This is a genomic window from Bacillus cereus group sp. BfR-BA-01310 (assembly GCF_022664325.1).
Lineage (GTDB): Bacteria > Bacillota > Bacilli > Bacillales > Bacillaceae_G > Bacillus_A > Bacillus_A paramycoides.
Genome location: NZ_JAKUHD010000006.1, coordinates 1 through 230,686, shown reverse-complemented (window position 1 = coordinate 230,686; position 230,686 = coordinate 1). Strand labels below are relative to the sequence as shown.

Genomic DNA, 230,686 nt, shown 5'->3' with positions numbered 1-230,686 from the left:
TTCGGGAATGTGCTGTCATTGTCAGGATCTATACATTGGAAAAAGGAAGGATTCGAAAATAATATTCCTTGGATGGAGAATCAAATTGTATCTGTAAATTTAAATGCAAATCATGTTCAATTTTATATGACAGCAGGACAACTTGAAAACGAACCTCTTTTAAAGGCGAATAGACAGCTGTATGGAGCTTTAAAAGAAAAAGGATATCAAACCACTTATGAAGAGTTTTAAGGCGGTCATGATAGCGTTTGGTGGCGTGAAAAGTTATTTGATGGATTAAGAGCATTAAAATATACAAAAACAACACTATAAAATGAAAGGGAGAATGAATTTATGAATCAAGATGAATTAGATAAGAAACTAAAAAAACAAGAAATTTTAGTGAAAGATGAGAAAGTTTGGTCTTATACGTATGAGGATCATATTAGTTCTATCGTTAAACGGGCAGAAAAGACAGGAGCGTTTAATGATTTACCTGGTAAAGGGAAACCTCTTAATCTTGATAAAGACCTTTCGTACAATCCTGAAAAACAACTTTATAGAACTTTGAAGAATAATCATGTTTTACCTAGGTGGATTGAACTTTCGAAGGAAATTGATAATCTAAAAGAAAAGCAAAAAGAGGCAAAAGATGCAGAAGAAGCAGCTAAACTAATTCAAACTATCAATAAAAAGGTCTCAGAACATAATTTACTTTGTCCGCCAAGTGCGCAAAAAATGAGGGTGAAAACGGATTTTTAGCTTTTTTTAATGAAACCACTTTTCGCTATACAATAGAGGTAGGTATTTATAATTTACCTTTAAAGAGAGGCAAAAGAAATGAAGAATACGTATCGGCTTAAAATACCGAAAGAACTCGAGCAGTATCGAAGTGGTTTTGAAGACAGTGTGAAATCTTATATTAAAGTGTTTGGAACTCAAGCAGAAACAACGCTTTTTGAGAGCAATTTTGGTGGATACCCGTATTTACCTTTAAATCATGATCACCCTAAAGATTCAAATGGACAAGCTATGATGTTACTTACGCAGTTAAACTTTGAAGATATTCCTCATATTGAATTTATGCCAACTAAGGGATTGTTACAATTTTTCATTAGTGCAGAAGATAAACTTTTTGGAGCAGACTTTGAGCAACCAACTACACAAAAAGACTTTCGTATTATTTATCATCCTGAAATAATGCAAGATTCAACTAAGATTATCACTGATTTTAGTTATTTAAACCCTTTAAATTTAGAGGAGTTTATCATACCTGAAGCAGCAAAACTAACATTTGAATTAGACTATCAACCTGTATCCGCTAGAGACTATCGATTCGAAAAGATTTTTCAAGATAACATTGATTTAGAAAAAATTATTAATGATAAAAATGAAATACTAGAACTAAGCGACCTATACGATGAACATTATGATGGTGAAGGTCATAAAATTGGTGGATATCCATTCTTTACACAAACTGATCCGAGAGATTGGGGAGAAGAATTATTAGAACATAATGTGTTATTATTACAAATCGATACTGATGATGCTTTAAACATCATGTGGGGAGATGCTGGTGTAGCTAATTTCTTTATACGTGAAAAAGATTTAATAAACTTAGATTTTTCTAATGTAGTTTATAATTGAGAGTGCTATTAAAATAACAATTTAGAGCATTGCTTATTTTGAAGTAGGGAATAGGAGCCTATTTCTTAACGTATATATGTATAAGTGTTATAAAATAAAAATCTTCCTAACTGTTAGGAAGATTTTTATATAAGAATAATTAATTATGTTAACCAAATTAAAAATAGAAATTGTAATAAAAGTCAAGTGATGATTTTAAAAAAATAATATAACATGTAGCAAATCGTATATGTAGCTAAAAATGATAAATCAATCTCAGTGGAAAATTTATTAGTCATAAAAATATTTTAATCGAATTTAAATTTTTGTTATAAATGTATCGTTACATAAATTTTTTTGTGCTTATAAACAGAACGATTCATGAATTTTAAGTTCGAATTTGCTATGAACTGATTGAATACAAATTTAGTGATAAAAACGTAAAAAATCATTTACATTTGATTTAGTATAAATCTCATTACAAATATCTCTCTCATCTCATTAAGTATAGTTTACTTGGTTTTTGATACAGATAAATGTCTATTTTATATAACTTTGTATAATATATATTATGTAAACTAGAAAAAGTTAAAAAAACTTATTGTATATTAGTTCAGGTTGTTGCGCTTCCCTTTTCTTTGTTTATTCATGATTAGTTGTTTGTTTTACGGTTTGATAAAGTTTGATAGCCTGTTATAAGTTGCTCTAATTAATTTTCGGTGTTTACTGTCGAATTATTACCGCGAACAAATTGTTTTTAAGACAATAAAAAGCAATTTGTTTAATAATTAGCTTTAAACAAATTGCTTTGATATTAATTTAATTAATAATACGTTTTTAAATTAGTTTGCTACAGCAATTGCTTCAATTTCAATTAATAGTTCGTCGTGAATTAGTTTGTTAACTTCTAAAGCTGAACTAGCTGGTGGATTATTTGTGTTGATGTATTGATCTCGAATATCTCTAACAATGGCCATTTGCGAAATGTCCGTTAAGAAAAATGTTAATTTTACTACATCGTTAAAATTTAATTCTGAAGTTTTTAATGCAATTTTAATATTTTCAAATACTTGTCGCGTTTGTGTTGCTAAATCTCCAATTCCAACTATATGGCCATCGGTATTAATAGCCACTTGTCCAGATATGTAAATTGTGCGTTTAGCATTATTGACCTCGACTATATGCGAATATCCGAAAGTTGCTGGCATATTTTCTGGATTGATAAATTTCTTTTGCAAGGTGCCTCTCCCCTTTTTATATCGTATTTTCTTCATGTTCAATTTCAATTTTGGATGACTATCTATTTTACAAATGATCTTTCACATATCCTTCTGCTACATATGCGAAGTAATAATATGCTGCTTATATTTATAAAATTAGGTATTTAACGTATTTAATTGATTATATATGTTTGATTTTCTTGAATGCTGATTCTAATTATGTCTTGTTTTATTAATTCTTCAGTTACTTTTGTATAGAAAAAGTGATACCACCAAATAAAAAATTCTTCGTAAGTTATTTCTTTTGAGTATCTGCTGCTTGCAAAGTATTCTTTTAAAGGTTTCTCATTTTCTTTAAATAATAAGATCAAATCTTCACTGATCGTGTTCGCGATTTCGCTAAGTATAGATAAGTCAGCTTTTTTAAACACTGGGATAACAGGTTGTGAATTTTGATATAAGCCTAATTTTTCGTATAATGCAATTAAATTTAAGTCTACTGGTTTATCTACTGCTACAAAATTTTTAACTAATTGCTTTTTCGTATAATTAATATCAGTAATAACATCGTGAAAATGTTCTTTAAAAGCTTCTTTATTCGCATTTATTAAATTTAAAGTCGTATATCGAGTGTTTCCATAAAGTCCAATTTGATATTCTCCTAAATCCAAATACGTATTACCATATATTCCAAAGGCCTCTTTGTCTGTTTGTTCTTGTTCTAGAATCGCATAATAATATCTTTTATTGTTTCTCAAAGGCCGTTCTGTTTCTAAATAGTTTTCTTCAATGTTAATTATTTGTCCAAAATCTAATAACACACCGCTATAAAGCAAAAGACTATACGATTCTTTAGCTAAATGATTAAATGTCTCGATTCTTTTAGAAATAGCATCAATTTGATTATAATACTTCTCAATTATGTTAAGTGTAGGTTTAATTAGAGGCTCACATAGGTTATACAGATTTTCTCCTTCATTAGCTGTTATAACCATACACGTTGGATAGTAACTCCCTTCTGTCTTTTTCAATAAACCTTCTAGTTCTAGTGCACGCATTTGTTTTTCGAATTTCTCGTTAGTCCAATTTAGCTTTGTTTTTATAGCATTCGATTCTATGCCCAGATGGAGCATTACTAGTAAATATCGTAGATTTGTTCCACTTATTTCTATTGATGGATAATTATCTCCAGATGAAATCATTTTAGCCTCATAAGCTGTTTGCAGTATATTCTCTGGGATATTATTAACAACTAACATTAAATCCCTCCTTTTTTAATAAAAAAATTGTAAAATCTATGTATTTATTATGTTCTATAAATAAAAATAAGTATCCTCTAATAAACTGAAATTAAAATCCTCAGTATACTCCTTTTGGATAATTAGATGAATTCCTGCTTCTTAAACCTATAGAAAAACTTATATTCTGCGTTGTTTATGATAAGGAATTTACTTAATTAAAACAATTTACAATTACATAATATTAGTTTTAGCTGCTGCTAAATGAACTTCATTTTATATTTACAAATAATAAATTTGACGAATTTATGAAATGTACTGCATTTAAGATGAAAGGTAAAGTCTTCTTTAGTGGTGATAGTGGCTATGCTCCCCACTTTAAAGAAATTGGTGATAAATACGGCCCGTTCGACCTTACTTTAATGGAATGCGGGCAATATGATACGAGATGGTCTGCTATTCATATGTTACCTGAAGAAACTGTTAAAGCTCATATAGACGTTAAAGGATGATTACTTGGTCCTATACATTGGGGTGCTTTTACATTAGCATTACATGAATGGAGCGATCCAAACGAACGAGTTACGAAAGAAGCAAATCGTTTAGAGGTTAATATTGCAACGCCACAAATTGGTGAATCTATTACTTTAAAATCTACAGATTATCCTACGTCAGCTTGGTGGCGAGAAATTTAATCATTATAAAAAGCGAACTATATTAAGGCAGTTCGCTTTTTGTTAATTCACTTATTATGGACTTCTCTTATGTGTACTGGAACTGCATTTTTCATCTTTTCTTTTGTCCAATATCCTGAAGGGTCCTCTGTATTGTTTGAGTCTTGAATTGTAGATGGGATATTTGGAGCTTTTTTTAATTGAGTAAGAGCATCTTTTTTGATAGATGCTGCAAAAGCTAAATAAATAATTGAGGATAATATAGTAATCATACTAGTGATATTAATCCAAAATAAAAGCTTTTCTTTTTTCATGAACTCCTCCTTTCTTTACATGTTCCCTCCAATTAAGCTATTAAGCTCTAAAACATATATTTACTATAAAGTATCCTTTACAAACTTCTCAAACTTATCCATTTCCTCGACAAATGGATTGTGATTACTTTCTTCAAATGTTGTTAGCGTTGCGTTCGGGATTAGATTTGCTATTTCTTGTGAAAATATGTATGGGCATTGCGCATCATGCTTGCCACAATATATAAAACTTGGTATTTCTACATGTTTAAGTTTCTGACGGACATCATAGTCTTTATATTCAACTTGTCTAAAATAATTTAACCGATCTCCAACTACTTTCCCGCTATTTGGCAGTTTTAATGATTCTTCAAGCTTTTCTTCAGAATAAAAAGACATAAGTGCCCACTCTTTACCTAATGTTTTTCTTTCTTCTTGTCGTGTATTAGGGTCATTTAAAGAATTCATAATTGAAACGATTCTATTGAAATTTTTATTTTCACTGCAGTATATACTATCTTTATGAGATGCATATTCTTTACTTGCCGATGCGCCACCAGCAATAATTTTTGTTAAACTTTCTTGTGCTTCAGTTGCATAAACAAGAGCGAGCATACCTCCTGTAGAATGACCCGCAAAAGCCCACTTATTTATATGTAAAGCTTCTCTAATCGCTTCTAAATCTTTTACGGCTTCTGCCATACTATATTCCGTATCGTCATTTGCTGGATCTGAATTACCGCAGCTTTTTAAATTAATTAAATACACGCTGTAACAGTCAGTGAACGGGTTTGCGAAAGTATTTCCATTATCGTTATATTCACTATACAAATGTGTGACACATAAAGGAGGGCCTTCTCCCTTTTGAAAATATTCAAACTTTCCTCTTGGCGTTGTGATAATGTTTGTTTTCCACATATTGAACCTCCACCTAGAATTTCTTTTTCTCTCCATTTGTTTTTTTAAAAGTTAAACTATTTCACTATATTTGCTTTCCCGCTATCTAAAACTCTACTTGTCGGTACAGAGGTAATATTAATAACTGTATCCATGCTCTTATCAGTCAGTTCGATGAGTTCGTTTTCGTGATTTATTTTATTTAAATCCCATACCATTCCATTAAACTCGTTATGCTGTCCGCTTACTCTTACAATACTTTTTGTTTTATTTGAAGGCTGTATTTGAAGGTTTGTAAATTGATTCCCACTTATCTCATTTGGTGTAGTTACATGACTATCCATATAAATCATATTTACACAATCCTCTAGAGAAAAGTTCATAAAACGATTGGCATTTATCCAAGCATGTCCAGAATTCGGTTTTTTTGCTACTAATTTTATCCCAATTTCCATTCCTACAACTTTAATGTTTTCGAAGTTAATAAACGAAATTTCATTTTCTTTTCCACCGGAATATAAAGAAATTCCTGTACCTTTATTTGTTTCAGTCCAATTTATAATATTTATATCTTTTATTTGTGTTTTGTGCCAAGTGTTATAATACTTATTCTTTCCGTCTAAATATATAACTTCAGAATTAAATTTAGGATCATCGATAGCTATATAAGCTCCTTCAATAGAAGCATTTTTTTCTAGTTCTAGAACCCTAAAGTTTCCCTCAACAACAAATTGTGTTCCATAACCGAATAATAATTTCACCCCTTTTTTAACAATAATTGGTGACGTGATTTTATACTTTTTATCATCGAGCAATACTGTTTTAATTTTACTAGACTCTGCTTTATTAATAGCAGATTGTATTTTGTTTGAATCATTGTTTCCTTTAAAGTCTTCTACATACAACTTATCATTTTTAGCCAAACTTTCTTTATTGTAGTAATGATAAAAAGCAAAAATAATTAGAACTATACCTATGAGTAAAACAATTAATTTCTTCATCACATTCATCCTTATATAAAATTTCTCCTTAGTAACTCTTTAAATGCACTATGTTTTTTATATTTAGGTAGTAATTATTTTGCTATATATTACAGATTACAATTGATACTTTGTTTATGATTGAATTGTATTTAGAAGTTATTTATTCCTCCCTTTTTTCCTAATAAGCTCTAACTGGTGATATAAGATGTACAGCTGCAGATTGTTCTCCTGCTTCAATTAATATCGGTCTCATAGAACCACCAAAGCTTAAAGTAACTATATCTTCTTTCATTGCTTTTAAAGCATCAACCATAAAGCGTCCATCGAAAGATATATTTAATTGCTTTTGTCCGTGAATGGTATCAATTTGTTGTGTTTCTGATATTTTACCGACCTGAGAAGCGTTAGAAGAGATTTTTATTGTGGATTCATCGATGATTTCTAAATTTACGTTGTTATTCGCCCATTCACTTGCTAATAAACTAGATCGATCTACACCTTGTAAAATCTTTTTTCTGTCTATGTTAATTACTGTTTGAAATTCATGTGGTATTAGGCTAGATATATTAGGGTATTTTCCTTCAATTAGTCTTGAATACAACGTAATTGTACCGAATTTAAAAATAATGTGACTCTCTGAAAGATATATGTATACAAAATTTGAATTGTTGTTCATTAATTTTAGAAGTTCACTAATAGTTGAACTTGGTATAATGCAATTTGCTTTCGCATGAGATGAAATTAGTATTTCACGTAAAGCCAGTCTATGTGAATCAGTCGCAGCGCAAACTAATTTATTGTGATCAAATACGATATGTACGCCAGTAAGAACTGGTCTGGATTCATTTTTAGCAGCTGCAAAGGAAGTTTGTTTAAATACTTCGATTAATTTTTCTGTCTCTACTTGTATTTTTGCATGTTCGTCTATATATGGTACATTAGGAAACTCATTCGCTAAGAATCCATTTAAGTTTAATGTAATTTCATCAGATTGAATGGTAATTATTTGCTCATTCATGCTTTTTATTAAAATATCACTTGGCATTTTCTTTATAATTTCAATGAAATATTTAGCCGGTACAACAATACTTCCTGCTTTAAAGATAGTTGCAATTTGTTCGTCTTCAATTGAACTAGGTATAAATTTTTCAATGAAAATATTCGAATTGCTTGCGATTAAAGTTATTCCAGATTGATTTGCTGTTATTTTAATTCCTGATAATATAGGAATTAAAGTTTTTGTCGAGATAGCTTTACTCACTTCTGAAAGAGCTTGTGTAAATTGTTTGTGTTTAACAATAAACTCCATTTTTCCCCCGCCTTAAATGAAATAATATCTTTATGAAGATTGATGAATTATAGTTCCATTAAAAATATAAGGTACTGTTTCTTTCCCTTGCAAAATTCCTTTTAATTGTTCTGGTATACGTAAATAAGGTTCTGCTGTATGTAATTCCATCCATATAATCTCTTCAATTTCTTTTGGCCGCGATATACATATTTCTCCTCCGATTATTTCCCCTAAAAAATTAAAGAAGATTGCATGATGTCCTCTCTCCTCAAAAAGGGCTTCGCTAATGAAACAAATCCCTTTTATGGATATGTCTAATCCTGTTTCTTCTTTCACTTCACGAATAGCAGCCTCTTCTAACGTTTCCCAGGATTTAACTGCGCCACCTGGTAATGTGTAATAAGAACCATTTTTCCCTTTGTTTTTAACCATTAAAAGTTTTTCATGAGTTTCATCATATAAAAGTGCGTATGTTACATTTACTTTTTTCATATGTAGTCCCCTTCAACAATAAGAATTTTCTGTCTTTATTACATTCTACCATTAATTTGTTTTGATTCATAAAAAGTAATATGAGTAAATAATGAATATGAAACGATATCCCGTTCATAAACACAGAAAAAAAGAGCATATTTTGAAAAAGATTCATCAAAATACACTCTTAAATGATTCATTTATAACCTTTTTTCTAAATAGTAATGATTATGCCCTTTAGGGTGATCTTCACTCATTCCAATCACTGTATAACCATGCTTTTTATAAAAATTGGGGGCTTGGAAACTAAAAGTATCTAAGTTTATCAGCCGACATTCTTTTTCAATTGCAACTTCTTCAATAAGATTCATTAATTTGCTCCCGTAACCTTCGTGTCTATATTCTTCAGAAACCCATAGGAAGTCAACATGTACATGGTGCCAAAATATGATTGCCGTTATCCCTCCTACTATTTCTTCTTTTTCATTTTTCACTATAAAACTAATCTTTTCAGAGGGTGTTTTTTCTTCATTTGAAAGATGTTTTTGGTTATATTCAATTACTTTTTCTCTTATGTAATCACTATCTTCTTGTATCCATTGCTTTACTATTTTCATTTTAACTATCACGCTCCTTTATGTTATTTATTCAATTTAATAATCGGATTGTCCTGTCTTCTTTAATATTAGGTTATGTAGTAAGTAAAGAGACAAAATTAGATTTTTTGAATGACATCCATTGTTTATACATTATTTTGTAATGAAAAAAAGCCCTAGTATAAGGACTTTTTTTAGTATTAAGCTATTTTCCGATTTAACTGTTTTATTTCCTTCTTCTTTTCTGTATTTGGTGGACGGATTAAAATAGAAATAACGAAAGATATAATACTTAAAACACCGATTGTAATAAAGGTTGGCTGAAATCCTCCAAGTAATGCGCCGATAAATGATCCTGCAAGTGCACCAAATCCGAACCCTTGGTAAACAACCCCATAATTAGTACTATGGTTTTTTAATCCGAAGAAATCCCCGACAATGGCTGGGAATATAGTGATGTTACCACCAAAGCAAAAAGCAACACTTGCTACACATGCAAAATAAATACCGTAATTCAATGGAATAAAACTTAAAGTAAAGACGGACAATCCAATAATCACAAATGTCGCAGAAACGATTTTTAATCGGCCTATTTTATCCGATAACGTTCCGAGAATAATTCTCCCCACTGTATTAAAGATGGCAATCATTGCGACCGCATTAGCAGCGGTTGCTGCACTAAGACCAACGAGTTGTACTCCAATGTCTTTTACCATACCAATTAAATATAAACCACCCATACATGATGTGAACAACATAATAAATAAGAGATATACTTGCTTAGTTCGCATCATTTCACGTGTAGTATAATCGTTCTGTAATGATTCAGTTACAGTATTACTAATATTTGCCTCACGTAAGAAGAACGATCCAATTAACACTAAAAGTAAAACGATAATGCCCCAATATAAAAATGCTTGTGATACACCAAGGCTATCGATTAGCTTTCCGTTTACATATTTAAAGATTAAGCTCCCCATTCCGTATGCTGAAACAGATATACCAGATATAAGCCCTTTACGGTTTGGAAACCATTTAATTAAATTAGATAGTGATGTAATATATGCGGTTCCATCAGCATATCCAACGACAACACCGGCTAGTAAATAAAGTAAAGGTAATGAAGAAACTTGTGAACTAAGTATTAAACCGATTCCTAAAAAAATTCCTGCAGTAGCGATAAGTTTACGGAGTCCGAACTTCTTCTGTAGCTTACCTGCAAATAAAGTTGAAAAAGATAAAGAAAAACTCGTAATAGAAAAAGTTATTGCGACGGCATTAAGATTCCATCCAAACTTACTTACAAGGGGTTGATTAAATAAACTCCATGTATAAATCGTTCCGAGGCCAATTTGTACAATGATTGTACCTAGAACAATTAGCAACGGATTTATAGATGTTTGTTTCATACTAACTGTCCCCTTCTTTTTTTCATGACATGAATTTTCACAGTTAGTATATCCATGATAAATTGCAAGATACTGTACGGAAAATGGAAATTAAGTTAGTATACACAAAAAGACACTTCATATAAGAAGTGCCTTTTTGCAGGTTATATACAGAAATATTTAAAGAAAGCTTTGTTAAGATAAGACATTTTCAAATGCTTATGTACATATGTTATCAAATAATTGTCTAAATGTGATGAGACTTAAGACGTATTTTTCTTTCATAAAAAAGTCGGAGAGAAAATTAATATTCAATTTCCTCGAAGTCTTTCGGTTGCGGTACAGTTTGCATATTAGCTGCATCTTTCGGATCACTATAAATCGCGTTTTGTTCCGTATTTACATCTTTTATATTTTGCTTCTTATTTTTACGCACTTCTTTCTTCATTAAACCTCACTCCTTTACTTTATAGGAGTAGTTATGCCCTCATCGTATTATTTTTATTGCTGCTAAATGTATCAGCGACTAAATTACTAAATTCACGTAAATAATATAAATAATTATCCCCGCCGTAGTTATATCTTTTGTTGTACATTTTTGCGACGACAACATTATATTCTGGAATCACTAAAATTGTTGGTCCTGTAATTCCTAATATTTGATAAGTCCCTTTAGGAACTCGTTCACCAAGTTCGCTATGCAATGCAGGCTCATTTTGAACGAACCAAAATAGCCCGTTTTGTGGCAGTTCTTTATTTATATAGGCTGGACTCTGTAAACTCGTAGCAATTTTTATAACTTCTTCTGGCACAATTTGTTTACCAGTTATGACACCTTGATTTAAATGAAGATTTCCCCAATAAGCAAATTCTCTAGCAGAGACAAAAAGATTTTTTTCCGTACCATCATCTACTGTGCCAATAGTACATATCGCGTCATCGTTTGGATTTACAACAACATTAACTAAATTATCATCTTGCTGTCTTCTCCATCCTGTTTCTTTGAAGTTAGCTGGTTTAAATACACGCTCCTTTAACAGTTCAGGAAAACTTTTATTATAAAGCTGATAAATAAGACGTGTAATCATTCTTACATTAATATCTCTATACGCCCAAGCTTGTCCAGGTTCAAATTCACGATAAATTGTCCCATCATCAGTTTCATTTAATCCGTGCGAATGGGTTACTAAATGTCTTATTGTTGTTTTACCGAGTAACGAAGGATCATAGTCTTTAAAATAAATTACTGCTTCGTCATCTAGAGATTTTATTTTCCCCTCATAAAGCGCATATGCTACCATTAGTCCTAAATAACTTTTTCTAGCGGAAGCAACATTGAACTGTGAAGTTGCTGTTATCTTTTTACTATTTGGTGTGTTTGAATGATTTCCGCTATAATGCTCTAGTACAATTTTATTATTTTTTATAATACAAAGTGCTGCCGCAGAACTTTGGTTTGTCTCTTTAATGTTTTCTACCCATGAAATTAACTTCTCAAATGTGTACAAATGAACATCTCCCTACAACGTATAAAAATGACAGTATGAAAGAAAAGCGTCAATACTATATAATCGGGTATCTACACTTTTCTTTCATGAAATTTACTATTAATTTATGTTACTTAAATAATCCACCAGCTCCAGCAATTAGAGCAGCCGAAACAACCAACACAACCAACACAGCCTACACAACGTCCACCACAACCACCACAGCGTCCACCACAACCACCACAACGCCCGCCGCATCCGCCACAACGCCGTGCATCATCTTGAATGTAGTAGTAAGGATACTGACTTTGTTGTTGATCCCAGTACACTACATTACCAGGTTGATACTCATTTAGGTTTAATGATTGTAGTTCTTGTTGAAACTCATTCATTACGAAAACCTCCATTTATAAATATAAATTCCGTCCAAATTTTTAAGTATATTTACTTTTTAAAATAAAGTAGAAATAAGGCTATAGACTAAATGCGTACATCAACAAAATATGACTTTACATTAGGTGATGTACCTTGTTTTTGAGCCTATTTTCTTTATATCTTTTCGGTGGACGTATTTACTATAAATAGAGCGACTTAAAGGTTACTAATCCAACAATTTAGTAGTTCATCACTTAATCTTCTTTCAAGTAATTCTTTAACTAAAGGCGACGGCATTATTTTATAAGAATTAATACTCTCATTATTAAAATCAATCCAATGAAATGCTAGATGTGATTCTTTAGATATTGGTGCTAAATTACAATGTAACTCTTGTGAATCTATTTCAAAAACGTGGTTAATTTCATGATGAAGTGTTTCTCTGTCTTGCCATTGGTTTTCAATGACTCCTAAAAATTGTTTTATACTGCAACTTACTCCAAGTTCTTCTCGTAACTCTCTTATTAGTGCGTTCTCTGCTGATTCACCAACTTCAACATGACCGCCAGGTAAAAAATAGTGATGTCCTATGTATTCAGCAACTAGAAATTTTTCATCTTTAATCATAACAGCTCGTACAATGTGATGGAATTTACTGTTCAATTGATATTCCTCCTAGTTATTTACTTTATACCTGATTAAAATAGGCATTTAAAATTGGGATAATGTAAATCATAGGCGTCTCATAAGGATGAATTTCATTTATAACTTCGAGAGCATCTTTTACAAGTTCTCGTTTACACTTTATTTCAACTTTACATTCTTGACCTTCACATATTTGATCAATTTCGCCATTAAAAGGTGTTGCCTCTGCCAATGGTCTCCAGTATCCTTTAACTGAACTATAAGAAAGACAATTGTCATAATGTCCAGTTCTACAAGCACCAACTTTATTTAATTCATCTCGTAATAATACAACGTATTCTTCAGGAATAAACACTTCGATTTTAACCTCAGTAAATTGCATGTATCAGTTCACACCTTTACCTTATTAAAGTTATACAAATAAACGATATACTTGCTCACCATCATAAATCTTTCCTAATGGTTGAAAACCGTAACGTTCATATAGTTTTTTTGCAGAAATATTATCCTTATGTACAGTTAATCTAATTTCTTTACACTCTTTAAATCTATTTTTTATTAAATTAATAATTTCCTTTAACGCTGCTTTACCATATCCATTTCCTTGCTGCTTTTTATCAATGATAAATCCGTTTATCCAATACATGTCTGTTGTCTCCCGTACAAAAGCGTGCATAATAAAACCAACTATAAGATCACGATCATATATAGCGAAAGGAATATATTCAACGTTTTCACCATCTGGCTTTATGTATACTTTAGCAAGTGATACTGCAACTGCCGGTACAAATTTTGTTTGATTTTCTTTAACTTGTAAGTTTAATGCCTCTTCCCAATTTTCTCTCGTAACAACTTTTAATTGGACGTTCAATATTTTAAGCTCCTTTGTATAGAGAATGTATCTTTTATATTCAACGGAGTGAAATAAATCCCTTTTTCGACATCGCCTTATAACATGATTTTCATAAAATCCTGAATGAATTTTTCCTCATCTAATTGTAACGCTATACGAGCCCCTTCAGATTTAGAATGTGGGCGAAAATCAGCAAATGTTTGTCCCTTCGTTTCGCCGCATATATCCACAGTTACTTTTCGGGATGTATATTTTAAAAACGTAGGATTCACCAAACCGCTTATAGCAAGTACATCATGTAATAATGGCCCTTCAATAGATGGATTGAGCTTTTGGTATGCTGATAAATAATAATCGTACATGGGTTTCATGATCGATTTAAATGGATTTTTTGTATTAGCTAAAATATAAGTAAATACATTTGGAGTTAAAACTGTTTTATTTGTTACATTTAAAGGGAATAACGTTAAATTTTTCGCTTGCTGAAGTACAATTTTACTTGCTACAGGATCTCCGTACACATTTGCCTCTGCTAATGGAGTAACATTTCCTGCTTCTAAAAAGACACCACCCATAAAATAAATTCCGTTTACATTTAACATCATGTCGTGCCATAAATTAAAAGCAATCGCTAATGAGGTAGATCTTCCTACATCGACAATCGTTAAATCTTTGCCATACTTTACGAGAATTGCTGCAATACTACCAAAATTGTATATCGGAATAGATAACACGCTTGCCGGTACATGAATGGGACCTAATCCTTCTGGTCCATGAATTTCAGGATAATACGTTGTAATTCCATTTGTAAGTGGACTAGTTGCACCGCTAATGACAGGAATATCTTGTCTGTTTGCTAACTGTAAAATATACGCGGCATTATGAGCGGCATGTATATGTTCAACATTTCCATATCCAGTTACGATACCGACAATTTCAATTTCAGGATGTAGCAAACCATACATAATTGCAAAAGAATCATCAATACCTGGGTCTCCGAAAAATAAAACTTTCTTCAAGAAACGTTCTCCTTTCATAGGTAAGATAATTATGTATATGTAGAAATAATTTAAATCTATACAGTTCTAAGCAAATATTAATGGTAAGTAGTGTATTGATAAAAAAGAACTAGCATTATGCTAGTTCTTACTCTGGTAATAATCTAACAGTATAATTAAATTTCGTACAATTGCTAGACTAGCGCATTTTAATATAGATATTTTCCGCTATATCTATATTAAAAGCCCCATTTTAATTCAATATTGTTGGTTTCAAATTGCAAATACTCACTGAACTGTATTACTATAATTTTTCACTCTCAATTTGCATATAATTCTCTTTTTTAAATGTTAAATGAGCAATCACAACTCCAAGTATAGTAATTATCCCTCCGATTATCGAAACAAAGGTTGGCAACTCTCCTAACCATATCCAAGCAATAAAACATGCAGTTACTGGTGTTAAATATAGAGAACTTGTTGCCTCAGAAGCGCCCGCATGGGATGTAATATATGCTAATGCAATATACGGTAGCACTGTCGGGAACACACCTAAATATATAACACTCAAAGTAGTTTCTATAGGAGCTGCTACGATTTCTTGATAAATCCCTGGTAAAAAAATAAGCATACATACAGTACCAGACCAAATTGTATATATCGTAAATGGTAAGAAACCGTACTTTTTTAAATACGACTTTTGGAAAACGAAAAATAGACTTTCTGAAAATGCCGCTAATAATATAAGTAATACCCCGCTATTCAATTGAATGGAATCTCCTTGACTTAATGATAAAAAAGCAATTCCTACTAGACTAATTACACCACCAATCCAACCATTTAATTTCATTTTTTCATTCATAAAAACAGAAGCAAGAATTGCCGTTAATATAGGTGTTACTGATACAATTAAACTAGCAGGTCCAGCATTCACATTCTGTTCACCGTAGTTCAGTGCAATATGATAAATAGTGAATCCTAGAGCGCCAAATATAAAAATTACTGGAATATCTTTTAAGTCAGGTAAACGTAATTTGTATATAAACGAAAACAGTAGAAGAATCAAAGAAGCGATTAATAATCTTAGCAAAGTGAGGTGCTCAGGCGTGTAAGCTTCAAGCCCCATTCGAATCCCTGGAAAAGCAGTTCCCCATATAAGAATCGTAAAAGCGTGAGCACATACAATACGAAAATCCCATTTTTTATTATGCATATTTTCTCTCCCTCTCCAATAAACCAGCCATTTTCTAATTACCAATTATTTCTTTTCATCATATTTAATAGTTGATACAATGTCTTCAACCAGTTATTCCTCGAAAAAACCAACCACTTTGCATTTTTAAAATGAATGAGGGAGTTTTTTAATATGTCTACCGATAAAAAATTGCCAAAATATCGACAAATAATAGACTATATGACAGAAAAAATTGAAAACGGAGAATGGCCAATTGGAAGTAAGATTCCTAGTCAGCGGCAGTTAGCAAAATTATTTCATGTAAATCGTAGTACTATAATAACTGCACTAGAAGAACTTATGGCAGATGGTTTAATTCAAGGGAAAATTGGAGCGGGAACAATTGTAATGAATAATACATGGTCATTATTGGCGACTAATCCCCCGCCTGATTGGAGTGAATACGTGAAAGCCGGTATTCATAAACCAAGTAAGTTAATGGTTCGAGAAATTAATGAAGCAGAAGCAAATAAAAAATTCATTCATCTTAGTAAAGGAGAACTTGCACCTCATCTTTTCCCGTTAGAAACTATGCAATGCATTATGCGAAACGTATGTGAGGAGCTAGATTATTTCGGATACGAGGAACAAAAAGGATATTTCCCTTTACGTGAAGCGATAAGTAATTATGTAAAATCATTTGGAATAAATACATCTCCAAATTCTATATTAATAGTCTCTGGTGCATTACAGGCATTACAATTAATATCAATCGGTCTCTTGCATAGAGAATCAACTGTGTTACTTGAACAACCTTCTTACTTATATTCGCTTCATGTATTTCAATCGGCTAATATTCACCTTTCTGGAATACAGATGGATCATCGTGGAATTATCCCTAATGATTTGTTAAGAAGAATTAATTATAGTCAAAAGAAAAATATTTTATATTCGATTCCTTGTTTTCAAAATCCGACGGGTGTATTAATGTCCGAAGAGCGACGAAAAGAAATACTAAAAATTTGCGAAAAAGAACAATTGCCTATCATTGAAGATGATATTTATCGTGAGTTATGGATTGATGAACTACCTCCGCCTCCTTTGAAGTCAATGGATAAACATGGACATGTATTATATATCGGTAGTCTATCTAAAACACTTAGCCCGGGACTTAGAATTGGTTGGATTATTGGACCAGAGCCTGTTATTGATAGATTGTCAGATATAAAAATGCAAACTGACTATGGATCAAGTTCTTTATCTCAAAGAGTTGCTGCGGAATGGTTAAGTAAAGGTTTTTATTCGGAGCATGTAGCGAACGTAAGAATTCACCTAAAAGAGCGAAGACAAATAATGATACAAGCTTTAAATAAGTATTGTGCAGATATTGCCACGTGGGATATTCCTAATGGTGGATTATTTATATGGCTAAAGATTGTTCCTAACATTTCGATGAAAAAACTATTTTCAGAGGCTCAATCAAAGGGTGTTCTTTTTAACCCTGGACGTATTTATGAGGAAGAATCAGATCAGTTTATACGTTTGTCTTATGGATATGCTTCTCCTGAACAAATTACTCAAGGTATTATTATATTAAGTAATTTGATTCGTAAGTTAATGGCATAATAAAAAATCCTCTTTTATATAAAGAGGATTTTTTGTGTACCTTTTTTACCACAATCTCATTTCCTGTCCTAATAAAATAAGTTCTTTATAGGGATCACCATCAATTTTTAATACTTGCGCAAAAGCCGGTTCTGTTTTTACGCCTTGTTCTTTTAATTCAATTACTTCTTCTCTAATGTTTGGGTGCTGCATTAATAGCATGTGCTCCACTATCATATGTTTATATGCATTTTGGTTACGAACTGGCTGCGGTTGAGCAAATAATTCAAATTCAAAACCTTCAAATTGAAAATTCACCTTTATTGTTAAGATATTTTTAATATTTTTCTTTTTCATTTCAAATCCTTCGTATGAGCCATACAATGATCTGATTTCCTGTTCAAAAAAATCATAATTATGTACTTCCATTACAATGTCTAAGTCAGAATGAAGGGTATCAATTCTAATAGGGATTGTCCCGCAAAGTACAGGGCTATATAAAGCTAAATCCTCCATTATGTTTAGTTTATTAATAACTTCGTAAACTTTTTGTTGCTTATCATTCCCAGATTGTAAATATGTGATAGATGTAAACATAGAAGTCTCTCCTTCATTTAACGTAATACTCGTCTCACTAAATTTGAGAAAAAATTTAATCGTTTTATTTTGTTCTAGGAGTACCTATATTTCAATATATTAAGCCGAACTAACAATATTTTTCAACTTTTCTCCTATACTGCAATACTATAAAAATAAAAAAGGAGAAATTTTTATGAGCATTTTCAACATGATTTTGATCATACACATATTATTTGGAGCAATATGCTTAATCACTGGTATCGTAGCGATGCTTGCTCAAAAAAAGAAAGGAAAACATACAGAATGGGGCGAAATATATCATGCATCCTATGTTGTTATAACCATTACTGCAATTATATTGTCCATATTAAATTGGGATAAAATCGCATATTTATTTTATGTAGCAATTATCTCCTATGCATTTGCGATTTACGGATATCTTGCAAGAAAAAAGAGATGGAAAAATTGGCTAGGGCATCATATTAGAGGTATGCTAGGCTCTTATATCGGTGCAGTTACCGCACTTTTAGTAAACATAGGGATGTATATTCCTGTTATAAATTTACTTCCACCAATATGGTTTTGGTTCTTACCTACACTAATTGGCATTCCTCTTGTATCTAGTGTATCAAAAAGGTATAAAAAACAAAGGTAAAATTAATTACAGTTTAATTACTTTCTAATTTATTTTTATAGGGATGACCAGGAAGAGAAAATAAAAAGAATCCAATAATACTTGGATTCTTTTTATTTATGATTTTTTTTAGACGAAATTGAATGCAAACGATCCGGATAATTAGTAAATATCCCGTCTACACCCCATTTTAGTAACTTTTCCATATCTTTTTCATTATCTACTGTAAATGGATGAACTTCTAATCCATGTTTCTTTATTTTTTTTACATAAACTGCATCAATATATTTGTAGTTCATGCCTAGGCCAATGCAGTATGTTTTATAGTTTTTTATTTCTAAATCTGTTAATTGAACTGCTTTTTTAAATGATAATAATTGTACTAATGGTATATTGGCATTTAAACTATGAATCTTTCGTAGACTTTCTTCACTAAATGATTGAATAATAACTTTATCACTTATTTGATATTGATTTATAATTTCTAATAACTTTTCTTCCATTCCCGGATATTCATCTGGTGATTTTGTTTCGATATAATAATTAGCATTATGTCCAAACGTTTCAATAATTTCTTCTAGTGTTAGAACTTTAGCATTTTCAAATTCTTTCTTTGCTAACTTTGGATACTTTTTATTGAAAAAAGAACCTGCATTCAGTTGTTTTATTTCATCTAATGTATGATCTTTTACAAAACCAGTACCGTTTGTTGTGCGGTTTAATGTTTTATCATGCATAGCTACTAAATGTCCGTCTTTTGTCATTTGGAGATCTATTTCTATATAGTCACCTTTTAATTGCTGTCCTAATTGATACGCTTCTAATGTATGTTCCGGTGCATATGCAGAAGCCCCTCTATGCGCGATGTTTTTAATATGGTTTGATTGATTAATAGCTTTTGTATATTTATGTTCATTTTCTTGTTGAAAAACAAAAATGCTTATTACTATAAAGAAACAGATGATTGTAATTATAGATATTTTCTTCATAACGGTATGTTTACTCCTATATTTAAAGCGATTTGACTCGAGTGAATTAATCAATTAAATGCCGATTTTCAAAAACAGTCATTTGTCCTACAGCTTGAAATCCAGATTTTTTATAAATATTTATTCCATCAGGTGAAGCTTGTAATACGCAGTAAGTATCTTTTAGTTGTTTTGCTTCTTGAAGCAGGAAATTGAACATAGTAGAGCCAAATCCTTTTCCTCTCATATCTTCTTTAGTCGCTATATCATAAATACCGACGCTATCTTCCGTACATACTAAAGAGCCAACAGATACTACCTTGCCTTTATAAAGACCTAAGTATAGTTTCATGGCATCACTATTCCATAAATCTAAAGAGGCAATTTGATTATAGTATGCTTGAACGTGAGTACCTTCTGCTGATGTACCGAATAAAGCTGCTAACGTTTCACCAAATTGTTGTATTTGTTCTGGTGTAGACGCTTTTTGAATTATAAAATCTGCTGGTACGTCTATTATTGGATGTATTATTTTTAAATCTGCAACCATTGCAATATTATTTTCTGCTTCTTTTAAGCCGAGCTTTATTAATTCGCTTTTAACGTTTTGCTCTTGCTCTTCATTCCAGAACCAAACACTCATTGGAAAGCTCTTTTGATTAAAGTGTTCTAACGCAGTATATAATTGATTGACTTCTTCCGATAAGTTGTTGTTTAGTAAAGTGATAATATTGAATGTATCTGCAGGTAAACAGCAGTCAACGGCAATATAATTCTTTGTTTCTTTTACATTCATCCCTTGCACATGATGGGCAACATATGTAATTTTGTATATAAAATTTTCTATGAGTAAATTTTGATAATTCATCAATTATTCTCCTTTAGAAAATAGTAATTAAATAATATCTATATTAAATATAACATATAAAAAATTTCACTTAATCTATACTCCTCCCTTTCTAACCGCTTAATATCACACGATGTAGCATGAGAAGAATTAAAAATGATATAACATTGTCGGAATGAAAAAAGTGGTATATAATAAATATTAACATTACTAGTAATTATTTTAGGTATTCCTAGAATAAAGGAGCGATACATATGAAAATTACTATTTATTTCGGAAGTCATGAAGATCAAGATGTTCGTACTATGGACTGTCATTTAGATGTAGAAGATACAGAAGAGATTGTTTCTGTATCATAATATAAATAGTTGGGATAAACCCTCTTCCCTACAGCGTTTAAGACACCTTTTATAGGTGTCTTTTTTGTTGTTTTTTCCATCAAAAAACCTTTACTTTAGAGCGTTTTAATAGTAAAATATAAATATACGAACAAACGTTCTTTTTTATTTTAATTGTACATGAAGGGATGATTTTTACAATGGCTCAAGCAAAGCGCAGAGGAAGAAAAAAGCAAACACCTATTATTTCAAATACAGGCTTTATCGGCTCTGTCTTTATTGATACATTGGAGTTACAAAAGAAATCCTATTATTTCGCTCGTAAAAAACTTCAAATTGTTCATCACGTATTAGATGGTCTATCTGGAGCAATGAGTGCTTTATTTAAAGAACATAATATTTCAGCACATATGTCATGTGTATATTTACATAAACAAAAGAAAATCGGATTTGTTCTTTCAACAAAACCGTTTGAACAAAATGATGGCGTTGCTTACTTTATAAATTATTTGATTGAAAAGAATTTTTACGGTGACGAAGATATTGAATATCAAGAAGTATTTAATACAGGCTTTATCGGTGTAGTATTCGCCGATTTATCTAGTATAGATCGTTTTAATTTTGATTTTGAAATGAGCATGTTATCAAAATTAATGAAAGATATGATTATTCCTGTTAAGGAACTCTTTTTACGCCACAATGTACCAGCATACATCTCTACCTCTCATTTAGAAGAACAAAATAAATTAGGTTTCGTTCTATCTGTAAAACCATACGATGAACGCGCTGAAGCCGATTTATACTTTGAAACGTATTTAAAAGAACGCGGATTATTTATTGGTGATGAAGAGGATGATATTGATAAGATTGTTATTAGAAAAACAGCTGAATTACGATAGAAAAGCGCAGGATGATACGCCTGCGCTTTTGGTAATTTATGAACAACGGGTATATCCAAAAATCTTATCCACGAAATTACCCTCTCAAGTAATGATTATCCTCTAAAACGTACATTTTTGGGATATGAACTTAATTGTTTTTCTTATTTATCAAACATATAACCCCGTTCAAAAGAGAACTGGTTAGAAATTTTAAATATTCATGTATTCTTCTTTGAGGATACCGAATATTTCTAAATCGACAACTCCCTTACCAGACCATAATGTGGCTTGTCTTAACAATCCTTCCTTTATAAAACCGTTTTTTAAGAGAACCTTAGTTGAAGCTTCGTTTGCGGGCATGACTTCTGCTTGAATTCTATTTACATTCACTTCATCAAATAAAAAATTTAATAGCATACGAACGGATTCAGTTGCAATGCCCTTTCCCCAATTGTCCTCTGCTAAAAAGTAACCAATAGATACCATGTTCACTTTTTGATTAAAATCCATAGCTTCTATAATTCCCAACAATGTATTACTTTGCTTTTTCTGAAAGATTCCCCACTTAACTCTACTTTTTTTATGGTAATCCCTATCAAAATGACCAATCATCTTCTTTACCGTTTGTATATTATGTTTAGGAATGATCCCGCAATATTCAAATACATTTTCGTTGTCATAGATCATATATACTTCTTGTAAGTGTTCCTCTTCAATTTTTCTTAATACTAGATTAGCAGACTCCAATATTGGGAAATCTCCAAAAATCATTTCTAAATTCATGTTATTCTCTCCTTAAAATTATTCCTCAATGGGTATGTAAATCTTCATTTTCATTTGGAGATATTGAATTTAAGACATCGGTAATATCAGTAAGTTCTTTTCAATGAATTCAATTGATTTTTGTATACTTTCAAAGTAATCCATTCCTCAACACCTCTGTATAGTTCATATTTTATAATTTAAACAAAAGATTTTTTTGAAAATTTGTACATTTATATTGTAACCTACACATTATTCTTTTTTATGGGATTTTGAGTTCAATTTAAAAAACAGCTTTCCTTTAACGTAAGGAAGGCTGTTTTTTAAATTCTATAAAATGTATTAGTGTGGGTTTTATATCAAAATGTTGGTGGTACCCCTTTTTGTACTAATGAAATCTTCTCCATTTTTCAAAATGAATTTAAAGGTTAACTTTACACTTCTTTTATAGTTTTCTTGTGTAAACTCATTACCAAAAACTCACCTTCAAGAATTGCTGCATTCGTTTCTTCCCATACTAAAATATACTCCTCTAGTAAATAAACAATTTAAGAAGCTACTAAACACTATAATCTTTCGAATGAACTTCTAATATTAAACGATTTGAAGAAACCTTATTCAATATTAGATAAAAGATTCCTCCTATAATTGGAATAGTATAGGCTGGAATATAGTTTAATAATATACCTGATAGTGCCATTGCTATAGGGAGCATCATTTTACCTATACTTAATCCAATGCTGAGTACTCTCCCTCTATATTCATTTGGAATCTCTTTTTGCATGAAACAAGCTAATGGTATATCAATTAGAACTATAATTATCCCTAAAAAGAACATAACAACACAATACGTAATAACGTATGCAAAACCATTTACTTCAAAACTTTTGAATAAAACTGGAATTCCTGAAATAATCATAAAAACTGCCAACATAAAACTTAACTTTTTTAAAAGATAGGAGTAAGAAAAACGATTAGTTATCTTTTTTACTAGTATTGCACCAACTATCATCCCTACTGGAAAAGTCCCTTGAATCATCCCAAATTGTTTAGAACTTAGATTGAGAACCGTGTTAATAATGTATGGCAATGGTACAGTTACTGCAAAGCCTAAGAAGAAATTAAGTGATATTAAAATACTAAACGTATTCTTTAAGCTTTCATTTTCAATTAAGTAAGAAAATCCCTCTTTTATATCTTTGATAAAATTAATGCCTGTTTGTGAACATTCCTCATTTATGTTGCACTCGAACAATTTAAAGTGAATAAACAACATGGATATGCCCGAAAGAATAAATGAAATACCATTTATAATAATAAAAGTTTTTATATCTAAGAAAACAAAAACGATGCCACCTAGCATAGGACCGAGAATTAAAGATACAGAATCGATAATTTTACTTATAGAGTTAATACTCATAAGCCTCTCTTTAGAGACGATATTTGGTTTTGCGGCTTCTAATCCTATTCCAAAAAATGTTGTAAATACCGTCATAAGAAAGGTAGTAGTATAAATGATGAATAAGTTTAATCCATAATTGCTGCTGAATATATAAACTGCGATTAATACCCCTCCATTAAGTAGATCCATACAAACAACCAGCTTCTTTTTATCAACCTTATCTGCGATTACGCCGGCAAATGGATTTATAATAATCATTGGAATAGTTCCTAATATGAGCGTAAGTGCAAAATTGAATGCTGACCCAGTTATTTGTAAAACATATAACCCTAATGCGAAACTATAAATAGAGCTACCAAATATAGATACTGTTTTCGCAATTGAATAGAGACAAATATTTCTTAGTTCTTGATTGCTTTTTTTATTTTCTAAACGTAATCGTAAACTCCCCATAACTTTTCCCTCCCGCTGAACTTTGTATTACGTACAGTATAAGTTCTCGGGTCAACCCAATATCAATATGCTATTATTAAAAACTTCTAAAAGAAAAATTTAAAAAGATGGGTTAACCCCATGACCATCAGCTTAAGGTTTTGGTATACTCCCACAACGATAAAATCAACAAAGGTAGTTAATCCAAACCGCCCCAGACACATCAGATATACAGCAAAGCTTTAATAATTCCGTACTACAAATCGGAATTTCACTCGGGTCTGCAGTCGGAGGTATAGCTTTAAAGCAAGTAAATAAAGTCGCCAACATGACCTGGGTTGGCGGATTTCTAGTTCTTCTATCTTTAGGTTTGGCTATCTTTTCTATCACTAGACATACGCTGACAAGAGAATGCCATGTGAGTGCTAAACGTATAGATTAACACTCTCTTTTACTTTTATTTACAAAAAATATAGATATGGTATGCACACTTCTATTTAATTTAACTTTGGTGTTACTATATAATTCGTCTAATAAGTAAAAGAGGAAGTGAATCGCTTGTTTTAATAAAAAGTCCGGTTATAAAACCGGACTTTTTTTATTTAGCCATAGACTATTAATCTTTTGATTATCTATTCAACACTCTTATAAACACTTTCTAATTAAGATGCTGAATTCATTTTAATACATGAGTTCACCAAAACACCTTAAAATAATTAACACTTTCAACACTTTTGTTGAATATCCAACAAATCCAGCTAATTTAACCATTGTATGTAGTTTCCTATTAATTATAATTATAAACAGTTGTTGATTAACAAGATCTCATTTGCTTTAACTGATATTACAAACAAGTTTTATAATGAATATTTAGGAGGTACATGTATGAAAGTACTTATTATTGGTGCAACTGGATACCTAGGTTCAACGATTGTAGAAAATTTCAAAAAACAAAATGTTGAACTTTATGGATTGGCTAGATCTATAGAATCATATAAAAAAATAAAAAGAATGGGCATTTCCCCAATAAAGGGAGATATTTTTAAACCAGAAACATTAAAAGTAGCTACAGAACAAGTAGATGCAGTGATTCATGTAGCTGCACCAGGTAATGCATTTAATGATGGAGCTCCTGCGTTTAATGAGGATCACGAAGCTATCAAAACAGTTCTAGATACAATGAAAGGAACAAATAAAACCTTTATATATTCAAGTGGTGCAATGGTTATTGCGGACTTACAAAAAATCGGAGAAGCAGCTCCACATATGTCTGAAAAAATACCTGCGATTAATCCACCTTCTTTTGTTGCCAAGAGGGTAGAAACAGAAAATATGGTTTTACAGGCAGCAGACTTTGGAATTAGATCGATTGTTATTAGAATTCCTCACATTTATGGTAAGGGAAAAAACTTTATGTTCCCATTTTTAATTGATACGGCCATGAAAGAAAAAGCTAGCTTTTATATTAATGAGGGGGAAAATCTTATCTCCTTTGTTCATGTAGAAGATTTAGCAGAGCTCTATTGGTTAGCATTGAAGAATTCTCCTGCTGGTGAACTGTATCATCCAGCAAGTTTCGACATGAATATGAAAAGCATTGCCCTGTCAATCAGTGACAAACTAGGTTTTGTTGTACAAACAAACAGTATTTCGTTCGAAGAAGCTAAAGTACTTTGGGGAGAGGCTCCCTCCCTTGTGTTCGGAATAAATGCAAATTTAAACAGTACCAAAGCAACTAATGTATTACATTGGATTCCCAAATATTCCTCAATTGACGAGGAAATTGAGGAGATTTTCAAACTGAAGTATGGTAACTAATAACACTTAAGAGGATTTTTCAATTTACGATCCTATTAAAATTCGGATTTCTTTCCTCTAAATAGTTTTTTTGTTATTTTGAACCTACTATATTCTTAATTTTTCTCTTATCATCCAAGAAATACCCTATAGAATGGACTTTTTTCTATGTCTATTCTATAGGGTACATTTTTATCATTTACGTATACCTTTTATAGTTTTCAAAATGATAAGTAGGGTTAAAACTGTAATAGGAACACCTATATATTTCTTTCAATCAATATCTCAAGTTGTTGCTCCATTACATGTGGTGGATAAGGCATTTTGTTCATAAACCACCACTCCACTACTTGTACGCAAGCAGCCCCCAAAAATTGAAGAATAACTTCTTCTTTTACCCCTTTATTTTTCCCCTCATTTGTATTTATCCTCCTAGCATCCTTGATACTTTCAATGAAAAACTCCAGGAACCGTTTTCGGAAGAATGGGGCTCCTTTGCTGCATAACATCGCTGAAAAAAATATATAATTGCTTTCAAAATATTCGAATGAGCTAGTGATCCCATCTGTAGAAGCACTTTGAGATGGCATCTCACAGATTCCACGCAATTCGTTAATATGTTCCTCAATAAGTTTATCCAACAAATCATATTTATCAATATAATGAAGATAAATGGTTCCTCGGTTAACATCTGCGCTATTAGCAATATCCTGTATAGTAATGTCATCAAATGATTTTGTACACATCAGTTCAGTAATAGCTTTTTTAATAGCTTTTTGACTTTTTGTTATTCTCCTATCCACTTTAGACATAACTCGTTCACCAAACTTTCCTAAACGTAATTAGTAATTCCCATTAACGTGCTGAATATTAAGTAGATAACGCTCACTTAAAATATTATAATATTTTCAATAAAGATTATAGACAAATGTTGATTAATCACTCAATGTTTATTTTCCAAAAGCTTTAATTATCATAACTATTATAAGTCCAAAAGAAATAGCAATAATAAATTAAAACGTAATGAGTATATAAAACTGCTGTTTAATCTCTTACAGAAATACGGACGAAAATCCCATAGGTATGAGATGAAAACCTTATTTGATATCTTAGGTGTCATATACAACTTTTCTATGTCGCACAATCATGTAGAGATGGGATTACCCCCATCTTTTTCCGAAAAATGAATATGTATAAATTTCTTCTCCTTGAACAAAGAAATCCTCGTATTTTCCGCCTCGTTCCAAATAACTTGAAGTTCTTTCATCAATGGATTGAAACTGTAGATTTTGGATTTCTTTCGTTACTTTTGAAAGTGTAAAATTTTCTCGAAACCTAGTTGCAATTTGGCTGTTTATGCTAAAATTTTTAAATAAAATAAATAAACTTAATAAAAAACAATCAGGTTTTAAAAGAGAATTTAATTTGTGAAGTAAAAAATCTTCATGCTCAAAACTGTAATTACTAGTACCAGACTGATCAATTACAATATCAACAGATTGATTCTGAATAGGTATATTTAAAAAATCAGCACAGATAAAGAGGATGTTTCTTTTCGGATTGCTTCTCTCTAATACATCTTTTAAAAATAGCAGTTTATTCAAATCTCGATCAACTGCAATATATAAGCAATCTTCGGGTAGTTCTTCATAAATGTTTCGCAAAAAGAACCCAAGACCCGATCCTATATCAAGTAGTATTTTGTTATTTAAATCTAATTGTATTAGTTTCTTTTTCGCCCATTCTCCTTCTCTATGCATATTTTCCAAATATGCAGTATCAGTTTCATGAATATAATCCGAAATAGAATCTTCAAGTGAAGTTCGCTCATATGCTTTAAATAAATTACCAGCTGTTATAATCCCTGAAGTAATAATGTATTCTTCACCACAATTACAAATTAACTTCCCCTCTGTAATTTGATTGCTTTTAATAATTCCATTTTGAAGAATTAAGTTTTTGCTACACTTAGAACATATAAGTAAATGAAGTACGCTTAAATCTATCCCTAAAATAGAATTCGAAGTTTCATTTGTTAGAGATAAATCATTTAACACTTCTTTTAATTTATCTCTTCTCTCCTCTAAAATTTGTATTTCTTGTTCAATCTTTTCGTATTTCAATTTAAATAAAGATTGGTAAAAAGTATCTTTTTCGTAATTCATAGATTTCGCTAAATTTTTATAAAGAAAAAGTTCTTTAATTTCATTCAAGCTAAATCCTAGCCATTTGTACTCTAATATAAGCTCTACATCTTTTTGACAATACGCATCAAAAAAATAGTGGCCACCCTTCTTTTCAGGAATAATTAGTCCGAGATCCATATAATGTCTGATTGTATCTATACTTAGATTATTTATCTTTCCGAATTTACCGATTTTCATAATATCACTACCATTATAGTATTTTTTTATAAATACTTCTTTTTTTATAGTAGAAAATCCTTTTATCTATACATTATTATTTATGATACGGGGGATGATGTAATGAAGGTTTTATATAAAAAAAAAACCCGCGAATCATTCACGGGTTTTCTTTTTAATAACTAATTGCTATTGTACCTTCACCGGCATGAACAGCAAATGAAATTGGTAATGGATACAGTTTGAAATCCATTTCAGGGAATGCTTGTCTTATATCTGAAATCCATTCCTCAGCACCATCTTTATCATTAGCATGGAACATATGGAGTACTTTTGGTAGCTCTTTCTCAAGTTCATTTTTAATGTATTCTCTACACTTTTGGATTTTGCGCACTTTCTTTTCAAGTAAAAGTTCCCCACCTTTTACTTCCAATATTAAGTTGACACTTAATAAACTTCCAAGTAAAAATTGTACTCCTTTTACACGACCACTTGCATATAGACCTTTTAAACTCTTTGGAAATACATGAAAAGGCCTTCTTTTTTCATCTACTAATGTTTTGTGTATATCTTGTAAAGTCATACCATCATTGTATAACGATTTCGCTTTTCTAATTAGTTCATCCATTGGATAACTTGTTGTTTCACTATCTAAAACAGTTAAAGGGAAACCTGCCATTTCTGCAGCTAGCTTCATATTTTGATAGGTTCCACTTACTTTTCCGCTAATAGCGACTGCGAATCCTTCTTCGTATTCTTCTTTGCATTTCGTAAATAACTCTACCATTTCCCCAATGTTTGGCTGTGATGTAGTGACAGTTTTACCTTCGCTTAACGCATTATAGACGCGCTCACGCACACCTTCTTCACAATCTTTGTACGACACTCCATCAATAATAACTTCAATTGGGATAACAAAGTTATCTCCTTCTGTTGTAAAACTCGCAGTTGTACTATCAGTAATCCAAGCAACATGCTTCATGTTGTTCCTCCCTTAATTCAATTCCTCTTTTCTGACTTTTCTATATATTTATATTATAAAAAGAGAATATCCCTGTAATAGTAACAGGACTTTATTGTTTTGGCTATAGTAGATGAATATTAATTGTGAATATTTTTTGTCTATTTCACAAATAAAAAAGAAAATCAGGATATTTTCCCGATTTTTCTCTAATAATACATTATTTAAAGGTTTCATTATCTAAAATTACAACATAATCATTGGTCATTCGCCCAGCTTCTTTCGTATAACTGACAAGTCGTTGTATGTTATCACAGCAAATTTTCGCTCCCCATACGAGTAACGGTACACCGATAAAGTCGATGTGTAACCTTCTAGAAAACAGACCACCTAAAGTCATTGGTAAAGGAACTGTTGGTGATGTATTAGAAAAAATAATCTTTTCATGGCTTTGATAATGTTTTTGCAGAATCTCTCCTAAATGCTTCATCGCAGGTACAACGACTTTTGATGCCCCGCATCCAATTGTATATACAGGATTCCCATATTCATCTTGTCCATGAAAAATAATTTTCCCCATATCTTCTGTTTTCAATTTATTAAAGTAATCCACATTTAAAATTTCTTCTTTCGTTAACTTCCGATCAGTTGGTAATTTATTTAGATGATAAGCTGCAGCGAGTGAAGTTGTATGTGTTCCACCGAAGTCTGTATAGATAAAAATCATAATATCATCCCTTATTATAAAAAGTTCAATGTTAATTAGTATCACCATTCAAAAGATTGTTAAACAAGGGATGAATTTTTTATACTTTTTGTGTTAATTCATTATATTTCTTCCAAATATAATATCGTCTACTAATAACAGTACCTAATGTGATACATAAAAAGGCATTCGTTACAATCATTAATGTATAGGGCGTACTGCCAGAAAACATGCTTTGCTTAATTACGATTTTCGCACCTAAAATAACAAGGAGAATAACTGTACTTAACAAATTTCCTTTTCGTAATACATGACCCGTTTCACTATCTAATCGAAATGTTAAAGCTTTGCCTCTTATAATTCCAAGGACCAATCCAATTCCAAGCATTGCAACGAAAAGAAGTCCTTGCAATAAAGTTACTTGCTCCATGTGAACAATGGATTGAGTTGTTACATAACACAATAAAGCTGGAACGAGCCAAATACGATTAATTTTTATTTTACGTTCTTTCCCTTGCATTAAAACGATAATAAGAATAACAACGATAATATCCAATTAAATCCCCCCCCTATTTACTCACTTCCCTTTAAAAATTATATTTCCCTTTCTTTATTCCATACTTGAAATACAATAGCTACTTTGAATTGTAAAATATAGAATGTGATTTTTCATCAGTCCTAAGCATTATTTATAAAAGCAAAAAGACGCACTTTTTACTCGTACGTCTTTTAGTACCTTTATTCAAAACAAGTACATTTTTTATGAACTCGTTTAAACTTTTAGTTCTCCATAGATTCTACACCTTTAGAATTAGTTTTATCTAATACTTGAATGTTAAATTTAGCAGCTAGTTTTAAAGTGATTTTATAAATGAAATATCCAAGAATAGAACCTAGAACGTTACAGATTACATCATCAATATCGGTAATGCGTCCCCATCCACTAATTATCGACTCAATTAATTGTAACAATTCAATACAAACTGATATAACAAACCCTAATAATTAAGTGTATATATAACATAATTTTTATGTATCTATAATTGAAATCCATTAAAGAAAACCTTCATTTTGTATATAAAATGAAGGTTTTCGATTTATCGCTTATCGCATTAACTAAAATACTTTTCAAAGCAGACACAATCATGAACCCGTTTAAATTGTTTTCTTATTTCTTCTTTATTTTCACCTGTATAATGAGCAAATGTTTGAACCGGATATAACTGTTTTATATTACTATTTATCACATCTTTTATTTCATCTGTATGATCAGAATATACATGTAAATAGGAATCTACGTTTACAAAATCATTATTTCCATACCATTGTTGAACCCATAAATCATCTCTAGTCCATGCTTCCAGTCGATTTAGCTTAAGTTCTTTCGCTAACTTTTCTGCTTCATTTAATAGCTGATTACCAATTCTCATTCTGCGAAAATCGGGATGAACTGCAATATGCCAAATCATACCGCCAAGACCAGTTCCTCTTGAACAAACAGTACGTTCTTCTAATTCGTATTCAATATCTATTAAACCCACTATTTGATCTTCGTGTACAGCTACTAATTCAATAGCAGGATTTTCATATTTTTCTTTCTCTCTAAATACATTATCATAATATGCAGTATCTAAAAAAGATAACGCACGACAACGTACCCAGCCTATTTCATCGTCTTTTTTATATGCCCTAATCTTAATATCCATGTAATCAAAAAACTCCTTCTATTTCTGCCATTAATTTTTCAGGTCCTGCCCCTTTATTTGATGGAATAACTAATGTAATTCCTAAGTCTGGGTATACGGCCGAGCGAAAACTCACACCTGGATCATAACCCATTACATGATATTTAATAATGTTGTTTTGTTTTTTCTCAATCCATATTCCATAGCCGTAAGACTGACTATCGTTTACCAAAATGTGAGGAGTTAAAAGTAACTTCGTATATTCGCGGTTTAATATTTCATTGTTAAATAGAGCCTCCCAAAATTTCAACATGTCCGGCGCGGTAATGTAAGCCCCACCATCAGCACCGCCCTTTATAGGTATAGAGTATGTATTTGTTCTCCACTTTTCGTTATTTCCATCTTTTATATATCCAAGGGCTGTATGCGTTGGTAATCTATCTAAAGAAAAATAGCCGGAATCATTCATTCCAATTGGCATGAATATATTCTTTTTTATATATTCCGTAAATTCGAGTCCCGTCTGTTGTTCTATAATTAATCCAAGTATGATAAAACCGGCATTGTTGTAGTGAAACTTACTTCCTGGTGCAAACATCATAGTACTGTTTTGGAATAATGGTAAAAAGTCGCTTAAACCTTTTAAAAGATACATAGGCGTTTGTTTCCAAAGGTCCTCAAAGTTATCCATAATACTTTCATCAAAATAATCAGGAATACCAGAGCTATGTGTTAAAAGTTGATGTATTGTAATATCTTTATCGAAGTTTGGAAATTCAATATGTAAACAATCTTTTAATTTTGTATGAAAAGTAATTACACATTTTTCAACAAGTTGACAGATGCCAATTGCAGTGAATAATTTACAACCTGAAGCAATGCCAAATCGTGTTTGTAGTGTATTATTTATTCGTTCACTTCGGTTAGAATATCCAAACGAGCTTTCGTAGATAATGTCATTTTCTCTTTTAATTAAGACTACTCCAGAAAACTCTAATTCTTGGTACAGTTCTTTTACAATTCTCTCAACCGCATCCTTTGTATTGATCATAACAACCACCCTCATATGCCAATAATGTTCTTCCACCTAATTATTGTTCAATATATAGATGGAAGAACCCTCTAATTACGTACCACTAATTGTAAAAAGGAAGAAAAAATTATTTCGAATCTATTGATTCAGCTGAACATACCTTGGACCTTGAAGGTAATAAGGTAAACACACACAATATGATAGTAATAAGTAGCATTACCGATACTCCTACAATGACTACAAATTGTATAGAAGTGGATTGAGTTGCAATACCGAACAGTATCGTAATAAAAATTGTTAAAACGGCAATAACGAGCCCATATATACTTCCGATCCGTCCCATCATATGAACAGGGATGTTATTTTGATAAAATGTATAAAATCCTGTATTTGCATATGCCATAGAGAAAGATAAAATAAAGAATCCGATAGCAGCTATTAAAAACTCATTTGAAAAAGCATAGACTAAATAACCGATTGCGATAAATAACGAACCCACTCCTATAAGAAATGAAGGTGCTAATTTTCCTGACAAAATTGTATTAGTTATTGCGCCTAAAATAAAGCCTGCCCCAGCAATACTAACTAGGAAACCATACTCACTATCTGTTAACAGTAAAACTTCTTTCGCAAACGATAGTTCAAGTGAATCCATAGCGGTAGCTAATACCATCATCCCCTGGAATAAGAAGTAAACACATACTATATACACAGATTTTTTACTAAAATTTAAAACTACGTTCCAATCTTTCTTTAATAAAATTAGAGACAATTTATCACGGGATGTATTAGGATCGTCTTTTTTATCAAGATTAGGTAAAAGTAATGTAATGAACCCCGATAACAGAAATGCTATAGCATTCATATATATAGCAAACTCTGGTGTACTAGTTATTAATAATACTCCCGCCACTGCTGGACCAATTAGAAATGCACCAGATCCTATTAAACTACGTAATGAATTGAAACGCTGTCTTTGCTCTACTGGAATTAATTTCGTCATATACGTCATGGCAGTCGGTTCATAAATCGCACTGGCCATGCTTATAAAGAATACTAAGAGATAGACAATCCAAAGGGATGGAACCAAGGGTAAAATAGCGATAAATACTGCACGATATATATCGAGATAAACCATTAACTTCCGCTTATTTAAACGATCTATCATACTTCCTGACCAAGCGTTTGTAAATAAAGCGGCTAATGGTTTTATCACATATAAAGTAGCAACAGCTAAGGCTGAGCCTCCCATATTATAGACAAGTATATTCAGTGCTATTAAGTAAATCCATGCACCTAAATTCGCAATACCAACTCCAGACAGTAGTAATAAAGGGTATTTCCAATCTTTAAGCAATTTTTTCACTTTAGGTCCCCACTTTCTAAATTGTTTTAAAACAATAAAAAAATCCCACCCCCAAGACTTAAAGTCTTAGGGACGAGATTTATCATCGCGGTGCCACCCTAGTTTATTAATATGTCGCCATATCAACCTTATCAGGTACTGCATTGTTTTCATGCTTATACCTTAGCTCTATAACGGGAGCTCCCGTCACACCACCCCCTCATAAAAGGTTCCGATGTGCTGCTCAGAGGCTTGGTTCAATAAAGAATTTTTACTCCTTTTCAGCTAAATGGAGCTCTCTGTGAAAAATTCATTTTATTTACTCTTCTCTTCACTGCATTTAATTTTTTCCATATTATCAAAAGTTCATTTAACTGTAAATAAAAAATAATCAGATATTTAAAGTTGTGTCATTTTTGCTTTTCGTCCAATTCGGCATACGAAACGCATTAGTTTTTTATGAAAATAAGGAAATATAGTAAAAAATACGTCCATTGTTTTTTTTAATGGCATTGGACATATTACTAATTTATTTTTATGAATAGATTTCAGTGCAATTTCAGCAAACTTGTCAGCTGAAATTGGCTTATTTGTTTTTAGTTGTTTCATAATGTGATCCTTATTCATATTAATTGCAATTGATTTTTCAAAGATAGGTGTATCTACAAAAGTTGGACAAAGCACACTTACATTTACACCGTATTCTTCTGCCTCATAATGTAATGAAGTTGTTAACCCTACAATAGCATGCTTTGTTGTAGCGTAGGCAGCACAAAGTGGAGCTGGCCCTAGTCCTGTAGCAGATGCTGTATTAATGATATGTCCAAATCCTTGTGTTTTCATGTGCTTATAAACTGCTTGCGTACCATAAATTACTCCTAATAAATTTATTTCAATTATTCGTTTCCAATCATTTAATGACATATCTAGTACTTCTCCGTACATAGCAATTCCTGCGTTATTAAACATATAATCAATTCTTCCAAATTCATTATATATATTATTTATCAGTTTTTCGACAGATTCAGCATTTGTAACATTTAAATTTTCAAACCTAGCATGCTGATTGTTATTTCTAATATAATTCACAACTTCTTGGCCAGCAGTTTCATTAATATCTGCAATAATTACAAATAGCCCCTTATTGGCTAATTGAATAGATAAAGATTTCCCAATTCCAGAAGCTCCGCCAGTGATAATCGCGACTCTTTGCTCATCCATATAAACATCTCCTGTTATCAATATATAAAGCATACGGACGAAAGTAAGAAATTGAACAATTGTTCTAATTAACGTATCACAATACACTTATTTCTTTATTAAATGAATTGTTTTAGCATATTGATTAGCAACCAATGCGGCGCCTTTACTATTTAAATGCACTCCATCTAAAGTCAAATATAGATCTCTTTTTTGTGATACAAGATCTATTTTTTCTTGCTTTTTTAAGAATAAAGCTTCCCACATTATCTTTATGGGGTTAGTTGCTATATATTCAGAGGGATTATTATTTTCGAGTAATGATGCAAATTCTATATATAAATCAAGGTACAATACATTTTCATATTGTTTCGATAGTGTAAATATAGTGTTTCCTAATACCCTTATTTGTTTATTCCATTCACTATTTATATTTTCTCCAACAATCGTAGGCGATACTGCAACGACTATGTTGGAGTGACTCATAATTTTCTCGAGCAATAGCTTATAGTGTTCTTGGAATTCCACTTCATTTGATGTTATTGGATTTGCTTTTACCTTTAATAGTTTTGTATAAATATCATTTACACCAATCCATAAGAAAGAAATATCAAAATGATTTTTGGGTATTTGGGAGCTTACTCGATTTGTTAAACTTATAACCGTTTCGCCTGGTTTACCAAGATTGTATAACGTATCATTCGGAAATTCTTCATTTAATATGTTATAAAATGAAATACCTGGCCTTCCTTCTGTTAAGCTATCTCCATATAATCCTATTTTCATTTCACAGAACTCCCCTTCCATAAATAAATGGAATAAAAGATGTAAGAGTGTTAAACAGGTTTGTTTGAAATAGAAAGCAAAAAAATTGTAATCGCTTCTTCAAATAAGAGCTCTAATTCTTCAGTTTCAATTGAATAGATAAACTGGCATAATCCACCTAGCCATGCCCCTAATAAAAGACTTGAGTTTTCAATATTGTTTATGAAGAATTCGCCACTTTTTATACCTTCATCTAAAATTTGTTGATATGCAGTTAAGGGGACAACAGCTAAACCATAAAGTTGCTGAACTGTAGAAGAGTTTGTGCTTGGATCCGAAGCAAGTTCTTGACCTGCTTTCAATAAAGGGGTTGTATAATTATATAGTACATAGTTAGCCATTCCATATAATTTTTCAGTAGCGTTCTTGTAATCTTTTTCTGCTGTTATCCACTTTTCGTGCCAGTTTCGCATACTGTTTTTAGCTAAATAAACAAATAAGTTTTCTTTATTTTTATAATGATAATATATATGCCCTTTGCTGTAGCCAGATGCTTTTGCGATGTCTTCAATCGAGGTCCTTGTATATCCTTTTAAAGAAAATAACTCTGTGGCTTTTTCAGCTATAATTTGTTTGGCTAATTCGCCATCATATCGTCTTTTAGTCACAGGTGGCTCCTTTCACCGTGTAATCCTTAAAATTGAACGACTGTTCTAATTTATATATATGAAAGGGTTTTTGTTTTAGCAACTGATAAATGTTTTATTTAATATTTTTTATAAAAAATACGGTGCGTGAAATTGCTTGTCACCTTATCAAAAATAGCCTATAGATAATAGGCTATTTCAAAATCCTTATTAATTTGTATCCGCTTCTGCTAATGGTTGTAACGGGGGCTCTAAATCTAGCTTTAAAGTAGCCCCTTCTTGTAAATCTTGTCCTTTTTCAATACTTTGACTCGTCACATAGCCCGTACCTGTCGTTTTTAAATCTAATTTAAATAATTTTGATAAATACATAACATCACGCATTGACCAACCTTTTAAGTTAGGTATTTTCACATTATTTCCTACTAGAAATATACGATCTCCTTCACTTATCACCTCATCAGCCTGTGGATATTGTTTTATTATCTGTCCTTCTCCTAATAATACTGGCTGAAGTTTCTCTTTTTCTGCAATATTTTTTACTTTATCCATCGATTGGTTCACATAATTTTGTGCTTTTATTTGAGATTGCTTCGTTGCATCTGCCATTTGTTTTTCTGTATATGGTTTCACCTTTAAATATTCTAAACTGTTTTTCATAACTGGTTTAAAAATTTCAGCAAGAGGTTGAGCGCCGTACTCATCCCCCTTTAAATTCGGTTGCTTAATGGCTAAATATACGACTAATTGTGGATCATCAATCGGAGCCATTCCTAGAAATGAAAAAATGTAATTTTCCTTTCCTTCCATATATCGTCCATTTTCAGGATTTGGAATTTGTGCTGTTCCTGTTTTACCACCAATCGGATAACCATCAACTTTATACATCGTTCCCGTTCCTTTTGATGAAGTTATTACACGCTCCATTAAGTTCCTTACCTTATCTGCAGTTTCTTTTTTAATCGGATTCCCTATTTCTTTAGGTTGATTTTCCATAATAACTTGATTGTTTGTTGGATTTACAACTTTATCAACAATAAATGGCTTCATCATTTTCCCGTCATTCGCTATTGCTGTAGCAGCTTGTACTAATTGAATAGGAGTTACAGTTGAACCTTGACCGAAAGAAGTAGTAACTTGTTGAATCTGTGTGTTTAACAATAATGTATTTTTACTTTCTCCAGGTAGATCTATGCCTGTTTTTTGATTGAATCCAAATTTATTCATATACTTTTTAAAGTTGTTTGGCTTCAATAACTGATCTTCTAAAATAGAAAAGCCGACATTTGATGATCGTTCAAACCCTTCATCAAATGTAATAGAACCCCATCCATAACCACCATTATGGTCTTTAATTTCTGCTGAACCAACTGCGTATTTTCCTGATTGGAAATATTCTCTCCCGTTATATACACCTTCATTAATTGCTGCAGCTAATGTAAAAACTTTCATTGTAGACCCTGGCTCGTATGCGTTTGCAATTGGATCATTTAAAAAATATTCAATGTCTCCTTTGTTAGGATTATAACTAGGCTTACTAGACATGGCTAAAATCTTACCTGTTTTTGGATCCGCAATAATACCTACTAACATAGAAGGATCATAGTGTTGCTGTGCTTTATTCATCGCTTCTTCTAAAAAACTAGCAATTTGTTTATCTAATGTGAGATATACGTTATGCCCATTTTTAGCAGGTTCTATTTTTTCTATATCATTTGTAAGCGGAATTCCTTTTCGAGTGCCTAAATATGAAATATTTCCATTTGTAGAGCGCAAATATTTATCTAAACTTTTTTCAAGACCAAATTTCCCTTCTGCATTGCCTTTATCATCTGGTCTTGCAAAACCTAGTATATAAGAAGCGAAATCTTCATTTGGATATACTCTGGCTTTTTCAGTTTTAAAAGATACACCTGGTATTTTTAAATCTTTAATTGTTTCCTTCACATTTCTAGATAAATTCCGACCAATTTTACCAATTTCCACTTGTGTACGTCCTTCATGGAAATTTTTCATGATTTCCTCTTTATCAACTTCAAGCGCATCTGCTAAACGTTGAGCAGTGTCTTCTTTATCTTTTAATTTATCTTTTCCCTTTAAATTTACAACGATGCGATATGTTGTTGAATCTTGAACTAATACTTTCCCATTTTGGTCATAAATTGTACCACGATTTGCTTCCAGAACTCCATTTTTGTTATGTTGTTCATTTGCAAGATCCTTTACATTAACATTATGCACGACTCCTACAGCTTGAATATAAAATATACGTAAAAGCATAGTAAGAAACAAAACAATAAAAGCAATCATCATATATCGAGCGCCTTTATTCGTTTGAAGTTTATGCATACTTATCTCCTTTCCTTTACAATTTATTAATGCAAATATGCGCTTTTTTATTTTAGATACTATATTTTTCGAAGTTTTTTTAGTGAATTCCTCTAAAACGATAAGAAAACAATCTATGTTGCCAATTGTTTCTTATCATTTTATGTTTTTAAATATTAAATACGGTAAGTGAAATTTTAGAATCTTCAAATAAAAAGAACCTACTTTTTGTAGGTTCTTAAGTTTACGATGTGTGGTTATATTTCGCTAAAAAAGGAACTCGTTTTGCTACTAGTGCATACATTTTGAAAATAAAGTTTGCTAACGGTTCAAATATACGTGTACTTTGCATTACTAATCCGCTTGTAATAAATGTTAAGAACGCAGCACCAAGTATATCTAGAGGATAATGAACACCTACGTACATGCGTGATACACCGACTAATATTGCCCATATAAGCGCGATATATTTAAGTTTTTCTCCTCTAAGAATAAATGCGAAAGCAATCGAAAATACAAGTACGGAATGATCACTTACAAATGATGAATCTGCTGCATGCGGTACTAATTGATTTACATGATGTGTAATAAAAGGACGCGGATGATAATATACCGCATGTATAAGAACATTTACTAATAATGCAATACTAACTGAAAGTGTCGTATATAACACTGTATATTGTTTTCTAATTGCATTCTCTTTCTTTCCATTATTGAACCATAGGATAAGCATAAATAAAATAGCTACATATGGAACACTATTTGTAATAGCGATCATTAGCGTATCTAATAGCTTGGATGATCCAGCAAAATTATTAATCCATTGAAATACTGTGTAATTCATATTACTCTCTCCTTATTCTTTCTCATTGTACTTTAAATAAAGATACAAGTGTTCTTGACTTACACAGTATACAACATTAATATGAAAATGGGCTTAAACTTTTCTCATCTAATTCTCATTTTGCTACTATTAATTTGACAATCGTGTAACTATTTACACGTGCTAAATATGTATAAAAATTATAAAACATTTAAAATAGTATGGTAAACACTCTATGTATGAATATAATACTTAACATGTTCATTTAAATATACTAGCTACGAAATCATATTTTCATTTCATACGAAGGGCTATATTACCGAATTGTTCTCCTTGCTGCATTCGATTTAAAGCTTGAATTGCTTCTTCTAATGGATATACTTTATCAATGATTGGTTTAATATTATGTTCCTCTATAAAATGAATCATCTCATTAAATTCCTCACTACTTCCCATTGATGTTCCCATAATATCGATTTGATTATAAAATAATGCTCGTAAAGGTAATTCAATTTTATCTCCTGAACTTGCACCAAAATTAACGATTTTTCCATTTGGTTTTAATATATCAAAATATTTTAAGAAAGTTGCTGGCCCTATACTATCTATAATTAAATCTACTTTTTCGCCATGTAAGCACTCTTCCCAATTACCAGAACTATTAAAAGAAAAGTCTGCTCCATATTTTTCTGCAGCCTTTCTTTTGCTCTCTATCCTTGAAGTAACACTCACCTTTGCTCCGATTGCTTTAGCAAATAACATAGCATAAGTAGCTACACCACCGCCAATTCCCGGAATTAGAACATGTTCTTCGGATTTCAATCTACCTTTTGTGAAAAGCGCTCTATATGCAGTTAATGCCGATAAAGATAACACACTCGATTCTTCCCACGAAAGATAGGATGGCTTTTTCACTACATTTTCAGCTGGCAGAATAACATATTCGGCAAACGTTCCATCTGTTGGTCCACCTAATACTTCAGGTAACTCTGGTATTTCATGAGTATTATTCCATCCAATACTAGGATTTATAATAACCTCTGTATGTAGTGTGATATTTGAAACACCTTCTCCTAATTCCGTAACAATACCTGCACCATCTGATCCTAAAATTAAAGGTGATTTCATTTCTCTTCTATTATTTATTATAAATAAATCACGATGATTTAAACCTGCTGCTTTTAATTTCACTTTAACTTCCCCAACATTAGGAGTTATCTCCGATGATAATTTATATTCTAAACCTTTTAATCCTTTTTTATGTTGATGTACAATAGCTTTCATTAATTATTCCCCCTTAATACTTTAAATGTACTAGAAATATCGAAATAAATAAAATAATTTGATTAGTAAGCATCAAAAAAGGAGGAAATACAAAATGTATTCCTCCTTTTAAAGAGTTTTTTCAAAAAGAACTTTCTACCTTTAACTATTAATGAGTAGCATAAGGAAATGTAATCGTTACAATTGTTCCTTCATTTTCTTTACTCTCTAATTGAATAGCTCCGTTATATTTTTCTACAAGCCTTTTTGCTATAGATAGACCCAGACCATTTCCACCCTGTTTTCGACTTCTCGCTTTATCGACTCTATAAAAACGATTAAGAACAAATGGTAAATCCCCTTCAGGTATTCCCGCTCCATGATCTATTATGCGAATTTTAACTTTTCCCGATTGTATACTTGATTCAATGCAAATATACTTATTAACTTCTTTTGCATATTTCACTGCATTATCCATTACAATAATAATAACTTGCTCTAAGTAAGATGATGGCATTGAAATATATGCTTCCTCTGCATCCAATTTCATATCAAATTGAAAGTCAGTTTGAAGTACTGCAAAGTTTTGTGTAACTTGTTTTAATACGCTATTAACATGGACTTGTTCGACTGCTATTGGATGCATCTGTTCTGATTCAGCTCTTGATAGCTCTAGCAATTCTGAAACTAATTTATTTAATCGATCTACTTCTTTTAGACTGGATTGAAGAGATTTATCCAATACTGCTGGATCATTTTTCCCCCATCGATTCAGCATTGATAAGTGCCCTTGAATAATTGTTAATGGTGTTCGTAATTCATGCGATGCGTCTTCTACAAACTGTTTTTGCTGTGTAAAAGAAGTTTCTACCTCATCCATCATTTCATTAAAAAGAATCGATAATTTTGCGAGTTCATCATTATTTTCTCGTACTGGAACTCTTTCATTTAGTCCGTTTTTCTTAATGCGCTTCATCGTATCCGTTATGTTTTGGACACTTGATAAAAGCTTTTTCGTTATAAGTATCCCGCCTAAAAAACTAAGCACTAATCCACATATCCCGGCGATAACCATTACCACTAAAATTATTTTTAATAAATGATCAAATGTCTCTAAGTTTTTCGCAAGTTCAATAGTTCCTGTAAATTTTTTTGTTTGAATTGGTATTCGTTCAATTAATATTCGATCTTCTATCTGTCTTTTTATAAATGATTCATCTTGTAAAACCATTTTTGGTTCTACCCACGCTTCATTAAAATCTCGCGAAACAGTAACAATGGATTTTCCATCATTTCCTATAATACGAATCATTTGATGTTTATCAATCATATTGTTAAGAAATTCTTTACTGTTTTCAAATGTTTTGCTCGAAAGTGTATCATTTTTATCTTGAAAATATGCTGCTATTTCTGTCACTTGTCTGTTTATTTGTTTCTGTTCATAATCTATAGTCCACTTATTAATTACAATGAATTGTAACGCGCTATACAAAATAAACAATATGAATACAAGTGTAGTGGACCAAAGTGTTAACTTCCACTTTATAGGTAAATTTCGAATTCGGTACATAATGTTTTTTATCATTTCATTATATATCCAGCACCGCGAACTGTTTGGATATATTCCTCCTTATCTACACTATGTAACTTATTCCGTAAATAACGAACATATACATCAACGATATTTGTCTCAACCATTGCATCATATCCCCATACTTGGTCAAGTAAAATATCACGGGTAAGAACTCGATTAATATTTTTCATAAACATAAGCAGTAGCTCGAATTCTTTATTTGTAAGTTCGATTTCTTCATTTCCTTTAGTTATAGTTCGAGATTCAATTTGAAGCTGTAAGTCTTTAAACGTAAGAGAAGATGTGTGCTTATGCTCTATATTTTCTTCTCTTCTAAATATAACTCTCATACGTGCTAAAAGTTCTTCAATCGCAAACGGTTTTGGAAGATAATCATCAGCTCCACTATCTAACCCTGTCACACGGTCCATAATACTATCACGAGCAGTCAACATAATAATAGGTGTACTTTTAGTTGCTCTTAGTCGACGACATACTTCCAGTCCATTTAATCCTGGTAACATTAAATCAAGTAAAATGAGATCATAACTATTTTCAAGTGCTGCTTCTAATCCCTTTCTTCCGTCAAGTTGTATATCTACTTTATATCCTTCATACTTTAATTCTAATTCTAAAAAATCTGCTAAGCTTTCCTCATCTTCAATAATTAATATATGTTGCAACGATACTTCCTCCTATACGATTAAATGAATAAGCAATCCTATTCCGAATATAACCGCAATGAATTGATGTACTTTTCGATACATCTTCAATTTTGTTTTCTGATTAGATTTCTGTAAAACAAATCCTGCAATCCCTAATGCTATTAAGGCTAAAAGAGAAAATATACCACTGTATATTAGTATAATATGACGACTTCCTTTTATTAAAAAGTAAATACCGTGAGTAGTCGCAACAGCTATTACAGCGTATCCAATTAATACGTGAAACTGTTTTATAAAAAGATATAGCTCTTTAATTATTTTAAATCCGTACATATTTTTCTTCTTTAAAAATAACGATATTTGACGTAACAACCATAATGATGCAGCTAGAATTGCCCCATATTCACCGAAAGAACCTAATTTCTTATTTAATTCTTTTACATTTAATACATTCCCGTACAAAACATTAATAAATAGCAATGCTACACTGCAAATAATAATAGTAATACCTATTATTTTAACATACATATGAACATATTTATTTCTTAGTATCTTATCCATTTTTTATCCCCTTACTTATAAAGGCTTTGTAACAAGCAGTGTATCAAATAAAAAAGAAAGGAACATGAGAGAAAGATTAAAATAAAATGAGAATTTCAAAGCGACTTAAATTTTGTATCGATCCCTTTTAGCTAAAATTATTATTTTTTGAATAAACGGCGCTTTTTCATTTGTATAAGCAACTCGATCGAAAGGATATGTAGTAGCAAGTCTTTCTTTTAAACCTCTATATTCTTTTCGTGCCCATTCATGCTTTATGAGAAAATCTCGAAATAAAAGGTTGTTCTTCCATTCTTCACTATTATAAATATAAACATGTAAATGGTGGGTACCAGCTCTCCATTTTCCTTTTCTAAAAAAACGCCAATTAGAGTTTTTTTTAGGAACATATTCATATCCAATTTCCGCAAGGCTTTCAGTCCAATTTTCAGTAATTTGTAAGTTTGTTACGCCAATCATCATATCAATAAGAGGTTTAGCTCCTAATCCTTCTACCGCTGTACTTCCTATATGTTCCATTGTTATCACTTCTTTATTTAATAAAGACGTAATTTTATTTTTTTCATTTAAAAACTCTTTATGCCAATGATGTTGGTACGGTTTAATTATGATTTTTTCATCCATTTTCTTTCCTCCTTATAACTGTACATCATTATATTCATAAAATTTCACATTAATAACATAGGGATTTCACAAAATATGTCGAATACTGCAATATACAATTTAATTATATTTAATCCGAGGTGAATAATGAAAGATATTCCAGTTGAAATTCAGTTAAATAATATAACATTCCAATTAAAAGAGCATCATAATTTTGATTGGCTTATGAAATTAGGAAAAGTATTTGTAGCTTTTGATCAACAAGATTCGGGTAATATTTGCTTTGGGGTTGAAAAGAATGGTCAAAAGAAATTTATTAAATATGCAGGGGCACAAACAATAGCATATAAAGGGTCTACAGATGCAGCGATAATAAGATTAAAAAATTCAGTTATTCTTTACAATGAATTAAAGCACAATTCACTTATAAACTTAATTGAACACTTTCCAGTACAACATGGATATGTTTTAATTTTTGAGTGGTTTGATGGTGAATGTCTTCATCCGCACTGGAGTTTCCCACCCCCGGCGAAATATAAAGATTCTAACTCACCATTTTATAAATATAAGAAATTATCCGTTAAGGACCGACTTATTTCATTACATTCTATTTTTTCTTTTCATGCTTATGTAGAGTATAAAAACTATGTAGCTATTGATTTTTATGATGGTAGTATTTTGTATAACTTTAAAACAAATGAAACAAAAATTTGCGATATTGATTTATACAGTAAAAAACCTTACATAAATACAATGGGGCGATTATGGGGATCATCACGCTTTATGTCCCCTGAAGAATTTCAGCTTAACGCAATAATAGATGGAAAAACGAATGTATTTAATATGGGTGCAATGGCTTTCACGCTTTTAGGTGGCGGACAAGATCGTTCCTTTATAAAATGGGAAGCTAGTAAAGGTTTATTTGAGATAGCTTATCGTGCTGTAAATGAAAATCGAAGCGAACGCTATGCGTCAGTTGAAGAATTTTATAATGCATGGTTAGAAGTACATACTACTCAGAAGCTATAAAAAATTTATATATTTATTAGACATATGTAAAACTATTACTTTTATAATGTATAATACATATGGAATTGAAATTCAGGATAACGGGGCATGTATTATGAACTTTATTTACATAAATCAAAATGTTTTAAATAATCTTCTTTATATTTTAAGTAGTATATTTGTTTTTTATTTCGTTTATGATAGTGGGCTCTTTGGGGAAAAATACAAAAAACTACTTATTATTCTTTGTACGAGCATCCCACTTATTTTATGTATGCGATATCCTATCTATATGGATGAAAATTGCATTCACGATTTAAGACAAATACCCTTTTTAATAGGAACACTTTATGGTGGGTTTCCTGTCGGTATTATATTACTCATTATTTTATTAATAACACGTTTTATGTTTTATGGTTTTAGTCTATTAACAATTATTGTTTATGGAACAATATTTATTATTACAGCATTCGCATCAGCTAAATTTAATACATACAATAGAAAAATTAAAGTAGCTTCGTCTATGTTTTTAACTTTTTTCCTTGCAATATTTACAACTGTTATTGTTTTAACTTTATCAGATTTTGAAGTTAATAATTTATATATTATTTATTTTATTCTATTACCAACTACATTAATGTTATTTGTTGTCTATTTTAATGAAGTTTTAAAAGATGCGGTAATCATGCGATCAAAGTTAATTAAAATTGAAAAAATGGAGATTGTCAGCCAACTCGCTGCTAGTATTTCACACGAAGTAAGGAATCCTTTGACTGTCGTAAAAGGATTTACTCAACTTTTAAAAACACCCAATTTAACCCCAGAGTCCAGGAATGAATATATTGAACATATACTTGAAGAGTTAAATCGAGCACAAATAATTATTGATGATTACTTAACTTTTGCTAAGCCAGCATCAGAGAAACTAGACCGTATCTCTGTGGAGCACGAGTTACATCGAGTAATTAATATGATATTGCCTTTATGTAATATGAACACTATTAATATTACAAAAGAGTTCTCCGGGGGGACAATTATTGGTAATACACAGCACTTCCACCAATGTTTTTTAAACTTAATTAAAAACAGTATTGAAGCTATGCCGAGTGGCGGTGATCTAATTATTTCTGCAACTGCTAGTAATAATAAAGTCATAATAAGGATTCAAGATAGTGGAATTGGAATGTCGCAAGAGCAAATAAATCGATTTGGCGAACCATATTTTAGTACAAAAACGAAAGGTACTGGTTTAGGTACGATGGTTGCTGTTAAAATTATCGAAACAATGCAAGGTACTTTAAAAATCCGAAGTATTGTTAATAAAGGAACGGCTCTAACTATTACATTCCCAAAATATAGTGATGAGAGTATTCCATATAATAAATAAAAAAGGAGCCATTATGCTCCTTTTTTATTTCGATACAACAAGTATCTGCTATGTTTTTTTAAGTTTACATTTTGTGAAGACTAATTAGAAATTAGTACCCTTAGCTCCAACAGCTACATCCAACAATAATTAATAAAATAAATAACACAACTAATAAAGCGAAACCTCCACCAAAACCACAAGAACCACCGAAGCTCATATTTTCTCCTCCTTTTGGTTTGAAAACTAATAGGTAGTTGATCATTTTTAACTGGTTCGTATTATACAGTATGTGTATATCCCATTTTTGAGCATGTCCTCATAAAATTAGTAAAAGCACTCTATTGAGAGTACTTTAAAATGGGTACCAGAAGCTTTGGAATACATTTAGTTTTAAGTAAACTGCAATAATCAAAATAATAATACCAACAAAAAGTGTGATGTAATCCTCTTTTTGTGCGTCCTTTGCATAGTACCACGTACGTTTGTTTTTCTTTCCAAATCCTCTTAAATCCATTGCATTTGAAACTGTATCGATTCTTTCTAAAGAATGAATAATAAGTGGCCAAAAAATTAAAACACGGTTTTTCATACGAATCCACAAGCTCGCTTCTCCTTTTTCAAAAGGTACACCTCTTGCTTCCTGTGCATGTTTAATGATTACATATTCAGATTGAATGTTTGGTATATAACGCAGTGCAATATTTATTGCATATGTAATTTTATAATGAATAGCAAATTTATTTAAGCTACTGACAAATTCACTTGGATGAGTTGTATAAATAAAAAGAAGTGTAAATGGTAATAACGTAAAATATTTTAATGAAAGTGTAACGGCAAAAAATAATGTTTCGTATGTAATTGTTGCATAACCTATATTAAAAAAAGATGTGTATGTTCCTGTTAATTCTGATCCATGTGTTGGCGTAATAAAAAGAATCATAACAGAGTTTAATAAACTAAATGTAAATATAACGCTGAAAACAACTATAATTTTACGCAACTGAACTTTAGCAATTAAGAGGCCGACACATCCAATAAAAAATAAAATTAGCAATATACGAAAATCAAAAAATAAAAAAGTAAGAGTCATACAAAATATAAATAAAGATAACTTAATTGCACCATCCATACGATGAAAATACGTATTATGCATACTCCTCCCTCCTATTAACCTCTATATAAAGTTTCACAAACATTTCTGGAGATGAAATTCCGCTTAATTTAGCAAGCTTTATTAATGAAATCTCCCGTAAATTGGCTCTTTGTAACGTTTCTTGATCTCCTAATACAGCGGATACAGCATTGTCCGCAATGATTTTCCCTTTATGCAGAACTACCGCTCGATTTGCGTATTCTAAAGCAAGATTCATATCGTGTGTGATAAAAATAAAAGATATGCCTTTTTCAGCCAGTTTTCTTATAAACGACATAAACTGTTTGTAATGATAATAATCTTGTCCAGCTGTCGGCTCATCTAATATAATTAGTTTTGGGTTTGTTGAAAGTACAGAAGCAATAGTTAGTCTCTTTTTTTGCCCGTAGCTTAATGCCTTAATTGGCCAATTACGAAATGGGTATAATCCACAAATCTTCAAAACATCTTCCACTCTACTATTAATTTCTTCTTTAGAAACCTTTTTTAATTTTAATGTGAATGATACTTCTTCTAAAACAGTACTTTGTGTAATCATATGATTGGGGTTTTGCATAACATATGAAATAACTTCCCCACGTTTACGGATAGACCACGTGTTTATGTTTTCTTCAGCGAATGTAATTCTCCCATTTTTTGTTTTATTTATTCCTATTAGACTATGAGCTAATGTCGATTTACCTGCTCCGTTATGACCCAGTAACGCTACTATTTCACCTTCTCCTATTGAAAGGTTGATATCTTCTAATGCTGTATGTTTGTTATTATACGAAAATGATAAATTTTCAATTTGACATATTTCTCTATTTTTATGTGTGTTTTCAAATGATACTTGTTTCTGCATCCAATTCTTTATTACGCTATTAACTCTTTCATTACAAAGATTTTCAATTGGAAATAACATGTCATTATTATTACCAAAATTTAATTTCTTTAGAGCTTCTATATAAATAGGCTCTCTTAGCCCGATATTTGGTAATATATTAGACGCTAAAATTTTATCCGGTGAACCAATCGCAACAACTTCTCCTTCATCGATTAAAATAATTTTATCTAAATCAAGCTTTAAAATTTCTTCTATTCGATGTTCAATAATTACAATTGTTTTATTATATTTCTCATGTATATCTTTAATAAGTTTTATAGTATTCAAACTACTTACAGGATCTAAGTTAGCTAACGGTTCATCAAATAATAATATATCTGCATTTACCGTTAACAGCCCTGCAAGAGAAACTGACTGTTTTTGACCTCCTGACAATTCATGTGGACTTTGTGCATGAAAGTTCTGCATATTTACCTTTTTTAAAGAATCAGTCACAATTCTTTTCATTTCTTTTTGGTTTACACATTCATTTTCTAATAAAAATGCTACATCTTCTTCTACAGTAAGGCCAATAAATTGCGAATCTTGATCTTGTAATATTGTTCCTACACGTTTACTCTGTTCAAAAATACTTCCTTCTCTCGGATCCTTTCCAGCTATTAAAATGTTACCAGTACTTATCCCTTCGTAAGAAAATGGGATTAGCCCATTTATACAATGAGCTAATGTTGACTTCCCTGAACCACTCCGTCCAGCTATTAGCACTTTTTCCCCAGGATATATTTGAAATGTAATATCTTTTAAAGTAGGCTGCGTGACATGCCCATATTGAAAGGTAAATTGCTCAAAAGAAATAATTGGTTGCATGTATACATCCCTACTTTTCAATTTTTAAATGTGTATGTTTTTTATTCGCTTTAGCTAAGCCAATTGTGATTGGTAAGCCAAGAACTAAAAATACGATAACGTCTGCAATGGTTGCTCCTAGCACTTGTATAACGATTTTATCAAACGGTTCTCCCATCACAATAACATCGAATGCTCCTGCAAATATAATGGCAATTACAATTCCTACTAACCCCGCAATTGTAAAATAAGAAATATCACGGTTATTATACTTTCCATTTTTCACACTGAAGCCAGCTCTTTTTTGTATGATCCCCATTGAAAATCCGATAATGCCTGAACTAATCACCCATCCCCACCAAATACCCCATCCAGCGATTGTATCTGTAACTGTATGACCGATGAGTCCTATTAATAGCCCTGCTACTGGGCCAAATAATGCGCCAAAAACTGTTAATATAGCTAATGCTGGTTTAATAAATGTATTGGGTGCGATAGAAAATCCCCAAAGTCCTAATACACCGTATAAAGCTGCTCCAATTCCGATTGCTACTACTAGTTTTGTCGTTAATTTGTTCATTACAATTCCCCTCTCGTATTATTCAGCTTTTAATACTCTATATTTGTTTTGAAAATGAATTATGCATCGACACTTCCTTTCTATACAACAAAAAATGACCCCTTAAATTAAGAGGTCATTTTCTTTCACGTACAAGAATCCTCTTATCTTTCAAAAGACATATAAATGTCCTCTGCGGAATTAGCACCTTCCTATGTAATTACATAGGGGTTGCTGAGGCTTCATAGGGCCGTTCCCTCTACCTCTCTGGATAAGTATGTATTTGTAATCTGTATTATGGCACTAACAATCAACAATTTCAATACTTTTCTTACTATTTTAACTTTTAAATAAATAGTTCGTTCAAATCATTGTATTCTTATAGGAATTATGGAATAATGAATTCAAAATTGTTACGGGAGGAATACATGATGAAAGTAATTGGCCTAATTGGCGGACTAAGTTGGGAATCAACATCGTTGTACTATAAACATATTAATACACTTACCCTCTCTAAATATGATCAAAATGCGAAGCTTGTTTTATATAGCATGGACTTTGGTGAAGTAACTACATTATTACAAAACCATCAATATGAGGAAGTGAAAAATGAATTAGTCACAGTAGCAAAAAAAGTAGAAAACTCTGGAGCTGAATGTTTACTAATATGTTCTAATACAGTACATCTATTTGCCGAAGAAGTAGAAAAGGCAATATCAATACCACTCCTTCATATTGGAGACGTAAGTGCTAAGAATATGGTAGAGCATAATATAAAGCGTATCGGACTTTTAGGAACGAAACAAACGATGGAACATGATTTCTATAAATCTCGATTAGCAAATTACAACATTGAGACAATTGTCCCAAATGAAGAAGATAGAACCTTTATTCATCATGTCATATTAAGCGAATTAAGTAGAGGTATCATTTCACATGCATCAAAAGAAAAGCTATTACAAATCGCAAATACATTAATTAAAAACGGTGCTGAAGGAATACTGCTTGGCTGTACAGAAATTCCTTTGCTCATTTCTCAAAACGATCTATCTGTTCCTGTTTTTGACACTGCTTATTTACACGCGAATACTGCTGTACAATTTGCTGGATAACAATTTAAAAGCATAAAGGTGTGAGCCTCTATGCTTTTATCATCTTAAAACTATTTATTTAATAGTGAATCAATGACCGCGATTGCTTTTTTGGAACCACCACAATCTAAAAAGCTAGCATTAAGTTTTCGTATACCATCTTTATATTTTTCATTTGAAAAAACTTCGAATACTGCTTCGTTTAAAGACTGAGCATTCACATTATCTTTTGATAATCTATATGCTGCTTCTAGCTCAATTAACCTTTGGGCTATCATGGGCTGGTCTTTATCATGCGGTATTATTACAAATGGAACATTATAATGAATTGCATCATGTACGCTATTCATTCCCCCGTGTGTAATAAAAACATCTGCTTCATTTAATACTTCAGATTGAGGTACGTATGGAGCTATTATAAAATGGTCTGGTGCTTGTTTAATTTTTGAAATATCATTTCTATCACCTATTGCCATTACAACTACTCCTTTAAAATCTGAGAAAGTATCAATACAAGTATTAAAAAATGGTTCGATCCCCTCGAGGAGGGTCCCCATTGAAATATAAATAACCTTTTTATCTTTTAGCATTCCAAGTGGAAACTCCCCGTTTGTTTTCCGCTTTGGAAAACTCGGTCCAATAAAAATATTATTTTCTCCGAACGAATGACTATTAGGTTGAAAATAACGACTTGTATACACGATACATATTTCCCCTTTATTATTCATAAATTGAAGATTAATTTTTGGGGAAACTCCAAATTTATTCTCCATTTCATATAGTAACTTTTTAGCGAATTTATCAGGATGAAAAGGGACTGTGGTATCTGGATGAAAAGGTAAGGTCTTTAAAAAATCTGTCGGAATTAAAAATATAGGAGAGGAAACTACTCCTGGAACTTGTAAATATTCCTTTACTAATTCTCCAGCGCCAAATATATCATAAAATACGAAGTCAAAATGTATACTTTTAGATAACTTTTTTGTAATTTCTAATATATATAAAGAAGTTTGAACATGAACATTAAAGAAAGCGTTTAATCCAGATGAAGTAACCGTATCGATAGAGATTTCTTTTAATAAATCTGGATGAGAATGCACAATAGCTCCCATTGATTCAAGCCTTTCCTTAAAATTTTCCGTAGTAATATAATGTACGCTATCGCCCCGTTCAGTAAAGGATTTTACTATACTTAAAGTAGGATTCACATGTCCCTCTGCCGGAAAATTGACCATTAAAATATTCAGCACTGATTTCTCACTCCTTATATTTCATTTTCATTTATTAAGAGTACAGTTATTTTTACAGGTAAACTCCCCCTAAAAGACCTAATATTCTTACCACCTTATATTGATAAATAATTGTCAGTCAAAAATATAAAAAAAGCATCTACATAAGTAGATGCCAATCCGTGATAAGGAGTGTTCAGTGAGATAGGGTGCAAGCCTTTTGGCTTGTCCTATGCTATCAATATATGTAATTTTTTGCAAAAGGTGAATATTTAATAGCATTCTTTTTTACGAAATTATTTTATTCTTTTCATTTGATCAAACGGAAAATACACCATTTCTACTTTACCAATCACATTTGATTCATCAATAAGACCTAGTGTATTTCTACTATCTTTACTATGATTACGATTATCTCCTAATACAAAGAATTTATGCGCTGGAACTTTTATTTCTGAGAAGTTTGAAAAACGTTTTGATGTCTGTGATATATCTAACTGTATATATGACTCATTTTGCTTATTATTATTTATATAAACAACATCGTTTTTTAGCTTTACCTCATCTCCGGCTAATCCGATAATTCGTTTAACATAGTATGTTGGATCATCTTCCTTTTTAATTATCACCACATCTCCATGATGAAAGGAAAAACTAGCTTTATTAACTAGTATACGATCTTTTTCATTTAATGTTGGCTGCATCGAAATTCCTTCTACCATACAAAATAAAAAAGATTTATTAATTAAAATAACTGCTACAATAATTAAAATATAGCTACATATTTTTCCCCATCCTTTACAAACGAATCTATTCATAAATACCTCATTTCCAATCTAGTCCTATGTGAAACCGTCTCTAGTTCATATAAATGATAGAGACGGTTCATATTTTCTAATTTTCTTTTAAATCATCTACTTTTGCAGTTCCCTCACTTAATCGTTGGTTTTTCAAATCGAAATAGGCATCTAAAATATCTTTACCAATTGCAGAATTAATACCAGACTTATCATCTATAATCCATGGAACAACAACTGAAAACGCTACTTCTGGATTATCATATGGCGCATATCCTGCTAGTGTTAAGTTATAACATTTTATACGCTCACCTTTATCATTTCTACCAATGTCACTATCTCCTCCATATACTGTCTGTGCTGTCCCTGTTTTACCAGCTGGTTTATATGGTGCTTTTTGGAATTTACTTACCCCAGTACCATCCCCCTCTTGGAACACTCTTCTAAATCCCTCTTTTACTTGATTAATATACTCTTCTTTCATATCCACTTTATTTAAAACAATTGGTTCTTGTGAATGTACGACTTTACCAATTTCATCTTTCTGCACAGTTTGTTCTCTAATCTCTTGAACAATTTGTGGTTTCATACGATAGCCGCCATTTGCGATAGTCGAAATGTACTGGGCAAGTTGAAGCGGTGTATACGTATCATACTGACCAATGGAAAAGTCTAATAAGAAACCAGGCTGATTATCTTTTCGCCCAATTTGCCCAGCTGTTTCATTTGGTAAATCAATGCCCGTTGGAACACCTAAACCAAATTGTCTGAAATAATATCTCATTTTATCAAAGGATTCTTGTTTAATATCTAGTGAACTATTCCTTACATAATCTACACCTGCAATTTTTAATGCTGTATTAAACATATAAACATTAGAAGAAACTTGTAAAGCTCTTAGATCATCAATATTCCCGAAATCTTTCCAAGACTTTTTCTCCTTAGTTCCTTTAAACTTCATAGGTGCATCATAAAAGTAAGTACCTGGTGTTATAGCTTTCGTTTCAAAACCAGTTAATATTGTCGCACCTTTAACAGTTGATCCAAGCTCATATGAACTTGTCATCGTACCTAAAGCATAATCTTCTACTTCTATTTTGCCGTCTTTTTCTACTAACTTTTTCCCAGCCATCGATAATACTTGACCGTTTTTCGGATTCATCATAACAACGAAAGCACGGTCTAACATCGATTCTGAACCTTTATAGGCCTTTAATATTTTTTCTATGCTCTCTTCTACTTTTTTCTGTAATTCCATATCTATTGTTAAAGTTAAATTCTTGCCGCTTTTCCCTTCGGAAACTGTTTCTGTTCTAATTGTGTTACCTTGTTTATCTGCGATACTTCTTACTTCTGTTTTCGTACCATGAAGTACATCTTCATATTGTTGTTCGATGTAACTTTTTCCAACTCGGTCATTTCGGCTATAGTCACGTACTAAATAATAATCTAATCGTTCACGTGGTAATCCTTCATCAGCATTTGAAACATTTCCAAGTACTGAACGGAATAATCCATCATTAACATAAAATCGCTCCCAATCAACTGATGCATCTACACCAGGAAGATTTGCAAGATTTTCACTTATTACAGTGTACTCCTTTTCACTAACATCTTTTTTTATAATTTGAGGTGCCATTTGAAATCCTGAAGTCATTTTACTTTTAATAGCTAACACTTCTAAATCTTTAGCTGTTAATTCTTGAAGGTTTTTATCTGTAACGCGATTTCTCTTTAACTCTTCTATTTTTTTATCTAGTTCTTTTCCGGTACTATCTTTTTTTCTAAACTTATCTATTTCTTTTTTAGATACTAAGTTTTCAGCAAGCTTTGGATTTAATTGCATCCAAAAATCTTTCTTATCTGTCTCAGTTAACTTATCTATATCTTCTTGTGGCATTTCAATTATTTCTGCAAGTTGTCTTGCAGTTTTTAACATATCTTCTGATTTTACACCTTTTAACTTTGTGTATGTAATCGTACGTAAAGACCTATTATCAACAACGGGTTTACCTTCACGATCATAAATTTTGCCGCGTGGCACTGTAAGACTAACGGTTGCATTTTCTCTCTTTTGTACTTCATTTTTATATGTTTCTCCTTCGAAAATTTGCACTTTACCTAGCTGAATTATAATAGCAGAAAACAATAAAAACACACAAAAGAATAAAATGTTTAATCGTATTGGAAGTACCCTACCGCTTTTCTGTTTTTTCTTTTTCACCTTGTCATAATCCTCCTCCTTACATTACTTCTAACAATAAAGTAAGTTCCCATCATTGTAAGTAATGTTGAAATTCTAAACATTACATTGTATAAATACTAATATAATGATTAATACTTAATAGAAATTTAAGTAATGGTAAAGAAAAGGTAAAGTTTACTAAAATAAAATTTAAAAATACGCCAAAACAAAGGACTTAGTTTTCACTAAGCCCTTTGTTTTGGCGTATTTAATTATTTACGAGTTAAATATAGAGCGTACTATTACGGATTTATTTTCACTCTTTGATATGTACAGTTCACTTTGCGTTTTTGGTAAGTAAATTGTTACAGTAGTCCCGACACCAACATCACTCATAATACTAATAGCCCCTTGGTGACTTTCAATAATTTTGTAACTTAACATCAATCCAATTCCAGTACCTTTTTCTTTCGTACTATAAAATGGTTCACCCAATCTCTTAATTCTTTCCTCTGGTATTCCTATTCCTTCGTCGACTATATCTATAATGACTCCGTCTTCATTCATTTCTTTCATATGAATTGAAATTTTCCCGCCATCTGGCATTGCCTCGATTGAATTTTGCAAAATATTAATAAATACTTGTTTCAATTGATTTTCAGAGCATTCAATAAATATTTCACTTGAATCTGCAATTAATTCAACTTGAATATTTGTCATAATCGCTTTTGTGTTAATCAATGACACGACATTTTCAAATATTTTATAAATATTTTTCTTTTCAGTAGGAATTTCATCTGTTTTAGCAATCGACAAAAACTCCTGAAGTATCGCTTCAATTCTCTCAATTTCAGAAAGCATAAGATCAAAATACTTTTCTTGATCCTCTTTGTTAATTTGGAATAGTTGTATAAATCCTTTTATTACAGTTAAAGGGTTCCTTACTTCATGAGCAACACCAGCTGCTAATTGTCCAATTGCTGCAAGTGTATCTGATTTATTTAGTAATTCTTCTGTCTTTTTTCGCTCTGTAATATCGCGTATAATAACCATAATTTTGTCATGTAGCAATGGTAAACATCTAGCTTCAAAAAAATCTATACTTCCTTTAAGTGCTAGTGGATATTCAACAATTACAGTGGATTCTTTTTCTTTTACTTGACGAATTGCTTCTCGAAATTGCTGTGCTACTGGAGATGGTAACACCTCGTAAAACTTTTTTCCCATAAAGGTTTCTGCAGGTACGTAGAATTTTGTAGGTGATCCAGCTTTATAATCTATAATTGTTCCATCAGCTTCTGTTAAAAAACATAGATCTGGTAAAGCTTTAAAAATAAGTTCCAATTCAGAGGTTTGTTGTTTTAGTTGTTCTTCTATTGCTTTTAAATGTGTAATATCTACCCCAACAGCCCAGTAACTAAATCCTATTACAGGAAACTGGTCTGAAATATTGGACCACATTATCGTTTTGACTTCACCATTTTTACATGTTAAATGCATTTCCCAATCTCTAAAATTTTTCCCACAAGTTAAGAATTTTTTTTGTATTTGGTGACGGTAATTATCGTCAGGATATAATATTTGAAGTGCGTTTGGGTTCCCGATAATCTCTTCGGCTGTATAACCTGTTACAATTTCACATTCCCGATTCCATAAAACGAAATCGCCGTTGTTATCTAGTGCATCAACCATAACAGGCATGTTTTGTAAAATCATATATAATTCCTCTTCCTTTCGAAAGAGTAAATTATTATTTTTACTTTGAATAGCATTTGTAGCTCCATCTATAATAAGATTCGAAAGCATTTCAAAGTATTTTTGACAATTGAAAATTTCGCTTTTTTTAGACCAAACTACAAAAGAACCTAAATGTTGATTGTTTAAGAAAATGGGGATTTCAACCTTTGGAAGATTATTATTTTTCACTTCATTCATTCCGAATGAAAAAATACATTCTTTCTCAGCATCAAGAAGTTGATGTGATATGTTAGTTAATTTATAAAATTGTTCTGCCATGGTTTCTATTGTACTCACATCAATAAGTTCCATCAGCCGAGCATTCATTCTTTTTTCACCTCTATGTGTAAATTTAATACCCGTTTAAAATTCATACTTCTCCATTATACGGATAATGTCCGTACAGGTATATAGTGATAGCATAATTATTCAAATTAATTTTATTTTTCAATAAAAAACAGAAAATATGTAGTGATTTTGAATGAAAAGTTCACATAATATTCATAAATATTATGAAAAATATAAACATTTATTCCAATATATTCTATATAATAAAGTGTAATAAGGCTTCTATGAGACTCATAGAATACCTTACCCCTAATAAAAAGTAAAAAAGAATCCTTTTTGGATTCTTTTTTACTTTCTTGTTACATTACATATTTATATAAAGCATGTGCAACACCATGTTCTTCATTTGATAATGTTTCGAAATGACAAATTTCCTTTATTTCATCAACTGCATTTCCCATCGCAATTGATATATTTGCTTTTTCCATCATTGAAACATCGTTTAGTCCATCACCTATCGCTACAGTATTTTCAAATGGAATATTGAGATGTTCTGCTAAAGTATATAAGCCTTTACCTTTTTGTGCATTATAATGGTTAATCTCTAAATTATGCCAATATGAAGATGTGATTGCTAATTCTTTATTATGTTTAAATTTTTCTTTTAGCTGTTTTAACTTTTGTATGTCATAAGAAAATGGTAAAAGTTTATGCACATATAGATCACTTTCTACAATTTCCTTACAACTTTCAACATTATGAAATGCAGTATGCTCAATATATAAAGCGGCAATCGTTTCTAGCTCTTGTAAATCAACATCTAAATTTGATTTCTTCACATTCTCAATTTCATTAAGAACACTTTCAGTTCCGTAATGAGGTACATATACTCCTTTATCAGTATAGAGCTGATAATATATGCCACTTTCTTCAAGGTATTCAACAATTTCAAGGGCCTGGATATTTTGAATTGGATATCTTTTCATCATTTTCTTATCTTTATAAATAAGTGCACCATTTTCCGCAATAATTGGACACTCTAAATTAACTTCTAACAATAATCGTTCAATATCAACGATTGAACGCCCTGTACAAATTGCCACGACATGTCCTGCTTCCTGACATTTTCGAATTGCTTCTGCATTTTCTTTGCTAATCATTTTATTACCGGAAAGAAGGGTCCCATCTAAGTCAATTGCAATTAATTTCATTATTTCTTCACCACTTTCTATAAATACACGAGATCTATTTAACGAAAAAAGGTATCGTTTTCATATTGAACTCGTTAAGTACTTCTTATTTATAATTTATGAAAAGCGTTTCAGGTCAAGAGATATTAATAAATAAAATTAAAAATGCAAAGCTTTTCTATTTTAAAGAAAGCTTTGCATTTTTAACTATGAATTATAAGTAATATATTTCGTCTCACACATGTACACATTTTTTTCTTTGGTTGGGATAAATACTTTAAACTTTTCTAACTGCTTTCCGTAAATATGGATCGTAACAACTCTTTCGTTTTCTTCTATTTCAAGAATATGACAATCAGCAGGTGGAATCACTTTATCTGTTTCTCCTTCTCCTAAATAAATATTACCTGTATGTGTTAAATGAAATAGAGAACTTCCAAGTTGCTTAGTTTGTAAAAAGTTTCGAACCATTATTCTTCCTGAAAAAACCCCTTCTACTCCCCAAGTGCCATCATGATCATGTAAAGGCGTAGCTTGCCCCTCTTTCCATACAAGAGCTAATACTTCAAAACGTTTTAATGGATCTTCATATAGTAAGTGACGTGCATATTGAGCTGCATCCGTTTTTTGTTTTTCTAGCGGAAGCCATGTTTTCTTTTCTAAAAGTTTTTCAAGTAATTTTTCAATTTTACTTACTATTTGTTCCTCATGTAACCTACTATCCATAAGATCAGTTACACCATTTATAAACTTTTGAAACGTCTTACTTCCATTACACGTTAACATGAGTATCTCTCCTCTCTTTTCTTCCATACACTTCCATCTTACGAAAGGATTAAAATACCTACAATTGAGAAACAAAAAACAAGATGCAAATGTATGCACCTTGTCGAACATTTTATTTAGTTTTTAAACGAATAGGTAAATACTTTAATGTTTGCTCATTTTCGAGTATACATTCTTCTAAACAGAAAGATGGAGATAACTCTATTTTTTCGAAAGTATTTATAAAAGTATTTAATGCAATCTCAGCTTCTAAACGTGCAAGCGGTGCACCTAAGCAAAAATGAGCCCCTTTTCCAAAAGTTAAATGCTTTTCATTTCCTACTCGATGTAAATTAAAAGTAGAAGCTTGTGGGAACTTCTGTTCATCTAAATTTGCTGCACTGACCCATGCAACAATCATCTGGTCTTTTTTCATTAAAGGTCCAAAGATATTCGTATCTTCAGTTATACGACGAGCTAATGTAACAGGAAAGCGATATCGTAATACTTCCTCTATCGCTTTTGAAATCAAATTCGGTTTTTCTCGTAATTCTTTATATGTTCCAGGCGCATCCACTAAAAAACAATAAAAGCTATTAATAATTAAATTAGTAGTCGTTTCATTACCGGCAGCTAATAGTCCTAATGAAAAAGTGACGATTTCTTCATCTGTTAATCTTTCACCTTCATATTCAGCTCGTATTAAATCTGAAATGATATCATCGGTTAAATGATATCTTTTTTCTTGAACAATCGGTAGAAGATACGTTTTAAATTCATTTAAAGCGATTTCCTTTTTCGTATCCAAATCATTAAATTTCTCTTTACTATATGGCATGAACAAAATATCAGACCATCCCTTAATTTGTTTACGATCAGTTGTGGGTACCCCTAATAAATCGGATATAACAGTTACAGGTAAAGCTGCCGCGAAATGTTCAACAATATCAACCTCATTATATTCTCCTATATGTTGTACAAGTTCATTCGCAATAGCTTGTACTCGTGGTTTCCACTGTTCTAAACTTCTTGGAGTAAATGCTTTAGAGACGATTGAACGTACATTACGGTGTTCTGGGGGATCAACAGAGTTTATATTTATCCTAGTTTCTAAAGGTGGAATTGAAAATTGTCTGCGCTCTCTTTTACTCGAGAACAATCGATAATCTGATAGAACACGATTAACATTCTCATATGAAAAAACATTCCATACATCTTGCTCTGCATCATAATATACTGGGTGATTATCTCTCATATATTGATACCACTCATACGGATTCCATAACTCTTCTTTTGTTTTCAGCTTTGAAATTTCATGAACTAAAATAACATTTTCAGGTGAATCCATAGTTCTTTCCTCCCTTTTCTTTTACAATAAAAGTGATAGGTCGGCAGTTCAAAGGTGTATAATCTAACATATGTTATTTTAACATATACAAAGCTGAAATCTTCAAATAGGAACTTGAGAAATATTATGAGGGGGATTTTTATGTATGTTGATATTTTACTACTGGCAGAATTAACGACTGGACCAAAACATGGATATGAAATAAAGAAAAATATCCAAAATCGTTTAGGTGAGAATTTTGAATTAAACCATAACATGCTTTATCCTGCTCTTCGGCGCTTTGAAGATATGGGTGCCATAACGAAAGAAATTCATGAGCAAGTTAGAAAACCAAATCGAAATATTTATGAAATAACAGAAACAGGTGAAGAGATATTTTATGAAATGCTAAGAGATTTCCCTGAAAAAATTGCGGTAAACAATGCTGAATTTCTTGTTCGTATCGCCTTGTTCGAAAAGCTTGATTACGAGGCAAGAAAAGAAATTTTAACTATGCGCCATGATGTTCTTCATAAGCAGCTTATATCTATCCAATCACTCGATGGTGTTGCCCCTTTTATTACAGAAGTTGTTGAATTTAGTAGATCGCGTATTGAACATGAACTAAATTGGATACTATCTCTCATGAAAAAAATATAAATATTTATAAAAACATGAATGAAAATGAGATTTATTATCAATAATATAATTAATAAAAGGGCAACCGTGATTTGGTTACCCTTTTAAAAAAACTTACACTTCTGGACTAAAAGTTTTGCAATCTGTTTCTTCAGTTGTAGATGCTTGTTGCCCTTTATGACTTACTACATAAATTGCGTCTGCACTACATTTATTACCGTTAGCCCAAAATTTACAGTTGTTTACTTCACATAAAACGTCTTGTGCCATAGTATCACACCTCCTTGTTCTTTTATCATTAACAAAATTCGGAGGTATGATACTTTTTGTCATGCATTTTTTATTACCTTTTTAACTTTCTTAATGATCCTATATCCCCTCGTACAATAGCATCGATATTTTCAGTTATGTTCTCAATATCAAAATGCCACCATTGAATTTGCAATAGTTCTTCTATTATTGCATTTGAAAACCTCTCTTTTATTTTATTTGCAGGGTTTCCACCAACAATTGTATATGGTGCGACGTCTTTAGTCACAACAGATTTAGCTGCAATTATTGCACCATCTCCAATTTTTATTCCAGGCATAATAGTTGTATCCATACCAATCCAAACGTCATTTCCTATAACTGTATCTCCTTTATACGGTAAATCAGACAAATCAGGCGTGAATTTCTCCCAGCCATTCCCAAAGATATTAAAAGGATACGCCGAAAATCCATCCATTCGATGATTCGCTCCGTTCATAATAAAGGTAACTCCAGATGCAATACAACAAAACTTTCCAATAACGAGACGATCTCCGATAAATTCATAATGATATAATACTCGATTTTCTAATGTTTCCCCATGCTTCGCATCAAAATAAGAATAGTCACCAACAAGTATATTAGATTTCGTTATTGTATTTTTTATAAAATGAACGTTTTGATTTCCTTCAATTGGGTATTTAACATTTGGATTAGGATTCATGTTGCACAGCACTTCCTTTACCATTCATTTCACTTTCTACTTCTATTACTGGCTTTAAATTGTATATAGGTAAAATAAACAATAATCCAATAACAAATAATAGAGCCGTCCCCTCATACATCGTACTTAGTGAAAACAGCTCCTTTAGTGAACCAGCAATACTCATCGTTACTACCATTGAACCTGTGAATAGTGGACTTAAAATACCATTTACCCGTCCAATAAAATCCGTATCGCTATTTTGAATAATGAGAGTATTAATCCCTATTTGAATGCACGGCAAAGCTAATCCGCTAAAAAGTTGTGCAGTAAGTGTAACCCATAAATTTGTGGAATAGCCTATAATACCAATCCCAATTGCCTGGCCAAGCATACCTACAATTAACATCTTTTGCGGGGCAACGTTTTTCGCGAATACCATCGCTAAAGCTCCACCAACAATCATCCCCACACCATTTACTGTTAATAACCATTGTAAACTTTCTTTTGATAATCCTAGTTGTTCCGTCACAATAAATATTCCAAGCGGTTGAATAAGGCCTATACCAAGTCCAGCTGCCATAAAACATAAACCGAGCAAAGTTAATGCTTTTTTCTTTTTTACATATTTAATACCATCCACCATTTCTTGTAACAGACTGATTTCTGTCTTCCCTTCTTCATTTTCAAGATCTTTCGGAAGAAATAATAGTACAATTGCTGCAAGTAAAAATGCGATACCAGTTGTTATTATTGAAATGTAGATTCCAAAACCGTGAAAGATAAATGTTCCAAGAATCGGCCCTAATACCATAAATATTGCAAATATTGTTTGATATATTGACATCGCTAACTGAATTTGTTCTGTCGATAAATGCTGTTTAAACAATTTCATTCCAGATGGTTGGGAAAACTGTGAAAGGATTGCCGAAATGAGCGTAACAAAAAACACTATTTTCCACGTACCAAACATAAGAGTAATTAATACTGCGAACACTGATAAAGAACTTAAAGTTTCACACCATATCATTGTCCTTTTCGGCTTCCATCTATCTGCAAAAGTTCCACCTATAAAGGAGAAGATAAAAATTGGAGCAAACTCAGCAACTGAAATCATGGAAATAGCGAAAGCATCACCTTTCGTCATTTCCATAACATACAATAATACCGCAAAGTTCCGAACCCATATTCCAATTTGTAAAAATAATGCTGAAGCAAGAATACCTTGAACAAATCGATTTTTTAATACTTCTGATACCCCATGATTTTGTTTCGTTTCTACAGTCGTCGACATAAAAAAGCCTCCTATTTCGCATACTGAACAGGAGGCAGCACAAATCAGATAAAAAGACTATATATTCGCAGTGCGAAATTCATCCCTTTTCTATAAATGTACATACTAATCCTATTCAGAAGAATATTTCGTTTTTTAACGAAGATCTCTTACAAATAGAATTAGTTGATCATTGGGATGTCTTCACCCTTCCGTTTCGAATTTAAATAACACATACATACTCTATGTAAATCATATGTGATGTATGCATGTCTCAATATAACTATTCTAAAAAGATAATGGTAATTCCTCTAATGAACGCATTAAATAATTACCTTGCCATTTAATTTCTTCACGATTACCACTTATTTGTAGTCCAGGCATACGTTTTAGCAAAGTAGAAATAGCAATCTTTGCTTCTAACCTAGCAAGTGGCGCTCCTAAACAGAAATGGCTACCATGACCAAATGCAATGTGACGGTTATTCTCCCGTGTAATATCGAATACTTCTGGGTTTTCAAATACTGTTTCATCACGGTTTGCTGAAGCTAATGCAATAATAACCATGTCTCCTTTTTGGATTGTTTGGTCGTGAATTTTAAACGGCTCAGCCGCCCATCTTGCAGTTGTAATTTCAACTGGTGAGTAGTATCGTAATCCTTCCTCTATAGCTGAATCAATTAGTTTTGGATTTTCTTTTAATAACTGTAACTGATCCGGATTTTCTAGAAGTGCTAATACCGTATTTGTAATTAAATTCACTGTCGTCTCGTGTCCAGCTACGATAAGTAACATAATCATTGAATATAGCTCCGGAGCACTAAGTTTATGTCCATCGCTTTCCGCAAGTATTAAAGCACTGACCAAATCTTCTTGAGGATCTTGTCGTTTTACATCAACTAAATATTGAAGATATGTAATAAATTCAGATAGTTGCTTTTCAGTATCTTTTATTTCTTCAGGTGTTACTGGGGAGGCAATGACAGCATGCGACCAAATTCTAAACTTTGCTTGATCCTCTTTTGGAATACCGAGCATTTCACTTATTACATTGATCGGTAATGGAAACGCATAATCATCTACAAGATTTAATGTACCTTTTTGCTGGGCGTCGTTTATTAAATCATCCGCGATTTCCTGAATTCTCCCTTCTAATTGCGTAATCATCTTCGGGGTAAACGCTTTTTGTACTAGAGATCGTAAACGATTATGGTTAGGAGGATCTGAATTTAACATATGCGTTGTTAAATGATCACTATTATCAAGAGAAAGATACATGTTCATTCTATTTTGAGAAAATACATTAGCTGGATCTTTTTTCAAGCGATTATCTTTTAAAAGTGGCAGAGCATCTTCATATCTAGTAATGAGCCATTCTTTACCAATCTCGACTTTATTAACAAATAAAATAGGTTGCACTTTTCGCGATTCTTTATAAATTTCGTATGCATCTTCTTTAAACTGAGCAGAAGCCAAATTAATGCCATCCTCTATTTTTCGGCCAACCTTGTTTTTCATGGACATTACATTCCCTCACTTTCAATTGTTTTTAAAAATCAACCCAACATTTGAATTATACTTCAGAAAAAACTAGAAAATTGTAAATTTTTAACCAAAATCTTACTTTGTATATTGAAAAATAAAAAAGTGAGAGAGTAAAATCATTCTACCCTCTCACTTCCTTCTATGCGAAGCACATAAAATTACTAATTTGTTGATATCGATAACTTACTTTACGGCGACGACCAGCTTGCCAAGTGTATCCTGATACTCCGCTTCTTCTTACTTCTGTCGGAAAGAACCATAAGTCTCTTCCGAATGGACCAGGACGATGCAAACGTAAATATCCCCATCTTCCTAGGCAGTTACACATCAATGATTTCATATTTCCTGCTTGCGCAGGAGCAGAGAATGTGGAAGGTAACGACGGAGCTTGTGACGGAGGTGGTGATGTTGGAGCATCTTCCGCATCATCTGGTCTATAATCTTCATGTTCAACATCTCTAACTTCATTTGTAGATTCATATCCATAGTTTTGTGGATTATAATACATCGCTTGATCATATGAGTAGTTTTGTTGGTTATACATAATAAAAAATCACCTTCTTTTCACTTATTACCTTTAACATTAATATGTGATATGGCATCTATAGGAAGCTTATATATAGCCCAAATTCAACTCAAAAAAGCTCGTATTTTGAAAAATACGAGCTTTTCATAAAGCGACATGTATTTATTATTATCTCAACTTCACACTATAAAAACGCATTTCTTTTAGTGAACCTTCAAATTCAAATAATCCTTGTTTAATTAATTCTTTTAAGCGATACTCTAAAAACGTATCCCCAACTAATTGTTCTACAAGGCCAAGCGCTTCGCCAATCACTCTCGGAGCTTTAAGGAACCCTTTGTCAGCACCCACTCTTTTCGCACAATCAATAATGAATTGATCAAAATGGTCTTCTTGTACAGAATGCACTTCATTATCGGTCCAAACTCTTAAAAACTCTGTACGATTCGATAAATGATTCCATTCATTCTCAAGACCTATTCTGTTCTCTGTAGTTAAATAAGGTAATTCTACAAAGCTTTTTTGGAAAGTAGCTAAACTTTCAGGCGATAATTCTCCCGTTCCACGTATATCATACTCTTGGATGAATATGTTTTTGTTCGCTTCAGATGTATTTATAACACGAATATTTTTCTTATCCTTTAATTGAGCAATTACAAAACAAAGGCCCACATGCTCATGGGCATTATTTGCCTTCCAAATTGTAATAGGCGTTTCATTAGGTATAGATTGTAGTTCTTCTAAAGTTTCCATAAATCTTGGTAAATATTCTTCTTCAAAATAACTATCATAAGCAGTTAAGTTGTTTAATAGCCATTGCTGCCTTGCTAGTTGCCCTTTATTCTTATGTAACATATGTATCGGTCCAATTGAAAAGAATTCAGAGAATGCAACAACACTCTCTTCATGTAGTTTTTCTTGATCTAACATATATTTTAAGCACCCAGCTGTTGAATCATCAAAAGCGATATGTACGTGTGTGCTTTCTTTTACATTCCTTTTATAAGATTTATTTCTCGTTAGTTGCTTAGGAATATCCATCAAGTGTTTAATTGTATCTTCACTATAGTTTTCTTCTAATAGATCTAACTGTATAAGAATACTTTGAAGTAATTGTTTTGCTTCATCCTCATACATTTCATCAACAACATTTTTAATTTTATCTATCATGTAAATCCCTCAATTCATTACTAAAATAACGTAGATTATAGTGTATCATTTTAGTGTAGATGTTTTAAAGTTTTTTATAGATTATATCTATTTTAAAATTCATATTAGTACAGTGATATATTAACGGTAATTTTTATTTATTTTTAAAACGCTTTGTAAATCTTTTTATTTAAATGTATAATTATATAGAAAATAAAAATTATAGGAGCAAAATCTATGGAGAAAGTACTTATTAATTACAAACAATATTTAAAAAATTGGAGATATCTATTTATTTGTATATTTCCGGTAATTGGTTTGCTATACACTTTCGATGTCATCTTTGAGCTACTGTTTCACCAAGAATTCTACTTGTCTAACTTAATATCTGCCATAATATTATTTTTAATATTTATTAATGTTAAAGATAAGTTTAAGATCTAAGATTAAAGAAATCTTTCGGATTTCTCTTTTACTTAACCTTGCTATGATTCAAATGCAATACTGTTTCTAGTTAGATCTTTATTATTGATTCATACTTTACGTAGAAGAATTCGTAGTGATTTTTCTTAAATACACATGAGTACATGTCGGTTTTATTGTAAGTGGTATTTTGCTACTCCTCTTATTATTCTAATGAAGCTACACTTTTTACAAACAAAAAAGAGCATCCTTGCAATTGGATGCCCTCATGTGATTAGAGGTTTTCTCTGAGTATTGAATAGAACACGAAGAACTTGTCCTATAACGTAATATATGCTTGTACCTTGTTAAAATGTGCATAAAAAAAGCACCCTCGCCCAGGTGCCAAAGAGATAGATACACATCGAGGTAACTAACACGCTAGAAAAGTTTTTTCTGTATCAACGTACTCTTGCTATTCTACATAATCACAAAACTTCTTTTCATATATTTAAAGTACAATTTCTATATCATAAACAAAAAACACCTTAATGGATGTTTTTTATTTTGCTCTCCTTAAACTTCCATAAATTAAGCTGGCACGCCAATTATTTCTACTACAGAAGAAATATTAGTAGGGTTAATCATTACATTTTCAATACAAACTAATATATTTTCTAGTAACCCATTCTCTGTAGTAATAAGTTCTTCAAAATGATCTAAAGTCATCGAGAGTTTGTGCTCACTTCCACCATTCATACAGACTTTTACATACTTCACATTTTGCTAGCTGCTCTTTTTATTGCTCTTTATCATTTCATTGAGATTAAATGACTACAACAAGCCTACCTTGTCATATGTATTAAAAAAAGATAAGGGACGTGACAACATTGGACAACAAAAACAACCAATTTATTTTTCATACTATACAAGGTTCGGCAATTAAAAAATTTGTAATTATCGACTTAATTACTGGTACAGGAATTTATTGGACTGTAAATTTTATATCTTCAAGTGCAATACTTGCAATTATTAGTTGTATTTTGGGAACCAAAAAAATAAAAGAAATGCAACAATCTTAGAACTCCAAACTAAAATCTATCCCAACAAAAAATGTGCACGTTTCTACTTGCAACCTTATTTTAGTTTTTAAATTGGTGTCTTATTCTAGAAATAATATCTTTTGAAGATCAATGTTTGCACTCATATAAAGTGAAACTTTAATCAGTGGGGGGCTTCATCCCCCACTGATTATTAGTTGAACCAATCGGGCTTTTAAGGGCAGCTTATCTCCCACCTAGCTTCTTTGCTTTACAATCGAATTTTGAGGTGGGAGATAAGCTGCCCGTTAATGCGGGATAAAATAGGTGGTTTCTGATTACACAGAAACCACCTATTTCAACATTTGTTATATCAACTTCTTTACATTACTAAAATGTATTAACTAATACGAGTTTATATATTTTCACTGGATAATTGCTAATAAAAATGTGAGAGATAAGAAGGCACAAAGAGGAATATATAAAAGAGTGTCCATTTTAGCAAAAGGAGTATCCTTTTTACGTTTGAATATTCCAAAATAGTTAAACTCACCTACTACTCTAATGAAAAAAACAATCATACAAACCCATGTGCCAATTTGAATAATAACGTTTGGAACCGCAAAACTAATAACCTTCGCTTGTAGTAATAAAATTATTGCTGCTACACTTAATAGTAGCGCAATTAATAATGTCATTGCTGTACCGGGCGTAAACGTTTTTTCTCCAAATTCAGTTGGAATGACGCTATTTGTTCCCCACTTTCCTCCGAAAGCCCAGTATACATGTAAAAAGCTCACTAAGAATAATATACATACAGAAATAATTGTAAAAATAAGCATTTTGGCACCTCCATTATTTTGTTCAAGTCTCACTTTTTAAAGTATGCTATAAATTTCTTTAGAAATCTATTTTCCATTCAAAGTATTAAAGAACTATATATAAAACCCCTTAATAATCTATCAATTCTACGATAAATCATTAAGGGGTTAACTAATTTTACTATGCATTATACCTATTTCTTCGACGTTCCATCCTTGTTTGTCCTTGTATAGCTTCTACTTTATGTTGCTGTTCTTGCTCTATCATTTGATATGTTTCAACTGGTTTATCATAATTACGCTCATAAATAGTTTCTGGCGTTTTTCGTTTTGGAGACTTTCCGCCAAACTTAAATAATTTTATCTTAAACTTTGGTAATCTAGGAATACGAATTTTAAATGTTGGCTTGTTGCGTTTCTTTTTTTGTTTAAATATATTTGTATTTTCTACGTTATTATCTTTTTCTTTACGGTGCAATAGCATCGCAAGTAATCCACCAAATATAAGTCCTCCCATTAGCAACAGAAGATATGAATAATGTGTTGTCATTAAACTTGTAATACGCTCAAGAATTGCTAATGACTTTATTTCTTTTAGATCCCATAACAATGCAGACCATAGTGAGAGTAAGCCTACTGTAAGCCCGTATGTACGAAAACGGAATATACATGGAATTAAAGCGATACATGCAGCGATTTTCGCGTTCGCTATTAACGAACTCATTGTAACATATTGATTCCAAATGACTAACAATAATGTAATAAATGAAGCGTATGCTATCCAGCTACATATTCGTGAGTACATCTTTTTTGCGTAATAACTACCAAAACTAGTGAAAAATAATAACCCTCCAATAAATAAAGATTGCTCTAGAGGGATTTGCTTCATAATGCCTGCAACTGGAAAGAGGCTGCTCAGTACCATTAATAGTACATCTAATTTTTTCACCATTCCCCATTCCTTTCAAATTCTTTTTCAGTTTTGTAAAGTGAATTTCATATTTTAAGGCAACTCTTCGTGATACAATAGTGGTATTTCTAAAAAACATCTTAATCCCGTATGTGAATAAAGTAAATATGAAAAAGAAAATATACATGACAAATCATATCTATATTTACATTGAAAAATGACAAATCCTGCTCATTATAACTAGCAGGATTTGTTTACTGATATTTAAATTAATAACAACGAATCTTCCTTTTCTAAGATCGTTATATCCATATCTAATTCATCATTAAATTCTTTAAATTCTCTTGCATCTATATCCGTAATATAATTTTTTATTAATTTAGCCATTTGCATCGAATACGTCTTGTGTATATTTCTTTCCGTGAGCGAGCTTGTTTTACAACACATGTAATGTATCAATTTGGCGATGTCGTCTCTCTCTTCGGGTTTTGCACCTAACGGGATAATTTCAAGTATGTACTGCTGTACAGTCTCATCACACTCTAACACGTACGCATTAGTGCTATAATACATTCCTTTTTGATCTGCAAATAAGCCACTCTCATCTATAACGTAATTATGTTCTCTAGTAATATAACTCGGTACATCAAAAGTTGTATTAACTCTTACTACTTTTAAATTTGAATATTCTTTTGAATTCGAGATTATATCGGGTAAAACATCTATATCAATGGTTTCATTTTGCAACTCTTTTATCCAATATTTTCTCATATTTGCATCTACAATAAAATAAACATCTTCATTTCGCTTTTGCGCATCTTGTAATATTTCAACTAACGTTTCGGACACGAATTGTTTAAAACGAACTCCCATATCATTTCTTTTAGATGGCTGGGGTACAACCGCATTATAATTATCTATATTTAATAATGTATGATCAATCGTGTTCCACTCTGCTTGACCGTATAATTTATATGAAATTTCTGTCCCATTTATTTTTGAAAAAATAGGTAAGGAATCGAATTTATATATTTTCTCAATTGATAAATTTACATAAGTACCTGGTAATTCCATCTTATTCCAACTATGCTTTAAGAAACCCTTTTGCTCTAACAAACTAAAAACTGCGGTTATTATTTCTCCTTTAGACACACTTTGTCCGATAAATAAATTAATAAATGTTGAAATACGTTTCGTTCGAGCGAATCCTTCACGAATAATTTGCTTCGGATCAATTTTCTCACGCCCGTCATAGTTTTTTATTGCAATTAATGCTAACGTCGTTTCATTTCGCTCTCCTGCTGTAGCGTGCACAGCTTTCACGACATCGTCAACAAGATTTGTTTTATATTTATGGCAATATTGCATGCGATATGGATTTTGTAACACTTTCTCAATATTACATCTCACTATCTTCAACAAAACTGGAGCATCTGCATTTAATAAATAAGTGGAATCATCATTCTGAGCCAGAACTATTTTACTTTCTAATAACGCTTGTTCTATCTCTATTAATATATCGTTCGACCATACTTCTAACGTAATTGTTTTTAATCCCTTTGGCGCAAATAAAGGTAATTGTTCATTTTCAGTATTAGTTAATATCTTTTCACATTCTGGAAGCAATGTGAAATATGGAAAACTTCGCTGGAATTCATTAAAAAGTTCCTCTTTATCTCTTACTCTTATACCAAATTTTATTTTTGTTCCTTGAACTTTATATATTTTTTCATTATATGGCAGTAGCACTCTTACATTCGTTCCCGCAATATACTCTTTCGGATATTGAAGAATATGATCTAACACTACTTCTCCTCCTATCTTAAAATCATCTTTTAAATTTCTATAAAGTTTAATCCACTTTATTCCTTTTTTCGCTTGTTGCACTTTTAACTTTACAAATCGCTGCCTTTTATTTTCCGATGCAAATTCAGGAGTTGAAACTAGTATTAATCCGCGTTTCCGACTCAAAAGTATAGACATATCTTTATGATTATATTGTTGATAAAATCGCCTAATCCCTATGGATACTTTCAAAAGTGGAATATTCTCGCCTCCACGAGTTATATATTCAAACCGATACACATAAGCGAAATAATCTTGTGTTTCTTCATCTATAATTGGCTCTGACATCGCTTCACAAATATTTTGTGATCGAAGTGGTGAAAAATATATTTCTTCTTCATTCTCATTATTCATACGTACAGGCTGTTCGCAAAAAACATGTGTAATTAATGCTGGAACCCATTTAGAATATGTTTCTTTATCATGTAATACTGGTAAATTACATATTAAATCATAATGCCATTCTAAACATGGTGGATCTGTTAATTTATTCGGTTTCCAATCATGAATAACCGCATACCAACTTTGTAAAATATAGTCTAACTGTTCTTGTCTCATTGGTTCTTTTGAAACAATCCAAGGCGTATCTTCCTTTAATATATATGGATTATGCTGAATGAATAATATGTCAGAGAACATATCATACAATCTTTCATTTAAAAGTTTTAATTTGCTCGTTAATAAAAATGTTCTATAATGTATATCTACAATATCAAGCCATTCAATTGGAAAATATATATATGCTACTTTTTCATTTAAGAGGGGTTCTACTATATCATTAAATGTTAATAATTGTAATCTTTTCATACTATGAATACTTCCTCTCTTTATTAATTATCTTGATTATCAATAAAACTAAAAAAGCTCGCTAATTTTTATAAAGCCCAATCTTATTAATTTAAAACCAAGTACTTCAGAAGAAACATTTTAATTGCATTATACGAATATAACATTACATAAACCAACCTCATGAAAGATTCCAATACTTTCTTATATTTCACGTATTACTTTTACCATATACATCCCTCCTTACATCGCCTAGTATAATACAAAACGATTATATGATAAATCGTTATATTATGTATATACAATTTACAAAATGTTTACAGAAACTAAATATATTAAAAGGTATCGCCTCTTTAAAAAGCGATACCTTCACTATACTCTTTTTTAAAAAACACCTTTGACTTCTTCATTCACCGGCCATTTTTCTAATGTATATGCCATTTCCCAAAAGGAATATTCATATTGACTACTAATAATAAAGTGTTGTCTCATACGATTACGGTCTGCCTCTGTTACTTTTTCAGCGATAGTATCTAATCGTGTGATTTGCTCTTCTACTAAGGTACGGAACCAATCCGATCCATATGCAGAAATCCATTCTTGATAGATTGGTTCTTCTGGCTGACTTCCTTTTAAACGTTCACCAATTTCATAATATAGCCAATAGCAAGGTAGTATAGCTGCAATAATATCTCCTAAATGCCCCTCATAAGCAGCACGATACATATGGGATGTATACGCATATGCAGTTGGTGCTGGAACAAAATTGTCTTTTTCTTCTTTCGTAATTCCTAATTTCTTAGCAAAGTTCTTATGTAATGATAACTCAGCTTCATATGTATTTTGTGCATGATGCGCCATACGAGCCGTCGTTTCTAATTCAAGGGCCTTTGCAGCACCTAATGTTTGCACTCTTGCAAAATGACTTAAATAATATGAATCTTGGAGCACATAATAACGGAAACTAGCTAAATCTAGTGTTCCTTCTCCGAGTTTTTTCACAAACGGATGATTGAAACTCGATTCCCAAATAGAATTTACTTCATTACGTAATGACTGTGAAAAAGACACTTAAATCCCTCCAATAAATAAAAGTCTACTTTTGAAACTATATAATAAGTACTTCTCCTGGTTTCTAGTGCTGTAAAATAAAAAAACTTTCTTTACAAGCGTAAAGAAAGTGAAATAGACATCAAAAACGTATTCGTTAATCATTATCCGTCTTCTCCACTTCCCTACGCTAGCATTAACCAGATCAGGTACTAAGAGTCTCAAAAACACTTTTGATCTCAGCCTATTATAGGCACCCCTAGTGGATAAATATATAGTTTTCGTATTCATCATAGCATACTTCTTGAAACTGTCAAACTTATTGGATTGTTCTATTAAAATAATAAACCAATCATTTTTTAAAAATTAAAATCCTTCGTTTTTCCTTACTTGTAAAGACGTTTCAACAATCATATCTAATAGCTTACTATAGCTAATTCCCGCTGCTTCTGCGCTTTTTGGCAACAAGCTTGATTTTGTCATTCCAGGTAACGTATTAACTTCCATTACATATGGAATTCCATCTTTTACAATCATATCAACTCTAGCGTAAACACTACATTTTAATGCTCTATAACAAGCAATTGACGCTTTATTTACAAGATCTTTAATTTCAGCTGGAAGTTCTATAACTTCTTCAATTGTACTAGCATCATCATATTTTGCATTGTAGTCAAAAAACTCAGCTGCATGTCGAATTGAAATGATAGGTAACTGTTTTCCATCAAAAATGGAACACGTAATCTCGTCACCTTTTATATACTTCTCAATTACTACTTCAGAATCCCATTCGAATACAGTTTCCAGCATAGAAATTAATTCATTTTTATTATAGACGATTTTTACTCCAACACTCGATCCGCCAGTGTTTGGTTTTACCACTAATGGAAACCCTAACTTATCTAACTCTTCAAGCTTTAGATCCTCCATTTTTGTAAGTTCAATCCAATCTGGTGTTTCTACTCCTTCATAACGCAAAATCTTTTTCGAAATATTTTTGTCCATACATATACCGCTAGATAACATATTACTCCCGCTATAAGGGATACCTAAACTCTCAAGCGTACCTTGAATTGTCCCATCTTCTCCGTATTTTCCGTGTAATGCTAGCAATGCAAAATCAATGTCTTTCGCTTTTTCAATTAAATCAATTTTTTCATTTAACGTAATTGGAACTATTTCATACTTACTCTTATCTAAATGTGCAATCATTTCATTCCCAGTCATAATTGATACTTGTTTTTCAGAGGATACTCCTCCCATAATAACGCCAATTCTCATCTTCTCAACTCCAAATTTCATTTTTTAATGTATCACCAATTATTTGAATCCCGCTAACAATTTCCTTTTCTTTCAAACGTGAAAAGCCTAATCGGAAAGTGTTCGCTCCTCCTCCATCAGAGTAAAAAACATCTCCAGGAGAAAACGTAACTCCTTTCTCATAACATTTTTGTAAAAGTGTGCGGGCATGAATTTTTTCTTCCAATTCTATAAATAAATGAAGTCCACCATCTCCAGTCATTCTTTTAAACGGAATGTACTGATTACACGCCCCAACAGCTAACTCATATTTTTTCTTATAAACAGATCTTGCCTTTTTTAAATATTTTTCAAAATATCCTTCATGTAAATATTGAAACAGAACAGCTTGATCTAACGTTGATGTGTGAATGGTCCTTGCTCTTTTTACACTTTCTAAATAATGAATCAGTTCTTTGTCTGCAATGATCCAACCGACACGTAAACCAGGGAAAAGTACCTTTGAAAAGCTACTAATATAAATCACATTATTACCAGCCCCAGCAAAAGTTAATAATGGCGCTAAATGTGAACCTGAATAACGTAATTCTTCATTAAATCCGTCCTCTATAATAGGAATCTTATATTTTGAAAATAACCTCATCAATTCCGTTCTTTTCTCCGAACTCGTAACAATACCGGTTGGATTATGATAAGAAGGAATTAAATACGCGAAATCAAAATCTTTTTCACGCAAACTTTTTTCTAATTGATTCGTATCAATACCATCATCTCTCATATCCATCCCATGAACTTCAAGTCCATGTAAGCGAAAAAGCTTCAGTGCAGCATGGTGAGTTGGATTCTCACAAATAACACGCCCTGATTTCTTCGATAAAGAAGATAATACAATATCTAACCCTTCTGTAAATCCGTTTGTAATTAAAATATCTTTGTTCGAAATGTCTACACCTTTCATTTCCATGTAATGAAGTAGATAATTCATTAACGGTCGATAACCTTTTGCATATCCGTAGTTCAATACGATATTCCCTTCAATGGACATACGAGTAAGAAAAGCTCTTTTGAAATTTTCAACATCAAATAGCTTTTCGTCCGGGGCTATACTATTAAAAACAATCATTCCTTTTTCCCAGCGAACACCATGTTTCATTAAATCTAATTCATCCGCTAATGCGGTAACTGTATTGAGTTTATTTTTCCAATCTATTTCAACAGACGAAGTGTTACTTATATCCACCTTCGCAACAAAATTTCCTTTTCCTTTAACTGCATAAATGAGTCCTTCTTGTTCTAAATCCGCATAAGCAGCGAGTACTGTATTTCTGCTCACAGATAATAATTCACTCAGTTCTCGGGTTGATGGAATTTTCTGGTTCCCTAACAAATGCCCTTTCATAATCATCTTTTTCAAATAATCCTTCAATTGAATATAAACGGGACGATCTTTTACAACTTTAAAATCCTTAAACAATTCCTTACCCCCTGCAATTATTTTTGCATATTTATTTCATTCTCAAAAGGTCCACTACATATGTATTTTTTATTAATAGCGGTACGGTCTTACAAATCTTTACGATATAAGTTAATTACATCTTTTAAAGCAGCCGCTGCTGCTCCGCGTGGATTAGAAGCTCCACCAATTGTAGTGACTTGTCCCATTGTATCTGTAAAGAACGTAATTCCTTTTTCGGTATCATTTATATTTGCTAACGGGTGCTCTTTCTCTATATCACATGGTTGTACCTTTAAGTTTATCTTTCCATCATCATCTTTATATGCTGATGCAATTAATTTAATAGATTTATTTTGTTCCTTCACACTTTGAATTTGTTCTTTTGTAATGTCTTCTATTCCTTCGATATGTATGTCTTTAAGTGAATACTCTGTTCCCATTAAACTATTCGTCAAAAGTAATAATTTACATGCGCTATCCATCCCGCTAATATCTAATGATGGGTTAGTCTCCGCAATTCCTTTATTTTGTGCTTCATGCAACGCTTCTTCAAACGTTTTATCTTCTTCATACATCTTTGTAAGAATATAATTTGTTGTCCCGTTCAATATTCCTTCTATCTTTTCAATATGGCAACCTGCTAAACTTAGTTGTCCAATGTCTAATGTAGGTAACGCAGCCGCAGTTGCACCGCTATACCGAATACGTGAGCCTGAAATACGTGCTTCCTCATTCAGTTCACTCCAAGCTGTAACAAGTGCGCCTTTTGAAATAGCTACTACATCCATTTGATTTTCAATAGCTTGTTCCATGTACTGTTTCCCTGGATTTCCATTTTTAAGATTTGTAGCAGTTGATTCAACTAAAACAGTACCATTTATATTAATAGTTCCACGATTCTCTGGATAATGTTCTATATATTTTTCAATTGCAGCAGTACCGCCACCATATAACAATAAATCATTAATAGACAAACCTTCCTCATTATGTATTGCAATATTTCTTCCTATCACTCCACTAACAACTAAATCAATTCCATATGTTTCATTTATATATAAATGTTTTTCGTTTAATAATTTTATAAACTCTCTTCCTACTGTCCCATACCCTGATAATACAACTTGAATTTTCATAATATCCCCCCATATTTTCTACCAAATCCCTCTTTCAATATAATATAAAGCGCCCTCGAATTCCATCGAGAGCGCTTTATTATTATCTATTTCGGTAACCGTGATAATTTTTCTGCAATTGTTTTATAAAACTCTTGAATATTAGAAAAACCTAATGTGTCTGAAACGCTTAATCCTACCATATCGAGATGGTCCCAATTCACTTTCGTTTCGATATGATTCCATTTTCCAATCTGTAAAGACTCATTATCATTTACAGCAATATTAGACGAAGGCGCAATCATAGAATTTGTATTTACTACACCATCATTTTGCCACCAAGACGCATCAATTAATGGTCGGTTTTCGTCATACCTTGTATAGGAGCCTAAGAAAAATGCATTTCCCATTAATACTTTATTCATCGTAATATGGGGTAGATGCAAACCTGTTAAAGGCGTTGCTTGCGAAGCATGCCCACTATACGATAAGTAATACACATCTGATTGTGTTTTTACCCAATTGTTCAATTCATTTGCTCCATCAGTACTTAAATCCCATTGACTTATATCTTTTGTATTTTTCCAAATTGAACTATTTAGAATACGATCAGTATATTGCAAAAAGGGCTCTCCGGCACTCTTCTTAATACCCCATTGATCCAATTTAAAATCATATAATGATAGATTATTATTCCCTCCCATACTCGCAGCCGCAATAAGTAATTCTTTAACAAACGGCAACAGACGACTTCCATCCGCAAGTGTTGTACCATTATGAGGAGTTGCTAATGTTGTAACGCTATGAACATATGATTTTCCGCCTTCAAATAAAGGTGAGATATTCATATTCGGATGATTTTTCACATAATTCTTTTCTTCAAAACTTCCTTCTTTTAACAACTGAACTAAAGTTCTCGTTGTTTGTCCACCCATGCTATGTCCAATTAGGTGAACTTTATTTGATTCACTCCAATTCGGTGCAAACCCGCTATAAGTTCGGCCAAAACGATTATGTCCATGTTTTTCTGAATGTGCTGTCCCATAATCTACTGTTCCCCCCTTAATTTGCGCATATAATTCACATGCTCGGTCCCAGTTACTAGAAACAGGTCCCACAGCAGCTGTATGTACCGTATAACCATTTCGTTTTAAATCTTCCTGAATATCATTAGAACCACCCCAATATTTTACCCCTAGCATTTCCTCCCTACCCCATCCCGCGAATCCATTTACTAAAACGATAGGATAATTATTTTGTGGCCTCTCTTCAGCGTAAGTTGTTTTCGCTGTGAATGAACAAACAGCCACTAATGCGAAAAAACATATTTTAAAGAATAACTTCCCCATACTTTCTGCCCCCTAATAAAACGTTTACATTTTATTGTGAAAACAATCCACACAATTAGTTATTAACTTATACATAATGTAAAATATTTTATATACATTGTATATGTAGAAAACATACACAAATGTTGATAAATATTATTCCAAATATGCATTTACTTTTTACAATACAACTTGTAAATCTGATTATTTGAATTTATAATTAAATATAGTTTCCTCATGCTAAACCAATCTATAAATTATAAGAAAGCTATCTTCATTACATAAAAAGGAGGAAAAGCAATATGCAAATAGGATTAAATATAAATACATTATCTCAACCTACTAAAATTACTCCCTCTAGTCTTGAGCATAATAATCTCTCTTCTACTAAAATTGAAGAAAAAAAATCAAATAATCCAATCAAATTTGATATTCGTTCATCTAAAAAAGAAATGAAACAACCGGAGCATAAATTTAACGAATTAGATTTATGGAAGATGTTGAAAGATAAAGGTGTTCCTTTGTGGATCATACTTGAAATGCTACAAAAATCCCGTAAAGAAAAAGAAGCTCAAAATAATTCGGTTCAAAATTCGAATGTGATTGAAGAAACGAGTGAGACTCGATTAAATGAAGTAATGTAATCTATGTTATCTGAATGGTCTATAAACTAAAAAGAGTTCAAGGTTGATAAAGTTTCTATCAACCTCGAACTCTTTTTAAGATTTTTCTCCAATCGTTACAAACTGAAAAGATACTTCTCCTTCCAAACCTTTAATTAGATTTCTTACTTTTACATTTTCATTAATCAATGTATTATCTGTCGACATTTTAGGTTTTTCATCTCCTAAAGATTTTTTCAGATGAAGAAGTTGCATTTTCGTTTCATTTGCCTTTATTTCTTTATATACACTATTTTTTGCTACAATCACATACCATTGAAACCCATAATTACGAGTGTTACCAATCCAAGCATTACTATCGTATATAACAGGAATCTCTCTTCCTTCTAATTCAATACTTTTCATAGTCCCTTCGTCTTCATGTGTAAATAATAGTGATCCATCTTTCGGGATATTCGGTAACTTATCTATAGGTATAGAATCGGATATTTTATCCCGTTTACGAAAAATCTTAGCTTTAATCATCGCTTGTGCTGTAGATTCATTTAAAATTAACACCTGTCCTTTTCCATATGTACCTGTTTTCACAGAAAACGCTTCATTTTCTTTCGTAATTTCCTGATAACGATTAATAATTGGTGAAATTTTATTATCCTCTCCAATTATTAATACACCGTTAGCTGGAAATCTGTTTTCATTTTTAGAGCATGCACTAAAGCTTATTAAAAGTATTATAGTTAACATAAAAATCGTTAAAGTTCTTTTCATCACGGTTCCTTTCATAATTCAATTCATTTTTTATATACTTTTGTGTAATCTTACTAGCTGATATACTCTATTGCTCCATAGTTTTATAAAGCTTTTGTAGGTAACGCCAACGGGTTATAAAGAAATATAAAACTTGTATACATATAAATGAAATTAAAATAACGATAGAGCTATTTAAAATAGAAAAATCGACTAATTGTTGTAATGCCGTATAAGCAACTACAGTATGAATCACTGCAACGACAATCGGTAGGAAGAACATTAATAATAACTGTCTCGTTACAACTTTTTTTAATTCTCGTTTACTTAATCCCATTTTCGAAATCATTTTATATTGCTGTTGATCGCGGTCCAAATCAGTATATAATCGGAAATAGATAAAACTAGCGGCGAATGTGAAGAAGACGATGCCGACTAAAATACTTGCCATAAGTAATAATCCATTCGTTTGCTTCGCACCTAGCAACTCTAATGTTAAAGCCCGAAATTCAAAATGTACTTCTCTAGTATCTTTATCGAATATACTATTTAATTGATTTGAAATCTCCTTCGTTTTCATCCAATCATCTACAACAAATCCGTAAGTACGATATTGAATATCTTTATTATCCGGGTCACTAGTAAGAGGAATTCCATCATACACATGATCTTGAACAGCAATAAAAATACTACTAGAATCATGTGGTAAAACTAAATTTTCTACAGCTTTTTTCACTTGAAATATCTTTGTCCAATCTCCTTGAATGACTTCAATATTCTTTTTATAGTCACCATTTTTAAATTCTTGTTTTTGTGATACGACTCCAGGGATTAATAAAATTTCATCTTCTTTTTCAATCGTTTCTTGTTGATACCCGAGTGCTCTCGCTAGTTCGTTATATTCACTTAACTTCATTACATTTACGTTACTTTCTGTATATTTATTTGAAGATGAAGCCATTCGATACGGAATATTAGCATCAGCAAGATGTTTTTTTATAATAGAAAGATGTTTATCCGCTATTTTATCTTTTTCAGGACCTGTATACAGAAATGTATACGGATTGGTCATCCTTACCAAATCTTTATTTCCAAGAGCAGATGTTGTACCAATTGCTGTAAATGCAACTGCTGAAATAACAGATACTATAAAAAACATGGTTGCATTATCTTTCATACGGTAAATCAATTCTGAAAATGTTAATATATTTGTTCTCTTTAAAAAGAAAGATTCACTCCTTTTCGCAAGATACAATATATAAACGCTACACTGTGTATATAAAAAGTACGTTCCTATAATTACAAGGAGTACACCAATTCCAAGCATAATAAAACTGTGACTTGAGATAAAGCGAAATACTGAAATATATCCACACCCTATACTAACTAAAGATAGTAGCGATAATAAAATTGAAGATTTCGGTTCAGGCTTCGGTTTTTCTTCTGCTTGAATGAGTTCCGCAAGTTCTGTTACTTTTATCATTTTAAAAGTAACTAGCGAAACAATTAAAAATAAAACAAAAAACGTGATGACAGTTAATAGTACCGCTTGTATCGGCATATAGAAAGGTAAGCCATTATTAATCATTAATACACTTGCACTTATCAATAAAACTAATTTAGAAAATATGAGACCAATTATAATTCCGAAACAAATTGATCCAAATCCAATTAACATATTTTCAATCAATAATAATTTCTTAAGTTGTCTCATTGACATACCTTGCATCATTAAAATGCCAAATTCTTTCTTACGTGTTTTTAAAAATGAACTAACTGAATATAGAATAAAGAAAAATGAAAATACAAATATCAAACCTTGTGAAATTCTAAATCCCAAAGTTCCGAATGAACTTATTGTTTCACTTGTCGATTTTAACTCACCTTGTAAATCTGGATGAAATAATAAAAGGGCGTACGTAAAGAAAATCATAATAGAAAATGCACTACTTAAAAAATGAGCAGCATATGTACGCTTATTACGAAAAATATTATTAAATGCGAACTGACGAAAAGTCATGCCTTTTCCCTCCTAACAAAGAAAGGACATCCATAATCTTTTGATAAAAAGTTTGCCTACTTTCACCACAATAAATTTCGTTATAAAGTTGACCATCTTTAATAAATATAACTCTGCTGCAAAAACTCGCTGCATACGGATCATGTGTAACTAACATCATCGTTGCCTTTTCTTCCTTATTAAGAGTATCTAGCATCTCCATTACATCATTTGAAGATTTAGAATCCAAATTCCCTGTTGGCTCATCTGCAAGTAATAATTGCGGCTTATGAACGATAGCGCGAGCGATTGCTGTTCTTTGAGCTTGTCCCCCTGATATTTCAAAAGTTCTTTTACTCAATATATCTGTAATATTTAATTTCTCTGCAATTTCTTCCACTCGTTTGTTCATTTCTTGTAAAGAAACACCATCTAATGTCATCGGCAATACGATATTTTCCTTTACTGTAAGTGTGCTAAGTAGATTAAATGATTGAAAAACAAATCCCAACTGTTTCCTACGGAATAATGCTAAATTATCTGATGTCAACTGGAAAGGATTTGTACCATTTATTAATATTTCTCCCGATGTTGGAGAATCGATAGTAGATACCATATTTAATAACGTTGTTTTCCCACTTCCTGATGGCCCCATAATCCCTACAAATTCACCTTCTTGAATTGATAAATCGATATCTACCAATGCTTTAAAAGGTATTTTCCCTTTATATACTTTACTAATACTTTTTGCATGTAAAATTTCCATTTATATTCTCCCTTCATTTGCACTGCTCACTATAAAGTGTAAATGAATTGTCTTATAGCTCATATTGATTCATCTTTCATTTATCTTACACGCTTGTAAGATTTCTAAAAAAACTGATAACAAGCCTATTTTCAAACTATAACCGATGTATATCTATCTTATAATATTTGCATAGCAGCATGAAATACAGTGCTACTTATTTCTGGTCTCTGGGATACCTTGTAAACCTGAAGTGGGATTAAGAGATGTTTATCATCATTAATAACTGCTGTATTCCTTGTATTCTTTATTAGCAACATGCAAGATATTTTAAAGAATAACTATACAACTTCAAAACGATGAATAACAACTTATACTTCGCAAGTAAAACCAAAAAAGTAAATAGTACGTAAAAAAGCTCAGAGTTTTAAGCTCTAAGCTTTTTTGGTAATGATTTCATTCCATTATAGCTCCTTTTAAAGAGCACTATTTTTTATCCACTATGATTTACTCAATATATAATGATTATATAGTTGGTTTTCTATCGTCTGTTGATTCAGATAATTAAATCCACACTTTTCAATAACTTTATTTGATGGTACGTTGTTAATTAAAGCGACTGCGTTAAGGACATCTACATTTGTATTTTCAAACAAATAGTCAATCAATCCCTTAGTCGCTTTAGTAGCGTACCCATTATTTTGATACTTGCTTGAAATGGCGTACATAATTTCTCTATTCGGTGAAGGTAGTTCTTCTTTAATACCTGTACAGCACCAACCAATAAACTCATGAGTATCCTTAATAAATACTCCTAGTTTTAAAAAGTGTCCATCTATACTCGAATGATTTTTAGCTGCCATTAGAAATGCTTTATTAGAAGGTATTTCATAATTTGTAACCCAATCAACCCTTTGTTCTTTCGTTGATTTCCAGTCTGGCAAAAACTTTTCTATTTCCAGTTGATTCGATATTTTATAAATACTCTCCGCATCTTCAATGGAAAATTCTTGTAAGTAAATATCACCACAATCGAGTCTAAATAACTTAGTCGAATTTTCTTCTCCCATGTTAATCCCCCTTAATAAAATTTGTTATTCAGTAATTATAGATACCTCCTAGCTAGAGGTACCCATAATCACATTAAAGTGCCTTTATCTGCTTCGTAAGTTCTATAAATCGTTCGTCAAGTTCTTTATATCCTTTGTCGTTAGAAGTTAAAAAGCTTAATTTACCTAATACTTCTTGTCTCTCTGTTTCTAACGTTAAACGTAGCTCTTCAATATCATCTCTTGTTTTAGTAGGTTCTTCTAGCTGCTTTTGTATCGTATTGTTTGAAAACACAAGTTTCGTGTTAGTTGTTTTCTCCAGAAAATATCGATCGTGAGAAACGATAACTAGTGTTCCATTATACTCAGCCAATGTATTTTCAAGCTGTTCCCTTGAAGGTAAGTCTAGATGATTTGTCGGTTCATCCAAAATAAGTACATCTTTTTCATCTAAAATATAAGCCATTAGCTTACATTTTACTCGCTCACCCATACTCATATGCTGAATAGGCTCTTTCCATTGAGAAGCTTGGAACCCTAAATGTTTCATTAAATTTTGGACTTTCCCTCTTTCTTCAAAAGTCTCTCTATAAAATAAATCTTCAGGCGTTCGGTCAAGAGGTAAATCAAATACTTCTTGTGTTAAATAACCGATGTTTGCTGATGGTGAAATCCATATTTCTCCTTGAGCAGTTTCCGTTCCCATAATCATCTTCAGTAATGTTGTTTTCCCGCTGCCGTTTGGTCCAATAATCGCAACCTTCTCACCGTGCTGGATTGTAAAATTAACGTTTTCAAATAATGTTCGTCTATTAAATTTTTTCCGCAATTGTTTCACTTCTAAGAAGCGTTTTCCTACTTTTTTATTCGCTTGAATAGAGAACTCAACTGAATACTCTTCTTTAACACGTTCTATTTTCGTTTTCTCAAGCTCTTTTTCGAGACGTTTTCGTTTTGACTTAACTTGTGTATCCATTCGCTTCGCTTTCACACGATAAAATTCTTTAACTCCTTCTTGTTTTGTAGACTGTGCATGTGCCTTTTGTGACCATGAACTTAATTCTTTTATATGAGTTTCTACTTGTTCTATCTTTTTTTGTTGTTTTTCATATTCACGCTGCTGCGTCATTCGTTTTTGCTCACGCGCTTTCATATAACTCGTATAATTACCGCTATGTTCAATTAATTTCTTATCCTCAATTGACCATATTTTTGTTGCGACAACATCTAAAAAATATCGATCATGCGATACAACGATAACTGTACCTCTCATATTTTTTATTTGTTTAATAAGAAATTCCGTACTCGTCTCATCTAAATGATTTGTCGGTTCGTCTAATATTAAGACATTAGGATTTTCAGCAAATCCTTTTGCTAGTCGAACTTTCAGTTTTTCACCACCACTTAACGTAATAAAATCGTTCGTTGGAACGCCCCATTTTGCAAGAAGTTCTGCTTCTTTTGCAATCATATCATTACTAATAAAAGATTCTTTTTCTTGTTCAACATATGCTGTTGTCATATTCATTTGCTGCCATTCAACAGTGCCTTTTGATGGCTCAATCTTCCCATTTATTAATTGAAGTAACGTTGATTTACCAGCACCATTTTTACCAATTAATCCGATAACTTCCCCTTGTTTTACTGTAACATTCATTTTTTCTAATAAAGTATTTTCCATTATTTCAACATAAACATCATTTAATTTTAATAATTCTTTCATATTACCGATCCCTTTCATTAAGGGAGAATAAAAAAATCCTCCCAAAGTAATTTTGGCAGGATTAGTCGTTACATTATTTATACCCAAATAAGCTATTACACAAAATAAATAGCAATACTATTATATGGAATTGGGCAGACTAATCCTATTTTTTATAAATTGAAATTTATTGAATTTCAACATTTAAAAATAAGATTAGTTAATCATCGTCCACCCATCATTCCTTTCCGTCTTTAGTAACCATATTGTACCATAATAGTACTGTATGAGTAAATGCAATTATATGTGCTGTTATAAAGATCACTTTTTTTAGGTCTATTTATCATTTCTACACTTCATATCGATTAAGCACAAACAACATTTGTTGTAATACTGGCTTTATATTTCCCTACCAGTAAACTTCTAAGCACTCCCTCTTATATAATTTTTATATAAATTTATCATTAATCATATATTATACATATTAAATTTCAGTTCTTATAATAAAGATATCATTTTTAAGGGGGGATTCTACAATGGAATTTAGTAAACTAGGATACAGTGGATTAACTGTAAGCAAGATTGCATATGGGAATTGGATAAACCATGGTGGAAAAGTAGATGAGGATACTGCAAATGATTGTGTGAAAACCGCACTAGATGTCGGTATTACAACGTTCGATACTGCTGATGTTTATTCGGACACTATAGCTGAGGAAGTCCTTGGCCGATCTTTGCAAGGTATACGCCGAGAAAGTATAGAACTATGTACAAAAGTGTGCCATCCGACTGGGGCTGGAAAAAATGATAGAGGCTTATCACGAAAGCATATTTTAGAAAATTGTAATGCATCTTTACGTCGATTACAAACAGACTACATCGATGTCTATTATGCACATAGATTTGATACAACAACTCCTCTTGAAGAAACGATGTTAGCTTTCTCAGATCTTGTAAGACAAGGAAAAGTTCTTTATATTGGTGTAAGTGAATGGACATCAGAACAAATCACCCGCGGTTCAGCACTTGCACGAGAATTGAAAATTCCACTCATTGCTAGCCAACCTCAATACTCGATATTGTGGCGAGTTATCGAAACTGATGTGATACCAACATGTCAACTTGAGGGACTTGGTCAAGTTGTATGGTCTCCCCTCGCACAAGGGATTCTCACTGGAAAATATCAACCTGGTAAACCAATCCCCACTCAATCACGTGCTAATTCAGATGCTGGTAAACCATTTTTCCACAAACTCGTGCAACGTTGGATGAGTGATGATGTACTCACTGCTATCCAGAAACTCAATCCCATCGCGCAAGAAAATAATCTTACCCTACCTCAACTCGCAGTTGCATGGGTACTACAAAATCCAGCTGTTTCCTCCGCGATTATCGGCGCTTCAAATCCGGAGCAAATAAGAGAAAATGCAGTAGCTGCTGGTGTTAAATTGCAACCTGAAATTATGGATCAAATTGATAGTGTACTAAAAGGTTTCATTGAGTACGATCCAAGCAAAACAGGCTGAAACATCAGTAATATACTTAATGAAAAGCATAAAAATAACTTTGTCGTCCTAATTTAATATAAAAGTTTCCCTTTCAAAATTCCCACTGCCCAGCCCATCAAGATGGGCTTTTTCTCTTTAAATTCAAATTATGAAGTCGTATAAACCTCTCTAACAACTGTTAAGAAGTGCTCTAACACTACAGACTTTTCATCTTGTCTCCATCCAGCATATAAATTTATTTTCGGTGTGTTTTCTTGAATTTCTTTATACATGACTCCCGATTTTTTATAACTTTCCACCGATGATGGAACGACAGAAATCCCTATTCCTGCAGCAACTAAATTCACAATCGTTTGCATTTGAATCGCTTCTTGAACAATATTTAAACTTACTCCATGTTCCCAAAAGTAACTAATAATTAAATCATAAAAGTTTGTACCAAAATGACGGGGAAATAAAATAAATGGTTCATCAACTAATGATTTGATTGAAATGTTAGGTAACGAAACCAAAGGGTGATCTTGATGCAAAACCAATTTTAAACATTCCTCAGAACAAACTTCGGAAGCTAATATTTCATTGTTCTGCTTGGAACGAATAAATCCAATATGAATTTGTTTTTCATAGAGTGCTTTTACTTGCTGGTCTGTTGTCATCTCGCGTAATATGAGCTGTATTTTAGGAAAACGTTCTCGAAATTTTTTTAATATATTTATAACAGTTTCTGTAGAATCGACAAAACCAATTATTAAATGTCCTATCTTCCCTTCATCCGCAAGCTGTGTTTCTTTAATGATTCTATCTACTTGAAGCAACGTTTGCCGTGCACCTTCTAAAAATATTTTCCCCGCGCTGGTAAGTTCAACCATTCTTTTTGTTCGATGAAAAAGTTGAACCCCTAATTCTTCTTCTAATTTACGAATTTCTTGACTTAAAGGTGGTTGAGTCATCCTAAGCCGCTCTGCTGCACGACTAAAGTTTAATTCTTCTGCCAGCGTTATGAAATATCTCATTTTCCGAATATCCATTTCAATACACCTCTTTCATTAACTAGTAAAAAAGGATTCTCTTTTAATACTAAAAAGCATTAATGTATCTAGTATTTCTTTTATTTTTAACAAGATCGTTTTGCTTCACTTATGTAAATAATCTTTCATTCCGGAATTTTATCAACGGTATAAAACAAGGCTAAAAAACTTATCTCAAAAGTTCTTTAGCCTGAATCACTTTTTACACATTACAAAATTTAATTCGTACAACGGTACCTTTACCAACTTTTGAATGTATCTCTACACTATGTCCTAATTGTTTTGTAATTTCATATACAAGATATAGTCCCATTCCAGTTGATTCTTTAAAATCTCTACCGTTTTCTCCTGTAAAGAAAGGTTTAAATACTCTTGGTAAGTCTTGCTTTGGTATCCCTACGCCACTATCGATAATTTCAAGTACAACTGTATTACCTTCCTTACATGCTTTTACTTTAATCTTTTCTCTACTACCTGATGAATATTTAATCGAATTCGATATAATTTGTCCAATTAAAAATTGTAACCATTTCGCATCACTTTCAACAATAATACCTTTATCAATTTCAAGCTCTGGATATACAAAATTCCGGATAAAGAAGCGTTTATGTTCATGTACAGAATCATTCACTATTTTATGTAATTGTACTCTTTCAACATAAAAATCTTGTGTAAATGCTTCTAAACGTGCGACATACAGAGCCATCTCTAACCCCTTTTTCAATCTATCTGTTTCCTCATTTATACTTTCAAAACGCGAATCCACTTCATCCTGTGTAATTAATTCTATTACAGATAAAGGTGTTTTCATTTGATGAATCCACTGATTCATAAAGGTTAAATGATCATTATTTTTTCTCTCTTGTAATTGCAGCTGATTTTGATAATGGCGATATTGCACCTCGAGCAGATCTTGGAGAGCGGTAGATAAAACTGCAAAATCAGATTTTTGAACAGAATCATCCAAAGATTGCATCGGATTTGCTAACCGTTCATAAAAAGATCGATGTGTAAAATAACGAAATAATATATAACTTACCATAAAAAAAGCACCTAAGAACATTGCATATAATGCCGTTGTAATATGATTATGCCCATCAAACCAATATACAAGGAATATGGCTAGGAGTTGGAAAACAGTAAAACATATAAGTGGTATATGATCACGTATAAATAGCCTTATCATTTTTCCATACCATTTCCCCAAGTAATATGCAGTCTATATCCAACACTGCGAATCGTTTCAATTGCTCCTTCAATATGTAACGTTTTTAACTTTTTACGTACACGTGTTGTATTTACACTTAATGTATTATCATCAACATAGGATTCACTATCCCATAATTTATTAAGTAACACTTCTCTACTCACAACGCGCGGATAATTTTTCATTAACATTTCTAATAAAATGGCTTCGTTTCTCGTTATATCAATCTCTTGGTTTCTAAGTTTTAATACAAGTCTTTCGGGATATAAACAAAGACCTTGTTGCTCAACCATGCGTTCTTCTAATTTGGGTGCATAATCTCCATAAGCACGTCTTAAATGACTGCGAATTTTCGCCATTACAACTTCATAATGGAAAGGCTTTGGAATAAAATCATCGCCACCATTTTCTAACGCCATAACTTGATCCATAGTACCTTCACGGGCCGAGATAAATAAAATCGGACATGTAGAAACCGCACGAATTTGACGACACCAATAGTATCCATCAAAACTTGGTAAATTAATATCTAATAAAACTAACTCTGGTTGTTCTTCTAAAAATATGTCTAACACATTTTGAAAATCCGATACAATAATTCCTTGGTAACCGTATTTCGCAACATAAGTTGATAATAGCTCCGCAATTTTCATATCATCTTCTACAATCATAATTTTAACCATTTTTTAACTCCTTTTCGATCCACAATCTCATATACAATTATACAAAATAAATACTATCTCTTTTCATTAAATCCGTAAATTAAAAAAGGATGCTTTTATACCAAAGTATCCTTTTTCTATTTTTTCTTATTTAATATGAAATTCAATCAAAGTAAATCCCAGTTTCTCCACATAATCCATCCCTAGTTCCATCCGCGCCGTTTTCAGCGGATCCACAACTTGGCAAACTTTTAAATTACCTGCTGCTGATAATAAAAGAGTTGCATCAGCTTTAGGCATTTCTAATTCTTCATGTAAAAATGTTACCATATTATGTACGGCGCGACTAGCTGCATCATCTAACAATTTCTCTGAAGCAATCGTCATTATTTTTTCTTTTTGGATAGCCATTGGTAGTGGCCATTTCTTTCCTTTTATAGTTTGAACTGTTACAGTTACCTCTCCAGCAACTTCCACCCCACTAACACCAATTTCACCATCACCCATTGCAGCGTGTAAATCACCTAATGCTAAAAGAGCACCTGGAACATTTACAGGTAATAATAATGTTGTTCCTTCTTTTATCTCTTTACAATCCATATTCCCGCCGTGATCATGTGGAGTGCCACATGAAATACTCTCTTCTTTCGGTGCGGTACCAATTACACCAATCATTGGATTAATTGGAATTTGTAGTTCATTTAAAAATACAACATGTTCATTATGTATTGGGACAATTTTCACAGTATTTTCATTTAGCTCATCACCCATTACACCAAGGTTCACACCTGTAGTTAAAACACCCTGCTCTGCAATTTTAATCTTTTCAATCGTTACGACTAATATATCACCAGGTTCTGCGTCTTTAATATATACAGGTCCAGTCGCTGGATTAATTCGATTCCAATCTAGTTCTTGAAACACAACATCTTCAGAATCAATTTGATTTTCAAAGCAGTCGTACGTTTCAAATATAATCCTGCTCCCAGGTTCTACTTCCATACATGGCTCATTATGTGGAGACATTGCGTAAATGATATGGTCTTTATGAATACGATGCATAGTACCTCTCCTTTTTCATTTTTATCTTCTATATAATAATTAGCTTTTAACCGTATAAGCTCCTTTTTAAAATTAGTAGTAATTTTAAAGAAAAAAGCACTTAGCTCATTTTGAAACATACACTCTTTACTATAACAGGTAAAGAAAGGTGGTATCACTATGCCCCTTATTCCATACAACGAAAGTGACGTTGAATTACTTGCACGTTTAATACGTGCTGAAGCTGAAGGTGAAGGTCGACAAGGAGAACAACTTGTTGGATGTGTTGTAGTAAACCGTGTATTTTGTGATTGCTTAGATTTTAAACAGATCCGTACAGTACGCGATGCTGTGTATCAAAGCCCTGGCGGATTTGAAGCGGTTCAATACGGATACTTTTATCAACGTGCTCGTGACTCAGAAAAAGAAATCGCAAGACGAGTTTTACAAGGTGAATGGCGCTGGCCAGCAAGATGGGCTCTTTGGTATTTTCGTCCAGTCGGAGCTTGCCCGCCCGAGTGGTATAATCAGCCGTTTGCTGGGCAATTTAAAAGCCATTGTTTTTATGAACCGAATGGGGATGAATGTCCAAAAATGTATTCAAGGTAGAGATATATTTAGCAACGCAAGTACTTATCTTTATAAGTACTTGCGTTGTTTTTGTATCTGACTCTAGAAATCTAATAATGAGACAAATTTTTCAACTCCGACAACATGTATAAGTAGTGGTATACGCGGGCCACTTGATTGATTCATAATGAGCCTATATATAATAATAAACAATTGTTTTTGATTTTCTTTCATTATTTTTTTATTTTCATGATGACAAATTGGATACAATTGTTCCATTAGGTTAGAATGATCGTTATTAGAACTAAGTACTTCACAAACTTCTACTACCCATTTTTTCTGCCTATCTTCTAATGTATTATAAAACTCTGTATTTTTCTCTTGATTTACCGTAATCAATTTTTCAGATTGAAAGTTTCTTATCCAATACTCTGCACGATTACATATCGCAATCATTTCAGGTAATGCATAACTCCTATCTATCTTTTCTAATATACCTTGTAAAATAGTTGAATCAAAATTTAATAACGGTAAAGTTCCTGCTACTTGATTAAACTTTGGATATTCTTTAAATCGACTATCTACTCTAGAAAGTTTAATTGCATCAAATAAATCTTCATTTTTGAGCGTTTTATTTTCATAACTGTCCTTCAATCGTTCATACTCTGTATAATTTCGAATCACATCTTCATCCAGTCCGATATGAAAAGCTGCGCCTGGCTTATATTTTGCAAACATAAAAAGAATCACTTCTGGTAAATACACTTTTAATAAGTCGTTAGGTGTAATACTATTCCCTGAAGAACTGGACATTTTTTCATGATTACCTTTAATTCCAATGAAATCATAAGCAACGTAATGAGGAGCCTCACGATTGAATACTTTCCTTGCAATTTCTTTAGATACATTATAACTACCCGTTTCCGATGAATGGTCTCTTCCACCCGGTTCGAAAATAACATCCTCTATCATCCATCTCATTGGCCAATCGATTTTCCAATTCAGTTTCATTTTATTTGTATTTAATACTGATAATTCATTTTGATTTCCACATTCACATTTATACCTAACTGTTTTTAATACTTCATCAAAATGTATAATAGTTGTTGCATCTTTCCCGCATCTCTCGCAATATAACGTAACTGGATAAAAGTTTTCTCTATCTTCCTCGCGGTGTACGCCTGTTTTAAAATCCATTAAAATATCATATATTTCTTTTCTTTTATACAGAGACTCTAATATGTTTCCGTTATACCTTCCCCTTCTATACTCAGCGTGTTGATAAATGAATTCCACTTCAATCCCAAATGCTTGGAGCGATTTCTCAAATTCTTTTTCAAAATGCTCTGCATATGAGTTATGACCCCCATACGGATCTGGAATATCACAGTATGGCAAACCAATATACCTTGCAAAAGATGGATCAATATTTTCTGGGACTTTTCTGAACCTGTCGTAATCATCCCATGAAAATATAAAACGAGTCTTTTTCCCTAAATCTTGAAGCGCCCTAACAACGAAATAAGTCGTTACTATTTCACGAAAGTTCCCAATATGAACCGAACCAGATGGACTAATTCCAGATGCACAAACAAAAGTTTCTTTGTTTGGATGTTTTCTAATTAATTCATGTGCTACTTCATACGCCCAATGCATATGTTACTCACCTCAATTGTATTTTTGTTTTCACATTTTCATTTTTATGCAATAAAAAAACTCCCACCCCCAAGATTATTCATCTTGAGGACGAGAGTTATTAGCTTCGCGATACCACCTCAGTTTGTTAATACGTCACCATATTAACCTCTTCAGGTACGACAAAATATGCTTATACCCTATCTCTATAACGGGAGAACCCGTCGCACCATCCCTAAATAAATTAGTTCCTTGCGCAGCTCCAAGTCTTTTTTTCATTAAGATGTTTACCGCTCCTTCTCAGCTACCGAAGCTCTCTGTATGTATTCTTTCTTAACTACTCTCCTCTTCAACGCCAATTTATATATAAGTTTTTTTCATATGATAATTTATAACATATGTTTTGTCAAATTTTTCTGAACAAAAATTGATAACACATATTTTCCCTTATCTAAAAAAATGTTTTATTGCGTCTAATTGAATTTTGTGGCTACACTCATCACAACAATATGCCCCTTTCGGTTTCTCTTTAAATCGCTTATACTTTTCACTTCCTTCATATACTCGAAATACATTTTTACAAGAAAAACAACAGATCTCATAAAACATCATATGTCTATTTCTCCCCACAGTTATATGCTATTTTCAAGTTACTTGAGAAGGTCTTCTTTTTTCATAGTACATCTTTATTCCAATCTAACAAAAGGTTTACCTCCATTTTCATCGAACTTTATATGTATCTTTTAATAAATCGAGGTGAAACATAGTGTACAGAAGTATTGAATTGGTCGTAGATGCTAAGGCTTGTTTAGGTGAAGGGCCTTGCTGGAATGAGAAGAAACAAATATTATATTGGGTTGATATTATCGAGAAGAAGTTATACCTTTATAATCCTGCTAATAATACGAACAGAATGATAACCCTCGACCAGCAAATTGGTTGTGTTGTTCCATATTTAGATAATGTAGTACTTTTAGCTATGGAAAGAGGCTTTTATTCTCTTAATCTAAATACAGAAAAGCTTACACATATTTATGACCCCGAACCAAATTTATTAAAAAATCGTTTTAATGACGGGAAATGCGACCCAGCTGGTCGTTTTTGGGCAGGTACTACTGACTTATATGGTATAAGTGGGGCCGGTTCCTTGTATTGTTTGAATAATAATTACAGCGTAGAGAAAAAAGTTTCGCATGTAAATACTTCAAACGGACTAGCATGGTCCCCTGACTATACATACCTTTATTTTATTGATACACCTACTAAAAAAGTAGTTCGTTATCATTATGACATACACACTGGTGTAATTAGCAATCCAACAGATGTTATCACCTTCCCTGAAAATGACGGTCTACCCGATGGTATGACAATTGATGAAGAAGGTTGTTTATGGATTGCGCATTGGGAAGGTTCGAAAATTACTAGATGGAATCCCTTGACTGGAGAACAAATATTAAGCATTCCGATCCCTGCGTTATATGTAACATCTTGTACATTTGGAGGATCTAATTTAACCGATTTATATATCACAACAGCCAGAACAAGAATGACGGATGAGGAATTAAAACAGTACCCACATGCTGGTGGTATATTTCGAATTCAAACGAACGTTAAAGGTTGTCCAACATATTCATTTCGCTGTGAAAACATTGGAGCTGAAACACTATGACCAGAATCGATTACATAAGACAAGAAGAGAAAAAATATCATGATTTATGCTATGAACAATACAAATTATTCGAAGCAGGATCATGGCTTTATAAACCTGTTAAAACAGTTATGGACTTGATGGGTTATTTTGAAGGACAGAACCCCCTGCAAGTACTTGACCTTGGCTCTGGTGTTGGTAGAAACAGTATTCCGATTGCACAAAAAATCATGAATGCTGGCGGTACAGTTACTTGTGTTGATCTACTCGATTCGGCTTTAACGAAGTTACAAGTTTATAGTAAAGAATATGGTGTATTTGAAGTAATAAAAGCGGAGCAATCAGCAATCGAAAATTACTATATTCCTCCTAATAGTTATGACTACATCGTTGCAGTATCAAGTTTAGAGCATGTCAAATCTGAAGAAGATTTTAAAAAAGTACTTCATGCTATAAAAAACGGAACAAAGAGTGGCGGTATTATTTGTTTAATTGTCAACTCTAACATTCGGGAAGTAGACTTAGAAACAGGAGAAGAACTAGATGCGTTAATTGAAATTAACCTAACGACTGAAGAAATGTTGCATGTACTAAAAAAGATATATAGAGATTGGGAAGAAATAAAGGTTGAAATAAAAACCTTAGCATATAATATAGTTCGTAATGAAGAGCACATTCAACTTAAAACAAATGCGATTACTTTTGTCGTCCGTAAATGATATATATAAAAGAACTAATAATGATAAATAATCATTACTAGTTCTTTTGTATTTGTCTCACTAACTCCATATTTATTGAACTAAGCTACTAATTATCTCTGTTTTGTTCTATTATATTTATCAGTGATAATACCTCAAAAAACAAGCCTGGTTGATCTAACATAATTCTATGCCCAGCATTAGGTATTAAAAATAATTGTTTATATGGAGCTTTTATTTTTGGAAAGTATTCTTGAGCAATAACATATGGTGCTTGTCAGTCATCTTCACCTAAAATATAATAAATTGGCACTTCATAGTCTGCTAATTCAGTCATTAAATTAAAGTCTTGTAAATATTCAAGAATTTTTCTATTCACTTTTAGAATTTTAGAAAGTGCCAAAAGATCTGATAACTTAAAGATAGGACTTTTAAATGCAGTTATAAATACAGGGAAATCACTTTTACCTGCTAATCCGTATTTCCCTTGAAGTTTTCGTATTTTCATACATTTCTTTAAAAACTCATTATCAAATGTTATCTTTTCACCCGGATAATCTCCAATAACTTCAAGTTTTTTTAAAGACTTTTTATCATTCGCCTTTTTAATTAATCCTTTCATTTTCTTATAGGCAACACGCTCATTTTCAAACATTGAAATAACTGGTGCAACATTAATAAAATAAGTAATTTCTTCAGGATACTGTTTTACAAACACACTTCCTAATACAGTACCCAATGACCGTCCCAGTAAAACTATCTTTTCTTTATTATATTTCCTCTTTAAGTATTGAATAATTTCATATAAATCCTTTACCATGGAATCGATTGTAGGATATTTATCACGATTTTTTATAAAGGTCTTTCCCGCGCCACGTTGATCCCAATGTACAATTGTAAAGATCTCTTCTAATCTATCTTGAAAAGCATGTGCAAAAAGAGATTCAACGCTGCCAGGTCCACCATGTAAATATAATAAAACTGGGTTATCATACTTTTTACCTGAATGAAATAAATATTGATTAGCATCGTTAATAGGTACATACTCTTCAAAATAAATTAATCTTTTAAATTTATTTTTCATCGTCCTACACTTCCCCTATATTAATTTCAAATTGTAGCGGATGAAACAAAATTTATTTATCAATACTTTTTATTTGGAATGACAATAAGTATATCTTTAGGGGCTGTTTATGTAATTTTGCACAAAAATTTTTATCTTTTAGATAAGAGAATCTTCTTCTAATATAAATAGCATCCATGCAACCTTATGTTTAATATACACACAGAGTTATTCTTTATATGTTAATTACCTTTAAATGAAATGGAGAGAAAACTATGAGCGAGAAAATTTTTAAAATAAATGGTATTGATATATGTACAGAAAGCTTTGGTAACCCTAATGACCCAGCAATTTTATTAATTATGGGGGCTACATGCTCAATGGTTTATTGGGATGAAGAATTTTGTAAACGGTTGGCTAGTACAGGAAGATTTGTCATTCGTTATGATAACCGTGATGTTGGGCGCTCTGTTACATATGAGCCTGGGACTTCCAATTACACTGTAGCAGACATGGCTGAAGATGCCATTGGGGTACTCGATGCGTATCATATTGACAAGGCACACCTTTTGGGCATGTCATTAGGAGGTATGATTGCTCAATTCGCTGTAGTAAAACATCCTGACAGAATTTTAACATTAACCCTATTAGCGACGAGTGTTATTGGATCTGATAATAACACTCGCGATTTACCTCCAATGGACGAAAGAATTTTAACACATCATGCTAATAGCGTAAATATAGACTGGACAAATCAAAATGATGTCGCAGAATACTTAGTTTCAGGCTCTCGTCTACTCTGCGGATCAAAACGTCTATTTGATAAACAAAGGGTTTATAAACAAGTAAAACATGAAATAGAGCGAGCTAATAATTTATTAAGTATGTTTAATCATGCTCTTCTTAAAGGTGATGATTCGTATGAAGGTGTACTTCAATTGATACAAGTACCTACATTAGTAATTCACGGTACAGACGATACCGCACTTCCATTTGAACATGGTCTCGCACTTATTAATGAAATTCCGAATTCAAAACTATTAACCCTTGAAGGTGCAGGACATGAGATTCATTCTGATGACTGGGATGAAATTATTAAAGCACATTCAAAACTATAGAATAAAAACACCTATTAAAAGTGACGCAAATTACATTGCGTCACTTTTTTTATGCAATAAAAACAAAAACCCATCACTGCATCCGTATGTATAGTGACGGGCTCTACCTATGATTTTCTATGTTTAAAAGAATGGGCAATCTAATTGATCAACAGATTCCCACGATTTTTTTTTTATACTTTCAGTAGATTTATTGTTATCAACTGGTATATTTTTAAAAGGATTCACTTCAACTTTTAATAGCGGCGAAGGATCAGCATACAAAGAAAAAACATAGCTGTTAGTCAAAGTTTTTGACACATCAATATCTCCTACCTGCTTAAATAATTGCTGGGCTGCAAAGAAAAAGAAATTAGTTGGATTAGATTGTTTATTCAGCCAAGCAATCATTTCGGGTGATACCGATCTGTTAATATTAAGTTTTACTCGATCACCACGCTTATATCGCCTAGATCGCATACTGCCACCAACTAACTTATCGTTAAGTTTGTAAATCCTAATTCTTTTTGCTTATGCTCTCTATACTTTGGCGAGCATGTATATACTAATAAACCACGTGCATTTGTAAATAATGGGTTATCTACAAAGATTACATTTTTTAAACGCCCTTTTTGTTTTAATATAAGTTTTAAACTATTTTTAATTATGACAGCACCCCCACCATAAATAAATACATATGGATCGTCTTTCATATCATCGATTTTGTTTATAATATCTGTTGCGACACGTGCTGCTAAACCTAATAGTGCTGGTTGCGATTCTTCCACTAATAAAGCATTTCTTGGATGCTTTTCATTTAAATAAATTTGATTAAATTCTGTAATACTATCTATCGTTTTTGTAGGGTACTTCCTATTCCATCTCGTAATGATTTGTAGTAAGGTTTCTTTTACGCCGTATGATAATCCCTTACTTAATTGCGGTCTAAAGTTTACACCTAACGAAACAACCTCTTCTGTCGTCCCCGCGCCAATATCAAATGATAATAATGTTTTATCTACAAAATCAATTTCAGACACTTTATTTTGTTCACATTCGATTTTATGTTTCACTACATTTCCTTCTTCATCGTATACAATGCCCCACGTTCCAGACGCGCCTTCAGGTAGGCACTTACAAAATTCGATAGCAACATTAATAGTAACTTCGCGCCCATTTGGATAATGGAAAATGACTTTGTGATTACCCATATAACGTTTCGCATTTTCAGCAGCAATTTCTTGTGTAATTAGTTGCATAGGAAGAGCAACAGATAAATCATAACGAATATTAATATGACTTGAAGTTGGACTTTGACGCATAGCGCTTATAGCTAAACCCGAAAGGATTGTAATAACCATTAATTCATCAGTCGATTTATTTGATTTTTTCTCCACTTCAGTACCTTTTAATTGATCTTCAATCACTTTTTCTCCAACGATGTACCGTACGTTATTTAGCATTAGCGATGGAGAACTAATGGTCACATCAATATGATTCTCTAATTCGGTTAATGAAACATCTTCCTCATCCAACAATCCTGTAGGCTCACCTATATATAAAGAATAAATACTCGGAATAAAAATAGGGTCCTGCCCTTTCACCATTAACTTCAAACCGTTATTTCCTGCATCTGCACCAGCTTTCAAAAGAATAGACATAACTACCCCCTAATTTAATCTGACATCCCTTCCAAATATATGCGAGCCTATTCTTTTACATTCAAATGTAATGTAATTTTTTATTTATCATAAAAACAAAATATTATATGCTTATATATCTTATGTAAAAAGTGTTTGACATGAAAGTTTCCCAATTTTATACTATAGTTGTAAAGAGTTTTTTACAATCGTGGAGGTGCAATCATTTATTGAATACTAAAAAAACTATTTTTATAATCATTGTTTTAGCGTTAATTGCAATACTTGTACATGGCACATACAAATACATAACTGAAGGTTCAATTTTAGGCGGGACGATTTTCGCTGCTTCTTTAATACTTAGTAATTTAATTAATCATATTACATGGGGAGATCCAAACGGAGTATCAGAAGAAAGTCAAGATGAGATGGGCCAACAAATTACATATAAAAGCTTTAAAATCGCGTATTTTGTGCTTGTAGTTGTAATGTTCCTTATATTACTCTTCTCGGAAGGGTTTTCTATGGGTTCCAATTTAGATGGAGTTAAAAACCTTCCTCTTTTTATCGCACTTTGCTCTTCATTCTTTATTTATCCTATCGTTGAACTCATTATCGCAAAACAATATAAATAAAAAGATGAGGTTTTCTAAATAAAGAAAACCTCATCTTTTTATATTTACATCTCCTCAGCAATTGCTTTTAACTTATTCACAGTACGCCAGTTCCTTACTGTAGCTGGCGTATGTAATCTTTGAAATTGATTCATTAATTTAGGATTCCGTATGCTTTTCTTAAATAATAAATACACCACTCTTCCTTCGATTTGGAATTCTTCTATTTCACTTTTATACATAAGTAACTGCTTACTATCTTCTTCAGAAAGTGGATTAGCTAAAAAGGCCACATGTACACTTTCACCTTCTAACAGTGAATTGGTCTCGTAAGGACACTTTTTAATAATATTAATTAATTCATCATTTGTTCTTAACATGACTGGAACATCGAAATCAAAAACATTCTTCATTTCACTTTCAATTCGTTCGTTTACAAAACTTATATCTTCCACTGATTCAAACACTACATTCCCACTTTGAATATATGTTTTCACTTGTTTTAACCCTATTGATTCAAACATTTTTTTCAAATCTGCCATTTTAATTACTTTATGTCCACCTACATTAATTCCCCGTAGTAGTGCAATATAAATTGTCATATGATTACCCCTCACGTATTTAAGTGCATAACAATCGATTTGTTTTGCACATTCATATTTCTCGGCTACTAGCTTTAATTCTTCTAACATATCATGCATGGACAATATCTCAAACAAAAAAGCTTACTGCATGATTTTTCAAGAGTAAGCTTTTTAAATTATTTGGTTATCGGTAAATGTAATATTAATTGTTGTCCAATCGGTCCCATTCTTCTATACCCTTTATCTTGAAACCCAACTGTTTCATATAACTTTTGCGCTGGAATATTTTTTTCATTTACAGCAAGTATAACTTCATTTTTAATTGGATAATAATATTTTACAAAGTCTTATAATAAAGCCAATGATTTTTATCACATCCTTTTATTTGTTTATTGTGATTAACGGAAAAATAAGTTAAAAGTATGGAATCATTATTATCTGTGAACTCCTGTACTATACCACCTGTTTGTAATACGAATACACCGACAGGTACTCCGTTATAGTCTAAAATAACAACTACATTTTTAGTACGATCATTTTTTTGCTTTCTCCAGTAATTCTCCTGGATTCGATGTGAATTGAACTTGTTCACTTGGTAAAGTAAATGCTTGTATGTTCATGCTTAACTCTCCCATTCCTTCAAGTTATTAACTTAATCCTTGCTGTGTTTTGGAATGAACCTTTCCATCCAAAAATGTAATCTCAACAAATGATTTTGGATCGCTACCTTTCCAAGCAAAAATTTGTTTAATTTGTGTAGAATCTTCTTCCCCTTCTTCTATGAGTAACTCCCCTTCAAAACCGATTAAATCTTTCACTTCTAAATAAGTCATTCCTTCATTAATATTTGAAAAATGATTTATATTAATGGGCTCTTTCTTTATATTTTCCGTTATAGTAGAAGAAGTAGCAGTTTTCTTCTTCACTTCTTTCTTCTGTTCACACGCTGTCATACTAAAACCTATGCATAAACTACAAAATATGAGTGTGCTTTTTTTCATCATAACGGTTGTCCCTCCCCTCATTATTAAACCATATTTTCCCTGGAAAATAAACTGAATATTTAATTTTATAAAGAAAATCCCGTACAATTTAGTACGGGATTTTCACTATTTTTTCAAATGATTATTTGATTGATCTTCTTGTTCTTTTTTTAGTTCTTGTTCTTCATTTTTTGGTAATTGTTTATTGTTATCTTTAATCGGATTCGTTTCTCTATTTTCAATTAGGTCGTTTGGAACTTGTGGCATTACTCGGCCAACAATTGCTGCTAATTCATCAAGTATACCTTGACCAGTTTTACCTTTTTTAATTTGCTTACCTATTTGTTTTAATCGTTCATACGTATCAACATCTGCTACAACAACGGCATTAGCACCATTTGGGTCATTCTTCAAACTTTCTGCAACAGAATACTTAATTGACTCAACACGAGTTCGATCAAGTTTCGCCTTCACATCAATACCTACAACTGCATACTTACCAACTACTACCGCTGTCGCATCGTTTACACCAGGTATACTTGCAGCTAATGATGCTAAATGATCAGCTGCTTTTTCATTCGGCTTATTTGATTTGTTTGTATAATTAACATTTTTCATTGAGACATTTTTTTGTTCTGGCTTTTCATTAGGGTTATCTTTTTTTCCAATGCTACAGCCAGTAATAACGAAGCAAAGCATTAACATATATATAAGGATTTTCATTATTTTCACCACTTTATCATAAATGTTTAATCATAAATTTTTTCAACAGCTTGCATCTTCTTCACTTTTTCTTCTGCACCGCTATTTGCGTTAATGAAAATTTGGTACGTATCTTTCCCTAAAGTACCAACAAACTCATAGCAAAGTACTTCATTATGCAAGTCATTTACTACTAAAGCTTTTCGCTCTTCCATTACTTTTACATCTGGATTAATTTTCTTCCTTGCCTCAGCAGCAGTTAGCTTCGCACTTGGTATTGTTCGTTTTTGATGTGATGCTAAATATTCCTTCGCTGAAAACCCAACAATCGATCCATCATCTAAAGCAATTTTCATTTGAATTGCTTCTGGATACATACGCACTCCGTTTTCATTTACAACGTACGTAAACACACCAATATTATCATATTGAGAACTATCAAATAGCTCCATATTTGTAAATTTGTGATCCTTTAAAAATGTTAACCCTTTACTTCCAGCATCATTTAAACTAATTTTTTGTTCTTTAATTTCTCGGTTATTCATTACCCAAATTGGATATCCACCTTTCTCGGTAATATCCATATAAAACTCATTATTTGTCGCTGGGTCTTGAATCTTTACACTATAAAATGATTCTTTTGCACCTTTTCCGCTTTTCTCAACTTCTACTTTTTCATTACCTTTTAAATTTAAAAATGATCTAGCAATTTTTTCAGCTTCTTCTTTCGAAATTGCTTTCCCTTCTGCTTCAAATCCGCCCTTTTTCTTCTTTTGTGCACTTGTAAAAGTCGGTCCGAAATTAGTAGACGAATATGATGTTACATTCTTTTCTACGGTATTTAATCCATCGATAATTGTGTTATCTGCTGGATCTCGATTTGACGCAAGAGCCATTTCTACATCCATCCAGCGCAGATTGTTTTTCAAAACAAGATGTTGCACTTTTCTTAGTTCATCTTGTATATTGCCTGCATTTGAATATAAGGTTTGCAATGTTTTATACTCTTGATCATTTAACGGTTCTTTCTCTAAATCACGAATCGCTGCACGATAGCTGAAATCACCGATATTCGCTAAAAATTCTTCCGTTTTATTAAATGGCATTAATGTTAATGGTAGTTGCCCTACATCAGAACGAGCTTCAGATGTTAAGCGCCATACATCTGCTAAAGCTGGTGATAAAGATGAACGTGAATTCATCGCAAGTGTTGTCCCAATTTTATCGTGTAATAAGTCAACCTCATACGCTAAATCATGAAACGCACGCTGATAACTGTTTTCAGCTCTAATTAATACTGCATTTTTCTCTTGATGCTCTTTATAGCCCCAATATCCCGTTCCAACTACCCCTACTGTTAACAATACAATAATAATACCTCGTAACATGTTTCCACCTCCGCTCTATTTACAGAAAATATGTTTACCGATTTTTTTAATTTGTGGGCGAGACCAAATCCATTTACTTGTCGCAGTATCTGGGTTGAAATAATATAATGCATTTCCTGTAGGATCCCAGCCATTGATCGCATCTAGTACAGCTTTTTTCGCTGTTTCATTTGGTGTTAAATATATTTGTCCATCTGCTACTGCTGTAAAGGCTCTCGGTTCAAAGATTACTCCTGAAACAGTATTTGGGAATGATGCGCTTGTGACGCGGTTTAAAATAACCGCAGCTACTGCTACTTGTCCTAAATACGGCTCTCCACGTGATTCTCCGTATACAGCGTTTGCCATTAGCTGTATATCATTTTGAGAATAACCGTTTGGAACATTTGTCCCTGTACTTTTTGGTGGCTTATTTTCTTGTGTACCTCCACCGCTATTCCCTTTATTAGTTGTAGTACCTTTATTAGCAGTCGATTTTTCATACTTCGTTGCCTTTACAAGCATTTGCTTCGTTTTAGCACCCGCTAAACCATCAACTGGCAACCCGAATTTTTCTTGAAAATTCCGAAGTGCCCAATATGTACCCCATCCGAAAACACCATCTACTTTCCCTGTATAAAATCCGTTATATTTCAAACGAGATTGCAATTCAATGACATCTTCTCCAGATGCTCCCCTTTGAATCACTTGATTAGAAAAGGCTTCTACATTTTTCATTTGTATACTACTTACCATTACAGATAGCCCGATAAAGACGAGTAAAATCGCTATCTTAAAAACAGTTTTTTGACGCATGTATTTCCCTCCTTAATTACGGAAATGATTTCATGGTTATGTTTTGTAAAACACTCGCTTTTATGTAAAGAAGACAAAAAAAGCCAAACTTATATGCTTAAAGAAATATGTAAACAATATACAAAAAGGATAAAGGAGATTATTATGAAGCAATTCATTACACGTACAGCATTTATAATTTTTTTAATCACAACTTGTGCAAATATATATACTGGTCCATCTATTGTTCACGCACAACCACCATATGCAAAATGGGGGAAACTGGCCGTTGAAAAAACGAAAGAACAATATCCAAAAGCAGAGATTATTGATTACCTTCATATAGGTAGAAAACCAAAAACTGTACAAATAACAGTGGAAAAGTTTAAATTGTGGCTACGTGAGGATGGAAAAGAATATGGTGTTTTTGTTGATGTAGAGTTTGATACGAAAACAGAGAAGTTTCTAAAGATGTCCTTTCATAAAACAAGTCGGTAAAACAAAGAAACCTCTATCTTTAATACAGACAGAGGTTTCTTTATATACAAAATCTTTAATAAGGAGGATTGTTTTTTATCTTCAACGACCGATTTCCTAACATTTTTACCAACCCACATATAGCCCCAATGACAACAGCTATTCCGATACTATATAAAAGCACTCTACCATAGCCACCTATTCTCGGATCTAAAAACGGATATGGGTACCAATTCACGAATGGACCACGTATTAAGCTATATACAACATATAAAAGCGGGAAAACAAGCCAACTCGCAGCCTGTTTCCATGTAATGGTCTTCGTAGGTGGATTGATAACCCAATCTAATATCATTGCAATCGGCATGATGTAATGAAGCACGGTATTTACCCACGGTATCGGTGTTTGAAGTGACTCTTCTAATCCTCTTAATAACAGAAAATAAATGAGTCCTGTTGTTAGTATGTATACTGTTGCCGCACCGCGAAGAACTCCAAACTGCTCCGAACGTCCGAATGTGGCTGTTCCAAAACTGCTTAAAAGTAGAATTATCGCCACTAAAATATTACTTTCAATTGTGAAGAAACTAAAAAAGTTAACTGGATTGAACGGTTTCACTTGTGCCCTTGTAACAAATTGAGTAATAAGTGCACTAAACGCTAGAAGACTTAAAAACAGCCTATAAATCGCTATCGTTTTCGCACTTTTCATAACGCATATCCCTCCTCTTCTTATTTATGATTGGAATTCTCTTTTATATGCTCAATAAATAACTTTAATGGTACGAGTCCACGTTTGGGCATGTGACTACTAATAACAGCTACGAGCTCTAACTGCGGAATGATAATAATGTATTGCCCTCCGTACCCCATAGCAAAATATATACAATACGGTATGTGAAATCTTTCGTTATTTAATACCCACCAGTGATATCCATATGCTCCGACGTGTTCATACGTTTCAAATAGTGCCTCCCTTGAATCTTCTAACCATTTCGATGATACAATTTCATTCCCCTGCCAATATCCATTCTGCAAACATAATTTTCCGACCTTTAATAAATCTATAGATTTCATTTTCATGCCGAATCCGCCGACATATACACCTTGCGGGTCTTGTTGCCACTCGTATTCCTTAATGTCTAGCGGCCCAAATAAATATTTTTTGGCAAACTGCTCTGTCGACATACCAGTTTCTTCTTGGATAATATAACTAAGTAAATGTGAAGAACCTGAATTATAATTCATTTTTGTACCCATTTCTTCAATGAGCGGCTTTTCTATAATGAATTGTATCCAGTCTTCTGAATCCACAAAGTCATTTGGAAAAACGACCCCATTCCCAAACTCTTTCCACTCTTCTCCCGTTGTCATCGTTAATAAATGATAAAGCGTTAATTCTCTCTTTTCCTCTGGCACATTTGGAATCCATGTTGTAATTGGTGTATGTATATCGTTTATTAACCCTTTATCAATTGTGATACCAATTAATATAGATACGATGCTTTTTGTAATTGAATTAATTTTATATAAGTCATGTGCACAGTCTATCGTTTTATAGTATTCAGTCGTTAATTCCCCCTTTTGATAAACAAGGAATGTATTAACTTTTTTCTTTTTAAATTTATTTTCTAGTTGTTCGAAATTCAAAGAATCTTCCTCCATCTTAATGATCATTTGATTATTTAGTATTTGTTGTTTATACAATTTTATATTTCTTTCTCTATTAAAACACATGCTTTTATTGTATGTTTAAATTTAGAAAGGAGATTTTATATGATGACGAATAAATTAAACCAAATCATCAGAAAATATAGTTATCCTAGTATAAATGGCGTGTATTTACGCCCTGGCCTCTATTCAAACAATGACACAAATCCAAACATTTTTCTTGTCGGATATAATCCAGCTACTCCAATTCATATAGACGATTTGAAGCAAAGTGCATATCAAAACTTAATTTTATCCCATAAAAACTTTATTTCTTATTATGAAGCACTGCGAGTAAAGAAAGGTAAAAGAAAACAATCTCCAACTCGGAAAAGAATTAATGATTTGGTTACAAAAGTTTTTACAGAAACAAATGAAGTAATATTCGAAACTAATATTTTCTCTTATCCAACATCAAAAGAAAAAGAATTGCGAGCATTACCTAAAGACGTCATAGAAGAAGTGAAACAACCATTTATTGAGATGTTACATACAATACAACCCTCTATAATCGTAGTACACGGAAAAAGAGCATTTATAAACCTAATTTCAATATTACAAAACTTAAATTTCCTCTCAAATGATTTCATTTTTCAGAAGCAACATACATTTGAATTCTTATATCCTAATTCAAATAAAACTTGTACAATCATTCCTTACCGCCATTTAAGCCGAATTGAAAACCAGTCTTATCAACAATTTCAAAAATGTCTAATACACGAAATTAACTCTAAAAAATAAAACCTGACAGCTTTAGTAGCTATCAGGTTTTATTTTTTATAACTTAGTTCGAACGCTCCAAAGCTCTGGGAAGAAACGTTGATCAAGCACTCGCTTTAAATAAGATACGCCAGAAGATCCACCTGTTCCCATTTTATGACCGATAATGCGTTCTACCGTTTTCATATGACGGAAGCGCCATTGTTGTAGCCAGTCTTCAATATCAATTAATTTCTCTGCAAGCTGATATAAATCCCAATATTTCTTAACGTCCGCATATACTTCTATCCAAGCAGCTTCTACAGTTGCATCCTCTTCGTAAGGCTGTGTAATATCACGATTTAACACATCTTTATGAATTGGGAAACCTTCTTTAACAAGCGCTTGTATCGCAACGTCATACAAACTTGGCGCATGAAGCGCTTTATGAAGACGAGCATGTAATTCTGGATCTTTTTCATAAATTTTTAATGCATGTGGTGTTTTATAACCAAGTGCATACTCAATCATTCGATATTGATACGATTGAAAACCTGAGGCCTGACCAAGTGAATCGCGAAACTCAATATATTCTGATGGTGTTAATGTCGCAAGAATATCCCAAGATTGAATAATTTGTGACTGAATTTTTGATACACGTGCTAACATTTTAAATGCTGGTGCCAATTTATCATTTTTAATAGATTCAATTGCTGCGTTCAATTCGTGTAAAATAAGCTTCATCCAAAGTTCACTCGCTTGGTGAATGACGATAAATAACATTTCATCATGATGATCGGACAATCTCTTTTGAGAAGATAGTAAACTATCTAATTGTAAATACTCTCCATACGTCATATTTTCCTTAAAGTCCGTGTGAATCCCTTTTTCCATAATTACTTTTTCGTTTTCTTTCATATTAGTCAAACGCCCCTTTTAACATTTCTATTTATATTGGTCTAATAACAGCGCGAACTGGACTTCCATCTGCATCTGTTAATGCAAGTGGTAATGCAATAAGTTCGTAATCGCCATCTACTACGTCATCTAGTACGACATTTTCTAAAATATGAATTCCGTGTTTAAATAATTGATGATGCGCTGCTAGTTCTTTATCATCTAAAGGATCAACAGAAGGCACATCTACCCCAATTAAACGAATACCTTTACTTGAAAGAAAAGGGGCAATATCGGCACGTAAATACGGGATTACTTCTGGAAACTCTTGCGCTTTACCGTGTGAGGATGTACGTAATAATAATCGTTCTACACCTTCTAAATTAATAGTTTCTAATTCCTTTTTGCCGATACTCTCCAACCCTGAAACATCGATAATTCGTACTGCACCTACATATACGTCTATATCTAGATCTAACACCTTCTTACCGTCATTATCGAAATGAAAAGGTGCATCAATATGAGTACCAGTATGAATACTCATCGTTAACTTTCCGACATTGACTGAACCACTGTCTTTTTTTGACCATGAAACTTCATACGAGAACGGTGTATCCCCTGGCCACGTTGCGATATCATTATTTAGTGGTTGCGAAATATCAATCCACTGCGATGTTTTCATGCTTATGCCACAACCTCTCGCTTATTTTCAAACTTTTTATATTCTTCTTCTTTCATAATTTTCTTTAAAATTTGTACAGAGTTCCATACTTCCTCATACGTATTGTATAAAGCAACCGGTGCAAGTCTAACTCCATTCGGAGCTCTAAAATCAGGAATCACTCCATTTGCTTTTAACGCTTTACATATACGTGCCGCCTCAGCATGTTCTAAATAAATATGCCCGCCTCGTTTTTCATCCTCTAGCGGATTTCCAATTGTAAATCCAAAATCTTTTAATTCATATTTAATTAAATTAAGCATGTATCTCGTAATATGTAATGATTTTTCACGTAACCTTTCAATGCCGGCTTCTTTAAAAATTTCAAGTGAACCGATTAACGGCGCCGTACTTAATACGTGAGGTGTCCCTATTTGATAAGCTCCAGCATGGTCTGCCGCAGTTAATGAATGTTCCATATCAAACTGCTTATCTTTTCTAGAACTAAACCAACCAGATAATCCTGGCAGTCTATTAAAATGTTTTTTATTCACATATAATCCTGCAACTCCACCAGGCCCTGCATTTAAATATTTATAATTACACCATACAGCGAAATCAACATCCCACTCTTTAAAATGATGCGGAATGGAGCCGATTGAATGACATAAGTCAAAACCGATATGAATACCACGTTTATGTGCTTCTGTTGTTAATCGCTTCATATCAAGAATTTGTCCGCTTCTATATAGTACAGAAGGCAATAAAATTAAAGCGATATCATCAGTCATTGCATGAATAATATCTTCTTCTAAAAGTGTTCTACCATCTCTACTTTTCACTTGAACTAGATGCTCATCTGGATCTAATCCTTTTAAACGAATTTGACTTTGAAGCGCGTATATATCTGACGGGAACGTTAATTCATCCGCAAGAATTTTTGTACGAATCCCTTTCGGTTCATAGAAGGTTGCGATTACTTGATGAATATTCGTCGTCGTGGAACCGGTTACAATTGTCTCTTCTGGTAAAGATCCAATAAGAGGTGCAGTCAATTCCCCTAGCTTTTCTGATAAGAAAAACCAAGGATGTTCTCCTTCAGTCCATCCATCAATTCCATACTCTTTCCATGAATCTAGCAAAGTAAGTAGCGATTTCTCTGCCCTTTTTGAAAGTAAACCTAATGAGTTCCCATCTAAATATATTGTTCCTTCTTTTTTATAAAATTCAGTTTGAAAATCTTTCAGTTCATCATGTTTATCACATTCAAGCGCATACTCATAAGTTGGTTGAAATGGTTCTTTATACATGGTGTCACCTTCTTTTAATTTTCTTTTTATTCTAACTAATTGAAATATATCATTTAAGTTGATATAACGTCAATGATATTATGTCAGTTGACTTTATATACAAACTTCTTTTACAATACAATTATATTTTCAGATATTTCAGTATAAAGAGGTGATTCTTTGAAAAACTCTGCTCTTTCAACAAGAAAGCACCGCTCCTTAGAAACCAAAAAGAAACTATTACATTCCGGTTACACTATCTTTATAAATAACGGATTTCAGAAAACGACAATCACGCAAATTATTAAACATGCAGAAACTGGTTACGGAACTGCATATGTATACTTTAAAAACAAAGATGATCTCCTTATCATTTTGATGGAAGATGTTATGAATCGCTTTTATGATATTGCTGAACGTTCGTTCACACCTAACACAAAGTCCGAAGCTCAACAAATGATACAAAATCAAGTGCGTGCCTTTTTGCAGTTGGCGGAAGAAGAACGGGCTATTTTGCAAGTTGTGGAAGAAGCAATAGGGTTATCAAAAGAGATACGTCAAAAATGGGATGAGATTCGCGAACGCTTTATAAAAAGTATTACCCAGGATATTACTTACTCTCAAGAAAATAAATTGGCACACCCTGAATTAAATAAAGAGATTGTAGCACACGCTTGGTTTGCGATGAATGAAATGTTTCTTTGGGCAATTGTGCAAAATGATAAAAAACTAGATTTAGAAGAAGTTGTACATACGTTGACAATGATGTATACGACAGGGCTATATAAATAGCACCCCTTATTAATAAGGGGTGCTATTTTACATCTATAAAAATATTTTATCGGGATACGATAATGCTAATGGTGGCTTTTCAGATAAGGGGAAATATTGTAGTTTTAAGGTTTCTCCATCTATCGCTTTCAACTCTCCCCCGACAACTTCACACTCAAATACAATAACAATATATTCTACTTGATCTCCATTCGAATATGTATGACGGAATTCTTTCCCTCCAAATACCCCTTTTTCCTTTTTCACTTTTACTTTCAATCCTGTTTCTTCCCACACTTCTCTAACAACCGCTTCTTCTGGTGTTTCTCCTGGTTCGATTGCCCCTGCTGGCAAACTCCAGTATTCTCCTCCAGGATATTGAAATAAGATTTCTCCCTGCTCGTTTTTAATAACAGCAGCTATACTCGGCATAAAAATTAGTTCAGATCCTAATTTTTCGCGAAGTCTTTTATAATATAATGACATCGGCATTTGATTTTCTCTCCTTTGATAAATACTGAAATTTTTAATGAGAAACCTTCAAAAAAATAAACCAATACTCAATATGTTAAGTAATGGTTTATTTAAAATATTTTATGAACGATATAATGATACAAAATAGAGATGTAAGTAAAAGCAAAAGCCCCATATTCTTATTCTCTTTTTCATCCTTCTTAACGTTTTGTATCCCCATACTAGCAAACATAAAACCTAATAGTAATTGTAAAATGAGCATACTTTACTTCGAATCATCATTCCAACTATAAATGGAATAGCCCAATACTATAATTGCGAGTATGAAGGTGATAATTCTAATCATAAGAACACACCCTGTTTTATTCTATTGTTTTAACCTACTCACAATTCCAACAATAAACTTATACTCATCTCTACTTTTTCTTACTTTCTTAAACCCTCCTTTCGTATCAAAAATAAAACACGTTTTTCGAAACCAAACTCGTACATATAAAGACTCAAAGTAAATGGGTTTTACAATTCCTCGTTCCTCAAATTCAGTCCCATCCTTATTCTCCGTTTCCGTCCGAACGAACCATCTATTTCCGATCCCAACTTCAATATACTTCACTTACTAACCTCCTTTAGGGAATCTTTTTTCTAACTATTCTATTATTTCCCTGGTAAGCGCACATTCCGACAGAAATTGAGCACATAAAGAAAAAGTAGATTACAAAAATCTACTTTTATAGCCTAAATTTTTGCATTCGCTTATAAAACGTACTCCGAGGCACATCTAATAACTTTGCAGCTAAAGATACATTCCCATTCGTCTTTTGTAATGCTTCAATCATGCTATCGCGCTGTATTTTTTCACGAAAATTCAGCGTATGTTCCTCTTTATTTTCAGTTTGCAACTCAAGTTGTTTTTGCTTTCCCATCATCGTTTGTAATAAAAATGATATTTGTTTTTCGCATATTTCCCGTCCTTGCGACAAAATGTAAATACGTTCTAGTATATTTAATAATTCTCTTATATTTCCTGACCATTTATGTTGTGAAAATTGCTTGCAAATGCTAGTAGGGAATTGAATATTCCATTGCTTTCGCTCGCAAAAATCTTGTATAAAATATGGGATGTCTTCCTTTCTTTCTGATAATGATGGAACGTATATCGGATAAACGTGTAAACGATAATATAAATCTTGACGGAATTTCCCTTCCTCTACTAATCGTAATAAATCTTTATGCGTCGCTGTAATAACACGAATATTTACCGGGATTTCTTTTGAACTTCCAATTGGTGTCACTTTCCGTTCTTGTAAAACACGTAATAGTGCCACTTGCATTTCTGGTGGAACTTCTCCAATTTCATCTAAAAAGATTGTTCCTCCGTCCGCTTGTTCAAACTTTCCTTTATAACCTTGACGCCGTGCCCCTGTAAACGCTCCTTCAGCATAGCCGAACAGTTCACTTTCCATTAATTCTTTCGGCAATGAACCACAATTAACCGCTATAAAAGGGCCATCTTTTCTTGAGCTATTTTCATGAATAGCTCTAGCAACATATTCTTTTCCTACACCTGTTTCACCACATACGTATACACTAGCATCAGTCGGTGAAACAAGCTGGATTTCTTTTAACGTGTTATTAAAAGAAGAGCTCGTCCCAATGACACCCGAAAAATGTACTTTTCCATTTATTCGTAAAGAACCATATATGTTTGAACGTCTATTTTCCTCTAAATAAATACATTTCCCTATCATTCTATCCTTACTATATACAGGTACTTCTAATTTTGACGTCAGTCCATTCTGCAATAAGTCCACTAGTCTCATTCGCGACCAATTCGGAACTTGCTCACGTACCCGCTTACTTGCAGAAACAACAACATCACGATGATTACAAATAATAACTTTTTCATCACTATCAATTACATCTAGAAAACGGTGAATTAAATGTAGTTCATTTTGATGAACACGAATGCTACATTCCCGTTCAATCGCATGCGCAATTGAAGTTACCATGCCAAGCATATACGGATGTGAAAACTCAATCGGACACGAAAAATCAAGAACGCCAATTAATTTCCCATCATCATTATGAATTGGAGCAGCTGCACAACTCCAGCTATGAGAGGCGACAGAATAATGTTCTGTACCACTTATCATAATTGCCTCTTCAATTTCTAACGCTGTACCAATCGCATTTGTCCCAACAGCGGCTTCCGTCCATTTCACACCTTCAATGAAATTAATGTGTTTCGCTCGTTTTAGCGTTTGTTTATTTCCACTTAATGATAGAGCATATCCATCAGGATCGATTAATAATGCCATCATTTGCAATTCATCAATTGTTTTCTTCATATTTTGTAAATGAGGTAATGCTATATCGAGAAAAATTTCACTCTTTTGCTTTTGATCTTGAAAAACATTAGAAGTCAAAATGTTCTGACCTTTATTCATATGAGGATTAACATTTGCTTGTTTGCAGCGATGCCATGATTCTGAAATTCTTTTATTTATCCGGTCTGAATCGAGTACACCTTCATCCACAAACTTTTGCCATGTATGTAAGTAATACGGTGAAGCTAACATTGTATCATCTCCCCTTTAATTATTTGGAGATTTAAAAACATACTTTTATTATAAAACCGGGTAAAAGCGTTTACAATACAATTAGAAAGACGACACAAATATGTTAATAATTTGAATATCTTAATAAATTTCTTTATATTTTTTTAATAAAGCTATATTTTGTAAGATTGATCCGAATAAAATACAAAACCACTTTATCGGATTATAATTAAAAAAGAATATCACCACGGCGATTAGAAATAAAATAGTAGCTGCTAAACTAACATTTAATTTTGTTTTAATTTCTACTAAACTTCACCTAGTTATCACTTTACAGTATATAGTAATTCCTCATTTTTCATCTCCAATATATACTCTTGTAAAACATACTCTCTCCCACCATATTTTTCATACCAATCATGTATTCTTTTCACGTGAATCTCATCACTTCTAATTTTCGTCTCAATTTCTTCATAATCTTCATAACTATCATATTCCCATATTGCAAATACTTCAGTCGTACCATCATTATTATCTTTCATCCAGCGTCCTATTAAACGAGAACCGTACTGTAATTGATTAGGTAAATTTGTTTCATTGAAGTGATTATTAAATATTTCAACGAATTCATTTTTCACTTTATAGTATTTCCTTCTGTAAAACATACTTCTTCACCTCTTTTATGAAAAATATTATTCACCCTACCCATTACAACCGTATTGTAATACTTACCATCCGACAGCCTTTTATCATTTTTCAGGACGCCTTCTACTTCAAAACCTAATTTTTTATAAAGCTGAATGGCTTTGTCATTTGTTTCTAACACTTGTAACGCTATCTTTTTCACTTCATTTGCATCAGCCCAATTAATAGATTTTTGTAAAAGGTTCTTACCAATTCCATATCCCCAATACTCTTTTAAAATACAAACGCCAAACTCTACTTTATGAGACAATCTCTTTAAATCAGACCCTTCACATCTTGAAAATCCAACGATATGGTTATGAACTTCCGCAACTAAAAAGAGATTTTTCATTTTTTCACTATCCGTTTTTATTATTTGCTGGAATCCTATCGTATCTATATATCCTTCACCTTGTTCTCTATCCATATTTTCAGTTTCTCCATCGATTTGTACCCTTAGTTTCGATAACTGATCTGCATCTGTCTCAGCTGCGGAACGAATTGTATAAACTAATCCATTTATATGAAACTCTCGCTCTTTTATAATCATTACAAACTCCTTTCAAATTTAGCACATTGGCGCTATTACAATTTGTTTACCTTGTTTCTCAAATTCCTGAATGGTTTCTTTACTAGCTTCTTCGTCTGTTATAATAAGGTCAATTTCTTTTAGTGACTCTCCTTTTATAAAGCAATCTATTCCAAGTTTATTATGGGGGGCTAAACAAATATTTCTTCTGGCAATTTCACTTACCCTTTTATTAAAATAAGCAACTTCAGGTGTTGCAGTACTTATACCACTTATTGAAATGCCTCCACCTGTAGAAAAGTTAACATCAATAGAAAAACTTCCAATTGACTCAGAGGCAAGTGTATCAGTAATATTTCCTGAATTTTTCACCTTACCACCAATTAAATAAGTATCAATGTTCTTACATTCCCGCAATTTACTAGCTACCTCTATAGAATTTGTTATAACTGTAAATGATGTTTCGGGTAAAAACTTTAACATAGCACAATGAACTGAAGCCCCACCAATAAAAACTGACTCTGCTTCTTGTATATAGGAAGCAGCAACTTTAGCAATTGCTTTCTCGTATATTGAACTATCACTATAACGTGTAGATGGTTCAGCAGCTAAATTTCTCACTCGCGCAAGTTCAACCGCACCCCCGTGTGTTCTTTTTAATAAACCATCTTTCTCCATTATTGACAGATCTCTTCTTATAGAATCGATAGACATATCGAACCTTTCCGCAAGATCCTTTGCGATTACTCTTCCATCTTTCTTAAGCAGTTCTAAAATGTTCTCTCGACGTTCTTCAGTAAACATGTTCTCACCACCGTTATTGAAGATTCAGAAATTTAAACTTCATGTTAATTATATGCACGTTTCTTCCGTTTTACAATATTTTCAATTCTTATTTCCCCAGCTTTATGCGAGTTTTTTCTCTCTTTCTATTTCATTAATTTTAACACCAAATAAATGCATATTTGCATATTCCACAAAAAAACTTACATTTATTTTCCTATTGATGTAAAATTATTCCTACGTTTTACTTTTTAATACAGAAAGGAATTACTATGAAATCTTTAATTAAAGTAACTTGTACAGCATTATTATTTACAGGGATAATGGCAGGATGTAATGGAAGTGCTACACCAAAACAAGAAAAGAGCGCTCTCGAAAAGAATGCAATGCACTATGGGGAAATAGTTAAAAACGGATACTATAGAGCAACAGTTGAAAATGCAAAATTCGAAAAAATAGACAAAGAGTGGCGCCTTTCAACTCGTGTTATGATTAATAATGTTCGAGCCGACGGAAAAACTATTGATCTTTCAGAAATAAAATATTTCATAAAAGATGAAAAAACTGGTCAAAAATATGAAGGTGAAGTTCATCCAGTAGATGATGAGAAATATAAAAATGTTCCACTCGAGTTCTCTTTAACTACTGACATTATATTTAATATGAAAACTTCACCAAAAGATTTAAATAATATGTATTTGTACATAGATAGTAAAGTTGCTCCATTAACAAATACATATTGGAAGCTTGATAATTTAGTAGCTAAATAAAAAGACCAGTCTAAAATGACTGGTCTTTTTACATTTAAGTATTCAACTTCCAACAACATTTACATTGATTTTCTAATAACAACTTGAATAACATGAGCTAAACCAGTATGTCCTTTCCCTTCAATTCGCTCTTGTTCTCCATTAAAGAAATGAATAACCTCATGCCCTTCACACCAAGTAAGAATATCAATTGGATCATACAGCATATCAATATCTTTTGGCCCACCAGTACCATAATTTAATTGCTGTTTCGAGTAAACTTCAATCATTATTAATCCACCAGGCTTTATCGTATGAATCATTTTATTTAATATCATTCTTTGATTATCAGTATGAAAATGTCCAAATACCATAATTGCCGCATCGAATTCATTAGCTGGCAAACTATCAGCTAATAAATCTACCTTTTTTGTATGCACTTTTACGTTATGCTTCACGGCTAATTTTTTTGTTTTCTCTAATCCACCCTCCGAATAATCAATAGCTATTACTTCGTGTCCTTGTCTTGTTAGAAAAACAGCATTTCTACCTTCTCCCTCTGCGAAAGCTATTACTTTATTGTGATTTGCCAAACGAAATGCTTGTTCTTGAATAAACGTATTAGGTTCTTCTCCATAAAAATATTCATCCGATTTAAATCGATCATCCCAAAAATTATTCATTTTCTTCTCCTCCTTCTACATATCATTTTCTAGTTAGAACCGCTCATCTGTAATATCACTATTAATAGCAATCGCTACTTTATTTCCTTGTGATGCAGCAATAATTAATGAAGATGGCCCTTGAGTCGTTGTTTCTCCTGCTAAGTAAATATTTTTTTCTGAAGTCCGACCAAAATCATCTATTACAAAAGTTGCATTATTTTGCAGTTTACAACCAAGTTGTTCTAAAAATTGATTTGTCCTAAAGAAAGTAGGCACTATAAATCCACCAGCTCTTTTGATGTGCAAACCTGAATGAAACTCTACTCGCTTTAAATAACCCTCTTCACCTTGTAGTGAACGAATAGGCTCTGTAATAACTCTTATATTTTTATTACACAGTTCATCCATCAAAGGCTTACTTAACTCATTACCATTTGTTGCGATTACTAAATCCGTAGACCAGTTATAAACTAATTTTGTCATATGCAACGTATAATCTTCGTTTTCAGAAATAATAATGAGAGGTTGCTCTTTTAATTCCCATCCATCACAATACGGACAACTAAATAAACTTTTCCCATAGAATTCCCGTACATCAGGGATGGATGGAAATTCTTCCTGTATACCCGTTGCTAATAAAACTCTTTCCGCCAAATATTTTGTATCATCTAATGTCACAATCTCAAATAAACCTGTGGATAGCTTCGTTATCGTTGAAACTGTTTTTTCATAATAATGAACTGACGGATACTTCTTCACATCATTTAACCCTAATTCCTTAAACTCTTCTGGTTTAATCCCGTCACGTGTAATAAATCCGTGAGACTTTTGCGTTACGCGATTCCTATTCGTTTTATTATCAAATAACGCTATTTGTTTACGAGCTCTCCCTAAAACTAAACTTGCATTAAGCCCAGCAGGACCTGCACCTATTACTGCACAATCAATAAATTCCATAAATAAACATCCTCCATGAATAAGCTTAATTCATTTAACTATAATTACAGATATTACAGAGTCTTTTTATCCTTAATTAATTTAAAAATAAAAGCGGATTAAAAATCCACCTTTATCTTTTTCGCAAGATCTACGATTTTTTGATTTCGTAACTCTGCTTCCATTTTTTCTTCTGCTGCAAGCATTACTTCATTTATTAAACATCCAGGTTCATGATGTAAACAGCATTCAAACAATGATGTTTTTCCTTCAATAGCATGTATAATATCCAAAAATGAAATATCTTCCCAATTATTACTAAGCGAATAGCCACCTTTAGGACCTGATGATGAATGAATCATCCCTTCCTTCGTCAATTTAGTTAGTATTTTAGACAAGTATGTTGGTGAAACTTTTTGCATTTCCGCTAATTGATGAACACTAACTAACTTATTTGGCGTAGCCTTTGCCAGAAAAAGCATTGTGTGAAGAGCATAGTTTGTAGCTTTAGAATATTTCATAATACGGCTCCTATTGTAGACTTCATGTATCTACAATAACTTTATTTCTTTATCAAGTCAAACATTTGTGCAGCAGATGTATTACTTCTCTAAATGGACAGTCAAATAAAACACCCAGCTCGAAACCATCTGCAGTAAGCTCTATTTCATGGTATAGCCACCAAGCACCTTCAAAATTTTCCGGCATAGAACATTTCGTCACTCCTGTAAAAGTTACTTGAAGTTTATCAAAATCACTAAAAGTACCACTGCAATCTAATACGATAAACAAAGTATCTTCTGACTTTCTCTTTACTACTTTAATCACACTATCATGTAGTGATGCCTCATGTAACTGAACGACATTTGACGAAAGTTTTTTCTTAATGGAATTAAAATATTCTAAGTATGATTGAACTAATTGTGCCATTCTTTTCTCATAATCTGTTCTCTAACAAAAGTTTCTTTAATTCATTAGGGAGATATTTTAAATCAATAGTATTGTTATGAAAGTATGGATGTAGTGTTTCAGGAAGATAATTTAATAAATCTTCTATCCTTCCTTCTACTTCGTCTTTCAAACTTTATATATAATCGGGATCTATTTCTTTCCATTCTTCTATTGATTCTATGAAATGTACAAATCCTGAAATTTGCATTTCTTTATACCAATCTCTTGTAAAATATTTCAATGAGATCTCTCCTAAAACATTTTATCATCCAATAAAAGCAATGTATCCGCTTATTATATCATTCCAATAACCATTCTTTCTAAAGAAAAAATGTAAAACTGCTAATATTCCGCCTATTATTTCTAAAACTTCAGAATATTTACAAAACTATAAAACTAGAATACATTTTACTTGTACAAGATTTACCTGTACAAAAATCTAAACAAAAAAGGGATGGTTATATGTTGAAGAAATTAGTAGCAGGGACGTTAGTAGCGGGTTTTGCATTAACTGGAGGATTAGGAGTAGTAAGTGCTGCAGAAAAAGATAATACAATTAAATCATTTGATTATTTAAAAGTTGATGAAAAGAATGTTAATTCATTTGCAAAATTAAGTGACCAATCAAAAAAAGACATCCAAATTACTATGGTACTACCTAAGCAAAATGAAAATGGAGATTGGTTAGCTTATGGCTTTACTAGCAGAGAAACTTTGGATGCTTTTATTGAAAAGGATAAAAAGGCACTTAAAAATCAAATTAATCCTTTAGGTAGTGGTGCTGGTAGTACTGATTTTTATGAACATAAAGATAAAGGTGGACAATATATTTATTGGAGCAGCGGCTTTAAAAACTTACCTGCTAACTGGAACGACAGAATTTCTTCTGTAAGTACAGCATCACCTTCGGCAAGTTATTCAACGACGCTTTGGGAACATACTTCAACGCAAGGATATGGAAAAGGTGTATTCTTTAGACACTCTGATTGGTATGGTAAAACTGCTAATTTAGCTGCAGATTGGAACGATATTACTTCAGCGATTGAAATCAAATAGTAACAGGGCATTTCAATTAAATAAGTGAAGAAGTTTCAAAATCACTATTCTCTCATCGATTTAGAAAACATGAGAGAATAGTGATTTTCCTAGTATATTTTTATACATATTTCTACTTAAATATTATTGTTTACTAAAAAGACCAGTCATTTTAGACTGGTCTTTCTACCTTCAAGCATGTACAGCATGTCCAACCGCCTGCAATAACGCTTCATGAATTGCTTCAGATAAAGTTGGATGCGCTGCGATATAATCCCTCATTATATCAGCGGTAACTTCCGTATGAATCATTACTGTGCCTTGCCCAATGAGTTCTGTTGCACGAGGACCGATAATAGAAATCCCTACAATTTCTTGATATTTAGGTTCAACGATGACTTTTACTTTCCCCATTTGTTCTCCTAAGATAAGAGCTTTTCCGTTCGCAGTAAATGAGAATTCTCCTATGAGGATATCACCGTATTGCTTTCTAGCTCCTTTTTCAGTTAAGCCAACACTTGCGATTTCAGGAGCTGTGTATATACAGCGTGGTACAGCATGATAATTTACTTGCACACCTTCTCCACTTGCATGTAATGCTGCTGTTGTCCCTTCATGAAAGGCGACGTGAGCAAGCTGAATCCCTCCAATAACATCACCCGCTGCGTAAATATGCGGTATATTTGTTTGCATATGCTCATTTACAGTAATCCCTTTATTAGAAAATTGGATTCCAGCATTCTCTAAACCTAATACATGCACACGTGGTCTTCTGCCAACAGATACAAGAACATACTCAGGAGATACCTCATGAATTCTACCTTCATATTCAAACATCGCTTGTTTTTTATAATTATTTAATCCTTTTAAAGCTGCTCCTGTGAAAATTTCTACGCCGTCTTTTTCTAGTTCCTCTCTTAAGATGCTTGCGATATCTTCATCTTCACCAGGTAGTAATTGTGGTGCCATTTCAACAATCGTTACTTTCGTTCCAAGGCGACTATATATACTTGCAAACTCGCAGCCTATTACACCACCGCCAACGATAAGTAATGAAGATGGTACACTCTCAAAAGACATTGCATGACTACTATTTAATATCCACTTTCCATCGAATGGAGCAAATGGAAGCTCAGTTGGTTCTGATCCCGATGCGATAATGAATTGCTCACCATCGACTACTTCTTCCTTATTACCTTGTATAACTTGTAAACGATGATTCGTTACAAATTTTGCTTTTCCCTTTATAACTTTAATTTTATTTTTCTTCATTAAATATTGTATACCTTGGACGAGCTGCGTTACGATTTGTGATTTTCTCATCTGTATTTGTTTCCAATCAATTGATACATTCTGCTTATCTACTAATACTCCAAAACGATTCGCATGATTAACAATATCGTATACTTCAGCACTTTCTAACAATGATTTTGTAGGCATACACCCGACATTTAAACACGTTCCGCCAAGGTCAGCTTCATCAATAAGAACGACTTCTTTACCATTTTGAGCAGCGGTTATCGCCGCTACATAGCCAGCTGGCCCGCCTCCAATTACAACTAATTTACTCATTCTCTCACCTTCTCTTTATAAAAGAATTGTTACGGGTTCTTCTAAATATTGTTTAATTGTGCGTAAAAATGCAGCTGCTGGTGCACCATCTAATACACGATGATCGAATGTTAAACTTAATGGTAATATGCTTCCTTTTTGCAATTCTTCCCCTTTATATACTGGAACATGTTCAATTGCACCTACACCTAAAATACCAGTCTCAGGTGTATTTAATACTGGTGTGAAATACTCAATTCCAAAACTTCCTAAATTACTAATTGTAAATGTCGTTCCTTGCATCTCATCACAACTTAAACTACCTTCTCTTGCCTTTTGCGCAGCTTTCTTAATTTCTTTTGATAACTCTACTAAAGATAAATTATTTGCAAAGCGAATAGCTGGAACGACTAAGCCATTTTCTAATGCTACTGCCATACCTAAATGAACATGTTCAAATTGATGAATTGCATCATCTATATAAGCGCTGTTCATTTCTTTATGCTCCCCAAGTGCCAATACAACAGCACGAGAAACTAAATCAGTAATTGTTAGTTTATTATCGTATCGTTTTTGCACAATTTCAGCCATATTTTTATGTAAAGCTACTAAATCCGTAACATCCACTTTCATCGTTAACGTTAATTGCGCGCTGTTTTGTAAGCTTGTGTGCATACGATTTGCGATCGCTTTACGCATACCAGCCACAGGAATTACTTTACTCTGTTCTTGTTCAAGTACTTCTGGAATTGTTACTCTTTCTTCAAGTGCTTTTAATACATCTGCCTTTGTAATTCTTCCGCCAGGTCCTGTACCAATTAATACTTTGATATCAATATTCTCAGACTTTGCAATGTTCTTCGCTACTGGAGAAATTTTCATTCTTTGTTTCGTTCCTTCTTTCGCATACGGTTCTGTATGCTGTACATTTTGAGGAGCTACTTCCTTAGGTGCAGATTCCTCTATAATATCTACCGCTCCATGCGCAGCTACTTTTTCATCCAGTTTACCGATATAGCAAATAACAGTACCAGGCGGAACTCCCTCATCTTCGCTTACAGCTATATCCAGTACAGTACCATCAGCTGGTGCTTCTATTTCTGTTTCAATTTTTTCTGAATTAATGCTAGCGATTAATTCACCTTTCGTTACATTATCACCCGCTTTAATATTCCAACTCGTAATAATACCTTCTTTCATCGCCATACCTAACTTCGGCATTACAACTTCTACAGCCATTTTTCTCTCTCCCTTCTCAGCGTTTCATCACACGTTTAATAACGAACGGTCTCCAATCATTTCCGATACAGTTTCAATTACTTTCTCCGGCGTTGGTAAATATAACTTTTCAAGTGGTGGTGAGAATGGGACTGGTGTATGTGGTGCTGTTATTCGTTTAATAGGTGCATCTAATAAATCGAACCCTTTATCCGCCACAATTGCAGCAATATCAGTTGCGATGCTACATCTTGGGTTTGCTTCATCAATAACGATAAGACGGTTTGTTTTTTCAACAGATGCTAAAATTGTATCTTCATCGAGCGGTGATAAAGAACGCGGATCAATGACTTCTACTTCTAGTCCCTTTTTCGATAATTGCTCAGCAGCAGCGAGCGCAGTATGAACTTGCTTTCCGATTGCAACTATCGTTACATCAGACCCTTCTCGTTTTATATCTGCTTTTCCTAATGGAATTGTGTAATATCCTTCAGGAACTTCGCCTTTCATATTGTAAAGAGTTTTATCTTCAAAGAAGATTACTGGGTCATCATCTTCAATTGCCGCTAATAATAAACCTTTTGCATCATACGGAGTGGATGGAACGACAACTTTAATACCTGGAATACTTGTAAATAAAGCATATAAACTTTGAGAATGCTGTGCAGCTGCGCTAAATCCAGCACCGTGCATCGTACGAATTGTAACTGGTACTTTCGCTTTCCCGCCAAACATGTAACGGAATTTTGCACCTTGGTTTAACACTTGATCAAGACAACTACCGATAAAATCATTAAACATTAATTCTGCAATTGGACGTAATCCAGTTGCTGCAGCTGCCATGGCTGCTCCCATATAACCAGCTTCAGAAATAGGCGTGTCTAATATACGATTTCTCCCAAACTCCTGAACAAGGCCTTTCGTTACCCCTAGAACCCCGCCCCACGCTTCATCATCTTGCAAATGATCAACTTGTGCACCACCCGCAACATCTTCACCTATTAAAATTACATTTTCATCACGACGCATTGATATTTTCATCGCCTCATTAATTGCAGTTGACATACTTACCATTCTAGTCATTATTGTTCCCCCTCCTCTTATTTGTAAGAAACGTATACATCTTTTAATAATTCTTCATCCTCTGGATAAGGACTATTTTCACTAAATTCAATTGATCTTTGCACTGCCTCATCTACAGCTTTCTCCATATCAACAAGTTCAGATTCAGTTAATAAACCTTCATGAATTAAATGCTTACGGAAATTCACAATCGCATCTTTTTCATTTAAATGTTCTTCTTTTTCCTCCGTAGTTTTATACGTTTGTGCTTCCCCTTCAAAATGACCGTAGTTACGATATGTCATACATTCAATTATTGTTGGACCTTCACCATTTCTTGCACGTTTCACTGCTTCTTCAGCAGCTTTATATACAGCTAGAAGATCTTTTCCATCCACTTGAACGCCTGGAATGTTATAAGCTTTCGCACGATCAGCAATTGAATCACAACTTGAAGCATATTCAAATGTAGTTGCTTCACCATAACCGTTATTTTCTGCGATAAAAATAACTGGCAACTTCCAAATCGCCGCTAAGTTAACCCCTTCATGAAATGTCCCTTCATTATTTGCTCCGTCACCAAAGAAGCAAATACTCACATCTTTTGTTCCTTTATATTTAGCTGTTAATGCCGAACCGCAAGCAAGTGGAAAACCACCGCCAACAATTCCATTCGCACCAAGCATTCCTTTATCTAAATCGGCAATATGCATTGACCCGCCTTTTCCTTTACATAATCCAGTCGCTTTTCCAAACAGTTCAGCCATCATTCCATTTAAATCACAACCTTTTGCGATACAATGACCGTGTCCTCTATGTGTACTTGTAATACTGTCGCTATCTGTTAAGTGGGCACATACACCAACTGCTACTGCTTCTTCACCTGCGTATAAATGAACGAAACCTGGTAGAACGCCTTGCGCGAACAATTCATGCACTTTATCTTCAAACTTACGAATCTCTAACATTTTTTCATACATCCAGCGAGCCTGTTCTTTCGTAATTTCATTCCCTTTACTTTCAGTTGTTTTTAACATGTCCAGCCCTCCTATTTTCTTGTTCGCCTTTTATATTGCAAGTACCATGCCACATTCTAATCCTTGATTTAATAGGCTTTCTCTTTCCTTTAAAAATAAAAAAGTGGACAAAATGAGACAGTTGTCTCGTTTTGTCCACTTTTGTTCACTCTGTTAGAGAATCCTTACCTTATTCACTATCAAAACTCTTCTGTAATTTCCGAATGTAAATAATTTGACCTATATGATAAGCATTATGAGTAGTTACATTACTTATCACTTCCCACCACTTCGCACATACAGGAAATCCAATTACATCACTTTCAACCTTGTCTTCATTTATGAGATTTTGCCATTGTAACAATTTCTCTAGTAGTTTTTCTCTTAACTCTTCAAATGTTTGATTATCTGATAGCTTAAAACTTTTGTTATTATCACCGATAGCGGGCACGGCATTAACATTTGATTCTTTATACCTTGTTTGCCACGTCGAGTTCCAATACAGTAAATGTTGTACAATTTCAGCTATACTATTACTCTCTTCATTCGGCTTCCAGAAAGCTTCTCTCTCAGATAAATCTTTTACTGCATCTGAAAATGGAATATACCAACTCGGATCATTCGCATTTGCTAATAACTGATCTGCTAATATATCTTTCACATGGACCATTTTTCTTCCCCCGTTTCATTAATTTATATAATGCTTACTTCTCTATATACGCTGAGTCCACAAAATTCCCTTTTTAGAACCATTTCCATACATATGCAAATAAAGAATCTGAAAACACTTAATCCGTATATAGCCCCATAGAATATAGGAATAACACAAATTTCTATCATAACGAATATATGTATAGAAACTATATGTAAGAGTAATAGATTTTCTCCTTATTACTCGTTATGATAAAAGAAAAAGAAAGCGAGCGGACAATGAATAAAAAAATTGCAGTTATTACAGGTGCATCAAGTGGATTCGGATTATTAACGACGCTTGAACTAGCGAAAAAAGATTATTTTGTTATCGCTACTATGCGAAACCTTGATAAACAAATAAACTTAATAACTCAAGCTACTGCACTTAACTTACAACATAATATAAAAGTACAACAATTAGATGTAATAGACCAAAATTCCATACATAGCTTCCAATTATTTTTAGAAGAGATAAACAGAGTAAACATACTCATCAATAATGCAGGCTACGCAAATGGTGGCTTTGTAGAAGAAATTCCAATAGAAGAATACCGTAAACAATTTGAAACGAACCTTTTCGGAGCTATATCAATCACGCAACTCGTCTTACCTTATATGCGTAAACAAAAAAGCGGAAAAATCATTAACGTAAGCAGCATTAGCGGACAAGTCGGTTTCCCTGGTCTGTCCCCTTATGTTTCTTCAAAATATGCATTAGAAGGCTGGAGTGAATCCCTTCGCTTAGAAGTAAAACCTTTCGGGATAGATGTCGCATTAATTGAACCTGGTTCTTATAATACAAACATATGGGAAGTAGGCAAACAATTAGCTGAAAACAAATCTGATACAGCCTCTCCTTACAAAGAATATATGGATAAAATACAAAAACATATTAATAGTGGCAGTGATACATTTGGTAATCCGATAGATGTCGCCAATAAAATCGTTGAAATTGCTGAAGCAAAGCGTACTAATTTACGATATCCAATTGGAAAAGGTGTAAAATTTATGATTTTTGCGAAGAAGATTCTTCCTTGGAGATTGTGGGAATTTCTTGTTTTGAGAAGTTTTAAGAAGATGTAAATTTCTTTAAATAGTATTTACGAAGGAGGCGTTAATCAAATGCTAGGTTTACCTCTTGGTAAAGTTTTTTTAGTTCCTTGGACCGGAGAATGGGAATTTGAATTTTTAAAAGAGAAGCAATTAATCGAGGAACAAATTGGCGAATACATAATGGTAATACACCATATCGGAAGTACATCCATTCCACATTTAAGCGCAAAGCCTATTATTGATATTGCAATCGAATTAAATGACTTTGCAAATGGTATAGAATGTATTGAAAAGCTAGAACAATTAAATTATAAATATAGAAAAGATGTATTACCCGAAAGGTATTATTTCAATAAAGGTGAACCAAGAACTCATCAAATTCATATGTATGAACAATGGAATCCATATTTAATAGAACAATTAAGTTTTAGAGATTATTTAAAAGATAATAAAACCGCTCGCATGCAGTATGAACAGTTAAAGATTCAACTTTCACAAGCCAACCCTAATGATAAACACAAGTATGCAGAGGATAAAACAAGTTTCGTTAAATCCATATTAGCCAAAATAAATGATTAAATTAAGAAGGCCGAATTTCATATGCATAATAAGAAACCATTTAGCGGTAAATGGTTTCTTATTAAGAAGTTTTCCTATTATTTGTAACATCAATAATTATTTTATTATGCAGCAGGTGGAACAAAATAAAATAGTATCGAAATCATAAATATATACGCAACCAATCCCATTATCGAAAGAAGATATTCTTTCGATTCTCTATCATACTTCCATTCCATCCACGCTCTTAAGATCCATGTTATCCCTAAATAAATGAAAATGGCATAAGCCATTTTAGAGTTTTCAAATTTAAACATATAATAACAACTAGCTATTATATAAATAATAATTAGTCCTATTTCTAATTTTATATGTAAACTATTCACATGTTTATACCCAAAAAGCCTCCTCTTCTTCATATTCAACTTTTTTCTTAAAAACTGTTCTAAAAAGTAACCACCTATACAAACTCCAATAATAATAATCAAAATAGTAGAGGTTCCCATTGTTATCCCTCCCATTACTTTAATTGTTTTTAGAAATAAAGTGGACTACATTACGGTTATCCTCTTCTAAATAACCTACGATTCCTTCAGGATATGTGGGCTTCTCCTTTAATTCCTCTATACTTTTCCATATTAAAAAATATCCTCATGCTCTTTATGCCTTATTTCATTTGTAACTACCTCTTGAGCAGTTCCCCAATGTATCAATGTACAATGATGACCTTTTTCGTTGTTCCACTCAAAAATGTGTTCATTTACAATTGCTAACTTTTGAACATCAACTTTTAAATCGTATTCTTCTATTAACTCTCGAATTATTGCTTCTTTTGACGTTTCACCAAATTCAATAGAGCCACCTGGAAAACGATAAAATGATTCGTTCTCATCACATTGTACTAGTACTTTTGAATGTTCTTCGTTTACAATCATTACTTCTGCCCGTAAACGTGGTCTAATCATTTTCTCACCCTTTATCTGTATGACCATTCATCACCAATACGTATTATAGAATACATTCAAAATAATACCTGTAATTATTAATAACGGAACAACTCCAAACGAAATAATATATTCTTTTGTTTGCCTATCATATTTCCACTGCATATACCCTTGAAAAATGTACAACGTCATAAAAAAGAAAATTGGTATATAAGTCATGTATATTGGATTCAAATTTGAAACTATCATCATAAGTACTACATAAGAAATAATGATAATCCAGTGCCCCCATTTATGTGATTGACTGACATATTTACTATTCCATCCTGTTTGTCTCAGTATATTTAACTTCTTTCTCACGATTTTTTCTAAAAAAATTAAAATTATAATCCATAACAATAAGACAATCAGTTTCAAAAGAAACAGAAAGGCCTCCTCCTTTACCTTTTCTCCGGCTGATCACTCGGATACGTAGCATTCCTTTTATTTTCAACATCCCAACTAATAATTGTCGCACTATCTCGCCCCAATTGATGATGCACGTGTTCTAAAACATTGTGAACATTTTCTTTAAGCTCTATATTATTTTCATTCATATCGTTATACAGATTTAAAGGTGTTTCATAACGACGTTCCCCACATTCTAATACCCCATCTGTGACCATTACAATTCGATTCTTTCCAGCACGTAATTCACGAATTCCTGATGAATAGCAAGGTACAGGTAATTCAAAAGTATTTACATTACCAATCCATTCATAAAAATGACGTTGATTTAATGTGTATTGCCCTAATTTATGTAATTCATCATGAAATACATAAACTAGACAATCTCCAATAGATAGCCACCAAATATAATTTTCTTTTCTAAAACAGAGTAAACAAGCCGTTTCACCTTTAACTTTTTCACATTCTTCTTTAAATGATTGTGATTGAAAAACTGTAAGTATATGATTTTCAACAGATCGAAATACTGTTTCAATTAGTTCTTCCATTATTGCATTTATATTTTCATATTCTTTTTGGATTGTATTTACTACTAAATCAACACTTTCTGCACTATTATGTCCGTCTAAAATAGCGGCGAATTCCCAATCATCATTCGACCAAACTAATGCACCGTCTTCATTCTTTTTCGCTCCGGCACTTATATTACCACCATATTTACCGAGTACGATATTACCATATTGCTTAACTGAAACTTCTCCTAAACACATTTCTCTACTTCCAACCCATGAATATTGTGTTTTATTTGTTGTATGCATACTCATTTACCATATACTTTCGTATTCTTTCACATAGTTTTTGTATTTGCTCCGTGTCTCCATACGGAGCACCAGTCCATTTCGCTATTTCAGTTGGTGACCAAAACTCTTTTGGTGTATTCGGATAACGCGGGATAATGTGCATATGCATATGAGGTACACCATTGCCTGAAACGAATGTGTAAATATGTTCTGCACCTTCACACTCTTTCAACGCTTTACTTACTCTACTTGTTATCAGTCCGAACGCTTTCGCTTCTTCATCTGTTAGCTCAGCAAGGCCAGGTACATGCCTCTTTATATCTATCATTACATAACCAAGATATGTTTCTTCATCATCCCAATGGACATGTCCAACGTATACAAGATCATCTTCATAAATTGCCCCGCCTGAAACTGCTATGTTTCCTTTATGTTTTTGACAAATGAAGCAGTTTTCATCTGCTTGATTATTTATTGACATACCCATCCCTCTTTCCTTAAATTTACATTATATAATATCATAAAAAGAAGATTTATAGTTTGATTTTTCAGCAAAATATTCCGAAAAATAAGATTGTTTGTCCTTTTTATATCTTAATAATCTATATTAAAAGGACAATCTATTTCTGATTTCTATATAAAACTATCCCTATTCCAACTGCAATCCCTATTGCAATTCCTACTACTAGATTGTCTGCAAATAAACCGGGAGCCAATCCAATAAAGATACCTATACCGATTCCTGTTGCCATTGCCTCATTACTTTTTTTATTACTAGCCAATAAAAATCCCCCTTTGTTCATGGCTATCAATAATATTAATGAATACCATAGAGGCTAAATTAACAACATTTCCACTCATACAAAACTTTGTTATAGCTAAACTCGCTAATAAATCCAAATAATTACAATAATACAAACTAATTGCAGTTATAACACTACTTATCCATAGTCTTTACAATATCCTCTTCTAATGAAAATTTTTTATAAGTCACCATTAAATATGTATAGGCATTTACTATAAGAAAGATCTGTAATTCATTTAAGGAGGAACAATTCATATGCATCCTCATTGGAATCCAAATTTAAATCAGCAATATGTTTATCCCCCACACACTGCGAGGAATACACTTCATCATGATTCTCAATACATGATGCAACGCATTGCAAGCCTTGAGAGCCAATTAGCAAAATTAATCTCTTTAATCGAAGAAAATAATCATTTAATTAAATCAATGGAACAACAGCAAAACCAAGTTTGTGCACCAGCTGGAGGTTCAGTTATCGTTCGGATGTAATCTTTCCGAACATAATTAAAAACACACTTTGAAGTATAAAGTGTGTTTTCTTTTTTATTTTCTTTTTTGATGAAACCCTTGTGTAATTCGGTCTAATACAATCGCAATTACTACAATAGCTAGTCCAGCTTCAAATCCCATTCCGATATTTACTTGTGTAACGGAGCGGTAAACATCGACTCCAAGTCCTGGTGCCCCTACAAGTGAAGCCGTTACAACCATTGATAACGAAAGCATAATACTTTGGTTCACTCCTGCCATTATCGTACCCGTTGCGAGTGGTAATTGTACTTTAAATAATTTTTGTGATGCGGTAGAGCCAAATGCATTTGCTGCTTCAATTAAATCTTCTGGAACTTGTCTAATTCCTAAGTCTGTAAATCTGATTGTCGGTGGCATTGCGAAAATAACGGAAGCAATAATACCTGGCACAACGCCTACTCCAAAAAATGTTATTGCGGGAATGAGATATACGAATGCCGGCATTGTTTGCATAAAATCTAATGTCGGTTTTAAAAATTTTGAAAAACGTTCATTTTGTGATGCTAAAATACCAATTGGAATGCCGACTATAATGGAAATAATAACTGAAGTGAGTACGAGCGCTAAAGTTTGCATCGTTTGTCCCCAATAATTAATGTTTAAAATGAACAGTAAACCGATAATAGTAAAAATGACTAAAGATACTTTTTTCGTTGTGTACCAAACGAGGAAACATACGATAATAATCATCAATATGGCTGGTATTATTGTTAAAAAATTAGTGAGTAAATCAACGAATCCACCGATAATATAGGAGAACCCTCGGAATAATCCTTCAAAGTGATCATATAAACTCGCAACAAATGTATCAACCCATTCGCCTAACGGAATACGCGGAATTTTATTCATCATCCTTCACCTCTTCCTCAATATTACCTGCAAGAGCTTGAATGACACTTTCACGTTTAATAATTCCTCTTAACCTTTTCTTTTCATCAATTACTGGTAATGGAAATTTCATCTCCGCCATTTTTGCATACGTTTCTTCAAGTAAAGTATCTAAATAAACGTGCGGAATATCATTAAGTAATAAATCAGCAATTGGCCACTGTTTTTGCACAGCTTTACTAGCATCATCCGCTGTTAAAATACCTAAAAACTCATACTTTTTGTTCACAACATATACAGTAGAAACACCCGCATTTCTCATAATTTGTAGAGCTACACGAGGCCCACGGTCGATTAATAACGTTTCTGGTCTTTTTAAAATAGATTCTGCCGTAATGACTTTTCCTAAATTAACATCTGCGACAAATCTCTCTACAAATTCATTTGCAGGGCTCATCATTATTTCTTCTGGTGTTCCAATTTGAACTACTTCTCCATCTTTCATTAATGCAATTCGATCACCAATTCGAAGGGCTTCATCTAAGTCATGCGTAATAAAAATGATTGTTTTCTCCATTTTATCTTGCAACTCTAACAATTCATCTTGCATTTCTTTTCGAATAAGCGGATCTAACGCACTAAACGACTCGTCCATTAATAAAACATCCGGATCATTCGTTAACGCCCTTGCAATTCCAACACGTTGCTGCATACCACCACTAAGTTGACTAGGATAATTATCTTTATGATGTTCAAGTCCTACTAACTTCAACGATTCTAACGCTTTATTTTCTCGTTCTTCTACTGGAACTCCTTGTATTTCTAAACCATACGCAACGTTTTGTATAACTGTACGATGCGGAAATAAAGCGAACTTTTGAAATACCATGCTCATCTTCGTTCTTCTCACTCTTCGCAATTCTTCTTTTCCCATCGTTGCAATGTCTTCACCATCTATGTATATATGACCTGCTGTGGGTTTGATTAATTGATTTAGCATTCGAACTAACGTTGATTTTCCGCTACCGGATAATCCCATTATGACAAATATTTCTCCCGTATACACATCGAATGTTGCCTTTTTCACACCAACATTCATTCCCGTTTCTTTTAATATTTCAGATTTACTCTTTCCTTCCTTTAATAAAGCAACCGCTCTTTGAGGATTTTTCCCGAAAACTTTTGTTACGTTCTCGACACGTACTTTCGTATTTTTCATACAGCTACTCCTTTCCTACCCATCTATTCACATAGTGTTGCGATTTTACAAATAAATATTACATAAAAATGACATTCATAAGTTTCCTTTAAAATTCTCGTTTCCGTTCATAATAAGAGTGTTCACTTATAGATTTATTTATATGAGTTAAGGTTTCATAGGAGGTTTTTTAATGCGAAAAAAAATATGGATATTAAGTCTTTTATTATTTATTAGTATGATTTTCACTTCTTGTAATGCAACAAATGCAAATTCGAAAGGAAAAATTAAACTTGGTGTAACAAGTTGGAAAGAAAATATTGCAACCGCAAATATGTGGAAAGTTTTATTAGAAGAAAAAGGTTATAAAGTAGAGCTTATGTATTTAGAAAAAGCTGCGATTTGGACTGGAGTCGCTCGCGGTGATGTTGATGCTAATTTAGAAGTATGGCTTCCTGTTACGGATAAACCATTAAACAATCGTTATAAAAATGACATTGTCTTAAAATCAAAATGGTATGAAGGTACTGGACTTGGTCTAGTTGTTCCTTCTTATGTGAAAAACGTTAACAGTATTGAAGATTTAAATGCTCATAAAGACGAGTTAGAAAATAAAATTGTCGGGATTGAACCTGGCAGTAGTCTTATGAATTTAACGAATAAAGCAATGAAGGAATATGATATAAAACTAAAACTTGTCCAATCTTCAGAAGCTGCGATGATGAGCGAACTAAAAAAGGCATATACGAAAAAGAAACCAATCGCTGTTACGCTTTGGAATCCACATTGGGGTTTTTCAGAATTTGACTTGAAATATTTAAAAGACCCTAAGAAAGTATATGGTGAAAAAGATGACATTTATTACTCAGTTCGTAAAGGTTTCGAAAAAGATCATCCTGATATTGTGAAATACTTTGATAAATGGAAAATGAACGATGAGCAGCTTGGTACATTAATGGTCATGTTAAATAAAACGAAAGACCCAGAAGAAGCTGCACGAAAATGGATTAAAAAGAATCAAACATTAGTTGATGGATGGATAAAAGATTAAAAAGCAGGCTAGAGAATAAATTATAATCTCTAGCCTGCTTTATTTTATTTTTTCGTAACGACATCATCTAAAATCCCGTATTCCTTCGCTTCTTCTGCAGTCATAAAATAATCTCTTTCTGTATCATGTGCTACTCTTTCAATTGGTTGCCCTGTTTTTTCTGCAATCATTTTATTAATATCACGCTTTAACTTTAATATTCTTTTTGCTGTAATTTCAATTTCCGTCGCTTGCCCTTTCGCACCACCGAGCGGTTGATGAATCATGATTTCACTATTAGGTAACGCAAAGCGTTTTCCTTTTGCACCTGATAATAATAATAGTGCACCAAATGATGCCGCTAAGCCCATACAAAGCGTTTGCACATCTGGTTTAATAAGATTCATCGTATCTAATATTGCAAATCCCGCTGTCGTTGAACCACCTGGACTATTGATATACAGGAATATATCCTTTTCTGCATCTTCCGCTTCTAAAAATAATAATTGAGCTACGACACTACTCGCTACTTGATCGTTAATTTCTGATCCGATAATAATAATTCGGTCTTTTAATAACCTTGAATATATATCATAGGAGCGTTCTCCTAATTTCGTTTGTTCTACAACATATGGAATTGCATTCATTATAAATCCCTCCATCTATTTTATGCCGCACTAAGCATACAACTGTAAGAAGAACGTTTTTTCATACTGAATAATAACACCGGTTGTATTGATGGTAACTTAGTGAAATCTATTGTTGGGAGAAGCTTCGTTAACAATTCCGGCCTTTCCTCACGAATAGACGTTACTACAACTTCAATATCTTCTGTGAATTCGACTATCTCAATCCCTTCTTCACTTACAGTTTTCAGCCTATTTCTACTCCTAAATAATGATGCTTTAACCGCACCTTCTGATACAGAGCATATTTTTGCAATATCCGCGATACTATACTGAAAAACATCCTTTAATAATAAAATTACGGATTGTTGCACATTTAGCGAAAATAGTACTTTTCCTACCATCTCATGCAAATCTGCAATCTTTTCATGTGGTTCTTCAAATGTAATTTGCTCTTCCATTTTCTCTTGAACTGACTTTACTTTTACTTGGTCTAGCCACCGGTTTCTAGCTATTTTATATAGAAGCGTCATACAAATATCTTTATCACTATACTTTTGAAGAACTTTACATACTGCTTCTTGGGCGAGATCTTCTCCATCCCATTTGTTTTTCGTTAAAAACGTACAGTACCTTTTTAACTCTCCATATTGCTCAATTAAAAAATTTATATTTGAATGATTCATATCGATATGATTCTTTAAGAATTGCGTTACTTTTGTGCACAAAATAACCACTCCTTTTCAGCGCTTACTTAATAAACGATTGAACAAATAAAAAAGTTACGGGGCTTATAATAAATTTTATGTTTATGTTCATGAATACGGGTCATAAATATGTTATATAGAATTTTACATGAGGAGGAATCCATTTGCCAAAATTAACAGTTGAAGGTACCGGAACTTTTGATATTAAGGAAGGAACGAAATTAGTATTAGCACTTGAAGATAACGGTGTGCATATTCTACATCGTTGCGGTGGCAAAGCAAGATGTACAACTTGTCGAGTTGAAGTCATTGCAGGTGATTTTTGTGATCCCACAAATGATGAAAAACAAGCGATTACGGAAAAAGGGATTGAAGATCATTTAAGATTATCGTGCCAAATGCGTGTACACAAAGATATTACTGTCCGCCCTATCCTTACAGTTGAAAATTCTGGCTTAGATGCTGGACCACGTCCGGCGGAGTAAAGCGATGAATTTAAAACAGCTCGCCGGTGAATATGCTGCGGATTTTGTACAAGACAATATGAAAGTTGGACTCGGCACAGGCTCCACCGTATATTGGACAATACAAAAATTAGGGAAACGTGTGCAAGAAGGTTTATCCATTCAAGCAGTACCAACATCAAAAGAAACTGAAGCATTAGCTAAACAACTGTCAATTCCATTAATTTCCTTAAATGAAATTGATATACTCAATCTCACCATAGATGGTGCAGACGAAATTGATTCGAATTTGCAGTTAATAAAAGGTGGTGGTGGTGCATTACTTCGCGAAAAAATTGTCGCTGCCTCCTCTGAAAAACTTATTATTATTGCAGATGAATCCAAACTCGTTTCACATTTAGGTGCCTTTCCACTTCCTATTGAAATAGTCTCCTTCTCTTGGAAACAAACTGAAAAGAAAGTTCAGTCTTTAGGATGCGAAACGCGTTTACGTATGAAAAATGACGAACCATTTATAACCGATAACGGTAATTTCATTATTGATTGTATTTTTCCAAATAAAATATTGAATCCAAATGACATGCATAAAGAGCTAAAAATGATTACTGGTGTAGTTGAAAGTGGATTATTTATAAATATGACGAGCACAGCAATAATCGGAACCGAGAACGGTATAAAAGAATATTAACTATTTTAAAGACTGACTTTTGAAAGTCAGTTTTTCTTTTTCCTTTAATAACGCTACTGTATGATATACTATGAAAACACATACATATCATTCTAGAAAGGGCTGAACAAATTGGAATCAAAACTCATAACAGAATTTATAGATTTAGAAACTGCCTTTCACATTCGTAGAGAAGTATTTGTAAAAGAACAAGGTGTTCCTCTTGAAGACGAGTTCGATACATTCGATAGAATTGGCGAAGAATGCAAACATATTTTAGTTTATTATAATGAGCTTCCTGTAGGTACTGGTCGTATACGATTTGTTGACGGGATAGGCAAACTAGAAAGAATTTGTATTTTAAAAGACTATCGCAAATACGGATTAGGTAAAGTAATTATTCAATCATTAGAAGAGATTGCTCGTAACAAAGAAGCAAACAAAGTTAAATTGCATGGTCAAACACATGCCGAAGGATTTTATAAAAAATTAGGCTATCAAACCTCATCTGACGTATTTATGGAAGATGGAATTCCGCACATTCTTATGACGAAAGAATTGGCGTAATAAAAAGGGTATTATATGAATCTGCATTATGGATTCATATAATACCCTTTTATAGACACTGTTCTCATGTACAGTTTTACATTTACTACCGACCTATAAATGTAAAAATCTCATCAACAGCTTGCTTATGCCCACCTGACTTTCGGAAAGACTCCTTCATATTCAAAGAAGCTTCTTTAAATGACGGATTATTTAATACTAGCTCAACACTTTCACGTAGTTGATCCTCAGTTAATTCTTTCATATGTAACTGAACTCCTGCCCCGATACTCTCCACTTGCTTTGCGATTACTGGTTGATCTGCGCTTTGCGGAATTACAACGAGTGGAACACCGTTAGAGAGTCCTTCATGCGTACTGTTCATCCCGCCGTGTGTAATAAATAATTTCGAATATGTAAGAAGTTCAGTTTGTGGTACATAATTTTTCACAATGAAGTTTTCAGGAATATCACCTAAATCACTTATTTTTGTTTTGCTGCCAATAGACATAACAATCGTATGGTCACTATTCTCGAATGCCTTAATACAAAGTTTATAAAAATCAATCGCTTCATTAAAAACAGTGCCTAGTGAAATATAAATCGGATTTTTCTCTTTAATTAAAGTATAATTGAAGCCCTCTTTTGCGATTGGTGTAGAGATAGATGGTCCTACAAATTTGAAATTTTCGTCAAATGCATCCCCAAAAGGTTGAAATTCTCTTGTTGTATAAACAATGGTAAGTGGTGCGGGATTACAGAAAACTTCATAAGATGATTGGATTTCAACACCATATTTTTCTTTAATTCCTGTTTTTAAGCTTTGAAAATCATTATTAATTCTATCATTAATTTCCACAGGGATATTTTTCGAAAGATGGTCTAACATTCTTTCAAATGATGTTTCATCCTGCGCAAAAGATGTACACGAATTTATTGCTGGAAGCTTAAGAATTTGAGCAATTAAACGGCCACAACCAAACATGGAATCATGAATAATATAATCAAAATGTTCCCCTTCAATTTGTTCTAGAACACCAGGTATTACAAGATCTGCTGTATGTAAAAGGCCGTTTATTCTTTCATGTATATAATTTCGTCCACCGGAAAGAAAAGCTTGTAAAAATTTTTCATCATCAATCGTTCGTACCGTAGCACCTGTCTTCTCAATACGCTCTCTGAAAGCTTCTATTGAAAAATAAACTACTTCTTCTCCTCGTGCAATTAGTTCTTCTACAATTTGAATCGTTGGGTTAATATGTCCTTCTGATCCAACATTAATGACTAATACACGTGCCAATATAAACACTCCTTAAGTTAAATGATTTCTAAGTTGTCATTAGGAGTACGGGTACTTTCCCTGCTCCTATCTCTTATTCTCCTTCTAAATGGACCTAGCAAGCCTAAACCCAAGATCATCTATTTGAAATGTAGGATGACTACGCCTACGACAAGTAGCACCGCAGCCTCTAGCCTCTTCAGCCCAGCTACCGCCCCGGAAAATTCGATACGATCCATATACCTTTTCATCATACAAATCATAACACCATTCCCAAACGTTCCCTAACATATCATATAATCCCCATGTATTCGGTTCTTTTGTACCGACCTCATGAATATGTCCCTCTGAGTTTTCATTATACCAAGCAATCTCTTTAAGTTCTCCATATATGTATCCAGTAGTTCCTGCTTTACATGCATATTGCCACTCTGCTTCAGAAGGTAATCGGTAACCGTTTGAATCTAAATTACAACGAACCGTTTGACCGTTATCACTAATAGAATAATACTCTTTTAATCCCGCTTTTTTTGAAAGTAAATTACAAAACAGAATCGCATCATTCCATGAAATATTTACAACTGGTTTATTATTTCCTTTGAATACATTTGGTGTATTATTCATAACGGCATCATATAATCCCATCGTTACAGCATACTTTGCAAGAAGAAACGGCTTAATTTGAACTTTCCATTCTTTTTTTATTCGATCATCTCTTAATATTACCTCTCCTACTGGAATTTTTACCATATAAGAATCAATCGAGCGAATGATTTCATTCAATGTTATCCCTCCATTTTATAATGGAACAAAATTAATTATTTTAGTGCATAAATTTATAGTTGCCGCACTTCCTTTAAAAATCGCTGAACTTCATTTGGAGATTTTAAAATAATAACTTCTTTATCCTGACTTAATTGATTTAGACTTTTTAAAATTGCAGGTCTTTTCATCTTAGGATATTCCCATATCCATTTAAAAAATTGCAAGTCAAACCTTTCTTCACATCCTGCGCCCATATCTGGTCTAGTTTTATTCCGATATTGTACAATTCTTTTAAAAGCACGATAAACACATATCGTTCTATGAATATCAAGAAAGATGATTGTATCAGCTGCGTTAATTCTTATGTCCATTGTCCCGCCATAATTCCCATCAATTATCCACTTTTCTTCTTTAATCAAGTCATTTTGAACGGTTCTTTGTTCGTCTCTCGGAACACCTACCCAATTCGGCTTCCAAAATAACGCATCCAGATGATGTACGTTTATGTTTAATTTATTTCCTAACTGTTTTGCTAATGTGGATTTTCCTGAACCACCAGAACCAATCAATATTATTTTTTTCATAAATGGCTCCTTTTTCATATCGTACTTATCAATAAATTTTCTACTTTATTTATATAAGTACGCTACTTGCTATAACTTCTTCAATTTCTTCTTTATTCGCAAAAATCCATAAGAACATCTCTTCATTCAACTTTAGTAAATCAACTGACTGGACAAAATAAGTAATAAAGATAATTTGAATAGAAAGCATGACGTACCAAATAGTCTGTACTTCCTCTCTTGTTAATGCATTTTGCTTATTATATCCTTCAAAAATAGTTCTAACGATTTGTAACCAGTTCCTTCTTAATGTTTCATCCATATATAGCTCACTTAATACACTGGTAAAACAATAAGTTAGATCAAATACTCTTACATTTTCTTCCAAAAGTTCAAAATCGATAAATCCTTGAAATTCATTGTCTTGAAAGATAACATTTGATAAGTGCATATCGCGATGAATGATTTGTTTCGGTAATAATTGAACTTTTTCTTTGAATTTTTTATGTAAGTTATTCATTTGTTGAATTACATCACGCTGAACCTGCTCATTCTTTTCTAAAATCGGCATAGCCCACTCGTATAACACTTTATACAAATCCCTTTTTATTAACTCACTTACATTCCCTACTGAATTAAGAGCCTGATGTAGATTGGCCAATTCCTCTCCAATTGTGCTTCCTAGCTCTTTCAGCTTTTCTGTATCTTTTATTTCTAGCACACTTCCGGCAACATATTCATACAAACAATAATACTTCTCTTTATAAAATACGTACCTTTCATCATTTTTCGTTTTCACTAATTTTTGTACTCTAATTCCTTTTTCATCAAGCTGTTCTAATACGTTTAGTTCAACTAGAAGCTGCTTTATCGATCCCTTCTCCTTTAAAATATACGCTTTATTATTACACGTAACCTTTGTGACTTTGGATTGAATTACATTAGCCGTAACATGTTCATCATGAAACCAAAACTTTGCAATTTCCAGTGCATGCTCCATATACACATCCCCTTTTTAAAATCTCTTATTTCTCGCGTAACATAAACTCACAAAGCATTCCTACCCCAATACCAATTGTATAAGCCACTAAGTCACTCCACAAAAATCCGTAACCTAATACGAGTCCACCTAATGTCGTTGCCCGAATGCTATCAATCCATTCTGCATGGTACAATTGGCTAATTTCAATCCCGTAGCAAAATATCAAACTAATAATAGCTAATTTCTTCGTTTCTATTTTAGGAAATAAAAAGCCAAATCCCGTAAAAATCATTAATGCCCATAACGCATCACCTAAATAAGCATTTAATATATCCGGTAAAGCATATGCAAATTTTCTTGAACTAAGGCCTAAAACAATTACGATTATAGTAAAGATAGCGTATAGTATTCTGTTTCGTTTATTAATCATTATAAATTCTCCTAGTTTATACTTTCCTTTATTAATCTTAAACTAAAAACAGCTTGTAAAATATAACAATTTTACAAGCTATTTAGACGGTTTCACTTTGTATTCTTCGCTTTTATAATAAGGAAATGCGGGTTAGTGTTTAAATAATGATATGACTTCTTATCTACTTCTTTCATCTTTCCAATCGGTTTCGGCTCGACTACCTCTTCTAATACAAAATTATTCGTTGTTTCATTTATAATATTTTGAAGTGATCTTCTAAAGAAACTCACTTCAATTGTAATATTTGGTTTACGCCAAGTATCTACTAGTAACTGCGTTTTAAAATAATCTTCACACGGAAACTTTGTAAAATCCATAAACGGATGATGAACTGAATACACAAATAAACCACCTGGTTTAAGAACGCGATGAAACTCTTGAAATACATCACTCCAATTTTGCAAGTAATGAAGAGTAAGCGAACTTACAATGATATCAAAAGTATCATCTTCAAATGGTAATGTTTCTTCAAGATCATGACAAAGAAACGTTGCGTTTTCACCTACACATTCCCTTGCTGTTTTCACCATTTCTGGACTTACATCAATAGCCGTAACTTCTGCACCTCGGTTTACGAATTGAGAAGAATACCAACCAGCTGCGCAACCAGCATCTAAAACCTTCATCCCTTGCATTTGCTTCGGGATGATTTCCATCATTGCTGGTCTCTCATAATAACTGTTATATGGATTTACCGTATCAAGATTTTCTTTATACGTGCTAGCCAATTTATTATAAGTATCCTTTGTGGAATCTATCATTAATTTCTCCTCCTAATACTTATTAATTAATACTTATTAATTAATCCAATAACTCTTGCTGTTTTTTCTTTGAAAATGATTGCAGTACTAAATCATAAGACCAATCTATCATCTTATTAATTTGTTCTTGTTCTACATCCTTATGTATGTACACTGTATTCCAATGTTTTTTATTCATATGGTAACCCGGAATTATTGTATCTGGATAATCTTCTCTTATTCTTAATGCGAGTTCCGGATCACATTTTAATGTGATTGCAGCTTTTTCACCCTCTTCATGGTTCACTATCGCAAATATTTTATTATTGAGCCTCATACAAGTTGCATTCCAACCATCTGGAGAATCTTCTGTCGCTTTTCTTTTCGATAAACAATATGCTCTTGTTGCATTCATAAAAATTGACACCTCTTATTCTTTTACTATTTGATTACGATGCATCACAATTTGCTTCGTCGCTTGAAATTGCTGTTCACCATAAAACTTTATTAGTTTCTCTCCGCAAAATAGACTAACAATATCAATATGAGATATTTCTCGAAGTAACATAGTAAGCATCTTCTCTCCAATGCCTTTATTTCTTACACTTTCATATACGACAACATCTTCTATGTACGCTCGAAAAACACCATCAGAAACAACTCTAGCAAATCCAATTAATTCATTTTCTTCCCATACTCCAATTGCTATACTATTCTTTAACATTTTTTCAATATCGACTTCTTTTCTTTCTGGCCACCAGCCTACAGAATCGTAAAGATTTTTTATTTGTTCTGCACAGATAGGGTGTTCGTGTTGAAATTTATATGTGTACATTTTCCATGCTCCTAGTAAACATAATATAATTATATTAAAGTCTTTTTTCTAAAAAATGTTGACTATATCCTTTAGGATGATCTTCAACGACCCCAAACTCTCGATAACCATGCTTTTTATAAAATTCAGGTGCTTGGAAACTAAAGGTGTCTAGTATTATCAGTCTACATCCTTTTTCCTTCGCAATGTCCTCAATTTTATGTAGCAATTGACTTCCATATCCATCATGACGAACCGATTCATCAACCCATAAAAAATCGATATGTAGATGATAAAAATACATCGTTCCTGTTACCCCGCCAAAGATTTTCCCTTCCTCATCTTTCACAACGAGGCTTACTTGTTCCATCGGCTGTTTTACTTCATCTGTTAAAATAGACATGTTATATTGAATTAATTTATTTTTAATGTATTCTCCTTCAGTGCGTGAACCGTTCTCTATACGTTTCATATATATTTCTTCCTTTCACCTTAGTAAGCTACATTTAATTTTTATTTCTTCTCTTTAAAATACTAATGAATACAAATCCACCATATGTAACAAAGCATGAAAAACCAATTATTCCTGGTACAGAGACATAGCCCGTTCTTATATAACTTATAACTGCAAAACTAACGATTGATAATAAAATAGATGGCCAAAATATAAGAGCTGTTTTTCTTCGTCTCTGTTTCGATGTATTTTCTTTCTCTACAGAAACACGTGTGCCAAAAAGCAATACAATACAAATTAGAATCGCTGCAAAGTAAATTGTATCTAATGATAAATTGTGATCGTATAGTGCGATTCCAACTTCAAGAGCAATAATTGTTAAAATTAAAATAATAATCGTTGAAGTTTTTAAGTTTCTTTTCAATCATTCACCCCCGCGATACTTTTTTATCTTCTTTGTACAAGCACTTCAAAGCTTCTGTATTTGTTTCATCTACCATTTTATTATTAAATCGATCAGGTAAATCTTTGCCTCCAATTACATAAAGAAATGGAACTTCATTAAACATTCCCATTATACCAATATTTATTGTAGCTGTGGTCAATCCACCTGTCATATGAGCTAAATGATAATACGGTATACCTTCATAATCACCTTGTTGTCTTACCATTCCATTAATAATAGGTTCCCATAATTCTGGTTCTGATTTATAACTTTGAAAAATATGTACTAAAAGTGAATGTACTTGATTTAACTCTCCAACATTTTGTTCATCTCTAGGGTTTTCCTGTATATGAATCTTTGTAAAGTACGTTGAAACATATTCTCTGACAGTATCCCATCCTCCGCAGTGCATAACAATTGACTGAGCAATATAGCTATCATGGCATGCTATCATCACTTCAACCGCTTTTCTAAGTGTTAATGTATTTCTTCCTTGTAAGTGAGGATATAACTGCGCACTATCCTCATTTGGATTAAACTTAATATGATGAAGTATAGCATTCTAACTAATTTGTTTATCCTTTATCATCTTTGCTACTGCAAATCCAATTGCCACTTTTGCTGCTGATGCTAATGGAACATAAAGTTCACTATTATAGGAAGCAACTATGTTTTCATACTTTGTAGAGTAAACAACTAATCCAATTTGACCTGATTGTATTTCTTTAATTTTTTCAATGACAGTCTGCATATTCATTCCTCTTTTTATATCGTTTTATCATCTTTTCAAAATTCGATATAGAATATAAAAATCCTTTTTTGTTAAATGCTATTCATGCATTCAATAAGAAAAGGTAGCATGAAATTTTTTCATACTACCTTTTAAAAATATTTATTACGACGCATAACGAATACATCTATTCTTCGATAGGTTTTACAGGGCCATTAAGCTCCAATTGATAAAAAGCTAAATCTAACCATCTATTAAACTTATAACCAGCTTTGCTTATTGTCCCCGAATAAACAAAGCCGAAGTTTTTATGCATAGCAATGCTTTTTTCATTTTCTGCATCAATCCCAGCAATTAAAGTCATGTATTCTCTTTCTTTTGCAATTGCGATCAATGCTTTCATTAAAGAAGTTCCAATTCCATTTTTTCTATATTCTTTATTAACATACACAGAATGTTCAATTGAATATTTATAGGCAGGCCATGCTCTAAATGGGCCGAATGTCGCAAATCCTACTACTTTATTATCTAGTTCGTATACTAAAATTGGATACCCGTCAGCCTGTTTTTGTTCATACCAATCTATTCTATTTTCAAGGGTTACAGGTTTATATGCATATACAGCTGTTGTATTAAGTATCGCATCATTATAAATATTTAAAATAAATGTTAAATCTTTTTTCGTTGCTACCCTTATCATTGTTTTCTTCCTTTCAAAGTAATTTTTCTCTTTAACTTTCTAAAATGAGCGTTTTTGATTAAAATTTTAGATTTATTTATCTGAACGAACTCTAGCTTTTCGAAAACCATCAATAATATTTAGTACCGCGGATAATATGAAAATAATTACCCCTCCAACAATTAACCGCGTTTTAAATTCCTCTGGAGAAATAGTAAACACATTTGCTACATACGTAATAAACCCTTCGTTAATTAAATGCGGATTTACTACAATTACAATGAATACTATTGTTCCAGTTATTTGAAGAATTGCATTCCCAATTGCCAATCTTTTCGTCCATTGTCCCTGCACTAACTTATAAAGAGATATACCTATTTCAAAAGCAATCATAATTACAACGATTGGCCAATACTGAAGTAAAACATCTTGATTAAACGTTGGCGCGACGAACTTCAATCCATTTGCCGTGCCATGATATACGCCAACGAGATGATTCGCATAAAAATAAAATGTTGCCCATATTGCCGTCCACATTAAGCCTCCAAATACTTCGAACTTAGAAATCTTCTTTTTCTTCGGGATATACGGAGTACTTTTCAAATCATCCGGAGTCCATTTTTTAAAACGTGTTGTTAATGGCTGTGGGTCTTTTACATTATCAGTTCTCTCTAAAATAAAAAACACAAGTGTCAACCAGAAAAATACATGGAGTCCTACTTCGATTATTTCCCCTATGCCTTTCCCCATCAATTTTAAAATAACATATAATACCGCCTGATCACCACTATAGCCTATAATATTTTCTGCAACCATTGAAATAAGTGCAATCACAGCTGCAATCGGTATAATCATTTTTAATAACATCATATACACATCAAAATAGCGCGGTCCAATTAAATGCATTGGTCTATCCAAGTACCCATTAGCCAATGCAACTGGACTCCCTAATTTTTCAAGAACTCTCTTTACATCGTCTTCTTTATAATCATCGGGTAACATATCCTCGATTGTCGAACGTAACTCAAGTACAATATCATCACGGTTTTTCTCAGGTATTCTCTTCGCAACTTCCTGAATGTAAACCTCAATTAAATTCATTCTCGTCCTCCTCCTTTAATAAGTTATAAAGTTCTTTTGAATCTTTTATCCATTCTTTTTTCAATTGCAAAAAAATCTCTAATCCATATTCACTTAAAACATAATACTTACGAGGTCTACTCTCCGTTTTATCCCAACTACTCGTCACGAGTTCCTGCTTTTCTAATCGGCGAAGTAGTGGATATAAAGTACTTTGATCAATTACGATCCCTGATTGCTCCAATAATTGGACAAGTGAATATCCATACTGTGGCGTTCTTAATTGGCTTAAAACAGCTAATGTCAATGTCCCCCTTCTTAACTCAGTAATTAACGAATTTAATAAAGTATCCATTCACCCACCTCATTTTTATTACTATATGTCATACAGTATATGTTTTATACTATGTATCGTACAGTATCTGTGTGACAAAAAACGGATAATAAAAAGCACAAACTATAAATTATCTTAGGGTGAAAACCTTCAAACGTATGTAATAAATAGACCAAACATATTATATATATAAAATATGTTTGGTCTATTTATTATAATTCTGTTCGTAACGCTTATTGTTTTATCTTTTCTTACTCAACTAACGGGCAGTTTAGTTGAACAATGGTCATTAGCTTTTTTCAACAATCGGGCCATTTAATTGAATAAGAATCTCAAGCAAAAATATTTTTGATAACATTGGTATAAAGTTTGTGAAGCATTACATTTAAACAAGTTATCACTAAGGTTATAATTTATCTATGTCAATACATTTAAAACTACTCATTAGTGGAAAACTGCGAACGGAAGATTATTTATATTAGTGGAGGTTTAGACGATGGACTTGAAGTCAGGGATTTCTGAAATTATTGGTATTAAAGCCGATGATATACCAGCTTCAATCGAATACAGGATAATAGAATCCATAAAAGAGGATGGATATAAGAGACATCTTATTGAGTATAACTCCAATGGAGATACAGTCATTGCCTTTCTTTTAATTCCCGAAGTTCTTAATAATAATCCTGCAATACTAATAAATCACCAGCATAACGGCGAGCATCATTTAGGGAAAAGTGAGGTATGCGGATTAGCTGGTAATCCCTTGCAGGCTTTTGGACCGGAATTAGCGAGAAAGGGATTTGTTGTTTTAGCACCTGACTCGATATGCTTTGAAGAGAGACGAAAAAATGCGCAGGGGATAGTACCTCTACCAGGCGATGAGGATTTTTTTCAACATTTAAATGAAATGTCTTACCGCATCTTAAAGGGTGATAATCTGATGAAAAAAGTACTGTTTGACGCTATGAATGGAGTAACTTTGCTGTCTGAACTTACTTTTACTGATAATAAAAAAATTGGCACACTGGGGCATTCTTATGGTGGAAATACCGTGCTATTCTTGTCTGCGTTAGATGAGCGGATTTGCTTTAGTTGCGCAAGTGGAAGCGCGTGCACCTATGAGAACCGAATGCTCAATGATGTAGGTATTGAACTGGCAAGCGTGATTCCGCGTTTCAACAAAAGCTATGATATTTTTGATTTAGTACACTGTATTGCTCCAAGACCGTTATTGATTGTCTCTGCGAATGAAGACAAATACTCGAGGGATGCAGACTTTATTGTTGAACAAGCCCGTCCATCATACGCAAAATATGGGGCTGATAATAAATTATGTCATAAGAGATATAATGGTGGCCATGGACTGACAAAAGAGAGGTTTGATTACATCGTCGAATGGTTGTGTATGAGTGCTGGATACACCGCATTATAAGCATTATATGAAGATATTTTACTTCACATTCTTCTTATTATATGTAACAAAGATATTAGCTTGTTCAAGTAAACAAGCTAATAGAAACATATTGTTATGCCATTAAAGGGCGCTTTTCTTTAGTAAGAGGGCGTCTTTTTGATATGCCCCTACACATCAAGGGATTAGATTTTGTTAAGGTAAAAAAGATTGTGAATATTTTTACTTAAACTAACGGGTGCGTTAGTTTAGTAAGAGACAGCGATTGCTGTCTATTTTTATGGCTTATTGTTAAACGACAAAAAAGTCGGGTACTGCACCGTACTAATTTGTTATAAAACTACTCATATAGGAATCTAACGACAAAAATCGTAGTAAGTGATATACCTACCAAACAAAGAAAGTCTTCATTAAATCTCCTTTTACAAAATATTTATATATACTTACAAAAACATTTAAAAGGAGTAACAACATTATGAAAAAATACAAAGCACAAGAATTTTACAATCAAACAAACTTTACATGTCATCAGTCGCCGGAACTTCAAAGACAACCTGTTAAATACTTCCCAACTGACTCTGATTTTTAACAGCATTCAATGAAACTTAATAACTACAAAATTAAAAGTTTGCAAACAGCATTTAATACGATACTGCACACTGAGGACGTTGAAGTATTGCGTATAAATAAACACAAAATATATAAAAACTTATATTTAATCGAAGAATACATCAAATCAGTATGTAATATTGAAGACTCTTTAGTTACATTTGAATGGTCTATTGAATCTGATATTCGCACAGTAAAAACAATCTGTATTAAGAGTATAAATAACCATTTCAATGTTATTGCAGATTGGTATTCAGCAAAGGAATGTAAATTTGTAAATTCCCCATTGGAGTTTAAGCCATTGAGCGTAGCAGAAATTAATCACGTTCTTTTTAATCTATCAAAAATATTGAAAGTACCATTCTCACTAAAATTTTATAACGTAAGCCCAACACATGATTTTACTAAACTAAATGAAACAATGGAGCAGATCAAACAAACCAACAAATCGGATTATTATCAACTATCCATCTTACAAAATAAGATGTTATCCTTTACAGGGTTATTCGAAAAATACATCAATGAATATTGCAAAATTGTAGATTCTAATTTATTCACTTGGGCATTTTTATATAAGCCTGAACTTGAAGAGTTTACATTAAGTCTCGAATCAATAAACGATTACTATGCTATGAACAAGGAATGGTTTTCTGCAAGCAAACAACAAATCGAATCATCCGAAGTAACAGTACTAGATATTATTGCGGCACTTCATCACCTTTCTAAAAAGATTGGGATTCCGGTAAAATTACGTGAATATGATGGAACTAAAAAAGAGTTCATCTTAAAAAAACACAAAAGAAAAAATAGAATAAAATAAAAATAGAAAAAGAGTGTATATATACACTCTTTTTCTATTTTTACATGTATCTTGGCTTTACCCCTTATGGACAAATTAATTAAGTAAGTTAATGAATGCGTTTTCAATAAGTAGGATGTATGATAGAATAATATACGGATGGAAATCCAACACTGATATTATTAAAATTAAAGTGGTTATCAAGTCGGAGGAAGGCACCTTATGGTGTCTTTTCTTTATAAAAAAAGACGTATAAAGCGCCTAATATGAAATGATTATAAAGATGTTTAATTCTATGAAAAAATACTGAATAAGAACTCCTAAAAATAACAATAAAACCTTTTAATAACCCGATCATTATGCAACAATCACGCGCGTTTGTTTAATTGTTAGAAACCTTCTACCAAAACATTCATTTATCATAGAAGGTAAACGAACCAGATGCTTACGACAATAAACCAAATGTTGATTGACAACAGGAACACTCGCTCACATATCCCAAAGATAAATCGCAACGGCTTGAACATCGTTACAATAACAGCACCAAGCGAGATAGAAGAAATCATGGTTATGATGTGAAAAAATGGTTCTAGATTTTTAAAGCCTTCCAGTAATTTTAAATGACTTCCCCCACGATCAATGGCCATATAGGAAAAAGTGAACGCAAGAATAGCAAATAAGAAATGGAGTTTTCCTCGAACCGTAAGTTTTTCTCCTTCTAGGTCAGTTGGAAAGAATAACATAATGATACGGGAGATGACCATTAGAATGATTAAAACCGGTATGGACGCGGATATGGTGAAGCGATCTTTTACAATCAACATCACGATAGAAAGCGACAATGCCCCTAAATTGCTGAGCCAAGCGTATATAATAAATAAATTTTTTGTAGCACCTACACCGTAATCACTTACAGCATGTCGAATAGGATGATAGCCTGTTTTCTTAAAGTGAAGTATGAGGAAAAAAATAAAATAACCCAAAAAGAACAATACGGCCACAATCGATAGGATTTTCTCGATGGACAATTTCAGACCTCCCAAAGTTCATCAGATTCAGCTCTCCAACAGTCCCTTCCCTCCTTTTTATCACTGGTGAAATTAAACCCAATAAAAACTACTTCTTTCTGTACAGGGGATATTCCTGCATTGTATAACGTATGCACGTTTGGTTTTCATTACGCATCATTATCGGTAGCAAGGAAAAAAAAGGGAAACCTTACTCTTACAAGGGAAACTTCTTTTTTTGGTTTTATGGATTTATACATTCCTATCCTGGTTCGGTTTTCGGGTGATCCAGTAATCATTTCTAATTAAAGGACCTTTGCTTCTCCTCCTAATAAGAGGCAGCGTTATTAACACTCTATAAGTTGTTTTAATTTTTGTTTTGTAAACAAAAAAATGAACACCCGTAGTAGGTGCTCATTTTATCATTTTAATCTTTCTTCAATTTTAAGTGTCGGGAAGTAATCACCAGCCTCATTTGTTTCCTTTTCATTACGATTCATACTTATACTTCCTACATTAGCATATGAAACAGATAATTTTTGCCAACCATCATGATTTAATAACTCATCTGCTAAGTGACTGTATCCATTAACCGCTAAATCCCTAGCAGGGAATAGGTTGTTGGATGCTAATACAATAGTTGCTTTTATTTCACCATTTTCAACAGAAACGTTATTTAATTTGTCATTTTCTCCAATAGAATAATACTCGATAATTTCTTTCACTTTATCAACTGTAATTTGCTGTTGTGATTGTTCTACTGCTGCATCCGTTTTAACTTGAACATCAGCCTTTGGTTCTTGCTCGCTCGGTTGTGTTTGAGCAGTTTTAGCATTAGCCTCTGTTTCTTGCTCAGTCGGCTGTGTTTTAGTAGCCTCAGTTTTTACTTCTGCGTCTGCTTGAGTATCTTTTTGTTGAGACTTTTTATTAACACTTCCTTCAGTTGTACCCATTTCTTTTCCGTCTCTTATATCCACAATACTTCCAGCTGCTTTTACATACAGGTCTGTTGCTTTATTGAATTGATTAATACCATCTATCCATTTGAACCCTTCTGTATCAGAAATTCCTGCTAATAGTTTAGATGTAGCCACTTCATATTCTTCCATTGCCCTTACTAGTTCCTTGTGTTGATTTTCATACTTACTATCAGGAACTAAGTCTTTAAATTCCTTAACTACCTCTCTAAACTCCACAACCGCTTCTATATACTCATCTTGTGACGAAGATAACGAATGGTCTTCCTCTTGTACTTTAGTCATTTTATGTAATGACTCTCTCATAGCTCCAGTTTGTTTTAAAAAGTCCTTTTCATATGTTGTTTCTTCTACCGTGTTTCCGCAACCTCCAACAAATAATATAAGTGGAAGTAAAAAATATACTAACTTAAGCTTTACCATGTTGTGACTACCTTACTTTCTAGTTTTTTGTTCTTGTTCATTATTTTTCAAACCAATACACTCTTTTTAGAGAATTAATAATAATGGTTTAGCAAAAACAACTTTTTAATATATGCGTTTCTGTCTAAATATTTCAACCTCTCTATTTATGAATATTTTGTTTGGATAATATTATAATTATAACATTTAATAGTAAAATTGTACTTTGAAAATTAAATAGACCATTTATCGTTATTGAACTGCACAAACAAAGGTGAACCATCCAAAAAAGACCTAGCCGATGCGCATTGTTAAGAGGCGTGCTAGGTTCTGGTGTATACACTATATCCAAACAACTTCATTCGTGCTATCATTTTTACTCTTTTTATTGAAAAAAATGGAGAAAGATTCTCCATTTTTAATTTTTATTGTCTTCATTTATTTTTCGTTGTATTGCATACAGTTTATTCAGAGTATCAATCAATTCAGTTGTGTCTGAATCACCCTTAAACTGATTTTTGAATATATCACCTACATACGCCTTATTAAAGCGTTTAAACTCGTCTGACAGCTCCTTAGAGGAAACTAAGATACCATCGGAAAATAACTAGCTCCAAATTAACAGGAGAGTTAAAACCATCTCCAATTTGTTCCTCGTACATAACATAAGCAGGATTATTATTTTCTTCGAATGCTGATGACATGCCGTTATCAGTGAAGTGAGCAAACTCTGCTGCAATAACACCAGGTTCGATCCCATCATTTACTGCACTGTCATAAATCAATTTACCCATTCCAACAAATTCATTACCTTCCTTGATACCAGCAAAGTATTCATCAATTGCCCCGGCTGAGATTACTTTAGTGCCATATATAGCACTGTTTTCAGTAAATGCGCGCTTAACCATGGTAGGCTCTTGGATATTTCCTACATTCGATAAAATTCCTGATGAAATAAGAACCGCAAAACCTGCCACGCAACATAGTGAAGTAACAACAGACGTTTTAACAATTAAATGATTTGTTTTTAACCATTCTTTTGCTAGCTGTAACTTTTCTTTCTTTCTTTCTTTCTTTCTTAATACCATTTTCTTTGCAACTTCTAGTACTTTGATTTGTTTCATAATTAAACACTCCCAATAAGTTTTAGAGAGTATACGTGACAAATATATGTTTGTGTAAAAAAACAAAAAGCCAGAGTATGCCTACTCTAGCCGCAAAGCACATATAACATTGGCCTGAACGATAATATCAGTTTACTCTAATAGTGTTCACTTTCTCATAAGAGGCAGCATCTACTAATTGAATAGTAAAAAAGCAGTATGTATATGATTTGTGCTTTTCTAGCAAACTTAAATACCAATAATACTTTTAACTATGTACCTCAGATAATATAAATTCTCCTTTTTCTTTAAGGAATGGGACAACATCTACAATCGACTCAACATTGATTACTCCATATACATGCGGATATTCTTGACCGTTAGAAGCAAGTTCATATTTTATTTCTGCTTTTACTAGGGATGGATCAATTGTAAGTAATAAAACATCTTCTTCGTGATTGAAATGTTTTTGGGCAACTTTTAAAGCTTGCCCCAAAAATGAACAATGAATAAATCCCTCTTCTTTAAGTGAGGCTTCATTAATTTCTCCAATTGTTTTTGCGGCTTCCAAATTTCTTTTTGTTATTACTTTTGTAATCATACCCATTTTCTCCCCCATATCTTTATATAGAAAAACAAGAGGTTTTTCTGTTCATTACTAGAAAAACCTCTTGAATTTTTTATTTTAATCCCTTTATTAAAGGCGATGCTTCCCCACTATGGAAAATCCATAAATCATGAAGTGATCTCGTACATCCGACATATAGTAACTTCGCATCATGTTTTGTATTTTTATAATGTTCTTCATCCACATCGATTATCAGTACAGCGTCAAATTCTAAACCTTTCGCTAAATAGACAGGTACCACTGAAATGCCACCTTCATATTTACTTTGATCCGCTTCGATCACGTTCACTTTTAGTCCTGCATTTGTTAATTTCTCATACATATCACGGCATTCATCGTCTGTTCTTCCTATTACCGCAATTGTTTTCACATCTTCATTTTGTAGATGTTTTAACGTCTTCACAATTTCAGTGAATTGATCTTCTGCATGAATCACTTTCACATCTTCACCGCTACGGAAAACTGGTGTTGCGAGTCCTACTGGTATTTCTGCATTTTTAATTATTTCATTTGCAAATTCAATAATTTCTTTTGTAGAACGATAACTTCTCGTCAGTTCATAATAACCAGTTTCTTGGAATACTTCCTTAAAGGCATTCCAGTCTTCAATTCCTTGATAATCATAAATCGCTTGAGATAAATCACCTAATATGGTGAAAGAATTACCTAGTGTAATTTCTTTTAATACATAAACTTGGAATGGTGAAAAATCTTGCGCTTCATCAATAACGACGTGATGAAACTTCTGTCCGATTTCAATACCCGTTATACGATGATGTATATAAATTAAAGCTGGTAAATCTTCTATATATACTTCTTTTTTACGGCAATTCTTTTCTGTTTCTTGAACAAGTTCTTCAGGTAATACTTCGAGTATTTCTTTACTCTTCATCATCGAACTATATAGTGACAGCGGGCTCATTTTCGGCCAAAAATTCATATATGTGTTCAATCTCTTTGTCGCTTCTTTTTTTAGTAACTTTTTCTCGTTTGTTTCTCCAAACTTTTTAAGTTCAATTTCAATCCAGCGCTTCATTCGGCCGACTAAACGTTCTCTTCTTTTCTTTAATGGATAATGTTTATATTCAACTTGCATCCATTTTTTAACGTCTTCCACTGGAATAACTGCTTTATCCCATGCTTCAAAATCTTTTGTCGGCATTAAATCTTTTTCAAATTGAGCCATTCTTTCTTCAATAAACGACTTGAATTCCAGCGTACCCTTTAATTTACCAAGCATAACCTTGTTTTCATCACGATTAATCGAAAATGCTTCTTTCAATTTTTCTTCTGTCTGCTTCAGTTTCACCGAATCATCTAACGTACGTAATGCCCAATCCGGAAACGTTGTTTGACTAATATTACCTACCCCTAGTTCAGGAAGTACACTCGAAATATAGTCTAAAAACAAACTGTTTGGAGCGAATACAATCATTCTCTCCGCTTCTAGTTGTTCACGATATTCATAAATTAAAAAAGCAAGGCGATGTAAAGCGATTGTTGTTTTTCCGCTCCCTGCAACCCCTTGAATTAATAATGGTAAGTTTCTTTCCGCACGAATAATATCATTTTGCTCCGATTGTATAGTCGAAACGATATCTTTCAATTTATTGTCTTTATTCTCGCCTAATCGATATAGAAGAAAATCATCAGCATGCGAGACATCTTCATTTCCTTTCACATATGTATCAACAACACGTTCTAATTCTCTCTTTCGAATGGAAATGTTTCGTTTTAAATAAACATCGCCTTCTACTAATCCGTCTGGTGATTGATAAAATGCTAATTCTTCTCCACCGGTAAATGAATAAAACATGCTTGCGACAGGTGCTCTCCAATCAATTACAATTGGTTTCATCGTGTCTTTATCTGAAACACCTACTTTACCGATGTAAATCGGCATAACTGCTTCTTTTCCATCCTCTTGAAAGTCTAGTCTTCCAAAGTAAGGTTCTTGTACACCAATACGTAAGTTTTGTCTATTAGACTCCCTCATACTTTCAAGAATTTGCTCTTTAAAATCTTCTCCATAATACACCGGGATTTTTTCAAGCTGTTCTAATTGATCATCCATCGTACATAAAGTATCTTTCATTGTTTGTAACTCTTCTTCAAATATGTTGCTCATTTTGATGATTCCCTCCTGTCCGTTCCAATTTTTTCAGTCGAGATACAATTGTATTAAAAATCCATTCATAAAGTCAATAGTCCCAAATTAAATTTTCCGAAAAAACTTACTTTTCACCTTTTAAATTTTGAAATTCAAATGCTATTTTTACATTATAAAAATATACAACATCTAAATCATACAACTACACATATAATAAAGTGATGTGTGCAAAAACTGCTACTTTCTACTAATTGAAATGGTTTTACTCTATCAGACAAAGTTTCCTGCACATACTCTCCTGCTATCTTTCTTTTTATCCTCAAGTCTCAAGTTTAATTTATATAAAACGGACATCATTACACTTACAAATGGTAGTGATTTTTGGTTGAATCCTATTAGCGGAGTCGCTGCTACTGTTTTATTTCTTGGAATTGGGATCGTACTAAGATCCATTAGAATAAAAAAAGAACGACAATTAGGTACTGAAGACCCCCAATTATTCACACTATAAAAATAAAAAGAGTAAGGATTTAATCCCTACTCTTTTTTACTTTTATACGATATGATAAACATTCATTTAAAGATGCTTGCTCTTTATATTTCCGCTCTTCAAAATCATACGCTCCTCCTGGGAAAATCCCAACTATATTTAAACGAGCCTCTGCACATAAATTACTAATCTCATCTAATGTATAGCAGCGTAAAGATTGTGTCACGATGTCATTTGAAGAAACAGTTTCCCACCAATGATCTAGCATTCTCTCATTTTCACTATCATATTCATACTTTCGCATAGCAGAACCTATCGGCATTTCTCGTCCACTTGCCTTTTTCCAATACAAAGGTTGATAAATATCAATAAGTGCACATCCATCATCCTTCATCCAATCATTAATCCGTTTTAATAGAAACAATTGCTCATCATTTGTTCCTACACCAAATCCATCTAAATAACTAACCACATCAAATTTTTCCTCAAAGTTAATTTGATAGAAATCTCCACAATGAATGGCAATATCACTACTGGAATGTTCTTTTGCAAAGGAAACCAGCTCTGATACAAGTTCAACAGTTGTCATTCTCACATGTAACTTAGACATCGCTCGTGCAAATCCACCATTCCCTGCACCAAGTTCCAGCATCGTTTGAAACGGATATCCAATTTGTTCTTGCACCTCTTTAGCAACCTGCTCTAGCCAGCTTTCTGTATTTATATCATAATTTAGCAATTCAAATTGTTTTTTGTAAAATTCCTTCACATTTAATTCGTTCATTATTATTCTCCTCCTGTAATAGTTTTTTCTACTACAGGTGAGAAACTAAATTTCTGATACCCATTAAGAATCCCCCTTATTTATTACCTATACTTATATATTATCAAAATAAACGGAATATTCAAATGAAAATCGATCTTTATTCGCAATTTTTCCCATTCGATAAATTTTGATGCTCCTTCCTCTTTATTTTGCGCACCTATAAAACAATAAACCTTTATATGGAGATTTTAAATACTATCATGTGCTATGATTTAACCATAAAGCAACTAATGAGAGGAATGAAGGATGAATCACATTTTTATTGTTTTAGTAGAATTTTATCCAACTTGGCTTGCAATGTCTCGTGACGAACGGGGAAAACGAGCTAATGAACTGAAAGAAATTACTTTAAAATACCCTGAGGTACATGTGCGTTTCTTTGACGCAGAAGCGTTACCTGGAAAAGATTATACTGACATAATCATATGTGAAACGAAAAACATCCAAAAATATCACTATATGTGGGAAGAAATTAGAGATCACTCTGTCTATACTGAAGGTCACATGAAAATTAAAGATGTAATTATGGGAATGGAAGAAGCTTATAAAAAGTTTGAAGAAGATTCGTTAAAAACACTTAAGTAATTACAACCTAAACTATAGTAAAAAGCAGATAGCGAATTATTCCACTATCTGCTTTTTACTATAGTTTATAGATACTTTCATTTTCCTTTTTGATACTTCACCCAATCACCAGAAATGATAGCCTTCTTCAACATCTCTTTATCTTGAGCAACATACACGTATACATGTATTTCTCTATCCGCAAAATATACTGATTGTGTAAGCCGGTCATATAGATCAGTCTCTGCATTACCTGTATATTCTTCGAGTTCATCTAATTTTTGGAGCACATCATCATTTACTTCATAAACTTCCCCATATACTTTTTCCTCACTTGTACAAATCATTGCTGGATACCCTTCTCCTGTATCAAATAATTTGCCATACGTCCATGCTCCGTCTGCGATACATGTTGCACCTTGCATAAAATGAGCGTTCGTTTGCTCTTTTCTTAACGTACCATAAACGAAAACGTGATGCATATATCCCTATCCCCTTTATATGTCTCTACTTCCTCATTTGTAAATAAGCGCGAATCATAAAGTAACTCACTTCATCTGAAAGTTGTTCTTTAATTGATTTCAAACCACCTTCTGCATTTTGCACGGCATTTTTAATAAGAGATTCATACTCTGCTGGAACGAAGCTTTTCCAGTCTACTTCCATACCATCTTCATAGCAACGAATTAAATGATTTTCGATTGTTTGTCTTGATAGATCACGCTTTTTCGCAATCTCACCTAGATTAATGCCTTGTTTATACATTTCATACGTTTCTAAATGAGAATTTGCTGATGCTTTCCCTGACTTTTTACGCTCTGTAACAACTTCCGTCTTAATTGATTCAGCATAGTTTGGATTTTCTTCAATAAAGTGCTGAACTGCTTGTAAGAAGTGAGAACCGTACTTCACAAGTTTGTGTTCTCCAATTCCTTTTACAGTTAAGAGTTCAGAGTCACTTTGCGGCATTTTCGCGCACATATCTTTTAACGTTTGGTCAGAGAAAATAACGAACGGCGGTACACCTTCTCCTTGTGCAATTTCTTTACGCACTTCACGCAGTACTTCAAATAAAGGATGGTCTTGAACAATTTGTCTCGTTTCTACTCGTTCTTTGCGTAAAACGTTCTCTTTACCAAGTAATACTTCTTTTCCTATTTCCGTTACTTTCAATGTCGGATATGTACCATGTTCAACTGCGATTAACTCCTCTGATATTAAAAACTCAATAAACTCACTAACTTCTTTTACACTACGGTTTGATAAAAGCCCGTACGTAGGCAAAGTATGAAAATTGAATTCAATGACTTTCTTATTTTTCGATCCAGTTAATACTTGTGCAATCATTTGTTTTCCAAATCGTTGATTCGTCCTGATCATACAAGATAGTACCATTTGTGATTCTCTCGTCACATCGATACTTTCACGGTCGTCAGTACAATTACCACAGCGGCCACAATCTTCCTTCGGTTCTTCTCCAAAGTACTGTAAAATAAATGATTGTAAACATTGTTCTGTATGACAGTAATCAGTCATATTTTGGAGTTTTTCAAGCTCATTAGAAAAACGAGATTCTCCTGTTGATTGATCAATTAAAAAGCGCTGCACTTGCACATCTTGTGATGAATATAACAAAATACATTCACTATCTAATCCATCACGACCAGCACGTCCCGCTTCTTGATAGTAACTTTCCATATTTTTCGGAAGTTGATAGTGAATAACGTAACGAATATTCGATTTATCAATCCCCATACCGAATGCAGATGTTGCTACCATAACACTGACTTCATCTCGTAAAAAGAGTTCTTGCTGTTCATTTCGATCGTGATCGCTCATACCTGCATGATATTTCGATACCGAAACTCCTGCTTTCCCTAAATCTTCATATAATTGATCGACTACTTTTCTTGTAGCTGCATATATAATCCCAGATTCCTTCTGATTTTGACGAATATAATCTGCTAAATATGCATTACGATCTTGTCCTTTAATCACCGAAAACGATAAGTTCTCGCGCTCGAACGTTGTCATAATTGTATTTTCTTGATTAATTTCAAGTGTGCTACAAATATCGTCACGTACTTGTGGTGTTGCTGTTGCGGTTAATGCTAAAACTAGCGGTTTTTCCGGAAGATAATCTAATATGCGGTGTATATGTAAGTAACTCGGGCGGAAATCATGTCCCCACTGTGAAATACAGTGTGCCTCATCAATCGCAATCATCGGGATTTTCATATCCATAAGTTGGTCAACAAACTCCATAGAATCAAGACGCTCTGGCGCCACGTAAAGTAACTTGTAGTGTCCTTGTTTTGCCAATTGAATTCGTTGATTTGCTTCTGCAATAGAAATAGAACTATTAATATATGTAGCGGAAATACCGTTTTGTATTAATGTATCTACTTGATCTTTCATAAGTGAAATCAAAGGTGATATAACTAACGTCGTTCCTTCGAATACTAATGCGGGAATTTGATAACAAATTGACTTACCACCGCCCGTAGGCATAATACAAACCGTATCTTTCCCATCTAATACATTTTTAATTGTTTCATCTTGTCCTCTTCGAAATGACGAATAACCGAAATAAGACGCTAAAAGTTCTTGAGCTTTTGTAAACAAAAAAGAGTCACCTGCTTTTCTATATCTTTCATCTATTTCTATTATATCATCACTTATGCGTCATGAAAGTGATGAATGAAAGAGTTATATATAATCTCTCATCAAACTGATTCTCGCAAAACACAAATCTAGTACACAAGAAGAAAGAATTTCAATATAAATATTCATTTTATTTGCCTTCCTAGAATACTACTAATCGTATACATATGAATTTGAGGAGGTTAAAATATGAAACGTCGTTACAATAGCTCTATCCAGCCTAAAGCGTCAAATAAACAACTCCAATTCTCTAATAATGATGCGTGGAAATATGAATCATTTTATAAGTATCAGCCTTTATTTTCTTATAGAAAGCTATTTAATTTCCTTTCTCAACTTTTTAAGCGTTAATACATGTGCCAAAAATAAATCATTCACACTAATTTTCTCAATATAAAACGTATAGACTTACTACAATACAGTTGTTACCATATATAATAATCTGTTGGATAAACCCCTTATGTTGACCTGCTTAAATTAGCAGGTCTTTTTTATAATTACATATTCCAATGTATCCTAATCTGGATTACAAGTCTTTTCTCCATTTTAGGACCCTATTCCACTCACTACAAATGATTATTATCCAATAAAAGCAAACTACAAATCAGTTACATTCATTTAAACAATTCTTTTTTTCTCAATACACAAAGTGAATTTTATTTGTTACTATGAAAGTACTCCAGATGAGTTTTTGCTCATCAACATTATCTAGTTAAAGGGATCTGCCGCGGGAAGCAGATCCCTTTAACTTTATTAAAAAGCACCCTTTTCATTTGGACACATTTACCAGGTCTTTTTGAGAGAATTTTATGTTAATATTACGTAGTCGAGTCCGACATCTCGGCAATACCCTTTTGAGGTCCTGCATCTTCCCTTGCAGGGCCTCTTTTATTTTGAAATTCCTTTAATTCATATATAACGCAATTAGATTTTTATTCATCATTTCAATCCACTCCTTTTCCTATTCTCGAAAAAATTCTTGGACACGTAACTTAAAAATAACGGTTATCATACTGTAATGTATACATGTTCAAAGGAGTGTCACTATTTATGTATACTTATTGGCAATCATATTACTCCCCCACTCATAATCCTTATGGGAACTTTGATTTATTAACACGAAATTACCGAATTAGTAAAAACGAGAACTTTTTAAAAGGTTATATGCGTTCTTTATGGGAACAACATGTCGCTTGGACGAGATTAGCTATTATAAGTATCATCTTTGACTTACCAGATGTAGATGCTACTGTTGGACGTCTTCTACAAAACGCAACTCATATGGGGCTTTCACTTGAACCGTTCTATGGTGAAAATGCAGTAAAAAAATATAGTGCACTAATTAAAGACCACTTAGTTATCGCTGCTGATCTTGTTAAAGCCGCAAAAGCTGGCGATCAAAACGCAGCTGCCGCTATAGAGAAGAAGTGGTACACTAATGGTGATGAAATTGTTGAGTTTCTAAACAGTCTCAACCCATATATAGAAAAAGAAGAATTTAGAAAAATGTTTTATGAACATTTAGCGCTAACGAAAGCGGAAGCACTCGCCATCCTAAATAAAGATTACGATGCAAGTATAAAACTGTACGATAAAATTGAAAAAGAAGCATTGGAAATGGCTGATACTATAACGGACGCAATCGTAAAACAATTTCCTCAAGTATTTCAATAAAACAAGCCGATTTCTCTTCAAATCGGCTTGTTAAATTTTCTATCTATATGATATTTACATCTCACCTCTTTACATCTCACCTCTTTACATTTGGCTTATATCGATATATTTTATTAATAGCCATTTTTATAGGAGGAAATAGTTTGATTAACGCCATTGGTCTCGTTTTTATCCTTACTAATAAATACGAGAAAAAGAAAAAAGTTTATCTGAATGAGAAATTTGCACTAATAGACATAATTGATTCTAAAGAAGTATTTGATGATGAAGGTAATTCATTAGTAGAACTAACTTGTAAATACAGTATTTACTTAGATGAAAAATACTATTGTAAATCTCTCGATGATTATACTGGACAAGTATTCCCTTTCTTAAGTGCAAAAATAGGAAAAGGTCTCCTTAGAAATTTAAATTATTATTTTTCTTACATTGATGTATATGATAAAAAACCACCTGTTAAAGAAATAAGACCTCTTATGAAACATGTAACTAACAGATAGCAGAAAGTATTCAAAAAGAAAGCACCTAACTTCAGATGCTTTCTTTTTTGAATCACTAACTCGCTAACTTTCATCTCCTTCTAAATATATGTACCCAAGCATACTTTAAAATAAAAACATTGGAGGATTAGGCTGAATGAAATATTCAGAATCAATCGTAAGTAAACGGCTTCGAAGACTTAGAACAGTTGGTGTATTTTTTATACTATTTTTAATCGCGTGGCTTGGATATACAAAATTTCTTTATGGAAATGGTTTTCTTTTAGAAAAGAAAAATTCAGTTGAAGCAATGAATACTAGCGTTACTGGAGAAATAGAAAAGAATTTCCATGTAAACTTACAAGGCTTTCGCAAAACGAACCTTGATACACTTATAGAGGCAAGTAAAACCGATCTGAGCGAACTATCCTTAATTGAGCTTATCAATACATCTTGTTCTCAAGATTGCATAAGTGAACCTTCAACTTACGTTAAAGCAGACCACGGATATATCTTTTATAAGGAATCTAACGGTACTAATGTAGCTTTAAAAATTAAAAAACAAGCTACATGGGAAATTGAAAAAAAATCTGTTCAAAATGGAATTTAAAAGATTCATACACAAAAAAGAGTACTTACTTCAAAGTACTCTTTCAAAAAAATTACCACTCTATTTTATATGTATCAATGTGGTGTAATTTGAATCTATAGTACTAATTCATCCCTATACTTCCTACTGCGCTTCCACAGCCGCCTTCAACCTCTGCAACATATACCCAATCCCTCTACATCCTTCTAACGGATATGTAATGAGAAATGATTAAATTAAAATTGCTTGTTATGGTTCTTGAATATCCGCGCGGCCATTTAGGTCGAGCGAAAGAAAAAAAGAAATTGAGTAAGCAACTATCTAAAGAATTAACAGATGAATCAAAGAAAATTATTAATAAATTGCAGAAAGTAAATTGCGATGCGTTTGGAGTTGGTAGGCAGTTGATTGCTTATCACCCCAAAGCTTGGAAGAAATTTGATTATAAAAAAGCGCAGTTTGATACCAAAGTGGATGTGATTATCTTCGGGAGTGGTATTTTAAACTGAAAAAGGAATATTTAAGGTCCTTACTCGAAAGTAAGGGCCAATAAGAAATGCAAATTTATTGTTATTTGCTAGGAAAATTATAGAGCATCTACTTGTCTATATACTAATTTGTGCGTTACAAAAATGTGAGCGAAATAGAAAAAAAACAAAATCGTTATTTTATAGAAAGGGATTACAAAATTAGATTTAAAAAACAAGTTAAAAAAATTAAAAATCCCTTAGTAGGCCTATCCTTTTTATAAAGTAAAATATAATTTCTATTTGTTTCACCTAATAAAGTAAAAATAGAAGTGTTTTCAAGATAGATATATGTAATTATGTAGGTGTGGATTACAAAATCACAAATTTAAATACAATTTTACTCTAGGGAAGGTTTCCCTTCCTTTGAGCGTACAGCCAGCTGTAGGGAGCTCAGTTAAGACTACTCTTGATGTATACAGTCATGTATATTGCCGAGTATGGATAAGTCAGTATCTGACGTACTCAAAAAGATTATCAGAATGTGACCAATTTTGTGACCAGACAATTACTAATTCATCCCTTTACTTCCTGCTGCGCTTCCACAGCCCCATTCAACCTCTGTAACATATACCCAATCCCTCTACATCCTTCTAACGGATATGTAATGATTTCTTCTGGATATAACTTCGTCACTACTTTTTTATGCTTCTTCCCCGCAAGTAAGACAATTTCATCAAACTGAAGTAAATCTTTTTCAACCATCTGTTTTTGTAATTGTTCTAAACTAATAATCTCAATACTCTTTGAATCAAATGCAAGATCATAGTTTTCCTGTACAATATCATTTGGTCTTAAAAATCCATGCTTTGCTGATAATATAACCCAGTTCTCGAAAAACTCCGCTGCGTACGCCTGACATGCTTTTCCGAATGGACTAATATATACATCTTTTGCCTCTGTCGGGCCGTAATCTGGGTACTTATCCCAAATTTTCTTTTTTCCACACGGAATAATGCATAATCTTTTCATCGTTATTTCTTACCTCACTTCTAACTTTTTAAATATAAAAATAGAGAATTCTCCACTTCTCCATACTCAGCTTCTATGTCTCCAATCCCCACAACGTTCCAACTATTATTTTTTCTACCGGTTTTTCATTCATAACGATATGAACTTGTTTCATATTTTTATATTCTTCTTCAAAAAATGCTAAAACAGGCTGATTTATCATATATGTTTTATTATGTATACTTACACTTAAAAAGGTTTTATGTAATGTTTTATTTCCGTTTAAATTTACGTTCATTGGATTAAACATATTTAATTTTATATCCCCTATAATATACAGGTGATTTCCTTTTTTCTCATTAAATTCTTTAAGATCCTTGTCTCTTTCGTTTTGAACAAAATGAATCATTTGCTTTGTTTCATTACTTATTGTAATATCATTGTTTAAACTCAAATCCACATTTATATTTTGTTTTAAAAAAGCATATAGCGATTTATCACTATTAAAGAAGCTCGTTTTCCACTCAGGAAGGATTTCATCTAATAATAAACATAAAAGCATTCCTGAGCTATAGCAACTCTTTCTTATGTTACAATTAGCTTCATATGCATCTAAAATTAATCTACTATATTTTCGTAATGTTTCGCTTTCATCATTTTTACATACTGTATTGTAAGCATTCATTTCAACATACAAAGCTGGCCCTTCTATACTTTCAACCATACACTCGTATGATATAAACTCTTCTTTCATAAAATTGGCCCTTTGCTCTCTTAGTTCAATAAATTGCTTAATATAGTTATTCTTCTCAGCTTTTGACTTACAATTAACAGCATCATATAAACAAATTCGTTCTTTATTTCGTAATTCAATATTTTCTTCTAATATAGGATATTGCAATCCTAAAGATTCATTTGGAAATCTACTTTCACCATTCAAATATTGATAACAATGAAAAAGTTCATGCACCATAATCGCAAGTAAACTTTTATAATCTCTATACCTATTCATGTTGATGATGGCAGTTGGATAATCTTTGAATATGATGGGTACACCCATCATCCTCCTCTGGCAGAAATAATGGATGCTGAAATACATACACATGTTCATCATCATATAGTGTAAAAGCAGCCCTCTTAAAATCAGGCCATTACTCATACAATAAATCCATATTTATATCTTGCTTCATTCTATTTAATATATTGTCTATTATACAAATCGCCCCTTTATCATTCTACATATATCTCTTCTAATCTATTTCCATATAACCTTTTCATTTACATAATTACTAAAAAATACATTTGTTGTACTTAGTCTTTCAAATGCAAACCTATCATGTCTTATATAAATATAGACATAATATTAGTATTAAAAGGAGGTGAACGACTATGAAAAATATACTCCCAGCACTATTACTCTATATTATTGTTTGTATTATCGCCGTTATCATTCCAGCATCTGACGGCTATAATTCTGTAGGATGGAAATTATTTGTAGTGCAAGCGTACGCAATACCTATTTTCATTATTGCTGCTATTGTTACATTTTATATAAACAAGAAACGATCTTATGAATAAACGCTAAGGAGGATAGCGAATGCTATCCTTATTTTAATTCGCTGATAAACTTCAATACAGCTCCAGCAGTACTTTGTACCATTTCTTGCGAAAAATCAAATGTAACACCTGTATTTCCATAAATCTCTTGTATGGAAACATTCCAATCCGCACTCGCTCCCTCTTTAAAAAAAGTAATCGCTTTTTCTTGATCCTCACGATATATTTGAAATAATTGTAGTGCTCCTAATTGTGCGATTGCATATTCAATTTTGTAAAAAGGAAACTGAACATAATGGAAAGATTCTATCCAGCTCGTACTAAGTTCTTCCTCAACACCTGTAATATTAACTGATGAATACTTATACCTTTTACATAATTCAAGATATTTCTCATCACGTTCTGCTGGCGAATGGTTCGGATTAGTATAGAGCCAGTGTTGAAATAGATCACCTGAAACTGGCGTAATTAATAAAGACAAAGCCCGATGCAGTTGTTCTTGTTGTGCTTTCTTATATTCATTCTCTTCCTTATAAAAAATATCAAGCTTATCCATTAGTAATAGTTCGAGACTATGAGAATACAGCTCAGCTACTTCTTCACGAAGATATTTTTCTTGCATACTACTTTCATTGTTAAACTGTTTATAGAAATGAAGCGCATGACCCACTTCATGTATGAGTGCATTAATTGCGTTAAATGACGGGCTAAAATTAGAATAAACAAAAACATCTTTACTATGAGGGAAAGTAAAACAAGCAGCTCCTGGCGCTTTATTTTCCCGTTCTTCTACGTCAATTAATCCTGATTTCCTTATATGAATAAATTCCTCATGAAAATATGAATCCGTCTTTCGTAACATCTCTTCAACCCCATCCAATAAATCATTGGAATTTTGAAATGAAACTTTCCGCAATGTACAAGAAGCAAGATCCCACGGACGATACGCTTTTACACCAAGATCCCTTTTAAAAAGATTGCCTAATCGTTTCCATACGGGTACAACAAGCTTCTCTATAGATTCATGAAGCACATAACAGTCTTCAATACTATATTCTCTGTTTTTTAGCTTAAAAATATATTCGCTATAATTGTTAAACCCTGCATTTAGGGCTATTTGATTCCGTAATTGTACAAGTTCATTCATAATACAATCTATTTCTGGTTTTACTACACTTCTTGCTTCACATAAAGCATGCCATGCCTTTTCACGAATGATTCTATTTGGGTTATCTAACTTTGCTTTAACGTATGCGTACGTCCTTATTTCGTTATCCCAATTGATTGTTATGTTAGACATAATTTCTCTATACTTCGTTATAAGACCCTCTTCCTTAACGGCAAGAGAAATATTCTTTTCATTAAATATTTCGCTCTTCACCAATCTTATTTTTTTCATATATCCGTATTTTCGTTCATCTAATAATTTCGAAAACGGACAATCAATAAATTTCTGATCAAATTTTGCATTATATTTTTTTAAAAGTGGTTGAATCGTATTTTGATTATACTTATGTAAATCACCCATAGCACTATCTTTTGAATCTCTATACACAGCAATTAAATGACTCGTTAACACCTCTTCCACTTCAGCAGTTAAACGCTGTTCCTTCATTAGCCATTCCTCTAATTCAGAAACAGAAGAAATATTTTGATTTAAAAGTGATCGAAATTTGTTTTCCAACGTTTCCAAGTCATAACATTTCCTATTTTCATCCCATTTTAACGTCTTTGAGCCATTAAACATACGCAAGCCTCCTCGTTAAAAATTCTAATTTTCTGTCATTTCAAAAGAGAAAAAAAAGACAAGCAGCCAATCTGACTACTTGTCCTTCCTGTTTATCCGTACTCAATAATATTAAGCTTGGAATGCTTCTGTTAGTACTGGTACGATTTGTTTTTTACGAGATACAACACCTTTTAAAGTAGCTGTGTTGTTTTCTAATGTTACGTTGTATGCTTTCTCAACAACGTTTGCTGCTTTACCGATCGCAAGACCGACAGAGTCGTTAGTTAAGATGTCAGTTACAACGAATAAGAATAGGTCTAAACCTTTTTCTTCTACTACTGCAGAGATAACTTTTTCAAGTTCCGCTTGGTGTACAAGAACGTCGTTTGTGTCAACAGCGTTTACTTGTGCGATTTCAACTTTCGCGTTACCCATTTGGAATTCTTTAGCGTCAAGGGAGATTAATTGCTCCATTGTTTTTCCGCTTAAATCAGCACCAGCTTTTAACATTTCTAATCCGTAGCTATCTGCGTCAACACCAGCGATTTCCGCTAGTTCACGAGCAGCTGCAACGTCTTGTTCTGTGCAAGTTGGAGATTTGAATAGTAAAGAATCTGAAATGATTGCAGATAACATTAAACCTGCAACTTCTTTACGAATTGCAACGCCATTTTCTTTGTACATTTTGTTTAAGATTGTAGCTGTACAACCAACTGGCTCACAACGGTAGTATATAGGATCGCTTGTTTCAAAGTTAGCAATACGGTGATGGTCAATAACTTCTAACACTCGAACAGATTCGATATCGTTAGCACTTTGTTGACGCTCGTTATGGTCAACTAAAATAACATTGTCCACTTCGTTTGCTACTGTCTCAACAAAACGCGGTCCTTCTACTTTAAAATAGTCTAACGCAAATTGAGTTTCACCGCTGATTTCGCCTAAACGTACAGGCTCAGCATTCATTCCTAATTCTTTTTTCAATTCTGCATAAGCAATTGCAGAACAAATTGCATCTGTATCTGGGTTTTTATGCCCGAAAACTAGTACTTTTTCCATGATTTCCACCTCTTCATGAAAAGGATATCTTAAAGAAGCAAATATGACAATATTTTAGACACATTTTTTTATAAATAATTGCACTTTCTTCTATATTTTACATCGTTTTCACAAAAAAAGATCATCTAAGATGATTTAGATGATCAAAGGCTACCTTTTCTTAAAATAATGTAGGAACTTACACTACATTGTTAAATGCTAAATTTGCAGCTAAACCATTATTTACAAGGTCCACATCAATAACTTGATAAAATGCATTTCCTGTGTCTGCAATTTCCCAAACCGCTAAAATAAGATGATATCCACTTCGATCAGTAGGTACATTCGCCTCATGGGTTACTGTTGTTTCTGGTCTAACTCCACCATCATTTTTTACATAGAAAGGTACTAAATCATTTTATAATAAATTACCGTTGCATCTAACTCACCATTCGGAGAAATTGCATACCCTGGTATTTTACCGGATTCTTGATAGTCTAATGACTTGTACAATTTATTAGAAGGATCTCCTTCTCTAGTATCTAATACTAAAAGAGACCTGTTCTCTTGTTTTGCTCTCTCTTCTGCTTTTTGCATAAGTGAACGTCCAATACCGTTACGTCTAAAGTTTGGGTGAGTCATTAACTTGCAAATCTCGGCTCTATGGATCCCGTTAGGTTTTGTAACTAAGTGTAATTGAATACTACCTGCCACTTCATTGTTTACTTTAGCAACATACAATATCACTTCTGGTGCTAAAACAGTTTGCCAATAATTTGTTGCTTCTTTTTGTTCAAGTGTAGGTAAAAAACCAATTGATGCTCCATCATCTACTACAGTTTTCAAAAGTTTAGAAAGTTCTTCAATACTATCTTCTATTAGTTTAATTTCTTCAATTACTAAATTCTGCATTACTTTTCCCCCTTTTGTTTTTATTTTAACAATTTTTAAAGCAGGAATAATTAAATATTAAGATGAAATTATTTAAGATATGATTTTTTAGAGAAAGGATACCTATATGAAGTATATATTAGATAGGACTTACGCAAGAGAATTACTCGAGTGGGCATATGAACAAAACCCAGGTCCTTGGTTCGAACATTCAATTAATGTTGCCAATGCAACTGAAAAAATAATTGTAGAACTTATTGAAAATGGGTATGACCTAGATGTTGACGTAGCATACAATGCTGCCCTCCTGCATGATATAGGAAGATACAAAGGCTTTACCCAATCTGTTATTCATTCCTATGATGGCTATATGTACATGAATGATTTAGGGTATACAGGAAACGCCATTATATGTGTGACGCATTCATTTCCTTGCAAAAATGAACATATAGATATCGCAGCGGAGTGGAGTCTTGTTCCCGATCATATGGAAATCCGGTTGGTTGAAATATTGAATGAACATAGTGATTACGACTTATACAATAAAGTAATTACCCTTTGTGACGCTCTTGCTGATGCGGAAGGCTTTACTACGCTTGAAAGAAGATTGATTTCAGTTGGTTTACGTCACGGAACAACCTCTCATACCTCTTTACATTGGAAGGGATTCTATACAATTAAGAAAGAATTAGAATCTTTAATCGGTAAGAGCATATACACACTTCTCTCTGATGTAGAGAAATCAATTTATGAAGATATAGAATATTGAAATAAACACCATCACTTCAGCACAAGAGCGAAATTATTGAAGAAAGAGTTCTCCCATCAATCAAAGAAATAAAATAAAAAAGCAGTTTAAGGAGTTGATATATATTTTAGGAAGAAGTGGAGAACGTGAAATACAAATTAATACTTGGCAAGAAAGCAGCCTTAATCTCCTTTTTAAAATAAACGCCCCAGAAATGATGGAATATCTAGGAGGACCTGAAACGAAAGAACAAATTTTAAAACGACATAAACGTTATCTTAAACTTGGTGATAGCGGGCAAATGTTTAGTATTACTCAATCTCCCGATTTTGTGGAGGTTGGTTCTGTCGGGTATTGGAAAACTACTTGGAATGATGAAAGTATATATGAAATTGGATGGAGCGTACTACCTCAATTTCAAGGAAAAGGAATAGCAACACTCGCAGTTAAACTAGCAATTGATGCAGCAATGAAAGAGAATAAATATAACTTTATACATGCTTTCCCTTCAATTCATAATCCTGCTTCAAATGCAGTTTGTCGTAAGCTTAACTTTACATTTATTTCTGATTGCGAATTTGAGTACCCACCAAGTAAATTAATGCATTGTAACAATTGGCGGTTAAAAATAAATACAGATTGAAAATGATAAAATTTATATGTATGATTCTAAAAAACTCTTTCAAAAGTGGAGGGATTGCTTATTAGTAAGATGGGATTTGACTTAATAAATCATAAAGATAACTTTGATTTTGGGTATGAAAATATAGCGGATATATCTAGGAGATGTAAGTTTTCTAACTGTTCGCATACAAATGAACCACAATGCGCGGTTAAAAAAGCTATCTCTGATGGAATTCTTTCTGAAGAAATATTTAATAATTATTATAGAGATTTAAACGAAGCACAATATGTTTCTAAGCAAAGAAATAAAACAAAAGCTATTGACTATATGAAACAATTGAAACTCTTTCAAAAAAATTAGGCTAAAATAAAAAGCTCTCCTTACAAGCTTATTTTAAGGAGAGCTTTTTCGCTTTTAATATCTTTGATTTTTCTATTCCACCATACACTCATGCGCTAGAATCATCACTGAGTACATTTTAGTTCTACAGAAATTACAACTGAGACACAACAAACTTCAAATACCCCTTTACTAAGATCAATACAGCCTTTTGTTTAAGGATAAACAAGGACCACCATATACACCTTTAAAAAGAGTGAATTTTCAGTTTTTTAATCATAAAAATTTGCATGTTTAAAATTTAACACTATCATCCACCGACACTTTTTCTTTAGAGTTTCTTCTTTCACCCTCTTTACTCCGCTCTTCCCAAATCGTTAGACCTTCAATCCCTACGTTTTTAGGATCAAAAACTGGATCTTTTCCTTCTTTTTTCTGCGTCTCATAATCTTTTAACACTTTTAATGCTGTTTTACTTAATAGTAGAATCGCGATTAGGTTTAACCATGCCATACTACCAATTCCTAAATCCCCGAGATTCCATAAAAGCGAGGCTGATTCTACACTACCGATGTAAACCATAATTAAAAATCCAATTTTTAATACTGGTTTTAACCAACTATATTTGAGCCCACGATCTAAATAAGTAAGCGTCGTTTCAGCGATATAGTAGTAAGCGAGTAACGTTGTAAATGCGAAGAAGAAGATTGCGATTGAAATAAATAATGGACCAAACCCTGTCATAACTGTTTCAACTGCTTGTTGTGTATAAATTGGACCCGCTTCCACATTTCCTATATTCTGTACAATAGTACTTTTCCCTTCAGGTGTTACATTGTACATACCTGTTATTAGTATCATAAGAGCTGTCGCTGTACATACGACAATTGTATCGATGTATACGGAAAATGCTTGAACTAACCCTTGTTTTGCAGGATGCGATACTTCAGCAGCGGCAGAACTATACGTCGCTTCTCCAACACCTGCTACATTTGAAAATACTGCGCGCTTTACGCCCCAGGCAATAGCTGCCCCAACAATTCCTCCAAACATTTCATTCACACCAAATGCACTTGAGAAAATAAGACCGAACATATTCGGGATTTCTGTTACATTCGCAGTTAATATTATACATGTAACAATTACATAACCCACTGCCATAAATGGAACAAGCATTTGAGAAACGCCTGCAATTCTTTTTACTCCACCAAAAATGATTGCTGCTAATAATACGACTAAAAATATACCAGTTACATACTTGCTAATGCCAGAAGAGTTTTCAAATCCAACAGCGATACTACTAGATTGAATACCTGGTAATAAAACGCCATATGAAAGTGTTACAACGACTGCTACAATGACCGCAAACCATTTCATTTTTAAGCCTTTCTCAATGAAATATGGTGTACCGCCGCGATATTCATTCCCGACTTTACTTTTATATACTTGAGATAATGTTGATTCAACAAATGCACTAGCTGCTCCTAATAGAGCCATTACCCACATCCAAAATACAGCTCCAGGCCCGCCGAAAGCAATTGCTGTCGCTACCCCTGCAATATTCCCAATTCCAACCCTACCTGATAACGCCAAACAAAATGCTTGAAAAGATGAGATTCCTGTCTCTGAGCTTTTCCCTTCAAAAAGTAGTTTAATCATTACTTTAAAATAACGAATTTGTAAAAAACGAGTAGCAATTGTAAAATACACTCCTACTCCTAATGCGAAAACAACTAAACCAATACTCCATACTTGCCCTACTAACCATTCTACTAACTTCTCCATCCAAATCCCCCTTATAATTCTTTTGAAAAAGCAATTTTATATATAAGAAAACGGACAACCTTTATCATACCTTCCAGTTGCCCGCATCCTCTTTCTATTCCATTATTCCTTTATATTTACCCAAACACTCTTCACTTCTGTATAATTATCAAGCGCATATGAACCTAACTCACGTCCAATACCAGATTGCTTATATCCACCAAATGGTGCAGCAGCATTTTCTAAGTTATAATCATTAATCCACACTGTTCCTGCCTTTAATTTATTGGCAACTTGATGTCCTGTTTTAATATTTTGTGTCCATACCCCCGCTGCAAGTCCGTAAGATGAGCGATTCGCTCTTTCAATTACTTCTTCCGTCGAATCAAATGGGAGTACAACTACGACTGGTCCAAATATTTCTTCTTTGACGATTGTCATATCGTCTGTAACGTTCGTGAATACTGTTGGCTTGACGAAATAACCTTTTTCAAATGCACGTTCTCCACCAGCTGCAACAGTAGCACCTTCTGCTTTTCCTTGTTCAATGTAATTTAGCACACGCTCTTGTTGTTTTTTAGATACGAGCGGCCCCATTTCAGTTTCCTGTTCCATACCTGCTCCAAGCTTTACGTCATTTGCCATTTTTACAAGTTCGTTTACTACTGTTTCATAATGTTTCCGATGAACAAACACGCGAGATCCTGCACTACAATTTTGACCATGATTATACATAATTCCTTGGAACGCACCGTTAATCGCTTCGTCTAAATCAGCGTCTTCTAAAATGATATTTGGTGACTTACCACCAAGTTCTAACGTTACATGTTTAATTGTTTCTGCAGATTGACGCATAATATATTTCCCTGTAACTGTTGAACCTGTGAAAGCTACTTTATCAATATCATGATGGTTTACAATTGCAGCACCTGCTTCTTGACCGAAACCTGGTACAAAGTTTACAACACCGTTTGGAAAACCAGCTTCTTTAAAAAGCTTCGCTGTATATAGTAAAGATAAAGGTGTTTGCTCTGCCGGTTTTAATACAATCGTACAACCTGTCGCAAGTGCAGCTCCCATTTTCCAAGAAGACATAACGAGTGGAAAATTCCACGGAATGATTTGGCCTACAACGCCAACAGGTTCATGGCGTGTGTAATTTAAGTAATCTTTTGAAATCGGAATCGTTTGCCCGATAATTTTTGTAGCCCAACCCGCATAATAACGGTAATTTTCTACTGTCGCTGCAATATCATCCTCAAGTGCAACTTGATATGGTTTTCCATTATCCAATGCTTCTAGCTGTGCTAATTCTTCTCTATGCTCCTCAATTAAGTCTGCTAGTTTATATATAAGATGCGCTCTTTCAGCAGTAGTCATTTCTGTCCAAGGGCCTGATTCAAATGCGGATCTTGCCGCTTTTACTGCGATATCAATATCTTCTTCTTGCGCTTCACACACGACCGCAAGAACATCCTCTGTCGCTGGATTGTAAGTTTCAAACGTCTTCCCACTAGTAGAAGGAACAAATTCGCCATTAATAAACATTTTAATTTCTTCATTTAAAAACGCTTTCACTTTTGGTTTCAGCTCAATGTTTGTCGTTAACATATATACTCTCCCCTTTATTTAAACAGCTGCATGGGCTGCAATTTCTGATAAAGTGAAACTTTAATCAGTGGGGGGTTTTTCCCCGCTGATTATTAGTTGAACCAATCGGGCTTTTACGGGCAGTCCGACTCCCACATAACTTTCTTGCATCTACCGCATTTTGAGGTGGGGGTCAAACTGCCCGTTTATGCGGGATAAAATCGTTTGAAGTTTTTGATCTTCTTCTATAGTTAATCCTAGTCTCGGATAACGTGAAGGCCCCCCAGCTTGCCCGTGTAATTCCATTGAACGTTTTACGATTTGTACATATTTCCCTGATCCTTCAAGAAATTCGCATAGGGGTAAAATAGCATCATTTATCTCCCACGCTTTTTCTAATTCACCATTTTGAAAATGCTCATACATTTTCGTAACGAGACCTGGAACGATATTTCCTGCTACTGAAACCCATCCCGTTGCACCAACTAAATAGGATTCCATAACTAAATCTTCAGATCCGCAGAAGACTTGAAAAGCACCTTCGCCTTGTCTTACTAAATCTCTCGCTTTTCGAATATCTCCGCTAGATTCTTTAATATGTGTAACATTTCCACACTCTTTTCCGATACGGAGCATTAGCTCTGTACTCATATCAACACCAGAAGTAAACGGATTATTGTATAACATAATTGGTATATTTACAGCGTTTGAGATTTCTTTAAAATGAAAATAGATTTCCTCTTCTTTCGGTTTACAATAGTAAGAGTTAATAATTAATGCACAATCCGCTCCGTACGCTTCTGCATATTTCGTATATTCAATCGTTTCTTTCGTCGTCTCGGCAGCAGTTCCAACAATTACTGGAATACGGCCATCAACTTCTTTCAATACTGTTTCTACCATCTTAAATCGCTCTTCTTTTGATAAACTAACAAATTCTCCCGTACTTCCATTAATAATAATTCCAGCTACTTTTTGCTCAATAAAGTAGTTTACGTTTTGTTTTACACCATCCCAATTAATCTCTTGGAACTCATCCATCGGCGTTATTAATACTGGAAATGCCCCTTTAATCTTTTGCATCTTTATCTCTCCCTTTAACATTTTATTTTAATAAAAAACCTGTCGGAAATGGATCTGTAGGGTCTAATATAAACGTCTGCATTCCTGTAATAAACCCTCTACTTTCAAAACGGAAAATGTATCCTAGTTCTTCTTTCTTCACTTTTTCCACTGTTATAAAGCTATTAAATATACTTTCGTTTTTAAAAGGTTTATCCGTTGTAAAATCATTTTTAAATAAAGCATTAACATAAGACACAATTGTAGAAACAAACCCCGGTGAACGCACAATAAAGTTATCCTCATGAAATGTAATCGTCTTTATATGATTTTCTTCTTTTGACGAAGGATCTACTAAAATAAGTCTTTTTATAATAGATTGTTTTTGAATAGCTTGAAGTGTAGATTCTCCCCATTTTTTTAATTTAGAGATGTTTTCAATACAAATTTCTGGCGAATACGTATCCTTTTCTACAACTGCATATACTTTATCTGCTTGTATGAGAGAATAACGTATATTACCAATCTTCAAGTCTTTCTCAACCATATAACATAATTTGCTTTCAAACGAAACAGATATAACTTCATCATGCTCTATATAAGCGTTGACTGAAAATATGCCGGATAACGTTTCAATTTTGTATTGATTAGAATCTCTCTTTTTTAAATATCCGCTTTCTAGTAACATCGTTATTACCGCAACAATGCCGCCGTAATGAAGAGGAATGGATCCTTCATGATTAAAAAACAATACAGCCGCATCGACTTCAGTATGAATAGAAGGAGCAACAATACATCCATTTAAACCGATAAAACCACGTGGTTCATTTAATAAAAGCTTCATTTCTTCTGCTAATTCGCCTGAAAGTTGTTCATTTAGTTGCTCCAAACTGTAGTAGTATTTGCATGGTACGTCTTTAATGACACGAAATGCCTCGCCAGCTACGTGCACATCTACTGCTGTATACATTTTTTGAATGTTCATTTTACATCCTCCGTTTCATGTTCCATCGGCGGAATTAGCAAAAAGCCTTCTTTAAGTGGATCCTTTTCATTGTAAAAAAATCTATGCATACCCATAAGCCAAGCTGATCCCGTAATTTTCGTTACTACAGCTTCAATATTTTCTACAGATGTTGTATTTATGACACACCCTTTAAATAGAGAACCTACAATACTCTCATGAACGAATTCTTCATCGATGTCGATTTTTTTATGAGCGTATAATACAGCTAACTTCGCTGATGTTCCTGTACCACATGGAGATCGATCAATTCCTCCTGGTGGAACTACAACTGTATTTTTCATATGCGCCCTTTCATGAGTAGGATCTGTATAAAATTCAATATGTGTTAATCCTCTTATAAACGAATATTGCGGATGAATGATTTCAAACTTCTCATTAATTGTATTTCTAATATGAATCGCCTTATCAATAATTGCAGAAGCGTTTTCTGGCACTAACTCTAAACCTACTGACTTCGCATCGATAATGGCATAAAAATTCCCTCCATACGCAATATCAGCCTCTACAGTTCCAATTCCATCGACGTGTACAGAAATATTTTTCAGTAAAAAAGCTGGAATGTTACAGAAGGAGACTTCTTTCGCCTTACCATTTTGAACAGTAATATCTACTTCAACTAAGCCAGCTGGTGTATCTAGCTTTAAAGAAGTAACTGGTTCAACTATGGGAATTAAACCTGATTCAACTAAAGCTGTACATACACCAATTGTATCGTGACCACACATCGGTAAATATCCACCTGTCTCTATGTATATAACGCCTATATCAGCTTCCGGATGACACGGATCTGTTAAAAGTGCCCCCGACATTACATCATGACCACGTGGTTCATTCATTAACAATTTTCGAATCCAGTCATACTCCCTTTTCATATGTAACATCTTCTCTGCCATCGTCTCTCCACTTAACTTAGGAAGTCCGCTAATTAATGTCCTCGTTGGATTCCCGCCCGTATGTGTATCAATTGTCGTAAAGATTCTTTGTGACCTCATCCGTTTAACACCCTTTCTGTAAAACGACTCAAACGAAGTGGTTCAATAGGAATGATTGTTTCTTTTTCATTTAATAACTCCTCAATTACTTTCCCAGTAACCGCTGCAAGACTAATTCCATCACCTTCATGTCCTGCTGCTATAAAGTAATTCGGGATATGTTCCACTCGTGAAATTATCGGCAAATGATCTTCTGTCCACGGGCGTAATCCAGCATATGAACGAATCACCATCATATCTGCCATTTTCGGATAAAAACGAATCGCTCGGTTCGCAATACATTTAATGACTTCATTATTTATTCTCGTATGAAACCCTACAAATTCCCTACTGCTACCAATTAAAAAATTTTGGCTTTCTGTTGGCTCAAACACAAGAGCTACCCCGTATTTTTCAGTTAAAGCATCCACTTTTCGTTTTCCACCAAATTTAGAAATTAAATAACCAAATTCCATTACTTTACGAGAACCTACGTGCTGTTGTCTTGAAGCTACAATAATATGTCCCTTTCTCGGTTCAATTGGGATATTCACATCTAACATCTGTCCGATTTTAGGAGCCCAAACACCGGCTGCGTTCACAACTTGCTTCGCGGTAAACGTCCCATTTGTCGTTTCTATAATAAAGGATCCGTCTATATCCCTTTTCATTTCCTTTACTTCTGTATGATTAAAAGCTTTCGTACCAAATTTTTTCGACTCTGCAAGAAGTGAAAAAGCAAGAAGGTATGGATTTACAGTTGAATCAGTTGCGCATTCTAAACCACCCAATAAATCATCTGCAAAAAATGGTGATTCCTCTCTTATATCTTGCCTATCAAGCATTCGAAACGGTAAACCAACTTCTTTTTGACGATTCACCCATTGCTGTGCTGCCTCCATCTCTTCGTCTGATTCACAAACGAGAATGCTTCCTGGTGCCCTATATTCAAATGAGTGCTCCAACTCTTCACTTAATTCAGTTACTAATTTTTGACTTACTAACGACATTTGACTATCAAACCCTGGGTCTTTATCAATCGCTAAAATGTTCCCGTCACACCGTGAAGACGTCCCACTGACAAATTCCCCTTTTTCAATGATTGTTACGTCTCTTCCATATTTTGAAGTGTAATATGCAATAGAACATCCTATAATTCCACCACCTATTATTAAAACGTCACAGTGTCTCACATAGCACCCTCCTTTCTCCTAAATCTCTCACTTTCTATTTATGCAATTGGTGTGCCAACTCTACATACAGAAATATTTATATGAAATAATTTTTATTTGTAAAAATATTTTAAATTTATCGTAAATAGGTGTATTATTTTTTTATCACTGTCTAAATTTTTATACATAACAGGAGGGCACTATGGCATTTTCATTTCCAACAATAAAAGAGTTTATAAAAATTTTGTCAATTGATCGTACAAGTATCGTTAAGCACATGAAACAGGAAGGTGAAAATTTTTATTACATCCCTTCATCTACTGAAGAATGGAGTTGCTCAGTTATATATGAAGAGGACTCTTTCACTGCTTTAATCGACGCATTTTCTCATGAACCAGCCGTTGTCATTATTAACGAAAACCAAGAACCTATATGCTGTATAACTGCTCAGCAAACGATTCCTTTTCTTTATAAGTACTACAATGAACTACAAGCTTTTTATAACACTGTTATTCAAACGTCGGATTCTTCTGTTACAGTCATCGATGATAAAGAATGCGTTCGTACTTGGACAGATGGCGCTGAGAAAATCTTTTCTGTCAACCAAGATGAAATTATCGGACAACCCATCACTCGTTTTTTTGATTATAAAGATTTAGAAATTTTGCATTCATTACATGACGGAAAAAGTATAATCGCTCAGTTCCATCAGCCTCGCCCTGATTTGTTCGTATTAATTAATTCAAACCCTGTTTATTGTAACGATGAAATTATCGGAGCAGTCGTTTCTGAAACGGATGTTACAAATCAAGTTGTATTGAATGAAAAATTATTTAATATGTCGCATGAAATGCACCGTTTAGAACAAGAAGTAGCAAAATATAAAGATACATCTGACCCTTTCCATGCGATGAATGGAAAAAGCCCTGTCATACAAAGAACGATTCAATTAGCTAGAAAGGTTTGTTCTGTGAAATCTACAGTTTTAGTACTTGGCGAAAGTGGTGTTGGAAAAGAAGTATTTGCCAAGGCAATACATGAGGCGAGCGAAACAGCAAATGCCCCTTTCATTTCGATTAACTGCGGTGCAATTCCAGAAGCGTTATTTGAAAGTGAATTATTCGGTTACGAACGAGGAGCGTTTTCTGGTGCGAATAGTAAAGGTAAGAAAGGTAAAATAGAGCTTGCACAAGGCGGTACTTTATTCCTCGATGAAATAGGCGAAATGCCGCTCGATATGCAAGTGAAACTTTTACGTGTACTGCAAGAACGAAAGTATTACCGAGTTGGTGGAGAAAAAGAAATAAATATAGATTTCCGCATCATCGCTGCTACAAACCGTGATTTACAAGAAGAAATGAGGAAAGGAACTTTCCGAGAAGATTTATACTATCGCTTAAATGTAGTTAGCTTGCATATTCCACCACTACGCGAAAGACGAGAAGATATTATTGAATTAACGTACTCCTTCTTAAACGATTTTTCAATAAACTATAACAGACCAGTTCGCGACTTACCTTCAAGCATTATGCATGAGTTGCTTCATTACAATTGGCCAGGGAATATCCGCGAGCTCCGCAACGTAGTTGAAAGACTCGTCGTATTTGCGTCAGACGGCATTATAAAACAAGAATATTTACCGTTTCATACAAATGATACTTTAGAGAACCAAACGTCTCATTCCCCATTACACAGCAACAATAACACGATTCTTTCATTACAAGAAGAGATGGATGAGCACGAGAAAAAGGTAATTGAAAGAGCTTTACGCATTTTAGATGGTAATAAATTAGAATGTGCGAAACAACTTGGGGTAACGAGGGCCACATTATATAACCGTTTAAAAAGACTTGGGTTACAATAATCACCCACTCCTCCTCTATATTGGCATAGTTTTTGCATCATAATTAGTGAAAACCGAACTAGAGGAGGAATACATATGACGAATAAAGAGAACTTAATTGTTTGTCGTTGTGAAGAAGTTACATACGGACAACTACAATCGACAATTGCTGAATATAAATGCACGGCAAGAGAATTAAAACTACGAACACGTGCTGGCATGGGATTTTGTGGTGGTCGCACATGTAGAATGATGATAGATCGAATGATTGAAAGTACAAACCCTGACATAACTCCTAATGAAATTCCATTAAAATATCAGCCACCAATACGTGCAGTTACTTTTGGAGCGGTAGGTGAAAATCAATGAGTAGAATTACACATCACCCTATTTTAGGTAGTTTAAATAATAGTCAGCGCATCACTTTTCAATTTAACGGTCAACAATACGAAGCATATGAACATGAAACGATAGCGGCTGCTTTACTAGCAAACGGAATACGAACGTTAAGAATCCATGAAGATAGTGGAACGCCGCGAGGTATTTATTGTAATATCGGGCATTGTTCTGAATGCCGAGTGACGGTAAACAACCAAACGAACGTACGAGCGTGCTTAACTGTTGTAGAAAACGATATGGTTGTTGAAAGCGGAAAACAGCATCCAAATATCGTAAGAGAGATGGTGAAAAAGCGATGAGCGATGTAATTATTATTGGCGCAGGGCCGGCGGGATTATCAGCTTCCATCTCTTGTGCACGTTTTGGACTTAACGTACTTGTTATTGATGAATTTATGAAACCTGGCGGACGATTATTAGGACAGTTACACCAGGAAACTACTGGAGAATGGTGGAACGGAATAGAAGAATCGAAACGCCTTCATGAAGAAGCAAAATCACTTTCAGTCGAAATTCGATGTGGTGTTTCCGTCTATAATTTAGATAAAGATGAAAGTTGTTGGTTCGTACATACAAATATCGGTACGTTAGAAGCGCCGTTTGTACTTATTGCTACTGGGGCTGCGGAGTATTCTATTCCCCTTCCCGGCTGGACACTTCCAGGGGTTATGTCAATTGGAGCGGCTCAAGTTATGACAAATGTCCACCGAGTCCAAGTTGGTACAAAAGGAATTATTATCGGTGCTAACATTTTGTCATTCGCCATTTTAAACGAATTGCAACTAGCTGGAATTACAGTGGATCACATTGTACTTCCAGAAAAAAGCGAGTTAAGCCAAAAAGCTGGTGAACCAGAGGAAGTTTTGAACTCCCTTTTAAATGCAGCTCACCTCGCTCCGTCCGCTTTCCTACGCATAGGTAGCCGTTTTATGAAATATGATTGGATTCGAAAAGCTGGATTAACCTTTTATCCAAATAACGGGATGAAAATAAACGGAACACCACTTCATCTCCGAAAAGCTGCACTTGAAATTATCGGTACAGATCAAGTTGAAGGTGTACGTGTTGCTAACATTGACTCTAAAGGAAATATTATTAACGGATCAGAAAAGATATATGAGGCAGACTTCGTTTGTATTGCCGGAGGTCTATATCCGCTTGCCGAGCTTGCCGCTATAGCGGGATGCCCTTTCCATTACATTCCGGAATTAGGCGGACATGTTCCACTTCATTCAGAAGAAATGGAAACCCCTCTTCCAGGTTTATTTGTAGCTGGAAATATTACCGGAATTGAAAGCGGAAAAATCGCGATGGCGCAAGGAAATGTCGCTGGATATTCAATTGTAAAACAAGCTAATAGAAATTCCAATTCGGTTGAACAACACTTGAAACAAGCAATTCAAAACGTCCACACTGTACGTCAACAAGCAGCAATTCAGTTTAATCCGCTGGTTGATGTTGGTAGACGGAAAATGAATGAGATTTGGCGTGATTTTCAATCATTTGAAGAAAAACAACAAAAGAAAGCGTGAAAAACTAGCATATAAAAAAGCGGTGGATTACATTTCCGCCGCTTTTTTATAATTTTTAGTACTACAACTAGTACTTCTGTTACATCAATTACAGGAACCAAAAGTAATTACCTATTTTTCATTCCGACTAAAACTTTCGATATCGACATCCATAAATTTACAAACATTAAAATTGCGCAAATATTAGCGACAACTACATAAAGTCCTATAAATTGGTTTTCAAAGTGGAATAATGGAGTGTAATAAATGGCCATTATTAAGGATATAACCATGGAAAACAGAAGCGGTTTTTTCCTAGTTATCATATAAATACAATACAAAAACGTATAATAAGCCCAGAATTGCGCAGCATACCATGCATGAGATAGTCGAATCCCTGTTTTCGTATGCAAAGTTGTTAAAACCAGTATGCATATTACAAGTACTGCAATTAATGGCGCGATTCTAACAAATTGCAAAAGATTTATTATAAAGCGTTTTTTTGTACTGAGATGATTTACTTCATATTTAAACATCTGTTTCGTTATGTAATGAACAAAAAATATTAATCCTACACTAATAACTAACATAAAAAATATCATTACTATGCCTTCTTTTCTGAAGTTTTTATCAACTATATTTTAAAAATCAATAGGACTTAACCTAATAAAAATTACACCAAATAAAATTTTTATTAAACCATCTACTACAAAAAAGACATCTAGATTTACGTTAGTAATGATTAATCCTATGGATGCATTGATTATTAAAATAACGGACAGCAAAAACATAATCTTCCCATGTACTGGAATAAACGGTATAAAGTGAATACCTACTGCTAAAAGAATTAATAGCCAACAACTTCTATAATCATCACCACCAAAATGAAAAGCGAGAAAAACTAAAATAGCCAATATAATTATTGAAAAATTAGCCCACTTTTTTTGTTCCGGTGTTCCAGAACCAACCGCTAATCTCCTCCTAGTTTTAGGGCTCAATTGCCATATCATTCCTAATATATAAACAATAATAAAAGGCCACACATTTGGATATCCGTTATGTTTTATTAAAAGTAAGAACATTGCTGTTCCAGCAATTATTAGCCAAATTCCATTAATCTTTTGCCTAGGATATTTATAAGTTTGTGTTTCCATGTTCCGCTCTCCTTTTTTGAACTTTTCTAATCTTCTCGATATACACACTTCTTTTTCACCAGAAGCCTTATTAGCTAATTCAGCTAAATTCACACCATCATTCTTCTACCTCGCTTTGAATAATAAAATATAAGATTTCTGAAATATCATATCAAATATAGTTGTGATTTATTTGTCGCAATTCGTCGAATAGATAAATAAAAGTCGTTTTATGTCAAAATTATTATTTATTTGGATAGCCAACTTTTGATTAGATAGGTAAAATGATGCAAATACTAAATTGAAGACACATGAAATACTGGATTTTATACCAAAATAGGAAACATACTAACAATAGAAATCAAAATAAAAAAACTGTTAGAGCATACAGCTCTAACAGTTTTATTGTTCATTATTATTAAATTTCGCTAATGCGTAAATGCCTTCTTCATCATCTAATTCAAGTTGCAATCTTGCTGCAAATGAATTGACGTTATATTCTCGGTCAAGCAACAAGCGTAGTGCTTCGATTAAGTTTGCTTGAATTAATATTTGCTTGCGACCATTTACCTCTACTTCAGCAGAGAAACCGTAGTCGTCATCATACATTAGTTCAACTAAAACTTCTTCTGGCCCAACTTGTCTTTTTTCAGCGATATATACGCAAAGCGCATTTATAAGCTCTTGTTCAGAGATTTTTATTGTTTCCATGCTACTTCATCCGCCTTTTTCTTACGTTGGTCTTTGAAGTATTTAAATGCACGAACTGCTAACATTACGATACCAGCCATTACTAACATATTTACCATAAACGCTAATACAGAACCAAGAGCTCCCATATTTGCAAATAAGCTACCCATTAGTAAACCACCAAGACCACCTAGTAATAAACCTTTCATAAAGCTTCCTTTATTACTTTTTGGCGCTGTGTTTGTTGCTTTTGTTTTTGAATCAGTTGTTGTTTTTTGTGAATTTACATTAGAATCTTTTTTGTTTAAATCAACTTTTGACTTTTGACCTGAACTTGGTGTATATGATTTTTTACCAGATTTGTAACTTTTCGCTGCCGCATGATCTACGAACATAAAGCTACTAGCCCCAAAGATAACCATGAATGCTGTCATTACTGCTACAAGTTTTTTCAACATATTATATCCATTCTCCTTTTATATAGATATATGTGAAATCTATCTTTCTTGTAAATTTAGAATGATAGATTTGTTTTAAAACCATTTTAAAGGTTCTTATGAACTTATTATATGAACTTTTGTCGAAATATGCAAGCATTATTTACTTACGACAATTTCATAACATAGGAAAAATTAAGCAAAACGGAATTGACTTTAAATGAAACAAAACATATTATAAGTTCATAAGAACTTTTTATACTTTTGGAGGTGAAAAGATGGAAACATTTCATCTCACACGAAACGAAATGGCAACGCTACTTCTATCACTAAGAGGATGGAATACGAAAAAGCCTCTCGGTATTTTACAAGAAGCTTGGGCAAAGTCACATAAAAAAGATATTGAAAGCGGACAAAGCGTCACTGCTTTTATTACAACCGCACTTTCACCTATTTTTGAAAAACTGATTAAGATTGACGATACGGACGTCGGTTTTTCTTTAAACGAAATAGTTGCGCTTGGCAATCAGATTGAAAACACGAGTTTCTCTGTAACTGCTATGCAAAACTGGGTGAAACGAGATATAAAAGAAATGATTGGCTCCCCTCAAAAAGGGAAGAAATATTCAATCGAACAAGCAGCCTTACTATTCATTGTTGAAGATTTAAAAACAGCGCTTGATTTTGAATCTATTCGTAAACTATTACGACTTATCGTAAATGACCCGGCCGATCGAAGTGACGATTTAATTAACCCTGTTCATTTATATGTTGCTTATTCCTCTTTATTTGAAGAACTAAATCAAGGGAATTGCATACAACTAAATGCTACAGATACAATTCATACGATTGAAAATATTGTAAAAGAAAAAGCTGATAAAATCGCAAGTAAGTTCGATCAAATAAATAACGAACAACGCGAAGCAATTCGTAACGCTATTATTATCGCTACACTCTCTGTACATACCGCATATGTACAAATGCTTGCGAAACGATATGTGACAGCAACTTTGTTTTTACAAAATTTAGATGTGAAACCGTAAAAAACAGGAGCAGAAGTGCTCCTGTTTTTTAATTTCTATACTATTTTACCCTCCTTAACTCTTTGTATCTCATACATTTGCAACTGATTCTCTACATAAGATTCCGTTTTTTTGAACCCAGCTTTCTCATAACATCGAATTGCCCTCTTATTATCTTCCCTAACTTGCAACACAACCGCTTGTATATCAGGGTCTAAAAATGATTTAGTGCTAAAATAATTTGTAATCTCTGTTCCAAGCCCTTTTGAATATAAATTTGATACGCCAATCAAGATTGAGTACACCATCACATATATATCGTCATTTCTCTTCTTTTTTAATCCAACTCTCCCTATTACTTTATCCTCTACTACGATCACATGATAACTTGCATAAGATCGGGACAGTTTTTCAGTCCAATACTTTCGAAGTTCTTCTATTGTATATCGTTTGAATGGTTTCACGTCCGCAATGTCATGTAATTCTTCGTCGTTATACCATTCTAAGATAATTGGTAAATCATCCATTTCTAATAAACGTTCATGCCAATCCATATTTTCACCTCATCTACTTTTCAAATTACTACACCTAATTAAATTGAATACGCGTATTCTTTTATTGGCAAATTCACTATGTCTTGAATGTAAAGTGATCGTTCTATAATATCTTCTAACCGACCATTCCTATGAACATAAATACCACCAACGTATGAACTATAAGCCTTCTTTTCAGTTATTACCGCCAAAGTACCATTTCCCTTTTAAAATTCAACACTTACATTATTATACAAAACTTTCAGTCTACTACCTCCTTTCCTTCTCTTTAAATATGAGAAATTTTTAATACTTTTTTCATTATCTCTTCATGAAAACTCAATTTATATCGTTTACTATAAATACAAGGAAAAAATACGAGACATAAAAAAGTATTTAAATGGAAATATGTTCATTAAATAAGGTATAATTTGCATATAGTGAACTTTTTATGTTGTTAAATAAAAAGAACTTCCCCCTAAAAATTTATGAACTAGAAGGTGCAACAATGTTAAGTAGTTTTATTCATTCAGTATTAACGTTTTTTGAAGGATTAGGTTATTGGGGCATTATGCTTGGACTTATGATTGAGATTATTCCAAGTGAAATTGTCCTTGCTTATGCGGGATACTTAGTATCAACTGGAAGTATCTCATTTGTAGGCGCAGTTATATTCGGTACCATTGGCGGAATCATTGCCCAAGTCTTTATTTATTGGATTGGACGATATGGTGGTCGCCCTGTCTTAGAACGTTATGGGAAGTATATTTTCATTCATAAAAAACAAATTGATGCTGCTGAAGATTGGTTTAATCGTTACGGAACTGGCGTAATTTTCACTGCACGTTTCATTCCTGTCGTTCGTCATGCAATTTCAATTCCTGCTGGGATTACAAAAATGCCAATTTCACGTTTCATTACTTTAACAGGACTTGCGATTATTCCTTGGTCTATCATTTTCATTTATTTAGGTGAAAAACTTGGAGAAAACTGGGGTAATATAAATGACGTTGCCGGACCATATGTGAAATCTTTCGCTATTGGCGGGGTTGTTCTTATTATTTTATATTTCGCGATAAAAATATGGTTAAAAAAACGTAAAAACCTTGCTTAAAATTCTAAATAAAAACCGCTATACATTCAATTAGAATTATAGCGGTTTTTATTGTAGACACCATTTTTTTAGAAATTGTATAATTTCTTCTTTATGTTTTAAATCATGTTGAATGAGTGATGAAAAATAATCGTTTAATCTCACTCTTTTTGTGCCGAATTGATAGTCATCATTAAAATTCCGGGCAGGAATTTGGTTAATTTGATCAACTAATTGTTTACGAGTGAATATAAACTGATCTATTAATTCTTCTTTAGAAATACCAGACCTCGCATATCTCATTGCACTCTTGTTCATTTCTTTCACATCCGTTGGAACATCAGGTACATATTGCGAGCTTATAAAGTACAACATTCTATACTTCATTAAAAACTCATCCCAAACTATAAAATGTGAAATCACATCCGCAGTTCCCCATGAACCTTTTTTAAATGATTGAAACCATATATCATCAGATATACCCTTCAATGTTTGGCACCATTCTATTAGGCTTAGCTTTTCTTCCAGAATCCTTTCTTTCTCCATAATTCACTCCTCTTCCACACCTATAATTCATTCATTTTAATGACTTCTAGATATTTCATTAAAACCCTCCAGTTTAAGATTTACATGGATAAGTTACAATTCATTTGTAACTTCGTATAGTAACTCAAAAAGGAGCGATTTCCCTATGCATTGGCAGCAAAAAGTATCATACTTAATTGGTCGCCCTGTTGGTATTTCTCTCATTAATGGGCAAGGGACTTCCGGCGTTTTATGCGGCGTACAAGATAATCAATTATTTCTTTACGAATACCTTTACCAAGCTCAGTTCGCCATGAAACATTATGACTTTAGACAAATTCAAGATATACATGCCTTTCCAAATTGCCCACATCAGAATCCTTTATAGTGAACTACCCACCACTTAGTATCTCTTACGAGCTTACTTGAAGTGGGGGCTTCTCGGTTAATCGTTACTTTTGATAGCTAACGAATTCGTCTTAGGACAGCCGAGCTAACTCCCTTGTTCCAAAGGTTATTTTGTAACTATTTATGCCAACGCTAATAAGCGTATGGCCTCCTTTTTGATATTGATAGCCGCGTTATAGTCACGACCTATTGTTAATCCACAAAAACACTCATAAGTGCGTTCAGACAGTGGCATATCTTTTCTGGTTCCACAACTACTACACATCTTGGTAGAAGGAAACCACTTATCTATTTTTAAAAGTTGTTTTCCTTGTTCTTGTAGCTTATATACTAAAAATGTCGTGAACATCCTCCAACCGTTGTCCGCAACACTTTTACCAAAGCGAAGTGCTCGTGACATTCCTTTCATATGTAAGTCTTCTATTGCTACAACATCAAAATGAGTAGCCAATTCTTTAGACTTATGATGAAGGAAATTCTTACGTTGATTTGCCACCTTTTCATGCAACTTAGCTACACGAATGCGTTGTTTATTCCAACGCTCTGAACCTTTCACACGTCTTGCTAATACTCGTTGTGCATTTGCTAATCGGTCTAACATTTGGCGATAAAAACGAGGATAATTGGCTTTCTCATCTTCGCTACTCACGTACAATTCAGCCATTGCAAAGTCTAATCCAACCACACTTTCTACTTCTTTTTTGACGATTTCCTTTTCATATTCAGTCAAGACAGACACGTAATACTTACCAGTTGGTGTCATCGAAATCGTGCATGATTTAATGATATGGTTTTTCGGTATCTCTCTATGTTGCTTCAGTCGTACCATTTTTAGTTTCGGTAATTTGATATAACCATGAAATAACATAATATTTCCGTTTACCCTATTCGTAGTATAGGGTTTTCTACTTTTTTTATTTTTGAATGTAGGAAAATCACTTTGACCACTAAAAAAATTCTTATATGCGGTTTGCAAGTGTAGTTGAGCGTTTGCTAATGCTAATGAATCGACTTCTTTCAACCATTCATACTCTGCTTTGTATTTCGCAGGAGTAGGGAATTTTTGTTTCTTTAGCTCTTCCTTGTTCTCTTTGTACTTTTCGTATACTTCTTTCCGTTCAGTCAGCATTTTGTTATACACAAAACGTACACACCCAAAAGTTTTACGTATCAGATGTGCTTGTTCTTCTGTTGGATACAGACGAAATTTATACGCCTTATTATGCTTTGTCATATCAGTTCATCTCACTTTCCCATAAACGATTCTACTTTATCTATGGCGGTGATAACACAACATGAACACTGCATGATTATCTAATTTCATTGTTATACCAAACTTTACCTCTTATAAAGCTGATTATATCAAAGGCGAAATAAATAAGAAAACCAATTTTTTTCTACGCCAAACCGAAATTCATCTCCCACTTACCGTTGGACTATTGTCCTTCACAACGCTTGTGGAAGCAGACTTCTTTCGGATAATGCGTAAAAAAACAGGAACGGCTTTATCGCCATTCCTGTTTCCATTGTTTATACATTATTTTTCAGAGTAAAATTTCTGCACTGCTTCATCAAAATAGATCCAGCCTTTCCAGCCTAAATGAATTGTATCTTTTAAGAAATACTTATCATATTCATGGCTAGAAAAATCCACTACTGGGTATCCGGCTTTCTCGACTTGCTCGCGAACCTTATTATAATACACATCACGGCGTTCTTTTGGGAAACCAGCGTAATCATACCACGGTCCGTTTACAGGTACAGAAATAAAGAGTGGTTTTACATGTTTTTCTTTGAAAAGATCTAACACAATTTGTAAGTCATCATATTCTGGTGATTCATCATACGATTCATTTGCTCTAAAGTTTTTTAAAGCTTTTAACTTTTTCTTTAAATTATGTTTATAGTAATACGGATTTTCTATTCCGAATGTATTTGTTGTGGATTCCGCCTTACCTTCTTGTTCCGCTTGTTTACGTGCATCTTCCCAAGAAATTGAACGCAGTCCCGTATTTGTTTTCTCTTTCACTGGTTCGATCTTAAATAGAGAATTAAATAAATCTCTATGATCTAAAATATTCCGGTACATATATGCTAGCGGTTTAGCTAGTCCAGCTTTGATGTTATGTTTTGTATCGTTATATACAATACTTTCTAGCGAACTACTTAATATCGCATCTTTACGAACAACTTTATAATCTAGTAAACGTTTCGCAATTTTCTTCTTCATTTCAGGATTAATTTCATCATTAAAAATAAAATGATATGCTTGTTGTTTAGAAAAATTATTTGAAAAGTCTCCCTGTGATACACCCGTTTTTGTAAACCATTGTGGTGAAAGAACAAAGACTACTTTTTTACCTTCTAATTCATCCATTGTAGACGTCATATTTAAAATATGAGCCAAGCTTTGCGTACCGCCAGTCCCTATTAGAAATGGTGTAAAACCTGCAGGGTTTACTTTGAAATAATTAGACGGATGATATGCATCCATTCGTAAAAATTCTGATGAACCATACATCGGTAAATACTGCGAGTTCTCTAACATTTTCTGTTGTAGGAAAACACTTTGTAATTTCTCTTTTTGTAAGGAAGTTGCCGCATCTTCAACCTTTTTATCGCTAATAAGTGATACTAAACTTTTAGATGGGATAAGCACTACAATGAAAAAGAGTAAACACGCTAAAATAATTGGACCAAAAGCATGCTTCATTTTCATCGATTATTCCTCTTTCTATTACGAATAAATTGTAACCCTTGTTTTTGACACGCCATCATTTCTCTCCTTTTTCTATATACATGTTCCATTCTATTTATCTATTATTTACATGTATGTATTTCCTTCCTTCGCTCTATTAAGCCCTATAATTAAAGCGTAAGAAAATGTTTCCAAAGAAACATGTTAATTATACAAGATTCTACATAAATTTCACACTGGAATTTTAGTAATAATTTTATTTTTAAGCGATAAAAAAACATATAAAATGTCTATAACTCATTAGAATATGTACAGAGTTCAAAATAAGATAATAAGCGTCCACTATGGTCAACATCGAAAGTATATGTAAATCCTTGCTTCCGCAAAAGTTTCTTTGAATTCTCATTTGCTATTTTCACTCTAGCGATTATTCTTTTTAGATTCATCACCTCTGTTGCATATTGAATGGAAGCCTCTGCTGCTTCAATCGCATATCCATTCCCCCAATGCTCTGGGTCAAGAAGATACATAATTTCTATTTCCCCTGTTTCATCTACCTTTCTTAAACCACAATGTCCTAATAGCTGGCCTGTTTCATTTTTGAATAACAGCCATACACCAAAATCATACTGTTCCCAATGCAATATAAGTTGACTAATATACTCTTTAGTTTCGTCTAGTGACATACCTCTTGATTTAGCAAGCCATTTACCAACCGCTTCTTTCTTCAAAATATTATACAATTGATCAACATCTTCTAAATTTGGTCTTCTCATGGACAACCTTTTCGTACGCATTACTTTCCCCTCTACAAATACAGACATAATCCCCCTCCTAATACTGTTTACAGACTAGTAAATTATACCATGAACTACCACCCGGCTTTAACTAAGAAAAAAACAGACTATCAATACATGACATCTGTTTTTCTCTTACCTTATTTTTGTATGTCCGCCCATTTTAAGCTTGTTGCTGGACCAAATTGGTGAACATATAAATCTTTTACGTACGGTTTTTGTAAGTAAGATAGTCCGCGCTGGAATACTGGTGCAATTACTGCATCATCAAGAAGTACTTTTTCAGCATCTTGCATTGCTTTCCAACGAACTTTCTCATCATTACCTAATTCTGTTTTAATCTTCTTAATTAGCGCATCGTATTCTGGATTTGCATACCCTGTATTATTAACAGTACTTCCCGAAAGGAAAACTTCTAAGTATGTCATTGGATCTGGGTAATCAGGTAGCCAGCGTGATAACGACATTTCATATTCTTTTTTCTTCTCTAACGCTAGTTTTTGAGTATGTGGTTGTAATTTCACATTTACTTTTAGCCCTGGTAAGTTTTTCTCAAGCTCTTCTTTAATATACTCTCCTACTTTTTTAAAGTTTTCTAAGTCATAGTTTAAGAATTCTAACGTTACTTCATTTGTTCCCGTCTCTTGCTTTGCTTTTTCCCAATATTCCTTTGCCTGTTTTACGTTCGTCTTATTAAACTCTCCAGCCGTATCTCTAAAATCTTTCTTATCTGGCCCCTTTAAAAATCCTTTCGGAACGTAGTAGTTCGCAGCTACCGAACCATCATTTAAAAACGAGGTTGCAAGCCCGTTCTTATCAAAAACTGTGCTAAGTGCAAGACGTGCGTTTTTATTTTTAAGAATCGGTACATTTTCATTGAAACGGAAGAAATACATAACTGGATCTGTATATTGTTTCAGTTCTTTATTATTTTTATATTTATCTACGAATTCTGTAGAAATGACAGCTCTATCTACCTTATCTGTTTCATATAAATTTACCGCAGTTGAAATTTCTTTAACAATTTGGTAGTTTACTTCATCTAATTTCACTTCTTTTTTATCCCAATATTTATCGTTTTTCTTCATTGTAAAGCTCGCTTCGTGCTTCCACTCTGATAACGTAAACGGCCCATTATATATCGCTTTATTCGCCTCTAAGCCATATTTATCGCCTTGCTCCTTCGCAAACTTTTCATTTATTGGATAGAAAGACGGTAAAATTAATAGCTTTGTAAAATATGGTACTGGATGTTCTAACTCAACAACAAACGTTTTATCATCTTTTGCTTTCACACCTAATTCTTCTAATCCTAATTGTTTCTTATTTATCTTTTCCGCATTTTTCACATCGTACGCAATATATGCATATTGAGAGGCTGTATCTGGATTAATAAGTTGCTTCCAAGCATATACGTAATCATGAGCTGTTACTGAATCACCGTTAGACCATTTCGCATCACGCAAGTGGAAGGTATATGTCTTTCCATCTTTACTCATTTCATATTTTTGTGCCCCAGCCTGAATCACTTCATCATTTTTCGATAAACGGAATAATCCTTCCATAACATTGTTTAAAACATTAAACGAAACTGCATCTGTTACTTTCCCTGAATTCAATGACGGAATTTCACCCGTTTCTAATAATTGTAATACTTTCTTCTCATCTTTCGGCTTTGTAACTGTTTTTTCTTTCGCACAGCCTACTAAAAAAGAAGAGACAAGTAGAGTACTAACTAATGAATAGCGAACAACCTTTTTCATATAAAGCCCCCTATCTTTTTCAAGGTAAGTAACGACGAGCACCAGCGTATTCTTCTATATATCCTAGTTTATTTAGCGGAATAATTTCTACCGATCTTTCAGCTCTTGGTGAATGAATCATATTGCCATCACCAATATACATTCCAACGTGATGAACACTACCTTTTCCTTGATCATGTGCGAAGAATATTAAATCTCCCTTTTGAAGATTTTCCTTATCAACTGCGATTCCTGCTTTTGACTGTGGCCCCGAATCTCGCGGGATTGTAATACCATGCGATTTATATATCGTATGAGTAAATCCTGAGCAATCAAAGCCAAACCCACTTGTACCAGCCCATATATACGGTAATCCTAAAAACATCTTACCAGTATTTATTAGATCATCAGCTGTTGGCGTAGGAATATCATTTTGAGAACGGTGAACAGTTCCATCTTTCTTGCGTAACCACACCTTCTGACCATTTGGTAATAGTACGCGGTACGAAATAGTATCTTCACTTAAAAGTGGTAACCGCGTATTATAACTTACCTCAAGTGATTTATGTTTTTCAGAAGGATTTATATATAAAATAGCTGTCGGTTTTGTAATTAAAACGAAGGGCTGTCCTGCCTTATCTGCAAATTCTTGATTATACGCTAATTGTTTTTCAGGCATCCATCCGGGGTACCCTTCCTCATTTCGCGGCGTTGGCTGTCCATGCACTAGCACTTTCACCCAATCACCTCGTTTATCAATTACAGTTACTTCTTGACCGAGTAACGCTTGCGTTTCTAATTTATTTGCGTTTGTTAACCAAAGTTTCTCATCTAGTGTCATTGATTTCGTCCACTTCCATAAATCAACAGGATTACTTGCACTAGGTGCATCAATTGGCCGAAGTGAATCGGGTGCAGTCCATAACGTTGCAGCCGATACGTCTATATACGCTTTATTTTCTTTCCTCTCTTCAGCGTTCGCCGCTGTAAACGATGAAAAAATAAATAATGTTGTTAATAATGCAGTCCCCGCTTTTTTCATACATATCCCCCTTAAAAGATAGTTTGCTAGACACTACTTCTAAGACTTTATATTCACTGCAGAATGCAGGTTTACCTTTGGACCTGTGTAAGTCATTCCTTCTGGTTCTTCTACTAACCATAATGGTGCATCAAGATCAAAGTAATGAATATTCGGATGAGCCGCAGCTAAATGCGACACAGCGCTAACTGAAAGTGAAGATTCCATCATACTTCCAACCATACATTTTACACCAGCTGTTTCTGCAATATCCGCAATTCGCCAGGCTTCTCGTATACCGCCACATTTCATTAATTTAATATTAAGTAAGTCTGCATATCCTCCTTGGACGAGCTTTAACGCATCCCTTGCTGAAAAGATGCTTTCATCTGCCATAATAGGCGTTTGTACATTATCTTTCACGTATTTTAATCCATCCCAATCTTTCGCATGAACAGGTTGTTCTACAAATTCTATATTTAAATTTCTATTCTCCATTTCTTTAATGATTGAAACCGCTTCTTTCGGATTCCATCCTTGATTTGCATCTAAACGTAACGTCGTATTTTTTGGCACTACATTTCGAATTGCCTCAATGCGTTCCAGATCTAAATGTGCCTCTTTACCAACTTTAATTTTTAATGTTTGGAATCCTTTTTCTATATGCTTTTTTGCCTCTTTTGCCATTAATAATGGTTCATCCACACTTACAGTAATATCCGTATAAATCTCTTTCTTTCCACCTAGTAATGCGTATATAGGTATACTATGAAATTGACAGTACAAATCGTATAAAGCCATATCTACCGCTGCTTTCGCACTTGTATTTCCTACGCAGCTCATTTGAATTTGTAACAATAACGTTTGAAATTGCAGTATGTCTCTATCAACTAATGCGGAACGAATTGATCCTAATATTGCCTCCTCAATCCCGCTGGCGAAATCACCAGTAATAACTGGTGTTGCTGCCGCAGCTCCTTTTCCAATAATCCCTTCATCTGTATGAATAAACACATCTATACTTTCAATTTCCGTTACGGTACGAAGCGCTGTTTTAAACGGTGTATGAAGCTTTACACGTCTACGATTTACTTTTACATCGATAATTTTCATTTTGTTCATCCTTTCGTTGTCCAACAAAAAAATCCAGCCATAAGAAGATTCTTACGGCTGGATTTTGTCTATGAATGTGTAGACAAAGCAGCAATCTGATTATATTTTTTCTGCGCATCTTTTAGCGCTACAAGTAGCGCCTTTTGAGACGAACCGAAATATCGATTTTTTATTTCTGTTACTAACGCTGGGTCATTAATATTTTTATGTAGAAACAAATATTTAACAAATTGAGATGTTAATGCAATTGTCGCTGAGCAATCTGCATCTACAATTTCCCCTGTATCCTTCTCAAGTACAAATGCTACAAAATAACTTTTGAACTTTTCGGTAATGGGATTATTTTGAGGTGCTTTCGCATCCCCTACGACATAAATTGTATTTGATGCGTACACAGCTATCTTCCTTTCTTATACGAGGATAACGGTTTTCTTAGCAGGCGTATGAGCTATTAACTCAACGTTGATTAAAAAATATATCCGCTTACCTTGTATTATATACAATTGACAGAATTTTAACAATATTTATTCCGACATATATTCCATAATTATGAAAATCTCTTAAAACAATTGGAAATGGCTCACACTCCTCATTTTTACAATATGTCATCACTCCTTGTACCATGACATTCATACTACAAACTCCTTCATTCATACATAAAAAACAGTTAGCTATCGCTAACTGTTCCACCACTTCACTTCGGCAATACGAATATTGTTTCGTTTGACTTAGAAAATTGATACTCTTTTCTCGCAAACTTTAATATCTCTTCTTCATTATCGGTTAAATTCTCAATGTTAGTCTTTAAAAAACCTTGATCTTTCTCTAAAGAAACTAATTGTTTCTTTTGATTCGTAATTGTATCTTTTTTTTCATTTATTATTTCTTGCTGTTTCGTTAAAATATATTGAACGTACAAAGTAGTTGCAGCGATAAAAATGAACATGAAAATAAAACGCCTTAACTTCTTCTTATTTATTGCTCGGTTGGCATTAGGCTGTGATAGTTGCTCTGGTATATTAGGAATATTTACTCTTTTGAGTTTCCTCATTTTCAAATCCCCCTAACCCATATTTTTCACTGCCATCGGCACGATCTTATTAACTTAAATTCTATTCTTATAAAATAAGCTCCTTCACAAAAAAATCTCATAAATTAACCAATTAGAGATAGCGTTCGACGACATTTCCCTATTCAAAATGAAAATTTTTATTTATGCTGCAATAAAATAGTAGTTTATGTTATTCTTTTTCCTCTATTGTAGAAAACATTTTCACACACATTCATCCTCCCCTTTGCATACCGATGTTATAACATGCTTACAAGGAGGAAAAATGATGCACTACCGTACATTAGGTAAAACCGGAATTACCGTTTCAGAAATTGGCTTTGGAGCGTGGGCGATTGGTGGTGATGAATGGGGGCCCGTTAACGATTCACAATCTATAACCGCTATGAAAAAAGCAATCGAATGCGGTGTGAATTTTATTGATACTGCTGATGTATATGGACTAGGTCATAGTGAAAAATTAGTAGCACAGGCAATAAAAGACTACCGTAATAATATCGTTTTATCAACGAAAGGCGGACTCATTGGGCATCACTATGATCCAAATGGAGAGCCTGTTTATAATACAGCTGAAAAAGTAATCGCGGTATTTGACACTAGTTTACTGCGCCTCCAAACAGACTATATAGATGTTTATTTCTGTCACATTTGGTGGGATAAACAAGAAGAAACAGAGGCATTTTTACGCGCATTTGAAATATTAAAACGGGACGGAAAAGTAAGAGCTGTAGGTGTTTCAACTCATGACCTACAATATATAAAACACTTCAATAAACACGATGCAATTGATGTTGTGCAACTTGATTACAACATATTAAACCGAAAACCAGAAAACGACATACTGCCATACCTAAAAGAGAATAATTTAGGAGCAGTTATACGCGGTCCTTTAAAAATGGGGATATTAACTGGAAAATTCACAAACGCAACAACTTTTCCTGATGGAGATTTACGCAAAGAATGGCCAAAAGAAACTTGGTTTCAAGAAGATTTACAAAAAGTAGAGAAACTACGATTACTCTCAAATGAAAATCAAACCTTAGGGCAACTTGCACTTCGTTATGTCCTCACTCATCCAGCGGTATCGGTCGCAATTCCTGGTGCAAAAACAGAAAAGCAAGCGAAAGAAAACGCAGGTGCGTCAACTCGTCCCCTTTTTACAGATGAAGAGTTAACATATATTCGTTCACTATAGAACAAGACCAGCTGCTGGAAATACCCAGCAGCTGGTCTTGTTTTACTTTTAATATTTTAAATCAATATCGTATTCCATTATTTTCGCAGTTTCTTCAGCAATCCGAGCACCCAACAAATTTTTCACAATGTGAAATGACATGTTAATTCCGGCCGAAATTCCGCCAGACGTAATAATGTGCCCCTCATCGACAAACTTTACATTCTCTAATACTTCCACATTCGGAAAATCATTTCTAAAATTTTCAATACTTGCCCAATGTGTTGTCGCTTTGAAGCCGTCGAGTAATCCAGCTTTCGCAAGTAAAAGCGCACCGGTACAAACAGAAGTCATTAACTTTACTTCTTTCATTTGCTGACGGATCCAATTTATTATTATTTCATTTTTCATTTCGTTTTCTCTAGCACCTAACCCACCAGGAATAATTAAAATATCAACTGGAGGTAAGTCTTCGATACTATAATCTGGTTGTACCTTTAATCCATTTCTCGCTGTAATCATTTCTCCATCTTGACTAACAGTATGAACTGTAAATGGTTGACCTTCACTTGTTGCTGTAACGGAAAAAACTTCAAATGGGCCCGCAAAATCTAACACTTCCACTTCATTAAAAAGAAAAACCCCTACATTCCAGTGGCTAATCATAGGCTCACTTCCTCTTGCAAATGATGTAATAGAGATTCATGCCCTTTTTCTAAAGCAATATCATATGCGGTTTTCCCATCATTTTTCTTAATCATTTTATTAGCACCCTTTTCAAGAAGTAATATAATGATTTCTTCATTTCCTAATAACGCTGCTTCATGCAGTCCTGTCCAACCACCACTTTGCGCAGCATTCACATCTGATCCCTTTTCAATTAAGAAAGCTACAAGCTCGCTTTGCTTATTCGCAATTGCTGCTTGAAGTGGTGTATTTTCATTTTCGTTTTTTGCTCTAATATGTATATCGGCTCCCTGTTCTAAAAGGAAACTTGCAATTTCTTTCTGTCCAAAATAAGCAGCTAAATGAAGCGGTGTCCATCCATCTTCACTATATGAATTTACAATACTTTGATCCGAGTTTATTATCTCCACTACTTTTTCTTTTTCCCCGCTTATAACAGCTTGTGATATTAATATGATTTGTTCCATAATGAGCCTCCACTTATAAAGATATTAAGTATTCTTTATATAATTTCTATTAATAATCACATGTTCCTTTCAAAATATATAAGTTTACATAATAATATTATTTTTGTAATTTGTTATACCAATAAAAAAACAATCCCTCAAACGAATGGATTGTTTTTGAATTTCATTTTTATAATCACTTGAAAATTGCATCATTTTTACTTATAACAAATTAGCATTAATAAAAATGAAATAAAATTATACATTTAGCAGTCATGAACTCTTTGCATATCGAAACCGATTTTCACTTAAATCAAAAGTTTTTTATCATTTGAAAACAAAAATACAATTTACCCTTACGTTTGAAAAACACATATGTAGCAAACTTCTATAACAGTACTCTTATTATACTAATCTATAACAATTCTGCCTTCTTCCCTTACCGGTATCTTTTAATACATAAGACTTTATAACGAGCGCTGTTAGTGAATCCGTTAATGTTTTATATGATAAATTCGAAAGAGCTAATAGATCGTTCGTATATAACATTCTATGCTTCTCTAATAATAATAGTACTAATCGTTCTGACGGTTTTAATGTTTCATCACTTTCTAGTATAAAATCTATATTTTTCATATCCCCTACATCTTACTCCTTATATAAAAAAATGATTTTAGTAATTATTTAATATAAAAATACTACACAACAAATTCGAAGGTATATTAAAATAACACATCACCCAAACACTATTATACTATAACATAAAAAAGACATTTCCCCAAATTGGAAATGCCTTTTTATATCTATTTCTCTTTTTTATATAATTGATAAGATTGTTCTAGCCCTTTATTATATTTCGTATTATTATCTGTCCATTCTCCTCCTAAATTTCCTGGCCATCCTGATGTATTAGCAACATATTTAAGTAAATCCCAATCCTTCAATCCTTTTTTCACACCGCGTTCATATGAATTAACCATGTTAGAGATTGCTATTGTTGCATTTATTTGCGAGTCCATTAAGCTCTCTTCTGACAATTGTGCTGGTGCTAAACCACCACGATGTAATTGGAATAATCCGAAAGATGTTCCATTGTCCCCTATCGCTTTTCGATTAAACTTTGTTTCATGATCAGCAATAGATAATGGTATCCAATCTGGAATACCATGCCTCTTTGCAACTTCACTAATTACTTGTTTATTATTTTTAATCTCTTTCTTCTTTTCATAGTTGGTATAAATTACATAAATTAAAGTAAATAATGTAAGTAATAAGAGTATATATTGTAGCGCTTTTTTCATCATTTCATCTCCTGCTTTGTGTATGTTTCACTATCTACATACACTATAAGACTTTTATGTGACATTCATTTGACGAAATGATATTAATCATACATAAGCAGTTACCTTTTTAACGAATTTACCGAAAGAATTCTCCTTCCTCAAGCGTGTGAAGTGCGCTAGCCCAACGGTAGGTGGGAGATGAATTTCGGTTTGGCATAGCCAAAAACTTTTGATAAACTAGCTATATGAAGTTCTTTGATAACTTGATATATAAGGTTGCAGGAAGAAAATAGAGTGCGAAAACCAAGCCATTCGGTTCCTGCGTAAAATATCAACCGTACCAAAAGAGCGTCCAAGCGTTGGACATCTAGGGTTGGAACACTCCAAAGTAACGCTCAGGGAGATGAAAGGTTGCTTTCGTCGTGGAACTGAGAAGCTCCCACTTCAAGCTTTGCTAAGTGGCGAGTAGTTCACCTATCGATCTAATAACTCAAGTTCTTCTAAAATCCCTTCAACAAATAAAAACGGTTCGTCTTTCATGCTCTAAACATGAATGGCTAACCGTTTTTCCAGTGTCTTCTTAATTAACATGCTCTACCTTAAATATTTATTGCAATATGCGGTTTGCTGTAATGACTCGTCCCACCGCCACCTACTACTACTTTACCGCCTTTTTCGAAGATTAATAATTTACTTGAACCATCTGAAAGAAGCACTATTACTTCAGCATGATCACTTGTAGCCTTGTAGATTACATAACCACTTTTTGAAATACAAGTTTCCCAATTCTCATCAAATTCTGATCTTACTACCCGATTAGAATACACTTGATTTTCAATTCTTCCTTGTTCTTCGTTTTCCAAATTTATTCACCCTAATTTCCTAAAGTGTCATTTACATTAAAATAGCAGTCCTATTTATAATAGTGACCGGCTTTAATATAAATAGTATATGTGGTTATTAGGAGAATGCTTGGACAATGAAAACGTAACAGCATTTATGTATTTTACAATCGAAATTTCTCCTTAATCATTAACGCTACTTCTTTCGCACTTAAATGAGTATTATTAATTTTTATATACTCTTCTTTTTTAATTTCACCATGAAGTGAGTTTAATCTATGTTTTTTCATCGTTTCTTTTAAATTTTTTTCAGACCATTCAATGTCTCTTTTTTTCGGTTTATGCTCTAGTCTATGTGGACTTTTATTACGCTCTAATCTTTCACCCAGTTCTGCTTCAAGTTCTACAAAATACACCGTTCCACCTTTGGACTCAAAGATACTTACTACATGTTGTATATAATCCCAATCAGATTGAAGATCCAATGCCCATACATATGTAAATATCATTCCATAAAGGTTACTTTTGGATACTTCTTCAAATATTTCATTACGAAACAAACTTACTAACCTTTTTGCTTCATTTGTACTGTAATCAAAAAATGGACTTACTAAATCAATTGTCATGTGATTATGAAAAATCTTTAAATCTGTAATTTTTGCTAATTCTTGACCAACTGTCATTTTCCCAACTGCTTGTGGGCCGAATATTAATACGAGTTTCATATGTTTATGTATCCTCCAAAATATTTTGTTTACTCTATGTTGTTTCTCGATTAACTTAATAATTCCTCCCCTAATATAGTTTTTCAAACGTTTAGGTTATTTTCGATGATAAAGGTGATAAGACTCCACATTATCGAATAATGATACACCACAATTAACATGTTTTTGTATATCTATCGGGAGATCACTATGAATTCTTTCATTCTGTTTATTTTTATTCTCGTTTCTCTTAATGTATTAATTTTCTTTTTGGCAAAGAAACGTTGAAGAATATGGAGAATAGCCGGAATACTATTTATTTTTTGCTCTCCCTTCGTTTTCTTCATTACAATAAATATTTTTGTCCAAAAAATGGGAAATGGATTTGCCGGTGGTGCCGCTGGCTTTACCTTTGCAGGACTATTAGTAGCCAATGCAATTGTTTATTTTATCGTAAGTATTTTTGTCTCTAAAAGTACTGAAAACTAACAGGAACATTTATTTATAAAGCACTAGTAAACAAAGTCACTCAATATAAAAGAGCTTACCTTAGTAAGCTCTCCTTTCTCATTCATCTCATAAACCTTTACTTTACAATAGGCAATGTCACTTCACTCAATTTCACTGTTAGCTTTGTTCCTGCTTTCGGCCTAATTGTATAATCGTAGTCACTTGCGATTAAAACGACTCCTATTTGATGTCCTTCTTTAAATACGTAATCATCTGGCTGCATGTCCCATGTAAATGTGTAATCTTTACCAGGTTGAATCACCGTTGAATTATTTATACTATTCAAATTTTGTGGATCCATCCAACCTCTCGTTACGATTTCAGGCTTTGCTCCGCCATAATCAACAAGTAATGCTGTTAAATTTGATACAGACCGATCAATATTCCCTTTAAATGAAATCTTCGGCGTACCGCTTATTCGCATATCTTTTTGTAGTACAGGCATTGTATATACTAATCGATTTGCTACTTCTAGCTCTGGGTTTTCTACTAATTGATTCGACTTTATTTTAGCATCATCTACAAATGAGAAAACATTGTTTACTGATCCCATACTTAATGGCAGATTGACTGCTTTATTACTTAAATACATACGGATTTTTGATGGTACAGCCGCCGGATCTGGCCAATTTTTTATTTTTTGCCACGTTTTATTTTCACGTTGCACATCTACCATCGGTTCATCCATAATTCCATTTTCAATTCCATATAACCAATAATCGAACCATTTATTTTGCGTTTGCTGCCAGTTATTACTTGTTGTCCCGCCGTGTCCCCCTTGATGTAACCACATTTTACGAGGAACATTATTTTCACCAAGAGCTTCCCACCACTGTGCGAATTGCTTCGTTTTTACATTCCAATCATTTAAACCGTGAACAACAAACACACTGGCTTTCACATTTTTAGCGTCTTTTACATAGTTACGTTTATCCCAAAAATCGTTATAATCACCTGTTTTTCGATCTTGTCCAGCAGTAAGTTCGTTAATTATTTGCCCGCAAACTTCAGGGTTCTTTCTTGTCAGTACTGCTTCCGCCATATTATCTGTATCTTCTCCTTGATAACCACCTGGCGCAATTACCGCCCCATTTGCACGATAATAATCGTACCAACTACTAATCGCCGCGATTGGGATAATTGTTTTTAAACCTTCAACTCCAGTCGTTGCGACAGCATTTGGCAATGTCCCATTATAAGAAGCTCCCGTCATACCTACATTACCCGTAGACCAATTTGCATTTACTTCCTTACCATCCTCTGTATATGCCTTTGCACGTCCATTTACCCAATCAATAACAGACTTTGTTCCAAGTATTTCTTGTTCATCTCCAGTTGTCGGACATCCATCTGATTTTCCAGTACCGATACTTTCCCCTAAAATGACTGCATATCCTCTCGGAACGTAATAATTGCCGTACGAACCAAGATTAACCGCTGCATACGGTTTTCCTTCATACGCATACAATTCTTCATCGACATTATAAACAGGAACATCTTTTAACCCAGCACGATATGGACTCATTTCATATATAACAGGAACTTTCACATTCGGATCAGTCTTTGGACGCATAACCTTAATAGATACACGATCCTTTTTACCATCTCGATCACTATCAACTTCTGTCTCTACAAATAAATTCTCAATAATTGAATCATCAAGAGAATAGATTGGTTTCGTCATCCCATTTTCTAATTCAATTTTCGTGTTTGGAATTAAAGCTTCTGAAACTTGACCATTTAACTTAATATCACTCCCTTTTACAGAGGCCCCTTCCTTACTTTCTGCATGTGCAGTCATATTAGAAACTCCTGAAGTAATTGTTAAAGATAATATAGTCGACAGCGTAATTGCTAATTTCTTTTTCTCCATGCACTTCCCTCCCATATATTCCTTCTCTTACTATACATTAAAATTACAGAAAATTCAGTTTATATTTCATATAAACAGTTGAGAAATTTGTAGAACATTCGAATCTTTTTAGATAATAGAAAAGGAACTAACAACAATTAGTTCCTATCTATATATATATAAAATTGTATTTCCCCATCTTCTACAGAAACTCCGTATTCAAAACCATGTCTTTCTAATATACTTTTTACAATCGCTAGCCCTAATCCTGTCCCTGATTTTTCTTTACTACGAGAAGATTCTAATACGTAAAAAGGCTCCCAAATTTTATCTATATCTTTAATTCCCTCAGTATCAATTCCATTTTGAACTTGAAAATACACAACATCATTTTTCTCTTCTAATGTGATTTTAATATTTTGATTCGTTGTATATTTTATCGCATTAGAAATTAAATTTTGAAAGACCATTCTCATTTTATTTATATCAGCATAAACAATCGAATTATCAGTGTTAAAGTCCACCTGCATATGGATTCCTTTCGATTCCAGTTCAATCTTATGCTTATCTACTATGCTTTGAACTAATGATTCAATAGGGAATTCTTCTTTTTGCAAAACATCTCTTTCTAGTTTAGAAAATCGTAATAGTTCTTCAATTAAGTTTGATATTTGATCTGTTTGTTTAATGATTGTATCCACATACGTACCATCATCTAAACCGTCCTTTATGCCCATAGAATATGCTTTCACTAATGCGATTGGTGTTTTTAATTCATGAGTTACGTCACCCATAAATCGTTTTAAGTGGTCATTTCGATCTGTTAAATCTTGATGTGCCTCATGCAATTTATCACTCATGACGTTAATACTATTTGCTAAATCACCTATTTCATCATTCGTTTTCACTTTCGTCCGTTTAAATTTCAGACGTGAAATATCTTCTGCGACATCACTCAATTCTTTCAGTGGTGTAGTGATTGTTTTTGAAAGAATCCAAACGAGTACAATAATAAGTAAGATCAAAAAGCCTAAAATGTATAGATAAAATGAGTTAAGTGTTTTTATCACTTCATTGGAATGTGCGATAGAAACTCCTACTAAAATCAACATATCATCTTTCGCAATGTATTTCGCAAAAAAACTAGATTTTATCTTCTCTTGATCATAAATCTTATTTGATTGCCCAACGTTCTTCACTTTCGTAATTTCTTCTTTTGTAATCCAAAGTTTATTTAGTACAACTCTCTTTCTTGTGAGTTGCAGACGTAATTCATCATTAATATCATCTTCCGAATTATTTATTGATGTGTACGCAATCGTAACATTATCTTCGCTTTCAATACTATGAATAGCGTCATCAAGTTGTTCCCTCGGTATCGACTGTATTTGTGCTGCAATTCCATCTAAACTTTCACGTGTTTTGTATATATTATATTTTGGCAAAAAATAGTTAATCAATAATAAAGAGATCGAAAAAATAAGGATGACTGTTAAAGAAATACTGAAAAACAACTTTTTTCCAAGCTTATTCACACTCTTCCTCCAAACTATATCCTAAACCGCGATGCGTCTTTATTATATTTTCTCCAATTTTTTTACGCAATCTTCTTACATGCGTATCAACTGTTCGCTCTTCTCCAAAATAATCAAATCCCCAGACGATATCTAACAACTTTTTCCGCGTTAAAATCGTTCCTTTATGATTTAAAAAGCATTTTATTAATTGTAATTCTGTCTTTGTAATGTCTAATTCTTTCTCATTTTTATATACTTTATTTTTGGTGAAATCAATTTTTAAATCTTGAATTTGAATCACATCATCATGTTGTACAAGCTTTTTCGCTCGCGTTATTAGCACTCCTGGATGAAATGGTTTTTTTACGTACTCATCTGCCCCACTTTGAAGTGCTGCTAATTCATCTTCACTTTCACTTTTCGCAGTAAGCATTAATACTTTTACACTTGAATTCTTTTTTATTTCCTGACAGACAGTAATACCGCTACTTTTCGGCATCATCCAGTCTAAAATAGCTAAGTCAATTTTCTCATCATAAAATATTTGAAGTGCTTCCTCTCCATCCTTCGCTAATAAAACTTCGAAGCCTTCTTTTTCAAAATACGCTTTTAAAATCTTCAGCATATCTTGTTCATCATCTGCGATCAATACTTTCATTCTCTTTCCTCCGTTACCTTGAAACCAATAGTTACTATATGATCTCCTATCATACAATTTCTTTGTTACATCAATGTGACAGAAAAATATTTACAACAATTGAGGGTATAGTAAGTGTGAGGTGTTGTTTTATGTTCAAAAAAATAGGAGTCATTACTCTTCTCTTCTTTTTATTATCAACAAATGCGTTCGCAAATACAAATAAACAAATTGAAGTATTTGATTGCAAAAAAGAAATGGTAGTTCAAAAACAATATTTAGATGCGGCTATTCAAAAAGAAGCAGTTCAATATGCAAAATCAATTACTGGCCCATTTAAAAACTTAAATGTCGTTCCGAAAGATGGTCATATGATAAAAATCCCGTTATCGAAACCTGTTCCTATTACAAACCAATGGTTACATACAACAATTGATGAAGTACTCATCCTTCTCCCACTTAACGAAAAACCTTACATTATGCTTTACGATGATGAGAATAACCCGCATTTTTATTATGTAAAAGGTGATCCGAAGGTTTTATTAAAACAAATGAATGTTAAACTATAATTAATTAAAGAAAGATCCCACAAGTATCATTCGTGGGATCTTTTTTTATCAATTAACAAGTTGATTTTTTAATATGATTTTCATTTAAAAAATTAATAATCTGCCTTTTGTGATGGTTATCGTGATCTACAAATTCTTTAATAATATATATAAGAGAATACGGTATTCCGGTATGTGGACAATAAGATACTCCATTGGAAGTTAGAGGTTTCTTTAGCTTTCCAGTAGGCAGTAAGCTAAGTTCTTTTACGAGTAACTCTCTTTTAGCTTGTGCTTCTTCAATAAGTTTTATCATAGATATGCCCGATTTTGCATAATGAGATGCTATTTTATTATATGTATCAAAGTCAGGGAACTCCATTCCCTGCTCATCTCTCACTGATGATAATGTCTCGCGTAAAAGGTATTCATCCCAGCTCTTAATATGAGATACGATCTCACCAACAGTCCATTTCCCCTCAGATATTGGTGTCATCCACAATTCTTCTTTCATATCTTTCAATGTATTTATCCAAATTGAATATTCTTTGAAATCATTAATAATTTTATTTTCTCCCATCATCTAATTCCCCATTCTAATTATAGATTTAAATAAATCATACCATAAATCCACACAGAACAGAACGAACGTTCCCTAGAAGGGCAAATAATAATTCACTACATCTTTTTATCTAAGTTTAGATAATGGCTCGTTCCTACATACATTGCTCCTTTCACAAATCCATTCGAAGTATAAAACCGGTCCCCCTGTTCTGTATCTGTACGTAAGACAACAATATTAAAATATATTTTTGCATCACTTATGATTCTCTCTAACAGTATCCTTCCTAATCCTTTCCGCCGATAATCTTTTAAAATATAAAATCTCCTCAATCGACCAATCTGATTATCTTTCGTATACGGATCTTGATTTAATCCCCCGATTCCAATTAACGTATCACCTCGAAAAATGCCATATAAACATTCACCCGTTTTGCTAAATGTATTTATTTTACTTTCATATTCATTTATTAATTTTAATAAGAAGTTAAAACCTTCTTCTTTACTTTCTTTGACAAGGTGATTGATCTCGTACTTTAGTAAATCTTCAATTCGTTTAATTTGTATATTTTCCAGTTTAATCAACTACTTTCTCTATCAAAATATATCTTTTTAAAAAATAAAAATGCCCAAGAACATATCCTCCTGAGCATCTATTTGACTGTGAGCTTATTCAATTTGTTATGTAAGTATTCTTCAATTCTGGTAATATCCCCTTCAACTCCATTAAATCATCTATTACTAAATCCGCATGAGCAAGCTCATCTTCTTGTGCAAAATCAAAATTACATCCAATCGCAATTAAACCATTATCTTTTGCAGCGTTAATATCAGATAAACGATCTCCAACTACCGCTGCCTCTTTTATATCATATTTCATCAAAATGCTTTTTACTAAGTCGCCTTTATTTAGCGATTGTATTTGTTCAATACTGAACGTTTCCGTAACCCATTGGTCTAAATGATAATAAGATACGATTGCTTGTAAATATTCCGTTAAACCGTTACTAGCAATGTAAATAGAACAGTTATTTTCTTTTATAAAACTAAAAACTTCCTTTACATTTGGATATAAAGCCCCTTTTCCGCTCTTTATGTTTTCAATTAATCTCTCTAAAAAATAAGCATCTGTTTGTTTTCTTACTTCATTTGAATGATCAGGTAACAGCGCTTCCCAAACTTTAGGTAAAGGAACACCCATAATTTCACGGTATTTATCAATAGGTGTTTCCGCATCCCATAATTGTAGCGAACGTAAATGATTAAATGTATCATCTAGTGATAATTCTAAAATTTTATCCGTTTGAAATAAGGTTCCATCCATATCAAAAATTAGTGCTTGTAACATTTCAATCTCTCCCATTCTTTACTTTTGAACTACAAAATAGTTTTACTCGATTTATTTTTAAGCATCTCGACAATAATTTCTGAACAATAATCCGCGGCCGTTTTCGCGAAATCATCATATGAAACTTGCGCCTCATCATCTGCACTATCAGAAATACTTCTCATAACGAGAAATGGTATGTTATTTATATGAGCGACATGCCCAATTGCTGCCCCTTCCATTTCAGTACAATGTGGTGCATACTCATTGATAAGTTTAATCTTTAATATTGAATCCTCAACGAAGCATTCTCCGCTGACAATTCTTCCTTCATGTGCAGAAATTTTTAAACTACTACTATTACAAGCTTCTCGTGCTAACTCTCTTAATTCTTTACTTGCAGTAAACGATTCTTGGAATGGAAATAAATTCTTCATTTGATTTTTACTAACATCATGATGCGTAACATTTGTAGAAATAACTAAATCGCCAACTTTCACATCAGGATGCAATCCACCCGCAACACCTGTATTAATGATAGAATCCACATCAAATTTATTAATTAATATTTGTGTACATGCCGCTGCATTTACCTTTCCTACGCCACATCGAGTAATAATAACTTCTGTATCCATAAACTTTCCTTTATAAAAAGGCATTCCGGCAATAGTATGTTCCTCTTTTATATGTAGTTTTTCTAAAAGTAAATCTATTTCGATTTGCATTGCTCCGATAATACCGATTCTGTTCATGTATGTAGTCCCCTTTATTAATTTGTAACCCCTTTAATCCTCTCCGCCATAACCGATAGTAAAAACTTCGGAAGTACAAGTTGCCTCTTTATTCTTGTTGGTTGTGAAATTAATCTATACAACCATTCTGTTCCAGTATCTCTCATTATTTTAGGTGCTCTTTTTACAGTGCCAGATAAAATATCAATCATGCCCCCGATACCAATAGATAGCGGAACGTTTAATGTTTGTAAGTTGTCATAGATAAATTTTTCTTGTTTAGGTGAACCTAAACCAACTAGTAGTAAATGTGGCTTGAATTGTTGAATTTGAGTCTTTACTTCTTCTATTTCTTCACCGTTTACAAATCCATCTCGTCCTTTAAAAGAAGCATGTGGAAACTTCTCTTTTAATTTTTCTAATGCTTTTTCATTACTTTCCGGCGCAGCTCCAAATAGAAAGACACGATATCCTTTTTCATTACAATGTTCTATTAAGTCGTGTGTTAAATCCGCTCCAGTAACACGCTCTTCCAGTGTTCCTTTTAATATTTTCGAGCCAATTATTACGCCAATCCCATCAGCAGTAATTAAATCCGCGGATAATAACATCTTTTTAAACAGCTTTGATTTAGCCGTCTCCTCCTTAGCAGACATAACAATTTCAGGATTTGCAGTAACTACAAATCTTGGTTTCTCTTGCTTTTCATATAACCAGTCTTTTAATAAACTTATAACCCTTGAATACCCCAAAGTAGAAAACGGTATTCCTTTTATATATTGTTGATCCACTTCTCTCTCCCCTTATATAAGCTGCAAATATTCATCAATATCCCTATGAATTTGTATAAAAGCTTTACTCCAAAATTCATAATTTGTTAGATCAATATCAAAATGTTTTTTCATCAGTTCTTCAACTGGGGCCTTTCCTGATTCTCGTAAAAATTCTTTATACCTCAAATGAAATTCATCTTTATTTTCTTTCATTATTTCTAATAAGCTAAAACTTACTAAATAACCAAATGTGTATGGATAATTGTAAAAAGGAACATCTGCTATATAAAACTGAACGTATTTCATCCAAACGAATGGCTGATACTCTGATAATGCATTTCCGTACGCCTTTTCTTGCGCCGCTATAGACAATTTTTCTATTTCATGAGCACTTACAGGACCTTTCTTACATTCTTCATAAAAACTCTTCTCAAACTGAAACGATGCACGAATTGCCATTACATAATTAAAGCTATTTCTAATTTTCCAGCTTAGCAATACTTTTTTCATTTCAGTATTTTCCGCTGTTTTTATTAAGTGATTTACAAGTACCACCTCAAAGAAAATAGACGCTGATTCAGCTGTACTCATTGGCAAGTAATCATCTAAAAATGAAGTGGATTGTTCAAAACTCATAACATAAAAGTGCCAAGCATGTCCTAATTCATGAGCAAGTACTCTTACACTATCAATACTTCCATCATAACGCATTGAAATACGTGATTCTTTTTCGCTGAAAAAAGGTGCACAAAATCCACCTGGCGTTTTATTATCTCTCGGTTCAGCATCTACCCAGCCATTCACAATCGCATTCCGTGCGAACTTTTCCAATTCTTCATCTACATTTTTTAGTGCATCATATATGTTTTGTACTCCTACTGAAAAAGGAAATATTGTCTCATTACTTTCTTTTAATGTCATGAGTTCATGCCATGTAATCGAATTCTTTTCTTTTTTAAAAGCGTTTAAAGTACTTACTAGCTTATCGAGTTTCAATTCCGTTGCATCCCACATTTGTGATAATACAGTTTCAGAAATGCCATTCATTTGAAGGGATTGAGTTAAAACTTCTCTCCTTTCTAATTCATTACTCTTCGTGTTACGTAATCTTCCTATTTGATTCAATACAGTAGCAAAAATCTCTTTTTCCTTACTCAAAGCATTTGTAAGTGAATCAAATACTTTTAATCTTTCATTATGATCATCACTATTCATCGAAAGGTAATTCGCTTGTCCAAAAGATAAAGTCTCTTTATCGTGTATTACTTCTATCTTATTTCGTAATTGTATGTACATATCTTCCCAAGCTTTTAATTCATTTTCTATTAGTTTAATACTTGAGTTATCATCATTAATACCTTGCTTCTTACTAGATTCTATTAATAGTTGAACTTCTTTCTTTAATTGGTTTATTGTTACACTTAGTAAATTATTTTCGGATGGCGTATCATCTTCAGTAGCACGGCAATATAAATAATACTCCGCTTTTTCAATAGCCTGTATAAGTTGTGAAAGGGTTGCTGGATCTTTTGTTGCTTTATATTCTACTTTTAACTGTTCTATAGAAAACATAAGATCTTGTTCATTAGAATATAGCCTGCATAAATCCCATTTAGTTGGAGCTTGTATAAGCACATTCATTTTAATAGCCTCCTATTTTTACAAATAGTTACAACAAGTTCATCCCTCCATAATTATATATGAACCTTCAATATTTAGATATCTCTAAATATTGAAACTTAAACGAATGCATTTTAACATTCCTTATTCTGCTCCCTCCCATTTACAAGTTTACTTTTTCTTAAATATAAATAGCATAAAGACGCCAAAGCTACTACTACCGGAATAAGTATGACTCCGCCAATAAAAGGATAAACCGCTACACAACATGTAAAAGCCATTATAGAAAAAATTTTACCCAGCCTATTCTTTATTAACTTAATTCCGGCCGCAGCACCGGCTATATACGTAACAATCCCTAGTGAGTTCGGTATTAATACGATTTTATCTATACTAATATGAAAAACAAAACTTATTAACAAGCCTATTATCGCAATAAAACCTACAACTTTTACTACATTTGTTGGTGCTGCCCTTTTTTCATTAATACATGCTAAATAACGAGGTGCAATTTCTTCCCTCCCTAGTGAATAGCCTAAACGGCCTATACTTGCGATAAATGCATTTGTCGTCCCTAAGCAAATAATAAAAGCTACAAATCCAATTAGCCATGCAAATTGGTCACCTAGTGTTTGCTTTATTACAAGTACTAGAGCTGTAGTATTATCAGAATTAATATGATATGATTTCGTTCCAATTACTGATAATGCAATCCCAATATATAAAAGTCCAATAATAATAATCGCGAATCCCGTAGACAAAATAATATTTCTTTTTCTAGGCGATTTAAATTCTGGAGCCAAACTTGAAATTGCTTCCCAACCGAAAAAAGACCAAAATATTAACAAAGAAGCCTCTAAAATCGGCTGTATGTTGTCTAATGAAATATGTATATTTATATTTCTCATTTCAATATAAGGTAGCGAACTTATAATTGTTACGAATAAAATCAAGAAAGTTAATACACCAATATATACTTGAAACAATCCACTCATTTTTAATCCGCATAAATTGAAAGCAATAGAAATACTCAATATAATTAGCGCAATAATGTACGTGTAATATGATGGTAAAGCAAATACTTTCACTATATACATTCCACCAGTCATTGATACAACAATTTGCCCAACGCTACCCGCAATAAAAAAACACCAACCTATCATTGCTCCTACATTTTTACCGAAAGCCTTTTCTGAAAAGGTCGCGATTCCACCTGCACTCGGATATTCAATCGATAAAAAAGCGAACGTAAATGCAAGTGGAACACTTAGTAAAATCATAATTAACCAAGAAATAATCGCATTCCCTTCTGCTATACTCGCTGTCATACCAGGTAAAATAAGTATTCCTGATCCTAAAACGGCTCCGACGTATAAAGCCGTTCCCTTTTTAATAGAAATTGTTTCTTTGAAATGATTAGACATTACATGCACCTCCATTTATATTTTAATTATAGAAAGTTATCAGTCTATTCAACATTCAAAAGTGCATGTAATTTAACATTAGATTTTATATTATGGAACTATTTCAGAAGTTTGCTTTCAATTTTGTAAAGGAGTATGAGTAATGGATGAGATCGATAAGAATATAACCCTATTATTACAAGAAGATGCTAGGATGACAATTACAGAAATGACTGAGCATTTACACCTCAGCCGTCCTAGTGTTACGGAAAGACTAAAAAGATTACAAGATGTAGGAATAATTGAAAAGTATACAGCACGAATATCACTAGATGCAGTTGGAAAATCAATTCAAGCATTTTTAAGAATAGAAAATTTAAAAATTCCATGTAAAAAATTTGAAGAGAAAATATATGAAGAACATAGGGTACTCGAGTGTCACCGAGTAACAGGTGAAAGTAGCTATTACTTAAAAGTAGCGGTTTACTCAATGAAAGAATTAGAGGAAATAATTGATATCGTTATACCCTTTGGTACAGTAAAAACTTCGATGATTTTATCGTCACCAATACCCTATCGGCCGGTAATTGTAGAATAAAAATAAAAGAGGGTATCCCTAAGAGCATAAAACAACCTACTCTTTTGGATACCCTCTTTAAATTTACAATTTATAAAAGGATTCAGCTGGATTTCTCTTTTAATCCATTTTATTTTCGGCTGAAATTTTAAAGTACTTCGCAGATAATTTATAAGAGCGATTCTCATTATAAAAGTTACCTAATTCAAAGGATAATTCAGCAACTAAGCGATGTTGCTTTTTTTCCACTCCCACTTCAATTGCTTTTTGCATATTTTTCTCATATTCATAATAATCTCCACGTATTTTGAATATTTTAGCTTTCAAACCAGATAGTTGGACATGTGCAATTGGTACATCATAAATCGATAAAAAATGAAATGCTTCATTCATAACTTTATTAACATTTTTCCAATCTTTAAGTTCTATGTACACCTCTATCATGTTTCGTAATGCATATACCTTTTGATGTTTCTCCGATAAAAGGTTACTCAATTCCAAAGTTTCTTCATAGTATTTAATGGCATTCGTATAGTCTTTCAAACCTTGATAAATTTTTCCATAATCATAAGAAATTATAGGTAAATACGTTGAATCACCATTAGTAGCCACACTATTTTCTACTTTCTGTAAGGTTTCAAGCGCTTTTTCATATAACTCATCTATAATATACAGTACTGCAAGCATTAAAAGTGTATTTATTACGTTTTTCTCCATACCATTTTTTCTGTATATGTTGTAAGCTTTCAGGGCATACAAACGACTAATACTTTTATCTTTATACAGCTCCTTATATACAAGACATAAATTATAGTATATATGAGCATGTTGTTCAGTTTCTTCTACACCAAGTAAACTCTCAGCCTGTACATAAATATCATGTGCAGCAATGTAGTCTTGTTTATAATAAAAATAATAACCTCGAGCTTTTAAATAATATATATAATCTTCAGTATCTTGCATTTCCACCTGACTTGGAATCATTTGCGAAGCTTGATCTACAAGCGACTTCACATATAACAAGTTTTTTTGTCGGGCATGATAGTATATAAGTACACCATATACCTTTAATAATGAAGGGATTGAATCCACTTCACGAACGTATAATTCTAACAAAGATAAATCAGCCTCATTTATACTTTTATCTTTTTTATATTTATTACATATTTCAAGAATAGTAAGCTTTATCTCCTCGTAATTGCCATCTATAAGATAATCGCCATCAATACCTAGCTTGTTAGAAACTTTTTTTATAAAAGAAGATGATGGTTTGATTTTCCCACTTTCTATTCTACTTAAATATGTTATTGAACATATTCCTGATACGATTTCCCCCTGTGTTAATCCTTTATGCATACGAACTTGGCGAATACGTTCCCCTATTTCCATCTCTCTACTCTCCCTGTTTAACCATTTCATGCTTTTTACGAATTAAGTCATTATGTATCCACAGATTTTTCATACTAAATAAAATGGACTTTCTCGCATATGTAAAAAAATGTATCAACTATTTAAATTGTACATTCATACTTTGATTATTTCTATACTGTTTGTTAAATTAAATGGTAAAAAATTAATTTTTCCGGCTATATTTTCCATACAATTTTACTACTTGTTATTAACAAAAACAGAGCTATATACTTGAATTACGATAAACTTAATAAAAAGGATTTAGTCAAATGTAAATTGGATAGTATGGTCGGTTAAACTTGCCGATTACATAGAGGGCATCTATTATAAACCGAAAATAACTTAAATTGGCTTAATAGATTAATTCCAAATATCACATCCTATAAGTTAGTTTATCGAATTATTTATTAAATATGAAAGGGCGATAAATATGATTGTAAAACCTAAAAATGATTCAACACAAAAAATAGTAAGATTTGCTGGAGGATCCGCTACTCTTTTAATACTAGCATCCTTCCTTTATCAGTGGAACAATGGTTTTGTAATTGATGATACTGAAACATTTGGTTTCATACTAGCCTTCACCGTTTTCCTATCTACCTTCTTACCTACTAAAAAGAAAACTACTAACTAATAAAAAATTACATATTTTTTATTCACAAAAAACAATTATATTAGAATTAAAAAAGGATTGATCAAAAGATCAATCCTTTACTCTACTTCATTTAAGAAAAATAATGTTATAACACCAGGTCCTGTATGCGCACCAATTGCTGCACCAATTGTATTTACGATAAATACTTCACAGCCAAATCTTTCTGTAATTAACGCTTTTAGTGCTTCAGCTGTTTCTAGATCATCACCGTGTGTCATACCAATTGTTTGACCTTTAAGGTCTTTTCCACGCTCTTCCATAATATCAACAATTCGGCTTAATACTTTCTTTTTTCCTCTTACCTTTTCAAGTGGTACAAGTTTTCCTTCTTCCACATTTAAAATTGGCTTAATGTTTAATAAACCACCGATGAAACCGGCTACTTTACTTAAACGTCCACCTCTAACAAGGTACTGCAAGTCAGCTACAGTGAAGATGTGCTCCATATGCTCCATTAGAAAAGCGACACGGTTTAAGATTTCTTCTTTTGATGCGCCTTCTTTTGCCATTTTAGCAGCTTCTAATACGACAAGCCCTTGACCAAGCGAAGCACATTTCGTATCGATAATTTCTAAATCCAATTCAGCATATGTTTCTTTCACTTCTTCTTTAATGACAACTGACGATTGATATGTACCAGACAATTCAGATGAAAAAGCTAAATATATACAAGGATTTCCTTCTTTTGCATAGGAAACAAACTTTTCTTGGAATGTTTCAAGTGAAGGCAATGAAGTTCTGTAAGCAGCGCCTTCTCTCATTTTTTGCAATAATGTAACTGACTCTAATGTAACCCCATCTAAATACTCTGTTTCTGCTTCATCATATACACGGAGTGGAATTAAATCTATATCATATGCTTGCAGCAATTCTTCCGGTAAATCCGCCGCACTATCCGTAATGATTTTAACGCCCATTTTTAAACCTCTATTCTGTTATAAATATATAAAAAAATAAAATAAAAATATTACTTTTAAATTATATACGTAAAACAAGAATGAAGAAAGGAAAAGTACTCTATATTGTATGCACTCTTCTTCAAAACTTTAACTATTTATAAAAATGATTTCGTTTTCACTTATTCCCACTAATTATTATGCCATATATGAATTACAATTTGCCTCGTAATATATAATGAGAATATTAGTTTTTGTCTAAAGGAGGAACAATTATGGGGATTCAATTAGCTACATCTAATGATTTAGAATGGATTAATATCCAATACGAATCAATAGGATTTGTACCGAGTGATTTAAAGCGGGATAAAGTTGCGATCATTACATACAACGATGAGTATGCAGGTGTCGGTCGATTAGTCCGAATAGATGAAGATACTATTGAAATGGGAGGGATTTTTATTCTCCCTGAATTTAGAGGTCTACAATTAGCTGGGGAACTTGTTTCATTTTTAGTACAAACTGCAAAAAAATTACAAATACAAAATGTGTATTGTCTTCCTTTTAAGGAACTAGAAAGCTTTTATAAAAAATACGGCTTTACTGAAGTTGATAATACTCAAGAAGTTGTCCATCCAATTATTCTAAAAAAATATAATTGGTGTTTAGAAACTTATGATAAACATGTATTACTATTTAAGTTGTGAGTTTTGTAAAAAAGGAGTTAATGTACTTTGTATTACACCTCACATTATAACAAGTAATTATCTATGCTATTTAATTAGCTTCTTTATTCAAACAACATATACGCCAAATCTGTTAAAAATAAAAACCGACTTAAAAAGCCGGTTTTTTAGTCAATAGATTGTGAAATCTCCTCATCATTTAACTAGTTATATTATTCTCCAATTTTTCAATAGGAGTTATCAACCATTCTATGGCAAACATTTTCATCTTCATTCGTTCCCTTTAAATTTTTTAAGTTGTACAATTCGTACAACTTCGCCTTCATTCACCTAGTATTCACAAAATAAGTATCATACGCCTTATCAAAAACATATCCTAGCTTTTCTGCTAGTTTGGCAGACGTATTATTCGCTGCGTCCCAGTTTGGATATTTTCCATTTTCTAAACAATCCAGTATTAATGCCGCACTAACTACAGTCGCCAATCCCTTTCTTCTATGATTCGGGTCAGTAGCAACTTCGATTTCGATACCATCATCATAAATACTATATGATGATGCACCGCATACGACTTCTCCATTATACAAAATACTATAACCTACACCTCGATTTACATAATCATCTATTGAACTAAATTGACTTGTAAAATCTTCAGAAACTTTGTGTAATGTTGGGTTATTTGCAATATACTTATCTATTTTTCTTAATTCATATCCATTTGGAAGTACCGTTATAAATGATTTTAATTTCGTACGATTTAACAATTCTGGATTTCGTTTGAATTTATACCGTAAAATCTTATCTATTTTTCTTTCATGAAACGCTTCTAAACGCTTTTTCCACTCATCACTATTTACAATTACTAAAATTCTTTCAGGAATGTTACGTAATAACTCTTCCGTTTCTACCGCGGTTGGATCTCCGCCATAAAATGTGAAAATCCCCACTGTAATTTGCGCTACTGTCGGATTTTCGAGATCGTTCACCCAAGCGGTGCCCATATGTCCTTGTAAATAAGAAAGTAGAACAACATTATTAAAATCCTCGAACATAGAAACTAATTTTTTTCTTGTATGTATATTTGATTCATATATCATTTACTTTCCTTCTTTCTTTGAAAATCAATTTTCCGTTTGAACACACGTTAATCATCCAAATTTGAAAAGAATGATTCCTTTTTAACAGAAGTTGTGTACTTCATTAAAAAATCAAATAATTATAAATCATACGCAAATACAAACTCATTATAACATCTACTTACATTGAAATGATGCTATAGCTAGTTAATAACTGCTTTTAATTCATCCTACATTCAATACTTCCGCTTCATTTTTAAAGTGAATACATGATTATTCGCAAATAATGAACAAAATATGTGAAGAATATATAATTTTCTATATAAGTACACATAACAATTTCATCTTTTTATAAAAAAGCGTTATAATAAAGTGAAACTTCTATTAGAGAGGGACTTTATCTCGCTCTAATGATTAGTTGAATCAATTGTAGCCTCTACGATTACGTTATAAAGGAGATTAAAACAATGGCTAAAATTAAAGTATACCAAGCAAAAGAAGAAAATATGGAAGCAGTAAAAAACATTATTGATGTTGAGGAACAAAACCCAACGGCTGAAAACTTACAAAATCTATATGAATGTGTATTAGCTACTGAAGATATGGCATTGCCTGAATCATACATTGAAGAAGATATCTTAATTGATTCTATGGAAGTTATGGTTAACGCTTCTCAAAGCAAGCTAAGAGACTTAGGTACATATGATGTAATCGAAGTTCAAAATAAAGGTAAGAAAACACAAATTTTATTATTAGCAGACGAAGAATACGAAATTATTGAAGGCTAATTGAGATTCGTACATACAAAAAGGCTCCTTTCCAAATTGAAAGGAGCTTTTTTCTTTATGCTTTTGATGTCTCACTGTTTATCTTGTTTTGCTCTTTCTTATATACCATGCGCTCATTTCCCATAAAGAAAATGAATACGAACGCTAAACCTGCTGGGACTAACGCCCACATAAATGTATGAACGATTGAACTAGAAAGAGCTTCAATAATTTTATCTAATATTTGCGGTGGAATTTGAGATCTTGCAGATTCTGATAGAATAGCTCTTGAATCTCCCAAAGCATTTGTATTCATTCCCCCGCTCATACCTTTAAATGCCTCTTCTAATTGATCCTGGAAACCAGTTCTTTGAATCATTCCAAAGATTGTAATACCAAGTGTCATACCTAATGAACGAATGAAGTTACTCGTTGAAGTCGCAGACCCGCGCTGCTCCATACCGAAGTTGTGGATAGCAGCCATACTTAGTACAGAGAATGAGAAACCGACTCCGAAACCGATAATAATCATATACACAGTTAATAGTACACGGCTTGTTTCTGGTGTTAACGTGCTTAATAAGAATAATCCGATTAGCATAATTATAGCAGAAATAATCATGATATTACGGTAGCTAAGTTTCGATGTTAAAAATCCACCTAGCTGCGCTGTTACGACTGAACCTAACATCATTGGTAATAACAATAATCCTGAGTTTGTTGCGGTGCCACCGTATACACCTTGAATAAATAACGGAATATAAACAGTTGCTGACATAAATGCCGCTCCATAAAATAATGCAATAATTGTACTCATTCCAAACAGACGTTGTTTAAACATTTCAAATGAAATGATTGGTTCTTCTACTGTTCGTTCAATAAAAATAAATCCAATTATTAAAATAGCAAATCCAGCAAATAAACTTAAAATAAAGCTAGAATCCCAATCATACTTTTGTCCGCCTAATTCTAGCGCAAACATTAAACAAACTACTGCACCAACTAAAGTAATTGCGCCGAACCAATCAATCTTTTGCTTTCTATGAACCCGTGACTCTTTATAAAATAATGTAATAAAAATAAGTGCTAAAATTCCAAGTGGTAAGTTAATATAGAACACCCAGTGCCAACTAATGTAATCCGTAATATATGCACCAAGTAGTGGCCCAAAGATACTTGATAAACCAAATACTGCTCCGAATAATCCACCCATTTTTCCGCGCTTTTCAGGTGGGAAAATATCAAAAACGATAGTAAATGCGATCGGCACTAGTGCCCCGCCGCCAATACCTTGAATGGCACGATAAATACCTAACTGTGTAATATTTTCAGCAGTTCCACAAAGTGCCGAACCAATCATAAAGACGATTAAACCGAAAATAAAGAATCTCTTTCTGCCATACATATCTGATAGCTTACCGAAAATCGGCATACCTGCCATTTCTGCAACCATATAGGCAGAAACAACCCATACAAAGTTTTCAAGACCTCCTAAGTCACCAACAATCGTTCCCATTGCTGTTACGACAATGGTATTATCCATTGATGCCATTAAGATGCCCAGCAATAAACCGGCAACAACGAAGCCGAGTTTATTATTCTTCTCAACCATATCTCTTGCTCTCCCTCATACTACTTATATTTGTTTATGTTCTTTTACAACTGATTTCCCTTTCTGGTTAAAACTAGTATGATATTCTACAACACTAATTTCACAGCCAGGACCAATTATAACATGATTTCCTCTTACTACGTCTGCTATTGTATGTTCTAAATAAATATCATCTCCTTCAATAATTGATGTTTGAAGGTTTCCGGCATGACTTGTAAAAGGAATAAATCTCGCTTTTTTACGTACTGTAATTTTTTTCCCACCGATTTCTCTCACTTTACTTCCTTCATAACGTAGTGAGATTTCAATATTTTCAGCATTAAGCAAACCATCACTTTCAAGACCACCAGTTAGTAATAATTTTTCTACCTCTATATCTCCCTTCACATTTAAAGCGCCTTTCACATCTACGAAATCACCTGAAAACTTCCCTTTAACTTCAATCATACCTCTAACTATTGTTTTTTGAATATGACCATCACCATGTATTTGTGTATTACCATATATTTTTACATATTCCGCTTCTACATTGCCTTGCACTTCACTATCTCCATACACGACATAATGTTTAGCTTTCATATTTCCACGTACATCACTCGTCCCGTATGTCTTAAACTCATTACAACTCATATTGTTAGAGATTGTTCCTTCGCCACGTATCTTTACTTTGTTATATTCTCCCCCCGCTGAATTGCCAGAACCATTTACTGTAAGGCTATGTTGATGTTCCATACTGATTTCTCCCTTCCTTTAAACCTGCTTAATTTCTTTTACATTTGCGCTTTGATCAACATTAAGAACCCCGGTATATTCAATCAGTTCAATCTCACAGTTCGGTCCTACTGTAACATTGTTTCCTCTTACCGTTTTTATGTGAGCATAATCAATATCGATATTGTCACCTTCTAGCAGTTCAGCTTCTAACTGTAAGCCAAATACTGTTTTAAATAGTCGACTAAAAGCACTCAATCTATGTTTTACTTTAATGGTTTGACCACCAATTTCTTTCGCTCTACATGTGCCGTGAATATTTATATTAATTTCATCTGCGCTTAATAATCCACCAACTGTAAATTGTCCCTCTGAAGAAAAAGTATCTACTTCACAATTACCATCAATCGTCGCTTGGCCATTGATTTTAAATTCTTCACCGGTTACATTTCCACCTATTGTTCCTTTTCCTGCAATTTTCAAAGTGTTCGCCTTTACATCTTGTGTAATTGTCGCTTTCCCATCGATTCGCATCATATCTGCACTAACTGTACCCTCAACTTTACCTGATCCACTAATTCTTGCATTACTACTTTTCAAATCACCAGTAACAGTACCGTAACCATTACATTCGAATTGGTCACATTCAACGTTTCCATTAACAGTTCCTTTTCCATTTAGTTGTACTTTATGAAACTCGCCGCCATTCGATGAACCGTAACCGTTTATAATTAAATTTTCTGTACGCATTATTTCTCCTCCACTACAACAGTTTTGTTTTTAATGCTTCTGTATAATTCATAATTGCAACACGTAAAACAATCTTTGTTCCTTTTTCAAAAATTAAGTCTTCCACGTTTGATACTAAGAAGCATGTAGAAATCCCTAACTTCCGAATGATAACTAGATCACAATTTTTATGCTTAATCGTTTCATAATTTTCACGTAAAACTTGTAAGACCATTTTCCCTTCTTCTAAGCTAATATCTCCTGATTGAAGAAGTTCTTCTAACATATATACATAAAGAATATCTACAAATTGAAAATCTGCTACTTTATTCGTTTTCTCAATGAAAAATTGTAAAACTGGCTCTGAAGCAATGCCCTTACGTACGACATCATCCTTCGTTAAAAGAACCTCTGTTACGCTCGGTGAGAACATATTTGCCAATTCATCAAGTGATAATTCCTCTTTCATCGTTTGGATTTTATCAATACGTTCTAATATCTTTTCTTTTGGAAAAAATGTTTCCTGACCTGTGAACGTTGATTTCCTTACAAACCAATCTTCCGGTATTAAATTTTTTCTCTTCCACCTATATAACTGTCCGTATGAAATACCAGTTAGTTCTAATAAATCTTTTTTTGAAATTAAATCTGTACTCAACTGTATGTCACTCCTTCCTAATAACAATGTAACATAACACTGTTACGCCGTAAATAGACTTTTATCACAGGTAGCGTAACAATGTGTAAAACAAACCTGTCTTACATACAAAAAAGGCTCTTACACATCTCATAAAAAATGCGTAAGAACCTTTATAAATCAAGGTTTAAACCATATTTCATAAAAATCAATCCAACCTTGTGAATTAATTATTATATTTTGTATTTTTTCATGTGAACTTACTTGCTGTTTGTTACGATATAAAGGAATGATATGCATTTGACGTAACAATGTGTCCTCAATATCACGTAACAGTGTCACCCGTTTATCTAATTGATTCTCTATAAAATAAGGCTGCAATACTTCGTTAAAGTTTATATTGCTATGCTGATGAATAAAGCTATTTTTTGTAAGAAACATATATAGTAAACTCTCTTCAATACGCTCGCTAATTGTCGCGCTATCATGCATAATATCAGCCTTTTGTATCGTACTTATTTGCAACAACTCTTCTGTTTCAAGAAACTCAATATCAATTTTAATTCCGTATTTCGTACATTCTTTTTGTATCCAATTTGAGTCTTCAACATGATCTTGTCCTGTAAATGTATATAGACGTAGCGTTTCATTACGGTATGAACTATCTTTAATAAGTGTATGTATATCCTCATTTGTATGTATTGTACCGCTCTTTGTTAGTACTAATTCTTCTGCTATTTCGCCGCGCGCTCCTTGTAATTCTTCAATAATCTCCTTGCCATGGATAATATTATATAAAGCTTTCCGGAACTGCGTATCTTGTATAGGTCCCTCTTTTGCAGTATTTAACGTAACATATGTTACATTCGACTCAAGTCTAGATAGTTCTTTATAATGCTTTTCTATATTTTTATAACGTGCTTTCGCTAATATATCGTACGTATTCACTCTGCTCTCTACATTCCATAATTCAATTCGATCGAGAAATGGTCGCTCGCGAAAATAAAAATCATTTGCTTCTAATACGAATACATCCTCATTATTTTCACATAACCGAAACGGTCCAGTACCGAGTAACTTCCCATCTTCATCTTCACTTACAATAGAACATTGTTCTGCACTTAAAGCATGTAAAAACAACTTGTTATCAGTAGATAAACGAACCTGCACAATGGAGTCATCTAGAATATGTAAACTTTCAACGTGCTGTAACATCCAAGCATGCGGGTTATTTTTCGCTTTCATAAATCGCTTAAATGTATGTTCAACATCATGAGCGGTTAGTTCTTTTCTATTATGAAATTGAACGCCTTTTCGTAAGTAAAAGGTCCAAATATGTTTCTGATCATCATATTCCCAATAAAACGCAAGTCTTGGTTCTACACTGTTTGTATTTCCGTCTACATACACTAACGTGTCGTATATATGTTTTACCATATGACATTCCGAACGCATCGTGGCGTATACAGGATCTAATGCTATGTCTAGATTCATTTGAACTTGCAAACGTAGTACATCTCTTCTCCCCTGTGATGTCCTTTCAACTTGATAACCAAATATCGAATCAATCCAAGTTTGAAATTGCGTTAGAAGTGATGGGAAATACGAGCTATATCGCTCAATAAATGCGATCCCACTTTTTACGTCTCCTTGTTTCGTTATTTCTTTTCCTCTTTCCAAAATTAAAGAAAGTGGATGCTTTTGAAAGGATAACTTCGAACGATTCCCTCTTCCGCGGCCCGGAAACCATAATATCCAATTTAATTCTTCTAATTTTTTTATAATTAGTTTACTATTTCTCTCTGTACAAAATAATGTTTCAGATATATTTTGTATTGTCATTTCTAATTTCTCGCCCTCTGATCTCCCTTTTCCATACTGGAGCCATAGGTTCATATATTGCTCCAAAATAGTCATAAAACGCCCCCTAAAAGATGAAAAATCTTCCTCTTTCATTCTACCCTTTTTCATTTCTATCTTCCATCTTATCATTTCAATATAGAAAGGAGGAAATAGAAATGCATCAACTTATAAAACGTTATAATAAGCCCATTCTCATTCGATTGTTAGGTGAATTATTAATTCGGACGACTGAATCAATGTTAGCTATCATTTTTATTGTCCATGTTAATAAAGCTTTAAATGGTAATGTCATAGTTACGATGCTTCTTTTCGGATTACAGCCACTCGCTGACATTGTGTTTACATTAATCGCTGGAGGTGTAACAGATAAATTCGGACGAAAGAAAATCATGTTACTTGGATTACTTTTACAAGCTTTCGCCGTAAACGGATTCGTTTTTGCTGAATCAGTCGCCTTTTTCGCCTTATTGTACGTCTTAAATGGTATTGGCCGCTCTTTGTATATTCCGGCACAGCGCGCTCAAATCGCTGACTTAACAAAGGAAAAACAACAGGCAGAAATATTTGCTGTTTTGCAAACGATGGGAGCAATCGGCTCTGTCATTGGCCCATTAATCGGCGCTTTTTTCTATAATAGTCATCCTGAGTACTTATTTATTGCACAAGGAGTGACTCTTACTCTGTATGCCGTGCTCGTATGGACACAGCTTCCTGAAACAGCTCCCCTCATAAAAAGCGTTAATAAAACTAAAGACGTATATTCACCAAAACATTTTATTTCGAAACATTACGCTGTGTTTGGACTTATGGTTTCTACGCTACCTATTAGTTTTTTCTACGCTCAAACAGAATCAAATTATCGTATATTCGCCGAAAGTGTATTTCCAAATTTTCTATTCGTACTCGTATTTATCTCAACCTGTAAAGCTGTCATGGAAGTGCTTCTCCAAATTTTCCTTGTGAAATGGTCTAAAAAATTTTCTATGCCTAAAATCATTGTTATTTCTTATACTTGCTTTACTATCGCTGCGATTGGCTACGGTTATTCCACAACAATATGGTCATTATTCTTTACATTACTCTTTTTAGTAATTGGAGAAAGTATCGCTTTAAATCATTTACTACGATTCGTTGCACAAATGGCTCCAAGTCATAGACGTGGATTGTACTTTTCTATATACGGTATACATTGGGATATTTCAAGAACTTGTGGCCCTCTAATAGGAGCATTGTTATTAAGTAACTTAAACGGCAGTACACTATTTTATATTTGCGCCTTCCTATTAATAATCGGTGGCATCATTCAAGCATTTTTTGTTCAATCGTTAGAAAGGAACAAAGTAAAAGAGCTGTCCCTATAGGAACAGCTCTTTCATTTAACCTGCCATTTTATTAATACTATCTTCCGGTGAAAATACAGAAATATGATCTACTTTACCAGTCGATTTCGGAATAACAAATTTCAACTCGAACTGATTATTTACTTTATAGACGTATATTTTGTCATTACCGTTTACTTTAACAGATGCTGGTTTTCCTAAAGCCTTTTCAATTTCTTGTAACGTAATCGATTTGAGCTCTGAATGATAAGAGCGAACGTCAAAGACTTGTGATCCTTTATTAAATCCAAACGCAACATTTTTATTTGTAAAAGTCGCATACATCCCGTTCCCTGCCGATTCAGTCTTATCTGCTTTCCCCCATGCCTTCTCTATTTCTTCTATATCACCTGTATGCGCTGCATATGGAACATTAGGAACTTTACCTTCTTTCGCTTGTTCAAATAAATCATTAATATGATTTATTAATTTGTGATTAAGTGCTGTATTTTTCGAATTAGAATCTGTTGACGGTTTTGCTGAATCTTGGCCTTTTGGTTTTTCCACAGGTTCTTTCTCTTTTTTCGAAGCGGTGTCCTCATTCTTTTTACTCGTTTCCGGCGTATCGTTCTTTTCTTCCGTACTATTTTCCGATGTTGGATTTGTTTGTTTCTTTTCCTCTGTACTCTTACAAGCCGTTAATGCCATTACACACGTTAAAATCAGGAAAAATATAAGTACTTTCATATATACTTTCATCATTTTCAGCCTCCCACTTCAACATATTCACTTTTGTAACCATTCCATTACACTCTCATTCAAATTATTTTTGCTCCAAAAAGTAAGTGCTTCGCTTTCCCCGAGAGTATGCACAATATACTCCATATACGATGTTCCTAAAAAATAACCGAGGCGATTGTATCCAAAATGGTTCCCTCCTGATAGACGGAACCATTCTTTCTCTTTTTCATCTGTCCATCCTTTAACATAATCTTGTAAAAAACGTTTCTTAATGTGCTCTTCATTTTCTTTATAACATTGTAGCGATGGATCACCATCACTACTATATGAATAGTAAACGGACTCACGTAAATCTTTAACTATTTGTTGTGATAAATAGGTCGCGACCCCTTCACGATATAAACTTACCGCCGGATCAGTCCATTCAGCCTGTGTCCAATCCATCCCATTCTCTTGTAACACCACATTATGATATATATGTCCGATCTCATGAGCAACGATAACACGGAGATGCTCCCTTTCAGAAGATAATTTCTCTGCCGCAAAAAATATATCTCCAATAATTTCCCTTTCCACAAATGCATTGGAACCAAATCCACCAACAAATAAATGAAATGTTACATTTACTTCAAAGCCAAATTGAGCACGATAGCGCTCAATTACTTCTTGAATAATAGATGGTAAAGTTTCCGAAATGATAAGAATGTCTTCTAGTTTTACTGGATACTTGTCAATCGCATTAGAAAGACGTTCTTCCGTTTTCGGACAGTGAAACTTAAAATACTCTTCGAATGCTTCTGGGTGTTTATCATAATAATTGTTTAAGTCGTCCAATCCTATATGATTGTTGTCAAAAAGCTGAAAAAAACTTGGAATTGTATTATTAATCATCTTATTCATCTCCTTGTATGCATACACCTTCTCTCCTTACTTGTTACAATCCTCCTTCTATAGCTTTAATGAGTAGCCAAAAAGGATTCTATAAATGCAAAAAACCAACAGGAAGTGTATAATCATTCCCTGCTGGTTTTATATTGTAAATATGTATTTTTACACTTCGATAGATTTACCGTCTTCAACAATATGGTAAAGTAAGTGCGCTAAATGATGAATTGGACCATACTCTTCCTCTTCTTCATTTGTTTCACCTTGGAATTCAAGATCATTTAAGTATAATGCTAAAAATTGATAGAACAATTTCAAATCAAATCCGTAGCAAGCACTTGGTTCTTCATGATCTCCTTCATATTGTAACATTAAGTATTGGTCGTTTCCTTCTGCATCTTCTGCATCAAAGAATACGAAGAAACCAACGTTTGTATCTAAATCAAATAGATGACGAGTACCTTTTTCTGTTGCTTTATCGAAGTCCTCTTCACTTAATTTATGTACTGTTGTTGCCTTTGCATTATCCTCTTGATGAAAATTTACTGTAAATGTTTTCAATGCTGACACCTCCTGATTGTATAACAGTAGCATAACATATAAAAAGGACTGCTTACAAATGTAAACAGCCCCCTGAATTCATTTTCGCATTGCACGGAATATAAAGCTTACGATAAAAATTAAAATAATCGCACCTATTAAGGCCGGAACAATCGCATACCCGCCTATAACAGGTCCAAATTTACCAAGTAATAACGTACCAAGCCAAGAACCAACAATACCCGCAATAATATTTCCAATAACACCGCCCGGTACATCTTTTCCTGTAATTAAACTTGCAAACCATCCTAAAATACCACCGACAATTAAAGACCAAATCATATAATTACCTCCTTTATTTTTGACCAATAAAATTATAATCAGAAACAATTGCTTACCATTAGTTATGTTACATTTTTCGTAAGTTATTCGTGAGTTAAAAATCATACATGTATGCTCAACTTACTAAGGACAATCTGACTTCAATATTGTTCTAATAAATTCGTCTTTAAATGCTTGATAATTAAAATCAACCGCAACGCTTTGACCTCTTGTTACATCATTTATCGTACTAATCCAAACTGATGATTTTTTATACTCAAAAATATCACCATTTATAAATGAAATGAACGGAAGTAAATCGTGAATCGGACTCCCTCTAATGCCTGGATATTCTTTTTTGTAAAAGTTCTCGTAATAAAAATCAATCACTGGTTTAATAAGTTTCGCCTGCCCTATACCTTCTTTATTAATAATATCAATCATTTCAGGGGTAATAAGAGCTCGTTGCGTTACATTTAAAGGGTATATAGTAGCATTCTTTGTATATTTCATAACGATATTCGCTGCAATGGGATCTCCATAAAAATTAGCTTCCGATACTGCTGTAACATTACCCGGAAATAGAAAAGCACCGCCCATTATAGAATAAGAACATACTCGATTCATTAAATTGGGGTACAATAAAAATAATGTTGCAAGTGTTGTTAATCGTCCCGTCGCCACAATAATAATATCTTATGGACAAGGCTCAATTAATTTAATCAATTCACAAAAAATTTCTCTGTCACAAATTCTCATTTTCAGTGGAATAATTGGACCTAAACCGTGATCACCATGAATTTCAGGGAAAAATTAAGGTTCTTCTGCTGTCACATCGGTCTACTAGCACCTTCAATTATCTTCACTTCTGTAGCATAAACATTTTCCATAACAATTTCCCGTGACACATTACCATACTCTGCAACGATACCTATAATGTCTAATTTGCATGTTTTATTCGCATAAATTAACGCTACCGCATCATCAATACCAAAATCTCCGAAAAAAATTATTTTTTTTATTAAATTTCCTCCCCCCTCTCCAGCATAATCTACTATCATTATTATGCGAAAAAGACAAGGGGGTGAAACGGAGATAATTAAAAAAGCCGCCTATTTATGAAGTGCACCCCGATTGTTAGACACAGTCTAACAATTGGAGGTGCACTTTTTTATGGCTAAATTTTCTTCAAAAGAAAAAATACGAGCGA

243 protein-coding genes, 16 pseudogenes, 2 riboswitches and 2 other annotated features (1 of these 263 cut by a window edge) are annotated in these 230,686 nt (G+C 33.0%); of the genes and pseudogenes, 61 read left to right on the top strand and 198 right to left on the bottom strand.

What is annotated here, in order from left to right; genetic code table 11:
* From MR109_RS15380 to MR109_RS15370, 3 genes and pseudogenes are all read left to right on the top strand, one after another.
* Positions 1-312, top strand: a pseudogene (locus tag MR109_RS15380) (alpha/beta hydrolase) (its annotated part extends 378 nt beyond the left edge of the window); the annotation flags it as partial.
* A gap of 21 nt (positions 313-333) precedes the next feature.
* Positions 334-741, top strand: coding sequence for a DnaJ family domain-containing protein (locus MR109_RS15375; protein WP_242272796.1), 408 nt, complete (start codon positions 334-336; stop codon positions 739-741).
* A gap of 78 nt (positions 742-819) precedes the next feature.
* Positions 820-1,626 carry a YwqG family protein gene (locus tag MR109_RS15370; protein WP_242272794.1) on the top strand — a complete coding sequence of 269 codons (807 nt, stop codon included), beginning with the start codon at positions 820-822 and terminating at the stop codon, positions 1,624-1,626.
* Between the two features lie 821 nt (positions 1,627-2,447).
* Here the strand turns inward: MR109_RS15370 and MR109_RS15365 are convergent.
* The gene (locus tag MR109_RS15365) at positions 2,448-2,843 is read right to left on the bottom strand and encodes a RidA family protein (RefSeq protein WP_048373803.1); all 396 of its coding nucleotides are present in this window, start codon (positions 2,841-2,843) and stop codon (positions 2,448-2,450) included.
* Positions 2,844-2,998: 155 nt separating this feature from the next.
* Complete coding sequence (locus tag MR109_RS15360; RefSeq protein WP_242272792.1) at positions 2,999-4,084, bottom strand: hypothetical protein; 1,086 nt, start codon at positions 4,082-4,084, stop codon at positions 2,999-3,001.
* Between the two features lie 317 nt (positions 4,085-4,401).
* Between MR109_RS15360 and MR109_RS15355 the strand changes: the two are divergent.
* Positions 4,402-4,758 (top strand): annotated as a pseudogene (locus MR109_RS15355) (MBL fold metallo-hydrolase); the annotation flags it as partial.
* A gap of 47 nt (positions 4,759-4,805) precedes the next feature.
* On the opposite strand, the gene MR109_RS15350 reads toward MR109_RS15355, so the two are convergent.
* The 15 genes from MR109_RS15350 to MR109_RS15280 form a co-directional block, all read right to left on the bottom strand.
* Entirely contained in the window at positions 4,806-5,051 is a 246-nt protein-coding gene (locus MR109_RS15350) for a hypothetical protein (protein WP_242272790.1), read from the bottom strand.
* A 63-nt stretch (positions 5,052-5,114) separates the two neighbouring features.
* On the bottom strand, positions 5,115-5,948 hold the full coding sequence (locus tag MR109_RS15345) for an alpha/beta fold hydrolase (RefSeq protein ID WP_242272788.1): 834 nt from the start codon (positions 5,946-5,948) through the stop codon (positions 5,115-5,117).
* Between the two features lie 56 nt (positions 5,949-6,004).
* Positions 6,005-6,928 (bottom strand): hypothetical protein, encoded by a 924-nt coding sequence (locus MR109_RS15340; RefSeq protein WP_178939849.1) that lies wholly within the window; start codon positions 6,926-6,928, stop codon positions 6,005-6,007.
* A 160-nt stretch (positions 6,929-7,088) separates the two neighbouring features.
* The gene (gene dnaN, locus MR109_RS15335) at positions 7,089-8,219 is read right to left on the bottom strand and encodes a DNA polymerase III subunit beta (RefSeq protein ID WP_242272785.1); all 1,131 of its coding nucleotides are present in this window, start codon (positions 8,217-8,219) and stop codon (positions 7,089-7,091) included.
* Between the two features lie 30 nt (positions 8,220-8,249).
* On the bottom strand, positions 8,250-8,693 hold the full coding sequence (locus tag MR109_RS15330; RefSeq protein ID WP_242272784.1) for an NUDIX hydrolase: 444 nt from the start codon (positions 8,691-8,693) through the stop codon (positions 8,250-8,252).
* 182 nt (positions 8,694-8,875) lie between these two features.
* A complete protein-coding gene (locus MR109_RS15325) occupies positions 8,876-9,292 on the bottom strand; it encodes a GNAT family N-acetyltransferase (protein WP_242272782.1) in 417 nt (138 codons plus the stop codon).
* A 179-nt stretch (positions 9,293-9,471) separates the two neighbouring features.
* Complete coding sequence (locus tag MR109_RS15320; RefSeq protein WP_048373787.1) at positions 9,472-10,680, bottom strand: L-lactate MFS transporter; 1,209 nt, start codon at positions 10,678-10,680, stop codon at positions 9,472-9,474.
* Between the two features lie 283 nt (positions 10,681-10,963).
* Positions 10,964-11,107 (bottom strand): hypothetical protein, encoded by a 144-nt coding sequence (locus MR109_RS15315; protein ID WP_025149072.1) that lies wholly within the window; start codon positions 11,105-11,107, stop codon positions 10,964-10,966.
* Between the two features lie 31 nt (positions 11,108-11,138).
* Positions 11,139-12,167 carry a serine hydrolase domain-containing protein gene (locus MR109_RS15310; protein WP_242272780.1) on the bottom strand — a complete coding sequence of 343 codons (1,029 nt, stop codon included), beginning with the start codon at positions 12,165-12,167 and terminating at the stop codon, positions 11,139-11,141.
* A gap of 113 nt (positions 12,168-12,280) precedes the next feature.
* A complete protein-coding gene (locus MR109_RS15305; RefSeq protein ID WP_048373782.1) occupies positions 12,281-12,538 on the bottom strand; it encodes a heterocycloanthracin/sonorensin family bacteriocin in 258 nt (85 codons plus the stop codon).
* A gap of 199 nt (positions 12,539-12,737) precedes the next feature.
* Positions 12,738-13,184, bottom strand: coding sequence for an NUDIX domain-containing protein (locus MR109_RS15300; RefSeq protein WP_178939842.1), 447 nt, complete (start codon positions 13,182-13,184; stop codon positions 12,738-12,740).
* 25 nt (positions 13,185-13,209) lie between these two features.
* Complete coding sequence (gene cutA, locus MR109_RS15295; RefSeq protein WP_071719459.1) at positions 13,210-13,548, bottom strand: divalent cation tolerance protein CutA; 339 nt, start codon at positions 13,546-13,548, stop codon at positions 13,210-13,212.
* A gap of 30 nt (positions 13,549-13,578) precedes the next feature.
* Complete coding sequence (locus tag MR109_RS15290; RefSeq protein WP_071719458.1) at positions 13,579-14,037, bottom strand: GNAT family N-acetyltransferase; 459 nt, start codon at positions 14,035-14,037, stop codon at positions 13,579-13,581.
* A 77-nt stretch (positions 14,038-14,114) separates the two neighbouring features.
* Positions 14,115-15,038, bottom strand: a complete 924-nt coding sequence (locus MR109_RS15285; RefSeq protein ID WP_242272777.1) for a nucleoside hydrolase — start codon at positions 15,036-15,038, stop codon at positions 14,115-14,117.
* 283 nt (positions 15,039-15,321) lie between these two features.
* A complete protein-coding gene (locus MR109_RS15280) occupies positions 15,322-16,230 on the bottom strand; it encodes a DMT family transporter (protein ID WP_048373772.1) in 909 nt (302 codons plus the stop codon).
* 153 nt (positions 16,231-16,383) lie between these two features.
* Here MR109_RS15280 and pdxR (MR109_RS15275) point away from each other — a divergent pair, with 153 nt between their 5' ends.
* The gene (gene pdxR, locus MR109_RS15275) at positions 16,384-17,817 is read left to right on the top strand and encodes a MocR-like pyridoxine biosynthesis transcription factor PdxR (RefSeq protein WP_242272776.1); all 1,434 of its coding nucleotides are present in this window, start codon (positions 16,384-16,386) and stop codon (positions 17,815-17,817) included.
* A gap of 45 nt (positions 17,818-17,862) precedes the next feature.
* On the opposite strand, the gene MR109_RS15270 is transcribed toward pdxR (MR109_RS15275), so the two are convergent.
* Positions 17,863-18,393, bottom strand: coding sequence for a DUF4269 domain-containing protein (locus MR109_RS15270; protein WP_242272775.1), 531 nt, complete (start codon positions 18,391-18,393; stop codon positions 17,863-17,865).
* Positions 18,394-18,568: 175 nt separating this feature from the next.
* On the opposite strand from MR109_RS15270, the gene MR109_RS15265 reads away from it, so the two are divergent.
* A complete protein-coding gene (locus MR109_RS15265) occupies positions 18,569-19,030 on the top strand; it encodes a DUF2306 domain-containing protein (protein WP_002172153.1) in 462 nt (153 codons plus the stop codon).
* A 92-nt stretch (positions 19,031-19,122) separates the two neighbouring features.
* Here the strand turns inward: MR109_RS15265 and MR109_RS15260 are convergent, their stop codons facing one another.
* Together MR109_RS15260 and MR109_RS15255 are read right to left on the bottom strand one after the other, a co-directional pair.
* Complete coding sequence (locus MR109_RS15260; RefSeq protein WP_242272774.1) at positions 19,123-19,998, bottom strand: glycerophosphodiester phosphodiesterase; 876 nt, start codon at positions 19,996-19,998, stop codon at positions 19,123-19,125.
* Positions 19,999-20,044: 46 nt separating this feature from the next.
* Positions 20,045-20,845: a GNAT family N-acetyltransferase gene (locus tag MR109_RS15255; RefSeq protein ID WP_242272877.1), complete on the bottom strand. Its 801-nt coding sequence runs from the start codon at positions 20,843-20,845 to the stop codon at positions 20,045-20,047.
* Between the two features lie 517 nt (positions 20,846-21,362).
* Between MR109_RS15255 and MR109_RS15250 the strand changes: the two genes are divergently transcribed.
* Positions 21,363-22,061, top strand: a complete 699-nt coding sequence (locus MR109_RS15250; RefSeq protein WP_048373765.1) for a hypothetical protein — start codon at positions 21,363-21,365, stop codon at positions 22,059-22,061.
* A 192-nt stretch (positions 22,062-22,253) separates the two neighbouring features.
* On the opposite strand, the gene MR109_RS15245 is transcribed toward MR109_RS15250, so the two are convergent.
* Together MR109_RS15245 and MR109_RS15240 are read right to left on the bottom strand one after the other, a co-directional pair.
* Positions 22,254-22,826 (bottom strand): GNAT family N-acetyltransferase, encoded by a 573-nt coding sequence (locus MR109_RS15245; protein WP_242272773.1) that lies wholly within the window; start codon positions 22,824-22,826, stop codon positions 22,254-22,256.
* Positions 22,827-23,364: 538 nt separating this feature from the next.
* On the bottom strand, positions 23,365-24,660 hold the full coding sequence (locus tag MR109_RS15240; RefSeq protein ID WP_242272772.1) for an MFS transporter: 1,296 nt from the start codon (positions 24,658-24,660) through the stop codon (positions 23,365-23,367).
* Positions 24,661-24,838: 178 nt separating this feature from the next.
* Between MR109_RS15240 and MR109_RS15235 the strand changes: the two are divergent.
* A pseudogene (locus tag MR109_RS15235) lies at positions 24,839-25,081 on the top strand (MFS transporter); the annotation flags it as partial.
* Positions 25,082-25,524: 443 nt separating this feature from the next.
* A complete protein-coding gene (locus tag MR109_RS15230; protein WP_242272771.1) occupies positions 25,525-26,457 on the top strand; it encodes an NAD-dependent epimerase/dehydratase family protein in 933 nt (310 codons plus the stop codon).
* A gap of 239 nt (positions 26,458-26,696) precedes the next feature.
* Here the strand turns inward: MR109_RS15230 and MR109_RS15225 are convergent, their stop codons facing one another.
* The 19 genes and pseudogenes from MR109_RS15225 to MR109_RS15135 form a co-directional block, all read right to left on the bottom strand.
* Positions 26,697-27,248, bottom strand: a complete 552-nt coding sequence (locus MR109_RS15225; protein WP_025149089.1) for a TetR/AcrR family transcriptional regulator — start codon at positions 27,246-27,248, stop codon at positions 26,697-26,699.
* 348 nt (positions 27,249-27,596) lie between these two features.
* Positions 27,597-28,820 carry a methyltransferase domain-containing protein gene (locus MR109_RS15220; RefSeq protein WP_242272769.1) on the bottom strand — a complete coding sequence of 408 codons (1,224 nt, stop codon included), beginning with the start codon at positions 28,818-28,820 and terminating at the stop codon, positions 27,597-27,599.
* Positions 28,821-28,974: 154 nt separating this feature from the next.
* Positions 28,975-29,781, bottom strand: coding sequence for a DegV family protein (locus tag MR109_RS15215; RefSeq protein WP_242272767.1), 807 nt, complete (start codon positions 29,779-29,781; stop codon positions 28,975-28,977).
* Between the two features lie 199 nt (positions 29,782-29,980).
* On the bottom strand, positions 29,981-30,487 hold the full coding sequence (locus tag MR109_RS15210) for a DUF3189 family protein (RefSeq protein WP_071719447.1): 507 nt from the start codon (positions 30,485-30,487) through the stop codon (positions 29,981-29,983).
* A 79-nt stretch (positions 30,488-30,566) separates the two neighbouring features.
* A complete protein-coding gene (locus MR109_RS15205; protein WP_071719446.1) occupies positions 30,567-31,022 on the bottom strand; it encodes a CcdC protein domain-containing protein in 456 nt (151 codons plus the stop codon).
* A 224-nt stretch (positions 31,023-31,246) separates the two neighbouring features.
* Positions 31,247-31,471: pseudogene (locus MR109_RS15200) on the bottom strand (VanZ family protein); the annotation flags it as partial.
* Positions 31,472-31,578: 107 nt separating this feature from the next.
* The gene (locus MR109_RS15195; RefSeq protein WP_242272765.1) at positions 31,579-32,172 is read right to left on the bottom strand and encodes a GNAT family N-acetyltransferase; all 594 of its coding nucleotides are present in this window, start codon (positions 32,170-32,172) and stop codon (positions 31,579-31,581) included.
* Positions 32,173-32,176: 4 nt separating this feature from the next.
* A complete protein-coding gene (locus MR109_RS15190; protein ID WP_242272763.1) occupies positions 32,177-33,202 on the bottom strand; it encodes a serine hydrolase domain-containing protein in 1,026 nt (341 codons plus the stop codon).
* A gap of 109 nt (positions 33,203-33,311) precedes the next feature.
* Complete coding sequence (locus tag MR109_RS15185) at positions 33,312-34,550, bottom strand: MFS transporter (RefSeq protein WP_242272762.1); 1,239 nt, start codon at positions 34,548-34,550, stop codon at positions 33,312-33,314.
* Between the two features lie 65 nt (positions 34,551-34,615).
* Positions 34,616-34,873: a binding site (T-box leader), on the bottom strand.
* A gap of 55 nt (positions 34,874-34,928) precedes the next feature.
* Positions 34,929-35,750, bottom strand: coding sequence for an SDR family NAD(P)-dependent oxidoreductase (locus tag MR109_RS15180; RefSeq protein WP_242272757.1), 822 nt, complete (start codon positions 35,748-35,750; stop codon positions 34,929-34,931).
* Positions 35,751-35,837: 87 nt separating this feature from the next.
* The gene (locus MR109_RS15175) at positions 35,838-36,515 is read right to left on the bottom strand and encodes an SGNH/GDSL hydrolase family protein (protein ID WP_242272754.1); all 678 of its coding nucleotides are present in this window, start codon (positions 36,513-36,515) and stop codon (positions 35,838-35,840) included.
* A gap of 50 nt (positions 36,516-36,565) precedes the next feature.
* Complete coding sequence (locus tag MR109_RS15170) at positions 36,566-37,162, bottom strand: TetR/AcrR family transcriptional regulator (RefSeq protein ID WP_071719440.1); 597 nt, start codon at positions 37,160-37,162, stop codon at positions 36,566-36,568.
* Positions 37,163-37,351: 189 nt separating this feature from the next.
* Positions 37,352-39,490 carry a penicillin-binding protein gene (locus MR109_RS15165; protein WP_242272752.1) on the bottom strand — a complete coding sequence of 713 codons (2,139 nt, stop codon included), beginning with the start codon at positions 39,488-39,490 and terminating at the stop codon, positions 37,352-37,354.
* Between the two features lie 223 nt (positions 39,491-39,713).
* The gene (locus MR109_RS15160; protein ID WP_242272749.1) at positions 39,714-40,313 is read right to left on the bottom strand and encodes an undecaprenyl-diphosphatase; all 600 of its coding nucleotides are present in this window, start codon (positions 40,311-40,313) and stop codon (positions 39,714-39,716) included.
* Between the two features lie 273 nt (positions 40,314-40,586).
* Positions 40,587-41,576: a zinc-binding dehydrogenase gene (locus MR109_RS15155; RefSeq protein ID WP_242272747.1), complete on the bottom strand. Its 990-nt coding sequence runs from the start codon at positions 41,574-41,576 to the stop codon at positions 40,587-40,589.
* Between the two features lie 148 nt (positions 41,577-41,724).
* Positions 41,725-43,140, bottom strand: coding sequence for a sensor histidine kinase (locus MR109_RS15150; RefSeq protein WP_242272744.1), 1,416 nt, complete (start codon positions 43,138-43,140; stop codon positions 41,725-41,727).
* On the bottom strand, positions 43,137-43,811 hold the full coding sequence (locus MR109_RS15145; protein ID WP_002172173.1) for a response regulator transcription factor: 675 nt from the start codon (positions 43,809-43,811) through the stop codon (positions 43,137-43,139). The genes MR109_RS15150 and MR109_RS15145 overlap by 4 nt, the downstream gene beginning before the upstream one ends.
* A gap of 12 nt (positions 43,812-43,823) precedes the next feature.
* Entirely contained in the window at positions 43,824-44,354 is a 531-nt protein-coding gene (locus MR109_RS15140) for a hypothetical protein (protein ID WP_242272743.1), read from the bottom strand.
* Between the two features lie 105 nt (positions 44,355-44,459).
* Positions 44,460-44,978 (bottom strand): GrpB family protein, encoded by a 519-nt coding sequence (locus tag MR109_RS15135; protein WP_002172175.1) that lies wholly within the window; start codon positions 44,976-44,978, stop codon positions 44,460-44,462.
* 126 nt (positions 44,979-45,104) lie between these two features.
* Between MR109_RS15135 and MR109_RS15130 the strand changes: the two genes are divergently transcribed.
* Both MR109_RS15130 and MR109_RS15125 read left to right on the top strand, forming a co-directional pair.
* Positions 45,105-45,986 (top strand): protein kinase family protein, encoded by an 882-nt coding sequence (locus MR109_RS15130; RefSeq protein WP_242272740.1) that lies wholly within the window; start codon positions 45,105-45,107, stop codon positions 45,984-45,986.
* 46 nt (positions 45,987-46,032) lie between these two features.
* Positions 46,033-47,352: a sensor histidine kinase gene (locus tag MR109_RS15125; protein ID WP_242272735.1), complete on the top strand. Its 1,320-nt coding sequence runs from the start codon at positions 46,033-46,035 to the stop codon at positions 47,350-47,352.
* Between the two features lie 100 nt (positions 47,353-47,452).
* On the opposite strand, the gene MR109_RS15120 is transcribed toward MR109_RS15125, so the two are convergent.
* The 4 genes from MR109_RS15120 to MR109_RS15105 all read right to left on the bottom strand — a co-directional run bounded on the left by MR109_RS15120 (position 47,453) and on the right by MR109_RS15105 (position 50,739).
* On the bottom strand, positions 47,453-47,551 hold the full coding sequence (locus MR109_RS15120) for a YjcZ family sporulation protein (protein ID WP_000007808.1): 99 nt from the start codon (positions 47,549-47,551) through the stop codon (positions 47,453-47,455).
* 135 nt (positions 47,552-47,686) lie between these two features.
* Positions 47,687-48,487, bottom strand: coding sequence for an energy-coupling factor transporter transmembrane component T family protein (locus tag MR109_RS15115; protein WP_242272733.1), 801 nt, complete (start codon positions 48,485-48,487; stop codon positions 47,687-47,689).
* A complete protein-coding gene (locus tag MR109_RS15110) occupies positions 48,480-50,180 on the bottom strand; it encodes an ABC transporter ATP-binding protein (RefSeq protein WP_242272730.1) in 1,701 nt (566 codons plus the stop codon). The genes MR109_RS15115 and MR109_RS15110 overlap by 8 nt, the downstream gene beginning before the upstream one ends.
* A 10-nt stretch (positions 50,181-50,190) precedes the next feature.
* Positions 50,191-50,739 (bottom strand): ECF-type riboflavin transporter substrate-binding protein, encoded by a 549-nt coding sequence (locus MR109_RS15105; protein ID WP_242272728.1) that lies wholly within the window; start codon positions 50,737-50,739, stop codon positions 50,191-50,193.
* Between the two features lie 140 nt (positions 50,740-50,879).
* Positions 50,880-50,996, bottom strand: a riboswitch (SAM riboswitch).
* A 150-nt stretch (positions 50,997-51,146) separates the two neighbouring features.
* Here MR109_RS15105 and MR109_RS15100 point away from each other — a divergent pair.
* The gene (locus tag MR109_RS15100) at positions 51,147-51,830 is read left to right on the top strand and encodes an aspartate/glutamate racemase family protein (RefSeq protein ID WP_242272727.1); all 684 of its coding nucleotides are present in this window, start codon (positions 51,147-51,149) and stop codon (positions 51,828-51,830) included.
* Between the two features lie 50 nt (positions 51,831-51,880).
* Here the strand turns inward: MR109_RS15100 and MR109_RS15095 are convergent, their stop codons facing one another.
* The 7 genes from MR109_RS15095 to MR109_RS15065 form a co-directional block, all read right to left on the bottom strand.
* Positions 51,881-53,059, bottom strand: coding sequence for a macrolide family glycosyltransferase (locus MR109_RS15095; protein ID WP_242272725.1), 1,179 nt, complete (start codon positions 53,057-53,059; stop codon positions 51,881-51,883).
* Between the two features lie 275 nt (positions 53,060-53,334).
* Positions 53,335-53,856 carry a signal peptidase I gene (gene lepB / locus MR109_RS15090; RefSeq protein WP_242272724.1) on the bottom strand — a complete coding sequence of 174 codons (522 nt, stop codon included), beginning with the start codon at positions 53,854-53,856 and terminating at the stop codon, positions 53,335-53,337.
* Positions 53,857-53,932: 76 nt separating this feature from the next.
* Complete coding sequence (locus MR109_RS15085; protein ID WP_242272723.1) at positions 53,933-56,059, bottom strand: peptidoglycan D,D-transpeptidase FtsI family protein; 2,127 nt, start codon at positions 56,057-56,059, stop codon at positions 53,933-53,935.
* Between the two features lie 237 nt (positions 56,060-56,296).
* Complete coding sequence (locus MR109_RS15080) at positions 56,297-58,084, bottom strand: PAS domain-containing sensor histidine kinase (RefSeq protein WP_242272722.1); 1,788 nt, start codon at positions 58,082-58,084, stop codon at positions 56,297-56,299.
* A 320-nt stretch (positions 58,085-58,404) separates the two neighbouring features.
* Positions 58,405-59,256 carry a Cof-type HAD-IIB family hydrolase gene (locus tag MR109_RS15075; RefSeq protein ID WP_071719423.1) on the bottom strand — a complete coding sequence of 284 codons (852 nt, stop codon included), beginning with the start codon at positions 59,254-59,256 and terminating at the stop codon, positions 58,405-58,407.
* A 186-nt stretch (positions 59,257-59,442) separates the two neighbouring features.
* Positions 59,443-60,021: a cysteine dioxygenase family protein gene (locus MR109_RS15070; protein ID WP_242272721.1), complete on the bottom strand. Its 579-nt coding sequence runs from the start codon at positions 60,019-60,021 to the stop codon at positions 59,443-59,445.
* 112 nt (positions 60,022-60,133) lie between these two features.
* The gene (locus tag MR109_RS15065) at positions 60,134-61,348 is read right to left on the bottom strand and encodes a cytochrome P450 (protein ID WP_242272719.1); all 1,215 of its coding nucleotides are present in this window, start codon (positions 61,346-61,348) and stop codon (positions 60,134-60,136) included.
* 141 nt (positions 61,349-61,489) lie between these two features.
* Between MR109_RS15065 and MR109_RS15060 the strand changes: the two genes are divergently transcribed.
* On the top strand, positions 61,490-61,987 hold the full coding sequence (locus MR109_RS15060; RefSeq protein ID WP_048376605.1) for a PadR family transcriptional regulator: 498 nt from the start codon (positions 61,490-61,492) through the stop codon (positions 61,985-61,987).
* 93 nt (positions 61,988-62,080) lie between these two features.
* On the opposite strand, the gene MR109_RS15055 is transcribed toward MR109_RS15060, so the two are convergent.
* The 6 genes from MR109_RS15055 to MR109_RS15030 all read right to left on the bottom strand — a co-directional run bounded on the left by MR109_RS15055 (position 62,081) and on the right by MR109_RS15030 (position 67,432).
* Entirely contained in the window at positions 62,081-62,236 is a 156-nt protein-coding gene (locus tag MR109_RS15055) for a DUF1540 domain-containing protein (protein ID WP_002172190.1), read from the bottom strand.
* A 73-nt stretch (positions 62,237-62,309) separates the two neighbouring features.
* The gene (locus tag MR109_RS15050) at positions 62,310-62,939 is read right to left on the bottom strand and encodes a Vat family streptogramin A O-acetyltransferase (RefSeq protein WP_025149118.1); all 630 of its coding nucleotides are present in this window, start codon (positions 62,937-62,939) and stop codon (positions 62,310-62,312) included.
* Entirely contained in the window at positions 62,929-64,212 is a 1,284-nt protein-coding gene (locus tag MR109_RS15045) for an MFS transporter (protein WP_048376603.1), read from the bottom strand. The genes MR109_RS15050 and MR109_RS15045 overlap by 11 nt, the downstream gene beginning before the upstream one ends.
* 267 nt (positions 64,213-64,479) lie before the next feature.
* Entirely contained in the window at positions 64,480-65,715 is a 1,236-nt protein-coding gene (locus MR109_RS15040) for a cytochrome P450 family protein (RefSeq protein WP_242272717.1), read from the bottom strand.
* A gap of 160 nt (positions 65,716-65,875) precedes the next feature.
* A complete protein-coding gene (locus MR109_RS15035) occupies positions 65,876-66,280 on the bottom strand; it encodes a hypothetical protein (protein ID WP_071719418.1) in 405 nt (134 codons plus the stop codon).
* A 150-nt stretch (positions 66,281-66,430) separates the two neighbouring features.
* Positions 66,431-67,432, bottom strand: coding sequence for a DUF1835 domain-containing protein (locus tag MR109_RS15030; RefSeq protein WP_242272715.1), 1,002 nt, complete (start codon positions 67,430-67,432; stop codon positions 66,431-66,433).
* A 216-nt stretch (positions 67,433-67,648) separates the two neighbouring features.
* Between MR109_RS15030 and MR109_RS15025 the strand changes: the two genes are divergently transcribed.
* On the top strand, positions 67,649-67,855 hold the full coding sequence (locus tag MR109_RS15025; protein WP_098474346.1) for a hypothetical protein: 207 nt from the start codon (positions 67,649-67,651) through the stop codon (positions 67,853-67,855).
* A 549-nt stretch (positions 67,856-68,404) separates the two neighbouring features.
* On the opposite strand, the gene MR109_RS15020 is transcribed toward MR109_RS15025, so the two are convergent.
* The gene (locus tag MR109_RS15020; protein WP_242272712.1) at positions 68,405-68,593 is read right to left on the bottom strand and encodes a hypothetical protein; all 189 of its coding nucleotides are present in this window, start codon (positions 68,591-68,593) and stop codon (positions 68,405-68,407) included.
* 110 nt (positions 68,594-68,703) lie between these two features.
* Between MR109_RS15020 and MR109_RS15015 the strand changes: the two genes are divergently transcribed.
* On the top strand, positions 68,704-68,895 hold the full coding sequence (locus tag MR109_RS15015) for a hypothetical protein (protein ID WP_071719414.1): 192 nt from the start codon (positions 68,704-68,706) through the stop codon (positions 68,893-68,895).
* Positions 68,896-69,278: 383 nt separating this feature from the next.
* Here MR109_RS15015 and MR109_RS15010 read toward each other — a convergent pair whose 3' ends face one another.
* From MR109_RS15010 to MR109_RS14975, 8 genes are all read right to left on the bottom strand, one after another.
* The gene (locus MR109_RS15010; protein ID WP_025149125.1) at positions 69,279-69,695 is read right to left on the bottom strand and encodes a DUF3995 domain-containing protein; all 417 of its coding nucleotides are present in this window, start codon (positions 69,693-69,695) and stop codon (positions 69,279-69,281) included.
* A 160-nt stretch (positions 69,696-69,855) separates the two neighbouring features.
* Positions 69,856-70,623 carry a DUF3959 family protein gene (locus MR109_RS15005; RefSeq protein WP_242272876.1) on the bottom strand — a complete coding sequence of 256 codons (768 nt, stop codon included), beginning with the start codon at positions 70,621-70,623 and terminating at the stop codon, positions 69,856-69,858.
* Between the two features lie 225 nt (positions 70,624-70,848).
* Entirely contained in the window at positions 70,849-73,236 is a 2,388-nt protein-coding gene (locus MR109_RS15000; protein WP_242272710.1) for an RNaseH domain-containing protein, read from the bottom strand.
* Between the two features lie 363 nt (positions 73,237-73,599).
* A complete protein-coding gene (gene tenA, locus MR109_RS14995; protein ID WP_048370850.1) occupies positions 73,600-74,286 on the bottom strand; it encodes a thiaminase II in 687 nt (228 codons plus the stop codon).
* Positions 74,287-74,430: 144 nt separating this feature from the next.
* Positions 74,431-74,536: riboswitch (TPP riboswitch) on the bottom strand.
* Between the two features lie 95 nt (positions 74,537-74,631).
* Entirely contained in the window at positions 74,632-75,546 is a 915-nt protein-coding gene (locus MR109_RS14990) for a D-alanine--D-alanine ligase (RefSeq protein ID WP_071719575.1), read from the bottom strand.
* Between the two features lie 4 nt (positions 75,547-75,550).
* Positions 75,551-76,999 carry a MocR-like pyridoxine biosynthesis transcription factor PdxR gene (pdxR, locus tag MR109_RS14985; RefSeq protein ID WP_025149131.1) on the bottom strand — a complete coding sequence of 483 codons (1,449 nt, stop codon included), beginning with the start codon at positions 76,997-76,999 and terminating at the stop codon, positions 75,551-75,553.
* Between the two features lie 89 nt (positions 77,000-77,088).
* On the bottom strand, positions 77,089-78,114 hold the full coding sequence (locus MR109_RS14980) for a homoserine dehydrogenase (protein ID WP_242272709.1): 1,026 nt from the start codon (positions 78,112-78,114) through the stop codon (positions 77,089-77,091).
* A gap of 86 nt (positions 78,115-78,200) precedes the next feature.
* Entirely contained in the window at positions 78,201-79,442 is a 1,242-nt protein-coding gene (locus MR109_RS14975; RefSeq protein ID WP_242272707.1) for an esterase/lipase family protein, read from the bottom strand.
* A gap of 281 nt (positions 79,443-79,723) precedes the next feature.
* Between MR109_RS14975 and MR109_RS14970 the strand changes: the two genes are divergently transcribed.
* A complete protein-coding gene (locus MR109_RS14970) occupies positions 79,724-80,065 on the top strand; it encodes a DUF3914 domain-containing protein (RefSeq protein WP_242272706.1) in 342 nt (113 codons plus the stop codon).
* Positions 80,066-80,140: 75 nt separating this feature from the next.
* Here MR109_RS14970 and MR109_RS14965 read toward each other — a convergent pair whose 3' ends face one another.
* The 5 genes from MR109_RS14965 to abc-f all read right to left on the bottom strand — a co-directional run bounded on the left by MR109_RS14965 (position 80,141) and on the right by abc-f (position 86,307).
* Positions 80,141-80,812, bottom strand: coding sequence for a lipoprotein BA_5634 family protein (locus tag MR109_RS14965; RefSeq protein ID WP_242272704.1), 672 nt, complete (start codon positions 80,810-80,812; stop codon positions 80,141-80,143).
* Between the two features lie 67 nt (positions 80,813-80,879).
* Positions 80,880-82,811 carry an ABC transporter permease gene (locus MR109_RS14960; RefSeq protein ID WP_242272702.1) on the bottom strand — a complete coding sequence of 644 codons (1,932 nt, stop codon included), beginning with the start codon at positions 82,809-82,811 and terminating at the stop codon, positions 80,880-80,882.
* Complete coding sequence (locus MR109_RS14955; protein ID WP_025148476.1) at positions 82,786-83,556, bottom strand: ABC transporter ATP-binding protein; 771 nt, start codon at positions 83,554-83,556, stop codon at positions 82,786-82,788. Before MR109_RS14955 ends, MR109_RS14960 begins: the two co-directional genes overlap by 26 nt.
* A gap of 479 nt (positions 83,557-84,035) precedes the next feature.
* Complete coding sequence (locus MR109_RS14950) at positions 84,036-84,605, bottom strand: GNAT family N-acetyltransferase (RefSeq protein ID WP_242272700.1); 570 nt, start codon at positions 84,603-84,605, stop codon at positions 84,036-84,038.
* Between the two features lie 73 nt (positions 84,606-84,678).
* Positions 84,679-86,307 (bottom strand): ribosomal protection-like ABC-F family protein, encoded by a 1,629-nt coding sequence (gene abc-f, locus MR109_RS14945; protein ID WP_242272697.1) that lies wholly within the window; start codon positions 86,305-86,307, stop codon positions 84,679-84,681.
* Positions 86,308-86,822: 515 nt separating this feature from the next.
* Here abc-f and MR109_RS14940 point away from each other — a divergent pair.
* On the top strand, positions 86,823-87,812 hold the full coding sequence (locus MR109_RS14940) for an aldo/keto reductase family protein (RefSeq protein ID WP_002172210.1): 990 nt from the start codon (positions 86,823-86,825) through the stop codon (positions 87,810-87,812).
* A 128-nt stretch (positions 87,813-87,940) separates the two neighbouring features.
* Here MR109_RS14940 and MR109_RS14935 read toward each other — a convergent pair whose 3' ends face one another.
* The 4 genes from MR109_RS14935 to MR109_RS14920 all read right to left on the bottom strand — a co-directional run bounded on the left by MR109_RS14935 (position 87,941) and on the right by MR109_RS14920 (position 91,753).
* Positions 87,941-88,822, bottom strand: a complete 882-nt coding sequence (locus MR109_RS14935; RefSeq protein WP_242272695.1) for a LysR substrate-binding domain-containing protein — start codon at positions 88,820-88,822, stop codon at positions 87,941-87,943.
* Between the two features lie 202 nt (positions 88,823-89,024).
* The gene (locus MR109_RS14930) at positions 89,025-90,008 is read right to left on the bottom strand and encodes a sensor histidine kinase (RefSeq protein ID WP_242272693.1); all 984 of its coding nucleotides are present in this window, start codon (positions 90,006-90,008) and stop codon (positions 89,025-89,027) included.
* Entirely contained in the window at positions 90,005-90,712 is a 708-nt protein-coding gene (locus MR109_RS14925) for a response regulator transcription factor (RefSeq protein ID WP_071719403.1), read from the bottom strand. The genes MR109_RS14930 and MR109_RS14925 overlap by 4 nt, the downstream gene beginning before the upstream one ends.
* A gap of 126 nt (positions 90,713-90,838) precedes the next feature.
* Entirely contained in the window at positions 90,839-91,753 is a 915-nt protein-coding gene (locus MR109_RS14920) for an acetamidase/formamidase family protein (protein ID WP_242272690.1), read from the bottom strand.
* A gap of 159 nt (positions 91,754-91,912) precedes the next feature.
* On the opposite strand from MR109_RS14920, the gene MR109_RS14915 reads away from it, so the two are divergent.
* The gene (locus MR109_RS14915; protein ID WP_002172215.1) at positions 91,913-92,341 is read left to right on the top strand and encodes a cell wall hydrolase; all 429 of its coding nucleotides are present in this window, start codon (positions 91,913-91,915) and stop codon (positions 92,339-92,341) included.
* 63 nt (positions 92,342-92,404) lie between these two features.
* On the opposite strand, the gene lysS is transcribed toward MR109_RS14915, so the two are convergent.
* Positions 92,405-93,958 carry a lysine--tRNA ligase gene (gene lysS / locus MR109_RS14910; RefSeq protein WP_242272689.1) on the bottom strand — a complete coding sequence of 518 codons (1,554 nt, stop codon included), beginning with the start codon at positions 93,956-93,958 and terminating at the stop codon, positions 92,405-92,407.
* An 83-nt stretch (positions 93,959-94,041) separates the two neighbouring features.
* Positions 94,042-94,299, bottom strand: a binding site (T-box leader).
* 85 nt (positions 94,300-94,384) lie between these two features.
* Positions 94,385-94,549 (bottom strand): DUF2197 domain-containing protein, encoded by a 165-nt coding sequence (locus MR109_RS14905; RefSeq protein ID WP_071719400.1) that lies wholly within the window; start codon positions 94,547-94,549, stop codon positions 94,385-94,387.
* Between the two features lie 154 nt (positions 94,550-94,703).
* On the opposite strand from MR109_RS14905, the gene MR109_RS14900 reads away from it, so the two are divergent.
* Together MR109_RS14900 and MR109_RS14895 are read left to right on the top strand one after the other, a co-directional pair.
* Positions 94,704-95,606: an SMP-30/gluconolactonase/LRE family protein gene (locus MR109_RS14900; protein ID WP_242272687.1), complete on the top strand. Its 903-nt coding sequence runs from the start codon at positions 94,704-94,706 to the stop codon at positions 95,604-95,606.
* Positions 95,603-96,304, top strand: coding sequence for a class I SAM-dependent methyltransferase (locus MR109_RS14895; protein ID WP_071719398.1), 702 nt, complete (start codon positions 95,603-95,605; stop codon positions 96,302-96,304). Before MR109_RS14900 ends, MR109_RS14895 begins: the two co-directional genes overlap by 4 nt.
* 256 nt (positions 96,305-96,560) lie before the next feature.
* Here the strand turns inward: MR109_RS14895 and MR109_RS14890 are convergent, their stop codons facing one another.
* Positions 96,561-97,367 (bottom strand): alpha/beta hydrolase, encoded by an 807-nt coding sequence (locus MR109_RS14890; protein WP_242272685.1) that lies wholly within the window; start codon positions 97,365-97,367, stop codon positions 96,561-96,563.
* 254 nt (positions 97,368-97,621) lie between these two features.
* On the opposite strand from MR109_RS14890, the gene mle reads away from it, so the two are divergent.
* On the top strand, positions 97,622-98,464 hold the full coding sequence (gene mle / locus MR109_RS14885; RefSeq protein ID WP_242272684.1) for a BCA family alpha/beta fold macrolide esterase: 843 nt from the start codon (positions 97,622-97,624) through the stop codon (positions 98,462-98,464).
* Positions 98,465-98,587: 123 nt separating this feature from the next.
* On the opposite strand, the gene MR109_RS14880 is transcribed toward mle, so the two are convergent.
* Positions 98,588-98,923 carry a hypothetical protein gene (locus tag MR109_RS14880; protein WP_071719395.1) on the bottom strand — a complete coding sequence of 112 codons (336 nt, stop codon included), beginning with the start codon at positions 98,921-98,923 and terminating at the stop codon, positions 98,588-98,590.
* Positions 98,924-98,934: 11 nt separating this feature from the next.
* Positions 98,935-100,104, bottom strand: coding sequence for a ParM/StbA family protein (locus MR109_RS14875; protein ID WP_242272682.1), 1,170 nt, complete (start codon positions 100,102-100,104; stop codon positions 98,935-98,937).
* 209 nt (positions 100,105-100,313) lie between these two features.
* On the opposite strand from MR109_RS14875, the gene MR109_RS14870 reads away from it, so the two are divergent.
* Positions 100,314-100,718 (top strand): hypothetical protein, encoded by a 405-nt coding sequence (locus MR109_RS14870; protein WP_071719393.1) that lies wholly within the window; start codon positions 100,314-100,316, stop codon positions 100,716-100,718.
* Positions 100,719-100,762: 44 nt separating this feature from the next.
* Here the strand turns inward: MR109_RS14870 and MR109_RS14865 are convergent, their stop codons facing one another.
* From MR109_RS14865 to sleB, 6 genes and pseudogenes are all read right to left on the bottom strand, one after another.
* A complete protein-coding gene (locus MR109_RS14865; protein WP_242272875.1) occupies positions 100,763-101,299 on the bottom strand; it encodes a DUF1697 domain-containing protein in 537 nt (178 codons plus the stop codon).
* 158 nt (positions 101,300-101,457) lie between these two features.
* Positions 101,458-101,916 (bottom strand): annotated as a pseudogene (locus MR109_RS14860) (GNAT family N-acetyltransferase).
* A gap of 12 nt (positions 101,917-101,928) precedes the next feature.
* Positions 101,929-102,285: a hypothetical protein gene (locus tag MR109_RS14855; RefSeq protein WP_071719392.1), complete on the bottom strand. Its 357-nt coding sequence runs from the start codon at positions 102,283-102,285 to the stop codon at positions 101,929-101,931.
* Positions 102,286-102,390: 105 nt separating this feature from the next.
* A complete protein-coding gene (locus tag MR109_RS14850; protein WP_048370893.1) occupies positions 102,391-102,987 on the bottom strand; it encodes a YhcN/YlaJ family sporulation lipoprotein in 597 nt (198 codons plus the stop codon).
* A gap of 26 nt (positions 102,988-103,013) precedes the next feature.
* The gene (gene ypeB, locus MR109_RS14845; protein ID WP_048370895.1) at positions 103,014-104,354 is read right to left on the bottom strand and encodes a germination protein YpeB; all 1,341 of its coding nucleotides are present in this window, start codon (positions 104,352-104,354) and stop codon (positions 103,014-103,016) included.
* Positions 104,355-104,369: 15 nt separating this feature from the next.
* Positions 104,370-105,149, bottom strand: coding sequence for a spore cortex-lytic enzyme (sleB, locus tag MR109_RS14840; protein WP_242272679.1), 780 nt, complete (start codon positions 105,147-105,149; stop codon positions 104,370-104,372).
* A gap of 144 nt (positions 105,150-105,293) precedes the next feature.
* Between sleB and MR109_RS14835 the strand changes: the two genes are divergently transcribed.
* Complete coding sequence (locus MR109_RS14835) at positions 105,294-105,626, top strand: DUF3889 domain-containing protein (RefSeq protein ID WP_025148499.1); 333 nt, start codon at positions 105,294-105,296, stop codon at positions 105,624-105,626.
* A 55-nt stretch (positions 105,627-105,681) separates the two neighbouring features.
* Here MR109_RS14835 and MR109_RS14830 read toward each other — a convergent pair whose 3' ends face one another.
* Both MR109_RS14830 and MR109_RS14825 read right to left on the bottom strand, forming a co-directional pair.
* A complete protein-coding gene (locus tag MR109_RS14830) occupies positions 105,682-106,317 on the bottom strand; it encodes a Pr6Pr family membrane protein (protein ID WP_178939785.1) in 636 nt (211 codons plus the stop codon).
* Positions 106,318-106,337: 20 nt separating this feature from the next.
* A complete protein-coding gene (locus tag MR109_RS14825; protein ID WP_242272677.1) occupies positions 106,338-107,255 on the bottom strand; it encodes a serine hydrolase domain-containing protein in 918 nt (305 codons plus the stop codon).
* 126 nt (positions 107,256-107,381) lie between these two features.
* Between MR109_RS14825 and MR109_RS14820 the strand changes: the two genes are divergently transcribed.
* A complete protein-coding gene (locus MR109_RS14820) occupies positions 107,382-108,056 on the top strand; it encodes a hypothetical protein (protein ID WP_071719388.1) in 675 nt (224 codons plus the stop codon).
* Between the two features lie 36 nt (positions 108,057-108,092).
* Here the strand turns inward: MR109_RS14820 and kynA are convergent, their stop codons facing one another.
* From kynA to kynU, 3 genes are read right to left on the bottom strand one after another with little or no spacing between them, the layout of a single operon-like run.
* Positions 108,093-108,932 carry a tryptophan 2,3-dioxygenase gene (kynA, locus tag MR109_RS14815; protein WP_048370906.1) on the bottom strand — a complete coding sequence of 280 codons (840 nt, stop codon included), beginning with the start codon at positions 108,930-108,932 and terminating at the stop codon, positions 108,093-108,095.
* Between the two features lie 31 nt (positions 108,933-108,963).
* The gene (gene kynB / locus MR109_RS14810; RefSeq protein WP_242272675.1) at positions 108,964-109,593 is read right to left on the bottom strand and encodes an arylformamidase; all 630 of its coding nucleotides are present in this window, start codon (positions 109,591-109,593) and stop codon (positions 108,964-108,966) included.
* A 2-nt stretch (positions 109,594-109,595) separates the two neighbouring features.
* The gene (gene kynU, locus MR109_RS14805; protein ID WP_242272674.1) at positions 109,596-110,882 is read right to left on the bottom strand and encodes a kynureninase; all 1,287 of its coding nucleotides are present in this window, start codon (positions 110,880-110,882) and stop codon (positions 109,596-109,598) included.
* A 159-nt stretch (positions 110,883-111,041) separates the two neighbouring features.
* Here kynU and MR109_RS14800 point away from each other — a divergent pair, with 159 nt between their 5' ends.
* Positions 111,042-111,653 (top strand): TetR/AcrR family transcriptional regulator, encoded by a 612-nt coding sequence (locus MR109_RS14800; RefSeq protein WP_071719384.1) that lies wholly within the window; start codon positions 111,042-111,044, stop codon positions 111,651-111,653.
* A 33-nt stretch (positions 111,654-111,686) separates the two neighbouring features.
* Here the strand turns inward: MR109_RS14800 and MR109_RS14795 are convergent, their stop codons facing one another.
* From MR109_RS14795 to MR109_RS14765, 7 genes and pseudogenes are all read right to left on the bottom strand, one after another.
* Positions 111,687-112,124: an NUDIX domain-containing protein gene (locus MR109_RS14795; RefSeq protein WP_098304776.1), complete on the bottom strand. Its 438-nt coding sequence runs from the start codon at positions 112,122-112,124 to the stop codon at positions 111,687-111,689.
* An 88-nt stretch (positions 112,125-112,212) separates the two neighbouring features.
* Positions 112,213-112,452: pseudogene (locus MR109_RS14790) on the bottom strand (DUF3953 domain-containing protein).
* A 21-nt stretch (positions 112,453-112,473) separates the two neighbouring features.
* A complete protein-coding gene (locus MR109_RS14785; protein WP_071719381.1) occupies positions 112,474-112,719 on the bottom strand; it encodes a DUF3977 family protein in 246 nt (81 codons plus the stop codon).
* A 115-nt stretch (positions 112,720-112,834) separates the two neighbouring features.
* A complete protein-coding gene (locus tag MR109_RS14780) occupies positions 112,835-114,685 on the bottom strand; it encodes a sigma-54-dependent Fis family transcriptional regulator (RefSeq protein ID WP_242272672.1) in 1,851 nt (616 codons plus the stop codon).
* Between the two features lie 305 nt (positions 114,686-114,990).
* Positions 114,991-115,329 carry an NIPSNAP family protein gene (locus MR109_RS14775; RefSeq protein WP_098474381.1) on the bottom strand — a complete coding sequence of 113 codons (339 nt, stop codon included), beginning with the start codon at positions 115,327-115,329 and terminating at the stop codon, positions 114,991-114,993.
* Positions 115,299-115,898, bottom strand: a complete 600-nt coding sequence (locus MR109_RS14770; RefSeq protein ID WP_242272670.1) for a GNAT family N-acetyltransferase — start codon at positions 115,896-115,898, stop codon at positions 115,299-115,301. Before MR109_RS14770 ends, MR109_RS14775 begins: the two co-directional genes overlap by 31 nt.
* Positions 115,899-115,916: 18 nt before the next feature.
* Positions 115,917-116,681 (bottom strand): DeoR/GlpR family DNA-binding transcription regulator, encoded by a 765-nt coding sequence (locus tag MR109_RS14765; protein ID WP_071719376.1) that lies wholly within the window; start codon positions 116,679-116,681, stop codon positions 115,917-115,919.
* Between the two features lie 251 nt (positions 116,682-116,932).
* On the opposite strand from MR109_RS14765, the gene MR109_RS14760 reads away from it, so the two are divergent.
* Positions 116,933-117,430, top strand: coding sequence for a hypothetical protein (locus tag MR109_RS14760; protein WP_071719375.1), 498 nt, complete (start codon positions 116,933-116,935; stop codon positions 117,428-117,430).
* A 59-nt stretch (positions 117,431-117,489) separates the two neighbouring features.
* Here the strand turns inward: MR109_RS14760 and MR109_RS14755 are convergent, their stop codons facing one another.
* The 4 genes and pseudogenes from MR109_RS14755 to MR109_RS14740 form a co-directional block, all read right to left on the bottom strand.
* Positions 117,490-118,092, bottom strand: a complete 603-nt coding sequence (locus MR109_RS14755) for a class I SAM-dependent methyltransferase (protein ID WP_242272668.1) — start codon at positions 118,090-118,092, stop codon at positions 117,490-117,492.
* A gap of 33 nt (positions 118,093-118,125) precedes the next feature.
* A complete protein-coding gene (locus MR109_RS14750; protein WP_242272666.1) occupies positions 118,126-119,031 on the bottom strand; it encodes an NAD(P)/FAD-dependent oxidoreductase in 906 nt (301 codons plus the stop codon).
* A 98-nt stretch (positions 119,032-119,129) separates the two neighbouring features.
* The gene (locus MR109_RS14745; protein ID WP_242272665.1) at positions 119,130-119,531 is read right to left on the bottom strand and encodes an Rrf2 family transcriptional regulator; all 402 of its coding nucleotides are present in this window, start codon (positions 119,529-119,531) and stop codon (positions 119,130-119,132) included.
* A 52-nt stretch (positions 119,532-119,583) separates the two neighbouring features.
* Positions 119,584-120,202, bottom strand: a pseudogene (locus MR109_RS14740) (DUF4085 family protein).
* Positions 120,203-120,423: 221 nt separating this feature from the next.
* On the opposite strand from MR109_RS14740, the gene MR109_RS14735 reads away from it, so the two are divergent.
* Positions 120,424-121,017: a hypothetical protein gene (locus MR109_RS14735; protein ID WP_242272663.1), complete on the top strand. Its 594-nt coding sequence runs from the start codon at positions 120,424-120,426 to the stop codon at positions 121,015-121,017.
* A 171-nt stretch (positions 121,018-121,188) separates the two neighbouring features.
* On the opposite strand, the gene lpdA is transcribed toward MR109_RS14735, so the two are convergent.
* The 5 genes from lpdA to MR109_RS14710 form a co-directional block, all read right to left on the bottom strand.
* Entirely contained in the window at positions 121,189-122,568 is a 1,380-nt protein-coding gene (gene lpdA / locus MR109_RS14730) for a dihydrolipoyl dehydrogenase (protein ID WP_242272661.1), read from the bottom strand.
* 15 nt (positions 122,569-122,583) lie between these two features.
* The gene (locus MR109_RS14725; RefSeq protein WP_242272659.1) at positions 122,584-123,786 is read right to left on the bottom strand and encodes a dihydrolipoamide acetyltransferase family protein; all 1,203 of its coding nucleotides are present in this window, start codon (positions 123,784-123,786) and stop codon (positions 122,584-122,586) included.
* A gap of 27 nt (positions 123,787-123,813) precedes the next feature.
* A complete protein-coding gene (acoB, locus tag MR109_RS14720; protein WP_178939768.1) occupies positions 123,814-124,848 on the bottom strand; it encodes an acetoin:2,6-dichlorophenolindophenol oxidoreductase subunit beta in 1,035 nt (344 codons plus the stop codon).
* A gap of 17 nt (positions 124,849-124,865) precedes the next feature.
* Complete coding sequence (gene acoA / locus MR109_RS14715; RefSeq protein WP_242272655.1) at positions 124,866-125,864, bottom strand: acetoin:2,6-dichlorophenolindophenol oxidoreductase subunit alpha; 999 nt, start codon at positions 125,862-125,864, stop codon at positions 124,866-124,868.
* Positions 125,865-126,033: 169 nt separating this feature from the next.
* On the bottom strand, positions 126,034-126,513 hold the full coding sequence (locus MR109_RS14710; RefSeq protein WP_242272653.1) for a DinB family protein: 480 nt from the start codon (positions 126,511-126,513) through the stop codon (positions 126,034-126,036).
* Positions 126,514-126,773: 260 nt separating this feature from the next.
* Here MR109_RS14710 and MR109_RS14705 point away from each other — a divergent pair, with 260 nt between their 5' ends.
* Together MR109_RS14705 and MR109_RS14700 are read left to right on the top strand one after the other, a co-directional pair.
* The gene (locus MR109_RS14705; protein ID WP_242272651.1) at positions 126,774-127,619 is read left to right on the top strand and encodes an oxidoreductase; all 846 of its coding nucleotides are present in this window, start codon (positions 126,774-126,776) and stop codon (positions 127,617-127,619) included.
* 39 nt (positions 127,620-127,658) lie between these two features.
* A complete protein-coding gene (locus tag MR109_RS14700) occupies positions 127,659-128,168 on the top strand; it encodes a GrpB family protein (RefSeq protein WP_242272649.1) in 510 nt (169 codons plus the stop codon).
* Positions 128,169-128,272: 104 nt separating this feature from the next.
* On the opposite strand, the gene MR109_RS14695 is transcribed toward MR109_RS14700, so the two are convergent.
* From MR109_RS14695 to MR109_RS14670, 6 genes and pseudogenes are all read right to left on the bottom strand, one after another.
* On the bottom strand, positions 128,273-128,653 hold the full coding sequence (locus MR109_RS14695) for a DUF4181 domain-containing protein (RefSeq protein ID WP_098304792.1): 381 nt from the start codon (positions 128,651-128,653) through the stop codon (positions 128,273-128,275).
* Positions 128,654-128,672: 19 nt separating this feature from the next.
* Positions 128,673-129,112: pseudogene (locus MR109_RS14690) on the bottom strand (NUDIX domain-containing protein).
* Between the two features lie 30 nt (positions 129,113-129,142).
* Positions 129,143-129,508, bottom strand: coding sequence for a DUF4181 domain-containing protein (locus tag MR109_RS14685; RefSeq protein ID WP_242272648.1), 366 nt, complete (start codon positions 129,506-129,508; stop codon positions 129,143-129,145).
* 23 nt (positions 129,509-129,531) lie between these two features.
* Complete coding sequence (locus MR109_RS14680; RefSeq protein WP_242272646.1) at positions 129,532-130,362, bottom strand: PP2C family serine/threonine-protein phosphatase; 831 nt, start codon at positions 130,360-130,362, stop codon at positions 129,532-129,534.
* On the bottom strand, positions 130,340-130,819 hold the full coding sequence (locus MR109_RS14675; protein WP_242272645.1) for an HIT family protein: 480 nt from the start codon (positions 130,817-130,819) through the stop codon (positions 130,340-130,342). The genes MR109_RS14680 and MR109_RS14675 overlap by 23 nt, the downstream gene beginning before the upstream one ends.
* A gap of 139 nt (positions 130,820-130,958) precedes the next feature.
* The gene (locus tag MR109_RS14670; RefSeq protein ID WP_242272874.1) at positions 130,959-131,141 is read right to left on the bottom strand and encodes a glycine zipper domain-containing protein; all 183 of its coding nucleotides are present in this window, start codon (positions 131,139-131,141) and stop codon (positions 130,959-130,961) included.
* Positions 131,142-131,398: 257 nt separating this feature from the next.
* On the opposite strand from MR109_RS14670, the gene MR109_RS14665 reads away from it, so the two are divergent.
* Positions 131,399-131,635: a hypothetical protein gene (locus MR109_RS14665; RefSeq protein ID WP_141548850.1), complete on the top strand. Its 237-nt coding sequence runs from the start codon at positions 131,399-131,401 to the stop codon at positions 131,633-131,635.
* Positions 131,636-131,689: 54 nt separating this feature from the next.
* Here the strand turns inward: MR109_RS14665 and MR109_RS14660 are convergent, their stop codons facing one another.
* Both MR109_RS14660 and MR109_RS14655 read right to left on the bottom strand, forming a co-directional pair.
* A complete protein-coding gene (locus MR109_RS14660; protein ID WP_242272872.1) occupies positions 131,690-132,526 on the bottom strand; it encodes an ABC transporter permease in 837 nt (278 codons plus the stop codon).
* A complete protein-coding gene (locus tag MR109_RS14655; RefSeq protein WP_002172263.1) occupies positions 132,519-133,724 on the bottom strand; it encodes a quaternary amine ABC transporter ATP-binding protein in 1,206 nt (401 codons plus the stop codon). Before MR109_RS14655 ends, MR109_RS14660 begins: the two co-directional genes overlap by 8 nt.
* A gap of 172 nt (positions 133,725-133,896) precedes the next feature.
* On the opposite strand from MR109_RS14655, the gene MR109_RS14650 reads away from it, so the two are divergent.
* Positions 133,897-134,754 (top strand): glycine betaine ABC transporter substrate-binding protein, encoded by an 858-nt coding sequence (locus MR109_RS14650; RefSeq protein WP_242272643.1) that lies wholly within the window; start codon positions 133,897-133,899, stop codon positions 134,752-134,754.
* A 44-nt stretch (positions 134,755-134,798) separates the two neighbouring features.
* Here the strand turns inward: MR109_RS14650 and clpP are convergent, their stop codons facing one another.
* Entirely contained in the window at positions 134,799-135,380 is a 582-nt protein-coding gene (gene clpP, locus MR109_RS14645) for an ATP-dependent Clp endopeptidase proteolytic subunit ClpP (RefSeq protein WP_071719360.1), read from the bottom strand.
* A gap of 20 nt (positions 135,381-135,400) precedes the next feature.
* Positions 135,401-136,087 carry an RNA polymerase subunit sigma-70 gene (locus MR109_RS14640; RefSeq protein ID WP_071719359.1) on the bottom strand — a complete coding sequence of 229 codons (687 nt, stop codon included), beginning with the start codon at positions 136,085-136,087 and terminating at the stop codon, positions 135,401-135,403.
* Between the two features lie 143 nt (positions 136,088-136,230).
* Between MR109_RS14640 and MR109_RS14635 the strand changes: the two genes are divergently transcribed.
* The 3 genes from MR109_RS14635 to MR109_RS14625 all read left to right on the top strand — a co-directional run bounded on the left by MR109_RS14635 (position 136,231) and on the right by MR109_RS14625 (position 137,764).
* Positions 136,231-136,551: a 2Fe-2S iron-sulfur cluster-binding protein gene (locus tag MR109_RS14635; RefSeq protein WP_002172267.1), complete on the top strand. Its 321-nt coding sequence runs from the start codon at positions 136,231-136,233 to the stop codon at positions 136,549-136,551.
* A 4-nt stretch (positions 136,552-136,555) separates the two neighbouring features.
* Entirely contained in the window at positions 136,556-137,218 is a 663-nt protein-coding gene (gene rpiA / locus MR109_RS14630; protein ID WP_242272640.1) for a ribose 5-phosphate isomerase A, read from the top strand.
* A 111-nt stretch (positions 137,219-137,329) separates the two neighbouring features.
* On the top strand, positions 137,330-137,764 hold the full coding sequence (locus tag MR109_RS14625) for a GNAT family N-acetyltransferase (protein ID WP_242272638.1): 435 nt from the start codon (positions 137,330-137,332) through the stop codon (positions 137,762-137,764).
* 85 nt (positions 137,765-137,849) lie between these two features.
* On the opposite strand, the gene MR109_RS14620 is transcribed toward MR109_RS14625, so the two are convergent.
* The 14 genes and pseudogenes from MR109_RS14620 to MR109_RS14555 form a co-directional block, all read right to left on the bottom strand.
* On the bottom strand, positions 137,850-139,043 hold the full coding sequence (locus MR109_RS14620) for a macrolide family glycosyltransferase (protein ID WP_242272637.1): 1,194 nt from the start codon (positions 139,041-139,043) through the stop codon (positions 137,850-137,852).
* 84 nt (positions 139,044-139,127) lie between these two features.
* The gene (locus tag MR109_RS14615) at positions 139,128-139,805 is read right to left on the bottom strand and encodes a formylglycine-generating enzyme family protein (RefSeq protein ID WP_048370959.1); all 678 of its coding nucleotides are present in this window, start codon (positions 139,803-139,805) and stop codon (positions 139,128-139,130) included.
* 53 nt (positions 139,806-139,858) lie between these two features.
* On the bottom strand, positions 139,859-140,371 hold the full coding sequence (locus tag MR109_RS14610; RefSeq protein WP_048370960.1) for a DNA topology modulation protein: 513 nt from the start codon (positions 140,369-140,371) through the stop codon (positions 139,859-139,861).
* 49 nt (positions 140,372-140,420) lie between these two features.
* Complete coding sequence (locus MR109_RS14605; protein ID WP_242272635.1) at positions 140,421-141,350, bottom strand: phosphotransferase enzyme family protein; 930 nt, start codon at positions 141,348-141,350, stop codon at positions 140,421-140,423.
* 25 nt (positions 141,351-141,375) lie between these two features.
* Complete coding sequence (locus MR109_RS14600) at positions 141,376-141,762, bottom strand: ribosomal maturation YjgA family protein (RefSeq protein ID WP_048370964.1); 387 nt, start codon at positions 141,760-141,762, stop codon at positions 141,376-141,378.
* 92 nt (positions 141,763-141,854) lie between these two features.
* The gene (locus tag MR109_RS14595) at positions 141,855-142,565 is read right to left on the bottom strand and encodes a class I SAM-dependent methyltransferase (protein ID WP_098790896.1); all 711 of its coding nucleotides are present in this window, start codon (positions 142,563-142,565) and stop codon (positions 141,855-141,857) included.
* 40 nt (positions 142,566-142,605) lie between these two features.
* Entirely contained in the window at positions 142,606-142,959 is a 354-nt protein-coding gene (locus MR109_RS14590) for an MmcQ/YjbR family DNA-binding protein (RefSeq protein ID WP_048370968.1), read from the bottom strand.
* Positions 142,960-142,974: 15 nt separating this feature from the next.
* Positions 142,975-143,379 carry a GNAT family N-acetyltransferase gene (locus tag MR109_RS14585; protein WP_178939752.1) on the bottom strand — a complete coding sequence of 135 codons (405 nt, stop codon included), beginning with the start codon at positions 143,377-143,379 and terminating at the stop codon, positions 142,975-142,977.
* A gap of 34 nt (positions 143,380-143,413) precedes the next feature.
* Complete coding sequence (locus MR109_RS14580; RefSeq protein WP_242272633.1) at positions 143,414-143,830, bottom strand: GNAT family N-acetyltransferase; 417 nt, start codon at positions 143,828-143,830, stop codon at positions 143,414-143,416.
* A 34-nt stretch (positions 143,831-143,864) separates the two neighbouring features.
* Complete coding sequence (locus MR109_RS14575) at positions 143,865-144,236, bottom strand: hypothetical protein (protein WP_071719350.1); 372 nt, start codon at positions 144,234-144,236, stop codon at positions 143,865-143,867.
* A 4-nt stretch (positions 144,237-144,240) separates the two neighbouring features.
* Positions 144,241-145,008: pseudogene (locus MR109_RS14570) on the bottom strand (serine hydrolase).
* A gap of 166 nt (positions 145,009-145,174) precedes the next feature.
* The gene (locus tag MR109_RS14565; RefSeq protein WP_242272631.1) at positions 145,175-145,687 is read right to left on the bottom strand and encodes a GNAT family N-acetyltransferase; all 513 of its coding nucleotides are present in this window, start codon (positions 145,685-145,687) and stop codon (positions 145,175-145,177) included.
* 72 nt (positions 145,688-145,759) lie between these two features.
* Entirely contained in the window at positions 145,760-146,767 is a 1,008-nt protein-coding gene (locus MR109_RS14560) for an HAAS signaling domain-containing protein (RefSeq protein WP_242272629.1), read from the bottom strand.
* Positions 146,754-147,101, bottom strand: a complete 348-nt coding sequence (locus MR109_RS14555; protein ID WP_242272627.1) for a PadR family transcriptional regulator — start codon at positions 147,099-147,101, stop codon at positions 146,754-146,756. Before MR109_RS14555 ends, MR109_RS14560 begins: the two co-directional genes overlap by 14 nt.
* A gap of 475 nt (positions 147,102-147,576) precedes the next feature.
* On the opposite strand from MR109_RS14555, the gene MR109_RS14550 reads away from it, so the two are divergent.
* A complete protein-coding gene (locus tag MR109_RS14550) occupies positions 147,577-148,512 on the top strand; it encodes a dienelactone hydrolase family protein (protein ID WP_242272625.1) in 936 nt (311 codons plus the stop codon).
* Between the two features lie 655 nt (positions 148,513-149,167).
* The gene (locus MR109_RS14545; protein WP_242272624.1) at positions 149,168-149,920 is read left to right on the top strand and encodes a hypothetical protein; all 753 of its coding nucleotides are present in this window, start codon (positions 149,168-149,170) and stop codon (positions 149,918-149,920) included.
* A gap of 398 nt (positions 149,921-150,318) precedes the next feature.
* Here the strand turns inward: MR109_RS14545 and MR109_RS14540 are convergent, their stop codons facing one another.
* From MR109_RS14540 to MR109_RS14520, 5 genes are all read right to left on the bottom strand, one after another.
* The gene (locus MR109_RS14540; protein WP_242272621.1) at positions 150,319-150,927 is read right to left on the bottom strand and encodes a DUF998 domain-containing protein; all 609 of its coding nucleotides are present in this window, start codon (positions 150,925-150,927) and stop codon (positions 150,319-150,321) included.
* 401 nt (positions 150,928-151,328) lie between these two features.
* Entirely contained in the window at positions 151,329-152,306 is a 978-nt protein-coding gene (locus MR109_RS14535) for a hypothetical protein (protein ID WP_242272619.1), read from the bottom strand.
* A gap of 554 nt (positions 152,307-152,860) precedes the next feature.
* The gene (locus tag MR109_RS14530) at positions 152,861-153,409 is read right to left on the bottom strand and encodes a hypothetical protein (RefSeq protein ID WP_242272618.1); all 549 of its coding nucleotides are present in this window, start codon (positions 153,407-153,409) and stop codon (positions 152,861-152,863) included.
* Between the two features lie 247 nt (positions 153,410-153,656).
* The gene (locus tag MR109_RS14525; RefSeq protein WP_242272613.1) at positions 153,657-153,989 is read right to left on the bottom strand and encodes a DUF952 domain-containing protein; all 333 of its coding nucleotides are present in this window, start codon (positions 153,987-153,989) and stop codon (positions 153,657-153,659) included.
* A gap of 79 nt (positions 153,990-154,068) precedes the next feature.
* Positions 154,069-156,144: a HelD family protein gene (locus tag MR109_RS14520; protein ID WP_071719345.1), complete on the bottom strand. Its 2,076-nt coding sequence runs from the start codon at positions 156,142-156,144 to the stop codon at positions 154,069-154,071.
* Between the two features lie 328 nt (positions 156,145-156,472).
* On the opposite strand from MR109_RS14520, the pseudogene MR109_RS14515 reads away from it, so the two are divergent.
* Positions 156,473-156,637, top strand: a pseudogene (locus MR109_RS14515) (CPBP family intramembrane glutamate endopeptidase); the annotation flags it as partial.
* Positions 156,638-156,656: 19 nt separating this feature from the next.
* Here MR109_RS14515 and MR109_RS14510 read toward each other — a convergent pair.
* On the bottom strand, positions 156,657-157,400 hold the full coding sequence (locus MR109_RS14510; protein WP_048370984.1) for a class I SAM-dependent methyltransferase: 744 nt from the start codon (positions 157,398-157,400) through the stop codon (positions 156,657-156,659).
* A 288-nt stretch (positions 157,401-157,688) separates the two neighbouring features.
* On the opposite strand from MR109_RS14510, the gene MR109_RS14505 reads away from it, so the two are divergent.
* Positions 157,689-158,027, top strand: a complete 339-nt coding sequence (locus MR109_RS14505) for a darcynin family protein (protein ID WP_242272611.1) — start codon at positions 157,689-157,691, stop codon at positions 158,025-158,027.
* 77 nt (positions 158,028-158,104) lie between these two features.
* Here MR109_RS14505 and MR109_RS14500 read toward each other — a convergent pair whose 3' ends face one another.
* Together MR109_RS14500 and recQ are read right to left on the bottom strand one after the other, a co-directional pair.
* A complete protein-coding gene (locus tag MR109_RS14500) occupies positions 158,105-158,488 on the bottom strand; it encodes a gamma-glutamylcyclotransferase family protein (RefSeq protein WP_242272608.1) in 384 nt (127 codons plus the stop codon).
* 25 nt (positions 158,489-158,513) lie between these two features.
* Positions 158,514-160,631 carry a DNA helicase RecQ gene (gene recQ, locus MR109_RS14495; protein WP_242272607.1) on the bottom strand — a complete coding sequence of 706 codons (2,118 nt, stop codon included), beginning with the start codon at positions 160,629-160,631 and terminating at the stop codon, positions 158,514-158,516.
* A 228-nt stretch (positions 160,632-160,859) separates the two neighbouring features.
* Here recQ and MR109_RS14490 point away from each other — a divergent pair, with 228 nt between their 5' ends.
* The 4 genes from MR109_RS14490 (at position 160,860) to MR109_RS14475 (ending at position 163,433) form a co-directional block, all read left to right on the top strand.
* Complete coding sequence (locus MR109_RS14490) at positions 160,860-161,021, top strand: hypothetical protein (protein WP_083594784.1); 162 nt, start codon at positions 160,860-160,862, stop codon at positions 161,019-161,021.
* Between the two features lie 699 nt (positions 161,022-161,720).
* Positions 161,721-162,344, top strand: coding sequence for an acetylglutamate kinase (locus MR109_RS14485; protein ID WP_242272604.1), 624 nt, complete (start codon positions 161,721-161,723; stop codon positions 162,342-162,344).
* Positions 162,345-162,487: 143 nt separating this feature from the next.
* The gene (locus tag MR109_RS14480) at positions 162,488-162,844 is read left to right on the top strand and encodes a cytoplasmic protein (protein ID WP_071719338.1); all 357 of its coding nucleotides are present in this window, start codon (positions 162,488-162,490) and stop codon (positions 162,842-162,844) included.
* A gap of 136 nt (positions 162,845-162,980) precedes the next feature.
* Positions 162,981-163,433: a hypothetical protein gene (locus MR109_RS14475; RefSeq protein ID WP_242272602.1), complete on the top strand. Its 453-nt coding sequence runs from the start codon at positions 162,981-162,983 to the stop codon at positions 163,431-163,433.
* 123 nt (positions 163,434-163,556) lie between these two features.
* On the opposite strand, the pseudogene MR109_RS30555 reads toward MR109_RS14475, so the two are convergent.
* Positions 163,557-163,637 (bottom strand): annotated as a pseudogene (locus MR109_RS30555) (DUF6884 domain-containing protein); the annotation flags it as partial.
* Positions 163,638-163,639: 2 nt separating this feature from the next.
* Between MR109_RS30555 and MR109_RS14470 the strand changes: the two are divergent.
* A complete protein-coding gene (locus MR109_RS14470; protein ID WP_277931031.1) occupies positions 163,640-163,921 on the top strand; it encodes a Ger(x)C family spore germination C-terminal domain-containing protein in 282 nt (93 codons plus the stop codon).
* Positions 163,922-164,455: 534 nt separating this feature from the next.
* On the opposite strand, the gene MR109_RS14465 is transcribed toward MR109_RS14470, so the two are convergent.
* Positions 164,456-164,911: a DUF6884 domain-containing protein gene (locus tag MR109_RS14465; RefSeq protein ID WP_242272599.1), complete on the bottom strand. Its 456-nt coding sequence runs from the start codon at positions 164,909-164,911 to the stop codon at positions 164,456-164,458.
* A gap of 20 nt (positions 164,912-164,931) precedes the next feature.
* Positions 164,932-166,101: pseudogene (locus MR109_RS14460) on the bottom strand (peptide ABC transporter permease).
* A 178-nt stretch (positions 166,102-166,279) separates the two neighbouring features.
* Here MR109_RS14460 and MR109_RS14455 point away from each other — a divergent pair.
* A complete protein-coding gene (locus tag MR109_RS14455; protein WP_098304819.1) occupies positions 166,280-166,468 on the top strand; it encodes a DUF4017 family protein in 189 nt (62 codons plus the stop codon).
* Between the two features lie 28 nt (positions 166,469-166,496).
* On the opposite strand, the gene MR109_RS14450 is transcribed toward MR109_RS14455, so the two are convergent.
* The 4 genes and pseudogenes from MR109_RS14450 to MR109_RS14435 form a co-directional block, all read right to left on the bottom strand.
* Positions 166,497-168,194: a M3 family oligoendopeptidase gene (locus MR109_RS14450; protein ID WP_242272597.1), complete on the bottom strand. Its 1,698-nt coding sequence runs from the start codon at positions 168,192-168,194 to the stop codon at positions 166,497-166,499.
* 111 nt (positions 168,195-168,305) lie between these two features.
* Positions 168,306-169,235: a manganese-dependent inorganic pyrophosphatase gene (ppaC, locus tag MR109_RS14445; protein WP_071719333.1), complete on the bottom strand. Its 930-nt coding sequence runs from the start codon at positions 169,233-169,235 to the stop codon at positions 168,306-168,308.
* Positions 169,236-169,413: 178 nt separating this feature from the next.
* Positions 169,414-169,629: pseudogene (locus MR109_RS14440) on the bottom strand (lytic polysaccharide monooxygenase); the annotation flags it as partial.
* Positions 169,623-170,126 (bottom strand): GNAT family N-acetyltransferase, encoded by a 504-nt coding sequence (locus MR109_RS14435; protein WP_002172303.1) that lies wholly within the window; start codon positions 170,124-170,126, stop codon positions 169,623-169,625. The gene MR109_RS14435 and the pseudogene MR109_RS14440, both read right to left, overlap by 7 nt.
* Positions 170,127-170,232: 106 nt before the next feature.
* Between MR109_RS14435 and MR109_RS14430 the strand changes: the two genes are divergently transcribed.
* From MR109_RS14430 to MR109_RS14420, 3 genes are all read left to right on the top strand, one after another.
* Entirely contained in the window at positions 170,233-170,874 is a 642-nt protein-coding gene (locus MR109_RS14430) for an HD domain-containing protein (protein WP_242272595.1), read from the top strand.
* A 97-nt stretch (positions 170,875-170,971) separates the two neighbouring features.
* On the top strand, positions 170,972-171,496 hold the full coding sequence (locus tag MR109_RS14425) for a GNAT family N-acetyltransferase (RefSeq protein WP_242272870.1): 525 nt from the start codon (positions 170,972-170,974) through the stop codon (positions 171,494-171,496).
* Positions 171,497-171,565: 69 nt separating this feature from the next.
* The gene (locus tag MR109_RS14420; RefSeq protein ID WP_242272868.1) at positions 171,566-171,838 is read left to right on the top strand and encodes a ribosome small subunit-dependent GTPase A; all 273 of its coding nucleotides are present in this window, start codon (positions 171,566-171,568) and stop codon (positions 171,836-171,838) included.
* 273 nt (positions 171,839-172,111) lie between these two features.
* Here the strand turns inward: MR109_RS14420 and MR109_RS14415 are convergent, their stop codons facing one another.
* The 6 genes from MR109_RS14415 to MR109_RS14390 all read right to left on the bottom strand — a co-directional run bounded on the left by MR109_RS14415 (position 172,112) and on the right by MR109_RS14390 (position 179,424).
* Positions 172,112-173,602 carry an alanine/glycine:cation symporter family protein gene (locus MR109_RS14415; RefSeq protein WP_242272593.1) on the bottom strand — a complete coding sequence of 497 codons (1,491 nt, stop codon included), beginning with the start codon at positions 173,600-173,602 and terminating at the stop codon, positions 172,112-172,114.
* A 102-nt stretch (positions 173,603-173,704) separates the two neighbouring features.
* Positions 173,705-175,192, bottom strand: a complete 1,488-nt coding sequence (locus MR109_RS14410; protein WP_242272591.1) for an aldehyde dehydrogenase family protein — start codon at positions 175,190-175,192, stop codon at positions 173,705-173,707.
* A gap of 150 nt (positions 175,193-175,342) precedes the next feature.
* On the bottom strand, positions 175,343-176,275 hold the full coding sequence (gene dapA, locus MR109_RS14405; protein ID WP_242272590.1) for a 4-hydroxy-tetrahydrodipicolinate synthase: 933 nt from the start codon (positions 176,273-176,275) through the stop codon (positions 175,343-175,345).
* Between the two features lies 1 nt (position 176,276).
* Positions 176,277-177,218, bottom strand: coding sequence for a proline racemase family protein (locus MR109_RS14400; protein ID WP_242272589.1), 942 nt, complete (start codon positions 177,216-177,218; stop codon positions 176,277-176,279).
* Entirely contained in the window at positions 177,215-178,252 is a 1,038-nt protein-coding gene (locus tag MR109_RS14395; RefSeq protein WP_242272588.1) for a proline racemase family protein, read from the bottom strand. Before MR109_RS14395 ends, MR109_RS14400 begins: the two co-directional genes overlap by 4 nt.
* On the bottom strand, positions 178,249-179,424 hold the full coding sequence (locus tag MR109_RS14390; protein WP_242272586.1) for an NAD(P)/FAD-dependent oxidoreductase: 1,176 nt from the start codon (positions 179,422-179,424) through the stop codon (positions 178,249-178,251). Before MR109_RS14390 ends, MR109_RS14395 begins: the two co-directional genes overlap by 4 nt.
* Positions 179,425-179,605: 181 nt before the next feature.
* Between MR109_RS14390 and MR109_RS14385 the strand changes: the two genes are divergently transcribed.
* From MR109_RS14385 to MR109_RS14370, 4 genes are all read left to right on the top strand, one after another.
* Positions 179,606-181,267 (top strand): sigma-54 interaction domain-containing protein, encoded by a 1,662-nt coding sequence (locus tag MR109_RS14385; protein WP_242272585.1) that lies wholly within the window; start codon positions 179,606-179,608, stop codon positions 181,265-181,267.
* 75 nt (positions 181,268-181,342) lie between these two features.
* Complete coding sequence (locus tag MR109_RS14380) at positions 181,343-181,615, top strand: (2Fe-2S)-binding protein (protein WP_178939728.1); 273 nt, start codon at positions 181,343-181,345, stop codon at positions 181,613-181,615.
* Positions 181,612-181,944 carry a (2Fe-2S)-binding protein gene (locus tag MR109_RS14375; RefSeq protein ID WP_242272583.1) on the top strand — a complete coding sequence of 111 codons (333 nt, stop codon included), beginning with the start codon at positions 181,612-181,614 and terminating at the stop codon, positions 181,942-181,944. The genes MR109_RS14380 and MR109_RS14375 overlap by 4 nt, the downstream gene beginning before the upstream one ends.
* Positions 181,941-183,176, top strand: coding sequence for an NAD(P)/FAD-dependent oxidoreductase (locus MR109_RS14370; protein ID WP_242272581.1), 1,236 nt, complete (start codon positions 181,941-181,943; stop codon positions 183,174-183,176). The genes MR109_RS14375 and MR109_RS14370 overlap by 4 nt, the downstream gene beginning before the upstream one ends.
* Positions 183,177-183,283: 107 nt before the next feature.
* Here the strand turns inward: MR109_RS14370 and MR109_RS14365 are convergent, their stop codons facing one another.
* The 4 genes from MR109_RS14365 to MR109_RS14350 all read right to left on the bottom strand — a co-directional run bounded on the left by MR109_RS14365 (position 183,284) and on the right by MR109_RS14350 (position 185,436).
* Positions 183,284-183,757 (bottom strand): hypothetical protein, encoded by a 474-nt coding sequence (locus MR109_RS14365; RefSeq protein WP_242272579.1) that lies wholly within the window; start codon positions 183,755-183,757, stop codon positions 183,284-183,286.
* A gap of 39 nt (positions 183,758-183,796) precedes the next feature.
* On the bottom strand, positions 183,797-184,309 hold the full coding sequence (locus MR109_RS14360; RefSeq protein WP_242272866.1) for a DUF6609 family protein: 513 nt from the start codon (positions 184,307-184,309) through the stop codon (positions 183,797-183,799).
* 381 nt (positions 184,310-184,690) lie between these two features.
* Positions 184,691-184,999: a YxcD family protein gene (locus tag MR109_RS14355; protein ID WP_002172318.1), complete on the bottom strand. Its 309-nt coding sequence runs from the start codon at positions 184,997-184,999 to the stop codon at positions 184,691-184,693.
* The gene (locus MR109_RS14350; protein ID WP_002172319.1) at positions 184,987-185,436 is read right to left on the bottom strand and encodes a hypothetical protein; all 450 of its coding nucleotides are present in this window, start codon (positions 185,434-185,436) and stop codon (positions 184,987-184,989) included. The genes MR109_RS14355 and MR109_RS14350 overlap by 13 nt, the downstream gene beginning before the upstream one ends.
* A 257-nt stretch (positions 185,437-185,693) precedes the next feature.
* Between MR109_RS14350 and MR109_RS14345 the strand changes: the two genes are divergently transcribed.
* Positions 185,694-186,458 (top strand): DUF1836 domain-containing protein, encoded by a 765-nt coding sequence (locus MR109_RS14345; protein ID WP_000447229.1) that lies wholly within the window; start codon positions 185,694-185,696, stop codon positions 186,456-186,458.
* 35 nt (positions 186,459-186,493) lie between these two features.
* Here MR109_RS14345 and MR109_RS14340 read toward each other — a convergent pair whose 3' ends face one another.
* Together MR109_RS14340 and MR109_RS14335 are read right to left on the bottom strand one after the other, a co-directional pair.
* Positions 186,494-186,991, bottom strand: a complete 498-nt coding sequence (locus MR109_RS14340) for a GNAT family N-acetyltransferase (protein ID WP_242272578.1) — start codon at positions 186,989-186,991, stop codon at positions 186,494-186,496.
* 38 nt (positions 186,992-187,029) lie between these two features.
* Positions 187,030-187,197 (bottom strand): annotated as a pseudogene (locus MR109_RS14335) (HD domain-containing protein); the annotation flags it as partial.
* Positions 187,198-187,478: 281 nt separating this feature from the next.
* Here MR109_RS14335 and uptA point away from each other — a divergent pair.
* Positions 187,479-188,084, top strand: a complete 606-nt coding sequence (gene uptA / locus MR109_RS14330; protein ID WP_071719317.1) for an undecaprenyl phosphate transporter UptA — start codon at positions 187,479-187,481, stop codon at positions 188,082-188,084.
* 26 nt (positions 188,085-188,110) lie between these two features.
* On the opposite strand, the pseudogene MR109_RS14325 reads toward uptA, so the two are convergent.
* Positions 188,111-188,609: pseudogene (locus MR109_RS14325) on the bottom strand (DinB family protein).
* 145 nt (positions 188,610-188,754) lie between these two features.
* On the opposite strand from MR109_RS14325, the gene MR109_RS14320 reads away from it, so the two are divergent.
* The gene (locus MR109_RS14320; RefSeq protein WP_242272576.1) at positions 188,755-188,976 is read left to right on the top strand and encodes a hypothetical protein; all 222 of its coding nucleotides are present in this window, start codon (positions 188,755-188,757) and stop codon (positions 188,974-188,976) included.
* Positions 188,977-189,117: 141 nt separating this feature from the next.
* Here the strand turns inward: MR109_RS14320 and MR109_RS14315 are convergent, their stop codons facing one another.
* From MR109_RS14315 to MR109_RS14280, 9 genes are all read right to left on the bottom strand, one after another.
* Positions 189,118-190,230, bottom strand: coding sequence for a transposase (locus MR109_RS14315; RefSeq protein ID WP_242272573.1), 1,113 nt, complete (start codon positions 190,228-190,230; stop codon positions 189,118-189,120).
* Positions 190,231-190,533: 303 nt separating this feature from the next.
* A complete protein-coding gene (gene dltD / locus MR109_RS14310) occupies positions 190,534-191,715 on the bottom strand; it encodes a D-alanyl-lipoteichoic acid biosynthesis protein DltD (RefSeq protein WP_098474438.1) in 1,182 nt (393 codons plus the stop codon).
* Positions 191,716-191,984: 269 nt separating this feature from the next.
* Positions 191,985-192,518 carry a GNAT family N-acetyltransferase gene (locus MR109_RS14305; RefSeq protein ID WP_071719313.1) on the bottom strand — a complete coding sequence of 178 codons (534 nt, stop codon included), beginning with the start codon at positions 192,516-192,518 and terminating at the stop codon, positions 191,985-191,987.
* 113 nt (positions 192,519-192,631) lie between these two features.
* Positions 192,632-194,254, bottom strand: coding sequence for a peptide ABC transporter substrate-binding protein (locus MR109_RS14300; protein ID WP_242272571.1), 1,623 nt, complete (start codon positions 194,252-194,254; stop codon positions 192,632-192,634).
* 19 nt (positions 194,255-194,273) lie between these two features.
* Positions 194,274-195,275: a C40 family peptidase gene (locus MR109_RS14295; RefSeq protein ID WP_242272569.1), complete on the bottom strand. Its 1,002-nt coding sequence runs from the start codon at positions 195,273-195,275 to the stop codon at positions 194,274-194,276.
* Positions 195,276-195,314: 39 nt separating this feature from the next.
* Complete coding sequence (locus MR109_RS14290) at positions 195,315-196,367, bottom strand: dipeptide epimerase (protein WP_071719310.1); 1,053 nt, start codon at positions 196,365-196,367, stop codon at positions 195,315-195,317.
* Between the two features lie 68 nt (positions 196,368-196,435).
* On the bottom strand, positions 196,436-196,762 hold the full coding sequence (locus MR109_RS14285; protein ID WP_002012954.1) for a DUF3870 domain-containing protein: 327 nt from the start codon (positions 196,760-196,762) through the stop codon (positions 196,436-196,438).
* Between the two features lie 88 nt (positions 196,763-196,850).
* A complete protein-coding gene (locus tag MR109_RS30220; RefSeq protein WP_308197278.1) occupies positions 196,851-197,123 on the bottom strand; it encodes a hypothetical protein in 273 nt (90 codons plus the stop codon).
* Positions 197,062-197,418 (bottom strand): FtsB family cell division protein, encoded by a 357-nt coding sequence (locus tag MR109_RS14280; RefSeq protein WP_002172330.1) that lies wholly within the window; start codon positions 197,416-197,418, stop codon positions 197,062-197,064. The genes MR109_RS30220 and MR109_RS14280 overlap by 62 nt, the downstream gene beginning before the upstream one ends.
* A gap of 286 nt (positions 197,419-197,704) precedes the next feature.
* On the opposite strand from MR109_RS14280, the gene MR109_RS14275 reads away from it, so the two are divergent.
* Positions 197,705-198,631: an aldo/keto reductase gene (locus MR109_RS14275; protein ID WP_071719307.1), complete on the top strand. Its 927-nt coding sequence runs from the start codon at positions 197,705-197,707 to the stop codon at positions 198,629-198,631.
* A 48-nt stretch (positions 198,632-198,679) separates the two neighbouring features.
* Here MR109_RS14275 and MR109_RS14270 read toward each other — a convergent pair whose 3' ends face one another.
* From MR109_RS14270 to MR109_RS14225, 9 genes are all read right to left on the bottom strand, one after another.
* A complete protein-coding gene (locus tag MR109_RS14270; RefSeq protein WP_242272567.1) occupies positions 198,680-199,276 on the bottom strand; it encodes a DJ-1/PfpI family protein in 597 nt (198 codons plus the stop codon).
* Complete coding sequence (locus MR109_RS14265; protein WP_048371064.1) at positions 199,273-199,764, bottom strand: ankyrin repeat domain-containing protein; 492 nt, start codon at positions 199,762-199,764, stop codon at positions 199,273-199,275. Before MR109_RS14265 ends, MR109_RS14270 begins: the two co-directional genes overlap by 4 nt.
* Before the next feature lie 384 nt (positions 199,765-200,148).
* Positions 200,149-200,379 carry a hypothetical protein gene (locus tag MR109_RS14260; RefSeq protein ID WP_071719305.1) on the bottom strand — a complete coding sequence of 77 codons (231 nt, stop codon included), beginning with the start codon at positions 200,377-200,379 and terminating at the stop codon, positions 200,149-200,151.
* 167 nt (positions 200,380-200,546) lie between these two features.
* Positions 200,547-201,047: an invasion protein gene (locus tag MR109_RS14255; protein WP_071719304.1), complete on the bottom strand. Its 501-nt coding sequence runs from the start codon at positions 201,045-201,047 to the stop codon at positions 200,547-200,549.
* A 578-nt stretch (positions 201,048-201,625) separates the two neighbouring features.
* Positions 201,626-201,889, bottom strand: coding sequence for a hypothetical protein (locus MR109_RS14250; protein ID WP_025150904.1), 264 nt, complete (start codon positions 201,887-201,889; stop codon positions 201,626-201,628).
* Between the two features lie 143 nt (positions 201,890-202,032).
* Positions 202,033-202,593 (bottom strand): AAA family ATPase, encoded by a 561-nt coding sequence (locus tag MR109_RS14245; RefSeq protein WP_098304198.1) that lies wholly within the window; start codon positions 202,591-202,593, stop codon positions 202,033-202,035.
* A 565-nt stretch (positions 202,594-203,158) separates the two neighbouring features.
* Complete coding sequence (locus tag MR109_RS14235; RefSeq protein ID WP_242272564.1) at positions 203,159-204,955, bottom strand: Xaa-Pro dipeptidyl-peptidase; 1,797 nt, start codon at positions 204,953-204,955, stop codon at positions 203,159-203,161.
* A 137-nt stretch (positions 204,956-205,092) separates the two neighbouring features.
* A complete protein-coding gene (locus MR109_RS14230) occupies positions 205,093-206,469 on the bottom strand; it encodes a sensor histidine kinase (protein WP_242272561.1) in 1,377 nt (458 codons plus the stop codon).
* Entirely contained in the window at positions 206,462-207,109 is a 648-nt protein-coding gene (locus tag MR109_RS14225; protein ID WP_242272559.1) for a response regulator transcription factor, read from the bottom strand. The genes MR109_RS14230 and MR109_RS14225 overlap by 8 nt, the downstream gene beginning before the upstream one ends.
* A 131-nt stretch (positions 207,110-207,240) precedes the next feature.
* On the opposite strand from MR109_RS14225, the gene MR109_RS14220 reads away from it, so the two are divergent.
* Positions 207,241-207,657: a hypothetical protein gene (locus tag MR109_RS14220; RefSeq protein WP_242272556.1), complete on the top strand. Its 417-nt coding sequence runs from the start codon at positions 207,241-207,243 to the stop codon at positions 207,655-207,657.
* 52 nt (positions 207,658-207,709) lie between these two features.
* Here the strand turns inward: MR109_RS14220 and MR109_RS14215 are convergent, their stop codons facing one another.
* From MR109_RS14215 to MR109_RS14185, 7 genes are all read right to left on the bottom strand, one after another.
* Positions 207,710-208,216 (bottom strand): DinB family protein, encoded by a 507-nt coding sequence (locus tag MR109_RS14215; RefSeq protein WP_071719299.1) that lies wholly within the window; start codon positions 208,214-208,216, stop codon positions 207,710-207,712.
* Between the two features lie 98 nt (positions 208,217-208,314).
* Positions 208,315-208,773, bottom strand: a complete 459-nt coding sequence (locus tag MR109_RS14210; protein WP_242272864.1) for a GNAT family N-acetyltransferase — start codon at positions 208,771-208,773, stop codon at positions 208,315-208,317.
* A 97-nt stretch (positions 208,774-208,870) separates the two neighbouring features.
* Positions 208,871-209,545 (bottom strand): HAD family hydrolase, encoded by a 675-nt coding sequence (locus MR109_RS14205; RefSeq protein ID WP_242272553.1) that lies wholly within the window; start codon positions 209,543-209,545, stop codon positions 208,871-208,873.
* A gap of 29 nt (positions 209,546-209,574) precedes the next feature.
* Entirely contained in the window at positions 209,575-210,276 is a 702-nt protein-coding gene (locus MR109_RS14200) for a 5'-methylthioadenosine/adenosylhomocysteine nucleosidase (protein WP_242272550.1), read from the bottom strand.
* A gap of 17 nt (positions 210,277-210,293) precedes the next feature.
* Positions 210,294-211,046 carry a WecB/TagA/CpsF family glycosyltransferase gene (locus MR109_RS14195; RefSeq protein WP_242272547.1) on the bottom strand — a complete coding sequence of 251 codons (753 nt, stop codon included), beginning with the start codon at positions 211,044-211,046 and terminating at the stop codon, positions 210,294-210,296.
* A gap of 12 nt (positions 211,047-211,058) precedes the next feature.
* The gene (locus tag MR109_RS14190; RefSeq protein ID WP_242272544.1) at positions 211,059-212,669 is read right to left on the bottom strand and encodes a M3 family metallopeptidase; all 1,611 of its coding nucleotides are present in this window, start codon (positions 212,667-212,669) and stop codon (positions 211,059-211,061) included.
* Between the two features lie 113 nt (positions 212,670-212,782).
* Positions 212,783-214,072 (bottom strand): APC family permease, encoded by a 1,290-nt coding sequence (locus MR109_RS14185; RefSeq protein ID WP_242272541.1) that lies wholly within the window; start codon positions 214,070-214,072, stop codon positions 212,783-212,785.
* A 142-nt stretch (positions 214,073-214,214) separates the two neighbouring features.
* Between MR109_RS14185 and MR109_RS14180 the strand changes: the two genes are divergently transcribed.
* A complete protein-coding gene (locus tag MR109_RS14180) occupies positions 214,215-214,649 on the top strand; it encodes an Lrp/AsnC family transcriptional regulator (protein WP_242272539.1) in 435 nt (144 codons plus the stop codon).
* Between the two features lie 99 nt (positions 214,650-214,748).
* Here the strand turns inward: MR109_RS14180 and MR109_RS14175 are convergent, their stop codons facing one another.
* Positions 214,749-216,017: a helix-turn-helix domain-containing protein gene (locus MR109_RS14175; protein ID WP_071719292.1), complete on the bottom strand. Its 1,269-nt coding sequence runs from the start codon at positions 216,015-216,017 to the stop codon at positions 214,749-214,751.
* Between the two features lie 451 nt (positions 216,018-216,468).
* On the opposite strand from MR109_RS14175, the gene MR109_RS14170 reads away from it, so the two are divergent.
* Positions 216,469-216,672 carry a hypothetical protein gene (locus MR109_RS14170; RefSeq protein WP_242272536.1) on the top strand — a complete coding sequence of 68 codons (204 nt, stop codon included), beginning with the start codon at positions 216,469-216,471 and terminating at the stop codon, positions 216,670-216,672.
* A gap of 77 nt (positions 216,673-216,749) precedes the next feature.
* Here the strand turns inward: MR109_RS14170 and MR109_RS14165 are convergent, their stop codons facing one another.
* Positions 216,750-217,610, bottom strand: coding sequence for a DegV family protein (locus MR109_RS14165; protein WP_071719290.1), 861 nt, complete (start codon positions 217,608-217,610; stop codon positions 216,750-216,752).
* A gap of 254 nt (positions 217,611-217,864) precedes the next feature.
* Here MR109_RS14165 and MR109_RS14160 point away from each other — a divergent pair, with 254 nt between their 5' ends.
* Positions 217,865-218,296 (top strand): GNAT family N-acetyltransferase, encoded by a 432-nt coding sequence (locus tag MR109_RS14160; protein ID WP_002172351.1) that lies wholly within the window; start codon positions 217,865-217,867, stop codon positions 218,294-218,296.
* Positions 218,297-218,601: 305 nt separating this feature from the next.
* Here MR109_RS14160 and MR109_RS14155 read toward each other — a convergent pair whose 3' ends face one another.
* Entirely contained in the window at positions 218,602-219,372 is a 771-nt protein-coding gene (locus tag MR109_RS14155; RefSeq protein WP_098304184.1) for a GNAT family N-acetyltransferase, read from the bottom strand.
* A 446-nt stretch (positions 219,373-219,818) separates the two neighbouring features.
* Between MR109_RS14155 and MR109_RS14150 the strand changes: the two genes are divergently transcribed.
* Positions 219,819-220,139: a hypothetical protein gene (locus MR109_RS14150; protein ID WP_001062736.1), complete on the top strand. Its 321-nt coding sequence runs from the start codon at positions 219,819-219,821 to the stop codon at positions 220,137-220,139.
* A gap of 55 nt (positions 220,140-220,194) precedes the next feature.
* Here the strand turns inward: MR109_RS14150 and MR109_RS14145 are convergent, their stop codons facing one another.
* From MR109_RS14145 to MR109_RS14125, 5 genes are all read right to left on the bottom strand, one after another.
* A complete protein-coding gene (locus MR109_RS14145) occupies positions 220,195-221,730 on the bottom strand; it encodes an MDR family MFS transporter (protein ID WP_242272533.1) in 1,536 nt (511 codons plus the stop codon).
* A 24-nt stretch (positions 221,731-221,754) separates the two neighbouring features.
* Positions 221,755-222,462, bottom strand: coding sequence for a cytoplasmic protein (locus tag MR109_RS14140; RefSeq protein WP_242272530.1), 708 nt, complete (start codon positions 222,460-222,462; stop codon positions 221,755-221,757).
* Positions 222,463-222,480: 18 nt separating this feature from the next.
* On the bottom strand, positions 222,481-223,191 hold the full coding sequence (locus MR109_RS14135; RefSeq protein ID WP_002172355.1) for a bactofilin family protein: 711 nt from the start codon (positions 223,189-223,191) through the stop codon (positions 222,481-222,483).
* A 13-nt stretch (positions 223,192-223,204) separates the two neighbouring features.
* Positions 223,205-223,828 carry a YhbD family protein gene (locus MR109_RS14130; protein ID WP_071719285.1) on the bottom strand — a complete coding sequence of 208 codons (624 nt, stop codon included), beginning with the start codon at positions 223,826-223,828 and terminating at the stop codon, positions 223,205-223,207.
* A 159-nt stretch (positions 223,829-223,987) separates the two neighbouring features.
* Positions 223,988-225,763: an ABC transporter substrate-binding protein gene (locus tag MR109_RS14125; RefSeq protein WP_242272862.1), complete on the bottom strand. Its 1,776-nt coding sequence runs from the start codon at positions 225,761-225,763 to the stop codon at positions 223,988-223,990.
* Between the two features lie 62 nt (positions 225,764-225,825).
* On the opposite strand from MR109_RS14125, the gene MR109_RS14120 reads away from it, so the two are divergent.
* Complete coding sequence (locus tag MR109_RS14120) at positions 225,826-227,031, top strand: MDR family MFS transporter (protein ID WP_242272527.1); 1,206 nt, start codon at positions 225,826-225,828, stop codon at positions 227,029-227,031.
* Positions 227,032-227,046: 15 nt separating this feature from the next.
* Here MR109_RS14120 and MR109_RS14115 read toward each other — a convergent pair whose 3' ends face one another.
* The 5 genes and pseudogenes from MR109_RS14115 to MR109_RS14095 all read right to left on the bottom strand — a co-directional run bounded on the left by MR109_RS14115 (position 227,047) and on the right by MR109_RS14095 (position 230,537).
* Positions 227,047-227,751 (bottom strand): YjgB family protein, encoded by a 705-nt coding sequence (locus MR109_RS14115; protein ID WP_242272525.1) that lies wholly within the window; start codon positions 227,749-227,751, stop codon positions 227,047-227,049.
* Positions 227,752-227,775: 24 nt separating this feature from the next.
* Entirely contained in the window at positions 227,776-228,621 is an 846-nt protein-coding gene (locus MR109_RS14110; RefSeq protein ID WP_242272523.1) for a DUF5700 domain-containing putative Zn-dependent protease, read from the bottom strand.
* 159 nt (positions 228,622-228,780) lie between these two features.
* Positions 228,781-229,176: a hypothetical protein gene (locus tag MR109_RS14105; protein WP_002172361.1), complete on the bottom strand. Its 396-nt coding sequence runs from the start codon at positions 229,174-229,176 to the stop codon at positions 228,781-228,783.
* A 78-nt stretch (positions 229,177-229,254) separates the two neighbouring features.
* Positions 229,255-229,497: a GlsB/YeaQ/YmgE family stress response membrane protein gene (locus tag MR109_RS14100; protein ID WP_002172362.1), complete on the bottom strand. Its 243-nt coding sequence runs from the start codon at positions 229,495-229,497 to the stop codon at positions 229,255-229,257.
* 123 nt (positions 229,498-229,620) lie between these two features.
* Positions 229,621-230,537, bottom strand: a pseudogene (locus tag MR109_RS14095) (nucleoside hydrolase).
* Between the last annotated feature and the right edge of the window lie 149 nt (positions 230,538-230,686).

What these genes read in the sequence shown, in the direction of transcription:
- kynU (WP_242272674.1), bottom strand. Translation starts at nt 110,882, where the DNA reads ATGTATAAAGAACCATTTCAACCAACTTATGAGTATGCGCTTGAATGT.
- MR109_RS15070 (WP_242272721.1), bottom strand. Translation starts at nt 60,021, where the DNA reads ATGTTAACGTGTAATGGAAGTAAGACGTTTCAAAAGTTTATAAATGGT.
- MR109_RS14905 (WP_071719400.1), bottom strand. Translation starts at nt 94,549, where the DNA reads ATGATGTTTTATGAGATCTGTTGTTTTTCTTGTAAAAATGTATTTCGA.
- MR109_RS15190 (WP_242272763.1), bottom strand. Translation starts at nt 33,202, where the DNA reads ATGATCAATACAAAGGATGCGGTTGAGAGAATTGTAAAAGAACTGTAC.
- MR109_RS14225 (WP_242272559.1), bottom strand. Translation starts at nt 207,109, where the DNA reads ATGAAAGTATTGATCGCAGATGATGAACAAGATATGCTGAAGATTTTA.
- MR109_RS14975 (WP_242272707.1), bottom strand. Translation starts at nt 79,442, where the DNA reads ATGGGGAAGTTATTCTTTAAAATATGTTTTTTCGCATTAGTGGCTGTT.
- MR109_RS14935 (WP_242272695.1), bottom strand. Translation starts at nt 88,822, where the DNA reads ATGGATATTCGGAAAATGAGATATTTCATAACGCTGGCAGAAGAATTA.
- MR109_RS15050 (WP_025149118.1), bottom strand. Translation starts at nt 62,939, where the DNA reads ATGAATCCTAATCCAAATGTTAAATACCCAATTGAAGGAAATCAAAAC.
- MR109_RS14165 (WP_071719290.1), bottom strand. Translation starts at nt 217,610, where the DNA reads ATGGGCGTTAAAATCATTACGGATAGTGCGGCGGATTTACCGGAAGAA.
- cutA (WP_071719459.1), bottom strand. Translation starts at nt 13,548, where the DNA reads ATGCAATTTACTGAGGTTAAAATCGAAGTGTTTATTCCTGAAGAATAC.
- MR109_RS14990 (WP_071719575.1), bottom strand. Translation starts at nt 75,546, where the DNA reads ATGAGAATTGGCGTTATTATGGGAGGAGTATCCTCTGAAAAACAAGTA.
- clpP (WP_071719360.1), bottom strand. Translation starts at nt 135,380, where the DNA reads ATGAATGCAATTCCATATGTTGTAGAACAAACGAAATTAGGAGAACGC.
- rpiA (WP_242272640.1), top strand. Translation starts at nt 136,556, where the DNA reads ATGAATTTAAAACAGCTCGCCGGTGAATATGCTGCGGATTTTGTACAA.
- MR109_RS15250 (WP_048373765.1), top strand. Translation starts at nt 21,363, where the DNA reads ATGGCTCAAGCAAAGCGCAGAGGAAGAAAAAAGCAAACACCTATTATT.
- MR109_RS14895 (WP_071719398.1), top strand. Translation starts at nt 95,603, where the DNA reads ATGACCAGAATCGATTACATAAGACAAGAAGAGAAAAAATATCATGAT.
- MR109_RS14960 (WP_242272702.1), bottom strand. Translation starts at nt 82,811, where the DNA reads ATGACTTTTCGTCAGTTCGCATTTAATAATATTTTTCGTAATAAGCGT.
- MR109_RS14365 (WP_242272579.1), bottom strand. Translation starts at nt 183,757, where the DNA reads ATGATATTTTTTATGTTAGTTATTAGTGTAGGATTAATATTTTTTGTT.
- MR109_RS14675 (WP_242272645.1), bottom strand. Translation starts at nt 130,819, where the DNA reads ATGTCAATAAATAATCAAGCAGATGAAAACTGCTTCATTTGTCAAAAA.
- MR109_RS14300 (WP_242272571.1), bottom strand. Translation starts at nt 194,254, where the DNA reads ATGAAAAAGGTTGTTCGCTATTCATTAGTTAGTACTCTACTTGTCTCT.
- MR109_RS14610 (WP_048370960.1), bottom strand. Translation starts at nt 140,371, where the DNA reads ATGAAAAAAATAATATTGATTGGTTCTGGTGGTTCAGGAAAATCCACA.
- MR109_RS14680 (WP_242272646.1), bottom strand. Translation starts at nt 130,362, where the DNA reads ATGAGTATGCATACAACAAATAAAACACAATATTCATGGGTTGGAAGT.
- MR109_RS15165 (WP_242272752.1), bottom strand. Translation starts at nt 39,490, where the DNA reads ATGCATAAACTTCAAACGAATAAAGGCGCTCGATATATGATGATTGCT.
- MR109_RS14170 (WP_242272536.1), top strand. Translation starts at nt 216,469, where the DNA reads ATGATTGTAAAACCTAAAAATGATTCAACACAAAAAATAGTAAGATTT.
- MR109_RS15195 (WP_242272765.1), bottom strand. Translation starts at nt 32,172, where the DNA reads ATGGATATTAAGATTAGGGCATATAAAAAAGACGATGAAATAGGCTGG.
- MR109_RS14505 (WP_242272611.1), top strand. Translation starts at nt 157,689, where the DNA reads ATGAATCACATTTTTATTGTTTTAGTAGAATTTTATCCAACTTGGCTT.
- lysS (WP_242272689.1), bottom strand. Translation starts at nt 93,958, where the DNA reads ATGCATTGGGCGTATGAAGTAGCACATGAATTAATTAGAAAACATCCA.
- MR109_RS14470 (WP_277931031.1), top strand. Translation starts at nt 163,640, where the DNA reads ATGATTAAATTAAAATTGCTTGTTATGGTTCTTGAATATCCGCGCGGC.
- MR109_RS15100 (WP_242272727.1), top strand. Translation starts at nt 51,147, where the DNA reads ATGATGAAAGTAATTGGCCTAATTGGCGGACTAAGTTGGGAATCAACA.
- MR109_RS15075 (WP_071719423.1), bottom strand. Translation starts at nt 59,256, where the DNA reads ATGAAATTAATTGCAATTGACTTAGATGGGACCCTTCTTTCCGGTAAT.
- MR109_RS15320 (WP_048373787.1), bottom strand. Translation starts at nt 10,680, where the DNA reads ATGAAACAAACATCTATAAATCCGTTGCTAATTGTTCTAGGTACAATC.
- MR109_RS14150 (WP_001062736.1), top strand. Translation starts at nt 219,819, where the DNA reads ATGGCTAAAATTAAAGTATACCAAGCAAAAGAAGAAAATATGGAAGCA.
- MR109_RS15140 (WP_242272743.1), bottom strand. Translation starts at nt 44,354, where the DNA reads ATGGATAAGATACTAAGAAATAAATATGTTCATATGTATGTTAAAATA.
- MR109_RS15270 (WP_242272775.1), bottom strand. Translation starts at nt 18,393, where the DNA reads ATGTTTACATCTATCACATATTTACAATCTGGGAATGATAAGCAACAA.
- MR109_RS14415 (WP_242272593.1), bottom strand. Translation starts at nt 173,602, where the DNA reads ATGGAGAAGTTAGTAGAATGGTTAGTAGGGCAAGTATGGAGTATTGGT.
- MR109_RS14160 (WP_002172351.1), top strand. Translation starts at nt 217,865, where the DNA reads ATGGGGATTCAATTAGCTACATCTAATGATTTAGAATGGATTAATATC.
- MR109_RS14385 (WP_242272585.1), top strand. Translation starts at nt 179,606, where the DNA reads ATGGCATTTTCATTTCCAACAATAAAAGAGTTTATAAAAATTTTGTCA.
- MR109_RS14710 (WP_242272653.1), bottom strand. Translation starts at nt 126,513, where the DNA reads ATGGTCCATGTGAAAGATATATTAGCAGATCAGTTATTAGCAAATGCG.
- MR109_RS15375 (WP_242272796.1), top strand. Translation starts at nt 334, where the DNA reads ATGAATCAAGATGAATTAGATAAGAAACTAAAAAAACAAGAAATTTTA.
- MR109_RS14765 (WP_071719376.1), bottom strand. Translation starts at nt 116,681, where the DNA reads ATGTTTACTGAAGAACGTCGAGAGAACATTTTAGAACTGCTTAAGAAA.
- lepB (WP_242272724.1), bottom strand. Translation starts at nt 53,856, where the DNA reads ATGAATAGATTCGTTTGTAAAGGATGGGGAAAAATATGTAGCTATATT.
- pdxR (WP_242272776.1), top strand. Translation starts at nt 16,384, where the DNA reads ATGTCTACCGATAAAAAATTGCCAAAATATCGACAAATAATAGACTAT.
- MR109_RS14965 (WP_242272704.1), bottom strand. Translation starts at nt 80,812, where the DNA reads ATGAAAAGAACTTTAACGATTTTTATGTTAACTATAATACTTTTAATA.
- MR109_RS15260 (WP_242272774.1), bottom strand. Translation starts at nt 19,998, where the DNA reads ATGAAGAAAATATCTATAATTACAATCATCTGTTTCTTTATAGTAATA.
- MR109_RS15315 (WP_025149072.1), bottom strand. Translation starts at nt 11,107, where the DNA reads ATGAAGAAAGAAGTGCGTAAAAATAAGAAGCAAAATATAAAAGATGTA.
- MR109_RS14600 (WP_048370964.1), bottom strand. Translation starts at nt 141,762, where the DNA reads ATGATTAATAAACGAAACAGAATACTATACGCTATCTTTACTATAATC.
- MR109_RS14355 (WP_002172318.1), bottom strand. Translation starts at nt 184,999, where the DNA reads ATGGAAACAATAAAAATCTCTGAACAAGAGCTTATAAATGCGCTTTGC.
- MR109_RS15060 (WP_048376605.1), top strand. Translation starts at nt 61,490, where the DNA reads ATGTATGTTGATATTTTACTACTGGCAGAATTAACGACTGGACCAAAA.
- MR109_RS14260 (WP_071719305.1), bottom strand. Translation starts at nt 200,379, where the DNA reads ATGAAAAATATAGATTTTATACTAGAAAGTGATGAAACATTAAAACCG.
- MR109_RS14670 (WP_242272874.1), bottom strand. Translation starts at nt 131,141, where the DNA reads ATGAACAAAGGGGGATTTTTATTGGCTAGTAATAAAAAAAGTAATGAG.
- MR109_RS14145 (WP_242272533.1), bottom strand. Translation starts at nt 221,730, where the DNA reads ATGGTTGAGAAGAATAATAAACTCGGCTTCGTTGTTGCCGGTTTATTG.
- MR109_RS14450 (WP_242272597.1), bottom strand. Translation starts at nt 168,194, where the DNA reads ATGTTTAATGGCTCAAAGACGTTAAAATGGGATGAAAATAGGAAATGT.
- MR109_RS15105 (WP_242272728.1), bottom strand. Translation starts at nt 50,739, where the DNA reads ATGAACAAATTAACGACAAAACTAGTAGTAGCAATCGGAATTGGAGCA.
- MR109_RS15255 (WP_242272877.1), bottom strand. Translation starts at nt 20,845, where the DNA reads ATGAATTATCAAAATTTACTCATAGAAAATTTTATATACAAAATTACA.
- MR109_RS14775 (WP_098474381.1), bottom strand. Translation starts at nt 115,329, where the DNA reads ATGTTTTACAGAAGGAAATACTATAAAGTGAAAAATGAATTCGTTGAA.
- MR109_RS14955 (WP_025148476.1), bottom strand. Translation starts at nt 83,556, where the DNA reads ATGGAAATTTTACATGCAAAAAGTATTAGTAAAGTATATAAAGGGAAA.
- MR109_RS14295 (WP_242272569.1), bottom strand. Translation starts at nt 195,275, where the DNA reads ATGAAAAAAGCGGGGACTGCATTATTAACAACATTATTTATTTTTTCA.
- MR109_RS14455 (WP_098304819.1), top strand. Translation starts at nt 166,280, where the DNA reads ATGAAAAATATACTCCCAGCACTATTACTCTATATTATTGTTTGTATT.
- MR109_RS15305 (WP_048373782.1), bottom strand. Translation starts at nt 12,538, where the DNA reads ATGAATGAGTTTCAACAAGAACTACAATCATTAAACCTAAATGAGTAT.
- MR109_RS14535 (WP_242272619.1), bottom strand. Translation starts at nt 152,306, where the DNA reads ATGGTAAAGCTTAAGTTAGTATATTTTTTACTTCCACTTATATTATTT.
- MR109_RS15360 (WP_242272792.1), bottom strand. Translation starts at nt 4,084, where the DNA reads ATGTTAGTTGTTAATAATATCCCAGAGAATATACTGCAAACAGCTTAT.
- MR109_RS15040 (WP_242272717.1), bottom strand. Translation starts at nt 65,715, where the DNA reads ATGTCCATGAAAAACAAGGTTGGCCGAAAAATAGAGGATGGCATTAAT.
- MR109_RS15265 (WP_002172153.1), top strand. Translation starts at nt 18,569, where the DNA reads ATGAGCATTTTCAACATGATTTTGATCATACACATATTATTTGGAGCA.
- MR109_RS14565 (WP_242272631.1), bottom strand. Translation starts at nt 145,687, where the DNA reads ATGATAAGGGTAGCAACGAAAAAAGATTTAACATTTATTTTAAATATT.
- MR109_RS14190 (WP_242272544.1), bottom strand. Translation starts at nt 212,669, where the DNA reads ATGAATGTGCTTATACAAGCTCCAACTAAATGGGATTTATGCAGGCTA.
- MR109_RS14155 (WP_098304184.1), bottom strand. Translation starts at nt 219,372, where the DNA reads ATGATATATGAATCAAATATACATACAAGAAAAAAATTAGTTTCTATG.
- MR109_RS15350 (WP_242272790.1), bottom strand. Translation starts at nt 5,051, where the DNA reads ATGAAAAAAGAAAAGCTTTTATTTTGGATTAATATCACTAGTATGATT.
- MR109_RS14435 (WP_002172303.1), bottom strand. Translation starts at nt 170,126, where the DNA reads ATGCAGAATTTAGTAATTGAAGAAATTAAACTAATAGAAGATAGTATT.
- MR109_RS14555 (WP_242272627.1), bottom strand. Translation starts at nt 147,101, where the DNA reads ATGGATACTTTATTAAATTCGTTAATTACTGAGTTAAGAAGGGGGACA.
- MR109_RS14350 (WP_002172319.1), bottom strand. Translation starts at nt 185,436, where the DNA reads ATGTTGAAAAAACTTGTAGCAGTAATGACAGCATTCATGGTTATCTTT.
- MR109_RS15045 (WP_048376603.1), bottom strand. Translation starts at nt 64,212, where the DNA reads ATGTCGACGACTGTAGAAACGAAACAAAATCATGGGGTATCAGAAGTA.
- MR109_RS14120 (WP_242272527.1), top strand. Translation starts at nt 225,826, where the DNA reads ATGCATCAACTTATAAAACGTTATAATAAGCCCATTCTCATTCGATTG.
- MR109_RS14820 (WP_071719388.1), top strand. Translation starts at nt 107,382, where the DNA reads ATGATGACGAATAAATTAAACCAAATCATCAGAAAATATAGTTATCCT.
- MR109_RS14215 (WP_071719299.1), bottom strand. Translation starts at nt 208,216, where the DNA reads ATGGGAGAAAATAAAATTATTAATGATTTCAAAGAATATTCAATTTGG.
- MR109_RS14760 (WP_071719375.1), top strand. Translation starts at nt 116,933, where the DNA reads ATGAAATCTTTAATTAAAGTAACTTGTACAGCATTATTATTTACAGGG.
- MR109_RS14850 (WP_048370893.1), bottom strand. Translation starts at nt 102,987, where the DNA reads ATGAAAATCCTTATATATATGTTAATGCTTTGCTTCGTTATTACTGGC.
- MR109_RS14665 (WP_141548850.1), top strand. Translation starts at nt 131,399, where the DNA reads ATGCATCCTCATTGGAATCCAAATTTAAATCAGCAATATGTTTATCCC.
- MR109_RS15030 (WP_242272715.1), bottom strand. Translation starts at nt 67,432, where the DNA reads ATGATAGATAAAATTAAAAATGTTGTTGATGAAATGTATGAGGATGAA.
- MR109_RS14925 (WP_071719403.1), bottom strand. Translation starts at nt 90,712, where the DNA reads ATGGTTAAAATTATGATTGTAGAAGATGATATGAAAATTGCGGAGCTA.
- MR109_RS14780 (WP_242272672.1), bottom strand. Translation starts at nt 114,685, where the DNA reads ATGTTAGCTTCACCGTATTACTTACATACATGGCAAAAGTTTGTGGAT.
- MR109_RS14430 (WP_242272595.1), top strand. Translation starts at nt 170,233, where the DNA reads ATGAAGTATATATTAGATAGGACTTACGCAAGAGAATTACTCGAGTGG.
- MR109_RS15150 (WP_242272744.1), bottom strand. Translation starts at nt 43,140, where the DNA reads ATGATAAAAAACATTATGTACCGAATTCGAAATTTACCTATAAAGTGG.
- MR109_RS14855 (WP_071719392.1), bottom strand. Translation starts at nt 102,285, where the DNA reads ATGATGAAAAAAAGCACACTCATATTTTGTAGTTTATGCATAGGTTTT.
- MR109_RS15220 (WP_242272769.1), bottom strand. Translation starts at nt 28,820, where the DNA reads ATGAAAATCGGTAAATTCGGAAAGATAAATAATCTAAGTATAGATACA.
- MR109_RS14175 (WP_071719292.1), bottom strand. Translation starts at nt 216,017, where the DNA reads ATGGAAATAGGGGAACGTATTCGCCAAGTTCGTATGCATAAAGGATTA.
- uptA (WP_071719317.1), top strand. Translation starts at nt 187,479, where the DNA reads ATGTTAAGTAGTTTTATTCATTCAGTATTAACGTTTTTTGAAGGATTA.
- MR109_RS14880 (WP_071719395.1), bottom strand. Translation starts at nt 98,923, where the DNA reads ATGCGATCTAGGCGATATAAGCGTGGTGATCGAGTAAAACTTAATATT.
- MR109_RS14755 (WP_242272668.1), bottom strand. Translation starts at nt 118,092, where the DNA reads ATGAATAATTTTTGGGATGATCGATTTAAATCGGATGAATATTTTTAT.
- MR109_RS15115 (WP_242272733.1), bottom strand. Translation starts at nt 48,487, where the DNA reads ATGCATAATACGTATTTTCATCGTATGGATGGTGCAATTAAGTTATCT.
- MR109_RS14475 (WP_242272602.1), top strand. Translation starts at nt 162,981, where the DNA reads ATGAAATATTCAGAATCAATCGTAAGTAAACGGCTTCGAAGACTTAGA.
- MR109_RS14550 (WP_242272625.1), top strand. Translation starts at nt 147,577, where the DNA reads ATGGACTTGAAGTCAGGGATTTCTGAAATTATTGGTATTAAAGCCGAT.
- MR109_RS14700 (WP_242272649.1), top strand. Translation starts at nt 127,659, where the DNA reads ATGCTAGGTTTACCTCTTGGTAAAGTTTTTTTAGTTCCTTGGACCGGA.
- MR109_RS15245 (WP_242272773.1), bottom strand. Translation starts at nt 22,826, where the DNA reads ATGAATTTAGAAATGATTTTTGGAGATTTCCCAATATTGGAGTCTGCT.
- abc-f (WP_242272697.1), bottom strand. Translation starts at nt 86,307, where the DNA reads ATGAAAGAATTATTAAAATTAAATGATGTTTATGTTGAAATAATGGAA.
- MR109_RS14830 (WP_178939785.1), bottom strand. Translation starts at nt 106,317, where the DNA reads ATGAAAAGTGCGAAAACGATAGCGATTTATAGGCTGTTTTTAAGTCTT.
- MR109_RS14655 (WP_002172263.1), bottom strand. Translation starts at nt 133,724, where the DNA reads ATGAAAAATACGAAAGTACGTGTCGAGAACGTAACAAAAGTTTTCGGG.
- MR109_RS14915 (WP_002172215.1), top strand. Translation starts at nt 91,913, where the DNA reads ATGCCCCTTATTCCATACAACGAAAGTGACGTTGAATTACTTGCACGT.
- MR109_RS14795 (WP_098304776.1), bottom strand. Translation starts at nt 112,124, where the DNA reads ATGCCGATGTCATTATATTATAAAAGACTTCGCGAAAAATTAGGATCT.
- MR109_RS15120 (WP_000007808.1), bottom strand. Translation starts at nt 47,551, where the DNA reads ATGAGCTTCGGTGGTTCTTGTGGTTTTGGTGGAGGTTTCGCTTTATTA.
- MR109_RS14590 (WP_048370968.1), bottom strand. Translation starts at nt 142,959, where the DNA reads ATGAATGCAACAAGAGCATATTGTTTATCGAAAAGAAAAGCGACAGAA.
- MR109_RS14500 (WP_242272608.1), bottom strand. Translation starts at nt 158,488, where the DNA reads ATGCATCACGTTTTCGTTTATGGTACGTTAAGAAAAGAGCAAACGAAC.
- MR109_RS14950 (WP_242272700.1), bottom strand. Translation starts at nt 84,605, where the DNA reads ATGGGAGAAGAAAATTCGACTAAGTTATTTAGACTCGATTGTGGTGAT.
- MR109_RS14770 (WP_242272670.1), bottom strand. Translation starts at nt 115,898, where the DNA reads ATGATTATAAAAGAGCGAGAGTTTCATATAAATGGATTAGTTTATACA.
- MR109_RS14410 (WP_242272591.1), bottom strand. Translation starts at nt 175,192, where the DNA reads ATGTTAACGACAAACATTGAGCTGAAACCAAAAGTGAAAGCGTTTTTA.
- MR109_RS14180 (WP_242272539.1), top strand. Translation starts at nt 214,215, where the DNA reads ATGGATGAGATCGATAAGAATATAACCCTATTATTACAAGAAGATGCT.
- MR109_RS14530 (WP_242272618.1), bottom strand. Translation starts at nt 153,409, where the DNA reads ATGAAACAAATCAAAGTACTAGAAGTTGCAAAGAAAATGGTATTAAGA.
- MR109_RS15010 (WP_025149125.1), bottom strand. Translation starts at nt 69,695, where the DNA reads ATGCTTATTTTTACAATTATTTCTGTATGTATATTATTCTTAGTGAGC.
- kynA (WP_048370906.1), bottom strand. Translation starts at nt 108,932, where the DNA reads ATGAAAGAAAACGAAAAAGTAATTATGGAAAAAGGGATTCACACGGAC.
- MR109_RS14595 (WP_098790896.1), bottom strand. Translation starts at nt 142,565, where the DNA reads ATGATAGATTCCACAAAGGATACTTATAATAAATTGGCTAGCACGTAT.
- MR109_RS14420 (WP_242272868.1), top strand. Translation starts at nt 171,566, where the DNA reads ATGGGATTTGACTTAATAAATCATAAAGATAACTTTGATTTTGGGTAT.
- MR109_RS14340 (WP_242272578.1), bottom strand. Translation starts at nt 186,991, where the DNA reads ATGGATTGGCATGAACGTTTATTAGAAATGGATGATTTACCAATTATC.
- MR109_RS14940 (WP_002172210.1), top strand. Translation starts at nt 86,823, where the DNA reads ATGGAATTTAGTAAACTAGGATACAGTGGATTAACTGTAAGCAAGATT.
- MR109_RS14140 (WP_242272530.1), bottom strand. Translation starts at nt 222,462, where the DNA reads ATGGAACATCAACATAGCCTTACAGTAAATGGTTCTGGCAATTCAGCG.
- MR109_RS14650 (WP_242272643.1), top strand. Translation starts at nt 133,897, where the DNA reads ATGCGAAAAAAAATATGGATATTAAGTCTTTTATTATTTATTAGTATG.
- MR109_RS15215 (WP_242272767.1), bottom strand. Translation starts at nt 29,781, where the DNA reads ATGAAGCATGTTGCTTGGATTACTGATAGTACAACTGCGAGTTTTACA.
- MR109_RS14520 (WP_071719345.1), bottom strand. Translation starts at nt 156,144, where the DNA reads ATGAGCAACATATTTGAAGAAGAGTTACAAACAATGAAAGATACTTTA.
- MR109_RS15065 (WP_242272719.1), bottom strand. Translation starts at nt 61,348, where the DNA reads ATGGATTCACCTGAAAATGTTATTTTAGTTCATGAAATTTCAAAGCTG.
- MR109_RS14705 (WP_242272651.1), top strand. Translation starts at nt 126,774, where the DNA reads ATGAATAAAAAAATTGCAGTTATTACAGGTGCATCAAGTGGATTCGGA.
- MR109_RS14220 (WP_242272556.1), top strand. Translation starts at nt 207,241, where the DNA reads ATGTTCAAAAAAATAGGAGTCATTACTCTTCTCTTCTTTTTATTATCA.
- MR109_RS14235 (WP_242272564.1), bottom strand. Translation starts at nt 204,955, where the DNA reads ATGGAGAAAAAGAAATTAGCAATTACGCTGTCGACTATATTATCTTTA.
- MR109_RS14320 (WP_242272576.1), top strand. Translation starts at nt 188,755, where the DNA reads ATGCATTGGCAGCAAAAAGTATCATACTTAATTGGTCGCCCTGTTGGT.
- MR109_RS14525 (WP_242272613.1), bottom strand. Translation starts at nt 153,989, where the DNA reads ATGATTACAAAAGTAATAACAAAAAGAAATTTGGAAGCCGCAAAAACA.
- lpdA (WP_242272661.1), bottom strand. Translation starts at nt 122,568, where the DNA reads ATGAGTAAATTAGTTGTAATTGGAGGCGGGCCAGCTGGCTATGTAGCG.
- dapA (WP_242272590.1), bottom strand. Translation starts at nt 176,275, where the DNA reads ATGTTAAAGGGAGAGATAAAGATGCAAAAGATTAAAGGGGCATTTCCA.
- MR109_RS14200 (WP_242272550.1), bottom strand. Translation starts at nt 210,276, where the DNA reads ATGAACAGAATCGGTATTATCGGAGCAATGCAAATCGAAATAGATTTA.
- MR109_RS14270 (WP_242272567.1), bottom strand. Translation starts at nt 199,276, where the DNA reads ATGATTAGCCACTGGAATGTAGGGGTTTTTCTTTTTAATGAAGTGGAA.
- MR109_RS14510 (WP_048370984.1), bottom strand. Translation starts at nt 157,400, where the DNA reads ATGAACGAATTAAATGTGAAGGAATTTTACAAAAAACAATTTGAATTG.
- MR109_RS14255 (WP_071719304.1), bottom strand. Translation starts at nt 201,047, where the DNA reads ATGATGAAAAAAGCGCTACAATATATACTCTTATTACTTACATTATTT.
- MR109_RS14360 (WP_242272866.1), bottom strand. Translation starts at nt 184,309, where the DNA reads ATGGAAACACAAACTTATAAATATCCTAGGCAAAAGATTAATGGAATT.
- MR109_RS14400 (WP_242272589.1), bottom strand. Translation starts at nt 177,218, where the DNA reads ATGAACATTCAAAAAATGTATACAGCAGTAGATGTGCACGTAGCTGGC.
- MR109_RS15000 (WP_242272710.1), bottom strand. Translation starts at nt 73,236, where the DNA reads ATGAAAAGATTACAATTATTAACATTTAATGATATAGTAGAACCCCTC.
- MR109_RS14205 (WP_242272553.1), bottom strand. Translation starts at nt 209,545, where the DNA reads ATGTTACAAGCACTAATTTTTGATATGGATGGAACCTTATTTCAAACG.
- MR109_RS15280 (WP_048373772.1), bottom strand. Translation starts at nt 16,230, where the DNA reads ATGCATAATAAAAAATGGGATTTTCGTATTGTATGTGCTCACGCTTTT.
- MR109_RS15130 (WP_242272740.1), top strand. Translation starts at nt 45,105, where the DNA reads ATGAAAGATATTCCAGTTGAAATTCAGTTAAATAATATAACATTCCAA.
- MR109_RS14560 (WP_242272629.1), bottom strand. Translation starts at nt 146,767, where the DNA reads ATGAATTTAATTGAGGTTTACATTCAGGAAGTTGCGAAGAGAATACCT.
- MR109_RS15035 (WP_071719418.1), bottom strand. Translation starts at nt 66,280, where the DNA reads ATGTATAACCAACAAAACTACTCATATGATCAAGCGATGTATTATAAT.
- MR109_RS14890 (WP_242272685.1), bottom strand. Translation starts at nt 97,367, where the DNA reads ATGAAAAATAAATTTAAAAGATTAATTTATTTTGAAGAGTATGTACCT.
- MR109_RS14275 (WP_071719307.1), top strand. Translation starts at nt 197,705, where the DNA reads ATGCACTACCGTACATTAGGTAAAACCGGAATTACCGTTTCAGAAATT.
- MR109_RS14125 (WP_242272862.1), bottom strand. Translation starts at nt 225,763, where the DNA reads ATGAAAGAGGAAGATTTTTCATCTTTTAGGGGGCGTTTTATGACTATT.
- MR109_RS15125 (WP_242272735.1), top strand. Translation starts at nt 46,033, where the DNA reads ATGTATAATACATATGGAATTGAAATTCAGGATAACGGGGCATGTATT.
- MR109_RS15155 (WP_242272747.1), bottom strand. Translation starts at nt 41,576, where the DNA reads ATGAAAGCTATTGTACATCAACATAAAAAAGGATTAAAAGGTTTAGAA.
- MR109_RS14370 (WP_242272581.1), top strand. Translation starts at nt 181,941, where the DNA reads ATGAGCGATGTAATTATTATTGGCGCAGGGCCGGCGGGATTATCAGCT.
- MR109_RS14980 (WP_242272709.1), bottom strand. Translation starts at nt 78,114, where the DNA reads ATGAAAATTCAAGTTGTATTATCAGGGTATGGGACAGTAGGAAGAGAG.
- MR109_RS14930 (WP_242272693.1), bottom strand. Translation starts at nt 90,008, where the DNA reads ATGATAAGGCTATTTATACGTGATCATATACCACTTATATGTTTTACT.
- MR109_RS14245 (WP_098304198.1), bottom strand. Translation starts at nt 202,593, where the DNA reads ATGAAACTCGTATTAATATTCGGCCCACAAGCAGTTGGGAAAATGACA.
- mle (WP_242272684.1), top strand. Translation starts at nt 97,622, where the DNA reads ATGAGCGAGAAAATTTTTAAAATAAATGGTATTGATATATGTACAGAA.
- MR109_RS15230 (WP_242272771.1), top strand. Translation starts at nt 25,525, where the DNA reads ATGAAAGTACTTATTATTGGTGCAACTGGATACCTAGGTTCAACGATT.
- MR109_RS15025 (WP_098474346.1), top strand. Translation starts at nt 67,649, where the DNA reads ATGGAGAAAGTACTTATTAATTACAAACAATATTTAAAAAATTGGAGA.
- MR109_RS14100 (WP_002172362.1), bottom strand. Translation starts at nt 229,497, where the DNA reads ATGATTTGGTCTTTAATTGTCGGTGGTATTTTAGGATGGTTTGCAAGT.
- dltD (WP_098474438.1), bottom strand. Translation starts at nt 191,715, where the DNA reads ATGAAAATGAAGCATGCTTTTGGTCCAATTATTTTAGCGTGTTTACTC.
- MR109_RS14725 (WP_242272659.1), bottom strand. Translation starts at nt 123,786, where the DNA reads ATGGCTGTAGAAGTTGTAATGCCGAAGTTAGGTATGGCGATGAAAGAA.
- MR109_RS15225 (WP_025149089.1), bottom strand. Translation starts at nt 27,248, where the DNA reads ATGTCTAAAGTGGATAGGAGAATAACAAAAAGTCAAAAAGCTATTAAA.
- MR109_RS14185 (WP_242272541.1), bottom strand. Translation starts at nt 214,072, where the DNA reads ATGTCTAATCATTTCAAAGAAACAATTTCTATTAAAAAGGGAACGGCT.
- MR109_RS15180 (WP_242272757.1), bottom strand. Translation starts at nt 35,750, where the DNA reads ATGGATGAGCAAAGAGTCGCGATTATCACTGGCGGAGCTTCTGGAATT.
- ypeB (WP_048370895.1), bottom strand. Translation starts at nt 104,354, where the DNA reads ATGTTACGAGGTATTATTATTGTATTGTTAACAGTAGGGGTAGTTGGA.
- ppaC (WP_071719333.1), bottom strand. Translation starts at nt 169,235, where the DNA reads ATGGAAAAAGTACTAGTTTTCGGGCATAAAAACCCAGATACAGATGCA.
- MR109_RS15055 (WP_002172190.1), bottom strand. Translation starts at nt 62,236, where the DNA reads ATGGCACAAGACGTTTTATGTGAAGTAAACAACTGTAAATTTTGGGCT.
- MR109_RS14485 (WP_242272604.1), top strand. Translation starts at nt 161,721, where the DNA reads ATGTATACTTATTGGCAATCATATTACTCCCCCACTCATAATCCTTAT.
- MR109_RS14605 (WP_242272635.1), bottom strand. Translation starts at nt 141,350, where the DNA reads ATGGAGCATGCACTGGAAATTGCAAAGTTTTGGTTTCATGATGAACAT.
- acoB (WP_178939768.1), bottom strand. Translation starts at nt 124,848, where the DNA reads ATGACTAGAATGGTAAGTATGTCAACTGCAATTAATGAGGCGATGAAA.
- MR109_RS14735 (WP_242272663.1), top strand. Translation starts at nt 120,424, where the DNA reads ATGTTGAAGAAATTAGTAGCAGGGACGTTAGTAGCGGGTTTTGCATTA.
- MR109_RS14660 (WP_242272872.1), bottom strand. Translation starts at nt 132,526, where the DNA reads ATGAATAAAATTCCGCGTATTCCGTTAGGCGAATGGGTTGATACATTT.
- MR109_RS14490 (WP_083594784.1), top strand. Translation starts at nt 160,860, where the DNA reads ATGAAACGTCGTTACAATAGCTCTATCCAGCCTAAAGCGTCAAATAAA.
- MR109_RS15340 (WP_178939849.1), bottom strand. Translation starts at nt 6,928, where the DNA reads ATGAAGAAATTAATTGTTTTACTCATAGGTATAGTTCTAATTATTTTT.
- MR109_RS14580 (WP_242272633.1), bottom strand. Translation starts at nt 143,830, where the DNA reads ATGAAACGTATAGAGAACGGTTCACGCACTGAAGGAGAATACATTAAA.
- MR109_RS15110 (WP_242272730.1), bottom strand. Translation starts at nt 50,180, where the DNA reads ATGCAACCAATTATTTCTTTTGAGCAATTTACCTTTCAATATGGGCAT.
- MR109_RS15325 (WP_242272782.1), bottom strand. Translation starts at nt 9,292, where the DNA reads ATGAAAATAGTAAAGCAATGGATACAAGAAGATAGTGATTACATAAGA.
- MR109_RS15135 (WP_002172175.1), bottom strand. Translation starts at nt 44,978, where the DNA reads ATGGATGAAAAAATCATAATTAAACCGTACCAACATCATTGGCATAAA.
- MR109_RS14585 (WP_178939752.1), bottom strand. Translation starts at nt 143,379, where the DNA reads ATGTACACATATAAATTTCAACACGAACACCCTATCTGTGCAGAACAA.
- acoA (WP_242272655.1), bottom strand. Translation starts at nt 125,864, where the DNA reads ATGTTAAAAACAACTGAAAGTAAAGGGAATGAAATTACGAAAGAACAG.
- MR109_RS14290 (WP_071719310.1), bottom strand. Translation starts at nt 196,367, where the DNA reads ATGAAAATTATCGATGTAAAAGTAAATCGTAGACGTGTAAAGCTTCAT.
- MR109_RS14305 (WP_071719313.1), bottom strand. Translation starts at nt 192,518, where the DNA reads ATGTCTGTATTTGTAGAGGGGAAAGTAATGCGTACGAAAAGGTTGTCC.
- MR109_RS14375 (WP_242272583.1), top strand. Translation starts at nt 181,612, where the DNA reads ATGAGTAGAATTACACATCACCCTATTTTAGGTAGTTTAAATAATAGT.
- MR109_RS14280 (WP_002172330.1), bottom strand. Translation starts at nt 197,418, where the DNA reads ATGAGGAAACTCAAAAGAGTAAATATTCCTAATATACCAGAGCAACTA.
- MR109_RS14750 (WP_242272666.1), bottom strand. Translation starts at nt 119,031, where the DNA reads ATGGAATTTATTGATTGTGCAGTAATAGGTGCAGGTCCTGCTGGGCTT.
- sleB (WP_242272679.1), bottom strand. Translation starts at nt 105,149, where the DNA reads ATGCGTCAAAAAACTGTTTTTAAGATAGCGATTTTACTCGTCTTTATC.
- MR109_RS14970 (WP_242272706.1), top strand. Translation starts at nt 79,724, where the DNA reads ATGCAAATAGGATTAAATATAAATACATTATCTCAACCTACTAAAATT.
- MR109_RS14695 (WP_098304792.1), bottom strand. Translation starts at nt 128,653, where the DNA reads ATGGGAACCTCTACTATTTTGATTATTATTATTGGAGTTTGTATAGGT.
- MR109_RS15370 (WP_242272794.1), top strand. Translation starts at nt 820, where the DNA reads ATGAAGAATACGTATCGGCTTAAAATACCGAAAGAACTCGAGCAGTAT.
- MR109_RS14920 (WP_242272690.1), bottom strand. Translation starts at nt 91,753, where the DNA reads ATGCATCGTATTCATAAAGACCATATCATTTACGCAATGTCTCCACAT.
- MR109_RS14835 (WP_025148499.1), top strand. Translation starts at nt 105,294, where the DNA reads ATGAAGCAATTCATTACACGTACAGCATTTATAATTTTTTTAATCACA.
- MR109_RS15330 (WP_242272784.1), bottom strand. Translation starts at nt 8,693, where the DNA reads ATGAAAAAAGTAAATGTAACATACGCACTTTTATATGATGAAACTCAT.
- MR109_RS15345 (WP_242272788.1), bottom strand. Translation starts at nt 5,948, where the DNA reads ATGTGGAAAACAAACATTATCACAACGCCAAGAGGAAAGTTTGAATAT.
- MR109_RS15240 (WP_242272772.1), bottom strand. Translation starts at nt 24,660, where the DNA reads ATGGGGAGTTTACGATTACGTTTAGAAAATAAAAAAAGCAATCAAGAA.
- MR109_RS14265 (WP_048371064.1), bottom strand. Translation starts at nt 199,764, where the DNA reads ATGGAACAAATCATATTAATATCACAAGCTGTTATAAGCGGGGAAAAA.
- MR109_RS14380 (WP_178939728.1), top strand. Translation starts at nt 181,343, where the DNA reads ATGACGAATAAAGAGAACTTAATTGTTTGTCGTTGTGAAGAAGTTACA.
- MR109_RS14135 (WP_002172355.1), bottom strand. Translation starts at nt 223,191, where the DNA reads ATGCGTACAGAAAATTTAATTATAAACGGTTACGGTTCATCGAATGGC.
- MR109_RS15175 (WP_242272754.1), bottom strand. Translation starts at nt 36,515, where the DNA reads ATGAAAATAGGATTATATGGAGATAGCTTAACAGAAGGAAGGCCAGGT.
- MR109_RS15210 (WP_071719447.1), bottom strand. Translation starts at nt 30,487, where the DNA reads ATGATTTTTATCTATACAGACTTCGGTGGAACACATACAACTTCACTC.
- MR109_RS15160 (WP_242272749.1), bottom strand. Translation starts at nt 40,313, where the DNA reads ATGAATTACACAGTATTTCAATGGATTAATAATTTTGCTGGATCATCC.
- MR109_RS14110 (WP_242272523.1), bottom strand. Translation starts at nt 228,621, where the DNA reads ATGATTAATAATACAATTCCAAGTTTTTTTCAGCTTTTTGACAACAAT.
- MR109_RS15080 (WP_242272722.1), bottom strand. Translation starts at nt 58,084, where the DNA reads ATGAATGCTCGGCTGATGGAACTTATTGATGTGAGTACAATAGAAACC.
- MR109_RS14395 (WP_242272588.1), bottom strand. Translation starts at nt 178,252, where the DNA reads ATGAGGTCACAAAGAATCTTTACGACAATTGATACACATACGGGCGGG.
- MR109_RS14465 (WP_242272599.1), bottom strand. Translation starts at nt 164,911, where the DNA reads ATGAAAAGATTATGCATTATTCCGTGTGGAAAAAAGAAAATTTGGGAT.
- MR109_RS14745 (WP_242272665.1), bottom strand. Translation starts at nt 119,531, where the DNA reads ATGAAATATTCTAAAGCTACAAACTATGCTCTTCACACAATGCTTTTT.
- kynB (WP_242272675.1), bottom strand. Translation starts at nt 109,593, where the DNA reads ATGAAAACATCGCAGTGGATTGATATTTCGCAACCACTAAATAATGAT.
- dnaN (WP_242272785.1), bottom strand. Translation starts at nt 8,219, where the DNA reads ATGGAGTTTATTGTTAAACACAAACAATTTACACAAGCTCTTTCAGAA.
- MR109_RS14865 (WP_242272875.1), bottom strand. Translation starts at nt 101,299, where the DNA reads ATGACAATTTATATTGCACTACTACGGGGAATTAATGTAGGTGGACAT.
- MR109_RS14315 (WP_242272573.1), bottom strand. Translation starts at nt 190,230, where the DNA reads ATGACAAAGCATAATAAGGCGTATAAATTTCGTCTGTATCCAACAGAA.
- MR109_RS14115 (WP_242272525.1), bottom strand. Translation starts at nt 227,751, where the DNA reads ATGATGAAAGTATATATGAAAGTACTTATATTTTTCCTGATTTTAACG.
- MR109_RS14875 (WP_242272682.1), bottom strand. Translation starts at nt 100,104, where the DNA reads ATGTCTATTCTTTTGAAAGCTGGTGCAGATGCAGGAAATAACGGTTTG.
- MR109_RS14345 (WP_000447229.1), top strand. Translation starts at nt 185,694, where the DNA reads ATGGAAACATTTCATCTCACACGAAACGAAATGGCAACGCTACTTCTA.